Source organism: Rhizobium sp. NLR22b (genome assembly GCF_019685295.1).
Lineage (GTDB): Bacteria > Pseudomonadota > Alphaproteobacteria > Rhizobiales > Rhizobiaceae > Rhizobium.
The window spans coordinates 1-223,474 of the sequence record NZ_JABDWM010000009.1; the positions used below are offsets into that span (position 1 = coordinate 1).

Here is a 223,474-nt window from a genome sequence, read left to right on the forward strand (position 1 = left end):
TTGGGATACCGGATGGCAGCCAGGGAAATGGTTATCAGAAGTGTGGCCGCAAGCCCGGCCGGCGGACGGACTTCATGAACGATCCGGAGGTGATTGCCAAACGACAGAAGGCGCTGGCGCGGATGGAAGCTGCGGAATGAAGGGTGAGGGACATAGTCTCAAAGCTAAAGCCGAAGGGGTGCGTCCTACCCGCCCCCGCTCCTCCCTGCAATCCGGCCCAGCCGGTCGGATCGGGGGCTGACCGGCAGGGCCGGGACAGCCAGAGCGTCGCATTTCTAACTGGCCAGGGGCGCCGCATCTCTAATCAGCTTTGACAATCACCTGTAGCCGCAAAGTTAAAGTGTCCTGTATCTGCAAAGTAAGAATGTCACTCTCCCCGGGTTTGATGACCTGGGAGATAAGCGGATGGGACTGATAGCGCCGCGCGGTGTGTCCCCGGCCCTGCAAAAATCTAGCCATTCGTGCATGCCGGACTGACGACATTCGAACCGTATTGGTCGGTTTAGCGTTGCCTTAAAGAAGCTGTGCAAGGATACGCTCTTACCACCACACCGGCGAGCTGATGACGTTTCGAAAAGACCCAGAGATAGCGCGCAGCCGCGCGGGCTGCCTAACCGGCCATGTGAGCGCCTTCGCGCCAGCGGTATTTGCGGCCATTATTGCAGTCATCGTCGTCTGGGTGGCAACGAATTGGCGGCTGGAGCGCTCTTTGGCCGATGAACGCTCGGTCGTTGCCGGCGAGCTTGCCACGATATCATCTCGGCTGCAGACGAACCTGAACAGCAATGTGAAACTGTTGCAAGGGCTGGCGGCGGGTATCTCCGTCGATCCCGCAATGGGTCAGAACGGGTTCTCCAAACTTGCAGCACGGATCCTGCAGCCCGATTCACAATTGCGAAGCTTCGCCGCGGCGCCGGACATGGTCGTCAGATGGGTTTTTCCGGAAATGGAAAATGAAAGAGCCATCGGGCTCGACTACCGGAAGAATGAGAAGCAACGGGCTGCCGCGATGCTGGCGCGCAACACCCACAATATCGTCTTGACCGGCCCGGTGGAGCTTGTCCAAGGCGGAATGGCCTTCGTGGTCAGGTGCCCTGTCTATGTCACCGATGGAAATAGCCAGATCTTTTGGGGCCTTCTTTCCGGAATCATCGATATTCCAAGGCTTTACGGCGATAGCGGTCTTCGTTCGACCGACCTTGAGGTTGCCATCAGCACCGAACCGGAGCCGGAATCGCCCAAACAGGTTTTTCTCGGCAGCCTGGAGACCTTTCAAAGGCAACCGGTCGTGGCAAACGTGGATATGACCTACGGCCGATGGACCCTCGCCGCGCGTCCGAAGCATGGATGGGGTAGAAATAACGGGATCGGCGCCTTCGAGTTCTATGCAAGTTTATTGGCCTTCTGTGTCGTTGCCCCCATCGTCTGGGTCGGCTTTCTGACCAGGTCGCGCCAAAGGACCATCGAAAAACTTCGCCTGCACAAGAAGAAGCTCGTTCGCGCCCGTCAGCGCCTGGAATACCTCTCACTGCACGACGCACTGACGGGACTTCCCAATCGGCGGTTCGTCGACCAGATGATCTCGCAGCCGCCGCGGCCCGCTCCGGAAGATTGCCTGATCCTCATTCATATCGATCTTGACCGGTTTAAGGAGATCAACGACACGAAAGGCCATGCTGGCGGTGACATCGTCCTCCAGACCACGGCTTTGCGGCTCGCCGATTTGGCCGGCCCGAACGACGTCGCGGCCCGCATCGGTGGAGACGAGTTCATTTTCGCCAGCTGGAGCGCCAATCCGGAGCCTAAAGCAGCCGAATTGGCCAGGCAGATTGTCGACGCGCTTCAGCGCAACATCTTTATCGATGGAGCAGCATATGTGGTCGGAGCAAGCGTCGGTGTCGCCTGGGAGGCTGAACCTTCTCGTCGGGACCTCAGCCAATTGCTTCTGAATGCCGATCTGGCTCTCTACGAGGCGAAGAAGGCGGGTCGCGGTCGCGCGGCCATTTTCACGGAAGAGCTTCGCAGCGCCGCAATTCATTCGAAAGAACTGGCCGATGAATTCAATCAAGCGCTCGAACGCGACGAGTTTGTAGCGTTCTTCCAGCCGCAGTTCGACGCATCCACATTGGCAGTCGCAGGCGTCGAAGCCCTCGCCCGCTGGGACCATCCGCGAAGAGGTCTGCTCGGCCCGACCGAGTTTCTTGATGCTGCGGAAAGGCTCGGCCGTAGTGGCGACATGGATAAGCTGATCCTGCAAAAGGCACTCTTCGAGCTGACGAGATGGGACGGTTTGGGACTCCAAATCCCACGGGTCTCAGTGAATATCTCGGCGCGCCGACTGGCGCAGGCGAATCTCCTTGCCGAGCTTTCGGCGCTTCCCGCAGCGAGGGGGCGCCTGTGTTTCGAGCTGCTTGAAACAATCTCCTTCGACGAGCTTCAGCCCGCTCTCAATGAGGTGATTCCAGCAATCAAGGCGCTCGGCATAGAAATTGAAATTGACGATTTCGGCACGGAACATGCCAGTATCGTCAGCTTGCTTCGATTTGAACCCCGAAGGCTCAAGATCGATCGAGAGATTGTCAAGCCGATCATCGCCTCGCCTTCTCAACGCCGTCTGGTCTCCTCGATTATCGAAATCGGCCGGTCACAGAACATCGACATCGTTGCCGAAGGAGTGGAGACAATGGAGCACGCGAAGATCCTGAAAGATCTCGGCTGCCATCTGCTGCAAGGTTACGCTCTGGCAAGGCCAATGACCTCGGAGCAACTGATCGAATTTTGCCGTCGGACGGATAAGGGAACCGCAGCAGGCCGATAAGGTTGGCCGGCGGCTGTTTGTGCTTGCGGGTCTTCGTCAGCAGGTTCATTCTTATCGCCGTTGAGAAGCCCGCCGGCAGCGGCCGATATCGCTGTCGCATATCGGGTTTTTGTGAGATGCCTGCGATGGAATGCGCCGGCTGCGGTTTCGATATTCAGAGCGGTTTTGCTTTCTGTCCGCGATGCGGCTCAAAGCAACCTCTCTCTTGCGCGGCCTGCGGCTATCCATGTCAGCCGGATTTTGCCTTCTGCCCGAGATGCGGCGCATCGATCCCAAGCAAGACCCAGCCCGCCGCGAAACCGGCCATCGAGACAGCACCGGGTGAAGCCGATAGCGATGCCGACCGGCGGCCGGTGACGGTGCTCTTTGCCGATCTCTGCGGGTTCACTTCGCTAAGCGAGCAGATCGATCCTGAAGTCATGCGGGCGCTGCAGAACGAATTATTCGAAGAGATGACCCGGGCGGTGGAAGCCTATGGCGGCTTCGTCGACAAATTTGTCGGCGATGCGCTTCTGGCGCTGTTCGGTGCGCCTGCGGCCCATGAGGACGACCCGGTGCGGGCGCTTGGCGCCGCACTTGATATGATCGACCGTGCCGCTACAGTCGGCAAACGCTGGCAATCGCGCGCCGGCGTGCCGCTGCGTCTGCATATCGGCATCAACAGCGGCCCTGTCGTCACCGGCGGTTTCGGCGCCGCCAGTGCGAAATCCTATTCCGTGACCGGCGACACGGTGAACACCGCGCAACGGCTGCAATCCATGGCCGGCGAAAACGATATTCTCGTCGGTCCGCTGACCTATCGACTCACCCGCCACGCCTTTGCCTTCGACAGCCTCGGCGCGCAGGCCTTGCGCGGCAAGAGTGGAAACGTGCTCGTGCATCGGCTGACCGGGCTGCTGGAAGCGCCGCATAGGGCGCGCGGGCTCGAAAGTTTCGGCCTTCAGGCGCCGATGGTAGGACGGGACGCGGAATTGTCGCGCCTGCTGACCGGCCTCGACCTTGCCTGTGGCGGCGCCGCGCAGCTTGTCCGCCTGATCGGCGAAGCAGGAATCGGCAAATCGCGTCTGGCCAGCGAATTCGTCGGGGCCGCCGCCGATGCGGATCGTTTCCCCGGCCTTGCCATCCGCAGAGCCAGCTGTTCTCCCCTCGGCGAACAATCCTACGGCACGCTCGCCGCGGTCGTGCGGAGCGCCTACGGAATTGGCGAGCGCGACGATCCCGACAAGACACGGCAACTGCTGACAACAGGGTTCCGCGCCCTCGATCTCAGGCCTGACGACATCGAGGCGCTTTTGCCGCTCTTTCTGCATGTTCTCGGCTTCGGCGATCCCGATGGCGCGCTCCGGCACATCGAGCCGGAACAATTGCGGCGGCAGATCTTCTATGCGGTCCGCACCGTTTTCGAGCGGCGGCTGGCGCAAGGCCCTCTCCTTCTTGTCATCGAGGATCTCCACTGGGCGGATGCGGCCTCGCTGGAGGTGCTGCGCTTCATGATGGATCGGCTGGAGCGCAGCCGGCTGATGCTGCTCGCGATCTATCGGCCGACGTCGCAGACGGACCCGCTGGACTCCAATCGCGTCAGCGTCACCGTCCAGCGTCTCGGCCCCCTCCTCGCTGCCGATGGGCAGACGCTGCTTGCCGCCTTTTTTGGCGAGGGTCACGGCAAGCTGCCGGCGCCGATGCGCAAGCGCATCCTCGATCGCGCCGGCGGCAATCCGCTGTTCATCGAAGAAATCCTGCGCGGGCTGATCGACATGGGCACGCTGCACAATGACGGCCAGCGCTGGCATGTCGCGGCCGAAGACGCGGATGTCGACATACCGGTCAATCTGCAGGCCCTGTTACTTGCCCGCGTCGACCGGCTGCCGCAGGAGATCAGGCGTCTGGCGCAAGAGGCGGCGGTCGTCGGCCCGAAGTTCGATACCGCCCTGCTCCGCACCGTCGCGACCGACCCGGGCGGCATCGATGCGGCGCTGGATTATCTCTGCGATGCCAATATCATCGAGGAATTGCGCGGGCCGGACGCCGAGATAGCGCCGGGCTATCGCTTCAGCCAGACGCTGATGCACGATGTCATCTACCACAATCTGCTGCTGCAACGGCGCATGGAGCTTCACCGACGGATCGGCCGGGCGCTGGAACGCCAATATGGCGTGGCGCCGGATCGGGCGGAGCATCTGGCGCAGCTCGGCCATCATTTTAGCCTGACCACCGAAAAGGCCAAGGGCGCCAGCTATCTCATGGCGGCGGGCGATATGGCCCGCAAGATTTACGCCAATGACGATGCCATGCGTCTCTACCGTCAGGCTCTTGCTGCCTTTGCCGACGAGCCGGAGGTGACGCCGGAGCAATCGGCGCTGCTGGAGCGCCTTGGCGATCTCTGCGGTCCTGCCGGCCGGCGTGAGGCCGCCCTGAACCATTATCAGCGAGCACTTGCGACCCACCGCGTGAAAGATGATCGGATCTCCGTGGCGAGAATCTTGCGCAAGATCAGCCGCCTGCATCTCGATGCGGGACGTCGCGATCAGGCGGAGGCCCATTGCGCCGAAGCCGAAGCGATGATCGCGCCGATCGATGCGCCGGTCGAACATGCGCATCTCCTGCAGGAACGCGGCCACCTCGCCTTCCGCACCGGCGACCAGGCTGCTGCCGCCGAATGGGCGACACAGGCGCTGCAATGCCTGCAAACGCTGCCGATCGATGGAACGACGGAGGCCGGACGGGAGGCGGCGCGGGCGATGGCAGAGGCGCTGAACACCAAGGGTGCAGCGCTGGCGCGGCTCGGACGCCGCCGTGATGCCGTGCAGGAAGTGGAGCGCAGCCTTTCGGTCGCCGAAAAGGCCGATCTGCAAAGTGCCGCCTGCCGCGCCTATTCCAACCTCGGCGTTCTCTACACAATCGTCGATCCGGCCAACGCCATCAGAATCTGCCGGCGCGGGTTGGAGGTCGCCACTCGTATCGGCGATCTCGGCTTCCAGGCGCGTCTTCTCGCCAATCTCGCGGTCTCCTGCTGCACCTTCACCGATCGCTGCGGAGCGGAGGGCGTGCCGGCGGCGGAAAAGGCGGTGGAGATCGACCGGGCGCTCGATCAGCGCGACCATCTCTCCGTACCGCTGATCGTGCTCGGTCAGATACACCAATGTCATGGGCAGCCGAAGCTAGCTCGTAAGTATTACGAGGAAGCCCTTGAGGTTGCGAAGGAAATTGACGAGCCGCAACTGCTCTTTCCGTGTTATGATGGCTTGGCGACACTGAGCCTTGAACACGACGACATGGATGAAGCGGAACGGTATTTCGCGCTGGCGCAGGATGTGTGCATCCGCCACAAGCTCGACCCCGGCACATTCGTCGTCTTGCCGTTTCTCGACTGAAGGCTTCGTATCTAGCTCTGCATCAATTAGACCAGATAATTCAGAAACATACAGGGAGGAACTAACAATGCAGGAGAACCACGCCGATAAACCATTACAGCCTGGAGATCGCGCGCCCAACGTGGTGCTGGATGCGATCACCCGCCATGGCAAGATCGCCATCGATGATTTCCGCGGTCAGAAGCCGGTGCTCGTCGGCTTGTTTCGTGGCCTACACTGCCCCTTCTGCCGCCGGCAGATCGCCGCCATGGCCGAACTCACCGGTGCGTTGCAGGAGAAAGGCATCGACAGCCTGACAGTCGTCAATACGCCAATCGAGCGAGCGCGCCTCTATTTCCGCTACCACCCGCTTCCCAATTTACTGGCCGCCTCCGACCCCGAACGGGTATCGCACAGAGCCTTCGGCCTGCCGAATATCGAGTTCACCGAATCCGAGAACGAATGGCCGCACAAGGTCAGCATGAGCACGATGTCCTCAATGCGGATCGACATGCCGGGCGAGCTGCCGGAGCCCATGGATGTGATGGCGGCGATCGACTATCTCGACAAGGCCGACGGCTACGAATTCACGGAGGACGATACGCGGATGATCGCCACCGGCCATGGCCAGCTTGTCGGCGAATTCCTGCTCGACCGCGATGGCGTCGTGCGCTGGTGTTTCACGGAAGTCGAGGAAGGTGGCCGCAACTTGTTCGGCGGTCCCGCGCCTCGGGATGTGATGTCGGCGGCTTCGAATATGGCTGCTTGACACCAGTTGTGCTTATTGCGCCCTGAAGCGGGCGTGGCACGTCGTGCAGGTCTGCAGCATGAGGTGAAAGGCGTGCTCCGCCGGCATTGCCGACAGCTCCTGCTCGCTTCGGACGTGAGTGCCGAGCGGGCCGCTGCCCATGGCCTCTCCAGGCTTCATGCGCATGTCGGCAGGCATCGGTCCCGGATTATTCTGCGCAGCGGCGTCGAGCGCGATGGCGTAGTCGCGCAGGTCGTTTGCGATGCGGTCGAACCGCTCGCGCTCCTCAAGAATGTTCGGCCTGGCCTTTGATTGCGGGCTGGTCGCCTCGGATACGAAGTGTTCGGAAAGAACGACGCCGGATCTGTCGCGGATGGTGTCTGCTGCCCATCGGAACTCGGCTGCCTTGTAGCTCGCCGGATCCTTAAACATGCCGGAAATTGTCTTTGCCGCGGCGGCCATGGCCTTCATGTCCGCCTGCCGAAGCGCCACGACATCCTCGGCGGCCGGCGACGGGACTGTCGTCAAGAGAGCGGCTCCCATGGCAAGGAGCAGTCCAAAAGTCGTCACGAAAAAGGTCCGTCTCATAGAGTTATTTCCCAAGCCGACGTGATCCCGCTTCCACGCATATCCCTTCTCATCTGGGCAGCAAGAGGGCGGATACCCTCCCCGATGTTCTCGGCAATGGGCCGATGACGAAGCGTTAACCGCCGCCGAATAATCTGCGGCTCTGGCTCGGAGTGGATTAATGAGAGGCGGCTATTCGCTCGTTCAGATAGGGCTTCACTGGCTGGTCGCCTTCATGGTGCCGGTGCAGTATCTGACTGGCGGCAGCATCGAGAGAATTCATCATGCAGTCCACATGGGGATGACGCCGTCTGCGTGGGACGTCGTCCAGCATCAGCTCCACAACTACGCGGGGATCGGCATTTGCCTGCTGATGGGCGTGCGGCTCGTTCTCCGCATATTTCAGCCGCCCGAGCCTGCCGCGCCCGGCACATGGACCGGACGGATCGCCACGGCGCTTCATCACGTCTTCTACGCCGCAATCATCGGACAGGCCTGCATGGGGGGCGTCGCCAGCTATTTCTGGTTCGGAATCGCACACTACCATGTCGTGGGCTCGAAGATCATCCTGGCGATGGTGGCATTGCATCTTGCCGCAGCGGCCTGGCACACGCTGGTCGCCCGTGACGAGACAGTGGACCGGATGCTGCTGCCGCGGCCAGCAAAAAACGTCTAAGTGGCCAGCCTCAACCCCGCGGGATGCGTCATATTAAGGACTCATGTCGGCAATAGCTAGGTCCGCGATTGAAAACGGGCTGCATTACCTGTAGCTCTTCGGGAATGGCAAAGATGTACCGAATCACAGTGAGCATGTTGCTCGTTATGATGCGGCTGGTGATCGTTGTATCACTGGCCGGGTACTCGTTGGCGAACGCCAGTGCGGCGATGCATGGCTCAGCATTCCCGGAACTGCGCGTCGCCGCCGCAGAGATGATGCCGTCCCATGAAGGCCACGACTTGGCGGAAGCGGGCCACCACGACCATTCGCGCATCGATATGCCCGATGACGATGGAGGTCCATCGAAGCTCGTCAAGCAGGAATGCTGCAAGGATTTCTGCGGCGGCCTCGGCATCATTTGTGAAAGCCCCTACGTCGGTGGGCCAGTTGTAACCTCGATCCGGCAGTTCCTGGACGACCGCACGACCTTCGGCGAACAGCCGCCGCTCCACCGCCCTCCGAATATCTGAATAGAGACGCGCCCGCTCGATCGGGTCCATTCGGTCGCCGCCTGGCTTCGGGCGAGCGCCCGTAGGTTATCTCTTATTCGGAAATTTCATAATGAAACGCTCGTTTTTCGTGGTGGGGCTGCCGCTTGTCATCGGCGGCTGCGCATCCACGCTTCCTCCCGACGTGGTGGCATCTTCCGCCGCGATCGAACAGCCCTCGCCGCGCCCTATCGCATATCGGTCGCCGGTTTCGGGCTATGTTGGCAGGCAGCCCGTCGATCCCAAGCCGTGGCGTAGACAGAACGATCTGCAGTCTCCCGCGAAAGGAGACGCCTCATGATCGGCCTCAGAAAATTAACGTCCGTGCTGGCGGTCCCGCTGGTGCTGAGCGGTTGCGTCACGGGCGCCGAATATTCCAGCAAGCAAGCAGGGTTCGCTTCCGTTGCCGACAAGACCGCAATAGCGACGGCAAAGCAAACGGTTTGGATCCAGAACCAGGTTCAGGCGCGCTCTGTCGCCGCAGAGGTCAAAAATCTGCTCGCGCGACGGAGAATCCTCGACGTCGAGACGGCGGTTCAGATCGCCCTGCTCAACAATAAGGGCCTTCAGGCTGCCTACGCCGATCTCGGCGACAGTGCGGCCGATGCCTGGCAGTCGACCATGCTCATCAACCCGACAGTCTCCATCGGCACGACAGGCTTCGGCACACCTGGATTGGAGGCCTTCAAGACCATCGAGGGGATGATCACGACGAACATCCTGGCGCTTGCGACGAGGAACCGTGACGTGGCGATCGCCGACACCCGCTTCCGCCAGGCGCAACTGACCGCTGCCGTAAGAACGCTACAGGTCGCCGCCGAGACGCGGGGCGCCTGGATCGGGGCGGTGGCCGCCTGGGAGAATGTCGGGCAGCTGCAACGCGCCCAGGCGACGGCGGACGCTGCTTCCGAACTTGCGGAGAAACTTGGCGAGACTGGCGCGATGACCAAGGGCGCCCAGGCGCGCGAACATGTGTTCGTCGCCGAGCTCGCCGGCGAGACCGCGAAGGCGCGCCTCGCAGCTCGTCTCGCCAAGGAGGAACTGACACGGCTGATGGGTCTCTGGGGGGCCGACCTGGACTACCAGATTCCGAACAGCCTGCCGCCGCTGCCCAAGGCCGTCGCCCGACGCGATACGATCGAGGCCGAGGCTCTGAGGAACCGCATCGATCTTCAGGTGGCGAAGCTTGAGCTGGAGGCAACCGCAAGGTCGTACGGGCTCACCAAAGCGACGCGTTATGTCACCGATCTCGAGATCCTGACTGGCTTCGAAACGGAACGGGAAATCGAGGACGAGGAGAAGATCACCAGAACTACCGGCCAGGTCGAGCTGGAGTTCGCGATCCCGATCTTCGACACCGGCAAGGCGCGGATGCGCAAGGCCGAGCTGGCCTATATGCGGGCGGCAAACCAGCTCGCGGAGAAGGCCGTCAACGTCCGCTCGGAAGCACGCTCGGCATACGAGGCCTATCGCTCGAACTACGACATCGCGCGGCACTACAGCAACAATGTCGTGCCGCTGCGCACCAAGGTCGAGGAGGAATCCCTCCTGACCTACAACGGCATGATCTCCAACACCTTCGAGCTGCTCACCGACACGCGCGACAAGATCAACTCCATCCTGCTCTCCGTCAACGCCAAGCGCGATTTCTGGCTCGCCGAAGCCAACCTTGCGCCTGCGATTTACGGCGGCGGCGCGACCAGCGCGCCGGCAGAGACCGAAGTCGCCGCTGCTTCCGGCAGCAGCGGCGGCGGCCATTGAGAAAGGAACCCACCATGTTCAACAGACGACAACTGTTCGGTGCGAGCGCATCCCTGTTGGCGGCCGGCGCCTGGACGAAAACCTCGGCGATGGGTCTGCCCGACGCCGCGACAATGGAGTCGGCGGACATGCAGCCGCCGCTCCATCCGACTTCCGGCCCGGATTACCAGCCGGTCGTCACCCTCAACGGCTGGACCCTGCCCCACCGGACGAACAACGGCGTCAAGGAGTTCCACCTCGTCGCAGAGCCGGTCGAACGCGAGATGGCCGACGGCATGACCGCATATCTCTGGGGCTATAACGGCCAGTCTCCGGGTCCGACCATCGAGGCGGTCGAAGGCGACCGGGTGCGCATCTTCGTCACCAACAAGCTGCCGGAACACACGACGATTCACTGGCACGGCATGATTCTGCCGTCAGGCATGGATGGCGTCGGCGGGTTGACGCAGCCGCACATTCCGGTCGGCAAGACCTATGTCTACGAGTTCGATCTCGTGAAGTCGGGCACCTTCATGTACCACCCGCATTCCGACGAGATGGTGCAGATGGCCATGGGCATGATGGGCTTCTTCGTTGTCCATCCCAAGGACCCCGCGTTCATGCGCGTCGACCGCGACTTCGTCTTCCTGCTCAACGCCTATGACATCGATCCCGGCTCGTATGTGCCGAGGGTCATGGAGATGACCGACTTCAACATGTGGTGCTGGAACAGCCGCGTGTTTCCGGACATCAGCCCGCTGGTCGTTTCCAGGAACGACCGCGTGCGAGTGCGGGTCGGCAACCTTACGATGACGAACCACCCGGTTCACATGCATGGTTATGACTTCGAGGTGACATGCACGGATGGCGGATGGGTGCGGCCCGAGGCTCGATGGCCGGAGGTGAGCATCGATATCCCCGTCGGCGCCATGCGCGCCTATGAGTTCGACGCCAAATACCTCGGCGACTGGGCGATCCACTGCCACAAGTCGCATCACACGATGAACGCGATGGGCCACGACATCCCGACCTTCATCGGCGCGGATAAGTCGAAGCTCGCCGAGAAGATCAGGAAGCTGCAACCGGATTACATGCCAATGGGCACCAAGGGCATGGCCGATATGGGCGAAATGGAAATGCCCATTCCCGAGAACACTGTTCCGATGATGACCGGCTGGGGGCCGCATGGCCCGATCGAGATGGGCGGCATGTTCTCGGTCGTGAAGGTCCGCGAGGGCATCTCGGCGGACGATTACTCCGATCCGGGCTGGTACGAGAACCCGCCCGGAACGCAGGCCTGGGAGTGGACTGGCGAGCTGCCGGACCCCGCCAGGGCCAAAGACGCGAAGACGCAAATCACGCCGAAGCCGACGAACGGCTGAGATTCAGTATCCCACATCAAAAAGGATCTACGCATGAAGAATTATGTAATGGCACTGGCACTCGCCGCGCTTGCAACCCCTGCCCTCGCCTCCGGCAATCACGCCGGCGGTCACGGCGAGAAAATGGCTGTCGGAGAGCCTGGCGACAAGGCCAAGGCGACACAGACGATCCGCGTCACGATGAAGGAAACCGACGACGGCAGGATGTTGTTCACGCCCGCGGTCTTCAACGTTCGCAAGGGACAGACCATCAAGATCGCGATCAAGAACGCCGGCACCGTCGACCACGAATTCGTGCTCGATCAGGAGGAAAAGATCCTGGAGCACAAGAAGGTGATGGAAAAGTTCCCGGAAATGGAACATGCCGACGCCAACTCCATCCGCCTTCCGGCCGGTCAATCCGGCGAGATCGTCTGGAAGTTCACCACCGACGGCGAGTTCAAGTTCGCCTGCCTGATTCCCGGCCACTACGAAGCCGGCATGCACGGCGACGTCACCGTCGCCGGGAAGTAACGCGCAAAAGGAGCCATGAAATGAAAACTGCAATGATTAAAATCAGCCTAGCCGCCCTGCTCTCTTTCAGTGCAGCCTTCGGTGCGTTTGCTGCGGAGTTCACCAAGGGCGTGGTCAACAAGGTCGACGCCAAGGCGAAGAAGGTCACCATCAAGCACGAGGACCTGAAGAACCTCGACATGCCGGCGATGACGATGGTCTTCCGCGTCGAGGACCCGGCTCTGCTCGAAAAGCTGAAGGAAGGATCGAGCATCGAGTTCGTTGCCGAACGCGTGAATGGCAAGCTGACCGTCACCGAAGTAAAATAACGCACTCCCTGTCGCTCGGATACATCCGGGCGACAGGGCATCGAGGAGTGGAGACGATGCACAGGAGAAGCTTCATCGCAATGGCGGCGTCCGCCCTTGCGCTTCGTGGCGGAGGGGCCTTCGCCGCCACAACGGCGAGAATGACGGTCTACAAGGATCCGAACTGCGGTTGCTGTCACGAATGGTTGAAGGCTATGGCTGCGGCGGGATATTCCGTCGATGCCCACAACACCGACGACCTCGCCGCGGTAAAGGCTCGGCTGGGCGTTCCCGCCGACTTGGTGGGATGCCACACCGCCGTCGTCGAGGAATACTACCTCGAGGGACACGTGCCACTCGAGGCCGTCCAGCGACTGCTGCGGGAGCGGCCGCCGCTCCGGGGACTGGCCGTGCCGGGCATGCCGTCCGGTTCGTTGGGAATGGGCGACGAGCCGCAGGCGTCCTACGACGTTTATGCGATCCCGTCGGGGATCGGTGCCTCATACGTGTTCATGGAAATCCGCCCGCCGAAGGGTTAACGCGTCGATTGAACAAAGCATGCCGCAATGCCGATCAGGAGAGCGGGGCGTTGCAGAGCGCTGACCAGAGATCGTGTTTCCAGTCGGTTCCCGGCCGCGCCGAAACGTCAACCGCATAGTCGGCGGAATTGATCCGGACCATGGCGGGCGAAACGCATCGCACCCTCGCCTTGTGTCTTCCTCCGTCTTGATAGAGCACAGCCCCGCCACCGTCGAATTCCGACAGCGTGATGACGACGTCGAAGTCGAAGGCGTGATCGCGGGACGCAGTTCCCTCCGCTAGACTGAGGCTGACCGACCGGCTGCCGCCGAACGAAGCGGTGTGGAATACGGCAAGCTCGGCCGCCGCCGGCATCGATGCGGACTGCGCGCAAAGGAGCAAAGTCAGAAGGACACGGCGCATTTACCCCTCCCGTGGTGAATGCATTTCGATCCTATCATATCCTTGGAGGCTTCGCGACAGGGCCTTCGGGGTCGCCTCCGCTATGGCCTCCAGAACGTCTGCATCTCTTCGGGTGTGACCTTGCCGTCCTTGTTGGCGTCTACGCTACCGAAGATCCGCTTGTGGATCGCCGTCACCTCCTCGAAGGACAGCGCGCCATCCCCGTCGGTGTCGGCGATCGCGAACATGATCTTCATCATGGGTCCGCGCATAGCCATCGTTGGCATCGCCCCCATCATGCCGGGCTGCATCGGCATGCCCCCGGCCGCGCCAGGCTGCATCATCATGCACTGCATTGGCATCGTATTGCCTTTGCCTTGTCCCATCATGCCGGACTGCATCATGCCTGATCCGCCCGGCATCGCGCCCTGGCCTTGCACGGTCGTGTCCTCCATTCCCGACGGCTGAGTCGCCTGCGCCGGGTCCGCAGGATGATGGGGATCCGCCCCGCTCGTCTGCGCAAGGGCGAGCTCTGCACTGCCGACGGCAATCGCCGCGGCCAGCAGGATAACATTTGGCATTGTCATTCCCATGTCGTTTCTCCTTTGGCTGGTTCTATCCGCGCCCGCTTGCCGGGAACAGGATGGATGCGAATGCCGTGTCCAGCGGGCGAGCCGCAGGTCACCTAGTCGATGGCCGAACGGCGCAGCCTGAGCGAGTTGCCGATGACGCTGACCGATGACAGCGCCATGGCCGCGGCCGCGATGATCGGCGAGAGCAGCAGCCCGAAGGCGGGATAGAGTACGCCTGCAGCGATGGGCACGCCCGCCGCGTTGTAGATGAAGGCGAAGAACAGGTTCTGGCGAATGTTGCTCATGGTCGCATGGCTGAGCTTGCGGGCCTTTGCGATCCCCTGCAAGTCGCCCTTCAGCAGCGTGACGCCCGCGCTCTCGATCGCCACGTCGGTCCCCGTTCCCATGGCGATGCCCACGTCGGCGGCGGCAAGTGCAGGGGCGTCATTGACCCCGTCTCCTGCCATGGCGACGACGCGTCCTTCGCTTCGGAGCCGCGCGACCACCTTGCCCTTGTCCTCCGGCAGGATCTCGGCCTCGACCTCGTCGATGCCGAGCTTTCTCGCCACGGCCTGCGCCGTCGTCCTGTTGTCTCCGGTCAGCATGACGACGCGGATGTTCTCCTCCTTCAGCGAACGCAGCGCGGCGGGCGTGGTCGTCTTGACTGGATCGGCAATGGCGATGAGACCGCCCACCTTGCCGTCAATGGCTACGTAGATCACCGTCGCACCCTCGCCGCGCAGCGTCTCGGCCTCGGCCGCGAGCGACGACAAGTCGACGCCGGCCTCGGCCATGATCCGATGGCTGCCGATGACGAGATTCCGCCCGTCGACCGTACCGGTGACGCCCTTGCCGACGGGACTGTCGAACTCGCGGGCCTCGCCCAGGGCAAGGCTCCTCTCCTGCGCCGCGGCGACGATGGCCGCGGCGAGTGGGTGTTCGCTGGCACGTTCGAGCGTTGCGGCCAGCCGCAGGAGTTCGGATTCGTCGAATCCTTGGACGGCCTTCAATGCAGTCGCCTTCGGCCTGCCTTCCGTCAGCGTGCCGGTCTTGTCGACGACGAGCGTATCGATCTTCTCGAAGCGTTCCAGCGCCTCGGCGTTCTTGATCAGCACACCCATCCTCGCGCCACGTCCGACCCCGACCATGATCGACATCGGCGTCGCCAGCCCCAGCGCGCACGGACAGGCGATGATCAGCACGGCGACGGCGGCGACGAGGCCGTGGGCGAAGCGCGGCTCCGGCCCCCAGACGCCCCAGGCCACGAAGGCAGCGACTGCGACCAAAATCACCGCTGGGACGAACCAGCCCGACACCTGGTCGGCGAGCCGCTGGATCGGCGCGCGGGAGCGCTGGGCCTCGGCTACCATGCGGACGATCTGCGAGAGCATCGTGTCGCGTCCAACTTTGCCCGCCTTCATGACAAAACCACCGCTCTGGTTCATCGTGCCGCCGATCAGCCTGGCGCCTACCTCCTTCGTGACCGGCATGGATTCGCCGGTGATCATGGATTCGTCTACGGAGCTACGCCCCTCTAGCAGCTCCCCGTCGACCGGGACCTTCTCGCCCGGACGGACGCGCAGGCGGTCGCCAACTGCGACAACATCGAGCACGACGTCCTCGTCCGTACCATCGTCCCGAATGCGGCGGGCGGTCTTCGGGGCAAGATCAAGCAGCGCCCGGATCGCGCCGCCGGTCTGCTCCCGCGCCCTGAGCTCAAGCACCTGGCCCAGCAACACCAGCACGGTGATGACTGCGGCCGCCTCGAAATAGATCGCAACCGAACCGTCGGCGGCGCGGAACGTGGCAGGAAAGATGTCCGGTGCCGCCGTTGCGACGACGCTGTAGACCCACGCGACGCCCGTTCCCATCGCGATCAGCGTGAACATGTTGAGGCTGCGGTTGACGAGCGAGGCCCAGGCCCGCTTGAAGAACGGCGATCCCGCCCAGAGCACGACCGGCGTTGCCAGCACGAGCTGGATCCAGTTGGAAAGCTGCGCGCCGAGCAGCATGTGCAGGTTGGTGAGATGACCTCCCATCTCCAGGGCTAGGACCGGTAAGGTCAGCACGAGACCGATCCAGAACCGCCAGGTCATGTCGACGAGCTCGGCGCTCGGTCCTGCCGCTTCGGTCGCGACCTCGGGCTCCAGCGTCATGCCGCAGATCGGGCAGGTGCCGGGTCCGACCTGCCGGATCTGCGGATGCATCGGGCAGGTATAGATAACGCCTTCCAGAGGCCTCGGAGCAGTGCCCACCTGCACGACAGGCTTCTTGTCTTCCTGATGACGATAATGATCGTTATGGGCGTGCGCGTGGGCTTCATGCGAGTGATGATCAGTCATGGACCGCTCCTCCTCGACTGCTTCCGGCTGCATCCGCGCCATGACCAAGCCTCGGAATAAATGGCGGAACGGTTCTGGCATACGCGTCCCACGCAGCTCCAAACTCCGCTCTGGAGGCCTCCTCCTCCCGCCTCGCAAGTCGCACGTACACCCACACCAGCACCGGGAACATCGCGAGCGTCACGAGCGTCGGCCACTGCAGCAGGAATCCAATCATGATCACAACGAAAGCGTCGTATTGCGGATGCCGGACGCGAGCGTACGGACCTGTGGTCGCCAGGCGATTCTCGCGCTGAGCGGCATAGAGCACGTGCCAGCTCGAGGCGAGCAGCCAGAAGCCGGCGATGATCAGCACATTGCTGGCGAGGTGAAACGGCCCGAAATGCGGATTGACCCGCCAGCCGAACATCATCTCGAGAAGGTGGCCGGCGTCGTGCGACCAGAAGTCGACGCCCGGGAACTGGCGCCCGAGCCAGCCGGACAGCAGGTAGATCGTCAGGGGGAAGCCGTACATCTCCGTGAAGAGCGCGACGACGAAGGCGGAGAAAGGACCGAGCGACCGCCAGTCCCGATTCGTCCCGAGCTTCGTGAAGCTCGCGGCAAAGACGATGAACACCACGGAATTGATGATCACCAGGCTCCAGAGCCCGTAGGCAGGGGTGTCAGACATCGTCGGCCTCCTTCCGGTCCTGCTTGCTCATGCCAGCCCGATAGTTGGCATGGTCCTGGCCGGAATGGCCGCCATGACCGCCGTGGCCGTGATGCATGAAGAGATGCATCAGCGGGCAGGCCAGGATGAGGAGCCATGGCAGGATGCCGAGGACATGCACACGGTGTTCGTATGCGATGAGGGCCAGCGCGATCGCGGCGAAGGCGATGAAGACGGTTCGGCTGTAGCTGCTCCAGGCCGACGGAGGATGATTGTCGTTCATGAGGATGCCTCGTTCTAATGAATTCGCAGGAGGCTTCGCGGTTCTCGGAGCCGCGTCAACCGATGCCGTCGTAGGTGACGAAGGCCATCATGCCCGACGCCATGTGGTAGAGGTGATGGCAGTGCAGCGGCCAGCGGCCGGGATTGTCGGCGTCGAACGCCAGGACGACGCTCGCCATCGGCGGCAGCAGAACCGTGTCCCTGACCGCGCCGGCGACGGGGGTTCCGTTGATGCCGACCACCTGGAAATGATGCCCGTGCAGGTGCATCGGATGCGCCATCATCGAGGAATTGGTGATGGCGATCTCGATCCGCTCGCCGCGTTTGACCACCAGACCGTCCGCGCCGTCGATGCCCCAGGCGTAGGAGGCCATGTCGCCGCCCAGCGACAGCTTGAAGAGGCGGTCTGTGGCGCGAGCAGCCAGCGGTCTGAGGGAAAGTAGTCGCTGTTCCAGACCGAGCCCGAGGACTGGCCCCTTGGCGTCACCCGCGTCCGCGACCCTACGAACGTCCGCGCCAGCCGTGGCAAGGATCACGCCTGTGCGTTCCAATGCTCCTTCGCGCAGAGCAAGGACGGGAAACGCGCCGCCATCCTTCGGAATGCTGAGGCGAATGTCGAGGCGCTGTCCCATCGACACCGGGAAGGACGTCCCGGCGACCGGCTGCACGCCCTGCCCGTCGACGGCAAACAGTTCCCCGGAGAGGCTCCCCGTGTCGATGGTGAATGCGGTGGCGGTGGCGCCGTTGATGATGCGCAGGCGGATTCGGCCGCCTTTCTCGACCTTTACGATCTCGGGATCGTCGAGCGTTTGGTCGTTGGCGAGATAGGCGTCATAGTCGATGTCGTTGACATCCATGGCCATTGCCGGCGTCGCCATGCCCGCCATGTTGTCGCCGGACATCATATGCTGCATGCCGGCCATACCTTGCATCGAGCCGAGGTGAGCCGGCATGCCGCCGGAGGCGCCGTTCCCTTTCAGCTTTGCCAGCAATTCCTCCGCCGACAGAAACGAGAAATCGTGGAGCAGCACGATCACCTCCTGTTCGTCGCGCAGCTTGTCATCTGCCGCCTGCACGATCAGCGGAGCCGCGAGCAGGTTCTGCTCCTGTAGCGTATGGGCGTGCATCCAGTGCGTACCGCCCGCGCCAACCGGGAAGGTGTAGTGGCGACTTTCCGATGGCTTCAGCAGTGCGGCCGGATTGTCTGGGACGCCATCTGCAGCCCAGGGCGGGGTCAGACCGTGCCAGTGGATCAGCGTCGGCTGGTCGATGGCGCTCGACAGCACGACGTCGAATTCCGTTCCGGCGTCCAACGCGAGTCCCGGCGTTCCGTCCGGTCGGACGAGGCCGAAGACGCGGGCGGACTTGCCCTTCACCTCAATGGTTCGATAGCCGATCGAGAGTGCATGAGGTGTCATCTGTGGTGCGGATGAGGGTCCGGCCTGCTGCGCGAAGGCGCAGAGGGGTCGAAGGCCGGTCGATGTGCCGAGCGCTGCAGCGCCGGCCATCAGACCATTCAAGAAATTACGGCGATTCATTGCAGTTGGTCCTTTATCCGGATCGGCGGTGCCGACCATTGGTCTGGGTGTCCGCAAGGAGGCCCGCGGAACGACCGGATAGCGCCGAGGCGCAATCCGGCATCCTCAGACTGGGAAACGAGGAGGGCCTAGCGTGGGAGGAGACGCCAGGCCGCTGCCGGTCTGATTGCGCCACGCAAAAGGAAGAAAAGAACTTTGGGCTGCCGGAGCTTCGAGACGGTCGATCAAGACCGCGGCAATGCAAAAACCGCATGGCGCGGAGCAGCAGGCTTTATGGTCGGGTGCTTGAGAGCCGGTATGACGCCAGGTATGGGCATCGCTGTGGAGGGGGGAGCGTTCGAACTGCTCTTGGACCGAAGGGTCATGAACCGAACCGTCATGGCATTGCATCGCTTGCAAGCCGGACGCCGGAACGAAAAGAAGCGCCAGCGCGATCAGGACGGCCTGCAATGCGCTCATCCAATCGAAACAGCAGCGGTCGGCGGCCATCTGTCCGGCTCCGTTCCCCCTCAGCCGAAACGTCGGCTGATGAAATTGAAGATAGTGGCAATCAGCGCACCCGCATAGCCGCCGAAGATAAGGCTTTGAACGATGCCGAGCGCCAAGCTTCGAACATCGAAACCGGTCAGCCCCAGGTAGAACTGCAGCCATGGCCTATGCAGACCCCATTCCGGGGAGATGAAACCGAGCAGCATGCACAGCAGGAATGAGATGGTGGCGAAGGCGGCGAGCGTCGCGCCGAGCACCGGCACGGAGACATACCCCGGCATCGCCGGGGAACTTGCAGGTTGAGCATGAAGAACAGTGTTTGCCATCGAACGATCCTCCGACCGGCCGCGGTTGCAGCCGTGACGACAGCGCAATCATCTGCCCGCTCGTCGCAAACTTCCTTGATTCAAATCAAATACGGAAGCCGCCCGACGCTAAGGCTCGCCCGGCGCCTTCGAATGCCGCTTGTACGCGAGATGCGGTCAGGGGAGCCCAGCTTTGCGGTAACCATCGACGAAATGCTCAAGCGTAGCCGCCTCGCGGAAAGGCTCCATCGTCGCCCAGTGACTGGTTGAAAAATGGGGGTTGGCGACGAGGAACAGTTCGGCTTCGGCACGCGCCTCGTCGAGCCGGCCGAGCTGGGCCAGGCTGGCCGCCAGGAACCGGCGTGAGCTTGTGCGATAGGTCTCATCCCGCCGCAGCGTCTCGATAGCGGCCTCGTATTTCCCCGCCGCATACTGCGCTTGGCCGAGCGCCAGATAATACCAGCTTGCCGGAAAGGGGTTCAGCCGGAATGCCTTGCCGATATGCTCCAGCCCCTCTTCGATCCGTCCGGCGAGGACCGAGATATCGGATAATGCGGCAAAGGTGTCCGCCTCATTCGGATCGAGTTCGATTGCCTTGGCGAATTGAGCATCCGCCTCGACGAAATCGCGTGCATAAGCAAGCAGATAGGCGAGAACCCAACGGCAGCCGGCATCGTTCGGATCGATCGCAATAGCCTTACGCGCCAGTTCCAGAGCAGCGTCGCGGTTCGATTCCGTCGGCCCGCCGCTATGGACCCATCCCATCCAGTGGTTCATGGCAAGCCAGCGATAGGCCTCGGCATAGTCCGGGTCGAGGCTGACAGCGCGCGTCAGCATCAGATGCGCTTCCTCGGCTGCCTGCGGGGAATCGTCCATCAGCTTGCGCGCCCGCACGCAAAGGTCGTAGGCATCGAGGTTCTTCGGCCGATTTCGCGGCGGCGGCGCGCGCAGCCGACCGAGCAGCGCTTCGACGATCCTGGCCGTCACCTCGTCCTGAACCGCGAAGATATCGTCCAGGCTGCGATCGATGCGATCCGCCCAGAGATGATCGCCGCTCGCCGCGTCGATCAGCTTGGCGTTGATGCGCACGCGCCCGGCGGCACGCCTTGCGCTGCCCTCGAGCAGGTAGCGCACACCGAGCTCCTCGGCGATTTCTCGCACGTGCGTGGCTCGGCCCTTGTAGGCGAAGACCGAGTTGCGGGCGATGACGAACAGCCCGGGCATCCTGGAGAGGTCGGTGATAAGGTCTTCCGTCAGCCCGTCCGCGAAGGATTCCTGTTCGGGATCGTTGCCGATATTCAGGAAGGGCAGCACGGCGATCGACGGTTTATCAGGCAGCGGCAAGGTTTTTCGCCTCATGCCGCTCAGCCGATGCACGGCTCCCGTGAAGCGGTAACCGACGCGCGGAACCGTTGCAATCCATTCACCGCCGCCGGCGGACGAGCCGAGCAGCTTGCGCAGCCGCGCGATCTGGACGGTGAGGTTGCCTTCCTCGACCGCCATGCCTTGCCAGGCCGCGTCCATCAGATCGGTCTTCGCGAGGATTTCTCCCGTTCGCCCGACGAGCGCCGCAAGCAGCTTCAGCCCGCGGTGGCTGATGGCAACGGGATCATCGTTCCGAAGCAGCGTTCCCGCATCCGGATCAAGCACGAACGGACCAAAGGCAAAGCGCGATCCCTGCATAAAGCGGATCTATAGTCCGTTTGGAAGTTTTTGAGAACGTTTTGGCGAGGCTTAATTACGCCGCTCCCCCTATCCTGCAGAATTCCATCCTCTTTCAACTCATGGGCTCGACCCACCATTGATCAAGGAGGAGATCTGCATGACCACCGCAAGCACGACATCACAGAGGGAGGATCGGATTCCATGGACTGCGATGGCCGGCATTATCGCGACGGTGACGGTGTTTGCCGCGGCGCAGGGACTGACCTACCCGCTGCTGAGTTTCATCCTGGAGCGACAGGGAATAACATCAGGCCTGATCGGCCTCTCGGCAGCGATGACGCCACTGGGTTTCATCATATCGGCGCCCCTCATTCCGGCGCTTTCGCGAGGCGTAGGCGGGGCGCGGCTGGCCATCCTCTGTTCGATCCTGGCTGCCCTTACCCTGGTCGCGATTGCCGGGACCCAGCAGGTCTGGGCCTGGATGCCGCTGCGTTTCCTGCTCGGCTTCTTTGCCAATCCGCTCTACGTGATCAGCGAAACCTGGCTGATCACGATCACGCCGGCACCGCGCCGCGGCCGAATCCTCGGCCTCTATTCATCGATCGTTTCGGCTGGTTTCGGCATCGGCCCACTATCCCTGGGCCTCGCCGGCACGGAAGGCTGGCCCCCCTTCACGATCGGCATCACGGCCTTCCTTGCCTGCGGCCTGATCGTGCTTGCCGTTGCCCCACACCTGCCTGACATGCCCGACGAAGGCAAGGCAACGTCGGTCGGCGGCTTCTTCGCGCTGGCGCCGCTGCTGCTGTTTGCGGTTTTCACCGCCGCCGCCTTCGAGCAGATCCTGCTTTCCCTGTTCACCGTTTATGGAACGGTACTCGGCAGCGCCGAGGAGCGTATCGCTTCGCTCATCACTTGTTTCGTCGCCGGCAATGCCATACTGCAGATCCTGCTCGGGCGGGCGGCCGAGCGGTTCGGCGCGCCGCGGACCATGTTGTTCTGTGTGCTGGCTTGCCTCACCGGCTGCCTGCTGCTGGCGTTCATCTTCAACACCTGGCTCGTCTGGCCGCTGGTTTTTGTCTGGGGCGGTGTCTCCTTCGGGCTCTACACCACATCGCTGATCGAGCTCGGCGAGCGTTTCAACGGCCGGACCCTGCTCGCCGGCAATGCAGCCTTCGCCTTCGCATGGGGCATCGGCGGCATGGCGGGCTCGCCGGCGGCCGGACTGGCGATGCAGCTGATCGGGCCTCAGGGTCTGCCACTATCTCTCGGTCTGCTCAGCGGTGTCCTGGCATTGCTTCTTTGGGGTGAGAAACGGCGCGGCGCCGCCTCTGACCGGCGCCCTCCCCGATCGCCGCAGTGAAGTGTCAGATCGATGTCATCGAAACCCTTTAAAGCGCCCCGCAATGAATTGGATTGATGCGAGGTGCTTTTGATGGCGACATTGCAGCAGGTCGCGTTCCGGGCAGGATGTTCGCTGGCGACCGCAAGCAGAGTTCTCAGCCGCAACGGACCAGCCAGCGATCTGATGGTGCGCAGGGTGCGCCGCGCCGCCGCAGAACTCGGCTATCATGCGGCCGGACGGCTCGGCCGCAGGCCGGTGGTCGGCGTCTTAATTCCAAGCATCACCAATCCGGTCTTTGCCTCGTCGCTGTCAAGCATCCAGAACCGCATGCTGGTCGCCGGCCATGGCGTGTTGATCGCCCAGTCGAATTACGATCCGGCACGCGAGGCCGATGCCGTCGCGGCGCTGCTGAACGACCGACCGACAGGGCTGATCCTGACTGTTTGCGATCCGTCGACCAGCGAGGCGCTGCTTGCCAGGCTGCCGCCGACCGTGCTGCTCCACAACCGGCCGACGGCACAGTTTCCGGCGGCGGTCACCGCCGACAATCGCGGCGCCGGCCGGGAGATCGCCACCTTCCTGATCGGCAGGGGCCATCGCCGCATTCTCTTCCTCTCCGGCAATTTCGCCGCCTCCGACCGGGCGCGGCTTCGCTACCAGGGTTATCTCGACGCGCTGGCCGAGGCCGGGCTGGCACCACTCGATGCCGTGCAGATCCCCTTCGTCGGCAGTTACGACCAGCTCGATCTCAGCACCATCATGACCGCGCTTGCGCCGACGGCGATCATCGCCTCCAACGATCTTCTGGCGCTCGGCGTCATTGGCGCGCTGAAGCGTGAGGGGCTTTCGGTGCCTGGGGATATTTCGGTCGCCGGCTTCGACGGCATCGCCATCGGCCGGCTGATCGATCCGCCGCTGACGACCATTGAAATGCCGGATGCCAGCATGGGGGCGACGGCGGCCTCGCTGCTTCTCGACATGGCGGAGAATGCCGCCCCTGCCCGCCATCTCGATGTCGCCTTTACGCTGCGCCGCGGCGGCACGGTGCGGCCCATCTGAGACGCTTGAAAACAAGAAGGGCCGCCCTGCGCTCGGCGTAGCGGCCCAACTCTTTCCTTATCGGAAAAGCGATCAGCTGCGCGGCAGCATGCCCTCGACATCAGCGGCCGCGTCGTCGAGCGCTTCCTTCGGCTCGGCCGACTGGTCGACGATGCGCGAGAGGTTGTCGACGATCGTCTGGGTGACCTTGACGCCGTTCGAGCCGGGGAAGGCATACCAGGGGATCATCACCGGCATCTGGCTGAGGCCAGCCTGGAACAGCGGGTTCTGCTTGTAGAAATCGCCGAGATATTCGGGCGACTTGGCGGCGAGCTCGTTGTTCGGGACATAACCGGTGCCGGGCACGACGACCGAGGCGCCGTAAGGGCCGGCAGCGAATTTGGCGAACTTCCAGGCGGCGTCCTGCTTGGCGGCGTCATGCGTTACGATGACGACGGCGTTACCGCCCGTCGGCAAGCGGCCGCTTAGCGGATTGATCAGCGGCATCTTGGCGGTGCGCAGATCGAACTTGTTACCAACGTTCTTGATCGTATTGCGCAAGGCGCCCGTCGTCTGGAATTCGAAACCGACCTTGCCGGCCGCGAAAGCCTGTTCGCCGGCGGGCTTGTGAAAACCGGCATGCCGCCTTCGGTGACGAGGCGATGCAGGACTTCGACGGCCTTCTTGCCCTCCGGACCGTTGAAGGCGACCTTGCTTTCGTCGTCGCTCAGCATCTTGCCGCCGGCGCCGAAGAGGAGCGCGGAAAACATCCAGTCATCGCCCTGCCAGCGGAAATCGATGCCGTCGACGCCGTTGCCGAGCGCTTTGATCTTACCACCGAGCGCGATGACCTCGTCCCAGGTCTTCGGCGGATTATCGGGATTGCCGCCGGCCGCCTTCACGAGATCGGCGTTGTAATACATGATCGGGTTGGAAGTGGCGAAAGCGAGACCGACCTGCTTGCCCTTGACCTGGGCGAGCTTGAGGATCGTGTCAGAGAAGCCCTGCTCGGCCATGTTGCCGTCCTTCTGGACGAGCGGGCCGAGATCGATGGCGACGTCGCGCTCGTCGAGCATGCGCAGGCGGTTCAGGCCGATAAAGGTGATGTCGGGCATTTCGCTGGTGCCGGCCTGACGAAGGATCGTCTGGATGCCTTCCTCATAGGTCGCGGACGGGCTGGCGAACTGAATCTTGATGTCGGGGTTCTCAGCGATGAATTTCTTCGAGATCGTGTCCATCACGTCCTTGAAGAAGCCCGGCATCGGGTAATGAACCGTCAGCGTCGTCTCGGCATGCGCCGGAAGCGCGATTGCCAGGGATACGGCCGCTGCGGCGAGAAGCTGGGTGATATGTTTCATCGCTCGTTCTCCTGAGTTGAACCGATCAGCCTTTGAGACCGGTCATGGTGATGCCCTCGACGAAACGCTTCTGCGCAAGCAGGAAGGCGATGACGAGGGGAAGGGTAATCATGAGGGTGGCGGCCATTAGCGCGCCGTAGTCGTCGCCGGCTTCGGCGGCGCGAAAATACATCAGCCCGAGCGGCGGCGTGGCGTAGTCCTGCCTGCTGATGACGACCAGCGGCCAGTAGAGGTCATTCCAGTGCGCGACGACCGAGAAGATGGCGAAGGCAGTGACTGCAGGCCAGGCATTCGGCACGATGACGCGAGCGACGATGCCGAGCTCGGACATGCCGTCGAGACGCGCAGCATGGATGAGATCATCCGGCATGGCGCGAAAGAACTGCAGAAACATGAAGATCGCGAAGACCGAAATGGTGAAGGGCGCAACGAGGGCGGCGTAGCCGTTGAGCAGCGAGGCGTGGTCGAAGGCGACATAGAGCGGCAAGGCGGTCGCATGGATCGGCACCAGCAGGCCGAGCATGACCAGCACTATCATGGCACGTGCGGCCCCAAAGCGCAGTTTCGCCATCGCATAGGCGCAAGGGATCGCCACCAGCACCTGGAAGAAGAAGATCAGCCCACAGACGACGACGCCGTTCCACAGGAGCCGCGCCATCGGCACCCGGCTCAGGGCCCTGGCAAAATTCTCCGCATAGGTGAGGTGCGCCGGGATCAACGACAGCGACGAGGTAAAAATATCGCTCTGCGCCTTGCCTGCCGCCGAAATCATGAAGACGTAGGGCGAAAGGAAGATGATCGCGCCCAGGGAAAGCAGCGTCAGGCGGATGATCCGGCCGAGGGAAAAAGCGCGCGTCATGTGTAATGCACCCGCCGATCGAGGATGCGGAACTGCAGGAACATCAGCACCACGAGGATCAGGAGAAAGACAACGGTCATCGCCGAGGCGTAGCCGACGCGCAGGTAGACGAAACCTTCCTGGTAGATGGTAAAGAGCAGCACCTCCGACGCCTTGTTCGGCCCGCCTTCCGTCAGCGTCTTGACCGTCTCGAAGACCTTCACCGCGTTGGTGATGCTGATCGTGATGACGAAGAGCGTCGTCGGCCCGAGCATTGGCCAGGTGACGAGCAGGAAGCGATCGAGGGCGGATTTGGCGCCGTCCACTTCGGCTGCCGCGTAAAGTTCGCGCGGGATCGCCGTCAGCCCGGCCAGGAACAACACCATGTTGAAGCCGGCCGACTGCCAGACGCCGATGATCGAGAGGCTGTAGAGCACCGTGCCGGAACTGCCCAGCCAGTTCGGCCCTGGCAATCCCGCCAATGCCAGAAGCGCGTTGATGGGTCCGATGGTCGGATGAAACATATATTGCCAGACGGTCGCCATAGCGACGATCAGTGAGGCGACCGGCAGGAAATAAGCGGTGCGGAAGAAGCTGCGCGCCGCCGTCTCGCTCTCGATCAGCATGGCGATACCGAGGCCGAGAAGGATCGAGACGGGCGCGACGATCGCCGTATAGACCGTCGTATTCCAGAGCGACTTGCGGAACGTGCGGTCGGTGATCAGATGCGCGTAATTCTCGAAGCCGACGAAGCGGAACTTGCCGTAGCCGAGTTCGAAATCGGTAAAGCCGAGGAAGATGACAGCCGCGACCGGCAAAAGCACGAAGAGGAACAGCAGCACGATCGCCGGCAGCACCAGCATCCAGGCGATGCGGGCCTCGCTGCTCCGATGTGCAACGGCGGGATTGCCAACTACGCCCATGGAAACGACGTTAGCCATGCGCCCTCTCCCGCGCGATATCGCCTGCGGCGAGCTCATTGCCGGCCTCCGCGCGAGCGGCCAGCCGGCTGCCATCCTTGGCGAAAGCCATCGTCCGACCTGTGGCAAGCCGCAGCCCGACCGGATCGCCGGCGGCGAGGCCTGCAGCCTCCGGCGGCTGAACCTTGGCGATCACGGTCTCGCCGATCGCATCGAGACGGCAATGGAGGATGACCTCCGATCCCAGGAACTCGACGCGCTCGATCCGGGCGGCAAGCCCGTCCTGGCGGTTCCGGTCGAGAGAGACGAACTCGGGGCGAATGGCGAGCGTGACCGGCATCTTGCCGGCGGGCGAGTTTTCCAGCGTCAGGCGCAGGTCGCCAAAGGCAACCACACCGTCTTCGGCTTCCGCCGGCAGTTGATTGATGCGCGGCTGGCCGATGAAACGGGCGACCTCGACATGGGCGGGATCGTCATAGATGACCTCGGGGCTTGCGATCTGCAGCAACCGGCCGCCCATCATCACGGCGACGCGATCCGCCATCGACAGCGCTTCCGCCTGATCATGGGTGACGTAGAGCGTCGGCACGCCGGCGCGGCGATGCAGGTCGACGATCTCGCCCCGGGCGTGGACGCGCAGGTTGGCGTCGAGGTTGGACAGCGGCTCGTCCATCAGGAAGATGCTCGGCCGGCGCACCATGGCGCGGGCGAGCGCCACGCGCTGGCGCTGACCGCCGGACATCTGGCCGGGCTTGCGGTCGAGCAGGTGTTCGATCTTGAGTGATGTCGCCATTTCCCTGACGTCGCGGGCGATCGCCGCGCGGATGGCGCGCTGGCTCGGCATCAACGAACCGATGAAGGGCAGCCGTTGCATGTTCGACAGCCGGCGCATCGCCAACGGCACGGCGATATTCTGCGACGCCGTCAGATGCGGATAGAGGGCGTAGGACTGAAAGACCATGGCGATGTTGCGGTCGGCGGCTGCCACGCCCGACATATCTTTCCCGCCGATCAGGATCTCGCCCCCGTTGGCGTGGTCGAGGCCGGCAAGCACGCGCAGGAGCGTGCTCTTGCCGCAGCCGGAGGGACCCACCAGCGCGATGAATTCGCCGCCGCCGACATCGAGGCTGACGCCATTCAGGATCTGGTTACCGGCGAAGGACTTGGTGATGCCGCGAAGCGAGAGCGCGCTCATTCCACCGGTTCCCGCTGCTTGACCGCCTGGGGATAGACCTCGTGAACGACGTCATCGAGCACATGCGCGGTCATGCCGGGCACGGCGACGATCGCGCTTGCGACCGACGTATCGAACTCGTGGACGACGGCGCCGATCAGGCGCTCGCCCGGCATTTCCCGCTCCATCTTATCGATGATGAAGGCCGCCGACGGCCCCCATGTCAGCTGGGTGTTGCCGAAGCCGCCCTGCCAGGCCCAATGGAGGTGGCCGCTGGCGAAAAGAGCCACGTCATGGGCGGCGATCAGCTCGTAGAGCTGCTGGCGCTGAGCCGGCCGGACGCTCCAATAGCCGGTATCGCCTTCGTCGGGTGCATCCACGAACAGCGGCTTATGCGCGAACAGGGCCACGCGCCGCCCGGCCCTGTCGGCAAGCGCCCGCTCGAGCCATTCGAACTGCGCCTGCTCCTCATCGTCCTCATGACCGAGAAGCAGCGCGTTCAAGCCGATGAAGCGCCAGCCGGCTCCATCTTCCAGCCAGCGATCGGGGCCGGCGACGCTGCGCCAGCGGGCCAGCCGCTCGGCATTGACGGGCTGGTCCGAACCCTTGAGGTGGCCGACATCGTGATTGCCGGGAACGATTAGCATCGGGATCGATACCTGGCGCATGAGATCCATCGAGAAGACGATGTCCTCGTCCTTGTCGGCGCCGTCGACGGTGAGATCACCGGTATGGACGATCAGATCGGCGCCGGTCTCTTCGATCCAGCTTAAAAGTGGTGCCCAGTTGCCGTTGAAATGCGGCTTGCCGGGGCTGAAATGCGTGTCGGTGATCTGAATGATTTTCATGGGGCGCGCGCGTCTCCGAGAACCTCGGAAGCGTCTCCTGGACGCTCCCTTCTCGGCCCCTCTCTAGAGGGCTCCCATGTCAATCAGACAGCTGCGGTTTTCAGCTGTTTTTCAGTTTTGACGTCAATCCGTCACACAGGCGCAGGCCGCTCCCGCATCGGGAGCCGGCTAACCTGCGGGATCGGATGGAGATCAATGCCGCGGCGCGTTGGCGGGAATGGACGATACCGTCGCCGAAACGGGGTCGCTTGCCGGAAAGGTGTCCTCGAGACCTTCGTTAAGCTCCTCTTCCAGCGTTTCGCTATCGTGGGTGGAACGCGCGCTCGGCTGGCCGACGAGGCCCTTGCTGCCTTCGTCAAAATTGCCGTTGCTCAGGGCGTCGTACCGGTTGATGCTGCCGTCCGCGTTGCGGCCCGGAAAGGCGGTCAGCTGAACCATCATCACCTTGGCGTGGTCGAGCGCCGTCGAACTGTCGAGCTCGCCATGGGAATTGTTGATTTTGACGGCAATCGACTCTCCTCCCTCGCCCAGGAATTCCACAATGAAGAAGTTGCCGGACTGTGTCACGCGCGTATCGATCAACTGCATGGGAGCCTCCTGTGTTCATGCCAAACCAACGGCGATCAGCAGCAGGAGTTCCACAACGACGCCATTTCCATGCTGTGCATGCTGCGCCGAGGGTCAGATCCGCTGAAACTCGGCTGGCTTTTATGGTTAATTTATTAATAATTCGGAGTTTATATTGGAACCAGGCGGCCTTTCCGCATGTTGTTGCTGCGCCGTGGAGGAACCTCGATGATCCTGAAAATCCTTGCTCCCAAGATCGACGCCGATTGCCATGATACCGGCACCTATTCCGACGGGATCTTCGCCGAAAACCGCATCGACCTTTCGTCGCGCGGTGACGGCCGCCGTCGTTCCCCACATGAACGCGATTACGGCGCCGACAGAAAACTGGAAAAACTGCCGCTCGGCTTCGTCTAAGCAGCCTGCGGAAGGCCATAACCTCCTCTTGCCGGCCGGATGATCCCGGCCACATTCTCCTGTGACGCCACTCGCGCAGGTCAGGAGAACCCTTTGCCCTGGATCGCCTACATCGCCCATTTCATCGCCGCGGCCTTTCTGGTCAACGGCATCCCGCATTTCGTCAACGGCGCCAGCGGCCGGCGCTTCCGCACCCCGTTCGCCAATCCAAGTTCGCCGACGGTGAATGTCATATGGGGCTGGGCGAACTTCCTCATCGCCTTCCTGCTCTTTGCCAATATCGGGCCGCTCTATATCGGCACTCCGGGCGATACGATCTTCGCCGCGGCTGGCATGCTCGTCACCGGCATCCTGCTCGCCCGCTTCTTCGGAGGTGACGGCATCTAGAGCTTTCCTACGCATATGTTACTTGCATGATGATAGTCACTCCTGTACTGACATCTGCCATGCAGCGGACAAGTTTCAGCCAATTCAAATGCCCGGCGGCGCGCGCGCTGGACAGCGTCGGCGACTGGTGGAGCATCCTGATCCTGCGCGACGCCTTCCAGGGGCTGTCGCGCTTCGACGACTTCCAAAAAAGCCTCGGCGTGGCCCCGAACATCCTGACGCGACGGCTGAAACACCTGACGGATGAAGGGCTGTTCGAACGACGGCTCTACCAGCAGCGCCCTGCCCGCTACGAATATCTGCTGACAGAAAAGGGGCGCGATTTCTTTCCGGTGCTGATGGCGCTGTTTTCCTGGGGAAGTCGGCACATTCCGGAAGAGGATCTCGCCTTTCTACTCAGCGACGCCGCCTCCGGCAAAGCGCGCGAGACGGTCCTTGTGGACGCACGAACCGGCGAAGAAGTAACGCCCCAAAACACCAGCCTGCTCGCTGGACCAGCCGCCGACGACGAGGTGCGTGCGCGGATCGCCCGCATGCGCGCCTGGTATCTCGGCATCGACGCATAGAGAGGAAAATACCATGGATCGCATCGTTGTCACCGGCATGGGACTTGTCTCGCCCCTCGGCACCGGCGTCGAGCCTGCCTGGAAACGTCTCGTCGACGGCGCCTCCGGTCTGAGGGTGCTGCCGGCCGATGTCGTCGGCGAGCTTTCGGCCAAGGTTGGCGGTGTCGTCCCCGGCCTCATCGAGGATGTCGAGGCTGGTTTCGACCCCGACCGCTCCATCACGCCGAAGGACCAGAAAAAAATGGATCGCTTCATCCAGTTCGCCATGGCGGCGACGGAGGAGGCGGTGAAGCAGGCAGGCTGGATGCCGACCGATGAAGGCAGCCGTGAACGCACCGCAACGATCATCGCTTCGGGCGTCGGCGGCTTTCCTGCGATCGCCGAAGCAGTGCGGATCGGCGAGACGCGAGGCGTGCGGCGGCTATCGCCCTTCACCGTGCCCTCCTTCCTCGTCAACCTCGCCGCCGGCCAGGTCAGCATCCGCTATGGGTTCAAGGGTCCGCTCGGCGCGCCGGTGACAGCCTGTGCCGCCAGCGTCCAGGCTATTGGTGATGCGGCGCGGTTGATCCGCTCCGGCGAAGCCGATGTGGCGATCTGCGGCGGTGCCGAGGCCTGCATCGACAAGGTAAGCCTCGGCGGCTTTGCCGCCGCGCGTGCGCTTTCCACCGGCTTCAACGAGACGCCGGAACTGGCCTCGCGGCCCTTCGACACAGCGCGCGACGGTTTCGTCATGGGCGAAGGCGCCGGCATCCTGGTGATCGAAACGCTGAACCATGCGCTGGCCCGCGGGGCCACACCGCTTGCAGAACTCGTCGGCTACGGCACGGCGGCGGATGCCTACCACATGACCGCAGGCCCAGAAGATGGCAATGGCGCGCGCCGGGCGATGGAGGCAGCACTCAGGCAGGCGAAGATTCCGGCCTCGGAGGTCCGGCACCTCAATGCGCACGCGACGTCGACACCGGTCGGAGACAAAGGCGAAATCGCTGCGATCGGCACGGTCTTCGGCCGCAACGGCGCCATTGCCGTCAGCGCGACGAAGTCGGCGACCGGCCATCTGCTCGGCGCGGCCGGCGGGTTGGAAGCAATCTTCACCATTCTTGCGCTGCGCGATCAACTCGCGCCGCCGACCCGCAACCTCAATGAAGTCGATCCGGCCGCCGACGGCATCGATATCGTCGGCAAGACGGCGCGGCCGCTGGCGATGGGCTATGCCATCACCAACGGCTTCGGTTTCGGCGGCGTCAATGCCAGCGCCCTGTTCCGGCGCTGGTCGTAACACGGCTGCGCAGTTTTGCTGGAATTGCGCCGGAAATCGCCTACACTTCCGCACTGTCGGGGATCTTTCTCCGACAGAGCCGGAGATCATCCATGCGCGCCTTCTTCGCAGTTCTCATCCTGTGTGCCGCGTCCCTCGTCTCCACCGTCTCAACCCGCGCCGAAGACCCGATCGACACGACACGGACGATGATCGAGGAGCAGATCAAAGCCTTCCTCAACGAGGATGCCGAGACCGCCTATTCCTTCGCCGCTCCCGCCATTAAGGCGATGTATCCCGACAAGAACCTGTTCTTCGCCATGGTGAAGAAGAGCTACGAGCCGGTCTATCATCCCGGCAATTACGCCTTTGGCCGCAGCCGCTCGATCGATAACGGCGCTCTGATCTACCACGAGGTGCTGATATCGGGCCGCGACGGCAGGGATTGGACGGCGATCTATCAGATGACCCGACAGCCGGACGGCAGCTACCGGATCAACGGCGTGCAGATGATGCCGGATGCCGACAGCAAAGGCATTTGAAGCGCTGTTCTTGGCTGGATGAAACACTGCCCGGCACTTGGATTCGTTGCACTAACCATTTTGAAATCGTGCTGGAGTAAAAATCCGTCAGCGGGGGATTGGCGGGTTGAATACAGGCAAGCAGTTTTTCACGGCACTTGAAGCGTTGCGAGGAATCGCGGCCATCGTGGTCATGTTCCTACACACTGGCGGCACGCTTGGTCCGATACCTGTCAACATCAGCTACCTTGCCGTTGACCTTTTCTTTCTTTTGAGCGGCGTCGTGCTTGCGAATTCGTACGAATGGCAACTGGCAACGGGACAGATTTCGCCTGCAGGATTTCTGCTGCAGCGTATCATTCGGCTTTATCCTGTATATCTGCTTTCTCTGCCTGTTGGCCTTGTCAGCTATGGAATTCAATTCGGCTTCGATTGCCTCACCTTGGCCGGACTTCTTCTGAAGGCGGTTCTGTTCATTCCAAACGCAGGCACGGGCGGCGCCTTTCCTCTGAACGGGCCCAGTTGGTCGCTCTTCTTCGAACTCTGGGCCGGAGTGCTGTTTTCCGTTCTTCTGGTGCGACTATCGTCCAGAATCTTGCTCGCCATCGCCCTCGCAACAGCGGCTATCACCTTGTACGGTGCCCTTGGGGGCAATTTCGACATTGGCCATCAGGCGGGCTATTTCGGATTTGGCTTCTCGAGAATTTTGTTCTCGTTCTCGCTCGGGATCTGCCTTCGCAGGTTGCACGAACTTCGGAGGCCGAATGCGGTCAATAGAGGCAATACCATCGGCATTTTCCTCTGTGGTTTGCTGATTGTGATCACGAATATACCCGCGAGCACATTCTACGGTTTTCCCTATTTTGATCTTTTCGTATGCTTCGTGATTTTCCCGGCCATTGTCTGGGTCGCAATGCGCACGAGGCAGACCGGCCTAATCGGGCTGGCATTCCGTTGGCTGGGGATCGTTTCCTATCCGATTTATATACTGCACGCCCCCATCTTCGAGTTGCTGCATTTACTGCGGCAAAAGGGCTTTGACCTCCCGGCCTCTCCGGCAGCTGGGATGGTCGTCGTGATAGCGATTATCATCATGGCGGGCATCGTCGCCATTCACTTCGACGAGCCAGTGCGCAAAAAGCTCAAGACAATGACTGCGCCAAGACCAGCATCTGAGCTTCCCGCGGGGGCGAGCTAGCCTCAAACCGGGTCGAGATCGCCCCTTGCCCATTCCTCCATGGTCTCCGCCATGAAGTCGGCGAAGCGGCCTTCGGCGATCGCCTTGCGGATGCCCTGCATCAGTTCCTGGTAATAGGCGAGATTGTGCCAGGAGAGCAGCATGCCGCCGAGCGCCTCATTGGCGCGGACGAGATGGTGCAGATAGGCGCGGGAATAATCGCGCGAGGCCGGGCAGTTCGACTGTTCGTCGAGCGGACGCATGTCCTCGGCATGACGGGCGTTGCGGATATTGACCTTGCCGCGGCGGGTGAAGGCCAGGCCATGGCGGCCGGAGCGGGTCGGCATGACGCAGTCGAACATGTCGATGCCACGGGCGACAGATTTGAGGATATCGTCAGGCGTGCCGACGCCCATGAGGTAACGGGGCTTCTCACCCGGAAGCACGGGCAACGTCGTTTCCAGCATCCGCAGCATGACATCCTGCGGCTCGCCGACGGCAAGACCGCCGACAGCGTATCCCTTGAGGTCGAGCTTGGTCAGCTCCTCGGCCGAACGGACGCGCAGCGCCGGGACGTCGCCGCCCTGGACGATGCCGAACATGGCCTTGCCGGGCTGCTCGCCGAAGGCCACCTTGCAGCGCTCGGCCCAGCGCAGCGACATTTCCATGGCGCGCTCGATCTCCTTCGGCTTGGCCGGCAGCGCCACGCATTCGTCGAGCTGCATCTGGATGTCGGAGCCGAGCAGGCCCTGGATTTCGATCGAGCGCTCCGGCGACATGTGGTGCAGGCTGCCGTCGACATGCGACTTGAAGGTGACACCCTGCTCGTCGAGCTTGCGCAGGCCGGACAGCGACATGACCTGGAAGCCGCCCGAATCCGTCAGGATAGGATGTTCCCAGCGGATCAGCTTGTGCAGGCCGCCGAGGCGGGCGACGCGCTCCGCTGTCGGGCGCAGCATCAGGTGATAGGTATTGCCGAGAATGATGTCAGCGCCGGTCTCGCGCACCTGGTCGAGATACATGGCCTTGACGGTTCCGACCGTCCCGACCGGCATGAAGGCCGGTGTGCGGATTTCGCCGCGCGGCATGGAAATCTCACCGAGACGGGCGCCGGCATCGGTCTTCTCGAGCGTGAATTGGAAGTTCTCTGTCATCTAGTCTTTCCGGAAAAGAAGGCTCGCGTCGCCGTAGGAGTAGAAGCGGTAGCCCATGGAAATAGCGTGTTCATAGGCCGCATGCATGGTTTCGAAGCCGGCGAAGGCCGAGACCAGCATGAACAGGGTCGAGCGCGGCAGGTGGAAATTGGTCATCAGCATGTCGACCGCCTTGAAACGGTAGCCGGGCGTGATGAAGATCCCGGTGGCGCCGGCCCAGGGCTTGATCTCTCCACTTTCCTCGGCGGCGCTCTCGATCAGCCGCAGCGAGGTGGTGCCGACACAGACGATACGCCCGCCTCTTTGCTTTACCGCGTTCAGCCGGGCAGCAGTTTCTGCGCTGACGTAACCGCTTTCGAGATGCATCTTGTGATCGGCGGTATCGTCAGCCTTCACAGGCAGGAAAGTTCCGGCGCCGACATGCAGAGTGACGAAATGGCGTTCGATACCGGCCTTGTCGAGGGTCTCAAACAGGCCAGGCGTGAAGTGCAGGCCGGCGGTGGGGGCTGCAACGGCGCCCTCCTCGCGGGCATAGATCGTCTGGTAGTCGATGCGGTCGCGCTCGTCCTCGGGGCGTTTGGCGGCGATGTAGGGCGGCAGCGGAATATGGCCGACGGCGCCAATCGCCTCGTCGAGCGCCGGACCGGAAAGATCGAAGGCGAGGGTCACTTCGCCGGCTTCGCCCTTTTCCTCCACCGTCGCATCGAGCGAGCCGATCATGCAGCTTTCGCCACTGTGGCCAAAGGCGATGCGATCGCCCTCCCTGATGCGCTTGCCCGGCTTGGCGAAGGCCTTCCAGCGGCTGGGACCGACGCGCATGTGCAGCGTCGCTGAGACCTGCTGCCCGCCAGCGCCGTCGCGATGACGGATGCCCTCGAGCTGGGCGGGAATGACCTTCGTGTCGTTGAAGACAAGCGCGTCCCCGGCGCGCAGAAATGACGGCAGATCGGAAACACGATGATCCGATAGTGCGCTTGCCGCATTTGCATTCACGACGAGCAGCCGTGCGCTGTCACGCGGCTCGGCGGGCCGCAGGGCGATGCGCTCCTCGGGCAGATCGAAATCGAAAAGGTCAACGCGCATAAGTGTACTTTCAGGCAAAGCGAAACCCGCCCCGCGCTCTCGCGCAAGGGCGGGTTTCAGCAAACATCACAATCAGACGTCGGCGGCAACCCGCATCGAGACGATCGAGTCCGGATCGGAGACCGGTTCGCCGCGCTTGATCTTGTCGACATTGTCCATGCCTTCGATCACTTGGCCCCAGACGGAATACTGCTTGTTCAGCCACGGCGCGTCGGTGAAGCAGATGAAGAACTGCGAGTTGGCCGAGTTCGGGTTCTGCGAACGGGCCATCGAGCAGGTGCCGCGAACATGCGAGGTCGCGGAGAATTCAGCCTTCAGGTCCGGCTTGGAGGAGCCGCCCATGCCGGCCCGGCCGGGATTGAAGGTTTCAGAACCCTTCTTGCCATATTCGACGTCGCCAGTCTGGGCCATGAAATCCTGAATGACGCGGTGGAAAACGACGCCGTCATAGGCCTTCTCGCGGGCGAGTTCCTTGATGCGGGCAACGTGCTCCGGAGCGACCTGCGGCAGCAGCTGAATGACAACCTTGCCCTTGGTGGTTTCCAGAATGATGGTGTTTTCGGGATCCTTGATCTCGGCCATTGTCTTCTCCTCTTGTTTCTCTTGTAACTCACTTCTTGCCCAGGGTGACCTTGATCATCCGGTCGGGATTTTTGACTTCGCCGTTCTGGCCTTCGCCACGCTTGATCTTGTCGACATTTTCCATGCCGGAAACGACCTTGCCGACGACGGTATACTGGCCGTTCAGGAAAGAACCGTCGGCAAACATGATGAAGAACTGCGAATTGGCGGAATTCGGATCCTGCGAACGAGCCATGCCGACAGTGCCGCGCACGAACGGGGTCTTAGAGAATTCAGCCGGGATGTCGGGCATGTCGGAGGAGCCGGTGCCGGCAAGGCTGGCATCGAAGCCCTTTTCCATGTTGCCGTATTTGACGTCGCCGGTCTGGGCCATGAAGCCGTCGATGACGCGGTGGAAGGCGACGTTGTCATATTCGCCCTTCTTGGCGAGCGCCTCGATCTGGTCGACATGCTTCGGCGCCACATCCGGCATCAGCTGGATCACCACCGGGCCGTTCTTCAGCTGAATGGTGAGATAATGATCGGCCGACTGGGCCAAGGCATCCCCCGCGAAGGAGGCAAGATATAGCACGCCGGCAAATGCGAGATAAAAGAGTTTCATGTGAGCTCCGTTGCGGCGTTATCCGCCTAGGCTTTGCGCTTGCTAGTTTGGGCGCTTGGATGTGAGGGCTTGCAAGACCGCGGCCGGGACGAAAGCGCTGACATCGCCGCCCATGGCGGCGATCTGGCGGACCAATGTGGCGGTAATGGGCCGCGACGCCGTGCCGGCCGGCAAAAAGATGGTCTGGATATCTGGCGCCATCGTTCTATTCATGCCGGCCATCTGCATTTCGTAGTCGAGATCCGTGCCATCGCGAAGGCCGCGGATCAGAAGTGTGGCGCCATGGGCGCGGGCGGCATGGACGACCAGATTGTCGAAGGCGACGACGGTGATGTCGCCGGTCTTGCCGGGCAAGGCTTCGGCCAGCGACAGGCGGATCAGCTCGGCTCGCTCTTCGAAAGAAAAGAGCGGCGCCTTGCCGGGATGGATGCCGATCGCGACGATGACTTTTTCGGCGACGTTCAGCGCCTGGACCAGAACATCCACATGTCCGTTGGTGATCGGGTCGAAGGACCCAGGATAAAAAGCTGTCGTCATCTGGCCCGGCCATTGGTTTGACGCCTTTTGTCACGGATGCGGACTTGTCGCAAGTGATTTACCCGGCCGCGCCGCTCGGCTGAACAACGGATGAACATGCCATTCAAGGCCGTTTCAGGCGGGATCTGTTTAACTCGGATCATCAACAAAGCCGATGCCATTCCGGCAGCCGGCGCTCCCAAAAGATCGAAATCCATGCTGATCGTGCTCGTTGCGCTTGCCATTGTTTTCTCCCTCGCCGCCGAGATGGCGTATGGCTACTTCGCCGATCGCTACGAGGTGAACTGGGTGCGGCCGGAGCTTGCCGAACATGCGGCGATTGTACGCGCCCAAGGCCGCCTGCGCGGAAATGAGGGTCGGCTGCGAGAAAAAATCGGATTTCGAATCTGAACGCCAGATGAACGAGACATTCAAGGATGCTTCAGATCGCCATTGGTAAACACCCGCTCAACATCCGGCGGAACCATTTTTAAACGGATGCGTTCACTCAACCGACACAGAAATGCGTCAAAGCGCGGCAGGAAGGACTAATAATGCCCGGCAAGATTACGATGATTAACGTGCTCTGGATGGTCATGGTCACGGGCATGCTCACCGCAACTGTCGCTCTTTATGACCAGAAGGTCGATGCCTCCAAAGTTTATGGCCCTTATGCTTCGGCTCGCACGGCCGTACTGGGCCAGTACTGAGGAGCGAGTACGCAACTCCCCAGGAAAGGAATGCCTATGTTCACGATCTTGACAGTGCTCACCGCCCTCATCAGCGTCATGTTCATCGTGTCTGTGGCCTCGACGATATCAGCGCTGCGGCGTGAAGGCGAAGAGGTGAAGGCGCTGAACGAAAAGCATAGCGCGTTCTGACATTCCTCTCTTTCCCTCCCATGAGCGGCACCGTTCCGCTCCTGGGGCTTTCAAAGCCGGATGCACCCAGCGTCCGGCTTTTTTTCTTGGCCAGTGAGTGAGCCAACTGAATGCTTCAGCCTGAAAGCCGGGCTCTAACAGAAAAGGGCGGCTCGAAGCCGCCCCGTTCATTCGATTATTCTTCGGCAGCACCGCCCGGATCACCATCGGCGACCGGCGTCTCATCGGCGCCTTCGACGGCCCCTTCCGTCTCATCCTCCTCCGGCTCACTGATGCGCTCGACCGAGACGACCTTCTCGTCCTTGGCCGTCGAGAAGATGGTGACGCCCTTGGTGGCGCGGCTGGCGATGCGGATGCCGCCGACCGGCACACGGATGAGCTGACCGCCATCAGAGACGAGCATGATCTGATCGCCGTCATCGACCGGGAAGGCTGCAACCAGTTCGCCGATCTCGCCGGTTTTCGACGTATCGGTAGCGCGGATGCCCTTACCGCCGCGGCCGGAGATACGGAAATCGTAAGAGGACGAACGCTTGCCGAAGCCCTTTTCGGAGACGGTGAGCACGAACTGTTCGCGTGCCTTCAGCTCCTCGTAGCGTTCGTCGGAGAGCTGTCCCTCCTCGGTGACCTCCTCTCCGACGAGAGCGATATCCTCTTCATCAACGCCTATCGCCCGGCGTTCGGCGGCAGAGCGCTTGAGGTAGGCGGCCCGTTCCCATGGCTCGGCATCGACATGGCCGACGATCGTCATCGAGATGATGCGGTCGCCCTCGCCGAGATTGATGCCGCGCACCCCGATCGAGTTGCGGCCGGCAAAGACGCGGACATCGTCGACCGAGAAGCGGATGCACTGGCCGAGCGCCGTGGTCAAAAGAACGTCGTCCCGCTCGGTGCAAGTCTCGACGGAGAGGATTTCATCGCCCTCCTCTTCCAGCTTCATGGCGATCTTGCCGTTGCGGTTGACCTGAACGAAGTCCGACAGCTTGTTGCGGCGAACCGTACCGCGCGTCGTCGAGAACATGACGTCGAGATTATCCCAGCTCGCCTCGTCCTCGGGCAAGGGCAGGATGGTGGTGATGCGCTCGCCGGGTTCGAGCGGCAGCATGTTGATCAGCGCCTTGCCGCGCGAGGTCGGCGTGCCGATCGGCAGTCGCCAGACCTTCTCCTTATAGACGATGCCGCGGGAGGAGAAGAACAGGACTGGCGTATGGGTGTTGACCACGAATAGCCGGCTAACGAAATCTTCGTCGCGGGTGGTCATGCCGGAGCGGCCCTTGCCGCCGCGGCGCTGGGCACGGTAGGTGGTCAGCGGCACGCGCTTGATGTAACCAAGATGCGAGACGGTGACGACCATATCCTCGCGGGCGATCAGATCCTCGTCGTCCATTTCGAGGCCGCCATCGACGATCTCGGTGCGGCGTGGCGTGCCGAACTCGTCGCGGACGGCGGACAGTTCGTCCTTGACGATGGTCTGGATGCGCACACGCGAGGAAAGAATATCGAGGTAATCCCGGATTTCCTCGCCTATCTTATTGAGTTCATCACCGATTTCGTCACGGCCGAGTGCAGTCAGGCGGGCAAGGCGCAGCTCGAGAATGGCGCGCGCCTGCTCCTCGGAGAGGTTGTAGGTGAGGTCGTCGTTGATGCGGTGGCGCGGATCGTCGATCAGACGGATCAGGCTTTCGACATCTTCGGCCGGCCAGCGGCGCGTCATCAGCTCTTCGCGGGCCGACTGCGGATCGGGCGCCTGGCGAATGACGCGGATGACTTCGTCGATATTGGCGACGGCGATCGCGAGGCCAACCAAGACGTGCGCGCGCTCGCGCGCCTTGCGCAGCAGGAACTTCGTTCTCCGGCTAACGACTTCCTCGCGGAAAGAGACGAAGGCGCGCAGCATGTCGAGCAGGGTCAGCTGCTCCGGCTTGCCGCCGTTCAGCGCCACCATGTTGCAGCCGAAGGAGGTCTGCAGCGGCGTGTAGCGATAAAGCTGATTGAGGATGACCTCGGCATTGGCGTCGCGCTTCAATTCGATGACGACGCGATAGCCTTGGCGGTCGGATTCGTCGCGCAAGTCGGAGATGCCCTCGATGCGCTTTTCACGCACCAACTCGGCCATCTTCTCGATCATCGTCGCCTTGTTCACCTGGTAGGGAATTTCGGTGATGATGATCTGCTCGCGGTCGCCGCGCATCGGCTCGATGGTGGCGACGCCACGCATGATGACGGAGCCACGGCCGGTCTCGTAGGCCGAGCGGATACCGGCACGGCCGAGGATCTTGGCGCCCGTGGGGAAGTCAGGGCCGGGAATGATCTGCATCAGTTCCGGCAGCTCGATCGCCGGATCGTTGATCAGCGCGATGCAGCCGTCGATCACTTCGGAGAGGTTGTGCGGCGGAATATTGGTGGCCATGCCGACGGCGATGCCGCCGGCGCCGTTGACGAGCAGGTTCGGGAACTTGGCGGGAACCACGACCGGCTCAGAGAGCGTGCCGTCATAGTTGTCGCGGAAATCGACGGTTTCCTTGTCGAGATCGTCGAGCAGCGAATGAGCAGCCTTTTCCAGGCGGCACTCGGTGTATCGTTCGGCCGCCGGCGGATCGCCGTCGACGGAGCCGAAATTGCCCTGACCGTCGATCAGCGGCAGCCTGAGCGACCAGGGCTGCGCCATGCGGGCGAGCGCATCATAGATCGCAGCGTTGCCGTGCGGATGGTATTTACCCATCACGTCGCCGGTAACGCGGGCGCATTTGACGTATTTCTTGTTCCAGTCGATGCCGAGCTCGGACATGCCGTAGAGGATGCGCCGGTGGACGGGCTTCAGGCCGTCGCGCACGTCGGGCAACGCGCGGCTGACGATGACGCTCATGGCGTAATCGAGATACGACCGCTGCATTTCCTCCATGATGGAGATGGGCTCGATGCCTGGCGGGAGCTTCCCGCCGCCGGGGGGTGTTTGCTCAGTCAAAACAGATCACGATCTCTTCTAGAATCACTTGAAGATTTATAGCGGAAAGCCTGTTCCCGCGCCAATTTCTGAGCGCGTTTTGAACAGGCTTTTGCGGCCGAAAAAGGGTAAAGCACCGGAGTTGTGCGGCCGGACCGGACAAATCCGCCGCAGGCCGCCGCGGCACATTTGCCAAATCCAAATCCCAGCTTCACAATCGCAGTAAATCACACACCCATATGGGCTTTGGGAGAGACGATGGCAAGCGCCGACCAATTGATCAACGCCTTCACGACGCTTCTCGTCACCATCGATCCCCCAGGGCTGGCGCCGCTGTTCCTGGGGTTGACAACCGGCATGAGCAGAGCCCAGCGCACGCAGGTGGCGCTGCGCGGTTCGACGATCGCCTTCATCATCCTCGCGGTCTTTGCGCTGTTCGGCGCCGGCGTGCTCGGCGTGCTCGGCATCTCGATCGGCGCCTTCCGCATCGCCGGCGGGCTGCTGCTCTTCTGGATTGCCTTCGAAATGGTCTTCGAGAAGCGGCAGGACCGCAAGGAGAAGGCGACCGAGGTGGCGATCACCAAGGATCATATCGAAAATGTCGCCGTCTTTCCCCTCGCCTTGCCGCTGATCGCCGGCCCTGGGGCGATCTCGGCGACGATCCTGCTTGCCGGGACGCTCGCGACCTCGATCGGAAAGTTGCAACTGATCGGCGTCCTTGCCGCCAATCTGCTGCTGACCTTCGTCATGCTGCTCGTCGCCGAACGGCTCGACCGTTTCCTTGGCGTCACCGGCCGGGCAATCCTGACACGGCTGCTCGGCGTCATCCTCGCCGCGCTTGCGGCGCAATTCGTCGTCGACGGGGCAAAATCGGCGCTCAATCTGATCAGCGCGACGCCGCACTGACAAGGCGCCGACTGAAGCAATTGCAGTCGGAAAGCAGAGAGAGCATGGTGCCGCTCAGGACACCATGCTCTCAGCTGCTTATAAAGTCAGGAACCGCGATCGATCAGAACGGGATGTCGTCGTCGAGATCGCGCGAGAAGTTGCCTCCGCCACCGCCGCGGTTCGACGATGAGGACGACGCCGGGGCTCCGTAATCGTCGCCGTAATCATTGTTGCTGCTGCCGCCGCGGCCGCCGCCGAAGCCGGAGCTCGCACCGCCGCCCTCGCCGCGTCCATCCAGCATGGTCAGCGTCGAATTGAAGCCCTGCAGCACCACTTCCGTCGAATAACGGTCCTGGCCCTGCTGGTCCTGCCATTTGCGGGTCTGCAGCTGGCCTTCGATATAGAGCTTGGCGCCCTTCTTCACATATTGCTCGACGACCTTGCAGAGGCCTTCGTTGAAGACGACGACAGTGTGCCATTCGGTCTTTTCGCGGCGTTCGCCGGAATTGCGGTCGCGCCAGGTCTCCGAGGTCGCGATACGGAGATTGGCGATCGGCCGGCCATCCTGAGTGCGGCGGATTTCGGGATCTGCACCCACGTTTCCAACCAGAATTACCTTGTTCACGCTACCAGCCATGCTTCTCACCCTGCCTGCCGCCCTGCCCGGCGGCGTTAATCGATCAGCGCACCTTAAACCATCGCGGACCGCCAATGCGCGTAAACGGTCGTTCATCCACATGTTTATCCATCAGAAAGCCGCATGCATTCATCAGGAATTTTGTTCTTTATTTGTTCTAGTTTATCCGTATGATCCTGTCAACAGAATCGAAAACCTTGAAGCTTCCCGGATATTCAGCCTCGACTCGCCCGCCGGCATCACTAAATAAGGGCTGTTACCCAGAAAACCAAAGCAGAGACGATGAGCGAACTGAAGACGATCTCCATCCGCGGCGCGCGCGAGCATAATCTGAAGAGCATCGATCTCGATCTGCCGCGCAACAAGCTGATCGTCATGACCGGTCTGTCGGGCTCGGGCAAATCCTCGCTCGCCTTCGACACTATCTATGCCGAGGGCCAGCGGCGCTATGTCGAAAGCCTGTCGGCCTATGCCCGGCAGTTCCTCGAAATGATGCAGAAGCCCGATGTCGACCAGATCGACGGGCTGTCGCCTGCCATCTCGATCGAGCAGAAGACCACGTCGCGTAACCCGCGCTCGACGGTCGGCACCGTCACCGAGATCTATGACTATATGCGCCTGCTCTTTGCCCGCGTCGGCGTTCCCTATTCGCCGGCGACCGGCCTGCCGATCGAGAGCCAGACCGTCAGCCAGATGGTCGACCGCATCCTCGCTTTTGGCGAAGGCACCCGTCTTTATATTCTCGCGCCGCTCGTGCGCGGCCGCAAGGGCGAATACAAGAAGGAACTGGCGGAGCTGATGAAGAAGGGCTTCCAGCGCGTCAAGATCGACGGCCAGTTCTACGAAATCGCCGAGGCGCCTGTTCTCGACAAGAAATACAAGCACGACATCGACGTGGTCGTCGACCGCATCGTCGTGCGCCCCGATGTGTCGGCGCGCCTGGCCGACAGCCTGGAGACCTGCCTGAAACTCGCCGACGGGCTGGCAGTCGCCGAATTCGCCGACAAGCCGCTGCCGCCGGAGGAAACGTCGGCCGGCGGCTCGGCCAACAAGTCGCTGAACGAAACGCATGAGCGCGTGTTGTTTTCGGAGAAGTTCGCCTGCCCGGTCTCGGGCTTTACCATTCCGGAAATCGAGCCCCGCCTCTTCTCGTTCAACAACCCCTTCGGCGCCTGCCCGACCTGCGATGGTCTCGGCGCCCAGCAGAAGATCGACCCGGATCTGATCGTGCCCGAACCGGAGCGCACCTTGCGCGACGGGGCGATCGCCCCCTGGGCCAAGTCGACCTCGCCCTATTATAATCAGACGCTGGAGGCGCTCGGCAAACATTACGGCTTCAAGCTCGGCACCCGCTGGAACGATCTTTCCGACGAGGCCAAGGATGTGATCCTCAACGGCACCGACGACAAGATCGAATTCCATTACGCCGACGGCGCCCGTTCCTATACGACGCACAAGAACTTCGAGGGCATCATCACCAATCTCGAGCGCCGCTGGAAGGAGACGGATTCCGCCTGGGCGCGCGAGGATATCGAGCGCTTCATGTCGGCCGCCCCCTGCCCGGCCTGCAACGGCTATCGCCTGAAGCCGGAAGCGCTGGCGGTGAAGATCAACAGGCTGCATATCGGCGAAGTGACCGAGATGTCGATCCGCGTCGCCCGCGACTGGTTCGAAACGCTGCCGGCGACCTTCAACGCCAAGCAGAACGAGATTGCCGTGCGGATCCTCAAGGAGATCCGCGACCGGCTGCGATTCCTCAACGATGTCGGCCTGGAATATCTCAGCCTGTCGCGCAATTCAGGCACGCTGTCGGGCGGCGAAAGCCAGCGCATCCGCCTCGCCTCGCAGATCGGCTCGGGCTTGACGGGCGTACTTTACGTGCTCGACGAGCCGTCGATTGGCCTGCATCAGCGCGACAATGCCCGATTGCTCGACACGCTGAAGCACCTGCGCGATATCGGCAATACCGTGATCGTCGTCGAGCATGACGAGGATGCCATCCTGACGGCCGATGACGTCGTCGACATCGGTCCCGCGGCTGGTATCCATGGGGGGCAGGTCATCGCCCATGGCACGCCGCGGGATATCATGGACAATCCGAAGTCGCTGACCGGCAAATATCTCTCGGGCGAACTCGGCGTTCCGGTTCCGGACGAGCGCCGCAAGCCGAAGAAGGGTCGCGAGATCAAGGTCGTCGGCGCGCGCGGCAACAATCTGAAGAACGTCACCGCCTCGATCCCGCTCGGCGTCTTTACGGCGGTGACCGGCGTTTCCGGCGGCGGCAAGTCCACCTTCCTGATCGAGACGCTGTATAAATCAGCGGCGCGCCGCGTCATGGGCGCGCGCGAAATTCCGGCCGACCACGACCGCATCGACGGTTTCGAGCATATCGACAAGGTGATCGATATCGACCAGTCGCCGATCGGCCGCACACCGCGCTCGAATCCGGCGACCTATACCGGCGCCTTCACGCCGATCCGCGACTGGTTCGCCGGCCTGCCGGAAGCCAAGGCGCGCGGCTACCAGCCGGGCCGCTTCTCCTTCAACGTCAAGGGCGGCCGCTGCGAGGCCTGTCAGGGCGACGGCGTCATCAAGATCGAGATGCACTTCCTGCCCGATGTCTATGTCACCTGCGACGTCTGCCACGGCAAGCGCTATAACAGAGAGACGCTCGACGTCACCTTCAAGCAGAAGTCGATCGCCGACGTGCTCGACATGACGGTAGAGGAAGGCGTCGATTTCTTTGCGGCGGTACCTGCCGTGCGCGACAAGCTGCAATCGCTGAAGGATGTCGGCCTCGGTTACATCAAGGTCGGCCAACAGGCCAATACGCTCTCTGGCGGCGAAGCGCAGCGCGTCAAGCTCGCCAAGGAGCTGTCGAAACGCTCGACCGGACGCACGCTCTATATTCTCGACGAGCCAACGACCGGCCTGCATTTCCATGACGTCGCCAAGCTCCTGGAAATGCTGCACGAGCTCGTCAACCAGGGCAACTCCGTCGTGGTGATCGAGCACAATCTCGAAGTCATCAAGACGGCAGACTGGGTGCTCGATTTCGGCCCCGAGGGCGGCGATGGCGGCGGCGAGATCGTCGCGACCGGCACACCGGAAGCGATCGTCAGGGAAAAGCGCTCCTATACCGGCCAGTTCCTGAAGGAATTGCTGGAGCGGCGGCCGGCGAAGAAGGCGGTCGCGGCGGAATGACGATGAGGTTGGCGTCGCCCGACGATCTCCAAACGGACTATCGCGCTTTATAGTGTCTTCGGGTTCCGGAAAACGGGTCGCCGACCGAACCCTTATCGGCCAGGATGGACGCTGATCGACATGACGAAAGAGATTCATGCGGCCTGACCGCTGCGAACTGGGAGGACGACATGACGAAATCCGGCACTATCCGCACCGGCATCGGCGGCTGGACCTTCGAGCCCTGGCGCGGGCATTTCTTTCCCGCCGACCTGAAACAGAAGGACGAGCTGCATTATGCCAGCCGTCAGTTGAAGGTCATCGAGGTCAACGGCACCTATTACAGCACACAGAAACCGGCGGTCTTTGCCAAATGGGCGGCTGACGTGCCAGAGGGTTTCATCTTTTCGCTGAAGGCCACTCGCTTCGTCACCAATCGGCGGGTGCTCGCGGAAGCCGGTGAATCGATGGAGCGGTTCCTCACATCCGGAATCAGCGAGCTCGGCGATCACCTCGGGCCGCTGCTCTGGCAATTCGCGCCGACGAAGAAATTCGATCCGGACGATTTCGAGGCTTTCCTGAAGCTGCTTCCGGCGAAACAGGATGGGCTAGCGCTCCGTCACGTGGTCGAAGTGCGGCATGATTCCTTCAAGGTGCCGGAATTCGTTGCTCTTCTTGCCAAATACGGCGTGGCGCCGGTTTGTGCCGAACATTTCGAATATCCGATGATCGCCGATGTGACGGCCGATTTCGTCTATGCCAGGCTGCAGAAGGGATCGGACGATATCCCGACCTGCTATCCCGATAAGGATCTGAAGGCCTGGGCAAAGCGGCTCGAGACCTGGGCCGAGGGCAAGGTCCCGGACGATCTGCCGCTGATCGACGGGAAGCGCCAGGTGAAGGCGGAGCCGCGCGACGTCTTCGCCTTCATGATCCACGAGGGCAAGGTCAATGCGCCGCACGGGGCGATCGCCCTGCAGCAGTTGCTGGCGAAATAGGCGATTAGGACTTAGCCCGAGCTAAAGCGGCAAGACCTCGACCGCGAGCTCTTCCGCCGTCAGCCCCTTGCCGGCGCGCTGGCCAGCCTCTCCGTGCAGCCACACGCCGGCTGCCGCAGCCTCGAAAGTCGGCAGGCCCTGGGCAAGCAGTCCGCCGATGATGCCGGCAAGCACATCGCCGGAACCTGCGGTGGCAAGCCAGACAGGCGCATTGGTGTTGATGAGCGCGCGCCCGTCCGGCGAGGCGATGACGGTATCGGCGCCCTTATAGACGATCGCGGCATTGGCGCGGCGGGCAGCCGCCACCGCCTTGTCCACCTTCCCCAGTGTTTCGTCGCCGCAGATATCCGGAAAAAGCCGCGAAAATTCGCCCTCGTGCGGCGTCAGCACCAGACGCGGCTCGCCGCGGAACAGGTCGAAAAGCTGTTGCGGATCGTCCTTGAAGGAAGAGATGCCGTCGGCATCGAGCACCAGCCGGCGATCGGCAAGCGCGGTGACGAAGCCGCGGGCTTTCGCGCCGACACCGAAGCCGGGGCCGAGGACGAAGGTCTGCAGCCGCTTGTCGGACAGCCACTCTGCCAGATCTGCCTCGTCGTCGACTGCATGCAGCATGACGGCTGTGAGATGCGCGGCATTGGCGGCTATCGCTGCACCGGGTGCGGCGATCGTTACCAGGCCGGCGCCGGCCTTCAGGCCGGAGACCGCCGACATGCGCGCAGCCCCGGTCTTGTCGGCCTCGCCCGAAAAAACGACCATATGACCGCGCTTGTATTTGTGGGTTTCCAGCTGCTCGGCCGGCAGCACGCCCTTCCAGGCGTCAGGTGTGTTCTCGGCGATAGCGCCGCCCGCCTCAGCCCGGATGATCCGGGCGGGAATGCCGATGTCGAAGACCTCCAACTCGCCGCAAAGCTCCCTGCCCGGCATCAGAAGATGGCCGGGCTTGCGGGTCATGAAGGTGATGGTGTTGCGAGCCTGGAAGGCAGCACCCAGCACCTTGCCGGTGCGGCCATCCACGCCGGAGGGCAGATCGATGGCGAGCACCGCGATACCGGCCTCGGCGACGCGCTTGATCAAGTCAACCACATCGGCCGGCACCGCGCGCCCGAGCCCTACTCCGAACAGACCGTCGATGACGACATCGCCGGCTTCCGGCCGGTATAGGCCGAGCTCCTGCCCCTTCAACGCGCAGCCGGCCCGAGCGCGGGCAGCGTCAGCCTTCAGCTTTGTGGGATCGCCGAGATGGAAAAGCGCCACGGTCGCTCCGCTCTCTCGCAGATGCCTTGCCGCGACATAGGCATCACCCCCATTGTTGCCGGGACCGCAGAGCACGACGAAACGCAACGCCCCGGGATGAAGCCTGAGCGCGGCGGCCGCGGCGGCAGCCCCTGCTCTTTCCATCAGGCCGAAGGAATCGATTCCCGAAGCAGCCGCGGCCACATCGATGGCGCTCATTTCGGCAGGCGTTACCAGAAGGTGGGGGAGATGGTTGCTCATCCGCCTATTCAATTCAAAAAACGCACAAAAAACAACCGTCTGCATTGGCGCGAAGAAGATCGAAATTTATGCATTCGCCTATCATTTAATCGCCTCGCAACCTGCTTTCGCAACTGAAGGAAAAGCCGGGTTTTTCGATATTGCGACGAATTTTCTTCGATGGCTGATGTTTTTCCACCTTTCCGTTCACCAAATCGACATCAAATTCCCCGCAGACGCGCCGGTTTCGGCAAAATCGACGTCTTTTTTCGATAAGACGGATTTCAAACTGGCACGATATCTGCATCATATCCGCGAGCGGGAACATCCCTGCCATAACAGGAGAAGCGGAGAGACATTTTCTCATGAAAAAGATCGAAGCGATCATTAAGCCCTTCAAGCTGGACGAAGTGAAGGAAGCCCTTCAGGAAGTCGGCCTGCAGGGTATCACAGTCACGGAAGCCAAGGGCTTCGGTCGTCAGAAGGGCCACACGGAACTCTACCGCGGCGCCGAATACGTCGTCGACTTCCTGCCGAAGGTGAAAGTTGAGGTGGTGCTGGCCGACGAGAACGCCGAGGCGGTCATCGACGCGATCCGCAAGGCGGCTCAAACCGGTCGCATCGGCGACGGCAAAATCTTCGTATCCAATGTCGAAGAGGTTATCCGCATCCGTACCGGCGAGACCGGCATCGATGCCATCTGACCACTTTGCCAAGCGCGCAAAGTCCGATAGCGTCATCGCGCCCACCTATTGTTATCACAAATTGGAGGAAGGTATTTAATGGCGACCGCAAGCGAAATTCTGAAGCAGATCCAGGAAAACGACGTCAAGTTCGTCGATCTGCGCTTCACCGACCCGAAGGGCAAGCTGCAGCATGTCACAATGGACGTTGCCAGCGTCGACGAGGACATGTTCGCTGACGGCGTGATGTTCGACGGCTCTTCGATCGGTGGCTGGAAGGCCATCAACGAGTCCGACATGGTGCTGATGCCCGACACCGAAACGGTGCATATGGACCCGTTCTTCGCTCAGTCGACCATGGTCATCGTCTGCGACATTCTCGATCCTGTCTCCGGCGAAGCCTATAACCGCGATCCGCGCGGCACTGCCAAGAAGGCCGAAGCCTATCTCAAGGCATCAGGCATCGGCGACACGATCTTTGTCGGCCCGGAAGCCGAGTTCTTCGTCTTCGACGACGTCAAGTACAAGGCCGATCCCTATAATACCGGCTTCAAGCTCGATTCGACCGAACTGCCGTCGAACGACGACACCGATTACGAAACCGGCAACCTCGGTCACCGCCCGCGCGTCAAGGGCGGCTATTTCCCGGTTCCGCCTGTTGACAGCGCCCAGGACATGCGTTCGGAAATGCTGACGGTGCTCTCCGAGATGGGCGTTGTCGTCGAAAAGCACCACCATGAAGTCGCCGCCGCCCAGCACGAACTCGGCATCAAGTTCGATACGCTGGTGCGCAACGCAGACAAGATGCAGATCTACAAATATGTCGTGCATCAGGTGGCCAACGCTTACGGCAAGACCGCGACCTTCATGCCGAAGCCGATCTTCGGCGACAACGGCTCGGGCATGCACGTGCACCAGTCGATCTGGAAGGGCGGCAAGCCGACTTTCGCCGGCGACGAATATGCCGGCCTCTCCGAGACCTGCCTGTTCTACATCGGCGGCATCATCAAGCACGCCAAGGCGATCAATGCCTTCACCAATCCGTCGACGAACTCCTACAAGCGTCTCGTCCCGGGTTATGAAGCGCCTGTCCTGCTCGCCTATTCTGCGCGCAACCGTTCGGCCTCCTGCCGCATTCCGTTCGGCTCCAACCCGAAGGCCAAGCGCGTCGAAGTCCGCTTCCCGGATCCGACCGCCAACCCCTATCTCGCCTTCGCCGCCATGCTGATGGCCGGCCTCGACGGCATCAAGAACAAGATCCATCCCGGCAAGGCCATGGACAAGGATCTCTACGACCTGCCGCCGAAGGAACTGAAGAAAATCCCGACCGTCTGCGGCAGCCTGCGCGAAGCGCTCGAAAGCCTCGACAAGGACCGCAAGTTCCTGACAGCAGGCGGCGTCTTCGACGATGACCAGATCGATGCCTTCATCGAGCTGAAAATGGCAGAAGTAATGCGTTTCGAAATGACGCCGCATCCGGTCGAATACGACATGTATTATTCGGCCTGATCGGCCGTAACACGGAAAGTCCCGGTCCGCCGGGACTTTCACCTCCCCGGTCATGAACGGCAGAAGGAGGATATGACGTTCATGTGACGCGCTGGTGCAAAAATCTTGATTTGCACCGCACCAATCACCAAATTTGGTGATGAAAGGAAGTCGTACCATGAAAGAAAGAATAGCAAAGTTCAGTATCGGCGAAGTGGTCCGGCACAAGGTTTTTCCGTTTCGCGGCGTCATCTTCGACGTTGATCCGGAATTCGCGAATACGGAGGAATGGTGGAATTCCATTCCGGCCGAGGTGCGGCCGAGCAAGGACCAGCCCTTCTACCACCTGCTCGCCGAAAACGAGGAAAGCGAATATGTCGCTTATGTCTCCGAGCAGAACCTGGTGAACGACGAAAGCGGCACGCCGCTTCGCAACCCGCAGATTTACCAGATCTTCGATCAGGCGCCGTCGGGGCAGTTCAAGCCCAAGATGAGCTTCGCTCACTAGATCAGACGTGCGGATCGGTCAATCAAGGCCTCGCCTCTCCCAGCGAGGCCTTTTCTTTTGACGCGAAATCCAGTTGCCAGGTTAAACTGCTGACAATTCCCGCCAATTTCTCTTTTGCTTTGGCTGGCAAGGCCCCCCATCCGGCTGCCGCCACCTTCTCCCGATCGCGGGTAGACGGGACATGCCGCAAGCTCTCGGTCCCCCTCAACGCCTCGCAGGGCACGTCCCCTCTCGCCGTCAGAACGGGGAGGTTAGGGTGAGGGGCAAATCGCCGGTGCGAACCAGACAGCCATGGCTCAAGGCCGAGGAGATAGAGGCTTACCAATAAAAAAACCCGGCCTGAAGCCGGGTTTCTATTCAAAATGGCGGCAGGATCACTGCGCCTTGGCTGCCTTCTGGGCGTCTTCCAGTTTCTTGCGAGTTTCCTCGGCCTTCTTCTGCATGCTTTCCTGCAGGCTACGCTGGGTGTCGGCGAGCTTGGATTCGGAAACCGGTTCGCCGTCATAAGCGCCGGTGAAGCCTTCGAGCGAGATCTTGATCGGGTTCGGAGCGCGGCGGAAGTTGATCGAGGTGAAGACCACGTCGCTGCCCTTCTTGAGGCTGGCGATCATCGCGTCGGTCAACGGAACTTCAGCCGTGCACTTGTCCGGCAGGCAGATGACATAATCGAGCTTCTGCCCCTTGCCGCCGTCGATCTGCATGCTGATGCCAGGCGGGATGAGACGCGCGCTCTGGACCGAAACCTGCAGGAGCTTGCGGTTGATCTTGCCGGTAACCGAGATAAGGCCGACGGCCGTGACGAGCTGGCCGCCATTGGCGAGGATCAGGTTCTGGACGACGCAAACGTCGTTATCTTCCTGCTTGCTGCAGGTCTTGTACCAGCCGAGCTTGGGCGAGCCGACGCCCTGGGCTGGGCCCTGTGCCGCCGCATCCTGGGCGAAGGAGGAGACCGGAGCCGAAGCGGCGCCGAACATCACTGCCAGAACGGACAGTGCTGCCCGCATTTTCTTTTCAGACTTGAACATCATAACGAATTCCGTCTCCTGATATCCGTTCGGAGCAGCGACGTGCCACCCCAACCATCGGGTCGTTCGGCACTCCACCTCATGGAAAAATAAGGCAAATGCATGACCCCGAAACTTCGGGTTCACCTGTTACATCGCAGCGTTCAAGATATCCAGCTTTTCTTTGGCAATTTCATCGACAGGCCAAAGAAATCGCGCCTGCGTGTTGGAATCGGTCGACCCCATGCTAATCTCGCGATGAATCATGCACTTATTTTTCGCGGATCAAGGATTGCCGAATGCTCCGGATCATCGTCACCGTCGTCCTCTCCTTGCTATGCAGCGCCGTCGCCGCAGAGCCGCTGCACGGCATCGCGATGCATGGCGAGCCGGCCTTGCCGCCTGACTATAAGCACCTTCCCTACGTCAATCCCGACGTGAAAAAAGGCGGCAAGATCACCTATGGCGTCGTCGGTACCTTCGACAACCTCAATCCGTTCATCCTGAAGAGCATGCGCACGACGGCGCGCGGCATGTGGGATCCGGAATATGGAAACCTCGTCTACGAATCGCTGATGCAGCGCTCCCGTGACGAGCCATTCACACTTTACGGCCTGCTTGCCGAAACGGTCGAATGGGACGACGACAGGAGCTTCATCCAGTTCAACCTCAATCCGAAGGCGAAATGGTCCGACGGTCAGCCGGTGACGCCGGAGGACGTCATATTCACCTTCGAGCTGATGCGTGACAAGGGACGCGTGCCCTATTCCGAACGCTTAAAAGTCGTCGCTAAGATGGAGAAGGTTGGCGAACGCAGCGTGCGCTTCACTTTCAATGAGAAGGCTGACCGCGAGACGCCGCTGATTTTTGGTCTTTTTCCGGTGCTGCCGAAACATTTGGTCGATCCGGAAACCTTCGACCGCACCTCGCTGACGCCGCCGGTCGGTTCCGGTCCCTACAAGGTGAAGACGGTGAAACCCGGCGAGAGCATCACCTATGAGCGAGATCCAAATTACTGGGGTAAGGACATTCCCGCGAAGGTCGGCACTGACAATTACGATCAGATCACGGTTCAGTATTTCCTGCAGGACACAACGCTGTTCGAAGCCTTCAAGAAGGGCGATATCGACCTCTATCCTGACGGTAATCCCGGCCATTGGGCCAATGCCTACAATTTCCCCGCCGCCACCTCCGGGACCGTCATCAAGGATGTGTTCACGCCGAAACTGCCAAGCGGCATGCTCGGCTTCGTCTTCAATACTCGCCGGCCGATCTTTACCGATCCGAGGGTGCGCGAAGGCTTGTCGCTGGTGTTCGATTTCGAATGGGCGAACAGGAATCTCTATTCCGGCGCCTATAAGCGCACGCAGAGCTTCTGGCAGAACTCGGAACTCTCGAGCTTCGGCGTCCCCGCCAATGCGGCCGAGCTTGCGCTGCTCGGGCCGATCAAGGACAAAATCGCACCCGAAATTCTCGACGGCACCTATAAGCTGCCGGTTACCGACGGCTCCGGCCGTGACCGCAACGTGCTGAAGCAGGCGGTCGGATTATTGAAACAGGGCGGCTATACGATCCAGGGCGGCAAGATGGTCGACGCCTCCGGCCGCCAGCTCGCCTTCGAGATAATGACGCAGAATGCCGACCAGGAGAAGCTTGCCGTCGCCTATCAGCGTTCGCTGCAGACGATCGGCATTGCTGCTTCGATTCGCACAGTCGATGATTCGCAGTATCAGAGCCGGACGAACAGCTTCGATTATGACATGATCATCAAGTCCTATACTTCGTCGCTGTCGCCCGGAACCGAACAACTCGGCCGCTGGTCTTCGGCAGCGCGCACTCAGGAGGGCAAGGATAGCTTTGCCGGCGCCAATGATCCCGATCTCGACACGCTGATCGATCACGTATTGCGAGCACGCTCGAACGAGGATTTCACTGCCGCGGTGCGCTCTTACGACCGGTTGCTACTATCCAGTCATTACGTGCTGCCGCTCTATCATATGGACCAGCAATGGGTTGCCCGCAGCAAGCGCATCGGCCATCCCGACACGGTACCGCTTTACGGTTACCAGCTGCCGGTCTGGTGGGATACAAGCGCCCAATAGAAGCGGCCGCAACACTTTGGCCCTATGTCTCGTCCGGAGACACACAGAAGGAACATCATCATGGAGCGCATCACCATCGACGTCGTCTCGGATGTCGTCTGCCCCTGGTGCTATCTCGGCAAGGCGCGGCTGGAGCTCGCCATCGCCGAAGTGCAGGACGAGATCGGCGTCGACATCAACTGGCGGCCGTACCGGCTCAATCCCGACTATCCCAAGGAAGGCGTCGACCAGAAGAAGGCGCTCGCTCAGAAGCTCGGCGGCGAGGAGCGCGTGGCGCAGGCGCACAAGATGCTCACCGACTACGGCCGCGAGGTCGGCATCGCCTTCGATTTCGAGGCGATCAACATCGGCCCGAACACGCTCGACGCCCACCGGCTGATCCACTGGGCGATGATCGAGGGCCGCGAGAAGCAGGACAAGGTGGTTACGGCGCTGTTCAAGGCGAATTTCGAGGAAGGCCGCAATGTCGGCGACCACGCGGTGCTGCTCGATATCGCCGAGAAAGCCGGCCTCGACCGCTCGGTCATCGCCTCGCTGCTCGCCTCCGATGCCGACAGCAACCTTATCGTCGCCGAAATCACCGCGGCACAGGAAATGGGCGTCAACGGCGTGCCCTTCTTCATCTTCGACCAGCAATATGCCGTCAGCGGCGCCCAGACACCCGATGTGCTGGCAAATGCGCTGCGCGATATTGCCAAGGCGAAGGCGGAGGCGCGATCGGGCCTCAACTGAGGCCGGCTGTGCGGATCGAGATCGAAGAGCCGCGCCAGGGTAAAACTCCGGGGCTTCCGGTTTGGCGCCGTTCAGCCCAGAACCGGAATGCAACGCACCTCAGTCTTCACCGAATTGGCGATGAAACATTCGTCATGGGCGCGATGATGCAGGGCTTCCAACTCGCTGAGCGAAGGCTGCTTTTCGCCGCTGAAGACGACACGTGGCCTCAGCGTCACGACAGTCATGGCGAGACGGCCTTCGGCATTCTTCTCCATCACACCCTCGGCGGTATCGGTGTAGCTGTCGACGCAAAAGCCCTGTTTGGCGGCAATCGACAAGAACCAGAGCATGTGACAGCTCGAAAGCGAGGCGACGAAAGCCTCCTCCGGATCGACCGCATCCTCGGCGGAATAGGGCAACGGAACCACATGCGAGGATGAGGAGGCCCTCACCTCGATGCCGCCGTCGAAGGTCCAGCGATGGACGCGGCTGTAGCGGTTGTCGGTGAAGATCTCGTCGTTGCGCTGCCAGGCGATTCTCGCGCCGTATGTCGCCATAGCCGTCTCCCTCTATTACTTGGCCATCTCGGCCAGTTGCGTCATGATGACTGCCGCGCCCTGCAAGCGCTTCTCAGGCGTCGGCAGGTCGCGGGTCAAGAACAGGCTGTGATCGGGACGAATCTTCGCCATCGTACCCTGCTTGCCGATATAGCCGACGAGATTTGCCGGGTTCGGGAATTCCTTGTTGCGGAACTGCACGACCACGCCCTTCGGGCCGGCATCGAGCTTTTCGACATTGGCGGTGCGGCAGAGCGACTTGATGTAGACGATCTTCAGGAGATGCTGGACTTCGATCGGCATCGGCCCGAAGCGGTCGATCATCTCGGCGCCGAAGCCATCGATCTCCTTGAGGTCGGTGATTTCGCCGAGTCGGCGGTAGAGCGCCATGCGCAGATGCAGGTCCGGCACGTAGTTCTCGGGGATCATCACCGTGGTGCCGACCGAAATTTGCGGCGACCAGCCGGTATCGTGGATTTCGTCGACACCCTTGACCTCGGCGACCGCCTCTTCCAGCATCTGCTGATAGAGTTCGAAGCCGACCTCCTTGATGTGGCCTGACTGCTCCTCGCCGAGCAGGTTGCCTGCGCCGCGAATATCGAGGTCGTGGCTTGCGAGTTGAAAGCCGGCACCGAGCGTATCGAGCGACTGCAGCACCTTCAGCCGGCGCTCGGCCGTCGCCGTCAGCACCTTGTTGACCGGCAGGGTGAAGAGCGCGAAAGCGCGCACCTTCGAACGGCCGACACGGCCGCGCAGCTGATAGAGTTGCGCGAGGCCGAACATATCGGCGCGGTGGACGATCAGCGTATTGGCCGTGGGGACGTCGAGGCCGGATTCGACGATGGTGGTCGACAACAGCACGTCATAGCGGCCTTCATAGAAGGCGTTCATGATGTCTTCGAGTTCGCCGGCCGGCATCTGGCCATGGGCGACGGCGACCTTCAGCTCCGGCACGTCGGACTGCAGGAAGGCGTGCACATCCGCGAGATCGGCAAGCCTCGGGCAGACATAGAAGCTCTGGCCGCCGCGATAGTGCTCGCGCATCAATGTCTCGCGAATGACCAGGCTGTCGAACGGCGAGATGAAGGTGCGCACCGCCATGCGGTCGACAGGCGGCGTGGTGATGAGCGACAGTTCGCGCACCCCGGTCATGGCAAGTTGCAGTGTGCGCGGGATCGGCGTTGCCGACAACGTCAGCACATGCACGTCGCTCTTCAGCTCCTTCAGCCGCTCCTTGTGCTTGACGCCGAAATGCTGTTCCTCGTCGATGACGAGCAGGCCGAGATTAGCGAATTTGATGCCGGCGCCAAGCAGCGCATGGGTGCCGACGACGATATCGGTCTTGCCTTCCGCGACTTCCTTCTTGGTCAGCGCCAGTTCTTTCGAGCCAACGAGGCGCGATGCCTGCTGAACGCGTACCGGCAGGCCGCGAAAACGCTCGGAAAAGGTTTTGAAATGCTGGCGGGCGAGCAACGTCGTCGGTACGACGACGGCGACCTGGACGCCGTTCATCGCCGCGACGAAGGCAGCGCGCAGGGCCACTTCGGTCTTGCCGAAACCGACATCGCCGCAGACGAGGCGGTCCATCGGCCGGCCGGCGCCGAGATCAGAGCGCACGGCGTCGATGGCGTTGTCCTGGTCTTCGGTCTCGTCATAGGGGAAGCGGGCGGCAAACTCGTCATACAGGCCATCCGGCGCCGTCAGAACAGGCGCATGACGCGTCAGGCGCTCGGCGGCGATGCGGATCAGCGCATCGGCCATGTCGAGCAGGCGCCGTTTGAGCTTGGCCTTGCGCATCTGCCAGGCGCCGCCGCCGAGCTTGTCGAGCTGGGCATCAGTGCCCTCGCCGCCGTAGCGCGAGAGAAGATCGATGTTTTCAACCGGCAGGAAGAGCTTGGCCTCGTCGGCATATTGCAGTTCGAGGCAGGCATGCGGGGCGCCCGCCGCTTCGATCGTCCGGAGGCCGATGAATCGGCCGATGCCATGTTCGGCGTGGACGACGATCGAACCTTCGTCGAGGCCGGCAACCTCGGCGATGAAATCGGCGGCGCGCTTGCGGCGCTTGGAGCGGCGAACCATGCGGTCGCCGAGAATATCCTGCTCGCCGATGACGACGAGCTCGCCCGCCTCGAAGCCGGATTCGAGATTGAGCACCGCAGCAGCGGCCTCGCCTTTCGCCAGCGAGCCGAGATCCTTCAGCGCCTCGACCGGCTTGACCTTTTCCAGCCCGTGTTCGTTCAGCACCTGCAGCAGGCGTTCCAGCGAGCCCTCGGTCCAGGCGGTGACGAGCACCTTCGCGCCGGCGGCGCGGCGGTCGGCTATATGCTTGACGACGACGTCGAAGATGTTGATGCGTTCGGCATCACCGCCGCCTTCGGCATTGGCGCGAGCCCAGCGCTGACCTTGGCGGGCTTCGACATTGATTACCCGCCTCGCCTCGCCCTCATGCTCGTTGAACGGGGTGATGCGGATCGCGCCGAGCGCGTCGAGCGTTTTGGCAAAAAGCTTGCTGTCGAGATAGAGCTGGCCCGGCGTCACCGGCTTGTAAGGCGTGCCCTGGGCCATCTGGCCCTTGGCCGGTTGGCCGGAATTCAGGCGGGCGTCGAAATAATCGAGGACGAGCTTGGAACGTTCCTCCGCCGCCTCGCGCACCGTATGGTCGGTAACGATGCGGAAGCCGCTGAGGTAATCGAAGACGGTATCGAGCTTCTCGTAGAAGAGCGGCAGCCAATGCTCCATGCCGGGATAGCGGCGGCCTTCGGAGACGGCGAGATAAAGCGCATCGTCACGCGTTGTCGCGCCGAAAGCGGAGAGATAGTTCTTGCGGAAGCGGCTGATCGTATCCGGGGTCAGCGTCACCTCGCTCATCGGGTTCAGATCGAGGGAACGCACCTGGCCCGTCGTGCGCTGGCTCGCCGGATCGAAGCTGCGGATACTCTCCAGCGTATCGCCGAAGAAATCGAGGCGCACCGGCTCTTCCGAACCCGGCACGAAGACGTCGAGAATGCCGCCGCGTACTGCGTATTCGCCCACTTCACGAACCGTTGCGACGCGATCGAAGCCATTGCGCTCCAGGCGCCCGGCAAGATCGTCCATGCGCAGCTGATTGCCGGGACGGGCCGAAAAACTCAGACTTTCGATGACATCCTGCGGCGCCACCTTCTGCAGCATGGCGTTGGCGGTGACGAGCACGATCGCGGCATGCGGCTTCTTGCGATGCGCGATGAGGCCGCCCAACGCGGCGAGCCGGCGGGCCGAGGTATCGGCGCTCGGCGAAACGCGGTCATAGGGCAGACAGTCCCAGGCCGGTAGGGTGAGAACCGGGATGTCGGGGGCGACGAAGCCGAGCATCTGTTCCAGATCGGCCATACGATGGCCGTCCGACATGACATAGGCGACGGGTTCTCCCGCTCGGGCAAGCTCGGCGAGCAGCAGCGGTTCGAGACCAGTAGGCACATTGCCGATCGTCAGCGGCTCGGCAATGGCCGCGAGCTTCTTCGCATCGAAACCAGGGATCATTCCGGCGTCCTGAGGGGCTTGTCGAAATCGGGCGTATAGGCGGCGAGGCGGGCAAACATCGGTGTCTGGAAACGCTCAGGCACCGGCCATGTTCCCATGATCCAGCGGACGAGATCATTGTCCTCTTCGGCCATGATCGTCTCGAGCTCGTCGAGTTCGGCTTCCGAAAGCGTCGCGATCTCGGCTTCGGCGAACTGGCCGAAGACCAGATCCATTTCGCGGATGCCGCGGTGCCAGCAGCGGAAGAGGATTCGGCGGCGGCGCGGGTCGAGACCGGCACTCGTGAGCGTGACACCTGTCATGGCATTACCTTCCTGTTGATGCGCCTCTATAGACCCTCGAAAGCGGCTTGTCAGCCTTGCCAAGGCCGCATTGTTCATCGCATTTTGGCCGCATGCGCCCCGCCATTCTCGATCCTCTGTTTTCTCCCGTTTCGGGCCTTCCGGGCGTCGGCCCGAAGATCGCCGAACTGCTGGTTAAGCTGCTCGGGCGCGAGACGGTGGAGGATTGCCGGGTCATCGATCTTCTGTTCCATGCGCCGTTCTCGCTGATCGACCGGCGCAACCAGCCGGGGATCGCCCGCGCGCCACAGGGTGCGATCGTCACGATCACCGCGCGCGTCGACCGACACCAGGTGCCACCGCGGGGCAAAAGCAATGTTCCCTACCGCGTTTTCCTGCATGACGAGACCGGCGAGTTGACGCTGGTCTTCTTCCGCGGCCAGGCGGCATGGCTGGAAAAGCAGCTACCCATCGATGCGGAGGTGACGGTCAGCGGCAAGATTGACTGGTTCAACGGCCGCGCCTCGATGGTGCATCCCGACTATATCGTCAAAGCGGAGGAGACGGAGAGCCTGCCGCTCGTCGAGCCGATCTATCCGCTGACGGCCGGGCTTTCGCCGAAAACGCTGCGAAAGATCATCGACACCGCCCTGCCGCGCTTTCCGGAGATGCCGGAATGGATCGACCTGACGCTGACGCAGAAGCAGGGCCTGCCGACGATCCGTGACAGTTTCCATATGCTGCACGAACCGCGCGATCCATTGGATGTCGATCCGCAGGCCCCTGCCCGAAGGCGGCTCGCCTATGATGAATTTCTGGCCGGCCAGCTGTCGCTCAGCCTGGTGCGCCAGAGGCTGCGCAAAGTGGCGGGCCAGCCGGTGCATGCGACCGGTGCGGTCAGCAGCAAGATCGTGAAGGCGTTGCCCTTCTCGCTCACGTCAAGCCAGAACGATGCGATCGCCGAGATTCTGAACGACATGGCCGGTCACGAGCGCATGCTGCGGCTGTTGCAGGGCGATGTCGGCTCCGGCAAGACGCTGGTGGGGCTGATGGCGATGGCGGCGGTGATCGAGAGCGGCGGCCAGGCGGTGCTGATGGCGCCGACGGAAATCCTGGCGCGGCAGCACCACGCGACCATCTCGAAATTCGCCGCCTCTGCCGGACTCGACATCGAGGTGCTGACCGGGCGCACCAAGGGACGCGAACGGGAGGAAATCCTGGAGCGCATCGCCTCCGGCGCGGCGCAGATCATCATCGGCACACATGCGCTGTTTCAGGAGAGCGTCAGTTACGCAAACCTGATGCTCGCCGTCGTCGACGAGCAGCACCGTTTCGGCGTTCACCAGCGCCTGCGGCTGACGGCAAAGGGCATCTCGCCGCATATGCTTGTGATGACGGCGACGCCGATCCCGCGCACTCTGGTTCTCGCCGCCTTCGGCGACATGGATGTTTCCAAACTCACCGAGAAGCCCGCCGGCCGCAAGCCGATCCAGACGATCACCGTGCCGATGGAGCGGACCGGCGAAATCGTCGGACGGCTGCGGAGCGCGATCGCTGAAGGTAAGAAGGCCTATTGGATTTGCCCGCTGGTCGAAGAATCCGAAGAGCTCGACCTGATGTCGGCAGAGGAGCGGCATGCGACGCTCGTCTCCTCGCTCGGCCCCGATATCGGCCTCATCCATGGCCGTATGAGCGGCGCGGAGAAGGATGCGGCGATGATGGCCTTCAAGAATGGCGAGACCCGTCTTCTCGTCGCCACCACCGTCGTCGAGGTCGGCGTCGACGTGCCGGATGCGACGATCATGGTGATCGAACATGCAGAGCGTTTCGGCCTGGCGCAGCTGCATCAGCTGCGCGGCCGTGTCGGGCGCGGCGACGAGGCCTCGACCTGCATCCTGCTCTATAAGGGACCGCTCGGCGAAACCGGCCATGCCAGGCTGTCGATCATGCGCGAGACGGAGGATGGTTTCCGTATTGCCGAGGAAGACTTGAAACTGCGCGGCGAAGGCGAATTGCTCGGCACCCGCCAATCCGGCACGCCGGGCTTCCGCATTGCCAGCCTCGAGGCGCATGCCGACCTGCTCGAGATCGCCCGCAAGGATGCGGCCTATCTGATCGAGCGCGATCCGGAACTAACCAGCGAAAGAGGACAGGCGATCCGCACCCTGCTCTATCTGTTCCGGCGCGACGAGGCGATCCGATTCCTGAGGGCCGGTTAATCGGCTTTCGAAACCGCCACCGGCTTCGGCCGCGGCAAATGCTTCTGCTTCGGCTCGGACGGTCTATGCTCGGGAGCCACGAGGCCGCCTGATATCAGGTACTTGGCGGCGTCTTCCGGGCTCATATCGAGCATGACGATCTTTTCGCGCGGCACGAAAATGAGGAAACCGGCCGTCGGCACCGGCGTCGGCGGCAGGAAGACGGCCACCATATCCTGACCCATGGCGTTAAACTTCGAGGCAATCTCGCCCTTGGCGTCGGTGGCGACGAAGACCAGCGCCCAAAGGCCGGGACCCGGATACTCGATGAGGCCGACCTTCTTGAAGGAGTTCGACTGTTCTTTCAGCACCGTTTCGAAAATCTGCTTCACGCTTCTGTAGATCGTGCGCACCAACGGCATGCGATGGACGATCGATTCGCCGAACCGGACGATGCTCTGGCCAATCAGGTTCTTGCCGAGAAAGCCGACGACGGTGATCAGCACGACGGCAATCAGCAAGCCGAAGCCGGGAATGGCGAAGTTGAGATAGCTTTCCGGGTTCCAGCGCGCCGGAATATAGGGCCTGACCCAGCTGTCCGACCAATGGATGAAGGTCCAGGTCAACCAGATGGTGATGGCGATCGGCGCGCAGATGATCAGCCCTGCTAGAAAATTGTTCCGCAACCGGGTCGCGACAGGCATTCTGGGGGCATTGTCGGTCATCTCTACTGATGAACTCCATCTCAGTCCTGGACGGGCCGGAACTCCGGCCCTTCCCCCTCGTCCATATGGTAAAATTGCCAGAATTCCAGGCGCCGCACAATATGTTTCGGCGCCAAGATCCGACCTTGCCGGCTTATTCCACAGTCACGGATTTTGCCAGATTGCGGGGCTGATCGACGTCGGTGCCCATGAACACGGCGGTGTGATAGGCGAGCAGCTGGATCGGCAGCGAGAAGATCATCGGCGCGATGATTTCGTCGACGACAGGCAGGATGATCGTCGCCATGGTCGGCAGTTTTGAGGCCGCCGCACCCGCCTCGTCGGTGATAAAGATGATGCGGCCGCCGCGGGCTGCGACCTCCTGCATGTTCGAGACCGTCTTTTCGAAGAAGCGGTCGTAGGGGGCGATGACGATGACAGGCATGTTCTCATCGATCAGCGCGATCGGCCCGTGCTTCAGTTCGCCGGCAGCATAGCCTTCGGCGTGGATATAGGAAATTTCCTTGAGCTTCAGCGCGCCCTCCATGGCGAGCGGGAAGCTGGTGCCGCGGCCGAGGTAGAGCACATCCCTGCATTTCGACAGTTCGCGCGACAGGCTTTCCATCTGCGGCTGGATCAGGTTCAGCACCCGGCTCATGATGCGCGGCATCTCGGCGAGATGGCGCACCAGCGCCCTCTCCTCCTCGGCGCTCACCGTGCCGCGCGCCTTGCCGGCGCCGATCGCCAGCGACGCCAGCACGGCAAGCTGGCAGGTGAAGGCCTTGGTCGAGGCGACGCCGATCTCGGGCCCGGCCATGATCGGGAAGACGGCGTCAGATTCGCGGGCGATCGTCGATTCGCGGACATTGACGACGGCGCCGATCTTCAACCCGTTGTCGCGGCAATAACGCAGCGATGCCAGCGTATCGGCGGTTTCGCCGGACTGGGAGATGAAGAGTGCGGCCTGCGATGGCGAGAGCGGCATTTCGCGGTAGCGGAATTCGGAGGCGACGTCGATCTCAACGGGCAGTCGGGCATAACGCTCGAACCAGTATTTGCCGACAAGGCCGGCGAGATAGGCGGTGCCGCAGGCCGAGATCGCCAAGCCGCTCGCCGCCTTGAAATCGATTACGGCGGCATTGGCGCCGATCGTGTTCTCGGCAAAATCCACGTAATGGCTGAGCGCGTGTGAGATCACCTCCGGCTGCTCGTAGATTTCCTTTTCCATGAAATGGCGGTGATTGCCCTTGTCGACGACATAGGCGGTCGCCTGCGAGATCTGGCGGGCGCGTTTGACCGGCTTTCCGGCAAAATCGAGCACGGCGACGCCTTCCCGCGTGATAACGGCGCAATCGCCATCGGCCAGATAGGTGATCTCGTTGGTGAAGGGCGAAAGCGCGATCGCGTCCGAGCCGAGGAACATCTCGCCGCGGCCATAGCCGACGGCAAGCGGCGGGCCGGAACGGGCGGCCATGATCGTGCCGGGATCGGCTTTGAGCATCACGGCCAGCGCATAGGCACCGGTTACCCGGTTCAGCATCTTCAGCATGGCAGCGCGCGGCTCCAGGCCTTCGCGCAGATATTTCGCCATCAGTTGCGCGACGACCTCGGTATCGGTCTGGGTTACAAAGACCGCGCCCGCTTCGCTCAATTCGTCGCGAAGCTCGGAGAAATTCTCGATGATGCCGTTATGAACGACGGCGACGCCTTCGACGAAATGCGGATGGGCATTTGTCTCGTTCGGCACGCCGTGGGTTGCCCAGCGCGTATGGGCAATACCGACCGTGCCGGGCAGCGGTTCGACGTCGAGGCGCTTTTCCAGGTTGAAGAGCTTGCCCTCGGCGCGGCGGCGATCCATCACCCCCTCGTGGATGGTGGCGACACCGGCAGAATCATAACCGCGATATTCCAAACGCTTCAGCGCATCGACCAGGCGCCCGGCAACAGGCTGAGTTCCGACGATCCCCACAATACCGCACATGCAATATCCCCATAAGCCTCTGATAATGAGGCCACTCCTAACGGTTTCCGCTTATTTCTCAATGGCCTCGACGGTCACTTTCAATTTCCGCCGGTTACGCAAAGCTGCTCAAGCCTTCGCCTTCTTGGCCGCCTTGATGGCGAGCGCGCGCTCGCGCAACAGCGTCGCGCGGCCGGGCTTGATTTCCTGACGAGCGCGTCCGAGCGCCAGCGCATCGGCTGGGACGTTGACGGTGATGACGCTACCGGAGGCGATATAGGCGCCGTCGCCGATCGTCACCGGCGCGACCAGCGAGGAATTGGAGCCGATGAAGGCGTTTTCGCCGATCACCGTCTCGCTCTTGTTGACCCCGTCATAATTGCAGGTGATCGTACCGGCGCCGATGTTGCTGCCGGCGCCGACAACCGCATCGCCGATATAAGTGAGATGGTTGACCTTGGCGCCCTCGCCGATCCGGCCGTTCTTGACCTCGCAGAAATTGCCGACCTTCGATCCCATGGCGAGATCGGCACCCGGCCGCAGCCGCGCAAAGGGGCCGACGGTCGCGCCTTCACTGACATGCGCGCCTTCGATATGCGAGAAGGCATGAATGATGGCGCCGCTGTTGATCACCGCGCCGGGGCCGAAGACGACGTTCGGCTCGATCAGCGCATCCTGGCCGATGACAGTGTCGTAGGAGAGGAACACCGTTTCCGGCGCAATCATCGTAACGCCTGACAGCATCATTTCGCGCCGGCGACGTTCCTGCCAGAAGCGTTCGATGACGGCGAGTTCGGCACGGTTGTTGCAGCCGGTCATCTCGATTTCAGGCGCGTCGACGGCGGTGACGCGGCCGCCGAGCGAACGGGCGATCTCGACGAGATCGGTCAGATAGAATTCGCCCTTGGCATTGGCATTGCCGATGCGCGAGAGCAGGTCGAGTGCCTTGCGGCCGTTGATCGCCATTAGTCCGCTGTTGCACCATGTCACAGTGCGTTCGGCGTCGGTGGCGTCCTTCTCCTCCCGGATCGCGATGAGTTCGCCGTCCTTGACGAGCAGGCGGCCATAGCCGGTCGGTCTGTCGGTATGGAAACCGATGACGACCACGTCGCTGCCTTCCGCGAGTCCCTGACGGGCGGCCTTGAGCGGCCCCTCGGTCTGCAGCGGCACGTCACCATAGGTAACGAGGATATCGTCATAGCCCTTGGCGATGGCCTCGCGCGCTGCCAGCACCGCATGGCCGGTGCCGAGGCGCTGCTGCTGCAGATAGGCTTCGATCCCGACGCCGTCGATGCTTGCGGCCTTTGCCACCTCCTCGGCGTTGCGGCCGACGACGAGGGCGACGGAGGAGATGCCGGCGGAGGAGACCGCCTCGACGACATGGGCGATCATCGGACGGCCGGCGACCGGATGCAGCACTTTCGATTTTGAGGATTTCATCCGCGTGCTGTCACCGGCGGCAAGGATGACGGCAAGACAAGTACGTTCCATGATCTGCTCCGCGAATCCGCGCGATGAGGCGGCTTTTCTGCCTCATACTGCATAATTCCTGAAATCGGAAATCGATTTCAGGACTAGATTGCGGGCGAAATCGGTCCCAGGACGACAGGAGAGCCGTGGGCCGCGAAAGCTTCGTGCACGTGATCACGGCCGTCGACGATGACGACTTCCATCGCACGCCGCGCCGCGGCGCTGTCGCCGGAAACGATGGCATCGACGATGCGCATATGGGTATCGGCGATATTGGCGAACCCGTTTTCGGAGGGCGGCGTGCTGATGCGGAACATGCCGACCAGAGCCGCTTCGATGAGGCTGCCGAGGGTGCGCATGAAGGGATTGTGCGAGGCTTCGGCGATCGCCAGGTGAAAGCGCAGGTCGGCGAGCGCCAGGCTGTCGGCCGTATGCCCGCTCGCCGCCATTTCCTGCGCCAGTTCGCGAAGCGTCACGATCTCTTCGGCGCTGGCGCGCTCGGCGACCAGACCGGCGGCGAAGGGTTCGACGGCAAGGCGGATATCGTAAAGCTGCAGCAGGAATTCTTCCGTCACACCATTGTCGAAGTGCCAGGCGATGATTTCGCTGTCGAACATGTTCCAGAGGTTCTTCTCGGTCACCCGCGTGCCGACCCGCGCCTTGGCGACGACCATGCCCTTGGCGGCGAGCGTCTTCATCGTTTCACGCAAGACTGTGCGCGATACCTTGAAGCGCTGCGCCAGTTCCGTATCGCCCGGCAGGATCGAACCGACCGGATAGGTGCCGGCGACGATCGCCTTGCCGAGCTCGTCGACCACCTGTGCATGGCTCGTCCGGGTTCGGCGCCCCGTCTTGCGTGTCTCGATGAATTTGTTGCGCAAGCGAGCCGCCCCCCTCAGGCATACCTCTTGTTCAGGCTGGAAAGGAACAGGATCGCCTTCTGCATCAAAATGAATGCAAACAGCAGCAGGCCGATCAGAATCTTCGTCCACCAGCTCGACAGCGTGCCGTCGAAGGTGATGTAGGTCTGAATGAGCCCCTGGATCAGAATCCCGATCAAGGTTCCCGCCACGAAGCCCGCTCCTCCGGTCAGCAGCGTCCCCCCAATGACCACTGCAGCGATGGCGTCAAGTTCGACGCCGACTGCAGCAAGAGAATATCCGGCAGATGTGTACAGCGAAAAAACGATTCCGGATAGACCGGCGAGAAAACCCGACAGCGCATAGATCTGAATCGTGGTGCGGCCGACCGGCACGCCCATCAGACGCGCCGTCTGCGGCCCGCCGCCGAGCGCGTAGACGTTGGTGCCGAAGCGGGTACGGTGGGCGATGAAGATGCCGGCGGCAAAGACCAGAAGCATGACGGCGCCGATCAGCGTCAGCCGTCCGCCTCCGGGCAGCCGCCAATAGAGGCTCGTCAGCGTCGAATAATAGTCGTGGTTGATCGGAATGCTGTCGATCGACAGCACGAAGGCGATACCGCGCGCCAGGAACATGCCGGCGAGCGTGACGATGAAAGCCGGCATTTCGAGGTAATGGATGATCGCGCCCATGATGGCGCCGAAGGCGGTGGTGATGACAAGCACCAGCGCGAACGCAAGCAGCGGATGGATCGAGGTGTTCTGCAGGATCACCGCGAGGAAGACGCCGGTGAAGGCGATGATCGAACCGATCGACAGATCGATGCCACCGGAGATGATAACGAAGGTCATGCCGACGGCGGCAATGCCGAGAAAGGCATTATCCGTCAGAAGATTGCCGATGACGCGCGTCGACAGCATGTTCGGATATTGCAGCGTGCAGCCGGCATAGGCGAGCACGAAGATGACGATGGTCGCGAGCAGCGGCAGATATTTGGAGTTCATTTCGGCTACTCCCTTCCGCCCTGCCGGCGGCTGGCGAAGATGGCGAACGATTGCACCGCCGGCGACTGAATGACGAGGATCACGATGATGATGACCGCCTTGATGATCAGGTTGAACTCGGGCGGGAATCCGGAAGACAGGATGCCGGTATTCACAGCCTGGATGATCATCGCGCCGATCAGCGACCCGACAATACTGAATCTTCCGCCGAGCAGCGAATTGCCGCCGACGACGACGGCGAGGATAGCATCAAGCTCCAGCCAGAGACCGGCGTTGTTGGCATCGGCGCCCTTGATGTCGGCCGCGACGATAATGCCCGCGATCGAGGCGCAGAGCCCGCTCAGCATATAGACCGCCATCAGCAGCACCGGCGTTTGAATGCCGGAGAGCGTGCTGGCGCGGCGGTTGATGCCGACGGCCTCGAGCAGCATGCCGAGCGCGGTGCGGCGAACGAGCAGGATGACGAGCAGGCCGACGAGCAGCCAGATGACAACCGGCATCGGCAGGAGCGCCATCGAGCCGCTGCCGAAGAAGATCAGGCCGTCATCGTTGAAGGTCAGGATCGCGCCTTCGGTGATGAGCTGGGCGATGCCGCGGCCGGCGACCATCAGCACCAGTGTGGCGATGATCGGCTGGATGTTGAGGATCGCCACCAGGAAACCATTCCAGACGCCGCAGGCAAGCCCGATCGTCAGTGTCAGGAGAATTGTGTAAGCGACTGAATTTCCGGACACGATCGACGATGCAGCGACGGCGCCGCAAATGGCGATGACCGCGCCGACGGAAAGGTCGATGCCCTTGGTGGCAATCACCAGTGTCATGCCGATCGCCAACAAAGCCACCGGCGCGCCGCGATTGAGCACATCGATCAGGCTGCCATACAGGCGACCGTTTTGAACAACGACATTAAAAAACTGCGGCGACGTTATGAAATTCAACAGAAGAATGACAACGAGCGCGATCAGTTGCGGCGCCAGGCGATAGGCCAGCGCATTGCGAGAGGACTTCATGCATCCTCCTTCTTGTGCTCGGCGGCGGCGATGGCATCGACAATGCCGGCTGCGGTGATGCGCTCGCCCGTCAATTCGGCGATATGCTGCCTGTCGCGAAGCACGATGACACGTGAACTATAGGCGACAAGCTCTTCAAGTTCCGAGGAAATTACGATCAATGACATGCCTTCGGCGCAGAGCTGTTCGATGAGCCGGATGATCTCGGCATGGGCGCCGACATCGATGCCGCGGGTCGGCTCGTCGAGGATGAGAAATTTGGGATTGGTCGCCAGCCAGCGGGCAAGGATCGCCTTCTGCTGATTGCCGCCGGAAAGCAGACGGATCGGCTTTTCGCGGTCGGTGGTGCGGATGTCGAGCGCCTTGATGTAGCGGTCGGCGAGCGCATTCTGCTCGGCGCGCGACAGAGGCCGGGTCCAGCCGCGGCGGGCCTGCAGCGCCAGCGCGATATTTTCCCGGATCGACAGGTCGCCGACGATGCCATCGGTCTTGCGATCCTCGGGGCAGAAGCCGAAACCCTTCTCGATTGCAGCGCGCGGGCTGGAAAGGGTGACGGGCTGGCCGTCGATCGTCGCGCTGCCGCTGTCGGCATGTTCGACGCCGAACAACAATTCGGCGGTTTCGGTGCGCCCGGAGCCGAGCAGCCCGGCTACGCCGACCACCTCGCCGGCGCGGACATCGAGATCAAAGGGCTTGACCTTGCCGCGTTTGCCGTAGCCGGAAAAGCGATACCGGACCTCGCCGGCTGCAATGCTGCGCTCCCCGACCGCCTCTTCAGCCTGGGCGAGTTCGCGGCCGAGCATCATGGCGATCAGGCCCTGGCGCGGCAGTTCGGCGGCGTCGCGGGTGCCGACGAGCTTGCCGTTGCGCAGCACGGTGATGCGATCGCTGATCGCATAGACCTGCTCGAGGAAATGGGTGATGAAGACGATGCCGAGCCCGCGTTTCTTCAGGTCCCCGATGATGCGGAAGAGCAGCGCCACTTCCTGGTTGTCGAGGCTCGCCGTCGGCTCGTCCAATATCAGCACCTTGCCGGAGAGATCGACGGCGCGGGCGATGGCGACGACCTGCTGGACGGCGACGGAGAAACGTCCGAGTTCGGCGGTGACGTCAATATCGATGCCGTAGCCGGCAAGCAGTTCGCGCGCCTTGCGGTTCATCGCGCGCACGTCGGTCATGCCGAAACGCCTCGGCTGGCGTCCGAGAAAGAGGTTTTCGGCGACACTCAGATTGGCGAGGAGGTTGACCTCCTGATAGACGGTGCCGATACCCAGCTTCTGGGCGGCGAGCGTATTGGCCGGATTGATTTCCTCGCCATCGAGCATCAGGCTGCCGCCATCGCGATGATAGGCGCCCGTGATGCACTTGATCAGCGTCGATTTGCCGGCGCCGTTTTCGCCGAGAAGCGCATGGACCTCACCGCGGCGTAGCGTGAAATCAACCTTGTCCAAGGCGACAGCGCCGGGAAAAAACTTGGATATGGCCGAGGCTGCGAGAATATTCTCGTTATTGTGAACCATGAGGGCTGCTGTGTCCTGATATTTGCGCCGTGCGCCCGCACCAAGACCGGGCTGACGCCCGATCCGGCACCGGCAGTTCCGCACCGGCCCATTATGAGCCAGTGCGGTTCCAGGTTCAAATCAGTAGCCCTGGCCCTTCTTCTCTTCGTAGACCTTCATCGGCTCGTCGGCAGGCGTGTAGAGCTTGGACTCGGTCTGGATCCACTTCGGCGGGGCCTTCTTGTCCTTCAGATAGGCTTCGAGGGCATCGAAGGCGGGGCCGGCCATGTTCGGCGTCAGCTCGACGGTGGCATTGGACTCGCCTTCGGACATCGCCTTGAAGATATCCGGAACGGCGTCGATGGAGACGACGAGGATATCCTTGCCGGGCTTCAGGCCGGCTTCCTTGATCGCCTGGATGGCGCCGACAGCCATGTCGTCGTTATGAGCATAGAGAGCGCAGATATCCTTGCCGCCATTCTCAGCCTTCAGGAAGCTTTCCATGACTTCCTTGCCCTTGGTGCGAGTGAAGTCACCGGTCTGGCTGCGAACGATCTTGAGGTTGTCATGGCCGGCGAGAGCCTCTTCGAAGCCCTTCTTGCGGGCGATCGCCGGCGACGAACCGGTTGTGCCCTGCAGTTCGACGACGTTGCACTTCTTGTCGCCGACGGTCTTCACCAGGAAGTCGCCTGCGACCTTGCCTTCGTGAACGAGATCCGACGTAACGGCCGTCAGGTACAGATCGTCCGGAGCCTTGATGGTGCGGTCGAGAAGGATGACCGGGATCTTGGCTTCCTTGGCTTCCTTCAGAACGTCGTCCCAGCCGGTTTCAACAACCGGAGCGATCAGAATGGCATCAACGCCCTGAGCAATGAAGGAGCGCAAAGCCTTGATCTGATTTTCCTGCTTCTGCTGCGCATCGGCAAACTTCAGATCGATGCCGCGCTTCTTGGCCTGTTCCTTGGTGACGGTGGTTTCAGCCGCACGCCAGCCCGATTCCGAGCCGATCTGCGAGAAGCCAACGGTCAAGCCGCCGGCCGAAGCCGAACCGAACATGCAGGCAGCCAAAATCGTGGCACTCAAAAGTGCAGTCTTCAATTTCATGATATCCTCCCAATGCCGCTCCTTCGCGGCGCAGGGTCAAAAAATCATATAGTATTACTTTTGTAAATCGCTTTTTTTAACGTTACAGAAGAAAAAAAGGGCGCCCGCCAGGACGCCCTTGAAAGTTGCAGAAAGCCTGCGGAATTATTGCGCCGGCAGCTTGTCGTCGACGCCTTCGACATAGAAGTTCATGCCGAGCAGCGTGGCGTCATCTGCCTTCTCGCCGGCCTTCAGCCAGGGCGTGCCGTCCTGCTTGTTGATCGGGCCGGTGAAGGGATGCAGCTCGCCCGACTTGATCTTGGCTTCGGTTTCCTCGGCCATCTTCTTCACGTCGTCAGGCATGTTGGTGTAGGGTGCCATCTTCAGGATGCCGTCTTTCAGGCCGTCCCAGCTCTGTTCGGACTTCCAGGTGCCGTCCAGGAGCGCGTGAACACGTTTGGAGTAGTAGGCGCCCCAGGTGTCGACGATCGCCGTCAGCTGCGCCTTCGGGCCGGCTGCGATCATGTCGGACGCCTGACCGAAGGCATGGATACCGCGTTCTTCGGCAACCTGCATCGGCGCTGTCGTATCGGTGTGCTGCGTCAAGACGTCGACCCCCTGGTCGACCATCGCCTTGGCCGCATCGGCTTCCTTGCCGGGGTCGAACCAGGTATTGACCCAGATGACCTTCAGCTTGAAGCTGGGGTCGACCGACTTGGCGCCCTGCTCGAAGGAGTTGATGCCCATGACCACTTCGGGGATCGGGAAGGAGGCGATGTAGGCGGCGCCGTGATTCTTCGAGGTCTTGGCGGCGATCTGGCCGAGGATATAGCGGCCTTCATAGAATCGCGAGTTGTAAGTCGCGAGATTCGGGCCGGTCTTGTAGCCGGTGCCATGCTCGAACTTGACCTTCGGGAACTTGGCGGCGACCTTCACCGTCGCATCCATGAAGCCGAAGGACGTCGTGAAGATCAGCTTGCAGCCGGACCGGGCCAGACGCTCGATGGCGCGCTCGGCGTCCGGGCCTTCCGGCACGTTCTCGAGATAAGGCGTTTCGATCTTGTCGCCGAATTCGGCCTGGACCTGCTGGCGGCCGAGATCGTGGGCCTGCGAATAGCCGCCATCGGTGTGCGAACCGACATAGACGAAGCAGACCTTCGTCTTGTCCGCGGCCTGAGCGGCGGAGGAAATGCCGATCACGGCAGCAGCCGAGGCGGCGAGTGCGAATGCGAACTTCTTCATGGTTACCCCTGTTGGTTTGAAGTTATTCCGGAAACCCGTCTTTGATCTTGTTGCTTTATCGCTCCGGCACGAAGGCTTTTCCGAGCGACGCGGGCGTGTTGATCAACGTCGTGCGCCGATTATGGGAAATGATGATGAGAACCACAATAGTCGCGGCATAGGGCAGCATCGAAAGGAACTGCGCGGGTATCCCGAGACCGAAGGCCTGTGCGTGCAGCTGCAATATGGTCACCGCGCCGAAGAGATAACCGCCGGCAAAAACCCGCCATGGACGCCAGGAGGCGAAAACGACAAGCGCCAGGGTGATCCAGCCGCGGCCGGCCGACATGTTCTCCGCCCATTGCGGCGTGTAGACGAGCGAGAGCTGCGCGCCGGCAAGACCGGCGCAGGCGCCACCGAACATCACCGCAAAATAGCGCGTGCGGATGACACCGATGCCGAGCGCATGGGCCGACATATGACTGTCGCCGATCGCTCTCAGTTTCAGCCCGGCCCGGCTGCGGAACAGGAACCAGCTGACGCCGATCACAAGCGCAATCGACAGGTAGAAGATCAGATCCTGCCTGAACAGAACATGGCCGATAACAGGAATATCGGACAGGACGGGAATGACGATCTCTTCGAGGCGAATGCCGGGAACGCTGACATAGGGCTCACCGAGCATGCCGGATGCGCCGAGGCCGAGAAGGGTAAGCGCCAGTCCCGTCGCCACCTGGTTGGCCACCAGCGTCAGCGTCAGGAAGGCGAACAGCAGCGAGAACAGCGCACCCGCCACTATGCCGCAGATGATCCCGACATAGGGCGAGCCCGACGTTTGCGCGCCGGCAAAAGCGGCGACCGCGCCCATGATCATCATGCCTTCAACGCCGAGATTGAGAACGCCGGAGCGTTCCGCTACCAGTTCGCCGAGCGCGGCGATGACGAGCGGCGTCGAGGCAGTGATGACGGTCAGCAGAATGGCTTCAAAAATGCTCATGCCGCACCGCTCCTCAGCCGCGACCAGACGATACGGACTTTGTAGTAGATCAGTGTATCGCAGGAGAGCACGAAAAAGAGCAGCAGCCCCTGGAAGACGCGGGTGACCTTGTCGGAGACGCCGAGCGACAGCTGCGCCGCCTCGCCGCCGAGATAGGTCAGCGCCAGCACCAGGCCGGACGCGATGATGCCGAGCGGATTGAGCCGGCCGAGGAAGGCGACAATGATGGCGGTGAAGCCGTAGCCCGGAGAGATCGCCGGCTGCAGATGGCCGATTGAGCCGGAGACCTCTGATATCCCGGCAAGGCCGGCAAGCGCGCCCGAGAACAGAAAGCTGAACCAGATCATCTTCTTCGATGAGAAGCCGGCAAAGCGCCCTGCCCGCTCCGACTGGCCGAGCACCACGATCTCGAAACCTTTCAGCGTATAACGCAGCATGAACCAGACGCCGATCGCCGCGATGATGGCGAAGATGAAGGCCCAATGGGCCCGGCCCGATTCCTCCCAGATCGCCGGCAGCACCGCTTCCGGCGCGAAATCCCGCGACACCGGGAAGTTGAAGCCCTGCGGATCGCGCCAGGCGCCGCGCACCAGCCAATCGAGGAAGAGCTGGGCGATATAGACCAGCATCAGCGATGTCAGGATCTCATTGGTGTTGAAATGGGCCTTCAACAGCGCCGGAATGGCGGCAAAAAGCGCGCCACCAAGCGCTCCGAGCAGCAGCATCAGCGGCAGGACGAGCGGCGAATGCCAGTCGTAAAAGACAATCGGCAGGTAGGAGCCGGTGATGGCGCCAATGGTGAACTGCCCCTCGGCGCCGATATTCCAGTTGTTCGAGCGGTAGCTGACGGCAAGGCCAACGGCGATCAGGATCAGCGGTGCTGCCTTGATCGCCAGCTCGTGCAGCGACCAGACCTCGAGTAGCGGCTCGACGAAGAATGCATCGAGCGCCTCGACGGGGTTTTTGCCGAGCATAGCGAACATGACGGCGCCGAGGGCGAGCGTCAGGGCAAGGGCCAGGAGCGGCGAGACGAAGGCGAAGAGCTTCGAGACGTCGGGACGTTTTTCCAGTTCAATGCGCATGGGCAGTCTCCGCGGCCGAGCTGCCTTCATGCAGGCCGCCCATCAGCAGGCCGATCTTTTCGCGGGTGAGTTCGCCGGCCGGATAGGGCCGGGAAAGGCGCCCCTCGGAGATGACAGCGATATCGGTTGCCACTTCGAAGATTTCGTCGAGGTCCTGGCTGATGACGACGACGGCGGAGCCGGCCTTTGCAAGATCGACCAGCGCCTGGCGAATGCGGCTTGCGGCCCCCGCATCGACGCCCCAGGTCGGCTGGTTGACGACGAGGACGGCCGGCTGGCGGTCGAGCTCGCGGCCGACGATGAATTTCTGCAGATTGCCGCCGGAGAGCGAACCGGCGGCGGGATCGTCACCGCTCTTGCGGACATCCATTGCTTCGGAAATGCGCCGCGCCGCAGATTTTACCGCGCCCTGCCTGATGATGCCGAGCACGCCCAGAAAGGCCTTGCGATCCGACTGGCTGCGGGCCAGCACCAGATTGTCGGACAGCTTCATGGCGGAAACGGCGGCGTGCCCGTGCCGCTCCTCCGGCACGAAACCGGCGCCGAGCAGGCGACGGGCGGTAATGCCCTGAGTGCCCACCGGCTTCTTGCGGATGATGATCGCTTCGGCTGAGGCAACCGGATATTCACCGGACAGCGCGTCGAACAGCTCGCTCTGGCCGTTGCCAGCGACGCCGGCAATCGCGAGGATTTCGCCCGATCGCACCGTCATGGAGACATCGCGCAGCGGCATGGCAAAAGGCGTGCGCGCGGAAACCGACAGGTTGGTAACGGCAAGCTGCACCTCGCCCCTGTCGCTGCGCTCGGGATGGGTGACGGTCGCCACCTCGCTGCCGACCATCATGCGGGCGAGCGAGGCCGGCGTTTCCTGCCTGGGATCACAGGCGCCGGTCACCCGGCCATGGCGCAGCACGGTGGCGCGATCGCAGATGCGCTGCACCTCCTCCAGACGATGGCTGATATAAAGAACCGAACGGCCCTCGGCGCGCAACTTGAACAGCGTCTCGAACAGCCTGTCGGCCTCTTGCGGCGTCAGCACCGAGGTCGGCTCGTCGAGAATGATGAGCTTCGGGTTCTGCAGTAGCGCGCGGACGATCTCGATGCGCTGGCGCTCGCCGACGGAGAGATCGGCGACATGGGCATGCGGATCGAGCGGCAGGCCGTAGGCGATCGACAGCGCCCTCGCCTCCTCGGCGATCCGATCGATCGGAATGGCGTCATCGAGCGACAGCGCGATGTTTTCGGCCACTGTCAGGGCCTCGAACAGCGAGAAATGCTGAAAAACCATGCCGATGCCCTGCTTGCGGGCTTCGCCCGGAGAGGCGATGACGACAGGGCTTCCTTCCCACAGGATCTGCCCGTGCGTCGGCTCCAGCACGCCGAACAGCATCTTGACCAATGTGGATTTGCCTGCGCCATTTTCGCCGAGAAGCGCATGAATCTCGCCCGGCGCAATGTCGAGATCGATGTCATTGCAGGCGGCAAAGCCACCGAAAAACTTCGTCAGCTTCTGGACGGACAACAACGCACCGGGATCCGGCACATTCAATGCAGACACGTTCCCCTCATTTCTTTTGCCGACCGGTCCGTTCGGATCTCATGGAATCAGCAGCGTCGTTCCTGTTGTTTTTCTTGCTTCCAGATCCGCGTGAGCTCGCCCAACCTCACGCAGCGGATAGGTTTGGTTGACATTGATACGCACTTTGTTGCTTTGCACAACATCAAATAGCGCCTTTGCACTGTCGTCCAATTCCCCCCGCGTGGCGATATAGGTGAAGAGCGTCGGGCGAGTCGCAAAGAGCGATCCCCTCTGAGCCAGCATGGCGAGGGTGAAATTCTCGATCGGCCCGGAAGACTGTCCGAAGGAGGCAAAAAGGCCGCGCGGCTTCAGGCAATCGAGCGACTGTGGAAAAGTATCGCGGCCGATCGAATCATAGACGACATCGACGCCCTTGCCGCCCGTTATATCGCGGACGCGCCCGACGAAATCCTCGCTCTTGTAGTTGATCACATGGTCGTAGCCGTGGGCCAGCGCCAGCTTGATCTTGTCCTCCGAGCCCGCCGTGCCGATAACCGTGGCACCGAGCGCCTTCGCCCACTGGCCGGCGATCAGGCCGACGCCGCCGGCGGCGGCATGGAACAGCAGAACCGTCTGATGGCCCACCTTGAACGTGCGGTTCAGGAGATATTCGGCGGTCATGCCCTTCAGCATCATCGCCGCCGCCATTTCCAGCTCGATGCCGTCCGGCACATGCACCAGATGGCGCGCCTCGATATTGCGCTCGACGCTATAGGCGCCGTCAGCGCTGGCATAGGCGACACGATCGCCAAGCTTGAAATCGGCAACATCAGGTCCGACCGCCGTCACGATTCCGGCGCCCTCCTTGCCGGTGACAAATGGAAGGTGCGGCACCTTATAGGAACCGTTGCGAAAGTAGACATCGATGAAGTTGAGGCCGATCGCCGCCTGCCGGATCTGCACCTCGCCTGTCACGGGTGGCGGAAGATCGATTTCGACGTAGTCGAAAACATCAGGTCCGCCCGTCTGCGAGAATGAAATCGCATGCGTCTTCGTCATATTGCCTGTCCTAAGCTTCGCGTCCAAGGGAGGGGAAGAATTGCAGCACCGCGCCGATGACGTAAAGATAGAGCCCGGTCACGATAAAGAGAATGAGCGCCCATTCCGGCATCTCGAAATGCATCAGCAGCGAATAGACGCCGAGCGCCGACCACAGGAAAAAGACGCCGAGATTGAGCGGGCGCAACCTTTTGACGCGGACGGGATGGAGGAAATTGATCGGCAGGAAGGTCAGCACCACCGAAATCGTCACGACGACTAGCGCCGTCGTGGCGCTCGCATCGATGACGAACAGCGTGAAGACGATCATGTTCCAGACGACGGGAAAGCCGGAGAAGAAATACTCCTCGGTCTTCATGCCCATATCGGCATAATAGATGGCGCTAGAGACGACGATCATGCCGGCTGCGACGAAGGACCAGGGCTCGCCGATCATGCCGCTCTGATAGAGGGCGAAGGCCGGCAGCAGCACATAGGTGACGTAATCGATGATATTGTCGAGCGTATCGCCGGACCAGTTCGGCAGCACTTCTTTGACCCGCACCTTGCGGGCAATCGGCCCGTCAATGCCGTCGACCAGAAGCGCCAGACCCAGCCACCAGAACATGTCGATGAAGCGATGCTCGGCCGCGGCGACGACGCCGAGAAAGGCAAGGAACGAGCCGGACGCCGTCAGGATATGGACGGAAAAGGCGCGCATCTCGGCGTAAGGAACACGCTTGTAGTTGAAGATCTTCATAGTCCCCCGACCGCTTGTCGCGCTCGCCCCGGCAAGCGTGTATTTTTTCGCCATCATCACCGGACCCTGCTCCTGAATCGGGCTGGGTTCGACGCCGTAGGTCTTTGTTGTCGCACCGCTTTTGCCGAAAATCAGCATTCGGCTGCGGTCCGCCGCTCTAATATGCATCCTTTGCCCGGCTTCGCCAGCGGGAAATATGACATTCGCCGCTCGCCATTGAATCCTGACCATGACATGCATATTTCCCTTCTGAAGCGTCGCGTGGAATGGAATGCCTTTAATTCCGGCCGGATTTGTAATATCTCGCTCCCAATCCGACAGTTCATCCGACGAATACGGGATCCGCTACCGAAATGAACGCGCCTGCAAAGACCGAAGACTTCGCCTCGTCCATCCCCGCCGGCGTCTATGCCGAGACGGTGCTGAGCGTGACGCATTACACCGACCGGCTCTTCCGCTTCACGATGACCCGGCCGCAGGGCTTCCGTTTCCGTTCCGGCGAATTCGCGATGATCGGGCTGATGGTCGAGGGCAAGCCGGTCTTCCGTGCCTATTCGATCGCCAGCCCAGCATGGGCCGAGGAGCTTGAATTCTTCTCGATCAAGGTGCCGGACGGTCCCCTCACCTCTCATCTGCAGGCGATCAAGCCCGGCGATCAGGTGCTGATGCGCAAGAAGCCGACGGGCACGCTGGTGCTCGACGCGCTGACCCCTGGCCGCCGTCTCTACATGTTCTCGACCGGAACCGGTGTTGCGCCGTTCGCCAGCCTGATCCGCGACCCCGAGACCTATGAAAAGTTCGAGGAAGTCATCCTCACTCACACGACGCGCGACGTCGCCGAGCTGAAATATGGCTTCGATCTCGTGCACGAGATCCAGAATGACGAACTGCTGAAGGAAGTGGTCGGCGACAAGCTGCGCCATTACGCGACCGTCACGCGCGAGGATTTCGAATATCGTGGCCGCATCACCGACCTGATCTCGTCGGGCAAGCTGTTTACCGATCTCGGCGTTCCGCCGCTCGATCCGGCAATCGACCGCGGCATGATCTGCGGCTCCTCGGCCATGCTGAAGGATACCAAGGAACTGCTCGAAAAGGCTGGCCTCAATGAAGGCGCCAACAGCAAGCCCGCCGAATTCGTCATCGAACGCGCTTTCGTCGGCTGACACTCTTTCAACGATCAAATGCAAGCGGCTCCGGAAACGGGGCCGTTTTTATTTGCGGGCGAGATAGTCGATCAGCACCGCCATCGCCCCACGCGCCTCATCCGGCCTGCCCTGCCGAATGGCGCGGATGACGGCGACATGCAGCGCGATGGCGCGGTCCATGCGCTCGGGGCTTGCTGTGGAATACCAGAGGCGGCGCGCATGCGCCTGCACCGGACCGAGTGCGGCCATGATGAAGCCGTTCGGGCACGCGTTCTCGAGAATTTCGTCAAAGGCCTTGTCGGCGGCGAAGAAGCCGGTGAGATCGCCGGTCACGACGCATTTCTCCATCGCGTCGGCGCAATCGCTGAGGCGCTCACGATGTTCGTCCGTGGCATGCTCGGCAACCAGGCTTGCCGCAATCGGCTCCAGCTCGCGGCGGACCTGCATGACATTGCCATGATCCTCCGGTGCGATCTCGGCAACCTGCAGCCCAACCCGCGGCTTCACCAGGATCAGCCCCTGCCAGGCGAGCTTCTGAATCGCCTCGCGCACCGGCGTGCGCCCGCGGCCCGCCATATCGATCAGCTGCTTTTCGGTGACAAGTGCGCCAGGCTTCAGCGCCAGCGTAACGATCAGGTGCTCGAGTGCTAGATAGGCAAGGTGGCTTTGTGACGTCTGCACTGCCGATAATCCCGTAGCCGGCCTGATATATCACATTCTGCCACGGTAAAAAGTCGAAGACAAGGCGACGCAGACATCCAAGGAGTGAAACCCAAATTCGCAGGTCCGCACGACCGAACCGCGCGTCCGCCCTTCACTCGTGTCGCAACGCCTCGATCGGATTGAGCTGCGCTGCCCGTCTCGCCGGAAAATAGCCGAAGATCATACCGATTGCCGCGGAGAAGAGGAAGGCGACGGCGACCATCATCGGACTGAAGACGAAGGGGACTTTCAGGAGGGTGACCGCCACCAGGCCGAGGCTCAGGCCGAGCACGATGCCGGTGATGCCGCCGAAGAGCGACAGCGCCACCGCCTCGACCAGGAACTGGGTGAGCACCTGGTTTTCGAGCGCGCCGATCGCCAGGCGGATACCGATTTCGCGGGTTCGCTCGGTGACGGAGACGAGCATGATGTTCATGATGCCGATGCCACCGACGAGCAGGCTGATCGCGGCGACGGCGCCGAGCAGGCCGGTCAAGAGTGTCGTCGTGCCGGTCATCGCCTCGGCGATCTGCGTCATGTCGTTGACGTTGAAATCGTCCTGGCGGCCGGGAATGATCTTGCGGCGCTCACGCAGCAGATTTTCGACATCGGCCTGCACCTTGGCTGTCGAGACACCATCGCGCGCCGAAATGATGATCTGCGGCACGTTGCTGTTGCCGCTGATGCGCCGCTGGAACACCTTGACCGGCATGATGACCACGTCGTCCTGGTCGGTGCCCATGCCGGACTGGCCGCGCCTGGCCAGCACCCCGATGACCGGGCAGGAAACCTTGCCGACGCGGATCTGCTGGCCGAGCGGATCGGCGGCTCCGAAGAGTTGCGAGCGCACTGTCTCACCGATGATGCAGCGGGACTGACCGCGCTCCTCGGCGGGGGTGAAATTGCGGCCAAGCGCCAGGTTCCAGTCCTGCGCGACGAAATAATCGTTGGTGGTGCCGGAGACGCTGGTCGAATGGTTCTGGCCGCCAAAAACCACCGTTGCCGTTGACTGGTTGAGCGGCGCCACCGCCCTCAAGCCGCCGATCTGGTCGCGGATGGCGGCGACATCCTTGAGGCTGAAGCGTTTGGCCTCGGAACTCACCCGGCCGGGGCCGAACTGCCCGGGACGAACGAACAGCATGTTGGTGCCGAGCCGCGACAGTTCGGTCGAGACCTGCGCGGTCGTACCGTTGCCGATCGTCACCAGCGCGATGACGGCGGCAACGCCGATGACGACGCCGAGCACGGTGAGGAAGGAGCGCAGCATGTTGCGGTTGATGGCACGCAACGCCAGCTTCAACGTCTCAAAGAACATGATCCGTCCTCCTGGCCTGCTCGACCTCGCTCTCCAGCTGGCCGTCGACGAAGCGCAGCAGCCGCCCGGCATAGGCGGCGATATCGGACTCGTGCGTGACCATGACGATGGTGATGCCGTGCTCGCGGTTCAGCCGCGTCATCAGTTCCATGATCTCGAAGCTGGTCTTCGTGTCGAGATTGCCGGTCGGCTCGTCGGCGAGGAGCAGCGCCGGCTCGGTAACGATGGCGCGGGCGATGGCGACGCGCTGCTGTTGACCGCCTGAGAGCTCCTGCGTCTTGTGATGCTCGCGGCCCGACAGGCCGACCAGCGCCAGCGCCTCGCGCGCCTTTTCGCGCCGTTCACGCACTGCCATGCCGCGATAGATCAGCGGCAGCTCAACATTCTCTGCGGCTGAGGTGCGCGACAAGAGGTTGAAGCCCTGGAAAACGAAGCCGAGCATGTGGCGGCGCAATAGCGTCAGCTGGCTGCGGTCGAAGCCGCTGGTCGGGATGCCCTGGAAGATGTAGTCGCCCGATGTCGGCACATCGAGGCAGCCGAGAATGTTCATCGCCGTCGACTTTCCGGAGCCTGACGGCCCCATGATCGCGACGAATTCATGGGCATCGATCGCAAGATCGACATGGTCGAGAGCGCGGATCGCCGCCTCGCCCTCGCCGTAGATCTTCGAGACCTTCCTGAATTCGATGAGCGGCGGGCTTGCCATCCGTCTCTCCGCCTAATTCGTCCGCACCGTGGCGTCAGTCACCAATGCGTCATTTTCCTTGAGTTCGCCGGAGACCACCTGAGTGAACTGGCCGTCGGACGAACCGACCTGGATGACGACGGGCGTGGCGCGGCCGTTGCGCAGCACCCAGACGCGGCGCTGCGCTCCCGTCAGCACCTCACCGGAATTACCGCCGCGCCGGCGTGGCGGCCCGAAGATCCCGAGAATGCCGCGGCCGCGCCGTTCCGCCTGCGGGGGGGCATAACGCAGCGCCGCGTTCGGCGCCATCAGCGTATCCTTGACGGCCTCGACGGTGATATCGGCGGTCGCCGTCATACCGGGGCGCAGCAGCAGGTCGGCGTTGTCGACCGAGAGCACCGCCTTGTAGGTCACCACGTTGTTGACCACTTCGGAGGCGAAGCGGATCTGCTCGATCTCGGCCGGGAAGGACCGGTCGGGATAGGCATCGACGGTAAATATCGCCTTTTGGCCGACGGCGATCTTGCCGACATCGGCCTCGTCGACATCGACCTGCAGCTCCATCTTCTTCAGATCGCCGGCGATGGTGAAGAGAATGGGCGCCGAAAGCGAGGCGGCAACCGTGGCGCCCGGATTGACGGACCGGGTGAGGATCACGCCGTCGATCGGCGAGACGATCTTTGCCTTGGCGAGATTGACCTCGGCAAGCTGCAGGTCGGCCTCCGAGGCCAGCACCTCGGCTTCGTTGATCTGTTTGGCGGCCACGGCGGAATCATATTTGTAAGTGGCATCGTCGAGGCTCTGCTGGGTGGAGACGTTGCTCCTGACCAGGCTCTTCAACCGCTCGAGCGAGGTGCTCGCCGATTCGAGATCGGCATTGGCCTTGGCGACGTTTGCCTTGGCCGAATTGACCTTGGCGCGCGAGCTCTTCACATCCGCCTCGAGCTTGTTGGTGTCGAGCAGCGCCAGCACGTCGCCCGCCTTGATCATGCTGTTATAATCCACGTTGACGTCGCGTACGGTGCCCGAAAGCTCGCTCGATATGTCCACCTGCTCGGTCGGCTGCACCGAACCGGTGGCGGTGACAAGCACCGTCAGGTCGCCGCGTTTTGCCGGCTGCGTGGTGTAGCTCACCTCACTTTGCCCTCGGCCGATGTAGAAGTAAGCGGCCGCCGCGGCGGCAGCGAGGAGGATCAGCACAACGAGCAGGCGGGCGCGCCAGCGGCTCCGCCTGTTCTGCCGTCCCGAAGCGGCAAGCACCGCGGCGAGATCGGGCGTCGCGCCGGCCTTTGCTCCGGTTTCGTCGCCGCTTACGATCTTGTTCATGTCATCCTCGATCAGTCAGTGGCCGCATCGGCCTGCAATGAAATAATCACACCGCAGATGAACCGGGAATTAGCGTTGCCGCCGAACTGGCACGGAATTGCGGACAGGTGAAATGAAATATTGGTAAGAAAACTCAAGTTTCCGCCCAGCGGCGCCTCTCGCGCAAAAATCTGCAGCGCTTTCGCGCTCCCGACAGGCAGCAATTGCCGACCGTCAATCGGCATCCTCGGCATATTGCCCGGCACCCGGCAGCGGATGCAGCCACGCTTCGCGCCGCTTGATCCAGACTTCATGGTCCGGCTCAAGATCCGTCGGCGGGCTATCGAGCGAGCCGAGGCGGATTTCCACCGCCGCCTCCTGAAGGCAGAAAAGCCTGCTGCCGCAGGTGGGACAGAAGCTGCGGCCAGCGAAAGTGGCAATCTCGCCGCTTTGGGAGAAAGCCGAGCGAGACCAGAGCGCGAAGAAGACGAAGGCGGAACCACTCGATTTGCGGCAATCAGCACAGTGGCAGAGGCCGACGCGAAGCGGCTCGCCTTCCACCCGGTAGGCGACCGCTCCGCAAAGGCAGCTTCCCGTCCTGATCCTCATGGACGGCCGTCAGGAGTCGAGCTTGGTGGGGAGCCGCGGCGGACGGCGCTTGGCAGCCATCAACAGGTCGAGCTCGGTGGCGGAGGGGCCAAATTTGTCATAGAGGCGCTTGGCCTCCTTGTCGTCCAACCGGTATTTTCTGGCAAATTCGCTCATGCTGTAGGGGCGGCCACGCAACACTCTTCGCGCCGGGGTCGCCGTTTTCGGTGCGTCGGTCATGGTTTTCTCCTTTCCTCAGCTCCCCTGTAAGTTAGAGCGGACCATCTATTTGAAAAGAGTCGAGCGGCCTCAACAGAGCCGTGAACCGGAACGGATGCGGCTGATTTCCTGGAACCTTTTTGTCGAGGGACGGTTGTCGAAGCGAGGCTGCGGGCCGCGCCAAGCGGACGCGGCGGCGCTGGAGAACACCGGGATTTTTCCGCTTTCTCCCGATGGCCAACGAAATGGCAGGCGAGCTCCCGACCCGCCCGGTCCGCTTCCTCATCCTCATTTTCCGGCGAGATCACGAAATATTAAAATGCGGAACGCATGCGCCGGAGCGAGGTTGTGAACTCGAGGTCGACGTGGCCTCAGTTCAAAACCAAGGAGAAACCAAATGGCAAACCAAGGTGGAACGCATGAACAGCACGTCAAGGCTGGGCAGCAGAGTCACAAGAACGACTCCAATTCCCGCAGCGCCTCTTCAGGCGGCCGTGACGCGCAGTCCAGCGGATCCCGCGGCGGCAGCCATGAGCAGCATGTAAAGGCTGGTCAACAAAGCCACAAGAACAGCCACTAAGGCTGTGATGACATTAAACTTGGCCCGCGCCCTCCATTCCGGCGCGGGCTTTTTTGTGACCTTGAAGCTGGTCGGCATTTAGATAGCATCATAGACTATAACGCGACTCGAACACGAATATGAAGAAACTCAATCTCGGAATGCCTCAGAGAGGCCTGCTCTTTCAATCGTATTTTGTGGGCATGACTTTGGCCCATGTCCCTATGTTTTTTGGAAACATCGGACTGATAACATTATTTTTAAAATTTGTTTTTTCCATACCAGTCATGGCCGGGATATATTTCTTATATATTTTAAAATATAAACAAGTACATTCACGTCCATTTTTCTGGTCAGCGCTAACATTTGTTTTTTCTTTGGTTTTATCTTTATTATATTGGCCAGATTGATCTTCGTCTTTTGTCTGTTTTTTTCATTTTTGCCGTGCCGTCATCGCTAATTGCCTGCGCTTACTTCGCTCTGAGACTTTGGCTCTCTTGCGGACGGCAGAGCGAAGCTGCGATTTGACGAATGGCGCCCTTGTGGACGGACGCTGAAGCATCAAGACAGACGCCGGCCGTCCTCGCCGAAAAGGTGCAGAACCTCGGGGTCGAGATGGAGCGGCAGGCTGTCGCCCGATTTCATCTTCTGCTGGCCGGCAAAGACGGCGATCAGCTTCTTGCCGGCGGCTTCGGTATGGACGACGGTTTCAGAACCCAGCTCCTCGACAAGGGTGATCCGCGAGTCCAGCCTGCCTGCGGCGGCTGCATCCGCAAGTGTGATGTGCTGTGGCCGGATGCCGATGCTGACCCTCTCGCCCGCCGGGCGCGCCTCCCTGGCGACGACGGAAAGGCGATGGCCGCCCACGGTTTCGACTTGCGCGAAACCGCCGTCATGGCCGACGATCGAGGCTTCCAGAAAATTCATGTGCGGCGCGCCGATGAAGCCGGCGACGAAGCGGTTTGCCGGCTTGTTGTAGAGTTCAAGCGGCGTCCCCACTTGTTCGATCCTGCCGCCTCTCAGCACGACGATCCGGTTTGCGAGCGTCATCGCCTCGACCTGATCATGGGTAACGTAGATCATCGTCGCCTTGAGGCGGGCGTGCAGAGCGGCGAGTTCGGCGCGCATGCTCACCCGAAGTTCGGCATCGAGATTGGAGAGCGGTTCATCGAGCAGGAAGGCATCCGGCCGGCGCACGATGGCGCGGCCGATCGCGACGCGCTGACGCTGGCCGCCGGAGAGCTGGCCGGGGCGGCGCTGCAGAAACGGCTCGATCTCCAGCATGCGCGCGGCGTCAGCGATGCGTGCTTCGATCTCGGCCTTGGCCACCTTGGTGTTCTCCAAGCCGAAGGCAAGGTTTTCCCGCACGCTCATATGCGGATAAAGGGCATAGGACTGGAAGACCATGGCAAGGCCGCGGTCGGCCGCACCGATCGCGGTGACGTCCTTGCCGTCGATGGCGATGCTACCGCCCGTCGGCTTGTCGAGACCGGCGATCAGGCGCAGCAACGTCGATTTTCCACACCCGGACGGGCCGACGAAAGCGACGAACTCGCCGTCGTTGACCTCAAGCGAGACATCGCGGATCACCTCGACGACGCCGAAATTCTTGACGATGTTCCTGAGCTCGAGTCCGCTCATGCGCTCTCCTGTTTCCTATTATTTCAGCCCCGAGCCGGCGATACCCGTCGTGATGAAGCGCTGCAGGAAAACGAAGATCAGCACGACGGGGATCATCGAGACGACGGTCATGGCGAGGATATAGTGCCACTGCACATTGAGCTCGCCGGCATAGACGTTGAGGCCGACCTGCAGCGTGTAGAGTTCCTTGCGCGACAGCACGATCAGCGGCCAGAGGAAATCGTTCCAGCGCCAGACCACCGAGAAGATCGCCAGTACCGCCAGCGCCGGTGCCGACAGCGGCAGGATGATGCGCCAGTAGATCTGCCATTCGCTGGCCTTGTCCATGCGCGCGGCGTCGATCAGCTCGTCGGGGATCGTCAGCATGTACTGGCGCAACAGGAAGACGCCCGTCGGCGTGGCGACGGTCGGCAGGATGACGCCCCAGAGGCTGTCGAAGAGGTTCAAGCTGCCGATGACCGAATAGAGCGGCACGACGATCACCGAGAGCGGCACCATCAGCGTTGCCAGGATCATCAGCATGACGGCGGTGCGGCCGGGGAACTGGTATTTCGACAGCGCGAAGGCGGCCATCGAATTGACCAACAGGGTGATGGCCGTCGCCACCACCGTCACGAAGACCGAGTTGCGCAGGAACAGGAAGAAGTCGAAGCGCTGGAAAGGCTCGGTGTAGTTGTTGGTCGCGAATTCGACCTCACGCACCGGCGTGCGGTCCTTGATGTTGACCTTGACGATTTCATCAGGCTGTTTCGGATCGACCATCTGGCCCATGATGCCAATGCGGCGCACTTCGGCGAGCACACGGGTGCTGCCATCCGGCATCGTCACGTTATAGAGCGGCAACGGCTTGTCGTATCCCGGCACCACGGCCTGCTCGGTGACATAAGGCAGGACGGACGGCGGGAACTCGGCGAGCGCCGCCGGCGTCTTGAAGGAGGAGAAGACCAGCCAGATGGCCGGGCCGAACATCAGGATGACGCCTGAGATCAGCCAGATCCAGGTGACGACATCCGTCCAGTGCCAGCCGCGGCCACGGCGACGTAGCAGGAAGGCGCCGACAGCGCTCATTGGCGTTTCCCCTTCTTCTCGTTGCGGCTGCTTGCGGCAAGCTGGATCAGCGTCAGGATGACGAGCACGATGCCCATCAGGATCGAGGCGGCCGATGCGAGCCCCGGATTGCGCAGCGAACTGGCAAAGCCGGTCTCGTAAATAAACTGGGTGATGTACATGGTGCTGGTGCCGGGCCCGCCGCCGGTGAGCACGAAAACCTCGTCGAAGATCTGCACGGCGCGGATCAGCGCCAGGACCAGGACGACGATGAGGTTCGGCATCAAGAGCGGCAGGGTGATGCGCCGGAAAATTCGGGTGGGGCTCGCCTTGTCCATCGCCGCCGCCTCATAGAGATCCCTCGGAATCGCCTGCAGGCCGGCGAGCAGGATCAGCGCATAAAAGCCCATGTGCGCCCACACCGAGACGAAAACGGCGAAGAAGAACGCCCAGAAACGATCGCTGAGCCAGGAGAAGGGCTCGAAGCCGAAGGGGCTCAGCGCATAGTTCAGCAGGCCCTGGCGCTGCAGGATCCACTTCCAGATCAGGCCGACGACGACGGGCGACAGCAGCACCGGGAAGAAGAAGACGGCGCGCCAGAAGCCACGATTGGAAAGCTCGCGGTTGAGAATCAACGCCGTTGCGAGTGCCGCGACCAGCATGGCCGAAACCTGAAAGACGACGAAGACCGCGGTGTTGCGCACCGCGGCCCAGAAGGTGTCGGCCGCACAGGTCGAGGGGTCGAGATAGGAGCGGCAATCGAAGAGGATGCGGTACTGCTCGGCGCCGACATAGGTCCTGTTTGGCAGGAAGATGGCGCCGCCGCTCGTCGTCGAATAAATGAAGTTGATGACCAGCGGCAGGAGGACGAAGATGGAAAAGATCAGCATGTTGGGCGCCAGGAAGACACCGGCCATGCCGTTCACCCCCGTCAGCTTCTGCCAGGCGCGCATCGGGATATCGACGATCCCCATGGCGAGCCTGACAGGCGCAAGGAGCGCCTGCTGCAGACCGGCTTTCGCCGCAGGTTCGGAAGAAACCGTCTTCTCCGCCATTCGTTCGTCCGTCAGTTGCCGCCGACCTTGGCCTTGATGTCCTCGTCGATGCGGGCGTAGGCGTCGTCGAGCTTCATCTCGCCGGCGATCACCTGGCTGATGCGCGCAACGATGGCGCTGTAATAGGCGTCAGACCACTTCCAGCCCGGCAATTTCATCGCAGCAGGGGCCGTCTGGCCGGCCGATTCAACGAAAGCTTTCAGCGCCGCCTTCACATGCGGATTATCGGTCTTGAAGTCCACCTGGCCGGCGGCCACGCCCTTGTGCGCCGGAATGAACAGGCTGCGCTCGGCAAATTCCTTCTGCACGTCGGCGCTTGCCAGGTAGTCCATCACCTTGGCGACGTCCTTCGGGTTCTTGGTGTATTTTACGGCGACGAGACCGGCGCCGCCCTGCATGCCGCTGCAGGCCACCGTGCCGCAGGGGCTTCCGGCCATGATCCAGTCGAAACTGTCGCCGATCTTCTGCGCGAAGCCCGAAACCTGCCAGCTGCCGGAATAATAATAGGCGAGACCGCCATTGATGAAGTCCTCGGCCGCAGCGCGATAGGTGCTTCCGGCAGCACTGACCCAGACGTCCTTGTTGACGGTGCCGTCCTCGTTCCATTTGACGAAGCGGCTGAGGAATTCCTTGGCGCCCTGATCGATGGGCGCCGGCTTGCCGTCGGCGGCGATATAGTTGGCGCCATAGGAGATATTCGGGCCTGAGACGCGGTGGCCGGAACGGTCGATCGCCATGGCGAAGACCTTCTGGCTGTCGGCGACCTTTTTGGCCGCCGCCGCCCAGTCGTCCCAGGTGGCTTTCGGGCCGGGAATTTCGACGCCGGCCTGCTCGAACAGCGTCTTGTTGACGAAGCCGCCCGTGAGCGTCAGCTGGGTCATGAAGCCGGTGATGGCGTTCGAGCCGTCAGGACGCATCCAATCGGCCTGAGCGCCGAAATTCTCGTCCCAATATTTCGCATCGGCGAGGAGCGGGCGAAGGTCGAGCCAGTGCTGCGCCTGCGCCTTCAGATTGGTGACGCGGGCGATGTCAGGTCCCTTCCCGGCTTCCAGCTGCACCGGCAGCTGTTCCTTGACGACGTCGTAGGAGACTTCGTCGAGGATGACGTTGACATCAGGATTGGCCTTGGAGAAACGCGCCAGCAGATCCTTGATCACCTCGCCTTCGCCGCCATCCGAATACCACATGATGCGCACGTCGCCGGCTTGGGCGGCGACGGAACTCAAGAGAACCGCAGCAAAGGCCGCGCCGATCGATTTCATTCTGGTCATAGTCTCCTCCTCTTGACCGATGAACTTCTGCATCCAGGCAGGTCCTCCACCTGTCCGGACATGTCATTAAGAGGCAGCGCTCCGCTGCTGCCTGCCCGCTATTTCAAGATGTACCGCGTCTCCCCGCACCGACCAGTCCGACGGCTTGAGAATACGGCCTTCGGCGCGCACGGTACCGTCCTCTTCGAAGACGACCTGACCATAATCCGGGTCCTCGATGATCAAGGCGCCCTCATTGCCGCGGCGGGCGGCAAGCGTGGCGAAACGTGCCCGCATGCCGTCGAGGCCGTCTTCGCGCCCGAGATCGGAGAGGCGGACGATCCAGCGGCCGTTGGGGCCGGCCAGGCGCAGCTCGATATCCGTCGTCGGACCATGCTTCACCGGTTCGAGCACACCATTGCCGATCAGCATCGCCAGACCATTGCCGGCGCGCGCGAGCGCCAGCTTGCCGTCGACAAAAGTCTCGTCGAAGGCTTCGAGCGGGAACCAGGCATGGGTGAAATCCGGCTGGCCTTCGTGAATGTCGAAATCGAGAATGGCGAGGTCACGATATTGATGCACGCGCGGCAGCGTTCCGCAGCCGCCCCAGAAGCTCGGCCGGCCGTAGCCGAACTGGATGGTTTCGCCGGGATGGTTGATCCAGATCTGCGCTTCCGGCCGCTCGCCCAAACGCAAATGCAGAACCGTCTCCTGATAACCCCAGGCGCCGGGGCGGTAGTGGGCGATGGTGCCGATCGCGGTGTCGCGTGTCTTATAATGGTAGAGGGCGGCAAAACGGTTCTCGCCCTGAGAAAAGGTCCATTCCTGCGCGTCGTCGGAGTGGTGCGCGGCGATTTCAGCAAGCGCTTCCGGGAAACGGAGGCCATGATCGCGGATGCAGACGGCAAGCTGCGGCAGCGCGTGGACGCGACGGCCGTACCAGCCGCGCCCCCAGAGCAGCCGAGCAATGGCCGACAGCTCGACCGAGCGCCCCGGCCGCAGTGTATGTTCATAAGAGCGGCCCTGGCTGCCGGTCAGCATGCCATGATGGGCCGAGCGGGCGACGATCTCCATCAGCCGGACGATGCTGGCATTGGCGCGAGCACGGATCGTCTCATCCGGCGCGCAGGCGGCAAGCGCCGTCAGCCCCTTGAGGTCGATCGGGAAATAGGGAACGGAATTCCACTCAGCCATCTCCCAGCGCTCGAAATGATCGAGCCAGGCGCGAACCCGCTCGTCGCCGACCTTCATCTGCTCGGCGCCGGTACGGCCGGAACGGACGAAGACGGCATCAGGGAACAGCCTGCCGCCGAGATAGGCGGCGGTGTGGAAGAGCAGCGCGTGGTTTTCCGAAAAATACCACTGAACGTCGTTGCCCGGCTCGTCCATCCAATAGCGGTAATTGAGAACGGCGTGCTCGATCCGCTGCTGCAGCCCTTCCGACAAGAGGTCGCTCCAGCGGGTATAGGCAAACAGCAGCGGCACCAGCACGAAGTCCGCGCAATCGTGACAATCCTCGATCACCGGCAACATCGCCGATATCATCGCCTCGGTCTCTTCGCCGCCCTGCCCCAAGGCCAGCCGCGCGAAGGCGCAGACCGTATCGGGCTCGGAATGGGCGGCGACCTCGGCAAGCGCCTCGGCGACGCGATCGTCTAGCGCGGCGGGCGCCTGCCCCTGGCGCTGGACGTGACAGATTTCGACGCCGAGCGTGCGGCCGAGCGATAGGCCGCCCGTTTTAAACGTGATCCGGAAATGGCGGAAATCAGCGGGCATATCAGCCGAGGGGCCGAGTTCCAGCTGGGTCGCGCCTTTTTCCAGCGCGAAATCATAGTCGAAGCGCTCGACCGACATGAAGTCGCCTTCGATCTCGACATGACAGCTCAACGCCACCGGCAGCGGCGCGGGAAACAGGATCGTCACGTCCTCGCCGAGATAGGCGGCGCGGTCGAAGCGCATGCCTTCGAGGATTGCCTCCAGCCCGTCCGCGTCACCGGCGGCGATGGGAACAGGCACCGATGTTTCGACCTCCGGTCCATCGAGATAATCCAGCTGGAAATAGAAGCGGGCGTCGCGCTCGGCGAGATCGTCGAAATAGATGCGGATCTCGTTGAGCCCCGCCGTCAACTCCACTTCGAAGGTCTGCTGGGCTTCCAGATTGCGCACGTAAGGCGCCATGAAGCCCCGCTCGGCCCCATTGACGAAGAGGACGGCGCCGCCGCAGGTCGACAGGCGCAGCGTGGCTGGTCCCGCCGACTGCGCATCGAGGAAGGTGCGCGCCCAGCAGCCGATGCGCGTCGGGCGAAACCAGAAGCCGGAGAGATCGACGCGCGGCGATGAAAAGGGAAGCCACCAGCGGACGGCCTCGAATTCGGTCGCCGGCTGCGGTCTTCGGCCGGAAAAGGATGCCTTGAATTCGGTGCGGCAGGGATATTCATGCGGAATGAAATTCTTCGTCTTGGTGACGAAGAAAAACGGATCCATGCTCCCTTCCATCGGCCGGTCGGCGACATCGTAGCGTGCCTGCGCGAGGGGGCCGAGTTGCCAGTAGACGATCGGGCTCTGTTTCCCGGTCTTGCGGCGGAGATAGGATTCTTCGGCGGCCATGCTTCAGCCCGCTTGAGCTTTAACACGCCGAGCAAAACGCCGACGCGTGGACTTGCCGTCAAACCGCATCTTCAAAGCCTCCCTGCTCTGCGCCTGTCGCTGACACGTCAATTGTGCATAGCCATTCCGTTTGCGCAATCTGAAAGATTTTTGCATACTTCGTTCGAGCGAGGAGATGAGATGGCTGCGGAGCAGAAAAAGGGCAGGCGCACACGCCTGGACGACATCGCCGCCCGGTGCGGCGTGTCGATCAGCACGGTGTCGCGCGCCCTCGCCGGCGAAAAGGGCGTCAGGCCCGAGATCCGCAAGCTGGTGCTGGAAACGGCGAGCGCTGTCAGCTACGCGCTGCCGGCGAGTGTCGCCGGCAAGAAGGTCATGCTCGTCGCATCCGGCGCGGCAATGATCGACTATGTCCGCAACCAGTTCACGCTCCACGTGCTCGAAGGATTGAACGCGCGCGCGTCCGCCCTCGGCATCGAAATGGCAATGCGCCCGGTCACCGACAAGGCTGATGAAACCCGCGTCATCGCCGAGATGCGCAATGATGCAAGTTTCGGCGGCATGCTGATCCTGACAGTCGACGAGGAGGACATGCTGACGGCGGCCACCAATCTCGGAAAGCCCGTCGTGCTCGTCAACAGCGACGACCCTTACATGCGGCTTTCGAGCGTGACGCCCTGCAACCGATCGGCCGCGTTCATTGCCGCCGAGCGGTTGATCGAGGCCGGCCATCAACGCATCCTGTTCATGCTGCGGCCGGGACGGCGGACCATCGAGCGGCGCCTGGAGGGCTGGCGCGACGCGCTGCAGCATCATGGACTGACGGCCGATGCCGACCTGGTGCTCGAGGTCGAGGACTGGTTGCCGGAACTCGGCGCCGAGGCGATCACCCGTCTCGTCGGCGACAAGGGCCTTTGCTTCACCGCCGTTCTGACGGCGGGCGACAGTCTCGCCAACGGCGCCGTGCGCGGGCTGCAGGCGATGGGTTATGCCGTGCCGCAGGATGTCTCCGTCATGGGCATAGACGACCTGCCGCAATCGGCCTTTCTCAATCCGCCATTGTCGACGGTGCACATCCCGATGCGCGAACTCGGCGCCACCGCGCTCGACCTCTTGCGCGACATGATGCTTGGCCTCGCCTTGCCGTGCCGCCGTGTCGAGCTTGCCTGCCATGTCGTCGAAAGAAGCAGCATCGCAGCCGTCCACCATCCGGCTGCCGCGGATCACATCAAGCCAATCGCGTGAGGTTATGCCGGTCATGAAATTCCTGGCAATATCCGGAAGCGCCCGCAGAGCCTCGACCAATACCGCCGTGCTATATGCCCTCCAGTCGGCTGCCGGGCCGGCGCATACGCTCTCGGTCTATGATCGTGTTGGCGAGCTCCCGGTCTTCTCGCCCGATCTCGAACTTCCCGAGCCTCCTTCCGAAGTGGCGGCTCTTGCAAAGGCGATCACGGATGCGGATGGACTGATCCTGGCGAGCCCCGAATATATCAGGTCAATCCCCGGCGGGCTGAAGAACGCCATCGACTGGCTCGTCTCCCGTAACGAAGTGATCGGCAAACCGATCGTGCTTGCGCACGCGTCGCATCGCGGCGACGACATGCTGCAGCAGCTTCGCATCGTTCTCGCCACGCTGAGCGAGCGCTTCAACGAGCATCTCTTCCTTCGCTTCCATCTGATGAAGCTTTCCCCGGAAGAAATTGCCGAGCATCTTTCCGCGCCTCGGCATCAGCAGGAGATGCGCCGTTTCCTCGAGGCTTTCGCCCGCTATTGCAGCCCAGCGTGAGTCTCGGCTGCGCAACGACCCGTCAAGCCTCCAAGAAGCTCGCCTCGAACAGCTCCTGCGCATAGGCATCATGCGTCGTGCCGGCCTGCAGGTCCGCCTTTGTGAGTTCGTCGACGAAGCCGCCGTTTTTCATGATCAGCACCCGGTCGCACATATGGGCGATGACCGCGAGGTCGTGACTGACGAGCAGATAGGTCAGTCCCTTCTCCTCGCGCTGGTCGGCAAGCAGGTTGAGGATTTCGGCTTGGATCGAGACGTCGAGCGCCGATGTCGGCTCATCGAGCAGCAGGATCGGCGGCGACAGGACCAGCGCCCGGGCGATCGCCACGCGCTGCCGCTGGCCGCCGGAAAGTTCGTGCGGGAAACGGTTGGCGAAGCTTGCCGGCAGGCCCACCTGGATCAAAGCCCTTTCGACCTTCGACCAGATGTCGGAATGGCGCATGGCGCGCAGCGGTTCGGCAAGCGCAGTGCCGATGCGATGGCGCGGATGCAGGGAGCCGTAAGGATCCTGAAACACCATCTGGGCTGAGGTCAGTTCCTCGCGGGAGCGCTTCTTGCCGATCGGCTTGCCGCGAAGCTCGATCTGACCGGTCCAACCGGCCTCCATGCCGGCGAGGCAGCGCAGCACCGTCGATTTGCCGCAGCCGGATTCGCCGACGATGCCGAGCGTCTCGCCCTGATTGACTTGAAAACTGATGCCCCTGACGACATGGTTGCTTGATTTGCCCGAGGTGAAGACAACATCGAGGTCACGGACTTTGATCATTGCGCCGCCTCCGGATCGAATTTCGCCCGGTCGAGAACGGCAAGCCGGCGAACCGGATTTTTCGGATCGGGCAGCGCTGCTATCAGCCCGCGCGTATAGGGATGACGGGCCTCTGCAAGGCTGGTCAGCGTTTCGACGATCCGTCCGGCATACATGACGATGATACGCTCGCAGAAGGCCGCGACCATGCGAATGTCGTGGCTGATCAACAGCAGGCCCGAATTGTTCTCGCGCACCAGCTCGTCGAGCAGCAGCAGCACGTCCTTGCGAACGCTGACATCGAGCGCCGAGGTCGGCTCGTCGGCGATCACAAGCTTCGGCCGCGCCAGCAGCATCATGGCGATCATCACCCGCTGGCCCATGCCGCCCGAGATCTGGTGGGGATAAAGCGCCATGACCCGCTCGGGATCGGTGATGCGCACCCGCTCGAGCATGGCGCGAGCCGCATCCTGCGCTGGCTTGCCGCGCAGGCCGAGATGAAGGCGGGCGGCCTCGGCGATCTGCTTGCCGATCGACAGCACCGGATTCAAGGAATAGCGCGGATCCTGCATGATCAGCGCGATGTCCTTGCCGCGCAGCGCGCCCATCTGGCGCTCGGTCTTTGCAAGCAGCGAGCTGCCGGCAAGATCCATGCGCCCGGCGGAGACGATGGCGGCCGGCGGCAGAAGACGCATGACGGCACGACCGGTGGTCGACTTGCCGGAACCGGATTCGCCCACGATTCCCACACGTTCGCGCCCGACGTCGAAACTGACATTGGAGACGGCGGGCACGGCGCCGCGCCCGAAACGGACGCTCATCTCCTTGACCGAAAGAACGGGCTGCTGATCACGATCTTGCATGTCACGACCTTGCATGGCGGGGGTCCAGAATGTCGCGCAGAGCATCTCCGGCGATGTTGAAGGCAAGGCTCGTCAGCAGGATGGCGATACCGGGCATGACGGCGACCCACCAATAATCGAGCATGAATTTGCGGCCGTTGGAAATCATCGCGCCCCATTCCGGTGCCGGCGGCTGGGCGCCGAGGCCGAGGAAGCCGAGCGAGGCCGCCGTCAGGATGATGCCCGCCATGTTGAGCGTCAGGCGCACGATGACCGACGGAATACACATCGGCGCGATATAGAGAAGCAGGATGCGGAGGGGCGAAGCGCCGTAAAGGCGGGCGGCGACCACGTAGTCGGCATTTCTGACGACAAGCGCCTCGGCGCGGGCAAGCCTTGCAATCGGCGGCCATGCGGTGAGCGAGATGGCGATGATGGCCGTGCCCAGGCCGGCGCCCAGGGCGGCAGCAAAGGCAAGCGCCAGAATCAGCGATGGAAAGGACAACACGATATCGGTGGCGCGCATCAGGAAAGCATCGGTATTGCCGCCGAAGAAGCCGGCGACGACGCCGATCAGCAGCCCGATCGGGCCGACGATCAGGGAGACCGACAACACGGTCTGGATGGTGATGCGCGTGCCGAAGATCAGGCGACTCAAAATGTCCCGGCCAAATTCGTCCGTGCCGGCGAGATGGGCAACGCTCGGAGGCTGCAAAGCATCGCCAAGCGACTGAATAGTGGGATCGTAGGGGGCCAGAAGCGGCGCGAAAATCGCAACTACGCAAAGGAGCCCAACAATGACGAAGCCGGCAAGGCCGAGCGGCTCGTCGGCCAGCTTGCGGCCGGCGCGCCCGAACGAGGCGGCAACGCGGCTTGGGATGCTCGGCGGACGGATGCGGATCGCGCTGTGGACGGCGTCACTCATCGGGCTGCCTCCCGCATGCGCGGATCGAGCAAGGCGTAGGCAACATCGGCCAGGAAGTTCAGGAACATGAAGATGAATCCCACGATGATGGTGGCTGCGACGATTGCGTTCATGTCGCCGATCATCAGCGCGTTCGTCATATATTGGCCGATCCCCGGCCAGGAGAAAACGATCTCGGTGACGACTGCGCCTTCGAGCAGCCCGCCATAGGAAATGGCAAGGATGGTGATGAGCTGCACCGCGATATTCGGCAGGACATGGCGCAGGATCGTGCCGATCGGGCTGACACCCTTGGCGCGGGCGGCGATGACATAATCCTGGCTCAACTGTTCCAAGGTGAAGCTGCGGGTCATACGGGTGATGTAGGCCATCGCGGCATAGGCGAGGATGATGGCCGGAAGGATGATATGGCCGAGCGCATTCCAGAAGATTTCCGTCTCGCCCTGCAGGAGGCTGTCGACCAACAGCAGCCCGGTCTGCGGGGTGACGAGGCCTTCGTAAAACACATCGACCCTGCCCGGCCCGCCGACCCAGTTCAGGCCGGCGTAGAAAATCACGAGCCCGACGATGCCGAACCAGAACACCGGGATCGAATGACCGACGAGGGAGACGACGCGGGCGACCTTGTCGATCGGGCTGTCGCGAAACAGTGCCGCGACCAGGCCGAGCGGAACACCGACAAAGGTCGAAATGATCACCGCCAGCGTCGCAAGTTCGAATGTCGCAGGAAAGGCCTGAGCGAGGTCCGAAGAGACGGGATTGCCGGTGAGCACGGCCGTGCCGAAATCACCATGCGCCAACCCGTTCAGATAGAGGAAGAACTGCTGATAGATCGGCAGATCGAGCCCCAGACGCGTCCGCATCGCCGCATAGGCGGCGGGATCGGCGAGTTCGCCGACGATCGCGCCGACGGGATCCGTGGGCAGGACGCGGCCGATCACGAAGGTCACACATAGGAGGATGAACAGGCTGACGAGCAGATGCGCCAGGCGTCGGCCAAATTCGGCTACAGAGAGTTCCTTCATGATCGGCTGCCTCGGGAGTATTACTGGGTTTCAGACTTCGTGACGCCCTCAAGCCGCGTCAGCTGGGTCGGATGGCCTACATATCCCTGCACCTTGCTCGACAGGACGATCGGCTCGAAGCGTTCGAACATCGGCAGCACCGCCGGCTTCTGTTCGACGAACATCTTCTGCATCTCGACATAGAGCTCGCCGCGCTTCTTGGCGTCCGGCTCCATCGACGCCTTGGCCGTCAGAGCCGTCAGCTCCGGGATGTCCCAGGCCGAGCGCCAGACGAAGTTGCCGGCGTTGTTGGCTTCCTTCGAATTGTCGGGATTGGAGGAGAACTGCTCCATCGAGCCGAGCACGTTCGGCATGTAGGCGCTGGTCTGCGGGATCAGCAGATCGAAATCCCTGGCGCGGTGGGCGGCAATGATTTCCGAGCCGTTGCCCTGCTGGATGTCGATCTTGATGCCGACCTGGGCAAGCGACGCCTGGATAGCCGTGGCAAGATCGATGCGCGGCGTCTGCGCGATCGTCTTCAGCGTCAGCGAGAAGCCGTCCTTGAACCCTGCTTCGGCCAACAGCTGCTTGGACTTTTCGACATCGAGATGCCAGTCGGGGTTCGGGATCGCAGACTCAAAATTCTCCGGAACCGGAACGTTTCTCGCCCGCCCGTAGGGCCCCATGATGGTCTTTTCAATGCCCTTATAATCGATGCCGTAGGCAATGGCCTCGCGAACCTTCGGGTTGGACAGGTACTGGTTGCCGGCATTCATCGACAGCACGTAGAAGCCGCCCGTGGGAATGCGCTGGATGGTAAAGCCCTGCTTGTCCTTGAAGGTGGCGAGATCGGCTGCGGTCATGGCGCTGGCGATATCGATGTCGCCGCGTTCGAGCATCAGCCGCTCGACCTGGCTTTCAGGCACATGGCGGACGATGACGCGCTTCATCTTCGGAGCGCCGGTGACATAATCCTTGTTGGCGTCGAGAATCACGAGTTCGTTCGGCGACCACCGGTTCAGGGTGAACGGGCCGGAGCCGGCCGAATGCGTGCGCATCCAGGCATTGCCGTAATCATTGTCAGCGACATGTTTCTCGACTTCGACGCTGTCAACGACGCTGGTGGTCGAGGTCGTCAGCCGGTAGAGCAGCATTTCGGCGGTCACCTGGCCGGAAAAATCAATGCGCACCGTCTTATCGTCGACTGCCGTGACGAGCTTGTCGACATTGGTCTTGTCGTAGCCGACGCGCTTGAGGTTGGCGGCGGCAGCCTGGTCGAGCTTCAGGAGCCGTGCCAGCGAATAGACGACGTCCTTCGCCGTCACCGGATTGCCGGAGGCGAAGTTGGCCTGGCGCAGCGTGAAGGTGATGCCCTTGTCATCGACCTTCCAGCTTTCGGCCAGCTGCGGCACGATCTTGCCATCCGGCGTGCTGTTGACCAGCCGGTCGTAGAGATTCGACATGATCTCGACCGCCTTGCCCTCGGTCGCCTGATGCGGATCGAGCGACAGGACCTGCGCCAGCGATGTCCCGAGCACAAGCTGGTCCTTTGGGGTGGCGGCGTACGAGAGCGGCGCAGCGATCGTCAGCGCGCCGATGACGGCGCCGACGAACAGGCCTTTCGAAAAATGCTTCATTGTAACTCCTCCCTGGATTACTATAAGAGACATATTATGTCGTCCGTATGTCGTATTATGATTTATCGAAGTCCGATTTGATTTGCAAGACCCGTGCGGAAGACGTGAGGCACAGAAACTGGGGAAACGAGAATGACGACACTTGGCCGTGGTCGGCAAAGACTGGCGCAGCAGGTCATCGATCAACTGCGAGCACAAATCGAGACGGGGAAATTGCGCGCTGGCGACCAGCTGCCGACCGAGCCGCAGCTCGAATCGACCTTCGGCGTCAGCCGCACCGTGGTGCGCGAGGCGATTGCGGATTTGAGGGCTGCAGGTTTCGTTAGGCCGATCCAAGGCAAAGGCGTGTTCGTTGCGGATCCGAAGGTTCATTCGGTCATGTCGCTGACGCCGGTGGAAATCAAAAGCATCCCGGAAACCTTGGAATTGCTGGAGTTTCGCATGGCCACCGAGGGTGAAGCGGCAGCGATTGCCGCCTATCGCCGCACGGCCGAGCAGGAAGCGGCGATCCGGGAGGCCAACCGCCGAATGGCGCAACTGATCGAAAGCGGACAGCAGACCGTCGAGGCGGATTATGCCTTTCACATGGCGATCGCCGCCGCCACCAACAACCGGTTCTATGTCGATGTTCTCCGTCATTTCGGCCCGCGCGCCATCCCCCGTGGGCAGTTTCCGACGCTGCCGGACGCCAATGACCGCGAGTATCTGCAGAAGGTCTATGCCGAGCATGTGGACATCCTGTCGGCGATCGCCGATCAGGATCCCGACCGTGCCCGCCAGGCGATGCGCGCGCATCTGATGGCGAGCCAACGCCGTTATCGGATGCTCGCCGAACAGCAATAGGGCTCGACACCCTCAGGAATTCATATTATGTCATATGACATTGTTGAATCTGGAGAGGTCTCTGATGTATCTTGGAACACAGGTGGCGGCGCGCGACGATGACGATTATCGGATCTTCGCGCAATTGGGAGTGAAGCATATCAGCGCCGATCCGCCGGGAGCGCCGAGCAGCTGGACGCTTGCCGATATCGAGCGTCATCGCGACAAGGTCGAAAGCTTCGGCCTGATCCTCGACATGATCCAGCTGCCCCTGCCCTCGCAGCCGATCGAGAAGGCTTCCTATCCCGACATCCTGCTTGCCGGGCCTGAGCGTGACCGGCAGATCGATGCGGTTTGCCAGATGATCGAGGATGTCGCGGCGGCCGGCATTCCGGCCGTCAAATATAATCTCAACCTGATCGGCATTCCCCGCACGCCCGACGAACCGGGACGCGGCGGCTCGATGAATGCGAGCTTCCGCTGGGAGAAGACCGATCAGCAGGCAGCCCCCGGTCTTGCCGGCGTGCTCTCCGAGGATGAAAACTGGGAACGGATCGATTACTTCCTCGAGCGCGTCGTGCCAGTCGCCGAAAGCAATCGCGTCAGGCTCGCCTGCCATCCGCACGACCCTTATACGCCGCCCGGCTATCGCGGCGTCACGCGCGTGCTCGGCACGGTGGAAGGGCTGAAGAAATTCGTGCAGATGCGCGAGAACCCCTATCACGGCCTCAATTTCTGCCAGGGCTCGGTCGGCGAGATGCTCGAAAATCCGCGCGAAGAGATCGACGACATCATTCGCTGGTTCGGCGAGCGCAACAAGATCTTCAACGTCCACTTCCGCAATATTCGCGGCGGCAAGCTCTCCTTCATGGAGACCTTCCCGGACGAGGGCGACATGGACATGGTCCGCTCGGCCAGGATCTACAAGGAGGTCGGATACAAGTACATGCTGATGCCCGACCATGTGCCGACCGTCAGCGGCAAGGACCCGTCCGCCACCGCATTTGCCTTTTGTTACGGCTACATCGCGGCACTTCTGCAAGTGCTCGAGAGCGCCTGACACGATTCTCAACACCTAAGGAACAGGACTTGAAGATGAACCCGATTGAATTGAAGAAGGCCGTCGGCAGTGGCCTGCTCTCGTTTCCGGTCACGCATTTCGACGATCAGCTTAAATTCGACGAGGCGAAATACCGCCGCCATGTCGAATGGCTTGCCGGTTACGACGCCGCGGCTCTGTTTGCCGCCGGCGGCACCGGTGAATTCTTCTCTCTCAATCCGAGCGAGATCCCTGAGGTCGTCAAAGCCGCCAAGGCATCGGCTGGCAAGACGCCGATCATCTCGGGAACCGGCTACGGCACGTCGCTCGCCATCGAGATCGCACAGGCGGCCGAGAGGGCCGGCGCGGACGGATTGCTTCTTCTGCCGCCTTATCTGATGTTTGCCGAACAGGCCGGACTGATCGCCCATGTCAAGGCGGTCTGCCAATCGGTCGGCATCGGCGTCATCGTCTATAATCGCGACAATGCCGTGCTGACCGCCGACAGCATCGCCCGCCTGGCCGCCGAATGCCCGAACCTGATCGGTTTCAAGGATGGCGTCGGCGACGTCGACAAGGTGATCGAGATCACCACCCTGCTCGGCGACCGCCTCGTTTATGTCGGCGGCATGCCGACCCATGAAGTCTACGCCCAGGCCTATTTCGCCGCCGGCGTGACGACCTATTCATCGGCCGTCTTCAACTTCGTCCCGGCGCTCGCCCAGCGCTTTTACGGCGCCTTGCGCACCGGCGACCAGGCGACCGTCGACGAAATCCTGAAGGGCTTCTTCTTCCCCTTCGTCGCCCTGCGCAATCGCAAAAAGGGCTATGCCGTCTCGATCATCAAGGCCGGGCTTCGGGTACTCGGCCAGAATCCGGGGCCGGTGCGTCCGCCTTTGACGGATCTCACGCAGGAAGAGCTGGCGCTGCTGGAGAAGATCATCCAGGCCAACGGCGTGGAACGGATCGCGGCGGAATAATAGGTTAATGATTGAGGACGTGCCTGGACCGCATGGCACGTCCCCTCGCGCCGTTCACGGGGAGAGATCTAGGATAAAGGGCTGTTCTCGGCGATCTCCTGGGCCGAGGATTCGCTACAGCGCCACACCAGTCCCGCGGTCGAAAATGTGCACCTGGTCGCTGGCGATGCTGGCCTCGAAGACGGCGCCGTAGCGGGCGGGATATTCGCCGTCGACGATCGCGGTCACCTGTTGTCCGGCAAGGTCGAAGACCACGTGGGTCTGGGCGCCTGTCGGTTCCACCAGCATGGTTCGGCCGGCAAGCGGCGTGCCGCCCGACAGGCCGGGAACCAGATGTTCGGGGCGCAGGCCGATAGTCACGGCCTGGCCGGCCTTGACCTTGCGGTCGGGCGCGATGCGGATCGCCGTGCCGTCTTCGAGGCGGGCAGCGGGCTCGCCATTTTCGCCGTCTACCGTGCCCTCCAGCATGTTCATCGCCGGCGATCCGATGAAGGCGGCGACGAAGAGATTGGCCGGCTTCCGGTAGAGTTCGAGCGGTGTTCCCTGCTGCTCCACCTTGCCGTGATTGAGCACGACGATGCGGTCGGCGAGTGTCATCGCCTCGATCTGGTCGTGGGTGACGTAGATCGACGTCGTCTTGACCTTCTGGTGCAGCGTCTTGATCTCCGAACGCATCTGCACGCGCAGTTTCGCATCGAGGTTTGACAAGGGCTCGTCGAACAGGAAGACGGCCGGGTTGCGGACGATGGCGCGGCCCATGGCGACGCGCTGGCGCTGTCCGCCGGAAAGCTGGGCGGGCTTGCGGTCGAGCAGCTTGGCGAGATCGAGCATGCGGGCGGCTTCAGCGACACGAGCCTCGATCTCGGGTTTGGCAACGCCGGCGAGCTTCAGATTGAAACCCATGTTTTCGGCCACCGTCATGTGCGGATAAAGCGCATAGGACTGGAAGACCATGGCGATGTTGCGCTCGCGCGGTGTCATCGCATTGACGACATTGCCGCCGATGGCGATCTCGCCGTCGGTGATCTCCTCGAGGCCGGCGATCATCCGCAGCAGTGTCGATTTTCCGCAGCCGGACGGGCCGACCAGGGCGACGAATTCACCATCCTCGATATGAAGCGAGATGCCGTGGATGACGTCGACGGCGCCATAGGCCTTGCGAATATTGTTCAGCTCAACGGATGCCATGATGCAGCTCCAATGGTTCGGCTCAGGACTTCACGGCACCGGCGGTCAATCCGGCGATGATGTGTCTCTGGGCGACGAAGAAGACGATGATTGTGGGAAGGATGGTGAGGGTGATGAAGGCGAGCACCAGCTGCCATTCCGTCCCGAATTCGCCGCGATAGACCATGATGCCGAGCGGCCAGGGATATTTGGATTCCGAGTTCAGCATGATCAGCGGCAGGATGTAGCTGTTCCAGCTGCCGACGAAGGAGATGATGCTGACGGTGGCGACGATCGGGCGGGAGAGCGGCAGCGAGATATGCCAGAAGAATCTCATATAACCGCAGCCGTCGACGAAAGCCGCCTGGAACAACTCTTCCGGAAGATTGCGGAAATAGTTTCTGAACAGAAGGATGCTCATGCCGAGGCCGAAGGCGACCTGCGGCAGAACCACGCCCCAATAGGTGTTCAACAGGCCGAGATCGCGGATGCGGATGAACAGCGGCAGGATCGCGGTGGCGGCCGGAAACATCAGCCCGAGCAGGAAATAATTGAGCAGGAAGGACGAGCCGAAGAAGCGGACATGGGCAAAGGCGAAGGCCGCCATCGACGAGACGATCAGCGTCAAGAGCACGGTCAGCGCCGCGATGACAAGCGAATTGCCGATCTGCAGCCAATAGCGCTCGCCGAAGAGGATGTCGGTATAGTTCGCCCATTGCCACTCCGTCGGCAGGCCGAAGGGATTGGTGCGGAGATCCCCCAGGGTCTTGAAGCCGCCGAGCGCCGTCGTCAGCAGCGGCACCAGCACGATCGCCGCGATCAGGCTCAGCGACACATAGAGATAGATGCGGGTGGACGTCCTCATGCGGATGGAAGAACTCGTATCAGTCATGGCGCATGAAGATCCTTTTGTAACCGAGAGCGAGTGTCACGCAGATGATGAAGAGCACCACGCCGACGGCGCTTCCCAAGCCGACCTGCATGCGCATGACGCCGTAGGTATAGAGGAAGGTGACCATCGTCTGCGTCGAGTTCGACGGGCCGCCGCCGGTCAGCGGCATGATCATGTCGAAGAGCTGCAGGGAGCCGACGACCGCGAAGAAGATGGACAGGCGCAGGGTCGATCCGAGCAGCGGCAGCGTGACGTAACGGAATTTCTGCCAGCCGGTGGCGCCGTCGATCTCGGCCGCCTCCAGCACGCTCTTGTCGACCGATTGCAGGCCGGCGATGAACAGCATCATGTGGAAGCCGAAATACTTCCAGACGATAACGCCGAGGATGGCATAGATCGCCACGTCCTTGTCGGCGAGCACGTAAGGATTGGCGAAACCGAAGAAGTTGGAAACGGCGGCAAACAGACCGTAGTCGCCATCATAGACGAAGCGCCAGATGAGGCCTGCGGCAACATCCGCCAGCACATAGGGCAGGAAGAAGATCAGGCGGTAAGCGACGACACCGGGAATGCGGTGCGCCAGCATGGTGGCCAGCCAGATGGCGAGCGGCACCTGGATGCAGATCGAAATGACGATGATCAGGCCGTTATTGACCAGCGCCTGGGTAAACGCCGCGTTGCGGAACAGGACCTGGAAATTGCGGAGCGCGATGAACTCCGTCGGCGCGCCGTAACCGTTCCACTTATAGAGGCTGTACCAGGCCGCCTCGCCCATCGGCATGATGACGAAGAGCGTGAAGAGCAGCAACGCCGGTGGCAGAAAGAGCAGCAGCACGGTCAGGCGGTCATGGGCGACCGAGCTCTTCCGGTTTGCGGCTCGTCTTGCCGGCCTTGCGGCGCTCGGTGTCGATAGGACTGAGATATTGGCCATGGTTCCTGCTTTCGCATCTCGTCGGCAGCGATGCCGGCGCTCCCGATTGGCAGGAGCGCCGGAAGGTTCTGCGGGCGCTGGCTATTGTTCCAGTTCGAAAGCGTCCTGGATCATCTGGGCGCCGTCCTTCGAATTCATCTGTCCGGAGACGATTTCCACCGAGACGTCGTTGACGACACGGCCGACGGCCGCACCGAGATCCTGATCGAAGAAGTTCTGATGCCAGGTCGAACCGGCAAGCTGTCTGGCCGATTCGGCCAGCAGCGGATTGACGACCCCGTCATCGGCGCCGACGGCGACGGGCAGCAGCATGCCTGATTTGGCCATGGCGCGCTCGTTGTCGGCGTTCGTCAGGAAAGCAAGGAAATCGATCGCTTCCTTCGAGGCCTTCTTGGTAAGCGCCCAGCCGTTCAGGCCGCCGAGCGTATCCGTCGGCTTGCCGGCGCCGCCTTCAACCGTCGGGAAGACGAAACGGCCGATATTGTCGGATGAAAGCCCCTTGCCGTCGCCGGCATTCTTGCGCTGGTTGGCCTCGGTCGCTTCAAAGCCGAGAATCATTGCCGCCTTGCCGTCGCCGAAAACGCCGAGCGTCTGCGGCCAGGTCGCGCCGAGATAGCCGGGCTGGAACGGTTCGAGCTTGCCGAGCTCGGCGAGATCTTCGCCGGCCTTGATGACGGCCGGATCGAGGAAGCCTTCGCCCTCGCCCTTCTTGGCCGCTTCAAAGACCTTCTGGCCGCCCTCGCGCATGACAAGATAGCTCCAGTAGAAGTGGATCGGCCATTTCTCGCCGCCGCCGCCGGCGATCGGCACGATACCGGCCGCCTTGATCTTCTTCACCGCCTCAAGAAAATCGGTCCAGGTCTTGATGTCTTCGGCCTTGACGCCTGCCTTGGCAAACAGCGCCTTGTTATAGAAGAAGCTCACCAGGCCGACTTTGTACGGGATTGCCCAGGTCTTGCCGTCGAAGGTCAGGCCGTCGACCGAGGCCGGCGTATAGGCCTTGCGCAGCTTGCCGCCATCGGCGTCGAGGGCTGTCGTCACATCCTGGAGCGCGCCGGTCTCGGACTGCTGCTTCAGGACGCCACCGCCCCAGCTGAAAAAGAAATCCGGCACATCGTCGGACTGCAGCAGCGTGGGAAGCTTGGCCTTGAAGGCCTCGTTTTCGAGAAACTGCATCTGGATGTCGACGTCGGGATGCTGGGCCTCGTATTTCTTGACGATGTCTTCCCAGGCCGCGACGTTCTTCGGATCTGTTTCGAGATGCAGCCACTTGACCACCGTCGTCGCCGAGGCGGCCCCGGCTCCGGCCAGCAACATGCCGGCTGCCACGGCCATGGATACGATGCGCCTGCCGCCGAAAGCGGCGTTCTTCAGCATGAAATTCATGATTTTCCTCCCAGGGGACCTATCCTCACAATTTTTCCCCTATGCGGATTAATTCAGCGGACCTTGCGCCGGATGTCAACCCGATGCGTTAATTTTTGCCGAAATCGCTTGACAGCTCCTCGTAATTGCCTGCTATTTATTTCGTAACCCGTTATAAATATTGGCTTCCGCCCAACCAAACGACTGCCGGCACGTTTTCATGAAGACTGCAGATCCAGAATTGATGCGCGCGATCAATCGCTTGAACGTGCTCGACACCATCAGGCGCCATGGTCCGATCTCGCGCATCGAAATCAGCGAGCGGACGGAGCTGTCGACGACAACCGTCTCGGCCATCACCGCCTCGCTGCTCGATGACGGGCTGATCCTGCCGCGGCATGAAGGCGATATCCGCAACGAGGCGGTGCGTGGCAGACCGCGCGTGGCGCTGGAGCTCAATCCCGATGCCGCCCGCGTCGTCGGCGGCAAGATCGCCGCCAGCCGCATGGTCTTCGTCGTCACCAATTTTCGCGGCGACGTGCTGTCGAAGCTGGCTTTGCCGATCCGCATCGACCGGCAGCCGATCGGCGTCATCGCCGATCTCGTCGAGGACGGCGTCCGGCGTTGCGTCGTCGATGCCGGCCTGTCGCTCGAAGATGTCGACAGCATCTGCCTCGGCTTTCCGGGCGTTATCGAGCACCGCACCGGCTACATCAGAAGCAGCCCGATCTTTCGCGACACCAATGTCGATTTCGCCGCCGAGATGTCGACGCGGCTATCGACGCCGACCATCGTCGAAAGCGACGCCCACGCCATCACGCTCGGCCATCACTGGTTCGGGAAAGCCCGCGATCTCGAGGACATGGTGCTGATTTCGCTGGAACAGACGCTCGGTCTCGGCGTCTTGCACGGTAACCGCCTGTTTCGCGGCGCCGGCGGCCTCAGCCACAATCTTGGCGACCTTGTGCTCGGCATGGGACCGAACGGCGTGGTGCGGCTCTTCAGCCAGGCCGGCGAAAGCGCCATCCTCGGTGAACATCAGACCGACGGCCGTTTTGCCGAAGCCATCCGCCTCGGGCGCGGCATGACCCACGCCCAGGCGCTGATCAAGGCCGACGACGACCGGCTGATCGCCTCTGCCATCCGCGCCGGCGAAGCTGTCGGATTGACCATCGCCAACATCGTTACGCTGTTTGCGCCGCCGCGCGTCATCCTCGTCGGCTCGAGCCTGGCGCTCGGCGAACCCTTCTTGAACAGCCTGCGCGACGCCTATGCGCTCGCCATTCCGCCGTCGCTGAAGGGGGTAAGCGAACTCGTCTTCGATGATTCGAGCGATGATTTCTGGGCTCAGGGCGCTGCCGCAGTAGCGCTCTACGAGCTCTACGAATCGCCCTGGAGCACGACCGGGCCGGCCCTTTGACGGCCGAGACAAGCAAGATCAAATGGAGGAATTCATGGACAAAGTCGGTATCGGCATCATTGGATGCGGCAATATTTCGGGCGCCTATCTTACAGCGATGGCCTCCTTTCCCATCCTCGATATCCGCGGCGTCGCTGATCTCAACCGGGAGCTCGCAGAGGCCAAGGCGCGCGAATTCAACGTTCCCGTCAAATCAGTCGAAGAGCTCTTCGCCGATCCCAAGATCGAAATCATCGTCAATCTGACGATCCCGAAAGCCCATGTCGCCGTCGCGCTCCAGGCGCTCGATGCGGGCAAACACACGTACTCCGAAAAACCGCTCGGGATTAATTTCGCGGAAGGGAAAAAACTGGCCGAGGCGGCGCGCGGGCGAAATCTGCGCATCGGCGCGGCGCCCGACACCTTCCTCGGCGGAGGCCACCAGACGGCCCGCGCCCTGATCGACCAAGGCGTCATCGGCCAGCCGGTCGGCGGCTCGGCCACCTTCATGTGCCCGGGCCATGAGCGCTGGCATCCGAATCCGGCCTTCTATTACGAAGTCGGCGGCGGGCCGATGCTCGATATGGGCCCCTATTACATCACCGATCTCGTCAATCTGCTCGGGCCGGTTTCCCAGGTCGCCGGCTTTGCGACGACGCCGCGGGCCGAACGGCTCATCACCAGCGAGCCGCGCAATGGCGAGCGCATTCCCGTGCATGTGCCGACCCATGTCGCCGGCATGATGGCTTTTGCCAACGGCGCGGTCGTGCAGATCGCCATGAGCTTCGACGTCGCCGGCCACAAGCATGTGCCGCTCGAAGTCTACGGAACCGAGGGCACGCTTATCGTCCCCGACCCCAATAGGTTTGCGGGCCCTGTCGAATATCTGAAGAAGGGCGGCGCCTTCGAGGACCAGCCGGTCACCGCCCCCTATGCCGAGGGCAATTTCCGCTCGCTCGGCGTCGCCGATATGGCGCATGCGATCCGCTCGAACCGGCCGCACCGTGCCAATGGTGATCTGGCACTGCATGTGCTCGAAGTCATGGAAGCCTTCCATACAGCGTCCGAGACCGGCCGGACGGTGACGATTACCACGGCGGTGGAGCGCCCTGCCCCCCTGTCCGATTCCATCGTCGACGGACGGCTGGCAAAATAATTTCAGGAGGAAAGAGAATGCGTGAAGCACTGATCGTCTGGGGTGGCTGGAGCGGGCACGAGCCGCAGGAATGCGCCGAAATCATCAAGACCATGCTCGAGGAAGACGGTTTCAAGGTCTATCTCGAACACGGGACCGAGGCGCTTGCCGACCCTTCGGTCCACGATCTCAGCCTCGTCGTGCCGATCATGACGATGTCGAAGATCGAAAAGGAGGAGGTCAAGAACCTCGCCGCCGCGATCGAAAGCGGCGTCGGCATCGCCGGTTATCACGGCGGCGCGGGCGATGCCTTCCGCGACTCCGTCGACTACCAGTTCATCATCGGCGGCCAGTGGGTCGCCCATCCCGGCAACATCATCGACTATACCGTCAACATCACCCGGCCCGACGATCCGCTGATGGAGGGGATTGCCGACTTCCCCTATACGTCGGAGCAATATTACATGCATGTCGATCCCTCGAACGAGGTGCTGGCGACGACCAGGTTTACCGGCGAACACGCCTACTGGATCGACGGCGTCGTCATGCCCGTCGTCTGGAAGCGCAAATACGGCAAGGGCCGCGTCTTCTATTCCTCACTCGGCCATCAGGCCAAGGAGTTCGACGTGCCTCAGATGAAGACCATCTTCCGCCGCGGCGCCAATTGGGCGGCGCGGTAGCTTAGCGATTTTCGGTTCACGGGTTCGGCTTGCCCCTCATCCGGCTGCCGCCACCTTCTTCTTCCCGTCAAAACGGGGAGAGGGTTAGGGCAAGGGGCAAGCGTCAATCTCACCGCAAAATCAACGCCGTACCATAAAGTCCTAATGCAAACACCGTATGCGCTAGCAGATTGAAACACCGGACTTTGTTCGGCTTCGGATGTTTCGAAGCAGCCCAGCCGAGGCCGAGGCCCGGCTGCAGCAGGAACCACCCTGCCCCGACGGTGACGATGCCGAAAATCCAGGCGGGAAGAAATGTCGGGGCTGCCAACCAGGCCGACCCCATGATGAACACGAAGATCAAACCATAGAGAATGCCGACAACGTAATGGCTGATCCAGCCGAGAGCGAGTTCATTTGCATACGGCTCGGCATCGGCGATGTTCTCGTGAAAGACCTTGCCGCGGCCGAGATGCCAGAACCAGCGGCCGACCGGCGCCCAGTTCGGCGGCGTCTGGCCGAAGACCTTCGTGAGCACAATTGCCCAGAGGTCCATGAGGATGGTTGCGCCGGCGCCGATCGCCAGGCCGCGCCACAGAATATCGAACATTGGGAATCACCGGAGAGCGTTGTCATAGAAGAAGCGCCAGAAAACCATTGCAGACGCGCTAGCGCAATGGTTTCGGCGAGACATTCGCGGAAACATTGCGGCCAAGAGGCGCCCTCGACGGCGCCGTTGTTCCATCATCCGCAAAAAGGCATCGGTGCGGGCGCAAATTGATGCTTTTCGCAGGTAGCGTTATTCCCTACTCACTGTCTCGAACGGCAATGGGAGGCGAACGGTATGACGGTGCCATTTTACTGGAACGAATTGGTCAGCGACGACTTCGCCGGACTGTCTCCCGACACCACGATCGCTGTCCTGCCGATCGCCTCGACCGAGCAGCACGGGCCGCATCTACCCGTTGCTACCGACGTCGCTATCGCCAACGGCATGCTCGCCGAATTACGCAAGCAGAAACCGGTCGATCTCAATTGTCTGGTGCTGCCGACGCAAGAAATCGGCAAGGCCAATGAACACGTTTACGGCCCGGGAACCTTGTCGCTCGGCGCCGAACTGCTCATTCCAGTCTGGACCGCAATCGGCGGAAAGGTTGCCGAAGCCGGCATCCGCAAGATGGTGATCGTCAATTCGCATGGCGGCAATGTCGATATCATGAGCATCGTGGCTCGCGAGCTGCGCGTGCGCTATGCGATGGCCGTCGTCTCCACCCAATGGAGCCGCTTCGGCCATCCCGAGGGCATGATCGGCGATAATGAGCTGAAATACGGCATCCATGGCGGCGAGGTGGAAACGTCGCTGATGCTGTATTTCCGACCTGATCTGGTGCGGATGGAGAAGGCGCAGAATTTCGCCTCGAAGGCGGAATGGATGCGCGGGCAATCGAAATACATTCAGCCGCTGCCGCCGCATTCGCTCGCCTGGATCGCCCACGACCTCAATCCCCACGGCGTCGTCGGCAACGCCTCACTCGGGACAGCCGAAAAGGGCGAAGCAATCTGCCGCCATCAGGTCAGGGGCTTCATAGAGCTGCTCTATGACCTGAAGCGCTACCCGCTTTCCAATCTCTACTCGAAGTAAGGCGGTGGCTCACATCGCGGCGGAAGCATAGGCCGCAATGTGGCCCTTCGCCTGCAGCTCCTGCACCAGGCCGGCCAGTTCAGCCAGGAGGTACTCGACGAACAGGCTGGTGGCGGAATCAAGCGGCGCGCGGGCGCGGGCAAAAAGCTTCATCGGCTGATGGCGCGCATGCGGCTCCGCGATCGGGCGGAAAACCAGTTCGCCCTGCCTGCATTCGGTGATGACATCGAGCGGGTTCAGGATCGTCAGCCCCGCCCCCGATTTGACCAGCTTCTTCAGCATCTCCGAGGCATTGGTTTCGAGCACCGGTTCGACATGGACGTCGAGGCGCGCCAGGGCCAGATTGATCACGTCGCGCAGGCTGGTCCCCTGCTGCGCCAGCACCAGGCGCTCCTGGACGATATCCGCGAGATTGATTGGGCCGGGGCCGATCAGATGATGGCCGGGCGGCAGAACCACGCCGATCGGTATGTCGAAATTGCCGAGGGTGCGGATGCCGGGCGTTGCCGGAATATTGAATCCGAGGCCGATATCCACCTCACCTGAAAGCACCGGGTTGACCGTCATCGTGCCGGCGTCGTTGCGTAATTGCATGAAGACGCGCGGATGTTCCGATTGGAACCGGGCGATAATTTCCGGCAGCGGCCCTGCCGCAAGGCCGACCGTCGTCACCAGCCGAACCTTGCCCGCCTGCTGCATCTTCAGGCTGCGGATACGCCCCTCCAGCCGCTCGTAATTCTTCAGCACGTCGCGAATATGTTCGATACAGAGCTCGCCGGCGGCGGTGAGCCGCAATCCGCGCGGCAGGCGTTCGAAGAGCGGCGCGCCCATTTCCTCCTCCAGCGCAAGGATCTGCCGGTTAATCGCAGAAGAGGCCACGTTCAGCCGTGCCGCCGCCTTGCGGATCGAGCCCGAACGCGCGATCTCGTTGATATAGAGAAGCTTTCTGGAATGCAGCATCAGAACCTCGTTGCACAAATATCAGGCACGCAGCGTAAAATGGGCACAGGCTTTCGGTGAGATGCCGAAAAGGCATCATTGCGCACGAAATTTGATGCTTTTCAAAGAGCAAAGCAACGGCTCCTATGAAGAAAATCGGACGTCGCCGCGACGGCTGCGAACTCAGAAGGGGAACGTCGATCATGCCCATGACAAAGAAGAACAGGGTCTTTTCCGCATTGGCCGGGCTTGGCGGCATGATTGCCTCCATCGCGTCCGCTCAGGCGGCCGACAAGGTCACCTATGGCACCAACTGGCTTGCGCAGGCCGAGCATGGCGGCTTCTACCAGGCGGTCGCCGACGGCACCTATGCCAAACACGGCCTCGACGTCACCATCGTACAGGGCGGCCCGAACGCCGCCAACAGCGCGCTGCTGATCTCCGGCAAGATCGATTTCTACATGGGCGGGCCGCAGGGCGAGATTTCGGCGGTCGAGCAGGGCATTCCGCTCGTCGATGTCGCTGCGATCTTCCAGAAGGATCCGCAGGTGCTGATCGCGCACCCCGATGCCGGCATCGAAAAATTCGAAGATCTCGCCAAGCTGAAGACGCTGTTCCTCGGCAAGGACGGTTATCTCACCTATTTCGAATGGATGAAGGCGAACTTCAAAGGCTTCCGCGACGAACAGTACAAGCCCTACAATTTCAGCCCGGCGCCCTTCCTTGCCGACAAGGATTCTGCGCAGCAAGGTTATCTCACCTCGGAACCCTACGAGATTCGGAAGCAGGCCGGCTTCGAGCCGAAAGTCTTCCTGCTCGCCGACAACGGCTACTCTCCCTACTCGACGATGATCACCACCACGCAGGCGATGATCGACAGCAAGCCCGATCTCGTCCAGCGCTTCGTCGATGCCTCGATCGAAGGCTGGTACCACTATCTCTACGGCGACAACACCAAGGCCAACGAACTGATCAAGAAGGACAATCCCGAAATGACGGATGGTCAGATCGCTTATTCCATCGCCAAGATGAAGGAGTACGGCATCATCGAGTCCGGCGACAGCCTCGACAAGGGCATCGGCTGCCTGACCGAGGCGCATTACAAGGGCTTCTTCGACGAAATGGTAGCGATCAAGGTGTTCAAGGCGGAGACGGATTACACCAAGGCCTTCACGACGAAATTCGTCTGCAAGGGCACGGGAATGGCGATGAAGAAGTAAGCCGAAGATTCCGTCGGCGATCCGCCGCATACGGCGGATTCCATTCCCTGATGAACGAGACAGCCAATGCCCCCAGCAGAAGCTCAGGCCCTATCCCCGAAAGAGATGCGCAAGCGGCCGTTGGTCGTCATGCAATCGGTCTCGAAAGCCTTCTCCACCGGAACCGTCGCCCTTTCGGAGATGTCGCTCACAGTGGAGAGCGGCGAGTTCATCAGCCTGCTCGGTCCTTCCGGCTGCGGCAAGTCGACGGCGCTGCGCATCATCGCCGGCCTCGGCGATGTCACGTCAGGCGCGATCGACTGGCCGAGTTCTCGGATCAATTCCAAGGGCCTTCCGGAGGGGGATATCGGTTTCGTCTTTCAGGAGCCGACGTTGATGCCCTGGAAGACCGTGTTCGACAATGTGCATCTGCCGCTGAAGCTGAGGCATATTTCGAAGATGGCGGCGCACGACCAGATCTTGGACGTGCTGACAACCGTCGGCCTGCAGGATTTCGCCAAGGCCTATCCGCGCGAACTATCAGGCGGCATGAAGATGCGCGTTTCGATCGCCCGGGCGCTGGTGACCAAGCCGAAGCTGCTGCTGATGGACGAGCCCTTTGCGGCTCTCGACGAGATCACCCGCCAGAAGCTGAACGACGACGTGCTCCGGCTCTGGAAGATGACCGGCATCACAGTCATCTTCGTCACTCATTCGGTCTTCGAATCCGCCTATCTCTCGAACCGCATCGTCGTGATGAAGGCAAGGCCTGGGCGCGTTCATGCCGACCTACCGCTCACGACCAGCCTTGAACGCGATGCCCATTACCGCACCTCGGAAGAATACCGCAGAGCTTGCGAGACGGTGTCGCATTCGCTGATCGGGGCGATCAACGCGGTGGAGGACCATCGATGAGTGATGAAACGGCCGCGGCGCCGCTGCTTGTCAAAACCACTGCAAGCGCCCGAGGCCGCGATCTGGCGCTGCGCATAATGATCCCGCTGCTGGTCATCGCGGCGCTGATCCTGATCTGGTATGCCTATGTCCGACTGTCCGGCGTGCCGCCCTATATTCTGCCGGGTCCGGCGGCGGTCGCCAACGCTTTCATCACGGATTGGGGCACGCTTGCCCCTGCCCTGTGGGTCACCACCAAAATCACGCTGATGTCGCTGATGCTGGCGCTCGTCGGCGGCGTCGGCTTCGCAGTCTTCCTCGTGCAGTCGCGCTGGATCGAACTCGCTTTCTATCCGCTCGCCGTCATACTTCAGGTCACGCCGATCGTGGCGATTTCGCCGCTGATCCTGATCTATGCGCCGTCAACGCAGGTGGCGCTTCTGATCTGCGCCTTCCTCGTCGCCTTTTTCCCGATCCTTTCGAATATGGTTCAGGGGCTTAAAAGCGTCGATCACAATCTCATCAACCTCTTCGAGCTCTACGGCGCCTCGCGCTGGCAGACGCTGCTCTTTCTCAAGCTGCCGGCCGCCCAGCCCTATTTCATGACCGGCCTCAGGATAGGCGGCGGCCTTGCGCTGATTGCCGCCGTCGTCGCGGAATTTGCCGCAGGTTCGGCGGGGGCAGGCTCAGGACTCGCCTTCCGGCTGCTCGAAGCGCAGTACCGGCTCAACATTCCACGGCTCTTCGCGGCGCTGCTGATGCTCTCGCTGCTTGGCGTGGCGATTTTCGCCGTCACCTCGTTCATTTCGTGGCTTGCCCTGCACCGCTGGCACGAAAGCAGCCTGAAACGGGAAAACTGATGACCTATTCGCTCATCTCCCCGCCCAACGCCGGCCGCTTCGTGCTGAGCAATGCGACCCTGCCCTCCGCCGCCGTCGCCGGTTACGAGGCGCCTGTTATCGAGGGGCTCGTCCGAGCCGATATCGTCATCGCCGACGGCATCATTGCTGGTGTACTGCCGCCCGGGGAAGCGCCCGTGGAACTGGCGAAGTCCGACCTGAAGGAGGGCATGGTCTGGCCCTGCTTCGCAGACATGCACACCCATCTCGACAAGGGCCACATCTGGCCGCGCAACGCCAATCCGGACGGCACATTCCCGGGAGCACTGGAGGCCGTGCGCGCAGACCGCGAGGCGCACTGGTCGGCTGCCGACGTCAGGAAGCGCATGGAGTTTTCCCTTCGATCCGCCTACGCACACGGCACCAGCCTCATTCGAACCCATCTCGATTCCCTTGCGCCGCAGCACCGCATTTCATTCGAAGTCTTTGCCGAAATGCGCGATGTCTGGAAGGACAGGATCGCCTTACAGGCGGTGGCGCTGTTTCCGATGGAAAACATGGCGGACGCGGCCTATTTCGCCGATCTGGTCGCCGTGGTGCGCGAAAAGGGTGGGCTGATCGGCGGCGTCACCCGGATGAGCGGCGATCTCGACAGCCAGCTCGACACGCTGTTCAGCGCTGCGGCCGAGAATGGCCTCGATGTCGACCTTCATGTCGACGAGACCGACGATCCGGCTGCGGAAACCCTGAAGGCGATTGCGCAAGCGGTGCTGCGCAACCGATTCGGCGGCAAGGTAACGGCAGGCCATTGCTGCTCGCTCGCCCGCCAGGACGAGGAGACGGCAAAACGCACGGTCGATCTCGTCGCGGAGGCCGGTGTCGCCATCGTCTCGCTGCCGATGTGCAACACGTATCTGCAGGACCGCTATCCCGGCCGCACACCACGCTGGCGCGGCGTCACCCTGTTCAAGGAACTGGCCGCGGCCGGCGTTGCCACCGCAGTCGCCTCCGACAATACTCGCGATCCCTTCTATGCCTACGGCGATCTGGATCCGGTGGAGGTGTTCCGCGAGGCGGTCCGTATCCTGCACCTCGACCATCCGCTGGATACGGCGGCACGCGTCGTCACCACCTCGCCCGCCGATATTCTCGGCCGGCCGGATATGGGGCGTATCGCCGTCGGGGCCGCGGCCGATCTCGTACTCTTCAGCGCCAGGCGCTGGAGCGAATTTCTTTCCCGTCCGCAGTCCGACCGCGTCGTCCTTCGCCGCGGCAAGGTGATCGACCGCAGCCTGCCGGACTATCGTGAACTCGACAGCGTCGTTGGAGCCTGACATGCCGGATTATCAGACGATCAAAAAGGAACTCGAAGGCATCGCCATCGAGGATAATCCGGCACTGGTGCGCCAGAAGAGTCGTGATTTCTACTGGTATTCGCCGATCCTGAAGGCGCAGCTCGACAATGTGACGGCCGATCTCGTCGTTACCCCGAAAAACGAAGAAGAGGTCATCCGGACGCTGAAGGTCGCCTTCGCGCATGGCGTGCCGGTCACGCCGCGCGGCGGCGGCACTGGCAATTACGGCCAGGCGATGCCGCTTTCCGGTGGGATCGTGCTGAACCTTGCCGCCATGGACAAGATCAAGGAAATTCATCCCGGCCGGGTGATCTGCGAGCCGGGCATCATCATTGCCCAGCTCGACAAGCAGACCAAGGCGCATTCCGGCCAGGAACTGCGGTTCCACCCCTCGACGGCGCAGATGGCGACCGTCGGCGGCTTCATTGCCGGCGGCTCCGGCGGCGTCGGCTCGATCACCTGGGGCGGCCTGCGCGATCTCGGCAATATTCTGCGCCTGCGCGTCGTCACCATGGAGGCTGAGCCGCGCGTGCTCGATCTCACCGGCTGGGACCTGCAGAAGGTCAGTCACGCTTACGGCACCAACGGCGTCATCACCGAGATCGAAATGCCGCTGGCGCCTGCCTATGATTGGGTGGACGTTCTCGTCGGCTATGACGACTTCATGGCTGCCGTGCGCTTCTCCGATGCGCTCGCCAAATGCAACGGCATTCTCGTCAAGGAAATCGCGCCGATCGCCGCTCCGATCCCGCACGACTATTTCACCCGCCACAAGCCCTACATCCGCAAGGGGCAGTCGGTGGTGGTGCTGATGATCGCGCCGCATGCGATGGACGCTTTCCTGGCCTTCACCTCGGCCCATAAGGGCGAAGTGATCTTCCGCTCAGACAAGGTCGAGAGCATGAAGGGCATCCCGCATGCCTATGAACTTGCCTGGAACCACACGACGCTGCGGGCGCTGAAGGTCGATCCGGGCTTCACCTATCTGCAGGTCCAGTATCCGGGGCCGGATCACGTGACCAAGGTCGCCAAGATGGTGGAAATCTTCGGCGACGAAGTTCCGGGGCATCTAGAGTTCATCAAATTCGACGGGCAGATCCAGTGCTCCGGCCTGCCGCTGGTGCGCTACACCACCGAAGAGCGCCTCGAAGAGATCATCCGGATCCATCAGGATCACGGCTGCCCGATCTTCAACCCGCACCGCTACACGCTCGAGGAAGGCGGCATGAAGCGCACCGACAAGGTGCAGCTTGCCTTCAAGCAGGAAACCGATCCGAAGGGGCTTCTGAACCCCGGCAAGATGATCGCCTGGGAGAACCCGGACTTCGATTTCAATGCCGGCAAGAACTATCTCTTCCCCGGCCTTGCGGGCCTCATGGAGGCCTCATGAGGGTTCTCGTGCTGCATTCGCATCCGGTGGAGGAAAGCTACGGCAAGGCGCTCTACAAGCAGACGCTGGAAAGCCTGCGCAAAGCCGGCCATGACGTGGACGGATGCGATCTCTATGCCGAGAATTTCGATCCCGTTCTTTCCCGGCATGACCGGCTCAGCTATCACGACTATCCCTCCAATACCGAGCTGGTGAAATCCTATGTCGAGCGGCTGAAGCGGGCCGAAGGGCTGGTGCTGGTCACGCCGGTCTGGAATTTCGGCTTCCCGGCGATATTGAAGGGATATTTCGATCGCGTCTGGCTTCCCGGTGTCTCCTTTGAACTGGTCGACGGCAAGGTGGAATCGCGGCTGCGCCATATCAGGAAGCTTGCCGCCGTGCTGACTTATGGCGCGACGCCGTTCCGCGCCTTCGTGGCTGGCAACCCGCCGAGGAAGATCGTCAAGCGCGTGCTGCGAGCGCAGATCAACCCGCTGCGGCCGGTCACCTTTCTTGCCCATTACGACATGAATAATTGTACCGAGGAAACGCGGACACGGTTTCTGCAGAAGGTGAAGAGCGCGATGGAGCGCTTCTGAGCATGCGGAAGGACTGTCCGCCGAAACACCTGGTTCAGGCAGGGATTTCCGATGAAGAAGGTTTTTAACCCGATCTCCGTCCGCCGCCCATTCGGGCATTACAATCACGGGCTGCTGGTGCCGCCGGGCGCCTCCCTGCTCGTGACCTCGGGCCAGCTCGGCATCGGCCCCGACGAGGCGGTACCGGAGGATATCGGCGCACAGGCGGAACTCTGCTTTGAAGCCATCAAGGCAATTCTCGCCGAGGCCGAGATGAGTTTTGCCGACGTTATCCGCATCTCCGCCTTCGTGACGAAGCGAGAGGATTTCCCAGCCTACATGGCCGTGCGGGATCGTTACACGCTCGATCCGAAGCCGGCCTCAACACTGATCATCGTCGGCGGCTTCACCCGCCCGGAATTCCTCGTGGAAGTCGAAGTCACGGCCGCCAAGGTGTTTTGCTGAAGCGAGCCGAACGCCTGCGTCCCCGTCAGTCGCTGCTTCAGTTGCCTGCGCCCGATTGCTAAAGCGCGTCGCGCTCGTAACGCGGCGTCCAGCCGCGCGCCATGCCGCGGCTCATCACCCGTTCGGCCAGCGCCAGTTGCCGGCGCAGATGCTTGCAGTCATCGAGCAGCGAGCGGATCGCCGCCTTGGCATCATCGTCATGCCAGGCGAGCACAGCTTCCACTTCCCAAGCATCATCGGATTCCAACTGATCAAGCCTGGCCTGACGGGATTTCAAGCTCGGCTGCATCAGTTTAGCGCCAGCGGCAATTGGACCGGACGCGGCAAGGGCGGCAGCGGTCGGCTGAGTTCCACCTTTTTCTGCCAAGCGGCGCGGCGCTGCTGGTCCCGCTCGCGGGCCGCCCGGGAGGCTTCGACGAGGGCAAGGGCGTTGGCGATCACCTGTTCGGTATGTGTCATGACCATCTCCAATGTTCATGTTCTGTTCTAATTTAGACCTTCGCTCGAAGAAGTCAAGCGCGACGACGAGCTTGTCATGAAAACGGAAGGAGAAACGGGAGCTAGGATGCTGCCGCTGGTCAGTCGGCGGCTTCTATGACGGCGATGCCCGCCTCCTGCGCCGCCCTGATGAAGACGGCGCGCACATGATCCGGCGGGAGATCGCCGGTAATCGCATCCAGGCAGGCTTTGACCGCTTCGAAATATTCTTCGCCGTCATCCACCGGCCAGTCACGGAGCAGCGTGCGCGCGGCATCCCACACAGAGTTGATAACGGCATAATGCCCAAGCCCCATTGAGGCCAAGCCGACCGGTCGAAAATTTGCCGTCTGTCTCACTTTGCTACAGCTTTTCCTAATTTCGGCGAGCTAACCGATAATATGCAATTAGCATGCCGTTGGCAGCGGCCTTCGATCCTTGGCACCATGACCGTGACAGACATATCTCTCACGGCGGGATCCGGCAGGCGACGCTTGAAACAGGAAATGTCTGAAGCTTCTCGAGGGGGTTCCGGAAATCTGGCTATCAGCATTAAACGACCGATTATGGTAAATATCAGACAGAACCCACCACGCCTACTCATTAAAACCGCCGACATCCATGCATATTCTACTGAATGTGCAGCAACACGTTGCCTTTCCGGAAGCAACGCCTTGCAACGATCTGCCATTGCTTGTCCCGAAGGTGGACGGGAATGCTTCCTGATCGTACAATGCCACTACCTGCACGCGGCGGATCTGGGAGAACACGCGATGCCTATCTTCATGGACCGGCACTACCTCAAAGGAACCTCGGCCGCCGAGGTTGCCCAGGCGCATCGCATGGATATCGACATTCAGGATCAATACGGCGTCAAGTTTCTGACGTATTGGTTCGACGAGCGGCGCGGGACGGCCTTCTGTCTGGTGGATGCGCCCGATGTCGAAACCGTCCACTGCGTACATCGCGAGGCGCACGGTTTCGTCGCCAATGAGGTCGTCGAGGTGGCTCTGTCGGCCGTCGAGGCCTTTCTCGGTCGCATTAATGACCCCGATCCGGCGCCCGGCCAATCCGCGCCGCAGATGGATCCTGGCCACCGGGCGATCCTCTTTACCGATATTGTCGGCTCGACCGAGATGACGGCGCGCCTCGGCGACCGCATGGGGACAGAGTTGGTCAGGGCTCATGACGCGATCGTGCGCCGGTGCCTCGGCAAAAATTCCGGCCGCGAGGTGAAGCACACCGGCGACGGCATCATGGCGGCCTTCGCGGCGACGACCGCGGCCGTCGACTGCGCCATGGCGATCCAGCAGGAATTCCAGCATTACAACGGCAGCAAGGCCGAGCCGATCCATGTTCGCATCGGGCTCGATTGCGGTGAGCCGGTCGAGGACAGCAACGATCTCTTCGGCTCCACGGTGCAGCTCGCAGCCCGCCTCTGCGCGGCCGCAGCCAGCGACCAGATCCTCGTGTCCGAGAATGTATTCCGGGAATATGGCGCTGGCGACCTCTTTGCCCACGCGACGCGCCGGCGCATCAAGGGATTTTCGAAGCCCATGCTGGTCTTCCGCTGCGATTGGGCGGCTGCCGGCCCTGGCTGACCGGAGATTCGCGACCGGACGCGCCGCTTATGACGTAGCGGCACGCCGGCTCAGATCGTTACGAACAGACTTGGCTCTTCAAGCATTGCCGACGTTTCGATCGCCCATCCCCTCGAATTTGGGACCGCTGTCGAGCATGCCCGACATCTTCAGAAAACGGCGAAAATTCTCGCGCGCAGCGCTGAGCGGAAAATGCCCCTTGGCGGTATCCCTGCACGCCTTCAGCAGCGTGTCATATGCCAGACCTCGCTTGTCCTGCGGCCACTCATCCAGAAGTTCGAAGATTTCGTCGAGACACGTGATCTCGGCGACGAAATGCTGACGATGAAGAAAAACCGGCTCGAACCGAGCTTCCGACATAGTAACCTCCCATTTATATTACTTTTTTATGCGATAATACTACTGAAAATCGTCGATTTGTTCAAGACAAAATCGGGAATCATTCGCTTGCCAACACTGCGGACTTACTTCCATAATCGCAGAATAGTCCGAGAAAATTACCCCTGAATTTCCCATGGAGCGAAGAGCGGTCCCTTCATCATCGAAGCCATTTCCTATCAGATGAGCGTGATTGCCCTCTCCGGTTCTCGCATCTGTTTGTGCCGGCATGATAGATTGCCGAGACCAACCTCAGGAGAAGCTCAGATGACCCGATTCCTCACCTTGTTCGCGACCAGCGCGATGATCGGCGCGTCCACGCTCGCGGCTTCCTGTACCTCGCCCGCGAGGCTGGATCGGGAGGATTATCAATATCAGCTGGATACTTCGAGGAATCCGGCCTGTGCGGGCGGTTTCAGACCCGGCAATGCTCGCTCGTGCAGCTACTGAAAAGTCCGCTTATGGCAATGGGAGGTTTGGCGCATCAGGAGCCGCGATAACCGTTGCAGAGCGGTCGATCGGCTGCATAGCCAAGAGAAACATTGGAAACACCGTGGATCCTACGCTGAACAGAGATTTCCTTGAACTCCACTCACTGCCGCTGGACACTGTCGCTGCGATTATCGACCGAGCCGGCCAGCTTGCGAAGCATTGGGCGGGCCGCACCATGCCGCAATCCCTGCATGGCAAACGGGTGAGCCTTATCGTCGATGACACGGGATGGCGCAATACGGCCGCCTTTGACCTCGGTGTGAAGGCCATGGGCGGCGTCTGCGTGCAACCGCAAATCAGCTTCAACGCCCGCGAGACCACCGCCGACCTTGCGGACTATCTCGACAATTGGTTTGACCTTCTCGTCGTCAGGACGAAGGAACTTGCTACCCTGCAAGAGCTCGCGGCGGTCATGGATGCGCCTGTCATCAATGCCCGGACAAGACTAAATCATCCGTGTGAGACGCTCGGCGATCTCGCCTACATCAAGAGCGTCAGGGGATCGCTGCAAGGCCTGAAGGTTGTCGGGATCGCGCCAGATGCCAACATTCTTCGTTCCTGGGTCGAGGCAGCGAAATCCATGCCCATCCGCGTCGTCCAAGTCTATCCGGAGCGCTGGCACGTAGCCGATCCCCATCTCCTGAATCCGAATTTCGAAATCAGCCGAGATATCAGTCATGCCCTCGATGCGGACGTCGTCATCACGGACTCGTGGCCGAAAGACGCGGCGGAAAGCGAGCTGACGGAATATCAGGTGACGGCAACGCTCCTCGACAAAGGACGGCGTGACACGATCTTCTTGCCCTGCCCGCCCGTCGCAAGGGGACAGGAAGTAACGGCCGACGCGATGTTGCACCCTGCCTGCCAAAGCCGTCCCGCAAAAGCATTCCTGCTTCACGCCCAGAATGCGCTGATGGAGTGGGTTTTGTCTTGACCGTTGGTCCCAGCCACTGGCAGGCCGTGGCTACGAAACAAAGACTAACAATCATCCGACAGCCCAAACAGACCTGCGCAAAGGCCTCGGCGGCGCCACGAGTTTTCGCAGCCCATAAATTGTGTCGTTTTCGCATCACTTTCCGTACGGTTGTAGATTCCCTCTTGGCAACGGCGAATTGCTTCGCTACAAAACGCTACCGCTTCAGATCGAACAAAAGGGAGGCGTTGAATGACATCAGCAATCATCGAAGCCTTCCCGTGTGGTATGTCCCGACGATAGGTCATATCCATTCGCGCCCCGCCTCAAGCGCGCGCGACATGCGGTTTTCTCTTCCCTCAGCCCGATTGATCTGACGGCATTACTTCGTCTTCCGCGCGGGCTGTGCCTTTCAACTCTCGATTTTGAGGACCGGTTTCCGATACGGGCCGGGCTTGTAAAAATGACTCGCAAGAAGCTCGATTTCCGCGCCGATGCCTATCGTCACGTGCTCGGCTTTGTTCTTCATCATTGGAGCCACCGTGCTGTTTTGGTGGGCGTTATCATCGTGTTGGTTGCCGCCAGCACGCTGGCCGAGGTCATGGTGCCGGTATTTTCCGGCCGCATCGTCGACGCCATTGCCGGCGGCAACGCGGCCGACGGCGCACTCAGCGCCTTTGCCGTCGTCGTCGTTCTCGGCTTTATCAGCGTGGCACTGCGCTGGTTCATCTTCAATGGCATCATCCGGCTGACGTTGCGCATCATGGCGGATGTGGTCAATAACGGTTTCCACAAGGTGCAGCGGTTCTCGACCGACTGGCACGCCAACAGCTTCGCCGGTTCGACGGTGCGCAAGATCACCCGCGGCATGTGGGCGCTCGACTCGCTCAATGATCTGCTGCTTGTGGCGCTGCTGCCGTCCATCGTCATGCTGGTGGGCGCCAGTATCGTGCTCGGCAGCTACTGGCCGGTCATGGGTCTGATCGTGGCTCTCGGATCGCTGGTCTATATCGGCGTCACCGTGGCGCTTTCCATGGGCTTCGTATCGCCGGCGGCAAGGCTCGCCAACGCCTGGGACACCAGGCTCGGCGGCGCGCTGGCGGATGCGATCAGCTGCAATTCGGTGGTCAAGGCCTTCGGTGCCGAATCCCGCGAAGAAGCCCGCCTGCGCCATGTGCTGGCGAAATGGGACAGCCGCACGCGGCGGACATGGAAGCGCGGCACCTTGAGCGGCACCATCCAGGGCTTCATGATGGTATCCATGCAGGCCGGCATTCTGGGGACGGGCCTGATCATGTGGCGGCAGGGGCTGGCGAGCCCCGGCGACGTCACCTTCGTGCTGGCGATGTTCTTCGTTCTGCAGGGCTATCTGCGCAATGTCGGCCAGGACATCCGGAACCTCCAGCGCGCTGTCAACGACATGGAGGAACTGGTGCTGCTCGACAGGATGCCGCTCGGCATCGAGGACAAGCCGCACGCCAAGCCGATTGCGATCGGCGCGGGCGAGATCGTATTCGATTACGTCACCTTCCAGTATGGCGCGCATCCCGACCCGCTCTACGAGGACTTCTCGGTCACCATTCGGCCGGGCGAGCGTGTGGGGCTGGTGGGGCATTCGGGCTCGGGCAAAACCACCTTCGTCAAGCTCATCCAGCGCCTCTATGACGTGAACTCGGGCGCCATCCGGATCGACGGGCAGGATATCGCCGAGGTCACACAATCGAGCCTGCGCGGCCAGATCGCGATCGTGCAGCAGGAGCCGATCCTGTTCCACCGCACGCTGGCGGAAAATATCGCCTATTCCAGGCCGAACGCCTCGCGCCGCGAAATTGAGCAGGCGGCGAAACAGGCCAATGCCCACGGCTTCATCGTGGACCTGCCGAAGGGCTATGAGACGATGGTGGGCGAACGCGGGGTCAAGCTGTCGGGCGGCGAGCGGCAGCGTGTCGCCATCGCCCGCGCCTTCCTGGCCGATGCCCCGATCCTGATCCTCGACGAGGCGACGTCGAGCCTCGACAGCGAAAGCGAAGTGCAGATCCAGCAAGCCATGGAACGCCTGATGGACGGCCGCACGACGCTTGTGATCGCGCATCGGCTCTCCACGGTGCGGGCGCTGGACCGGCTGCTGGTGTTCGACAAGGGCAGAATCGTCGAGGAAGGTGATCACCAGGCGCTGATCCGGCTTAATGGTGGCATCTATCGCCGGCTGTTCGAGCGGCAGGCGCTGGAACTGACCAAGGGGCTGGTGGCGTAAACTGCCTTCTCCTTCGTCATGTGCCTCAGTTGTCGGCTTGGCGCCGATGGCTGCCCCTCTCCCCGTTCCAACGGGGAGAGGGAACGTGCCAAACGCGGCGTCGAGGTCGTGAGATGCCGATGCAGAAGGCTCGATGCTCCGCAGTGAAGCCTGGTCGGTGGATGAGGCTCACGACAGGGCGAAGATCCTGACCTCCCTGCCGATGCCCTGAAGCTCCGCCATTCGTGAGGCCGATGTGACGCCGCTGTCGCGCAGGATCTCCGAGACATTGGCATCTTCGACGATCGCCTCGGTCGTCATGATCACATTCGGGTCGGCAAGGCCCTGGACGCGGGAGGCGATATTAACCGTCTGACCGAAATAGTCCTGCCTGTCGTTGAGGTTGACGGCGAGGCATGGCCCCTCATGGATGCCGATCTTCAGCAGGAGGTCTTCGCTGCCGTGTTCGGCATTCAGCCGCCGCATCGCCTCGCGCATCCTCAGCGCCGCCGCCACCGCCCGGTCCGGGCTCGGAAAGGTCGCCATCACGGCATCACCGATCGTCTTGACAACCGCTCCGGCCTCGGTGGCGACGATCTCGTGAAGAACCCTGAAGTGCGCCCGCACCAGATCGAAAGCGGCAAGATCGCCGACGCGCTCATAGAGAGCGGTCGAGCCCCTGAGATCGGTGAACAGGAACGTCAGGCTGGTGATCTTCAGGCGCTGGTCGACATCGAGCGTATCGGTCCGGTAGATGTCACGAAAACTCTGGTTCGTCAGCAGGCGCTTGGCCGTCAGAAACTCCCGCCTGCGGCCCAGGAGGTCGTGCAGGTCATCGCCGGCAATACAGACATTCGGGACCACCCGGCGATCGGTGTGATTTTCGAGCGTGAGCCGCAGCGAGCCGGGACGCAGCGTCACGGTTTCGTTCAGCGCATGCCCGCGACTGATGACCATCGAGAGGTTCTGGCGCTCGTCGGTCGGCTCCCCCTGCACATCGACGAACTGCGCCGAATGGGTCACCGCATCGAAGATGATCACGAATTGCGCCGGCAGCTGAAGCGACACGAAGGCCTTCTCGCCCGGGGCCAGCTCGATCAGTTCCAGCAGGATGCGGTCGAACCTGGCTTCCAGATCCTCCGGCAGGTCGACGCCGGAGCTGAAGAAAATCTGGCGGTAATATTCGAGCGGCGGCAGCCGGTCGGGTTCGTGCGCGGCAATCCGGCGCACCCGCGGACTGACCGTGAAGGTGACCTCGACCATCTCGTCAAGGGTCGGCTCGTATCCGGCGGCGCAAAGGGCGCAATGATAGCTGTCCTGGTTGACCCCTTTGAGGGTTGCGCCGCTGTCGAGGACGCCGCCGCAGCCCGGGCATAGCACATTCCAGGTCATCTCGAATGCGCCGATGCGGGCCGCATGCAGAAAGGCGGCGATGGTCTTCTCTTCGTCAAGATGGTGCTTGGCGGCGAAAGCGAGCGCATTGACGCGGTTGAGATCCCGATCGGCGCCGTGCTTGACGACATTTTCGATGCACTCGACCGTCTGCGGGTCAGCCGCCTGTCGCAGGCTGGCAAAAAGCACGTCCACTTCGCTCATCGGACAAGTCTCTGTACTGACAATACGGCTGATGACGTCAGGCCGGGCATGATAACACGGGACGTTCCCAATAGAAATCAACGGGGCCCGGGATCCCGCGCAGGACCAACCGCGGGCGCCCGGGAACCCCCGATCACATCCTATTTCTGCAGCGTCGAGATCTGCGTCGTGTCGTACCGCTCCCTCAGTTCAGCGATGGCGCCCGCATCCGGAGGGCTGCTTTGTTCGACAAGTTTTGCGAGCTCCTCGAAATAGTGTTCGTGTCCGGGCGGCGAGACCGTCATGATCATCCTTGCCGCCTTGCCGCTGGCATTGCCGATATTGTGGGGAACGCCTGGCGGGATGAAGACATAGGTGCCGGGTTTCGCCGTGATCCTCCGGCCGCCGACCTCCCATTCGCATTCGCCTTCAAGAACAAAGAAGGTTTCCTCCTGGACGCGGTGAACATGAAGCCCGGTGAAGAAACCCGGCGGCAACGTCCAGTCGAACATAGAAGTATGCCTGGTGTCTTCCCCCGCCACAAGGAACCTCAACGGCTTGCCGGCTAGGCTCAGTTCCTTGCCCTCACCCGGCATTCGAACAACGGCTTTCGCACTCATTTCACTCTCCTCCACTTTCCGAAAACATGCGGCCTTTTCAGCCGCTTCAACGATGCCGCCTTCCCGCCTCGAAGTCGCAAAGGTCTTGCGAAATTGTTGCAAAATTTCTGCGAATGATATTTCCTCGACACATGGCTGCGATGCACAAGTTCGGCTCGTTTTGCCTCGACGCGGATGCCGAAATCCTGTTTTGCCGAGCAGAGCCGCTGGGGTTGGGGCGACGCGCCGTGGCGCTCTTGCGGGTGCTTCTGGAACGGGCGGGAACGCCCGTCGGCAAGGAGGCGCTGATCGAAGCCGCATGGCCCGGTCTCGCCATCGAGGACAGCAATCTTACCGTTCAGATGGCGGCCATACGCCGGGCTCTTTCTACGGGCGGAGGGCCGGACTGGATCGAAACCCTGCCGCGGCGGGGCTACCGCTATATCGGGCCGGCGGTCACCAGCGAAAGTTTGCCCGCCATCGCGGCCCAGCCGACACTGCCCGTGTCTGCCCTTCCATCCAGACCGTCCGTTGCCGTGCTTCGCTTCTCGAATTCGAATGGCGACGAGGAAGACGAATATTTCGCGGACGGTGTCATTGAGGACATAGCGGCGGGGCTCTCCCGGGTGAACTGGCTGTTCGTGGTCGCGCCGAAATCGAGCTTCACCTACGACCCCCAAGCTCTCGGCGTGAAACAGATCGGCCAGGAGCTCGGCGCGCGTTATCTTCTGCAAGGCAGCGTGCGCAGGTCCGGCGGTCGTGTGCGGCTATCGGCGCAGATGATCGAGGCCGAAACGGGAAACCTGCTGTGGACGGAACGCTTCGACCGCCCGCTCGCCGACATTTTCGATCTGCAGGACGAAATCGCCCTCAACGTCGTCAGCGCCATCGAGCCGCGCCTGCGCCGGGCGGAACTGGAGCGCGTCAAGCGCAAGCGGCCCGAAAACCTCGACGCCTACGACCTCGTTTTGCAGGCCCAGCCCGACGTCTATTGCGGCATGCCGACCGAGGCAGCAGGGGCATTGGCGCTGTTGGAGCGGGCGCTTGCACTCGAACCCCGCTATGCGCTGGCCCATGCCTTCGCGGCCATGTGCCATCACTGCCTCTTCCTGCGCGCCGGCTTGCTTGAAGACCATCGTCTGGCATCGGTCCGGCATGCGCGGGCGGCCATTCTCTACGGCCAGGACGATGCGCTTGCCCTGACATTTGCAGGTTTTTCCATCGGCATGGACGAACATGATCGTGACGCCGCCTTCGCCGCGGCCGAGGCGGCGCTCGCCGTCAGCCCATCTTCGGCGATCACCTATATCGTCGGCGGCGTGATGTTCGGCTGGGCTGGAAAGGCTGATCGCGCCATCGAATGGGGCGAGCGGGCTCTGCGTCTCAGCCCTTTCGATCCCTGGGCGTGGTCGGCTTTCCATGCGCTGGTGCTCGGTCACTTCCAACTGGGACAATATGAAGAGGCCGTCACAGCTGCCTACAGGGCGGTTCAACACAATCCGCGCCACAGCATTTCGCACATGCTCCTGACGGCCTCGCTTGCAAAACTCGGACGTCTCAGCGACGCCAGAAGTGCGGCGGCTCGCGTTCTGGAACTGCAGCCTGCTTTTCGCTACGGCATGCAATTTTCCGGCGTCGACTGCGACCCGGCCTTGGCGGCGTCTCTCGGCGCTGCGCTTGATATCGCGGGGCTGCCGGGATAGCGGGAGCTTCGCTTAAAATAACTGAGAGAATAACGCAGAAAAAGCGAGCTTCACCGCCCCCACTTCCGCTACGATCACGCGTTTCGGCCTCTCGGGCCTGGTCGCAAAGGAGAAACGATGGATCGTCTCGTCGGCGCGGATGAAGGGGCTCGCTCGGCAGATCCGGCTGACGAGGCCGGGCGTGCGGAGGGTCTTGCGCGGGACGTTACCGCGATCAAAATCGGCGACTGCCTGCTCGGTTACAAGGCCGTGCAGCGCCGCATGCGAGGCGGCCGCTGGAACCATTTCCGCGGAAGGATGCGCGAGATCGAAAAATTGATCCGCCATCGTCATGGCGACATCGTACCCGAGGCGGATGACGCCTTCATTTATGTCGAGGTGATCGCCGGTCTCGCCTTTGTCGAGTTCGGGGAAGACTTTGTCGAGGTGGTTCTCGGCTGGGCGGCGCGATGGCTGCCCTGGGCTGAGAAAGCCGCGATCGAGGTGATCATCTATGAGCGCACGAAACTGCGCTTTTCTCCCCTGACCGCCGACGCGCTCGGTCACGCCCTGCATCAGAGCTTTGCCGAACGCAGCGCGCTCGACATTCGCACCATCGGCGCCTTCGACGTGCCGAAGGCGAAAAGAGCGAGGCTGCAAAAGGAAAAGCGGCGCCAGCGCGACCGAAACCGAAAGGAAGAGCGGCGGCGGGCCGCCGGCGCCGTGTCGAGGGCCGATTATCTCGACAATTCGCTCAGCGCAGCTCGCCCCTGGGAGGCCTTCGGCATCAGCCGCCGCACCTGGGAGCGCCGCGGCAAACCGATGCCGGAGCCAATGCCGGACGTCGCGCCGATTTCGCTGGCTGCCTAGCTCAGCGGCTTTTTAGTCTGTCAGCGGGGCGGCCCGAACCAGGTGTTCATCGCGGCGTCGAGGCCATCCTGAGACCCCTCGCCCACCCAGGCCACATAACCGTCCGGCCGGATCAGCACCGCGGTCGGGGCTGCGACCGCCCCCACCGCCGGCAACTCCCATGGCCCGTCATAGCGCGCATCGACCAAAGGCACGCGGCCTGACCATGGCCCGCTGTCGAGGCTGCCGCGCGGTCCGAGGTTCAACAACACCGGCCTCGCGTTTTTCAACAGGGTAAAGAGACGCAATGGGCCGTCCGGCGTGACCAGGTCGAGGTCGGGCATGCGGCGGCCGAGCAGCGGATGCCCCTCGCCGAGGTCGTAGCGGATGCCGAGCCCGGACATTTCGGCGGCGATCTTCTTGCGCGCCTCCTCCAGGCCAAGCAGTTCCAGCACGACCTCTCTGAGAGCCTCGGTGCGATCATCGGTCCGCTGCAATGCGACCTGCGCCATCGTCGTGCGCAGCACGCGGGCGGCAACCGGATGACGCTCGGCGTGATAGGTGTCGAGCAAGGCCTCAGGCGATACGCCCTTCACCACCGGGGCGAGCTTCCAGCCGAGGTTCACGGCATCCTGCACACCGGTATTGAGCCCCTGCCCGCCGACCGGCGAATGCACATGGGCGGCATCACCTGCCAGCAGCACCCTGCCCCTGCGGTAGACCTCCGCCTGGCGCGACATGTCGGTGAACCTGGAAATCCACCTCAGGCCGTGGATGCCATAATCGGTTCCGCAGGCGGCGATGAGCGCTTGCCTGAGATCGTCAAGCGTCGGCTCGCCTGCGCCGCCGGCCGTCTGTTCCGTCACCATGATGTTGATCGGACCTTCGCCGGCAAACACCACCTTGCCATCGCGGATTTGATATTCCTCGCGGCCGAAGGCATGCATGCCGAGCGCCGTGCGGTGGACACCGAGCGGCGGCTCCTCCTCCATCTCAGCCTCGGCGAGAATATTGCTGGTCGTCGCATCCCATCCCGGAAAGGCAATGCCGGCCAGCTTGCGAACCAGGCTGCGGCCGCCATCGCAGCCGACGAGATAGCCCGCTCGCAGCGACGACCCATCGGAGAGGTCGAGGGTGACGCCGGCCTCATCCTCCCGGAAAGTGGCCAGTTCGCGGCCGCGATAGATCGTCACCGGCAACTCGCCGACCCAGTCGGCCAGAATGCGCTCGATATGCTTCTGCCGCAGCGCCAGCCCGTAATTGTGCCGCGTCGGGAAATCACTGATATCGAGCCGGCTAACCGCAAATCCTGTGACCTGGGCGATCTGCCCTTCCTTGAGGAACCGGTCGACGATGCCACGCTGGTCGAGGACCTCGAGCGTGCGCGAACTCAGACCGCCGGCCCGCGAACCGACGATCTCCTGATTCTCGCGCCGTTCGACGACGGCGACGTCGACGCCCGCGAGGGCCAGTTCACCCGCCAGCATCAGCCCCGTCGGCCCTCCTCCCGATATCACGACCGCATGTTCTTTCATCCGCGAACTCCTCTGTTCACATTGTCCGAGCGCAAAATCCGCCATAGCGGGCCGACCCGCCGCGTTGACCCTCCCCGATTTCGGGATGCCTGTTCGGGTGCCGATTTCCCCCTGTCGCAGGTTGTTCCCCCTATAAATATAAGCTCTCTAATGGTGGGAAGGACTTGCGGCAGAATTTCTGCCTTGCCTTCCGAAGCCCTGTTGGTTGCCGCTTGCGCGGCGTTTCGCGGTGGAGCGCAGGCGTTGCAACACGACCGGACCGGGTGGGGCGCCGGATCCGGCAGAGCGCCCCTCTTTCACCATTCGTTCCGGAGGGCGATCAATCAAAAAGCTGTTGTGGGGCCTCTCACTGCGGAGCTGTCGCCTTCTGCGGAATGGTCTCAGTCGCTGGTTGCTCGGACGGATCGGCGGGATGGCCGTAGAGCGTATAAACGGCGCCCGCCAGGATGCCGAGGACAAGAAGCGCGAGCACATAGGACATCATTCCGCGGATGGCCGTTTTCGGTGTTCTGTCCATCAGGGGACCTCCAAGATAACTCAGGGGTGAAAGTCGATGCGGGCGCTTTTGGTTCCGAGAATGAAAGCCGGGGGACCGCCCGTCAGCGTCTGCGCGGAAGGCAATGCAGATCACCAATCTCGATTTGATTTGCAGCCCTTGGAAATTCTTCCAATCCGAGGGAAGATCATTCCGCTCTAGCTGTGGGGGGTGTCATGGAAAATCACGAGCCGTTTCTGCGCGAGGCAATTGCGCTCTCGAAATCCGCGATGGCAAACGGCGACGAACCGTTTGGCTCGGTCCTGGTCAAGGATGGCGAAATCATCTTGCGCGCCGAAAACAGCGTCTTCACCGGCCACGATATGACAAACCACGCCGAGATGAACCTGGTCAAACTGGCGGCGCAGCACTACGACCCCGCTTTTCTCGCCGACTGCACGGTCTACACCAGCACTGAGCCCTGCGCGATGTGCTCCGGGGCGATTTACTGGTCGGGCATCGGACGCATGGTGTTTGCGTGCTCCGAAACGCGGCTTGGCGAGATTGCCGGGATCGGGTTGAACGTGCCCAGCCGGGCGGTGTTGCAGACCGGCGCGCGTGCCGTCACGGTGGTCGGCCCGACGAACCTCGAAGGGGAAGCCGCCGAAGTCCACCAGGAATTCTGGCCGAAGCATCTGGGCAAGGTTTAGGCTCAGGACGCATTGATCAGAGCCATAGGATGACGGCGACTGCGATGCAGATGGCCGAAGAGAAGGTGTGGGCGCATCTAACGCAGCGGTGAGCGATGCGCAGCCAGTCCTTGAGCCTCACGAATGCTCTCAGCAAAGATATCACCCGTCGCAGCCTCCTTTTGAGGGTGTTCGTGGGCGAGATGCGTGAACTCGGCGGAGAACGAGCGACCGGCAAATCGAGACCCGCGCCGCCATAGTGCCGCCATAGAATTCAACCCAATCATGATCGGACACCAAGCGGATACGAAGAATGAGATTGCTGGTTCTCCTTGCTGCAGCCCTGTTTCTGATAGCGGTGCAGGCCCAAGCCCAAGTTTACGCGCCGTATGATGGATACGATGAATACGACGGCTACGGTTATGATGACCCTTACAGCCCCTATCCCCCTCCCTATTACGAGCCGGATCCTGGTTATCAGGAACCCTTTCCAGAACGTCGGCAGCCATCGACGCGCGTTGGAAGAGGAACCATCGTCATTGCCACGCGTGAGCACACCCTTATCTACACGACGTCAGCGGGTGAGCAGTTTGCCTACCCCATCGCCGTCGGCCGCGAAGGCAAACAATGGTACGGGACAACGCGGGTCGTGTCGAAACGACTGCATCCCGAATGGCGGCCAACCGCCAGCATGCGCCAGAAGAACCCAAGACTCCCGGCAGTCGTAGAACCCGGACCCGCAAATCCGCTTGGAACCCGGGCGATCTACCTTGCCGACGGACTGCTCCGCATCCACGGTACCAACGACCCCTCCTCCATCGGCACCAACGCATCAAGCGGATGCTTCCGGATGTATCGCGAGGATGTCGAGGAGCTTTACGATATGGTCCAGCCGGGAACCCGCGTGATCGTTCAGCGGTGATCGCGTCGCGGCCCTGGGCGCTCCTCGCCAGACGAGAGCGAACATTTCACAGCTAGGCGTTCGGACTGTGGCGGCCGCCAAAGTTTGATGAAGACTATCAGCCTAGATGAGCTAGATGGGCGTGCAATCTCATCTGAAGCTCATGCTGACGACACTTGGGAGGGACATAGCGACTGCCACCATCTCGGTCATTTATCGTGCTGCAACGGCGATGTGACTTGGATTTGCGACGCCCGCTGCATCTTTGCCTCATGGCGATTCCAGAGCGCCAGAAACAAGGTCGTCACGATGAAGAAGGCGAGCGCTGCCAGATGGATTTTGCCGATGCGGCGCGCGAAATAGGATCTGGCCTTGGCTTCGACAGCCTGGGTCACGGCCCTATTCCGCCTGTCGCCTTCGAGGAGATGCCGGACTATGCGTCCATCTGACCGAGCCTGCGCGCGGGACCGATCATCGTCCTTTGGTTCTGCATTCAACCCGTGACGCACGCCGCTAAAGATCAGGATCGCCGGCAACACCCAGAGCATCAGGAAGGACAGGCCAAAAAGGCGTTCGCTGAGGGTGGTCGCATCCATCGCAATCTCCGCTACTGAGCAACGATCGCCCTGCCATCAAAGAGGAACTGACGCATGATTTCAATCTCGGGGCGCAACCGTCACTTCGGGGATGATGTTCAGCCGCTCACCTCGCTGATGGCAGTTGCTACTCACTTGGGCATATTTCCCGTCCATGCATGAAGCGCCCGAAAATCACCCCGGTCGCCCTCCGCACCACCCTACGGACAGGCAGCGCCGTCTTGTCCAAGTGCTTGCCGCCGAGGGCATTCCGCAACGCGAAATCTGCCGCGCGCTAGAGATCGATCCGACAACGCTGAGGAAGCGCTATCGCCGCGAGCTGGACATCGGCGCCGCGAAGCTCGAATGCACCCTCACTTTCCACCTCCTCCGTATCGCCGGAGGTAGAGGCGCCGTAGCGTTGAAGCCGGTCCGGTTCGCGTTGCAGGTTTCGGTTGGTTGGAATTCGCGCCACGGCCGCCTTGCTGAAGCTGAAGCCAAACCAAGTCCTTGCGCCAGCCGTTGTATTCGACCGGTGGCCTACCGGCCTCGCTGTCTCTGGAAGCACTTAAGAGGCACGCAGCTTCTTTTGTGCGTTCAGCGCCGATACAAAGTGGAAAACAGACACCGGCACGGCAGCGAATGCAAACTGCCGCAACGTCGAAAGAAAGCTGGACTGCAGCTCGGCTTGCATAAAGTCGCCGAACATCGATATAAATGCTGCAAAAACCAAGCCTTGGAGGATAGCGTATTCAGCTATTCGGGCAACGGATCGGTCCCGCAGGTTCTCGGGCGGAAAGAAACCAGCCAGTCCCTTCATCGCAAGCAAAAAGAGCGGAAACAGCAAGCCAAGCTTGAACAGTGTGGTCGGCGAAGTGGTCTCATCAGTGAGGTACAAGCCTAGGGGGATGACAAACGCGGGCACGAGAAAGATAAGGTAGTCCTTGAGCACCTGATTTTTCACGGTGAGCCTCCATACCTCGTCAATCAAAGATTGTAGTTTTCAGGAGGTTGATGTCAACGAGCTCTGTGCTCGATTCGCAGATTGTGCAGCGCCGGCCCCATGCCCGTGCGCAACACCATCTCGATCGCTCGCGACGAATATACCGAAGAGGCCCTACGGAATGTCTTTCGCGAGTTGGTGCTGACGCGCGCGGACGCTATCAGGTATATCGTCCGGGAGTGGATGGAAAAGAACACCTATCTGCCGGTGCGCGTGTTGGACGAAGATGGCGACGTTGATGGGAGTGCTTAAGCCGCGCGATTTCCTACGAAGTGCAGCGCTCGACGGAATTGAGGATTCGCTGAACAAGATGCGAATGAGCGCAAGAGTTTACATTCTGAATGCGGTCCTTTTTTCATTCTGAATGTCTGTTTCCAGAACGTTCTTTCACGTCGTCTGATTCTCGTTGTTGATGGAGCCGAATCTCATAGACTGCCTGCCCAAAAACATTGGCGAAGCTTCCAGCAGTAGAGTGGTTGAATGACCGAATATGAATTTATCCCTTGGATCGGATCCCGGCTTACCAAGGATGGAGGACAGATAACGATCCGCGGCATGGCCACGTTCAATGAGGGACTGACGGATGAGGAACTTGTTTCCCTAGGCGCGACATTGAAGGAGTACCTCTTATCAATTGAGGAGGAAAACGATGGGCTGCCGGAAGTTTCAGAAGAAGAGCACGATCGGCGGTACGAGGGTTGGATCAGTCGCTCGAAGATCATGGACGTGCCGCAGTCATACACTGCTGGCGCGGTCTACAAGTTCATGTCCGACGGCGCGCTCTCGCACTGGTTGGCGGGGCGAGCGCAGATATCGCCGGTGTCTGATTATCGAAAGACAGAGAATGCGTTTGCACGAGATGAACAAGAGGGCTTTGGAGCCTTTTATCTCCACGACGGACGGACAGCGGCATACTTCGAGGGCGCAGCAGCTTCGAACTGCGGCGTGATGTGCTTCACAGCGTCGACCGAGAATCGAACCGAAATGAAGGGGAAATTTGGAGAGCGGCTTGTTCGTTTTCCGGATGCTAACGCACTTTTACAAGTCATCGCTGCCCACCTGGATGTGGTCGATTACGAACTTAAGGATGTTCAGTACTCGGATGTCAAAGTCTACTCTCATGAGACCGCCCTCGCGTCCGAAATCTGTGAGCTTATCGGCGACAGTGGCAAAATAGATCCACAAAACTTGGTTACTCTTTTTGAGAGGCACTCCGACGAGTTGTTGAGATTAGCGGAGCTTCCTTCTGTTTTTTGTAAGCCCAAAACTTTCGAGAGTGAGTCAGAGCGACGGGCTGTCTTCCGTTTTCGCCATGCCATTGGCAGTCCTATCGTCGTAACCGATAAGCGAATAGCCGACCTAGTTGAGGTGGTCGAATGAATTCTCTTCGCTCCTATAGATCATAAACCACAGCGTCGTCTTCTTTTTCGCGCAGCCCCTTATACGACGCATGCCGCAGCTTCCCATCATGCGTCCAGGCCCGGTATTCGATCTCAGCGACGAGTTTGGGCTTGATCCAGACCAGATTCTTGCGATGGCCGGTATACCTCACCGCTGGCGCTGACACCTTCATCTTGTCCATGGTTGCACGCAGCTTCATAGCCTGGTCTGCCTTAAAGCCTGTTCCGACCGATCCGACATAGACCAGCTGGCCTTCCTTTCGCGCCGCTAGGAGCAACGCTCCGATATTCCCGAACGCCGAGCTGGACCTCTGATATCCCACGATCGCGAAGCCGTCACTCTGGATGCATTTGATCTTCTGCCATTCGCCACCGCGCCCGCCGCGATAGGTGCTGTTTCGATCTTTGGCGATGATGCCCTCGAGCCCATGCTCGCAGGCAATGCGAAAGAGTTTGTCACCATCCGATTCGATCTCCTCGGAGAGACGAATAGCCTCCTCAGTTTCCCCCGAGAGAAACATCGCGGGATTGATATCTTTGAATGTCTCGATGCAGCGGTATGCCGCCGTTTTTTAAAGGTGCAGAATTCGAAAGATTAGCGAATTCGGTAAAGAAGTTTCCTTACGGGAAAAAGCTCCTGGGCACCGGCAACGCGCGATGTTCGGTATGGAGCATATTCCCCCGGCCCAGCCGACGAAGCGCGCTGGCGGCCCCGTGAGAGGCAAGGCGGAGCATCAACGCCGGGTGGACGGGTTCCCAGAATTCACAGAGCAGATCGAGCAATTCGCGGACGTCATGGGGGGCTTTGACGATCGCTTTTGGCCTGATCCCACCTAAACCCGCTCCATGTATATTCTGCCATCAGGAGAAAAAACAAAAACCTGTAGAATGCATACTTCTCGCTCTCAGCCTCTTTGCCGCGAAACAAGCCGTACCTGACGGACAAGCCGAGGACGCAAAGGATGCCCCAGCCAAAAAAAATGAGCACACTCTGTGAGATGCAAGAGCCTATAACGATAAATGCGACCAAAATCGCCGGTATATCGTCAGATCTTCATTGAAATTATTTCACCTAAAACTTCCTTGAAAGCTAGCCGCTATAGAGAGCAGGTCAGCTTCTTACAGTACAGACTTAATTTGCGGATGGATAAGCAAGCCGAAGCCGCAGGGAACGATGCGGATCGGAGGACGGCGTTCTTTTCGACGGCGCGGGCATGGGGGAAGGATGCCACAACTTCGGGGAAAATCGGAAGCCAATTTTCCCCCAATCCGATTCACCGGAGCGATCGTTCCGCATTCGAAACTTTAGGCATTTGTTTTTCTTGGAGTTTTTTGGTGAGAGCGTCGGGGTTCGAACCCGAGACCTACTGATTAAAAGTCAGTTGCTCTACCGGCTGAGCTACGCTCTCCCTCTCCGCGGGTGTGAAGCACCCCGGCTGGAAGTGGGCGGAACATAGGCAGGTGACCCATTGCGGTCAACCGAAAAATTCGGCTTTTTGCGAAGGTAAGGCACATTTCTCTGGCGCGCAAAGGCAGATTTGTCGCCCACGCAAAAAGGTGATTGGCAATCCCGGGCCTGCGACGCTAGGAACAGGGCGCAGATTGCAGTCGGAGAGAATGCGTGTCGATTGCCGATATTTCCCTGTGGAGCGCGTTATTGGCAGGGGCGCTATCCTTTCTTTCGCCCTGCGTGCTTCCCCTCGTCCCACCCTATCTCTGCTATATGGCCGGCATTTCGGTCGAGCAGTTCCGCGGCGGCGGGGCGGTGGCGGTTTCGCCGACGATCAGGCGCGGCGTGCTGTTTTCGGCGCTGCTCTTCACGCTCGGCTTTGCCACCGTCTTCGTGGCGCTCGGCGCCGGTGCGTCGAGCATCGGCATGGCGCTTCGCCAGCACCTCGATCTGCTCTCCAAGATCGGCGGGCTGGTCATCATCGTCATGGGGCTGAATTTCCTCGGCCTCTTCCGAATCGGGCTGCTTGCCCGCGAAGCGCGCTTCCAGGGCGGCGGCAAGCCGGCGACGCTGACCGGGGCCTATGTCATGGGCCTTGCCTTCGCCTTCGGCTGGACGCCCTGCATCGGCCCGGTGCTCGGCGCCATCCTCGGTGTCGCCGCGTCCCGCGAGACGGTCGGCTCCGGCGCCGGGCTGCTTGCCATCTATTCGCTCGGTCTTGCCATCCCCTTCTGGATCGCCGCCGGCTTTTCCGGCGCCTTCATGCGCTTCCTGTCGCGCTTCCGCCGCCATCTCGGCACGGTGGAAAAAGTGATGGGCGTCTTCCTTGTCCTCACCGGCCTCGCCTTCCTGTTCGGCTGGGTCAGCGATGTGGCGATCTGGTTCCAGCAGACCTTTCCGATCCTGATGCAAATCGGCTAGAAGAGATTCTTCCCCGCCGACCTTCCCGCGAAAACCGGACTTTCCCTTGGCCGACATCATCAGCCTGCTGCTGCCGTTCTTCGGCCTGATCCTGATCGGTTATGCCGCCGCCAAGGCGACGAAGCAGCCGGCCGTAGCGCTCGGCTGGCTGAACACCTTCATCATCTACGCCGCCCTGCCCGCTTTGTTCTTCAAGCTCGTCTCGCGCACGCCGATCGAAGAGCTGACGCGGCTCGATTTCATCGTCACAGATATCGCCGCGACCTATGCGGTCTTCATCCTGCTCTTTGTCATCGGCCGTTTGGTGCGCGGCAATCCGCTTGATGAATGCACCATCCAGTCCTTTGCCGGCGCCTATGGCAATATCGGCTATATGGGGCCTGGGCTGGCGCTGCTGGCGCTCGGCGAAGGGGCTGCCGTGCCGGTGGCGCTGATCATCTGCTTCGAGAACGCGCTGCATTTCATCGTGGCGCCGGCGCTGATGGCGGCAGCCGGCGACGACAAGCGCTCGGCCGGCCGGCTTGCCGCCGATATTGCCCGCAAGGTGGCGCTGCATCCCTTCATCCTGTCGACGGCGGCGGGCTTTGCCGTCGCCGCCTTCCACATCGATCAGCCGCTGGCGTTCCAGCGCCTCGTCGACTACCTCGCCCAGGCGGCCGCGCCCTGCGCCCTCTTCGCGATGGGGGTGACGCTGGCGCTGAGGCCGCTGAAGCGGATTCCGGCTGAGATCGGCTACATCGTGCCGGCGAAGCTGATCCTGCATCCGATCGCGGTTTTCATCGCGCTGACCGCTGTGGGCGGTTTCGAGCCGGTCTGGATCCAGGCGGCCGTGCTGCTGGCCTCGCTGCCGACGGCGACCAATGTCTTTGTCATCGGCCAGCAATATGGCGTCTGGCAGGAACGGGCCTCGGCGACGATCCTGATCACGACGGTGCTTTCGGTGGCCAGCGTTTCGCTCTGGCTGATCGCGATCCGCTCAGGCCTTCTTCCGCTTCAGCTTTTCCCTTAGCGAGTCCGGAATATCGCGGAAGCCCCGGCCCGGCTCGATGCCCTCGCGCATCACGAGGTTGCGCAGCGGCGGAATGGCCGAGAGAAGATGCAAGCCGGCAGCGCGCAGCATCTGAACGGGGAGGAAATCGGAAAGCAGCGAGCGGTTGAGCAGATCGACGCTCGCGGTGCGCGTCATGATGTCGGCGCGGCGACGGCGGTCGAAGCTTTCGCCGGCATCGGCCGGCAGCGGCAGTTCCGCCCTGTCGCAGAGAATGTCGGTGAGCGCCATGATATCGCGCAGGCTGAGGTTCAGCCCCTGCGCCCCGATCGGCGGGAAGACATGGGCGGCCTCGCCGATCAGCGCGATGCGCCCCTTGCCGAAACGATGAGCCATCATGCCAGACAGCGGCCAGACCTGCACACCTTCCTCAATGCTCACCTTGCCGAGCATGGACTGCATCTGCGCCTCGACGAGAGAGCCCAGTTCGGCCAGCGGCAGTTCCATGCGGGCGGTCGCCTCGGCGGGATCCTGCACCCAGACGAGGCTGGAGCGGCTTCCTGGCAGCGGCACCTGGGTGAAGGGACCATGCTTGGTGTGGAATTCGCTCGATATATTCTGGTGCGGCAGCGAATGGGCGAAATTCAGCACCATGGCCGATTGCGGATAGGACCAGTTGCGCATGCCGATACCTGCCGCCTCGCGCAGCTTCGAGCCGCGGCCGTCGGCGCCAACGGCAAAATCGGCCGTCATCGTCTCGCCGCCGGCAAGCGTGATCGACACCCTCTCGGCGGAGATGTCGATCGATTCGGCCATTTCGGTGAAGCGGGTGATATTGCCCTCGCCTACCGTGGCCGCTTCGAGGATCTCGGTCAGCGCTGTGTTGGGGAAATTGTAGCCGAAGGCATCAAGGCCGACCTCGGCGGCGCGGAAAGTCGTGGTCGGCGCCCGCAGCAGCCGGTCGGTGCTGTCGATGATTCGCATGCTGGTGAGAGGTGCTGCCGCCGAGCGCAGCTTTTCCCAGAGCGTCAGGCGGTCGAGGAAGCGGATCGACTGATCCATCAGCGCCGTGGTGCGCCGGTCCTCCTTTGCAGCAACGGGAGCCACCAGCGCCACACTGCGGCCGCCGCGGCCAAGCGCAATGGCGGCGATCATGCCGGCGAGGCCGCCACCGATCACCGCGATTTCGAATGTCTTCATGCTATATTTCCGCCATCGTAAAGAGGCGGACCGGCCGCTTATGCGGCCGGCTTCGCCTGACGGCGCCAACTATAGCCCTTGCCGGCTTCGGCGTCACGCACCGCCGGCTGATAATGATGGGGAATGCCGGGAAGACGGTTTTCGGCGAGCCGCTTCAGCGCCGTCGCGTTGGTCACGGCAAAGCTGTCGATGCCGACACGCAGCATCAGCGGCACCTGATCGATCAGCACGTCGCCGACGGCGCGCAGCTCGCTGGTGTAACCGAGCCGCTGGCGCAGCAGCGAGGCATGGCTGAAGGCGCGGCCGTCGTTGAAGGCGGGAAAGGCGACCGCCACGATTGCAAGGCGATCGAGATATGGCTCGAGGCGGCGCACGTCATCGGCCGGCTTGATCAGCACGCCGAGGCCGACATCATTGCTTTCACCGGCCCTGGCGATCAGTTCGTCGAGGCCGAGCAGCGGCTTCTGCGCGCCTGTTGCCTTCACCTCGTCGGTTTCAACAACCCAGGGATCGTTGTCGACAAAACCGGTTTCTCTCCAGATCTTCGTCATCATCCCCTCCTTAAGCCGCTTCGGCGGCCGAGCCGTAGAGCGCATCCTTGAACGGCTGCGGCCCGACGCGGCGATAGGCGGCGAGGAAGGTTTCGGACGGATCAAGCCGCAGGCCGAGATAGGTGTCGACGATCGTCTCGATCGCATCCGTCACCCGGTCCGGCTCGAAGCCGCGGCCGATGATTTCGCCGATCGAGGTATGTTCGTCGCCCGAACCGCCAAGCGTGATCTGGTAGAGTTCGGCGCCCTTCTTCTCCACGCCGAGCAGACCGATATGGCCGACATGGTGATGGCCGCAGGCATTGATGCAGCCGGAGATCTTGATCTTCAGCTCGCCGATCTCGGCCTGGCGCTCGGGACTACCGAAGCGGCGGGAGATTTCCTGTGCGACCGGAATGGAGCGCGCATTGGCAAGCGCACAATAGTCGAGCCCCGGACAGGCGATGATATCGGTGATCAGGCCGGCATTGGCTTCGGCCAGATTGATGGCGACGAGGCCACGATAGACAGCTTCGAGATCGGCCAACGCCACATGCGGCAGAATGAGGTTCTGCTCATGGCTGACTCGGATTTCGTCGAAGGCATATTCTTCGGCGAGATCGGCGATGGCCTCCATCTGCGCATCGGTGGCGTCGCCCGGAATGCCGCCGATCGGCTTCAGCGAGATCGTCACCATGCCGTAATCGGGATTCTTGTGCGGCTGCACATTCTGCTGGACCCAGCGGGCGAAGGCCGGATCGGCCTTCTTCCAGCGGGCGAGGTTTTCCCAGCCCTCGGCGCGCTCGGGCAGAGCAGGCAGCGCGAAATAGGCAGCGATCGCCTCGACATCCCGTTCCGGCAGCTTGAGTTCGCTATCCCTGAGCGCGGCGAATTCGGCCTCCACCTGCCGCGTCAGTTCTCCGGCGCCGGTTTCGTGCACCAGGATCTTGATGCGGGCCTTGTACTTGTTGTCGCGGCGGCCGTGCAGATTGTACACGCGCACGATCGCCGTGGTGTAGGAGAGCAGATCCTCCTCGGGCAGGAAGTCGCGGATCAGCTTGGCGATCATCGGCGTGCGGCCCTGGCCGCCGCCGACATAGACGGCAAAGCCGATCTCGCCCTTGTCGTTCCTCTTCAGGTGCAGGCCGATATCGTGGACCTGGATCGCGGCGCGGTCGCGCTCGGCGCCGGTCACGGCGATCTTGAACTTGCGCGGCAGGAAGGAGAATTCCGGATGGACCGACGACCACTGGCGCAGGATTTCCGCATAGGGCCTGGGATCGGCGATCTCATCGGCGGCCGCACCGGCGAAGTGATCGGCGGTGACGTTCCGGATGCAGTTGCCCGAGGTCTGCAGCGCGTGCATCTCGACGCTCGCCAGATCGGCAAGCGCATCGGGAATGTCAGACAGCTTCGGCCAGTTGAACTGCAGGTTCTGGCGCGTGGTGAAGTGGCCATATCCGCGGTCATAGGTGCGGGCGATATGGGCGAGCATGCGCAGCTGGCGCGCGCTCAGCGTGCCGTAGGGAATGGCGATGCGCAGCATATAGGCATGAAGCTGCAGGTAGACGCCGTTCATCAGGCGCAGCGGCTTGAACGCATCCTCGGCAAGCTCGCCCGAAAGGCGGCGCTGAACCTGGTCGCGGAACTGCTCGACGCGCTCGCTGACAAAGGCATGATCAAATTCGTCGTAACGGTACATCGTCTTCCTCAGACTGCAATGAATTCGGGATCGGCAGGAGCGTAGCCCGGCGCATATTCCATGGTCGGCCCTTGCGCGCGGATGCGCTCGCGAAGGCGCAACGGCCAGAGAATGCCGTTGGTTTCCTGAACATCGACGACGGCGACGTCAACGACCTCGTTGTCGGCATAAGACTTTTTGCCAATGGCTTCCAATGCTTCGACGGCTTCGTTGTGACGGGCGACAAGCGCCTCCTGCAGCGAGGTCGACCATTTGCCGTTCGCATCCAGCCAGACGGCAATGCCGTCCGTCAGCCGGTTGGCTGTCAGAACCTTGTCACCCATATTCAGCTCCTTGCAAGTTCCTCGAGCCGGGCGTTCTCGCGCGTCAGCGGCTCGGACAGTTCGAAATTGGCGCCGGCGACAGCATCGCCGATAATGACCATGACCGGCCCGGTCAACTCGTCGCGATGCTGCAGATCGGGCAGATCGGCGAGCGTGCCATGCAGCAGACGGCGCTCGGTGCGGCTGGCATTCTCGATGACGCCGACCGTGGTCTCGGAGGGAATGCCGGCCCGCATCAGCCGCTCGGCGACCGAGGCGGCGACCGTGCGGCCCATGTAAACGGCGATCGTCGCGCCGGAGACGGCAAGGCTTGCCCAATCGGGCAGCACGTCGCCGGTGAGATCGTGGCCGGTCGTGAAGACGAGCGAGGAGGCAACGCCGCGCAGCGTCAGCGGCAGCTCGAAATCGGCAGCGGCAGCGAAGGCCGAGGTGATGCCGGGCACAACCTCATAGGTGACGCCGGCGGCGCGCAACGCGGCCATCTCTTCCCCTGCCCGGCCATAGACCAGCGGATCGCCGGATTTCAGGCGGACAACGCGCTTGCCCTGGCGGCCGAGCTCGACGAGCAGTTCGTTGATCTCTTCCTGGGACTTCGAATGGCAGCCCTTGCGTTTGCCGACGGAAAGCCGCTCGGCATCGCGGCGGCCCATATCGACGATCGCCTGCGGCACGAGCGCATCGTAGACGATGACATCGGCTTCCATCATCACGCGCTGAGCGCGCAGCGTCAGCAGATCTTCAGCCCCCGGACCGGCGCCGACAAGCCAGACATGGCCGGCGACCCGATCCATGGAATGCAGCAACCGGTCGGCGGCGTGGCGAGCCTGCGGCAGATTGCCATTGGCGATTGCGTCGGCAACGGGGCCGGAGAAGAACCGGCGCCAGAACACCCGGCGGGAAACGCCGCGGGGGACCAGCTGTTCAACTGATCTGCGGTAGTTCGTCGCCAGTGCGGCCAGGCGCCCGAGCGAGGGGGAAAGAAGCTGGTCGATCTGGGCGCGGATCATCTGCGCCAGAACCGGTCCCGCGCCTTCGGTGCCGATCGCAACGGCGACGGGGGCGCGGTTGACGAGCGCCGGCGTGAAGAAATCGCAGTAATCGGGCTGATCGACGGCATTGGCGGGGATATTCGCGGCGCGGGCGGTGTCGGCGATGCGGCGGTCTTCGGCCTCATTCCCGGTGGCGGCAAAGACAAGGGCCGCACCCTCGACCTGGCCGGCGGAAAAGCCGGCGCGCACCGTCTCGATGCGGTTGGCGATCAGAAAGGCATGATAATCGGCTTCCGGCTGGTCGGCATAGGCGATAATCCGCGCCCGCGTGTTCAACAGCAGCCGCACCTTGGCGAAAGCCTCGTCACCATTGCCGAAGACAGCCGTCTTCTGGCCTTCCACGCGAAAGAAGGCTGGAAATACCGAAAGCTGCTCAGTCCTGGAAGACATTATCAATCCACTTCGAAGTTGCCAGAATATGCCCGTGATCGACAAGGGATTGAAGGAACAGAAATCCGAAAGCCCAGGCAAGCGCGTATTCTTTTGCTCGCCTCATCGGCGATTTGAGAAAAGTCAACCGTGCTGACGACAACCACCTGTTCCCACTCTCTTTGTTGCGGTGCAGTGTAAAGCCTGTGGCAAACGACGTCCACCGGCGTTTGCCGCATTTCGCTCGTGCCGCCAAGGCGATAGACTGTGGCAAAACCGGAGACCATCAATGCCCGACAAGACCATTGCCGCCCGCCTTCTTTCGGTTATCGAGGATGATATCCTGCCGCTGACGGAACGCGGCGTCTCCTTGGGCAACAAGGTGTTCGGCGCAGCGATCCTGCGCAAATCCGATCTGTCGCTGGTCGTCGCCGAGACCAATAACGAGCTCGACAATCCGCTTTGGCATGGCGAGGTGCATACGCTGAAGCGCTTCTACGAGCTTGGCGACAAGCCGGCGACCAAGGACCTGATCTTCCTGTCGACGCACGAACCCTGCACCATGTGCATGTCGGCGATCACCTGGGCCGGCTTCGACAATTTCTACTATTTCTTCAGCCACGAGGATTCCCGCGACGCCTTCGCCATTCCGCATGATCTGAAGATCCTGAAGGAGGTCTTCGGGCTTGAACCCGGCGGCTATCGCAGGCAGAACGCCTTCTGGAACAGTTTTGCCATCGCCGATCTGGTCGAGACCGAGGAAGTTTCTCGGAAAACGGCGCTGAAGGCGCAGACCGCCCGCATCAAGGCGCGCTACGACGCGCTGTCTTCCACCTACCAGTCGTCGAAGAGCGCCAACGACATTCCGCTTAATTGAGGCACCATGGAACCTTCCAAAGACATTTCACGGCTGATCGAGATCATGGCGGCGCTGCGTCATCCCGAAACCGGCTGCCCCTGGGACATCGAGCAGAATTTCCAGACGATCAAGCCCTACACGATCGAAGAAGCCTATGAAGTCTCCGACGCGATCGAGCGCGGCGATATGGACGATCTCTGTGATGAACTCGGTGACCTGCTTCTACAGGTCGTCTTTCACGCCCGCATGGCCGAGGAGGCCGGCGAATTCTCCTTCGGCGACGTGGTCAACGCCATCACCACCAAGATGATCCGTCGCCACCCGCATGTCTTCGCCCGCTCGGAAGCGGACACACCCGACGCGGTGAAGATCCAATGGGACGAGATCAAGCAGGCTGAAAAGCGCGAGCGCGCCGAGCGCCGGGCCAGGCGCGGGATCACCGAGGATTTCAAAGGCGGCTTCCTGGGCTCTGTGCAGCGCAGTTTTCCAGCGCTGACCGAGGCGCTGAAGCTGCAGGAACGCGCCGCCAAGGTCGGCTTCGACTGGTCAGCGCCCGAGCCGATCCTCGACAAGATCGAGGAGGAGATCGGCGAACTCAGAGTGGCACTTCGCGAAGGCGACCGCGCCAAGGTCAGCGACGAACTCGGCGATCTGATCTTCGCGGTCGTCAATATCGGCCGACATGTGAAGGCTGATCCGGAACAGGCACTACGGGGAACGAACACGAAATTCAGACGCCGATTCAGCTATATAGAGCATGTTCTTGAAGCGGAAGGCGAGACACTTGAAGGCGCGACGCTGGAGCGAATGGAGGAAATCTGGCAGGCGGCGAAGGCGATCGAGAGGGCTGTGACGGCAGCCCCACCCTCCGTCATGCTCGGCCTTGAGCCGAGCATCCACACCTCATCCACCAGCGCCAGTGGCATGGATCCTCGGCTCAAGGCCGAGGATGACGGAGACTGAGGTTGGCTTCTCGCCAAACTAGCCGGCCTGAGGAGCTAACGCATTGCCACGAGACTCTTCTCCCCAGCGGGGAGAAGATGCCGGCAGGCAGATGAGGGAGCGAGCGACAATAGGAGCGAGGCACTGAGCGCAAGCGAAGGGCAACATGGATGTTCTGCCGTGTGTCCCCCTCATCCGACCCTTCGGGCCACTGACCGGGATCGAGCCGCGGGTCTCGACCCGTCCTTCGGCCCCCTGGCGAGAAGGAAAAAGCCGCCTTACCGCTCCCAATCTTCCTTCGAAGCCTTCGGCCCATTGCCGATGCGGCGCTCGAGTTCGGCCGCCTCGGTTTCCGACAAGCGCAGATCGAGCGTGATCGAGCCGTCCTCATTGTCCTCGCGGCCGTCGACGATCGCGTGGTCGTAGAGCCAGGGCAGCAGCGCCAGCTTGTCGACGGAAAGGCGGATCGTCGTTTCGGTCATCACGCCGGAAAGCCTGCGGCTGATCTCCTCCATCAGCGTATCGACGCCCTCGCCGCTGACGGCCGAGACGGCGACAACGTTGCTGGCGCCCGCCGCCCTCTGCACCATGGCATCGTGGACCTCAGGCTCCAGCCGGTCGATCTTGTTCCAGACCTCGATCAGCCGCTTCTCCGCTTCGGCCTCATCAATGCCGAGGTCGCCGAGGATGCGCATCACATCGGAGCTCTGCGCCTGGTTGTCTGGATCGGACATGTCGCGGACATGCAGGATGAGATCGGCTTCCAACACCTCTTCCAAGGTGGCACGGAAGGCGGCGACGAGGTGGGTCGGCAGGTCGGAGATGAAGCCGACGGTGTCGGACAGGATGACGGTGCGGCCATGCGGCAGCTTCATGCGACGAAGCGTGGGGTCGAGCGTGGCAAAGAGCATGTCTTCGGCCAGCACGCCGGCACCGGTGATGCGGTTGAACAGGGTCGATTTGCCGGCATTGGTGTAGCCGACGAGCGCGACGATCGGATGCGGCACCTTGCGGCGCTTGGCGCGATGGAGCTGGCGGGTGCGCACGACCTGTTCCAGCTCGCGTTCGAGCTTGATGATGCGGTCCTGCAAGAGCCGCCGGTCGGCTTCGATCTGGGTTTCGCCGGGGCCGCCCATGAAGCCGCCGCCGCCGCGCTGGCGTTCAAGGTGGGTCCAGCTGCGCACCAGTCGACCCTTCTGATAGTTCAGATGGGCGAGATCGACCTGCAGCGTGCCTTCCTTGGTGGAGGCACGGCGGCCGAAAATTTCAAGAATTAGGCCGGTCCGGTCGATGACCTTGGCGTTCCATTCTTTTTCGAGATTGCGCTGCTGCACCGGGGTCAGCGGATGATCGACGATGACGAGACCGGAATCGCGCTCGTTGAGCAGCGCCTTGATCTCCTCGATCTTGCCGGTGCCGAGCAGGGTCGCCGGTCTCGGATCATTGACCGGCACGATCGAACCGTTGACGACATCGAGGTCGATCGCCTGGGCAAGGCCCGTCGCTTCTTCGAGCCGGCTTTCCGGCGTTCGGGTCGAGGCCGATTCCGTCTGGCCGCCGCGGCTGCGCGATTTCAGAACCGGCACGACGACAGTCGCGCGCATGTCGTCCCTGTGCTTGGCGGCCTCAGGGATGATCGAATCGTTCTTGGTATCGCGTGTCGAAATGACGGCTGATCCTGTTAGGACGCGGCTTCTTCACTCTCGAACATCTGCATCGGCTGACCCGGCATGATCGTCGAGATCGCATGCTTATACACCAGCTGCGAGTGGCCGTCACGGCGAAGAAGAACACAGAAATTGTCGAAAGAGGTAACAACACCCGTGAGTTTCACGCCGTTGATCAAAAAGATTGTCAGGGAAATCTTTTGCTTGCGAACAGTATTGAGAAATAAGTCCTGCAGATTCTGAGAACGTTCCGCCATCGCGCCGCTTCTTTCTTTATTGCCGACCCGAGTTGGCCGGTAGAATATCAATCAACCTCTCCATGCGAGACCGGCAGCACCCTCATTCCACCGGTCCAGCAAATCTTGGTATCAAATCGCAATCTTTTCCGCAACGTCGAAAAAGGCTTCGCGGACTTTCTGCGAGATGCTGCCGGGATGGCCGTTGGCGATCGGCAGGCCATCGACGGAAACGACCGGAAAACAGATACTTGTCGCTGCCGTCAGGAAGACCTCGCGGGCTGCGAGCATTTCGGAAACGGAGAAATTCCGCTCGGCGATTTTCAAGCCCAGCCTGGCGGCCACGTCGATCAATGTGGTGCGGGTGATGCCGCGCAGGATGCCGTGTTCGGCCGGCCGCGTCACCAGCGTTCCACCCGAATCGACCATCCAGACATTGGTCGCCGCCCCTTCCTTCACCATGCCGTCGCCATCGACATAGATCGCCTCCTGGGCACCGGCTTCCTTGGCCTGCTGGCGGGCCATGGCATTGGGCAGCAGGCCGACGGATTTGATGTCGACGCGGTCCCAACGGTTGTCGGTGACGGTGATCGCCTTGATGCCGTTGGCGTTCTTGGCCGCGATGATCTTCGGGTCGGTGCTCTTGGCGGTGATCACAAGCGAGGGCGGCGTACCCTCGGCTGGGAAGACATGGTCGCGGCGAGCGACGCCGCGCGTCACCTGCAGGTAGAAAAGCCCGTTGCGCACATGATTGCGGCGCAGCGTCTCGCGAATAACCTGCGTCAGCGCGGCCCGACTCATCGGCCAGGCGATGCTGAGCTCCCCGAGCGAACGGTCGAGACGGTTCAGATGGCGGGTGAGATCGACGATATAGCCGTGACGCACCTCGCACACTTCGTAGACCCCGTCGGCGAACTGATAGCCGCGGTCCTCGATATGCACGCTGGCATCGGAATGCTTGACGTAGCGGCCGTTCACATAGGCGATTCTCGGCATGGGAAACCTGGTCTTCGAGATGTGAGAGAGACCGGGCGCGGCGTTGCCGCGCCGGTATGATCAGACGCCGAGCGACTTCAGCTTGCGGTGCAGCGCCGAGCGCTCCATGCCGACGAACTCGGCGGTGCGCGAGATATTGCCGCCGAAGCGATTGATCTGGGCGATCAGATAATCCTTCTCGAACATCTCGCGGGCTTCGCGCAGCGGCAGCGTCATGATGTGATAATCGTTCTTGGCCGAAACCTTGGGCAGCATGTCGCCGAGATCGGTCGGCAACATGTCCGCGGTGATCGGCGTATCCGGGCCGTCGGTGCGGGCAAGGATCATCAGCCGCTCGATGTTGTTGCGCAGCTGGCGGATATTGCCCGGCCAGTCATGCGCCTGCAGCACCGCCATGGCGTCATCACCGATGCGGCGCGGACGGATGCCGGCCTGTTCCGATATCTGGCGCATCAGCTGGTCGACGAGGAAGGGAATATCCTCGCGGCGCTCGGCAAGCTGCGGCACGCGCACCGGCACGACGGCCAGGCGATGATAGAGATCCTCGCGGAACCAGCCTTCGGCAATGCGGCTTTCGAGATTATAGGCCGTCGAGGAAATGATGCGGACATCGACCTTGACGCGCTTGGATCCGCCGACCCGCTCGAACTGCTGATCGACCAGCACACGCAGGATCTTGTTCTGCGTCTCGCGCGGCATCTCGCCGACCTCGTCGAGATAGAGGATGCCGCGATGGGCCTCCTCGAGTGCGCCGATCTTGCGCGCCTGGCCCGGCGTTCCCTCGGTGCCGAAGAGCGCCACTTCCATGCGATCGGGCGTGATATTGGCGGCGTTGAGCGCCACGAAGGGGCCGTTGGCACGGGCCGACTTCTTGTGGATCATCCGCGCTACCAGCTCCTTGCCGGAGCCGGACGCGCCGAGAATCATGATGCGGCTGTTGGTCGGCGCCACCTTCTCGATCGTCTGGCGCAGCTGCGAGACGGCGACCGAAGTGCCGATCAGTTCCAAGGCGTCGCCGGTGCGCCGTTTCAGCTCGGAAACCTCGCGCTTGAGCTTGGAATTTTCCAGCGCGCGCTCGGCGATCAAAATCAGCCGGTCGGCCTTGAAGGGCTTTTCGATGAAATCGAACGCGCCGCGCTTGATCGCCGAGACCGCGGTTTCGATGTTGCCGTGGCCGGAGATCATCACGACGGGGAGATCGGGGTGACGGGTCTTGATCTCATCCAGCAGCGACAGGCCGTCGAGCTTGCTGCCCTGCATCCAGATATCGAGGAAGATCAGCCGCGGCACGCGATCGGAAATCGCCGCCAGTGCGCTGTCGCTGTCATGGGCCGTGCGTGTCTCATGACCTTCGTCGGAGAGAATGCCGGAAACGATCTCGCGAATATCGTGCTCGTCATCGACGACGAGAATATCAGAGGCCATAAGCGCTTTCCTTGTCATTGGCTGCGGGAGCGGCGGGCGCTGGCTCCAGGCGCGGCAGATGCACGCGGATCATGGCCCCTCTTCCCCGGTCAAAATCGGCGGGCGCATCGTGCAGCTCGAGCTGCCCGCCATGTTCCTCGATGATCTTCTTGACGATGGCGAGGCCGAGGCCGGTGCCCTTCTCGCGCATCGTCATATAGGGTTCCAGAATGCTGTGGCGGTTTTCCACCGGCAGACCGCGACCATTGTCGATCACGTCGACGGTGAAACGGTCGCGGGCCACATCGAGCGCGGCGCGCACGAGAACCTTGCGCTCGTCCCGTTCGTCACTCGGAACGGCTTCCAGCGATTCCACGGCATTCTTGATAAGATTGCCGAACGCCTGGCCGAGCATGCGACTGTCGAACAGGCCCTCTAGCGGCTTATCGCCGAACTCCGAGAGGAAGGTGACGTGATGATTGCCCATCTCGCGGAGGAAGATCGCGTCGCGCAGGATATCGCGCAGGTCGCTCGGCTCCTTGGTCGGCTTGGGCATGCGGGCGAAAGCGGAAAATTCGTCGACCATGCGGCCGATATCACCGACCTGGCGAATGATCGTATCCGTGCACTGATCGAAGACGGTGCGGTCGTCCTGGTTGATCTGCTTGCCGTAGCGGCGCTGGATGCGCTCGGCGGACAGCTGGATCGGCGTCAGCGGATTCTTGATCTCATGGGCAATGCGCCTTGCCACGTCACCCCAGGCAGTCGAGCGCTGGGCGATGACGAGATCGGTGATATCGTCGAGCGTGATCACGTAGGATTCGCTCATGTCGCGCACTTCCTCGCGGGTGACCTGCACGCTCAGTGTTCTCACCGTGCCGCCGCGCACGAGCGCGATCTGCTTGCGGAAATCGCCGCGATGACGCACCGCCGCCTCGGTCAGCACCTGATCGACCTCGGGCGCAATGTCGGCGAGCTGCTTGCCGAGCATCTCGTCGGCCGACAGCGACATCAGCGTCTCGGCCGAACTGTTGACGATGGCGATGCGGCGATCCTGTTCGACGCCGATGACGGCGGCGGTCACGCCCGACAGCACCGCTTCGATGAAGCGACGACGATCGTCGACCTCGTCCTTGGCTTCGAGGATCTCGTCGCGCTGGCTGCGGATTTCCGAGATCATCTTGTTGAAGGTGCGCGACAGATTGGCGACGTCGCCATCGACGGCATGCACCGGCACGACAATATCCATATTGCCCGATGCAACGCTGTCAGCCGCGGTGATCAGCAGCCGGATCGGCCGCACGATGCGGTCGGCGACCGCAATTGCCGTCCAGATCGCCGCAAGCAGCACGATCAGCGCGAAGCCGATGTAGAGCACGGCGAAGGCGATCTGCAGTGAGAAGCGGTTGGCCTCCATCGAGCGGTATTCGGTGGCGTTTTCCTCCATCATGCGCATGGCGCCCATGACCTTGGGATCGACGGCCCGCACCGTATAGAGAAACGTGCCCTGGATGGCATCGAGCTTGATGATGGCGCCGACGAGGTTGGTGACTCCGGGCGGGATCAGCGTCGGCTGGCCGGCCGCTGCCTTTTCCAGCGCATCCTGCGGAATGGCCGGCAACGGTTTTTCCGTGGCGATATCGGCCTGTACGACCACCGAACCGTCGCTTTCGACAAGGAAGGCGCCGAGCAGGCCGCGGCCCCTTGCCTGGCGCGTCATCAGTTCGGCAAAGCCTGTCCTGTCGAGGCTGTAAAGGGCGCGGTTGCGCTCCAGGTCGTTGGCCATGGACACCGTCTGCCCCTGCAGGTAGCTGGCGTTCTCCATCATATAGGCCTGGCCGATATTGCGCGACGAGCTGACGATCGACTGGGTGCGCAGCGCAAACCAGCGATCGAGGCCGGCATTCAGCGTAATGCTGGCGAAGATGGCGACGAGGATCGCCGGCGTGATCGCGACGATCGAGAAGAGCACGACGATACGAATGTGCAGGCGCGCAGCCGCCCTGCCCCGGGTGCGCGCCTTGAGCAGCCTTGCCACCTCCCGGGCGATCAGCGCCAGCAGTGTCAGGACGAAGAAGGAATTGACGATCACCGAGGTGATGACGACATGCGAGGTCGGCGCGATCGGCGTCAGGCCAAGCAGTATGAAGAGTGTGATCGTGGCGCAGAGCAGCGCGCCGCCTGCGAGCACGAGGCCGGGCACGGCGAAAAGCGCGCGGCGATCGGTCACCGTCGTCACCGCCTCGGCCGCCGCCGCCGGCGCTACCCCATCCTGCGTCATTCGGCCTCTCTTCAGACGGCATCCGCCGTCCCGCCATCTGATCGAAACCAAACAACGCCGGCTCAGTAGAGCCAGCGTCGGAACGACTCGATCGGGAGCGAAATGTCCAAAACCCTTGCGTGACCTTTAAGCAACGCATTGTGGCGAAAATGCAACGCGCCTCGTCATGTTGTCAAGGCGAAGCACCCGCAGCGTCACAGTTTTGGCGACTGTTTAGAAGCGACGCGGTTCTTCCGGTTTGTTTCCGGCAATCGCATCAATGCGCTCCAACACATCAGCGGTCAGCTTGTGCCTGTGCGAAAGGGCCGCGAGATTATCCTGCAGCTGGCTGGCGCGCGAGGCGCCGAGAATGACGGTCGAGACGTTGCGATTGGCGAGGCACCACAAAAGCGCGAGATGGGTAATCGATAAACCGATCTCGTCCGCGAGTTTTGCGAGTTCGCCGACTTGTCGGAGCTGAGCGCGGCCGGCATCGCTCGACCATTTTTCCTTCAGCCATTCGTAGCCGGGCAGATTCATGCGGCTGTCGGCGGGCACGCCGTTATTGTATTTGCCGGTCAGGACGCCGGAGGCGAGCGGCGACCAGATCGTAGTGCCAAGGCCGAGCAGTTCGTAGAGCGGGAGATAATCGGCCTCGACCTTCTGGCGTTCGAAGATGTTGTATTGCGGCTGCTCCATCGTGGGCGGCGTGATGCGCAGGTCACGGGCAACGGCGTAGGCTTCGGTCAGTTGCTGGGCAGACCATTCGGACGTCCCCCAGTAGAGCACCTTGCCCTGGGCGACGAGATCGTGCATGGCCCGGACCGTTTCCTCGACCGGCGTGTCGATATCAGGGCGGTGGCAGAAATAGAGATCGAGGTAATCGACCTGAAGCCGCTTCAGCGCCGCATGGCAGGCATCGGTCACATGCTTGCGCGACAGGCCGCGCTGCGTCGGTTTCTCACCTCCCCAGAAGACCTTGCTCGAGACGATGAAGCTGTCTCGGCTCCAGCCCAGTGACTTGAGCGCTTCGCCCATGACGATCTCCGACTTGCCGCTTTCATAGCCTTCGGCATTGTCGAAGAAGTTCACCCCGTTATCATAGGCAAGCCGCATGAGGTCGACAGCGTCGCCGCCATTCACCTGCTTGCCGAAAGTGACCCATGAGCCGAAGGAGAACTCGCTCACCTTCAGGCCCGATTTTCCCAAACGACGATATTCCATCACGCAGCTCCCGCAGGTTAGAACATGGGCCGACAATTTACCGGCCTCGACATCACATTCGATCAGCGATCGATCGGTCTAATCTATGGCGCCCGCACGGATATACGAGGCGCAGCCCGCTAAATTGGCCGCCTGAAACACGATGCCGCGGCTCTGGTCAGCCCGACCGTAAAGAAAAGGGCGCTCCACGGCATCAGCCGGAGCGCCCATGGCATGCGGGCGACGACAATTGCGGCGGAAGTCGACAGCAGCAGCGGCAGATGACGAGATTCGGAACAGATAGGCAACATGCGAGCGGTTTTGGGAATGCTCTCGCCCGTTGATCGAGCCATGCCATCCACCAGTTATCCACAGCTTATCCACAGGCCCGGCGCCGATGACCGCAGCAACTTCAATGACATTTGGTACACGGCAAATAATAGCTCACAAATACTATGTGACCATTGAATGACACTGCGATTTTGTTTGCCGGCGCAGATACAAACCGCGACCGAGCTTGGATAGATTAGGTTTTGTTCCCGACCGTGGCGGCGGATACTGGGGAGGAGTGGCGGTGGGCAAACGAGGAGCCCACCGCCTTTTTTTCAGGCGGTGCGGGAGCTTCTGTAAACAGAGACGCCGAGTTCCCTGATCTTCTTGCGCAAGGTGTTGCGGTTGAGGCCGAGCAGGTCGGCCGCCTTGATCTGATTGCCGCGCGTTGCCGTGAGCGCAGCGAGTATCAGCGGATATTCCAATTCGGTCAGCACGCGATCATAGAGGCCTGGCGGCGGCAGGTTGTCGCCGAAGCTCGCAAAATAGGTGCGCATGTTCTCCTCGACCGCCTGGGCGATCGTCATCGAGCCACTGCGGATCGGCCCCTTGTCGATCGGGCTGTCGGGCACGTCGGAGCGCAGCTCGGCATCGATGATCTCGCGGGTGATGACATCCTGCGGATAAAGCGCCATCAGCCGGCGGATGAGATTTTCCAGCTCACGCACATTGCCCGGCCAGGCATAGGCCTTCATCAGCTCCAGCGCTTCCTGATCGAAGCGTTTGGAGCCGAGCCCTTCCTTCTCGGCCTGCTGAATGAAATGGCGCACGAGATCGGGAATGTCCTCGGCGCGGTCGCGCAACGGCGGCAGGCGCAGCGGCACGACGTTGAGGCGATAGTAGAGATCCTCGCGGAACAGGCCCTGATTGATCGCCTGCTTCAGATCCTTGTTGGTGGCGGCGACGATGCGCACATCGGTGCGGATCGGCGTACGGCCGCCGACGGTGGTGTATTCGCCCTGCTGCAGCACGCGCAGAAGCCTGGTCTGGGCGTCCATCGGCATGTCGCCGATTTCGTCGAGAAACAGCGTGCCGCCTTCGGCCTGTTCGAAGCGGCCGGTCGAGCGGGTCTGCGCGCCGGTGAAGGCGCCCTTCTCGTGGCCGAAGAGTTCCGATTCGATCAGGTCGCGCGGGATCGCCGCCATGTTGATCGCCACGAAGGGGCCGTTGCGGCGCTTGCCGTAATCGTGCAATGCGCGGGCGACGAGCTCCTTGCCGGTGCCGGATTCGCCGGTGATCATCAGCGTCAGGTCGGTCTGCATCAGCCGGGCGAGCACACGGTAGATTTCCTGCATCGCCGCCGAGCGGCCGACCAGCGGCATGCCGTCCTGCATATCCTCTTCGAGCTTGGCGGGCTTGCGCTTCGGCTCGGCGAGCGCCCGGCCGATGATGCCGATGAGTTCTGTCAGGTCGAAGGGCTTCGGCAGATAGTCGTAAGCGCCTTTCTCGGAGGCCTTGATGGCGGTCATGAAGGTGTTCTGGGCGCTCATGACGAGGACAGGCAGATCCGGACGGGCCTTCTTGATGCGCGGCAACAGGTCGAAGGCGTTCTCGTCCGGCATCACCACGTCTGTGACGACAAGATCGCCCTCACCCGCCGAGATCCAGCGCCACAACGTTGCGGCGTTGGAGGTGATGCGAACGTCATAACCGGCGCGGCTCAACGCCTGGTTGAGCACGGTGCGGATGGCGGCATCATCATCTGCAACGAGGATCGTGGCTGTCATCGAGAAGGTCCTGTCGAGCTTGCGGAAGAAGCATCCTCGAGCGAGGCGTCCTTCGACGCCGGCATGAGAACGCGGAAAGTCGTGCGGCTGTTCTGGCTGTCGCATTCGATGATGCCGCCGTGATCGCCGATGATCTTGGCGACCAGCGCCAGGCCGAGGCCGCTGCCATTCGTCTTGGTGGTGATGAAGGGATCGAAGAGATGCGGCAGCAGGTCGGCAGGAACGCCGGGGCCATTGTCGTGGACGCAGAATTCCAGCGGCAGCGAGATCTTTTCGCGGGTGCCGGCGACCGAAAGACGGATGCCGGGACGATAGGCCGTCGTCAGCATGATCTCGCCATCCGGCCGATCGCCGACCGCTTCGGCGGCGTTCTTCACCAGGTTGAGGAAGACCTGAACGAGCTGGTCGCGATTGGCATAGACCGCCGGCAGCGACGGGTCGTAACTCTCGGTGATGCGGATATTGCGGGCAAACCCCGCCTTGGCGACCGCCTTCACGTGATCGAGCACGGAATGGATGTTGACCGGCATGCGGTCGACCGGGCGTTCGTCGGAAAAGACCTCCATGCGGTCGACCAGCGAGACGATGCGATCGGTCTCGTCGCAGATCAGCCGGGTCAGTGCCCGGTCGTCGTCGATGACGGATTGTTCGAGCAGCTGGGCGGCGCCGCGGATGCCGGAGAGCGGGTTCTTGATCTCATGGGCCAGCATAGAGGCAAGCCCGGTCACCGAGCGGGCGGCGGCGCGGTGCGTCAGCTGCCGGTCGATCTTGTCGGCCATCGAGCGTTCCTGAAAGACGATGACGACGGCGCCGGGCTCGCTCAGCACCGGGGCGACATAGAGATCGACGAGCTTGTCCTGGCCGAGGCGCGGCGAACTCAGATCGACGCGGTATTCGTTCACCGGCGCCTTGCGCTCACGCACCTGGTCGATCAGGGCGAGCAGCGGACTGCCGAAGGGAATGAAGGTCGAGATCCGGTATCGCGCCAGATGCGAGGCGCTGGCACCGAAAAAGGCCTCCGCCTCCCAATTGGCGAAGGCGACGAAACCGGATTCGTCGACCATGACGACCGGGTTCTGGATGGCGTTCAGCACGGCCATGGCAACGGTTCCGCCGGCGTAGTCGGGCGGAGAGGTCATATCCTTGTTCATGCCGCCTCCCGGCTATCGAGCGCACCTGCAGCCAGCGCGTCATAAAGGCGCCCGGCTACCTCACGCGGGTCACGCGAGGTCATGATGTCTGCCTTCTCGCCACCGGCAAGCGCGGGAGCAAAACGCTCGAGATACCAGCCGAGATGCTTGCGGGCATGGCGGATCGCCACCGCCTCGCCGTAGAAGTCGAGCATCATCCGGTAATGTTCGACGGCGATATCGGCAATCTCTTGGCGTCGCGGCTCCGCCACTCCGGCGAGCACGCCGGCATGCCACGGCCTGCCCTGGCAGCCCCGGCCGATCATGACGGCATCGGCGCCGGACCGGCGCAGGATTTCCTGCGCGTCGTCGGCGGTCTCGACGTCGCCATTGGCGATCAGCGGAATGGAGATGACCTGGCGGACAGCGCCGATCGCTTCCCAATCGGCGCGGCCTTCGTAAAACTGCATGCGGGTGCGGCCATGAATGGTCACGAGCTGGATGCCGGCCGCCTCGGCGCGGCGCGCAATGTCGGGCGCGTTGATGGAATTCTCGTCCCAGCCGAGGCGCATCTTCAGCGTCACCGGAATGTCGACGGCCTTGACCGTCGCCTCGATCAGGCTGAGCGCGTGATCGGGATCGCGCATCAGCGCCGAGCCGGAATAGCCGCCGATCACCTTCTTTGCCGGACAACCCATATTGACGTCGATGATATCGGCGCCATGATCGGCAGCGATTTTCGCCGCTTCCGCCATCCAATGCGCGTCGCGCCCGGCGAGCTGCACCATATGCGGCCGGAAGCCAGCAGCCTTCAGCCGCGACCAGGATTCGGCGGTGTCGTTGACCAGCTCGCGGCTCGCCACCATCTCGGTGACGACGAGGCCGGCACCGAAGCGCCAGGCAAGCTCACGGAAGGGCATATCCGTGACGCCGGACATCGGCGCCAGCACAACGCGGTTCCGCACGGAAACGGGTCCGATTCGGAAAGGCGCTGCGAGATTCTTGCAAATCAAATGATTATCTTTCAGGCACACCATGGAACTGCATTATTTTTAGCCACAGATCGATGCCTTTGCCAAGGGGGCTCGGATCGGAATCGATATTTTTCGGGCAGATGCTGGAAAAGGCCAAAGCAAGGGGTTAGAGCACTCCGGTCAATTCCGCATAATTTAGGGGATTTATGCTGCAAATGCCGTCCAAGCAACCAATATCGGCTGGGATTGTCATCGTCGCCGCCGGCCGCGGCGAGCGCGCCGGATCCTCCACGGAAGGCCCCAAGCAATATCGCATGATCGGCGGCAAGCCGGTTATCGCGCATACGCTTGAAAACTTCATGACATGGGAGCCGGCAGCTGAGATCGTCGTCGTCATTCATCCCGATGACGAGGCGCTGTTTGCGACGGCGCTGTGCCACGTCGTCTCGGCGACACCGATCGAAACGGTGCATGGCGGCGCGACCAGACAGCAATCCGTGCTTGCCGGCCTTCGATATCTCAAGGACAAGAATGTCAGCCATGTGCTGATCCACGATGCGGTGCGGCCCTTCTTCGACCATGGGCTTCTCGGCCGCATTGCCGAGCGCCTCGGCGACGGCGCGCAGGCGGTGCTGCCGGCCATGCCGGTCACCGATACGCTGAAACGCGCCGACAGCGCCGGCACCGTGCTGACGACGGTCTCGCGCGAGCATCTCTACGCGGCGCAGACACCGCAATCCTTCGCCTTCGAAACCATCCTCGGCGCGCATGAGAAGGCGGCGGCCAGCGGGCGAAGCGATTTCACCGACGACGCCTCGATCGCCGAATGGGCGGGCATTCCGGTGACGATCGTCGCGGGCACGCCCGACAACGTCAAGCTGACGGTCAAGCGCGATATCGCTATGGCCGACGACAAACTCTCGGCCTCGCTGCTTCCGGACGTGCGCACCGGCAACGGCTATGACGTGCACCAGCTCGAGCCGGGCGATGGTGTGACGCTCTGCGGCGTGTTCATTCCGCATGATCAGAAGCTCAAAGGCCATTCCGACGCCGACGTCGCGCTGCATGCGCTGACCGACGCCCTGCTCGCCACCTGCGGCGCCGGCGATATCGGCGATCACTTCCCGCCGTCCGACCCGCAATGGAAGGGCGCGGCCTCGAAGATCTTCATCGAGCATGCCGCCCGGATCGTACGCGAGCGCGGCGGCACGATCATGAATGCCGACGTGTCGCTGATCGCCGAGGCGCCGAAGGTCGGCCCGTATCGCGAGGCCATGCGGGCAAGACTGTCGGAATATCTCGGCATCGATCTCGAACGCTGCTCGGTCAAGGCGACGACCAACGAGAAGATCGGCTTCGTCGGCCGGCGCGAAGGCATCGCGGCAATCGCCACGGCGACCGTCGTCTATCGCGGGAGGAAATGATGAGCCTTTTCCCCCCGGATATAATTTCGGCGGCTGAGGCGATCATCCGCGATTTCACCGCGTCGGGGCAGATGGTCTCGACCGCCGAATCCTGCACCGGCGGGCTGATCGCCGGGGCACTGACGGAGATATCCGGTTCATCCGCCGTCGTCGACCGGGGATTCGTCACCTATACGAATGCAGCCAAAGTCGAGCTGCTCGGGGTGCAGGAACAAACATTGCTTCGTTTCGGTGCGGTCTCCGAAGAGACCGCCCGGCAGATGGCGCATGGCGCCCTCTTCCGCTCGCGCGCCACGATTGCCGTCGCCGTCACGGGCATTGCCGGCCCCGGCGGCGGGTCGTCGGAAAAACCGGTCGGGCTCGTGCATCTCGCCGCCAGATCGCGCACCGGCGCACTGATTCATCGAAAAATGCTTTACGGCGATATCGGCCGCAGCGCGGTGCGGCTGGCCACGGTCAAGACGGCGCTGGAGATGGTGCATTCGCTGCTCGTCGACTGACGCGGCTGCGATCGTCCGTCACACCGTGGCGTAGATCCTGTCCGCTCTTGTCTCGAAGGCTTCGGTGAACATGCGGAAGGCGCGGTCGAACATCGAACCCATCAGCGCGCCCAGAATGCGGCTCTTGAACTCGTAGTCGATGAAAAAATTGATCGTGCAGCCGCCGGCCGGGGTCTCGGCGAAATGCCACCGGTTGTCCAGATATTTGAATGGACCATCGATATATTTGACTTCGATGACGTGTTCGGCTCGGTTCAACAACACCTGGGTCGTGAAGGTCTCGCGGATCGCCTTATAACCAACCGTCATGTCGGCCAGGAGCAGGATCTTGCCGTCGCGCTCCTTGCGGCTCCTGACGGAAAGCGCTTCGCAGAGCGGCAGGAATTCGGGATAACGCTCGACATCGGCAACGAGATCGAACATCTGGTCGGGCGTATGCGGTACGGATCGGTGCGTTTCGAACTGCGGCATAGGCGGCACTTAAGCGGGCGCGCCCAGAAGATCAAGGAGTTCGCGCATCTGGCGGCGGGATTTTAGCTGAAGAACCTGGTTGCCAAGGCCGCGTTCGGCGCTCCGGCGACATAATCCCGAAGTGCGGCTTCGATCAGTGGCACGGCGTCCCGCTCGAAATTCCAGATATAGGCAAGCGCATCCAGCGAGATGCGCTCAGGACAGCCGGCCGGCAGTTCGGGACGGTTACGCCGAAAATAACGAAACGTTCTTGAGACGGCGCCAAACAGACACGCATATCTTGACGGACGAAGCCAAATCACGGCCTCGGCGCGCGGCAGCCGGAGATGGAAGGAATTGAGGCCGGTTCCATCCATGATCGAGCGCTCTTCCGTCACGGCATCGGCGATAAGACGGTCAATCTCGTCGCGCGGCCTCTTTCTCCAGCCCGGCAGCCAGTAGAAGTCGCGGTCCATGGAAATGTAGCGAAGATCGAGCTTTCGCGAGAGCCCCCTTGCAAGCGTGCTCTTTCCGCTGCCAGGGCAACCGATCACCAGGATGCGATCGGCATCGGCCAGCGTCGATTTCAATCCGGATATGATATTCATTGGCTGCCCAAAGAAAACCTTGGCAAAATCCACCGCAGTCAGTTTGTTGCCTAACCTCCCCACCCTACTCGACGTCATCATCGGCCTTGTGCCGAGGATCTGCTGCCCTATCGATCGGTTGCAGATGCTCGGGACAAGCCCGAGCATGACGAGAGAGAGCTTGGCAGCACCCAAACCTTACTCAGCCGCCAGCAACAACTTCTTCTCACGCGCCGCTCTCAGCCGGGCAAAATCATCGCCGGCATGGTGGGAAGAACGGGTCAGCGGGCTGGAGGCGACCATCAGGAAGCCCTTGCTGTAGGCGACGGTTTCGTAGGATTTGAACTCGTCCGGGGTGACGAAGCTCTCGACCTTGTGGTGTTTGCGGGTCGGCTGCAGGTACTGGCCGATCGTCAGGAAGTCGACATCGGCGGTGCGCAGGTCGTCCATCAGCTGCAGCACTTCGTTACGCTCCTCGCCGAGGCCGACCATGATGCCCGACTTGGTGAACATGGCGGGATCGAGTTCCTTCACCCGCTGCAAGAGCCGGATGGAATGGAAATAACGGGCGCCGGGGCGAACCGTCAGATAGTTGCCGGCAACCGTTTCCATGTTGTGGTTGAAGACGTCGGGCTTGGCGGCGACGACGCGCTCCAAGGCACCCGGCTTCTTCAGGAAGTCGGGCGTCAGGATTTCGATCGTCGTTGCCGGCGAGGCCGCGCGGATCGCCCAGATCACCTTCTCGAAATGTTCGGCACCGCCGTCTTCGAGATCGTCGCGGTCGACGGAGGTGATGACGACGTGGCTGAGGCCCATCTCCCTGACGGCCTTGGCGACGTTCTCGGGCTCGGCCATGTCGAGCGCGTTCGGCTTGCCGGTCGCGACGTTGCAGAAGGCGCAGGCGCGGGTACAGATCTCGCCCATGATCATGAAGGTCGCGTGCTTCTTGTCCCAGCACTCGCCGATATTCGGGCAGCCGGCCTCCTCGCAAACGGTGACGAGCTTGTGCTCCTTCACGATCGCCCGCGTCTCCGCATATCCCTTGGAGGTCGGCGCCTTGACGCGGATCCAGTCCGGCTTGCGCATGACTTCCGTATCCGGCCGATGCGCCTTCTCCGGATGGCGTACGCGCTTGGCGTCAGGATTGATCGTGTCGAGAATGGTCACCATTACAGTATCAGCTTTCCGCCGCCCTATGCGGCACAGTCTCTATAGCGCGTCGCGATCTAGCGCCGCACCAGTCGCGCAAGGAATATCAGCAGGCAGGCGCCGAGGAAACCCGTCACGAAATAGCCGAGCCGTCCGCCGGCCAGCTGAACGTGAAACTGGGCGAGGATGGCGGTGGCGACGACCGAGCCGACGATGCCGAGCACAATGTTCAGGAAAATCCCGTATCGGGCATCCATCAGCTTGCCGGCGAGCCAGCCTGCAAGTCCGCCGATGATGATTGCCGAAATCCAGCCCACGCCTTCCATGCCTGTCCTGACCTCAAACTGCGCTACGCGACCGCCCTTGCGACCAGCACCACGATGATGGCGCCGACCGTGGCGTGGATGATCTGCACGACCAGCGCGTTTTCAATGCCCAGCGAAATGCCGAGCGCGCTGAACAGATAACCGCCGACGAAGGCGCCGATGATGCCGCTCAGCAGGCATCTGACCAGGCCGCCGCCACCGACGACCAGACTTGCCAGGAAGCCCGCAACCAGACCGATCAGCAAAAACACCAGCAACGCCTGCGTCTCCATAGACATGATGATTTCCTTTCGCTTTTTCCACCCGACCGGAGCGACTTCCCGCTCCGGCAAAAAAGGGCGGCCCCGAAATTCTCAAGCGTTCAGCACACGGCCATAGGCATCGAGCACCGCTTCCTTCATGGTTTCCGAAACCGTGGGATGCGGGAAGATCGTATGCATCAGCTCTTCCTCGGTCGTTTCGAGGTTCATGGCGACGACGAAGCCCTGGATGAGCTCCGTAACTTCGGCGCCGACCATGTGGGCGCCGAGCAGCTCGCCGGTCTTCTTGTCGAAGATCACCTTCACCATGCCCTGGTCTTCGCCGAGCGCGATCGCCTTGCCGTTCGCCGCGAAGGAGAAGCGGCCGACGCGAATGTCGCGGCCCAGTTCCTTGGCCTTGGCTTCGGTGAAACCGACGGAAGCGACCTGCGGGTTGCAATAGGTGCAGCCGGGAACCTTGCCCTTGTCTGTGGGATGAACATTCGGCAGCCCGGCGATCTTTTCGACGCAGACGACGCCTTCATGCTCGGCCTTGTGCGCCAGCATCGGCGGGCCGGCGACGTCGCCGATCGCATAGATGCCGGCGACATTGGTCTTGCCGTAACCGTCGGCGACGACGCAGCCGCGGTCGGTCTTGATGCCGAGTGCCTCGAGGCCGAGGTTCTCGATGTTGCCCTGAACGCCGACAGCCGAAATCATCCGGTCCGCGGTGATCTGCTGCACCTTGCCGTCCGACGTCTCGACATGCGCCGTGATGCTTCCCGCACCCTTCTCGACCTTGGTCACCTTGGCACTGGTGAAGATCTTGAGGCCGCGCTTTTCCAGCTGCTTGCGGGCGATGGCGGTGATTTCGGCATCCTCGACCGGCATGATGGTCGGCATGACTTCGACGACCGTGACGTCGACGCCCATCGAGCGGTAGAAGCTGGCGAATTCAATGCCGATCGCACCCGAGCCCATGACGATCAGCGACTTCGGCAGCGCGTCCGGCTTCAGCGCTTCGAAATAGGTCCAGATCAGCTTGCCATCCGGCTCGATGCCGGGCAGCGCGCGCGGGCGGGCGCCGGTCGCGATGATGATGTGCTTGGCGGTATAGGTGCCCTCGCCCTTGACGTTCTTCGGCAGCGGGTGCTGCGGCTCGACAACAGGCTTCGACGACTTGCCGACGACGATCTCGCCGGGCTTCGTCAACTTCGCTTCGCCCCAGATGATGTCGATCTTGTTCTTCTTCATCAGGAAGCCGACGCCGGCATTCAGACGGGCGGAAACGGCGCGCGAGCGGCCGACGACGGCCTTGGCGTCCGGCTTGACCGTGCCTTCGAGAACGAGGCCGAAATCCTTGAAGTGATTGGCATGATCGAGCACCTCGGCCGAACGCAGCAACGCCTTTGTCGGAATGCAGCCCCAGTTCAGGCAGATGCCGCCCATATGCTCGCGCTCGACGATCGCGGTCTTGAGGCCGAGCTGGCTGGCGCGGATGGCGGCGACATAGCCGCCCGGACCGGAGCCAATGATGATGACGTCGTAGGATTCAGCCATGTGTTTCCTGCCCTTTTGTTACGCTGCGCTGCGGGTCATGAGCACCCACGCGTGTCTCTTGCTGTTTTCGAAGAGCGGCACGGCATCGGCACGCGCAGCCTCCAGAAATCCGTTTCTTCCATAAAGCGACAGAGCCGCCTCGTTATCACTTGCGGTGATGAGACTGACCGGGCGGTAATCCGCCCTTTCGATCTGATCGTCCAGCAGCCTGCGCCCGATGCCGATGCCGCGCAGATGGCGATAGACGCCGAGACTGCCGATGAACCAGCTTCCCACCACCGTCTTCTGCAAGGCGAGCATCGGCTCTGTCGCCGGGATCGTCGCCTCGATATCGCCTATGCCTTCATCGAGCGCATGGCCGATCGCCACACCGGCGACCTCGCCATAAGCCTCGGCGATCACAGCATCCCGCCAGCCGCCGACAGCCTGCTCCTCACTCATTTTCAGCCGCCCCCGCTCTAACGGCGTGTCGCTGACGCCATTCGCCACATCGGCAAACCAGAGCCAGGAGGCAAACCCATGCGATGCGATATCCGCCAGGATCGCCAGCTCCGAGGCATCGCGCCGTGAGGCCTGCCGCAGGGCGATGAAGGCGGTCATATCCTCAGATCCCCAGCATCATCCGCACGATCGATTCCAGGCCGCGCCCGAGCGCACGCGTGTTCTCCGCATCGAGATGAATGCCGTCGATCGGCGTGGTCTTGGCGACGGAGTTGCCGTCGAAAAAGCCGCAGCCGAGTTCGTCGGCAAGGTCACGGTAGAGTGTCGCGAGCTTGGCAGATTCCTCGATGCCGCCGGGAAAGGAGGCGGCGAAAGGCACATTGCCCGTCGCGCAGATCGCCGGCGGCGCCACGATCAGGATCTCCGGCCCGTCGAATTCGAAGGGCCAGGCATGATTGCGGATCAGCCGCACGAGGCGGCTGATGCCTTGGCATGCGGCGAAGGCCGAACCGGCAACAACCGGCTTCATGTCGTTGGTGCCGAGCAGCAGGATGACGAGATCGAGCGGCGCATGTGTCTGCAGGATCGTCGGCAGAACCCGCGCACCGTTGCGGTCGCAATCGGCGAGGTGATCGTCGAAAGCGGTCGTGCGACCGTTCAGGCCTTCGGCGATGACGCGCGCCTCGCTGCCGAGCGCTGCCTGAAGCACGCTCGGCCAGCGATTCTTGTACTCATGACGGCCGATCGTCTCGGCGTCATAACCCCAGGTCAGCGAGTCGCCATAGCAAAGAACGGTCTTGGTCATTTCCGCCTCCGCTTCGCTATCAGACAAGCATGCCCATCGGGTTTTCGATGTAGCCCTTGAAGGCCTGGAGCAGCTCGGCGCCGAGCGCACCGTCGACGCAGCGATGGTCGGTCGACAGCGTAACGCTCATGACCGTGGCGATCGCCATTTCGCCGTTCTTGACGACGACCCGCTGCTCGCCGGCGCCGACCGCGAGGATCGTCGCGTGCGGCGGGTTGACGACGGCTGCGAAGTTCTTGACGCCCATCATGCCCATATTCGAGACCGAGCTGGTGCCGCCCTGGTATTCCTCGGGCTTCAGCTTGCGGTCCTTGGCCCGCTTGCCGAGATCGCGCATCTCGTTAGAGATGACGGACAGCGTCTTCTGCTCGGCCTTGCGGATGATCGGCGTGATCAGGCCGCCGGGGATCGAGACGGCGACGCCGACATCGGCGTGCTTGTGCTTGACCATGTTGCTGTCGGTCCAGGAGACGTTTGCATCCGGAACATCGCGCAGCGCCAGCGCCATGGCCTTGATGACCATGTCGTTGACCGAGAGCTTGTAGGCCGGGGCATTGTCCTTGCGCGGGGCCGCATCGTTCAGCTGAGCGCGCAGCGCCATCAGAGCATCGAGCTCGCAATCGACGCTGACGTAGAAATGCGGGATCGTCTGCTTGGATTCGACCAGGCGCCGGGCGATCGTCTTGCGCATGCCGTCATGCGGCACGAGCTCATAAGAACCCGGTTCGAAGAGCTTGAGCACGGCTTCCTCGGAAGCGCCCTTCGGCGCTGCAGCGGCCGGGGCCGGAGCGGCCTGCGGAGCGGAAGCAGCAGCGGCCGGAGCCGGCGCAGCCTTGGCGCCACCGCCGGCAACGGCGGCTTCGACATCGCTCTTGATGACGCGCCCATGCGGGCCGGAGCCTGCGACAGCGGAAAGATCGATACCGGCTTCCTTGGCGAGACGGCGGGCGAGCGGCGAAGAGAAGGTGCGGTTACCGCCTGCCGAAACCGATGCCGGTGCAGCGGCGGCAGCCGGAGCGGACTCAGCCTTCGCCGGTGCAGCCTCTGCCTTCGGAGCGGGTGCGGCTTCAGCCTTGGCCGGCGCGGCGGAGCCGGCACCGCTTGCGGCGGCGGCGACATCCTCACCGTCAGCGGCGAGAACCGCAATCAGCGCGTTGACCTTGACGCCTTCGGTGCCGGCCGGAACGACCAGCTTGGCAACCGTGCCTTCATCGACGGCTTCGACTTCCATCGTCGCCTTGTCGGTCTCGATCTCGGCGATGACATCGCCAGACCTGACCGTGTCGCCTTCCTTGACCAGCCACTTGGAAAGATTGCCTTCTTCCATGGTCGGAGAGAGGGCGGGCATCGTGATATTGATCGGCATCGAAATACCCTCCCCTTATTTGTAGCAAACGGCCTTCACCGCATCGACGACTTCGCCGACATTCGGAAGGGCCAGCTTTTCGAGATTGGCGGCGTAAGGCATCGGCACGTCCTTACCGGCGATCGTCAGGATTGGCGCATCGAGATAGTCGAAGGCCTGCTGCATGACGCGGGTGGCTATTTCGGTGCCGACGGATGATTGCGGATAACCTTCCTCGACGGTGACGAGGCGGCCGGTTTTCTTTACCGATTCGATAACGGTCGGCAGATCCATCGGGCGGATGGTGCGAAGATCGATCAGTTCGACATCGATGCCGAGCTGTTCGAGCTCGGCGGCCGCCTTCGTCGCATAAGTCATGCCGATGCCGAAGGACACGACCGTGACGTCCTTGCCCGGGCGATGGATGCGCGCTTTGCCGATCGGCAGCACGAAATTATCGAGCTTCGGCACGTCGAAGTGCTGGCCGTAGAGAATTTCGTTTTCGAGGAAGATGATCGGGTTCGGGTCGCGGATTGCCGCCTTCAGCAGGCCCTTGGCGTCGGATGCCGTGTAGGGCATGACGACTTTCAGGCCGGGGATGGCGCTGTACCAGGCGGCATAGTCCTGGCTGTGCTGGGCGCCGACGCGTGCGGCGGCACCGTTCGGGCCGCGGAAGACGATCGGAGCGCCCATCTGGCCGCCAGACATATACAGCGTCTTGGCGGCCGAGTTGATGATATGGTCGATCGCCTGCATGGCGAAGTTGAAGGTCATGAATTCGACGATCGGGCGAAGGCCGGCCATGGCGGCACCGACGCCGACTCCGGCAAAGCCGTGCTCGGTGATCGGCGTATCGATGACGCGGCGGGGGCCGAATTCCTGCAGCAGGCCCTGCGTGACCTTGTAGGCGCCCTGATATTCGGCGACTTCCTCGCCCATGACGAAGACGTCGTCGCTGGCGCGCATTTCTTCGGCCATGGCGTCGCGCAGCGCTTCACGCACGGTCATTGACACCATTTCGGTGCCAGCTGGAATTTCCGGGTCATTCGGAACGACAGCCTTCGGCTCGGCCGGAAGCGGCGCTGAGGCCGAACCGGTGTTGGTCGGCTTTTCTTCCTGGGCCACCTGCGGAGCGGCGGCGGCCGGCTTGGCGGAAATATCCGAAGCGGATTCGCCGTCCTGCAGCAGCACGGCAATTTTGGTGTTGACCTTGACGCCTTCGGTGCCGGCGTCGACCAGCAGCTTGCCGATGATGCCTTCGTCAACGGCTTCGACTTCCATCGTCGCCTTGTCGGTCTCGATTTCGGCAATGACGTCGCCTGAAGTGACCTTGTCACCTTCCTGCTTCAGCCATTTGGACAGCGTGCCTTCTTCCATGGTCGGAGAGAGGGCGGGCATGAGGATATCGATAGGCATGGGTTCCCTCCCCGATTAAAGCAGAATGTCGGTATAGAGCTCGGATGCATCCGGCTCCGGATCGGCCTGGGCGAAGTCGGCGCTGTCGGCGACGATGTCGCGGACATCCTTGTCGATCGCCTTCAGATCGTCTTCGGAAGCCCAGCCCTTTTCAATGAGGCGCGCCTTCACCTGCTCGATTGGGTCCTGCTCGGAGCGCATCTTCTGCACTTCTTCCTTCGTGCGATATTTCGCCGGATCGGACATGGAGTGGCCGCGATAACGATAGGTCAGCATTTCGAGAATGATCGGCCCCTTGCCGGAGCGGCAATGTTCTAGCGCCTCGTCGGCCGCCGCCTTGACGGCGCGAACGTCCATGCCGTCGACCTGAATGCCGGGAATGCCGAAACCGGAGCCGCGCAGCGAATAGTTCGACTGGGCGGTGGCACGGGCGGTCGAGGTGCCCATGGCGTAACGGTTGTTTTCGACGATATAGACGATCGGCAGCTTCCAGAGCGCCGCCATGTTGAAGCTCTCGTAGACCTGGCCCTGGTTGGCAGCGCCGTCGCCAAAATAGGCGATGGCGACATTGCCGTTGCCGCGGTAGTGGTTTGCAAAAGCAAGCCCCGTTCCGAGCGAAACCTGGGCGCCGACGATGCCGTGACCGCCGTAGAAATGCTTCTCTTTCGAGAACATGTGCATCGAGCCGCCCTTCCCGTGGGAATAGCCGCTGCGGCGCCCGGTCAGCTCCGCCATGACGCCGCGCGCCTCCATGCCGGTTGCCAGCATATGGCCGTGGTCGCGATAGGCGGTGATGACCTGATCGCCTTCCTTCTGTGCCATCTGCATGCCGACAACGACGGCTTCCTGACCGATATAGAGATGACAAAAGCCGCCGATGAAGCCCATGCCGTAAAGCTGACCGGCCTTCTCCTCGAAGCGGCGGATCAGTAGCATCTCGCGATAGGCCTTGAGTTCCTCATCCCGATCGAAGTCGGCTACCGGGCCTCCATTCGATGCTTTGGCTGCTGGTTTTGCTGCAGTTTTGCGGCTGGAAACGGTCGCGGTCTTTCGCGGCGCCATTCAACCCTCCCTATGGGTTTGTCGTTTCTCGGTGGCGCGTACCATAGGGAAGAAATATGACCACAGCAATGCCATAATTGCATGGCTCGTATTCGGCGCTAAATCATTGAAAACAAATCGGGAATTCCAATTAACCCGATTTCGGTTAATTGGAATAATGGTTGAAAATGACGATCTCGTCCGCGCGCGACATATTCAGCTGATATCGCGCCTTTTCGTCCAACATATCCTTGTCGAGCGAGCCATCACTCAGCAGCGCGACCTGGCTTTCCAGATGTTCGCGCTTCGCCTTAAGGACGGCAAGCTCCCTTTCGCGCGCGACGCGCTGACGCTCGAACGTCTCCGTCGCCCGCAGGCCATAATCGCCATGGATGCAATGATAACCGAAATAGGAAAGGAAGGCGACCGTCATGGCCGGAATGACGAAGCGGCCGAGCTTTCTCTTCTTATGATGCTTTGTCCACATACACGCATGCTCTTGAACGCATTACCAATTCGCTCAGCATAACGCGCAGAGATTAACCGTTCATTGACCGTAGAAAGCGCGCACGAAAAAACCCGCGCCGGGAGGCGCGGGTCGAGCCGTTGAAAATCGGAACGATCAGCCTTTGATGATCGAGCGGCCGGCATACTGGGCCTGGGGGCCGAGGCCTTCCTCGATGCGGATCAGCTGATTGTACTTGGCGAGACGGTCGGAACGCGACAGCGAACCGGTCTTGATCTGGCCGCAGTTGGTGGCAACGGCAAGATCGGCGATGGTCGAATCTTCGGTTTCGCCGGAGCGGTGCGACATGACCGCGGTATAGGCCGCCTTATGCGCCGTGTTGACGGCGTCGAGGGTTTCCGTCAGCGAGCCGATCTGGTTGACCTTGACGAGGATCGAGTTGGCGACGCCCATGCGGATGCCGTCGCGAAGGCGGGCGGAGTTGGTGACGAAGAGATCGTCGCCGACGAGCTGGGTCTTCTTGCCGATCAGATCGGTCAGCGCCTTCCAGCCGTCCCAGTCGTCTTCGGCCATGCCGTCCTCGATCGAGATGATCGGGTATTTGCCGGCGAGCTCGGCGAGATATTCGGCCATGGCGCCCGATTCGAGCGTACGGCCTTCCCCTTCGAGAACATACTTGCCGTCCTTGAAGAATTCCGTCGAGGCGCAGTCGAGGCCGAGGCACATGTCGTCGCCCGGCTTGTAGCCGGCTTTCTCGATCGACTTCATGATGAAATCCAGGGCTTCGGGCGCGCTCTTCAGGCCGGGGGCGAAGCCGCCTTCGTCACCGACATTGGTGTTGTGGCCCTGCGCGGCAAGCTCCTTTCGAAGCGTATGGAAGACTTCCGACCCCATACGCACGGCGTCGGCGATCGAATCGGCGCCGACCGGCAGGATCATGAATTCCTGGAAGTCGATCGGATTGTCGGCATGGGCGCCGCCGTTGATGATGTTCATCATCGGCACCGGCAGGAGGCTGGCGGAAGCGCCGCCGACGTAGCGGTAAAGCGGCAGGCCGGATGCCTGGGCGGCAGCCTTGGCGACGGCGAGCGAGACGCCGAGGATGGCGTTGGCGCCGAGGCGCGACTTGTTCGGCGTGCCGTCGAGCTCGATCATGATGTTGTCGATCTGAATCTGGTTTTCGGCGTCGATGCCGCCGATCGCGTCGAAGATCTCGGTGTTGGCGGCCTCGACCGCCTTTTCGACGCCCTTGCCGAGATAGCGCTTGCCGCCGTCGCGCAGCTCGACCGCCTCATGCGCGCCCGTCGAGGCGCCCGAGGGAACGGCCGCGCGGCCCATGCTGCCGTCTTCGAGATAGACGTCGACTTCGACGGTGGGGTTGCCACGGCTATCGAGGATCTCGCGGGCGATGATATCGGTGATTGCAGTCATGGGTTCTTCCTGCTCGGTGGGTGATAAGTCGTTCGAAGCCTGTCATAATCGAAGGCGTGCAAATTACAATGCCGCAATTTCCGGCCTCCGAACCAGCATTCCGTCGTGGCCTAAACCACGAACATGTCAGCTTGTTGAACGTCAGGACTTGGCGATCGCATCGAAGGCAAGCAGCTTCTCGAGCAGTCGCGGCATGTCCTTGAGATAAACCATATTCGGGCCATCGGACGGCGCGTTGTCGGGGTCCTGATGGGTTTCGAGGAAGACGCCGGCAATTCCCGTCGCCACTGCCGCGCGCGCCAGCGTTTCCACGAACTCGCGCTGGCCGCCGGAGGAATCGCCCTGCCCGCCCGGCTGAGCGACGGAATGCGTCGCGTCGAAGATGACGGGAGCGCCCATCGCCGCCATAATCGGCAGCGAGCGCATGTCGGAGACCAGCGTATTGTAGCCGAAGGAAGCGCCACGCTCGCACAAGAGCACATTCGGATTGCCGCTGGCGTTGAGCTTCTTCAGGACGTTCTTCATGTCCCAGGGGGCGAGGAACTGGCCCTTCTTGACATTGACGGCACGGCCGGTCCTTGCGGCGGCGATCAGTAGGTCGGTCTGACGGCAGAGGAAGGCCGGGATCTGCAGGACATCGACCACCTTGGCCACCTCGGCGCATTGCTCGGCCGTATGGACGTCGGTTATGACCGGAAAGCCGAATTCCTTCTTGAGGTCGGCAAAGACCTCCATGCCCTTTTCCAGGCCGATGCCGCGCTCGGCCGAGAGCGAGGTGCGGTTGGCCTTGTCGAAGGAGCTTTTGTAGACAAGACCCATGCCAAGCTTTGCGCAAAGCTCCTTCAGCGTGCCGGCGACCATGAAGGCGTGGTCCCGGTTCTCCATCTGACAGGGGCCGGCAATCAGCGACAGGCGGGCGGTATTGGAAAAGGTGACCTGACCTTCGCCTTCGCCGATCCTGACTTCGGAATTCGTGTCGGTGCTCATCGTGTTTCCTCGAAGGCGAAGAGCGCACCCTGCCCGGGCGTAGACTTCACCAGAATGCGATTGTTCTTGCGCGTGAATGTGATCCCGTTAGCACCCAAATGCGCTTCTGTCACGGCAAGATCGGCGACGGTGAAGAGGATTACCCGGCCGCGCAGACCACGATCGGCGGATGAGACGGCAAGCTCGAAATAGGCCTCCAGCCCTTCGGGCGTCATCAGGCTGATCTTCGCATTTGATGCCGCGATATTCACGCCGAAACCGGTTTTCTCCGCCGCCGCCTGCCCTATCGCAAGCCCGACGAAGGCGGCGAATGCCGCCGGGTCCGGCGCACAAAGCGCGATCTCGGCAATGCCGATCACGCCATTGGCATGCGTCTCCAGCGCGGCGCGATCTGTCGGGAAGGAATTGATGCGCTGGCAGGTAAAGAGAAAGAAATCGGGTGCGCGCAGATCAGCTGCAAAGGCCAGCTTGAAGCTGCCGACGGTCTCCGAACCATCCGGCATCCGCATCGGCCGGCTGAATTGCAACATCTCGCCGGCGCTCGCGCCGTTGCTGACGAAGCGCTTATGATCGAGGCCGGCATCCTCGCTGAGGAAGGCCAGCGCAGACAATCCCTCCTCGCCGCAGCGGAAGCGGAAGGCGCGATTGCGGGCGATGAAGACATTGCCGTGGCGGGCCGCTGCCTCGCTCTCCTCGACGCTCGCCACGCCAAGCGGCTCCAGATAGGTCTTGTCGGCGAAAAAGACGCAGGCATTCTCCGTTCCGAAGGGATGGCGCCCATCGGCGGCGACGGTGAAACCGAGCTTGCCGAGCCTCTCACGCGCCAGATCGATATTGACCACCGGCAGCACGACGTGATCCAGCGGATGCGACTTGGCGGAATGCGCGTTCATGATATCCTCCTGAAAGGGGCAAAGATGTGCGACAGCCCCTCCCCGAATGCAAGCGATGTGCGCCAATCCCGTCGAATGAAATTAAAAATCTCGACGAGTTGGCCCGAAGTTTTACGGAAATTTAGCTACTTGCGGAACACATATGGAACATATAGTGTCTGTTCTGGATTTGTTTCAATCAGGGGTCTGACGTCGATGCTCACGCGCAAACAACAGGAGCTTCTCCTTTTCATTCATGAGCGCATGAAGGAATCCGGCGTCCCTCCCTCCTTCGACGAAATGAAGGATGCCCTGGATCTCGCCTCGAAATCCGGCATTCACCGCCTGATCACGGCGCTCGAGGAGCGCGGCTTCATTCGCCGCCTACCGAATCGCGCCCGGGCGCTTGAAGTGATCAAGCTTCCGGAGGCCTATAACCCCAGCCTGCAACAGCGCCGCGGTTTTTCGCCGAGCGTCATCGAGGGCAGCCTCGGCAAACCCCAGCCGGTCGCCGCCCCCGCTGCCGCAAAGCCGGTCGCCGACAACGGCAACTCTGTCTCCGTGCCGGTCATGGGAAGAATCGCCGCCGGCGTTCCGATCTCGGCGATCCAGAACAACACGCATGACATCGTCATTCCCGCGGACATGCTTGGCTCCGGTGAGCACTACGCGCTGGAGGTCAAGGGCGATTCGATGATCGACGCCGGCATCTTCGACGGCGACACCGTGATCATCCGCAACGGCAGCACCGCAAGTCCCGGCGACATCGTCGTTGCCCTCGTCGACGACGAGGAAGCAACGCTGAAACGCTTCCGCCGGAAGGGCGCCTCGATCGCGTTGGAAGCCGCCAACCCGGCTTACGAGACCCGGATTTTCGGGCCGGACCGCGTCAAGGTGCAGGGCAAGCTCGTCGGCCTCATTCGCCGTTATCACTGACAGCAGCCGGACCGGATTCGGTAAAACTGTCTTTGCGCCAATCATAGGCGCGATGGCGCATCCATGGCCGCGATAGCGCCTCGAATGCGGTTGCGACCTGCAGGCCGGCATCGGCGAAGCGCAATTCGACGGAACCGGTCCTGCGGAGCGTCTCGCCGGTGAAGAGCGTCCCGCCTGAACGGCAGCTGTTGAAACGCAGGCGGACCGAGGTCACGACGATATCGGCCGTATCGCAGGCCGGGCCGAGATAGGCGGCATTGTCGATGACGGTGACGATATGGCCATTGCCGAGTCGTGATGTGCACCACGCCTTCTTGACGCAGGAAAACCGGTTTGCTTCACCGCCTGCTGCGGCTGCCCGCATCGCTGCGCTCGCTTCGTTCTGCTGATCGCGGGAAAGCCTGACTCGGCGGTCTTCTCCTTCCGGCGGGATAGCCGGACCATCCAGCATCTTCGGTGGAACATGTGTCGGCAGGACCAGCGCTCGCTGCCACTGGTCGAAGATGAAATCCGGCGGGTTTTCACGGTTGGACGCGATTGCCTCAGCCGCAACGACCGCAACCAGACCACCATCCTCCGAAATCACCAGATCCGGCGGGCGGGGAGCCGGCAGCAGCAGTACGGTGAGTGTCGAGACGGCGATGATGGATGTGCCGACATGGCGCAGCCGGGTGCGCAGCAGCGTCAGCAGCAGAAAGCCTGCCACCGCCACTGCGAAATACCAGGCGGGCAAGCGGCCGATGCCGATATCGCCGCCCCAGCCGGACACCGTCTTGGCAACCGCAATCACCAGATCGAGGCCGAATCCGACCACCGTCCAGAGCGGAGCATCCAGCCCGAAGGGCATGAGCAGCATCGCCAGCAGCCCGGCCGGCATGACGATGAAGGAGATGATCGGCATCGTCGCAAGGTTTGCCGGCAGGCCGTAAGCCGTCAGGCGATGAAAATGCTCGATCGAAAACAGGGCGGTGGAAAAACCGCCGATCAGCGAGGTCAGGAAGACGCCGCCGAAGAAACCGGCGACGACAACCACCGGCCTGATGATCGGCAATTTCAGGAAAGCGTTTTCACGGACACGCCTGTCCTTCCACAGCTGATAGCCCGATACCAAAGCCAATGTCGCGGCAAAGGACATCTGAAAGCTCGGTCCCAATACTTCCGAAGGTGAAATGGCGATGATGATGAGCGCAGAGAGAACGACATTGCGCAGGCTGATCGACGGCCGATCGAAGAAGACGGCAATCAGCATGATGGTCATCATGATAAAAGCGCGCTCGGCCGAAACCCCGAAACCGGAGATCAGGTAATAGGCGGTGACGGCCATGAGCGCACCGGCGGCGGCGATCTTCTTTGTCGGATAGGCTTGGGCGACGCCGGGAAAGAGGCAGAGCAGCATGCGGAAGCCGACGAAGAAGATGCCGGCCGACAGCGCCATGTTGAGGCCCGAGATCGCGACGATATGGGCAAGGCCGGACTGGCGCAGCGCCTCCGTCGTCGTCTTCGAGATGGCGCGCCGTTCATCCGTCACCAGAGCAGCGGCAAAAGCGCCGGTATCGCCGGGCAGGATCGATCTTATGCGGTCGCCGATGCTGCTGCGCAGCCGGTAGAGCCATTCGAGCAGAGCGTCCGACGTCGAGCTGGCCGCCTGCGGGCCTGCCTCCAAGTCGAGTTTCTCCGGCGCACCATAGAAGAAACCGTTGGCACCGATGCCGTCGAAATAGGCACCGAAGGAGAAATCGTTGAGCGCGGGAAGTGCGGGGCCCGCCGGCGGTGTCAGCCGTGCCTTGCCGGTGATGATGTCGCCGATTTCGAAAGGCGCATCGGCGCCCCGGACGATCGCGGTGATGCGTCTCGGCGGCCGTTTCAGCTCCGGAGCCTCGGTGCCTGTGACGGCAAGAATGTAGCGCCAGCGCCCGCGGCCGTCCCCTTCCCGCCGTTCGACACGGCCGGTCACCGTCGTCGTCACGGATGAATCGAGGATCACCGTCGAAGCCCGCCAGCTCTCAAACTGAGCCGAGAGCATGCCGCCGGCGAAAAGTGCCAGCGCCATCAAACTTGCGCGCAAGGCCGGCCGGCTGGGACCGGTGAGGAAAACCGCGGCCGCCGACACCAGCAAGCAGAGCAGCGATGGAACGAGGGGCAAATCCGATGCCGCAAGAAACCAGAAGGCCGAGCCGGCTCCGAGGAAGACCGGCGAGAACAGCAGCATTCGGCCATAATCGGCCTCTTCGCCCAGCATGTAGGCTCCGGCAGGCAGCGATTGCCGGGCGGCGGCCAGCAGCCGATGACGCAACGGGGTCTGCGACTGCGTCCTTACCGATTGAGTCACCACCGCAGGCGCAGGAAAATTCGGCGGATCGGCAAGGCCGGCGCCCACTTGCGGCCGCAATTCGGCTGTCGTCTGTTCCTGCATGCGCCGCCCAAAATGCCCCGCGAAGTCGCCAGAATGCAACCTTCACGCAAATCCGGCAAGAATAATCGGTTGAAATACGAAGGAAAACCCAAAGGAGCAAAAGGCAAGTCGAATCATCGGCTTCCGTTATGCGTGCGGCTCATCGCTGCGGTGCCTAAAAGGTGATGCCGCAATGCACAAAATGCCATCACGGTAACTTGGCATTAGCGTCACGATCATATAGCTATCGGAAAGGACGCTTAACCCCTATGGCGCTTTTGTGGCGCCACCGACATTTCGGAGGATCAGCATGACGGATCAAAGCGCTACAATAAAAATCGGTGACAAATCAGTCGACCTCGCCGTTAAAAGCGGCACGATCGGCCCGAGCGTCATCGACATCGGTGCCCTCTACAAAAACACCGCTTCCTTCACTTACGATCCGGGCTTCACCTCGACCGCATCCTGTGAATCCAAAATCACCTATATCGACGGTGACGAAGGTGTGCTGCTGCACCGCGGCTATCCAATCGAGCAGCTTGCCGAGCACGGCGACTTCCTCGAGGTCTGCTACCTCCTGCTCTACGGCGAACTGCCGACGGCCGCGCAGAAGAAGGACTTCGACTATCGCGTCACGCACCACACGATGGTGCATGAGCAGATGAGCCGCTTCTTCACCGGCTTCCGCCGTGATGCGCATCCGATGGCTGTGATGTGCGGCTGTGTCGGCGCCCTGTCGGCCTTCTATCACGACTCCACAGACATCACCGATCCGCACCAGCGCATGGTCGCCAGCCTGCGCATGATCGCCAAGATGCCGACGCTTGCCGCTATGGCCTACAAGTATCATATCGGCCAGCCCTTCGTTTACCCGAAGAACGACCTCGACTATGCGTCGAACTTCCTGCGCATGTGCTTTGCCGTCCCCTGCGAGGAATATGTGGTCAATCCGGTGCTTGCCCGCGCCATGGACCGCATCTTCATCCTGCATGCCGATCACGAGCAGAACGCTTCGACCTCGACCGTCCGTCTCGCCGGTTCGTCGGGCGCCAATCCGTTCGCCTGCATCGCTGCCGGCATCGCTTGCCTCTGGGGCCCCGCCCATGGCGGCGCCAACGAAGCGGCTCTCAACATGCTGACAGAAATCGGCACCGTTGACCGCATTCCGGAATATGTCGCCCGCGCCAAGGACAAGAACGATCCGTTCCGGCTGATGGGCTTCGGCCACCGCGTCTATAAGAACTATGATCCGCGCGCCAAGATCATGCAGAAGACGACGCATGAAGTGCTTGGCGAACTTGGCATCAAGGACGATCCGTTGCTGGAAGTTGCGATGGAGCTGGAGCGCATTGCGCTCACCGACGAATATTTCATCGAGAAGAAGCTCTATCCCAATATCGACTTCTATTCCGGCATCACGCTGAAGGCGCTGGGCTTCCCCACCACCATGTTCACCGTGCTCTTCGCGCTTGCCCGCACCGTCGGCTGGATCGCCCAGTGGAACGAGATGATCGAGGATCCGGAACAGCGCATCGGCCGTCCGCGCCAGCTCTATGTCGGCGAACCGAAGCGCGACTACATCCCGGTTTCGAAGCGCTGATCGCTTCAGAGCTCAAAAGAAACCCGGTCAGGAATGGCCGGGTTTTTTCTTGTTCAAAACGTCGAGAAGGATTTCGGCGGCCTGTTCGCCGGGCGGCTTTTCCGTCTGCATGCGCTGCCAGATGAGCTCGTAGCCTTCCTTCATCGCCTTAAGCTGATAGGTGTCGGCCGACAGCCTTTCCATCCAGCGCGCAAGGCTTGCACCGCGAACGACATCGTTCAGATATTCCGGCACGACCGGGTAATCGGCGATCAGGTTCGGCAGCGCACCGGTCCAGGTCTTGATGCCCGATGTCAGCATGCGCATGATCCAGTCGACCTTGTAGGCGGAGACGACGGGAACGTCGGCAAGGGCGAGTTCGAGAATAACGGTTCCGGACGCCGCCATGGCCGCATCGGCCTCGGCAAAGGCCTTCCATTTTGCTTGCGCGCCGACGACGATTTCCGGCTTTACCGCCCACGCCGCCGTGATTTCGTGGACAAGCGCTTGCCTGTGCGTCACCGTCGGCAGAATGAAGCGTGTCGGCCCATTGCGGGCGACGAGTTCATTCGCGGCGATCTCGAAGTAAGGCAGAAGCTTCTGGATCTCGGAGGAGCGCGAGCCAGGAAGAAGCAGGATCGGACCGTTACCTGGCTGCCTTCCCAGGCGCAGGCGACGTGTCTCCAGCAGCGCTGGGTCGGCGACCAGACGATGCCCGACGTAGGTCGTCGCCGGCCCATTGAGGCGCTGCATGGCTGCCGGTTCAAAGGGCAGGACGGCAAGCACGTGATCGACATAGGCGAGCATGCGCGTGGCGCGATATTCCTTCCAGGCCCAGACGCTCGGACAGACGTAATTGACGACCGGCAGATCGGGCAACGCGGTGCGCACGCGCTTGGCGACGCGATGGGTGAAATCGGGACTGTCGATGATGACAAGGATATCCGGCTTTGCGGCGACGATCTCAGCCGTGGTTTGACGGATCAGGCCAAACAGCCTTGGCAGCCGGCTCAGCACCTGGGTGATGCCCATGATCGACAGCTCGGAAAAATCGAACAGGGATTTCAACCCCTCCGCCTGCAGCCCCTCGCCGCCAACGCCGACAAGTTCCACCGGCCCGCTGTAAATCCGCTTCAGCGCCGCGATGAGATCGGCGCCAAGCAGATCGCCCGACACTTCCCCGGCAATGACGGCGATCTTCAGCGGCGCTCCGTTCATTCGAGCCCCCATGCCGGCAGACCACGATCGATGCCGCAGACGAACAACCCAGCCTCGTCGGCGGCGCTGATGACCGCGGTCCGATCAAGCACCAGCGAGCGACCGGCCTCGATTGCGATGCCGGCAAGGCCGGCTTTCGCAGCGTTCAGGATTGTGGCAACGCCGATCGCCGGCAGGTCAGCGCGAATGTCCTGTTGCGGCTTGCAGAGCTTGACGAGCACGCCGCGGCGGCGCGGCGAAATCCGTCCGGCGGTCCTGAGGCCGGCAACACGGTCCAGCATCTCATCTGTGCCCTCAAGTCCTTCCAGCGCGACAACGCGCCCGCCGATGCTGACTGCACCCTGCCCGACATCCAGCCGGCCAAGCGTCTCGGCGGCATCGGCGGCTCGGCTGATATCTCGCCGGTCTTCCTCGCCGGGGGCGGCGGCACCAAGCGGGCCAACGGAAGCGAGCAGGTCGGGGGCGATCTCGTGGGCGCCGACGACCCGCCGCCCGTTCCCCTCGATCAACCGGATCACCATCTGCAGAACCGTATCGTCGCCGCCTGAGAGCAATGTGCGAATGGCGGCCGGGACCTTCATCAGAATGCGCAACGTCGGGCGCACCTCGCGCCATTCCGGCCGGCGGCGCACACTTCCCGACATCACCACACGTCCGACGCCATATCGGTTGAAGAGGCCCTCAAGGGCGGCGAAATCGCCGATGCCGATAACGGCGTGATCATAGCCTTCCCAACGTGGATCACTTTCGTCCTTCAGCGCGACGATAACGGGATTTTCGCCAGCCGCGCGCGCGGCTTCGGCGACATAGCAAGGCAGAAGGCCACCGCCGGCGATGATCGCCAACCGGCCCGCAGCGGTGTCGCCTGTTAAAGCCACGGACTAGCCCTTCTGCCCCCGGGTCGGCGAGGACAGTGCGCGGTCGCTGTCGGCTGCAATGAAGTCGAGGATCTGCACCACCTGCTCGCAATCGGCATATTCCTCACGGATCGCGGCGGCGTTTTCGCGCACGGAGCCCGTTCCTTCGAAGATCGCCTTGTAGGCGCGGCGCACCCGGTGGATGACAGCGCGGTCGATGCCGGCCCGCGTCATGCCGACGACGTTGAGGCCGCCCAGCAGACCTGGATTACCGTTCAGCATGCCATAGGGAATGACATCGTAACTCACCGCCGACAGGCCGCCGACGAAGGCGTGGCGGCCGACGCGGGTGAACTGGTGAACAGCCGAGCCGCCGCCCAGGATAACGCGATCCTCGATGACGACATGGCCGGCGAGCATGACGTTGTTCGACATGATCACATGGTTGCCGACCCGGCAGTCGTGCGCGACGTGGGAATTGGCAAGGAAAAGGTTGTTGTCGCCAACGATCGTCTGGCCGCCGAAATCGGCCGTGCCGGTGTTCATCGTCACACCTTCGCGGATCGTGCAATTGGCGCCGACCGTCAGCGTCGTTTCCTCGCCGCCGTGGTGCACGCTCTGCGGATCACCGCCGACCACGGCCATCGGAAAGATGCGCGTGCCTTTGCCGATCACGGTGCGGCCGTTGACGACCGCATGCGCCAGGAGCTCGACATTCGCATGCAGGACAACATGCGGCCCGACATGGCAGAAAGGACCGATTTTGACGCCCTCGCCGATGGTAGCTCCGTCTTCGACGACAGCCATCGGATGAATACGGGCGCTTTCGGCGATATTGCTCATGCCTGATCCTTACGAACGATCATCGCGCCGATATCGGCTTCGGCGACAAGTGCGCCGTCGACCTTGGCGTCGCAATGGAATTTCCAGATATTGCCACGCTGCTTGTGCTTCTTCACGTGGAATTCGACGCGGTCGCCGGGCACGACCGGCTTGCGGAAGCGCGCATTCTCGATGGTCATGAAGTAGACGAGGTTGCCGGTCTGCCCTTCCTTCTTGGCGCAGATGGCGCCCGCCGTCTGCGCCATGCCCTCGATCAGCAAAACCCCGGGCATGATCGGCGCTTCGGGAAAATGGCCGGTGAAATGCGGCTCGTTCACCGTGACGTTCTTGATGCCGATCGCCGCGTTGTCGCCGTCGATCTCGATGATCTTGTCGACCATGAGAAACGGATAGCGATGCGGCAGCAGCTTCATGATTTCGGAAATATCAGCCGAAGAAAGCGTCGTCGTGGCTTCCTCAGTCATCTTGCTTGCCTCCAGGGTTCCTCCCGCGCAACTTGGACTTCGACACCTGTTGCGCGGCCTCTCTCAGATAGTCTTTTAGCGGACGTGCAGGGACACCGCCATATTGTCCGCCGGCGGCAAGGTCGGTCATGATACCGCTTTTGGCAGCGATCTGCACGCCGTCACCGATCGTCACATGCCCCTTGATTCCCACCTGGCCGCCGATCTGCACGCCATTGCCGATCTTCGTGCTGCCGGCGATGCCGACCTGCGAAACGATGGCGCAATGGCGGCCGATCTGGACGTTGTGGCCAATCTGGACCTGATTGTCGATTTTTGTCCCCTCGCCGATCACAGTGTCGTCCATGGCGCCGCGGTCGACGGTGGTGTTGGCGCCGATCTCGACATTGTCCTGGATAATCACCCGGCCGATCTGAACGATCTTGATCATGCCGCGCGGCCCCGGTGCATAACCAAAACCATCCTGGCCGATCCGAACGCCATTGTGGAGGATGACGCCATTGCCGATCAGCGCGCAAAGAATGCTCGCTCCAGCCGCAATCGAACAATCCCGGCCGATCTTGACATTCGGGCCAATGACGCTGTTCGCGCCGATGCGCGTTCCCGTCCCGATCTTGGCATGCGCACCAATCACGGCCAACGGTTCGACGATCACGCCCTTTTCAAGTTTGGCGCTCTGATCGATGATCGCGCTCGGAGCAATCTCGCTTTCACCCGAAAGAGCGACCGGACGCAATGCTGCGGGGTAGAACAAGCCTCCCGCCATTGCGAAGGCAGCATGCGGATTGGACGAAAAGATAACCGGAAGATGCGGAGGAACGAGATCGGCAAGCGCTTTGTCGCAGATCACCGCCGAGGCCTCGCATGTCGCAAACTCCTCCCGGTTACGGCGCGACAGGATATAACAGACATCGCCAGCCCGCGCCCGGCTGATGGGGGCGACAGACTTGACGATAACATCGGCATGATCGGAATTGGCGAGTTCTGCCCCAAGAAACTCTGCCAGCTCAGCGAGCCTCAGACCTTCATGGGGCAGAAAAAAACCGTTTTGCTCCATCGGCAATGCTCCAGAACGGAATTGAGTCTTACAGTTCCGGACTGCCGATATCAGAATTGGTTGTTGATGCCAAACTTGAAGTTCTGCGTCTTGTCGAAGTCTTCCTTGAGAACCGGGATTGCGTAATCCAGACGCAATGCACCGAAAGGAGACTGCCAGACGACGCCGACACCGACGGAGGCGCGCAGCGAGGCGTCTTCGCCCTCAATGCCGTCGCCCCTCAGGTCAACGTCGTTGCCGAACAACGTGCCGGCATCGGCGAAGACCGCGCCGCGCAGGTTGAAGTCGCGCGGGAAGCCCGGCATCGGGAACGTCGCTTCGGCCGATGCGGTGAAGTACGTTGTGCCGCCCAGCGGATCGTCGTTGTCACCCCTGACGCGTGGGCCGATACCCTTGTTCTCGAAACCGCGAATGTCGCCATTGGTCAGCGTGAACTGGTCGAAGACATTCAGGTGCTCACCGAAGCCGACGACATAACCCGCCGAGGCCGAAACCGAGCCGATGATATCGGCATCATCAGCAAGCAGGTGGTAGTAGCGGGCCTTGCCGTAGATCTTATAGAACTGCGAGTCGCCACCGAGGCCGGCAATTTCCTGCGTCGCCGTCGCGTAGATGCCTTCGCGCGGCAGAACAGTGTCATCGAGCGTGTTGTAGGTCAGCGTCTGCGAGACGGAGGAACGTGTCCACGGGCTGTCCTCAACGAGGTGCTGATACGGAGCGGACAGATCGGAAAGATCGCTGTTGTCAGCGTCGTACTTCATCTGCTTGTAGTTATAGCGGAAAGTCGTCGCCAGATCTTCGGTGATCGGCGCCGTGACGCGCAGAACGACGCTGGTTTCCTGGTAGTCGTAATTGTCGTTGCTCGACGTTTCACTGTGGTTGACGTCGAAGCCCGCCGCCAGGCGGTAGCCGAGGAAATAGGGTTCGGTGAAGCTGACGCCGTAGGCGCGCGAGCCTTCCTGACCGCCGCCGGCCGAGATGCGGATGTACTGACCGCGGCCAAGGAAGTTCTTTTCTTCGATCGATGCTTCGAGCAGCAGACCGTCGCCGCCGGCGGCATAACCCGCGCCGACACCGAACGAACCGGTCGACTGATCCTGCACGTCGACCACCACCACGACACGATCGGGGGAGCTGCCCGGCTGCGTGGAGATATTGACGGAAGAGAAGTAACCGAGCGCCTCCAGACGACGCTTGGCCTTGGTGATCATCTGCTGATTGAAGGCGTCACCTTCGCTCATGTCAAATTCGCGGCGGATGACGTAGTCGCGCGTACGGCTGTTGCCGCGGATCTCGATGCGCTCCACATAGGCGCGCTCGCCCTGGTCGACGAGATATTCGACGCCGATCGTGTTGTTGTTGAGGTCGCGGTTACCGCGCGGTGTGACGCGCGCAAAGGGATAACCGGCCGACGCAACCTGATCAGAGATCGCTTCGATCGACTTCTGCACTTCCTTGGCGCTATAGACGTGACCTTCCTTCGTGCGCACCAGCGGCAGCAGCTGATCGGAGCCAACACCTTCGACGGTCGACTGGACGGTCACCGGTCCGAAGTCGTAGCGCTGACCTTCCTCGATGTTGAAGGTGAGCGTGTATTTGTTGGTCGCCTCGTCGAAGCTGGCATCGGAAGAGACGATGCGCATGTCGGCATAGCCGCGATTGTAATAGAACTGGCGCAGCGCTTCCTCGTCGGCGTGAAGCTTGTCTTCGTTGTAGACGTCCTTGCGGGTCAGGAACGAAAGGAAGTTCGAACGCTTGGTATTGATGACGGCAGCCAGACGACCGGCGCTGTAGGCATTGTTGCCGACGAAATTGATCGAATCGATCTTGGTGCGATCGCCCTCGTTGATGACAAAGGCGAGATTGACGCGGCCCTCGCCGAGCGGCACCACCTGCGTCGTCACTTCGACTTCGCTGCGGCCGGTGGCGGCATAGGCATCCTTGATCGCCTGGATGTCGGACTGGATCTGCGTGTCGCTGTAAGGACCGGCAGCATGCGTCTGGACGATCGTCGCGAGCTTGTCGTCCTTGATCTTGCGGTTGCCGTTGAAGACGACCTGATTGACGAGCTGGGCCTCCTGGACGTTGACGACGAGCGTGCCGCCGGAAACCGAAATCTTCACATCGGAGAAGTAGCCCGTGCCGTAAAGCTGTTTGACCGAGTTATCGATATCAGTGTTCGAGAAACTCTTGCCCGGCGTGATGGTGAGGTTCGACCGGACAGCTTCCGCGCCGACGCGGCTTGCGCCACGCACATCGATGCGCTGGATGACCGCGGCCTCAGCGGCCGTAGCGGAAACGAACGTCAAAGCACCTGCGCCCGAAGCAACAACACTAGCAGACAGCGCAACCGCCGATACTGCGTTCAAAAACTTTGAACCAGCCTTCATTTCACCTATTACCTTTTTTCCCTCGTCCCCGTCCCCGGGAGAACCCGATTCCGGTCACGTGTGTCGTTTTACCCGCTTTTGACATACAAGCAAGGGAGGGCGTTAATTTCTGTTTACTTCATTTCCAAGCGTGACCCATTCGCCACTACAGCCTTGAAACATCGTAAATAAATAGTAATTCCCTTGCCTTACGCGTTTACCCTCAGCTCAGGGTGATGTCGTTCCAGGTCGTGAAAACCATCAATGTCAATATCATTGCCAGGCCTATACGAAATGCAATTTCCTGGGCCTTGGCACCCAGCGGTTTTCCTCTGACCGCTTCCACCGCATAGAACATCAGGTGGCCACCATCAAGTACCGGAACCGGCATCAGGTTAAGCAATCCGATCGAAACCGACAGCACCGCAGCAAGCTGCAACACTGCCCCCAGGCCAAGCTTCGCCATCTGGCCGGTAGCCTGCGCCACACGGATCGGCCCGCCCAGTTGATCAGCCCGCATTGATCCGCTGAAGATGTTGCCGATATATTTGAAGGTGTCCGTGACGATTTGCCCGCTGGCGATCACGCCCTCACGCAGCGCCTGGAGCGGCGTGTAGGTCTGCAGCCGGAAATTGCCGGAGTTCTTGTCGGTAGCGATGCCGATCTGACCGACTTCCATCTTGTTGCCGAACTGATCGGTCTGGTCGACGCGCTGCGGCACCATCGGCACATCGAGCTTCTGGCCGCCGCGCTCGACTGTGACGACAATCCTCTGGCCGGGGCGCATGCCGACATAGCGGCGCACATCTTCAAACGTCTCGACCTTGCCGCCATCGAGGGCAACCAGGAGGTCGCCGGGAAGGATGCCGGCCGCGGCCGCCGAGCTCTCCGGCTTGACCTCGGCAACGACCGGGTCGGCGATCATGCGGCCATAGACGGTGAAGAGAACAGTGAAGATGGCGATCGCCAGCAGAAAATTGGCGATCGGACCGGCTGCGACAGTCGCGGCACGTTTCCACAGCTTGGCGCCGGCAAAGGAGCGCGCCCTCTCCTCCTCGGACATGGCGGCAAGCTTGTCGCTGTCCGGTTTGCTCGACGCATCCTCGTCGCCGAAGAAGCGGACGTAACCGCCAAGCGGGATCACGGAGATCTTCCAGCGTGTTCCATGACGGTCGGTGAAGCCGAACAGCTCGGGACCGAACCCGACCGAAAAGGCAAGGATACGAATGCCGCTCCAGCGCCCGACAAGGTAATGGCCCATCTCATGCACGAAGACGAGCAGCGAGAGCACCAGGATGAAGGTGACGATGTTCCCCATCACAAATGCGTATATGCCGGTCATCGCGTCCATGGGTTCCTTCCGTCAGGCTGCCGCGTCATCAGAGGCCGAACAATGCCGCTCCGAGCGACGTCATGCCAGCCCCCTTTATCAGGGAAAACAGTGTAGCAAGCAAGAACGCCGCAAAACAGGCGAAAATCAGCCCGTCGACGCGGTCCATGACGCCGCCATGGCCCGGAATAAGACGGCTCGAATCCTTGACGCCGAATTTTCGCTTGATGAAGGATTCGAAAAGATCGCCCGACTGGCTGCAGATCGACAGGATGAGCGCCACGCCGGCGGCGGCGACTTCGGCGCCCGGAAAGAGGAAATAGGCGAGAAGGATGCCCGCTGCGACCGCAGAAACGGCGCCCCCGATTGCACCAGACCATGTCTTTCCCGGGGAGATCGATGGGGCAAGCTTCGGTCCGCGGAGCCTCCTGCCGACGAAATAGGCAAGGATATCGGTCGCCCAGACGACAGCAAAGACGAAAAGCATGGCGTAAAGACCGGGCTGGTCGTCGCTTCTGATCGCGGCGAGTGCCAGGCCCGTGGCGCCGGCATAGAAGAGGCCGACAGGCAGCCAGCGACTCGTGCCGTGCAGAATGATCAGGGCTATGCCGACGGCGGTGACCCCGGCCAGCATGCCGGCGGCGAATTCGAAATTGCCGACAAGCACGAGGAAGGCGACCGCCGCTTCGCCGATCCAGCCGACCACATTGGCGACCCAATCCCGCGCAATGCCGGTTATCTTAGACCATTCATAATAGATCAGCAGGCCAATCACCGTCGCCAGGGTGCGAAAGGCAGGGCCGCCATACCAGGTGGCGACGAGAACGATGACCGCGAGAATCAATCCTGAAACGATGCGGAGCTTCAATTCCCTCTGCATCAGGTGCCGACCGCAGCTGCCTGCGATGACAGGCCGCCGAAGCGCCGGTCGCGGGAGGCGAATTTTTCCAGCGCCGAGCGGAAAATCTCCGGGCTGAAATCGGGCCAGTATTCCGGGACGAAGATGAATTCCGAATAGGCGGCCTGCCAAAGCAGGAAGTTGGAAAGCCGTTCCTCGCCGCTGGTGCGGATGATGAGATCCGGATCGGGGATGCCCGCCGTGTCGAGACGGGCGTTGATCAGCGCGGGGGTGATGTCCTGTGCCCGCAGGCGGCCGGACTCGACGTCCTTCGCCAGACTCACCACGGCGCGCGAGATTTCATCGCGCGAGCCGTAATTGAAGGCGATGACCAGCGTCAGCGCCGTGTTGTCCCTGGTGGTCTCCTCCGCCTCCAGCAGCAGGCCGAGAATGTCGCTGCGCAGGCTGTGGCGGTCGCCGATCACCTTGATGCGCACATTCTGACGATGAAGCTCGGCCAGGTCGCGACGAATGAAAGCCTTGAGCAGACCGAGCAGATCGGAAACCTCGGCTTCGGGCCGGCGCCAATTCTCCGAGGAGAAGGCGAAGAGGGTGAGATATTTTATGCCGGCCGCACCGGCGGCGCGGACTGTCTCGCGTACGGCCTCGACACCCTTGCGATGGCCCATCGTGCGCGGCAAGCCGCGCTGCTTGGCCCAACGGCCATTGCCGTCCATGATGATGGCAACATGCTCTGGCACAGTCACAAATACAGATTCCGACATTTCCCGTCCGGTCTTTCCAGGCAAAGGCACAGGTCCACTAGACCTGCATGATTTCCTTTTCCTTCTCGCCAAGCAAGCGGTCGATTTCGGAAATCGTCTCGTCCGTCATCTTCTGTACGCGTTCGGACTGCGCACGGCTCTCGTCCTGGCCGATTGCACCGTCCTTTTCGGCTTTCTTGAGTCCGTCCATGCCGTCGCGGCGGACATGGCGAATCGCGACCTTGCTCTTTTCGGCATAGTCGTGCGCCACCTTGACGAGCGACTTGCGGCGCTCCTCGTTCAGCTCCGGCAACGGAATGCGCAGGCTCTGGCCGTCGACGATCGGGTTGAGGCCCAGATTGGATTCGCGGATGCCACGTTCGACGGCGCTGACCATCGACTTGTCCCAGACGGAAACCGTCAGCATGCGCGGCTCGGGCACGGTGATGTTGGCGACCTGGTTCAAGGGCACGCGCGAACCATAGGCCTCGATCGTCACCGGATCGAGGATGTTGGCCGAAGCACGGCCGGTGCGCAACGATGCGATGTCGCTCTTGAATGCAGAGACCGCGCCGTCCATCCGGCGCTTCAGTTCCTTGATATCGATACCTTCACTCATGTCGATGCTCCCGTTTAGAGCGATGCCGAAAAGTCAGCGGTTTTCGGGACGTCTCATGCTCTAATTCTTTAATGTAGAACATGTTTCAGATTTCAGGCCAACCGGACCTAAAGCTCAACCATGTTCTAGCGAGGGCTGCGCCGAAACCGCGGCGCAGCTTGTATCAGTTGTCGGAGACGATGGTCTTGAGGCCACCGCCCGTCAAGATTTCAGCAAAACCACCCTTCTCGTGGATCGAGAAGACGATGATCGGAATGGAATTTTCCCTGGCAAGCGCCACGGCGGCAACGTCCATCACCGCAAGCCCCCTGTCCAGCACCTCCTGGTGGGTCAGGCGGTCGAAGCGGGTCGCATCGGGATATTTCTTCGGGTCGGCGGTGTAGATGCCGTCCACCTGCGTGCCCTTGAAGATCGCTTGCGCGCCCATTTCGGCGGCGCGCAGTGCTGCGGCGGAATCGGTGGTGAAGAAGGGATTGCCGGTGCCGCCGGCAAAGATCACCACGCGTCCCATCGACAGATGATAAAGGGTCGCTCGCTGCGAGAAGCTCTCGCAGATCTCCGGCATGGAGATGGCCGAAAGCACCACCGTATCGATGTTCAGCTTGCGCAGCGAGGTTGCCAGCGCGAGCGCGTTGATGATGGTGCCGAGCATGCCCATATGGTCGCCGGTCACCCGGTCGCCGCCTTTGGATGCGACTGCGACACCGCGGAAGATATTGCCGCCACCGACGACGACGCCGACTTCCACGCCCATATGCCTTGCCTCGGCGATATCGGATGCAATGCGGTCCGCCACCGCGACATCGATCCCGAAGCCCTGGCCACCCATGAGCGCTTCGCCGGAAGCCTTGAGCAGAACGCGTTTATAGACAGGCTCTAAAGACATCTTGGCTCCTCGTAAATTGCCGTGAATGCCCGATACACGAAGGGCACCGCGTTGTCACGCGATGCCCTGGCGTTTTCCCAATTATGGCTGAAAGATCAACCCTTGACGGCAGCCGCGACTTCAGCCGCGAAATCGGTCTCTTCCTTCTCGACGCCTTCGCCGAGCAGGAGACGTGCCATGCCGGCAACTTCGATCGGGGCGCCGACGGCCTTTTCAGCTTCCTTGATGGCGGCTGCGACGGTGAGATCGGGATTGATGACGAAAGACTGCGAGAGAAGAGCGACTTCCTCGAAGAACTTGCGCATGCGGCCTTCGACCATCTTTTCGATGATGTTGTCGGGTTTGCCCGAAGCGCGCGACTGCTCGATGAAGACGTTGCGCTCGCGTTCGGCGACGGCGGCATCGACCTCCTCCGGGCGGATCGCCAGCGGCGCGGTCGCAGCAATGTGCATGGCGACCTGGCGGCCGATTGCGTTCAGGGCTTCCTTGTCACCGGTCGACTTCAGCGCCACGAGAACGCCGAGCTTACCAAGGCCGTCGGAAACCGCATTGTGGATATAGGTGGCGACGACGCCGTCCTCGACGGAGAGAGCGATCGAACGGCGCAGGTTCATGTTCTCGCCGATCGTTGCGATCGCATCCTTGATGGTGTCGGAAACGGACTTGCCGGATGCCGGGTAGGTCGCAGCGCCGACGGCCTCGACAGTGCCGTTCGTCGAGACGGCGACCTTGGCGATGCCGCGGACGAGATCCTGGAAGGCATCATTACGGGCGACGAAGTCGGTTTCGGAGTTGACTTCGACGACGACGGCCTTCGTGCCTTCGCTCGAAACGCCGACGAGGCCTTCGGCGGCGGTACGGCCGGACTTCTTGTCAGCCTTGGCGATGCCCTTGGCGCGCAGCCAGTCGATCGCCGCTTCCATGTCGCCGCCGGTTTCAGCAAGAGCCTTCTTGCAGTCCATCATGCCTGCGCCGGTCTTTTCGCGCAGTTCCTTCACCATTGCAGCCGTAATCTCGCTCATTATCTTCCTCTTGTCGGTTCAAACGGTGGACCGCAAAGCGGCGCGGCACCGGATTGAGGCACGAAATGTACCTGTATGTATGACAGCGTGATGAAGACGCGCCATAACGAAACTTTACTGACGGAGCGCCTGACGCCTCCGCCTTGAAACAGGTAAGGCCGCCGAACTTCGATGAGTCGCGAGCGGCCTTCCCAGTCTGCAAGCTTTGACGGAGTTTTGTCTCCGCCCGCCTTCATCAGCCTTCGGCTGCTTCCTCGAGAGCCGGCTCGACCGGAACTTCGGAGGATGCGCCGAGATCACGGCCGGAAGAGCTCTGCTGGCGCGCAATGCCGTCGATGGCAGCGCGGGAGATCAGCTCGCAATACAGGGCGATGGCGCGCGATGCGTCGTCGTTGCCCGGGATCGGATAGTCGATCAGGTCCGGATCGCAGTTCGAATCGATGATGGCGACGACCGGGATGCCGAGGCGCTTGGCTTCGTCGATCGCGATCTTTTCCTTGTTGGTGTCGATGATGAACATCAGGTCGGGCGTGCCGCCCATATCGCGGATACCGCCGAGAGCCTTGTCGAGCTTTTCACGCTCGCGCTCGAGGTTCAGGCGTTCCTTCTTGGTGAAGCCCTGCGCTTCGCCATTGAGGATCTCGTCGAGCTTGCGCAGGCGCTGGATCGAGTTGGAGATCGTCTTCCAGTTCGTCATCATGCCGCCGAGCCAGCGCGAGTTGACGTAGTACTGGGCCGAGCGCTTGGCGCTGTCGGCTATGATCTCGGACGCCTGGCGCTTGGTGCCGACGAAGAGAACGCGGCCGCCGCGGGCGACGGTGTCGCTGACGACCTGGAGGGCGCGCGACAGCATCGGAACGGTCTGGGCCAGGTCGATGATGTGGATGTTGTTGCGATCGCCGAAGATATACGGCTTCATCTTCGGGTTCCAGCGATGGGTCTGGTGGCCGAAGTGGACGCCTGCTTCAAGAAGCTGACGCATAGAAAAATCAGGCAATGCCATGCCTTGTTACTCCTTTTCCGGTTGAACCTCCGCAAGACGAACAGCACCCTCTTCGAGAATGCCACCGGCGGAACAGCCCGGATTTCTCCCGGGCGATCCCATGCCTTACGTGTGGAATGCCGGTGCCCATACATTCGAATTGGCACGAAAGCAAGGCCCATGCTGGAAAAACCGATCCAACGCCCTATGCAGGACAACAATTGACGTCATCGCAGCGGAAGATCAGCTTGCTGACGGCACTTTGACCGTTGCTGATCGGCGAGCCCGGCGTTTTCCGATCGCTGGAGCTGCGGCCTACTTGCAGACCTCAGCCTTGTGATCGAGCAGCTCGAGCTTGGCAAGCTTCCCGGTCAGGACGAAATCGCCATAATCCATCGTCAGGTCGCGGGTGATGCCGTTCTCGTAGAGCTTGAACGACATGCGATAGACCGGCACCGAATCCGATTTTGCATTCTCGTTGAAATAGGCAATGGTCACCGGCCAGAAGGCTGTCTTCGAGAAGGCGCCGGCATTGCCGGCGTCGGCTTCCTCGGCAGCGGGCGTTTCCTGCTTGCCGACGATCGTCGTCGTCACCAGCGACTTGTCGCCGTCATCGGAACCGTCGAAAACGCGGGCTTCGAAGAAACGTTTTCCCTCCTTGGCGTTCTGGATCACATCGAGCATATGCTCTGTCGGAAAGCGGCTTTCGCCAAGCTGCAGCTCGCGGCTCGCCGGCTGCTTGAGATCGACCTTGACGCCATCGGCCTGATTTTCGGCCGCGCCGTTGACCTCCTTGTCGAGTTGGTCGTCGGTGAAGGATTTGGTGTCGAAGGTAAACTTGCGGTCCTTCAGGTTCTCGAAGGTCTTTGTCTGCTGATCGCTGACGCGCACGCTGTCGCCGGTATCGATCTGCGTCACGAAGCGGAAATTTGTAGTGAAGCCCTGGCAATAGCTGCCGTCGAATTCATAGACCATGCGGCCGTACATGGAGGCGATGCCGGAGCGGTCCGACGCGTCCTTCAATTCCAGATCGTAGACCGCGCGATGGGCGACGAGGCCGGTCGCGATCGCAGCACTTGCCGCAGGCGCAGCCGCCCATGCATGGGCGGAAAGGCCGGCGAGAAGCAGAGCGGCTAGACTCGATCGGAACATTCATTCACTCCTGTTGGACTCGGCCGCGATGTTATAAGAAAGCTTTCGGCCAAATCGAGGCTCGAAGCTGTCATATTAAAGATTCTAGTCTTGATGCATAATTTTTGAAACATTGACAACAAAAGCGGAGACGAAAATGTCCAATGAAATTGCTGCGCGCCTGAGCGAGATGGGGATAACCCTGCCTGAAGCTGCGGCACCTGCCGCAAACTACGTTCCGTATGTGATCAGCGGCAATCTTCTCTACATCTCCGGACAGCTGCCGCTCGAAGGGGGCAAGGTCGCGGTATCCGGCCATCTCGGCAAAACGGTCGACGTTGCGAGCGGCCAGCGTGGGGCCGAGCTCTGCGCCATCAACATCCTCGCCCAGGCCAAAGCTGCGCTCGGCGGCGACCTCGGCCGCATCCGGCGCGTCATCAAGCTGAACGGATTCGTCGCCTCGGCGCCCGACTTCATCGAGCAGCATCTCGTCATCAACGGCGCCTCGAACCTGATTGCCGGTGTGCTCGGCGAGGCCGGCAAACATGCGCGCGCCGCCGTCGGCATGGCCGCTCTGCCGCTCAACGCCGCCGTCGAGATCGACGCTATCATGGAAATCGCAGAATGACCAATGCGGACTGGATCAAGGACGTGCCGGTCGCCCATCGCGGCTATCATGACCTGAATAAGCTTGTCTGGGAAAATACGCTTTCGGCCTTCTCGCGCGCGGTCGAAGCCGGCTTTGCGATCGAATGCGACCTGCATTACGCCTCCGACGGCGTACCGATCATCTTTCATGACGAGGATCTTCAGCGTCTGTGCAATCTGAACGGCGACGTCCGCGAGCGCACCTCCAGGGAACTCGGGCTGATCGCCGTCGGCGGCACGGGCGACAAGGTGCCGACGCTCCGCCAGCTCCTAGACCTCGTCAAGGGCAAGGTGCCGCTGGTGCTGGAGCTGAAGGGCCGTGAGGCCGACGACGAGGGTTTTGCCGAATCCGTGCTCGAAGTACTCGAAGGCTATGAAGGCAAGGTGGCGCTGATGAGCTTCGACCATTGGCTGCTGCGCGATCTGAAGGCGCTTGATGCACCCTACCCGCTCGGATTGACGGCCGACGGCAATACGCCGGAGCAGTTCAGAACACATGCGCAGGCGATGGAGATCGGTTTGGATTTCATCTCCTATTATTATGGCGATCTGCCGAATGCCTTCATCACAGGCGAACGCGAAAAGGGCTTGCCTGTAATCACCTGGACGGTGCGTGACGAAGAGGCATGCCGGCGTACATTTCAAAACGCCGACCAGATGACCTTCGAAGGCTTCGATCCGCGCGAGGCCGTTTGATGCTCGCTTTTTGGCCAAGATCATGCGCAGACTGAGGTAGAGCCGAACCGTCCCCTCCCCACAGGCTTCGCATTTGCCCCATGACCGATGAACTATCCATTCGCGTAGAACGCTCCTTCACCGCGATTTCCCCGGAGAGCTGGTCCAGGCTTTCCGGGGCGTCGAAGACTTGCAGCACGCTTGCCTACAATCCCTTCGTCTCGCACGCTTTTTTATCGTCGCTGGAGGAATCCGGCTCGGCCGCCGCCGAAACCGGCTGGCTCGGCCATCACCTGCTGCTCGAAACCGATCGCGGCGAGCTGATCGGCGCCCTGCCCGGCTATCTCAAAAGCCACAGCCAAGGGGAATATGTCTTCGACCATGGCTGGGCCGACGCCTTCGAGCGGGCCGGCGGGCGCTATTATCCCAAGCTGCAGTGCTCGATCCCGTTCACGCCGGCGACGGGGCCGCGTCTTCTCGTCGCCGAAGGGCTGCAGCGATTGCCGATCCAGAGCGCGATCGCCGAAAGCCTGAAAGAGGTCGTGCGCCGGCTCGGTGTTTCCTCGGCCCATATTACCTTCGTCCCTGATGAAGAGATCGGCGTCTTCGAGATGGATGGCTATCTGCACCGCACCGACCAGCAGTTCCATTTCATCAATGACGGCTACGCCAATCACGACGAGTTTCTCGAAACGCTCGCTTCGCGCAAACGCAAAGCATTGCGCAAGGAGCGCCGCGCCGCGCTCGAGAACGGGATCAGCGTCGATTGGCTGACCGGCCGCGATCTGACGGAGCGGATCTGGGACCAGTTCTTCAAATTCTACATGGATACCGGCGGCCGCAAATGGGGCCGGCCCTATCTCACCCGCAAATTCTACTCGCTGATCGGCGAGCGCATGGCCGACGATATCTTGCTCGTCATGGCCAAGCGCGACGGGCGCTATATTGCCGGCGCGATCAATTTCATCGGCGGCGATACGCTCTACGGCCGTCACTGGGGCTGCATTGAGGACCACCCCTTCCTGCATTTCGAGGTCTGCTATCACCAGGCGATCGACTTCGCCCTGGCGAAAGGGTTGAAACGGGTCGAGGCCGGGGCGCAGGGCGAACATAAGCTCGCCCGCGGCTACCTGCCGGTGACGACGCACTCCGCTCATTATGTCGCTCATGCCGGACTGCGCCGCGCGATCGGCGATTATCTCGCGCGCGAGCGTGCCGATGTCGAACATATGAGCGAGGTGCTGGCCGAACACAGCCCCTTCCGCAAGGGTGAGCGTCAGCAGGAGGATTGACGCCGCCCCGCCGAGCGCGCTACCCGATCAATGGAACGTGAGGAGATTTCGCGATGACCAGCGCTTATGACGACAACAATATCTTCGCCAAGATCTTGCGCGGCGAAATTCCCTCGCACCGAATCTACGAGGACCAGCATACGCTCGCCTTCATGGATGTGATGCCGCAGGCGCCGGGCCACGTGCTCGTCGTTCCGAAGGCGCCTTCGCGCAATATCCTCGATGCCGATCCCGCCACCCTCGTCCATGCCATTACCGTCGTTCAAAAGGTCGCCCAGGCGGTTCAGGAAGTTTTCGACGCCGATGGCGTGTTCATCGCCCAGTTCAACGAACCGGCGGCTGGACAAACGGTGTTCCATCTGCATTTCCACATCATCCCCCGCCATGAGGGCGTGGCGCTCAAGCCGCATTCCGGCAAGATGGAAGACGGCGCGGTACTCGCCGCCAATGCCGAAAAAATCCGGGCGGCCCTGGCGTAACGCGGATCTCTGCCAACGAGGGAAACAAAAAAGGCCGCGGGTGACGCGGCCTTTTCCAATTCGGTGACGAGCCCTCACTTCTTGCGCGGAACCTTGGGAACCGTGCTTCCCTTCTTCGGTGCGTCGCGGACTTCGGGCTCGGCCTGCGGGACCGTCTTGGCGCGGGTCTTGCGGGCCGTCTTCGTCTTCAGCTCGCCATCATCCTCGTCGTCAGCTTCGGGATGCACGACCTCGGCCTCGGGTTTCGGCTTGATCGGCGCCGTATCCGGAATGGCTTCCAGCAGAATGCCGGGCTTGCCATCTTCCTTCGGGCCGACGGTGACGTTGACGACGCCGCCCTTCTTCAGCTTGCCGAAGAGGATTTCGTTGGCGAGCGGCTTCTTGATCGTGTCCTGGATCACCCGGGCCAGCGGGCGGGCGCCCATCTTCTCGTCGTAACCCTTTTCTGCAAGCCAGGCGATCGCATCCTCATGCAGGTCGAAGGTGACGTTCCTTTCGGAAAGCTGGGCCTCCAGCTGCATGATGAACTTCTGAACGACCTTGTGAATGACAGCCGTCGGCAGCGCCGCGAAGGGAATGATCGCGTCGAGACGGTTGCGGAATTCCGGCGTGAAGAGACGGGTCAGCGCCTCCTCGTCCTCGCCAGTGCGCTTGGACGAACCGAAGCCGATCGCCGCCTTGGCCATTTCGGAGGCGCCCGCATTCGTCGTCATGATCAGGATGACGTTGCGGAAGTCGATCTTCTTGCCATTATGGTCGGTCAGCGTGCCATGGTCCATGACCTGCAGCAGGATGTTGTAGATATCCGGATGCGCCTTCTCGATTTCGTCGAGCAGGACCACGCAATGCGGATGCTGGTCGACGCCATCGGTCAAGAGGCCACCCTGGTCGAAGCCGACATAGCCGGGAGGTGCGCCGAGCAGACGCGAGACCGTGTGCCGCTCCATATATTCCGACATGTCGAAGCGCAGGAGCTCGACGCCGAGCGACGCTGCCAGCTGCTTTGCCACCTCGGTCTTGCCGACGCCGGTCGGACCGGAGAAGACATAGGCGCCAATCGGCTTGTTCGGCTCGCGAAGGCCGGCACGCGCCAGCTTGATCGAGGTCGAAAGAGCTTCGATCGCGATGTCCTGTCCGTAGACCACCGAACGCAGTTCCTGCTCGAGATTGGCAAGCACCGCCTCGTCGTCCTTGGAGACAGTCTTCGGCGGAATGCGCGCCATCGTGGCGACGGTCGCTTCGATCTCCTTCTCGGTGATCAGCTTGCGGCGCTTTGACGGCGGCAGCAGCATTTGGGCCGCACCCGTTTCGTCGATCACGTCGATCGCCTTATCGGGCAACTTGCGGTCGGAGATGTAGCGGGCCGACAGTTCGACGGCCGACTTGATGGCGTCGTTCGAATAACGCAGATGATGATACTCTTCGAAATAGGGCTTCAGGCCCTTCATGATCTCGATCGCGTCATCGATCGACGGTTCGCTGACGTCGATCTTCTGGAAACGACGGACCAGCGCCCGGTCCTTCTCGAAGAACTGGCGATATTCCTTGTAGGTGGTCGAACCGATGCAGCGGATGGCGCCGGATGACAGCGCGGGCTTCAGCAAGTTCGATGCATCCATCGCCCCGCCTGAGGTGGCGCCGGCGCCGATCACCGTATGGATTTCGTCGATGAAGAGGACGGCGCCCGGATATTCTTCCAGCTCCTTGACGACCTGCTTCAGACGTTCCTCGAAGTCGCCACGGTAGCGTGTGCCGGCAAGCAGCGTGCCCATATCGAGCGAGAAGATCGTCGCATCGGCGAGCGCCTCGGGAACCTTCCCTTCGACGATGCGCTTGGCAAGACCTTCGGCTATCGCCGTCTTGCCGACGCCGGGATCACCGACATAGAGCGGGTTGTTCTTCGAACGACGGCACAGGATCTGGATGGTGCGGTTGACCTCGGCATGACGGCCGATCAGCGGATCGATCTTGCCGCCCTTGGCCTTCTCGTTGAGATTGACGCAGTAGGCCTTGAGCGCATCCTGCTGCTTTTTGGGACCGCCCTCTTCCTCGCCGCCGCGCGCCGTCGGCTTGCTCTCGGCCTCCTCCTCGGCGCCGCGCGGAGTGCGGGTCTCCGACGCGCCTGGCCGCTTGCCGATGCCGTGGGAGATGTAGTTGACGGCATCGTAGCGGGTCATCTCCTGTTCCTGCAGGAAATAGGCGGCATGGCTTTCGCGCTCGGCGAAGATCGCAACGAGCACGTTGGCGCCGGTCACTTCCTCGCGACCGGACGATTGCACATGGATGACGGCCCGCTGGATGACACGTTGGAAGCCGGAGGTCGGCTTCGAATCCTCGTCGTAACCCGTGATCAGATTGGACAGTTCGTTATCGACATATTCGACGAGCGTCTTGCGCAGCGCGTCGAGATCGACATTGCACGCGCCCATGACCGCGGCCGCATCGGCATCATCGATCAGTGCGAGCAGCAGATGCTCGAGCGTCGCATATTCATGATGCCGCTCGTTGGCAAAGGTCAGTGCCTGATGGAGCGCCTTCTCTAAGCTAGGCGAAAATGTTGGCACGTTGAGATCCTCACTTCTTTTCCATGACGCATTGCAGCGGATGCTGGTGCTGCCGGGCGAAGTCCATCACCTGGCTGACCTTCGTTTCCGCCACCTCGTATGTGAATATTCCGCACTCGCCGACGCCGTGATTGTGGACATGGAGCATGATGCGGGTGGCACTTTCACGGTCCTTCTGAAAAAAACGCTCCAGAATATGAATGACGAATTCCATTGGCGTATAATCGTCATTCAAAAGCAGCACGCGATAGAGGTTGGGCTTCTTGGTCTTCGGCTTGGTGCGCGTGATGACCGAGGTTCCGCGATTTCCGTTATCCCCGTTCCTTTCGCTGTCGTTCTGCATCCGGATCGGCTTTGCGATCATTGTCATTCATTCCTCGATCAATCCGGCGGAGCATGGGAGGGCGCTTTTCCCGCCGAATATCTGAAACACTAACTTAGTTCATAATAGGCCGATTTTAAGCCCCCTGTCAGACACTGCAATCAAGAAATGCCGGCATGCACGGGAAAGACCAAAAAAGTCCCCGGCCTGTCGAATGTGAAGGTTGCAGCGAAAGAGGAAACAAAAAGACCGGCCACAAATGTGTAGCCGGTCCTCGATTTTCAATATGCAGCGCAGGTTGCGCCGTTAAGATCAGTTCACGCAGCGGCAGGCGCAGCCGGCTGCGCCGACTTGGTGGTCTTGACGACGGCAGCGGCAATCGGAGCCTCGTAGGGCTTGTAGGCCGACTTGGCGAGGTCGGCGTACATTTCGCCGAGCTTGGTCGTTTCGGAGACGAAGCTCTCATAGGCAGATTTGACATAGCTGGTCTGCAGCTCGAAGACGGCCTCGAAGCTCTTGGCGCCGGCGAGGGTTTCGAAGTGCGTCACCGCATCCTGAAAGGATTTCTTCGAATATTCAGCGGCTTCGGCAGCGATCGCCTGAAAGCCCTTGGCCGTGTCGGAATAAGTTCTCAGCGCCGTGTCGACGGCTTCCTTGCTCTTCCTGTTTGCATCGTCAAAGTTGAACATGAGCCATCCTCCGTTTGGGCTGTTAGTGCCGTCAGGGTAGCTGCAACGCACAAATAGTCAAGTAGTCTTGTGCGACGCAAAACATCTATAGGTTGCGCTACGGAGACAAAACAAAGCAAGCGCGCCGGTGAACGTACGTCTTTAACGGTTTTTGCTAATATATAGCACAATGCTACAACCATGCGTTTTAAAGAAATTTTGATTCGACAGCAAAAAAACAAAAAAAATGACCGGGCGGATGGCGCCGCCCGGTCCACTTCAAGCTCTCACGCGCGATTAAAGATCGACGTCGAGGATCGCCATCGAAAAGTTGTAAGAGCGGTCGCCGTCTTCGTCATCGACATAGACGACGCCCAGAAATTCTTCGCCCAGATAGACTTCCGCAGAATCATTCTTGCGCGGACGCGCCTTGACGACGATCTGCGGGTTGAGCGTACGTTTGAAGTAGGCGTCGAGCTTCTTGATTTCTTCTGGCTTCACTCTGTCATCTCCGTAAGCGGTCTTGCTTGGCCGCTTCTTGCACACGAAAAGCAGCGGTGTAAAGGCAAGGTTGCCACTTGGCGACGACTGTCCCCGCCCGGTGCCCGCCGACCTTCCCTCATCCCTTTATCTAGCGCTCAGATATCGGCGCCAATCACCTGATCCATATTGCGCGACGGCTCGGAACAACCGGCCTCGCCGACGACCTTGGCCGGAACGCCTGCGACCGTCTTCTTCGGCGGCACTGCTTTCAGCACCACGGAACCTGCGGCAACGCGCGAGCAGTAACCGATCTCGATATTGCCGAGGATCTTCGCGCCGGCGCCGATCATGACGCCGCTGCCGATCTTTGGGTGGCGATCGGCGCCCTCCTTGCCGGTGCCGCCGAGCGTCACACCATGCAGGATCGAAACATTGTCGCCGATGACGGCCGTCTCGCCGACGACGAGGCCGGTGGCGTGGTCAAGGAAGATGCCTTTGCCGATACGCGCGGCCGGATTGATGTCGGTCTGGAAGACGCTGGAGGAACGGCTCTGCAGATAGAGCGCAAAATCACGCCGACCGCGGTTCAGCAGCCAGTGGGCCAGACGATGGGTCTGCAGCGCATGGAAACCTTTGAAATAAAGCACCGCCTCCATGAAGCGCAGGCAGGCGGGATCGCGGTCGTAGATGGCCTGGATGTCGACGCGAAGAATGGAGCTCCACTCCGGCCAGTCGAGCAGCATTTCCTCGAAGGTCTGACGCAGCAGGTTCGCCTGCATATCTGGATGGTCGAGACGTTCGCAGATGCGGTGGATGACGCATTCCTCAAGCGAATGGTAATTGATGACCGTCGAGTAGAGAAAGGCGGCAAGAACCGGGTCTTTTTCGGCCGCGATCCGAGCTTCCTCGCGCAGGCTGTCCCAGATGGGATCCATCACCTTCAGCGGATGGCCTGTCTCAAAAGCACGAATATCTGTCTTGGCGACCATCGCCGCTCTCCTCGTTGCCAGCCGGAATGCCGTTTTCGGAATGCCCATATATAGTGGAAAACGCCCATAACATAAATGGGTGCCGTCACCATGGCTTTTTAGCATGGTTTTTCGGCATCACGATGATGTCACCCCTCAGCGACCCTTGCGTAGAAGGCCAGCACCGCCTGCTTGAAAACCTTGTCGCCGACGGCGAGCATGTGATCACGGCCGGGAATATCGAGCGCTTCGGCCTCGGGCATCAGGGCAGCCAACTCCTGCGGAGAGCCGGCAATATCGTCCTTGGTGCCGACACCGATCAGGGTTGGCATGTCGAGCTTGCCCATATCGGAGCGAGCGACAAGGTCGCGCGAGCCGCGTATGCAGGCGGCGAGCGCAGTACGGTCGCTCTTCGTCTGCTCGGCGAAGGCGCGGAACATGCGGCCGCGGTCATGCGTCACGACCTCCAGCGACGGAGCCAGCAACGCATCGGCGATCGGGTCCCAGTCGCCGACCCCATCGGTCATGCCGATGCCGAGACCGCCGAGCACCAGCGAGCGGATGCGATGGGGATTGGCGAGTGCCGCAAAGACGGAGATGCGCGCGCCCATCGAATAGCCCATGAGATTGGCCTCGGGAATACCGAGATGGTCAAGCAAGGCGATCGCATCGCCGGCCATGACCCAGGGGCGATAGGCTTCGGCGTCGTGCGGCTTGTCGCTTGCGCCATGGCCGCGATTGTCGATGGCGACGACCCGGTAGCCGGCATCGCCTAACGTCTTCAGCCAGCCCGGATGCACCCAGTTGACGTTGGCCGTCGAGGCAAAGCCATGGATCAGCAAGACAGGCGAGCCGGAAGGATCGCCCTCGTCGAAAAAAGCGATGTTCAATCCGTCATGGGTGAAGCTTGAAAATGCAGGTATATTCAGGTTCATCGGGCCTTCCTTCTGGCGCGACCATAGTCGAGCCGCCTCTCGGCGGGAAGCCAGAATGTGGGTAAAAACTGTGCCCGGCGCAGCGCTTTGGCTCTACACATTTGCGGCGAAGGCTTATAAGGTTCGCGCACTTTCAAAGCATTCGGAGAGCGACATGGCCGGCCACAACATTCCCCACTTCCAGAACGACGGCGGTCACCGCGTCATCGAAGTCGGCGTCAAGGAATTCATGTGCACCGGCGCTTCGGTGCCTTTCGACCATCCGCATATCTTCATCGACATGGGCGACGACAATGAAAAGGTCTGTTCCTATTGCTCGACGCTTTACCGTTATAATTCTTCTCTCAAACCGAGCCAGACCAATCCGGCCGGCTGCGTTTTCCACGTGAAGGCGGCGTAACCGTCCAGAATTCGGATCGGACTGATAATGCCGGTCGAACATGCCGCCATCATCGGCGCCGGCATTGCCGGGCTGACCGCTGCGCTTGCGCTTTCGCGGCGGGGCATCAGCTCGGAGATTTTCGAGCAGGCGGATGAGCTTGTCGAAGTCGGCGCCGGCTTGCAGGTTTCGCCGAACGCCTCCCGCATCCTGGCAGAACTCGGTGTCCTCGAGGGACTTTCAAAAGTCTGGCTCGAACCGGAGACGATCCGGCTGATGTCAGGCGCTTCGCTGCGCCAACTTGCGGCTGTACCGGCCGGCAAATTCGCGCGGCAGCGCTGGGGGGCACCCTATGGCGTGCTGCACCGCGCCACATTGCAGAATGCGCTCCTCACCGCGGTCGAGGCCGATCCGCTCTGCCGGCTTCATCTTGGTGTGCGAATGGATTCGAATTCGCCGCCCGTCGAGCGGGCCGCCGATGTCGTCATCGGCGCGGACGGCGTCTGGTCGAAGCTCCGGCAATCCGTACCCGGCAGCCCCTTGCCGCGTTTTTCCGGCAACATCGCCTACCGCTTCACTCTTGCCGAAGGCGAGGCGCCGGGCTTTCTCGACCGGACAAGCGTTTCGGCTTTCCTTGGCGGATCGGCGCATCTCGTCTGCTATCCGCTGAAGGAGACGGGCAGCATCAACATGGTGGCGATCACCGCGGGCAATACCGCGCCGCAGGCCTGGCGAAACGAGCCGACGGCAGAGCAGTGCGCGCGGCTCCGGGCGCAGCTTTCCGGCTGGAACACCGCGATCGTGTCGCTGCTCGATAAACAGCCGAAGCTGACGTTCTGGCCGCTCTTCGAAACCACATCGGGCGCGTGGCAGGACGGCCGAAGGACGGTTCTGATCGGCGACGCCGCGCATGCGATGATGCCCTTTGCCGCTCAGGGAGCGGCCATGGCGATCGAAGACGCCTACGAACTTGCCACTTTTCTTTCGAACCGCCCGGCGGCGGAGGCACTGGGCCTCTTTGAGAGGCATCGTATGCCGCGCATTGCAAAGCTTCGCCAGCGCGGCGCCTTCAACAAATTTGCCTATCATGCGAAGGGGCCGATCCGGATCGGCCGCGACCTGGTGCTCGGCCTGAAGTCGCCGCAAAGCCTGGCGGCCGATCTCGATTGGATCTATGGCTACCGGGCTCATAGCACGCTGTCTGGCGCCGCAAGCGGCCGCAGCGCCTAAAGCGCGCGTCGCGATCTTTCAGATCCGCTCCTTGCGCTTTAGGTGTCTGTTTTACGCCGCAATGGCTCAGACGGCGCTTGCCGCCGCAAAACCCCGTTCGATATCGGCCTTCAGGTCGGCCACGTCTTCAAGGCCGATCTGCAGCCGGATGACGGGCCCCTCCTTCGGGGCCTTCGCGATCTTGCGGTCGTTCAGATTGGCGTGCAGCGCGAGGCTTTCAAAGCCGCCCCAGGAATAGCCGAGACCGAAAATCCTCAGCGCGTCGAGGAAGGCATGGGCCTTCGCCTTGAATTTCTCGGGGCTCTCAGCGGCAAGCACGAAGGAAAAGATACCGCTGGCGCCCTTGAAATCGCGCTTCCAGATAGTATGAGAGGGAAAGCTCGGCAGCGCCGGATGCAGCACGCGGGCGACATCCTCCCTGCCCTCCAGCCATTCGGCGATATCAAGGGCGCTTTCATAATGGCGCTCGAGGCGCAGGCCCATGCTGCGCAATCCGCGCAGGATCTGATAGGCATCGTCGGGCGCGCCGCAGATGCCGAGGGCGCCGTTCGTCTCCTTGAGACGCTCCCAGTGCTTGCCATTGGCCGATACCGTTCCGAGCAGGATATCGGAATGGCCGGACGGATATTTCGTCGCCGCGTGGATGGAGATATCGACGCCGTGATCGAGCGGCCTGAAATAGAGCGGCGTTGCCCAGGTATTGTCCATCATGACGACGGCGCCGAGACGATGCGCGACGGCCGCGATTGCCGGGATATCCTGCATTTCGAAGGTATTGGAGCCGGGAGCCTCGGTATGGACGATCTTGGTGTTCGGCCGGAACAGCGCCTCGATGCCGGCGCCGATCGCGGGATCATAATATTCCACCTCGACGCCGAGCCGCTTCAGCATCGTATCGCAGAAATGGCGGGTCGGGCCATAAACCGAATCGACGACCAGCGCGTGATCGCCGGCGGCGCTGAACCCGAGGAACGGAATGGTGACCGCTGCCAGCCCCGAGGGAACGAGGATCGTGCCGGCCGAACCTTCGAGCGCGTCGATCGCTTTGCAGAGCGTGTCCGTCGTCGGCGTACCGCGCGTTCCATAGGTATATTTCTGCGAGCGCGTGTCCATCGTCGCCGCATTCGGAAACAGGACCGTCGAGGCATGCACGACCGGCGGATTGACGAAGCCGTGATAGTCGAAGGGGTCGTTGCCGATATGGGTCAGGCGGGTATTGATGCCGGCGGTCTGCAGCAAGCTGTCTTTGTCTTTCATGTCGGAAAAAGCCTTTGGCGGGGGGCGCAAAATCAGACTTTTGGACCCCTCGACCGGCCTGGTCAACCCCTCGAAGAGGGGGACAGCAGTCGCTGGGTTTTTCTAAATTCGCGTTATTTTTCCGCAATAGGGCGCTCATTTCCTAGCCAACCGCCTTCGAATGTGGCGCAATCCGGCAAAATGCTGAATTTTGCCGCAATTATTGATCGCGACACTTGACCATGGTGACATTTGCGACTGTGATAGGGTACTCGCGCCGGGAGGGTGTCGAGACGATGGGGGTGGCAGAGTTTTCCGCCGGAACGCCCCACAAGAAAATATAATACAACGGAAAAGGTTGGGAAAAAAATGAAGAACAAGCTTCTGTCCGCCGCGATCGGCGCAGCAGTTTTCGCTCTTGGCGCCTCGGCTGCTTCGGCCACGACTCTCGGTGATGTAAAGGCAAAGGGTTTCATTCAGTGCGGCGTCAACACCGGCCTCGCCGGCTTCGCCGCGCCTGACGCTTCCGGCAACTGGGCGGGCTTCGACGTCGACTTCTGCAAGGCTGTCGCTTCGGCCGTGTTCGGCGACCCTACCAAGGTGAAGTTCACCCCGCTCAGCGCCGCCAATCGCTTCCCTGCCCTACAGTCGGGCGAAATCGACGTGCTCGCCCGCAATACGACCTGGTCGATCAACCGCGATACGGCACTCGGCCTGAACTTCCGTTTCGTCAACTATTATGACGGCCAGGGCTTCATGGTCCGCAAGAGCCTCAACGTGAAGTCGGCATTGGAACTCTCCGGCGCATCCGTGTGCGTCCAGTCGGGCACGACCACCGAGCTCAACCTCGCCGACTATTTCAAGGCGAACAACCTTCAGTACAATCCGGTCGTCTTCGAAAAGCTGGACGAGGTCAACGCCGCCTATGATGCCGGCCGTTGCGACGTCTACACCACCGACCAGTCCGGTCTCTATTCGCTGCGCCTGACGCTGAAGAATCCGGACGAACACGCGATCCTGCCGGAAATCATCTCCAAGGAACCGCTCGCCCCGGCCGTTCGTCAAGGTGACGACCAGTGGTTCGATATCGTCAGCTGGGTCGGCTATGCCATGATCAATGCTGAAGAATTCGGCATCACCCAGGCCAATGTCGACGACATGAAGAACTCGCCGAACCCTGACATCAAGCGCTTCCTCGGCGTCGAGGCGGATACCAAGATCGGCACCGATCTCGGCCTGACCAACGACTGGGCTTACAACATCGTAAAGAACGTCGGCAATTACGGCGAAGTCTTCGAGCGCAACATCGGCCAGGGCAGCCCGCTCAAGATCGCGCGCGGTCTCAACGCCCTGTGGAACAAGGGCGGCATTCAGTACGCTCCGCCGGTTCGCTGAGCGCGTCACGTATGACGACGGAAAGGCGGGCGACCGCCTTTCCTCCTCCAATAAAAAAGCTCCGAAAAGGAGCATAATGGGGAATTGGCCAAGCATGACGCACCAGGCTTTGGATTCAACACGTTTATCCAGAGGCGGCTGGAGCTTTCAGTCCGCGCTCTACGACCCGACAATTCGGGGCATTTTCTTCCAGGTTCTCACCATCGTCCTGCTGGTCGTCTTCGTCTGGTGGGTTGCGCACAACACTGCCGTCAATCTGGCGCGCGCCAACATCGCGTCGGGCTTCGGCTTTCTGAACGGCCGTGCCGGCTTCGAGGTCGGTCAGTCGCTGATCGCCTATTCGAGTGATTCGACCTACGGCCGCGCGCTGGTCGTCGGCCTTCTGAATACAATCCTGATCGCCGTTACCGGCATCATCACCGCCACCATCATCGGCTTCATCATCGGCATCGGCCGCCTGTCGAGGAACTGGCTGATTGCCAAGCTGTGCACGGTTTATGTCGAAGTCTTCCGCAACATCCCGCCGCTGCTTGTCATCTTCTTCTGGTATTCGGGCGTTCTGGCGGTTCTGCCGAATGCGCGCGAGTCGCTGCATCTGCCGCTCGGAGCGTATTTGAACAACCGTGGCCTTTCCTTTCCCAAACCGATTTTCGGCGAGACTTTCTGGCTCGTCGGCGTCGCCTTCGTCGTCGCGATCATCGCCGTTATCGTCACGGCCCGATGGGCGCATCGCCGGCAGGCGGCGACAGGTCAGCCGTTCCATACGATCTGGGCTTCGCTCGGGCTGCTGGTCGGCCTGCCGCTTATCGTCTTCCTGGTCGCAGGCGCGCCGCTTTCCTTCGACTATCCGATCGCGGGCAAGTTCAACCTCACCGGCGGCTCCGTCGTCGGGCCGGAATTCATGTCGCTCTTCCTTGCACTTTCCTTCTACACCGCTGCCTTCATCGCTGAAATCGTGCGCGCAGGCATTCGCGGCGTGCCGAAGGGACAGACGGAAGCTGCAGGCGCACTCGGGCTTCACCCCTCGTCGATCACCCGGCTGGTCGTCATTCCGCAGGCCTTCCGCATCATCATTCCGCCGCTGAGCAGCCAGTATCTCAATCTGACCAAGAACTCGTCGCTGGCGATCGCCATCGGTTTTGCCGATCTGGTCGCGGTCGGCAGCACGACGCTGAACCAGACAGGTCAGGCTGTCGAGGTGATCCTCATCTGGATGGTCATTTACCTCAGCCTCAGTGTCGTCACTTCGCTGTTAATGAACTGGTTCAATGCCAAGATGGCGCTGGTGGAGAGGTAAGATGAGCAACGCTTTCGTCAGAACCGCCATACTGGCGCCGGAGCCGCCGCCCTCAGCAGAGAAAGGCCCGGTCGCTTGGATTCGCCGCAACCTTCTTGCGACGCCCAAGGACATCGTCCTTACCATCCTGGCGCTGGTCTTTGTCGTTTGGGCCCTCCTGCACGCGCTCGACTGGCTCTTCGTGCAGGCGGTTTGGAGCGGTCCGGACCGCACCTTCTGCGCCACTGCCGTACAGGGTGGCATCCAGCCGGATGGCTGGAGTGGTGCATGCTGGGCCTTCGTCAATGCCAAATTCGACCAGTTCATCTTTGGACGTTATCCGCTCGACGAGCGCTGGCGCCCGACGCTGGTCGGTATTCTTTTCGTACTCCTGTTGGTGCCGATGCTCATCCCCTCGGCGCCGCGCAAGGGCGTCAACGCCCTCCTGCTCTTCGGCGTTCTTCCGATCGTTTCCTTCTTTCTGCTTTACGGCGGATTTGGTCTGGAAATCGTCGAGACCCCACTCTGGGGCGGGCTGCTGGTGACGCTGGTGCTCTCTTTTGTCGGCATCGCCGTCTCCTTCCCGCTCGGCATCATCCTGGCGCTGGGAAGGCGCTCGCAGATGCCGGTCATCCGGACGTTCTGCGTCGTTTTCATCGAAGTCGTCCGCGGCGTGCCGCTGATAACGGTCCTGTTCATGGCGAGCGTCATGCTGCCGCTTTTCCTGCCGGCCGGCTGGACCGTGGACAAGCTGTTGCGCGCGATCATCGGGGTATCGATCTTCGCCTCCGCCTATATGGCGGAAGTCATCCGCGGCGGCCTGCAGGCTATTCCCAAGGGCCAGTTCGAGGGGGCGGATTCGCTCGGGTTGGGCTACTGGCAGAAGATGCGGTTGGTCATCATGCCGCAGGCAATCAAGCTGGTGATCCCTGGCATCGTCAACACCTTCATCGGCATGTTCAAGGACACATCGCTGGTGTCGATCATCAGCATGTTCGACCTTCTCGGCATCGTTCGCCTCAACTTCGTCGATCCGAATTGGGCAACCGCAGTAACGCCGCTCACGGGGTTGATATTCGCCGGATTCGCCTTCTGGCTTTTCTGCTTCGGCATGTCGCGCTATTCAGCATTCATCGAACGTCACCTCGACACCGGCCACAAACGATAAAAATGAGGGAAAATAATCATGGCTGAAGCTCCAGCGAAAAAGCTCACCGTTTCCGCAACGGAAGTGGCGATCGAAATCATCAACATGAACAAGTGGTACGGCGATTTCCACGTGCTGCGCGACATCAACCTGAAGGTCATGCGCGGCGAACGCATCGTCATCGCCGGGCCGTCCGGCTCGGGCAAGTCGACGATGATCCGCTGCATCAACCGTCTCGAAGAGCACCAGAAAGGCCAGATCATCGTCGATGGCACCGAGCTCACCAACGATTTGAAGAAGATCGACGAAGTGCGGCGCGAGGTCGGCATGGTGTTCCAGCACTTCAACCTCTTCCCGCACCTGACGATCCTCGAAAATTGCACACTGGCTCCGATCTGGGTGCGCAAGATGCCGAAGAAGCAGGCGGAAGAAATCGCCATGCATTTCCTGAAGCGGGTCAAGATCCCGGAGCAGGCCAATAAATATCCGGGCCAGCTTTCCGGCGGGCAGCAGCAGCGCGTGGCGATCGCCCGGTCGCTGTGCATGAACCCCAAGATCATGCTGTTCGACGAGCCGACTTCGGCGCTCGATCCCGAAATGATCAAGGAAGTGCTGGACACCATGGTCGGCCTCGCGGAAGAAGGGATGACCATGCTCTGCGTCACCCACGAAATGGGTTTTGCCCGCCAGGTCGCCAACCGCGTCATCTTCATGGATCAGGGCCAGATCGTCGAGCAGAACTCGCCGGCCGAATTCTTCGACAATCCGCAGCACGAGCGCACCAAGCTGTTCCTCAGCCAGATCCTGCACTGACCCCCGAACGCTGAACATGAAAGACCCGCCGCACCCCCTTCGGGTTCGGCGGGTCTTTCATGTTCAGCGGGCGGCGGTCGCCTGCAACAGACTGCAGATGCGGGTAGGACGGAATCGCCGCCGCTCAGCGGAAGGTGCCGCCCGATTTCCTGGATTGAGTCATTAAGAGAATGGATGCCCGCCGCCACGCTCGGTGGTCCCGGCCATGCCTAGAGCGGTTCAGCTTTTTCATGGAAGCGCAGAACTGCTTAAGTTCTTGTTTTTACGCAATTCCTGACGGAAAGCCGTTTGCCGCTTTTTCTAGAATTGCTCTGACAGCCCATCCCTCTTGCCCGCAGGCGTTGAAACAAATAACCTCCCGCTCGATTACTTCGATGATCAACCATAGGAGAACTAAACCCAATGAGATTGATGGCAGTCGTTGGCGTTGCACTTAGCCTGGGCTGTATTTCGGCCGCAGAATCTCCTTCAAACTATCAATCCTACAGCGGCATTCGGGTCGACACAGACCCTGCCCTCCTCTCTCGATACGACAAAGCTCTTAGGTGGTGCGTGCCGGAGGCGGGCTCATGGCGACGCGGGTCGCCGGATCCGCAGAGCCTGCATTATAACGCGGCGCTCAGAAATTGCCTCTACAGGCGCGGCATTGTCGATAGAGGCGTCTACGCTTACCCCATCCCCAAGATTTACTTCGATCATTTTTTGGATCGCTGAGAAGAACCGAACGGATGTAGTCTGCCATAGAACTTCAATAGCCAGGAACATAAGCACGGCTGTTGGCATGGCTTGTCGACGGCGGCGGCCGCATATCAGCTTTTGGCGGCTGTCGGATGGCCGGCCGTTGCCGTCCGGCAATTACGACAGGGATGACGGAAGCTGCAGCGCTGCTTTCAGGGCAGCGCGGACCTCAACCGACGGTCGACACAGCCTGTACTTATGTCATCTCGAATTCGTAGAACTTCTCGCCGTCGATATAGATAAAATGGCAGCTTGGCTTTTCGCCTTTGCCGGCTGAACAGGCCTTATCGCCTTTGAAGGTGAGTTTCGTTTTCACGTCGATCATTTTGCCGGCGACATCGGCCCTGCCGGTCGTAGTCCCCTTCTTCCAACTCCAAACGAGTTCGGCGGTTACAGGTTTTTTAAGATCGAGAATTTCCACTTCCACCTGCTTGCCGTCAGCAAAAGCTTTGAACTCGTCCATTGTGGCCTTTTTTGCCCCCGCAGGAAGATCAACGGCGTAGGCATTCATTGCATATAGAAATGCAGCAGCGCTTATGCTCGGGAAGATCGCTCTCATACTCTCCCACTAAGAATTGCCAGGGAGGGTACACGCCGTCTACAGCAGCCAAATCCTACCTATTGTAGCTATGAAACAGTATAGCGCAGGTTGAACATATGTAATCCTACGACATTTCAACTTTTCGGCGACATCCTCAGAATTTCTGTCTTTGTATTGGCTGCGTCGCACCATACGAAATAAACCTCTTGCGACGATTACTGGACAGTCTTGGACAATATTATTCGCGTCCGCGATGTATCAAAGATGATCTCCATGGAACTGCTTGCCGCCTGCATGACGACATGACAGCCAACCGAAATCGTCATGGCTCCGGTATCGGAAAGACCAGCCACGAAGAAGATCAATATTTCTCTCTCCTATGGAAGAACTGCGAGGCCGAGAGCGTCTGAACATTCGCCGTGGCGCTCGATGTGACGCCGACGGACCCGCGGCGCAATTGGGATCAGCCGCCTCCATGCCAGATGATGGGTCCGAGCAAATTTCCCTTATAATCTGGCGATTGGAACCCGAGCCGCGGATGAATTGCCCTGCCCACGCCCTCTAAATTGGCGGGGTTCGAGTTCAGGATTGATCAGGATACGCCACCACCTGAAGGGTGTTCTGTCGGCGCGATCACACGCATTTGATGCCGTTGCGCTGAGTATGGGCTTCCGCCAGAGCCTGCGCTTCGAAGGCGAATTTCACCTGCTAGCATGTGTCGGCGGAAGAGCGGTGTGCCCATTATCTAATCAGTCTTGAAGCGACTCATGATCGAATCGAGCACCCTGGTGAGGGGGCCGGCCTCGCCACGGCCATCTCAATTGGCCCCAATCGTGAAGGCGAAACTGCCAAAAATTGAAAAATTCAGAAAAAATGTTGGATCCCGCGTCGGCGGCAGGATTCCGGTCACATCCATCAGATTTTCCTAATCTTTTCAATAAGCGGATGTCGCTGTGGTTGCAGAAAGAATAATTCGCGGAAAGCGAGACATATATTTTGTCCCAATTTGGGCGAATCGAATTTCCGCAAATATTTCAAAATGTAACTTGGGAGTGATCCGGATATTGTGGCAGCAATATGGCTATGATTCTCAAGTACTTACTGTTTCGGTGCTGTTGCACCATTCAAAACCTCGCCCTATAAACCCCGCCGCAACACATGATTAACTACGAAATATTAGACAACGCTGAAGTTGAGGAACAAAACCATGACAACATACTACGTAGCTTCGAGCAGCAGCGGCGGCGGTAACGGCAGTGCCTCCTCTCCTTTTCGCACGATCAGTGAGGCGATGGCTTCGAACCTTAAGCCTGGCGACGAGGTCGTGGTGAAGGCGGGGACTTACAATGAGGCCATCAACATCGACAAGGACGGCTCGGCGGCAGGCGACATCACGCTGCGCTCGGAAGTGCCGGGCGGGGCGCTTATCCGGCCGCCCGCGGGCTCGTGGAACGCGATCAGCGTCAACGCCAACCACGTGGTCATCGACGGTTTTGACATCGCCGGCGCCAACGGCGACGGGATCGAAGCAAACAATGTCCACCACGTCCAGATTCTCAATAATAAGGTCCACGGCAGCGGGGAGTCGGGCATCCAGTTCAACCAGTCGGACTTCATCCGCATTGAAGGCAACGAGACTTACAATAACGCTTCCACAGGCTGGTTCTCGGGCATCTCGATCTACCAGAACCGGAACATCACCGGCGACACCTCGACTGACGGCTACCGGACGATCGTGCGGAACAACATCTCGCACGACAACATCACGAAGTCGGGTGAGCACACCGATGGCAACGGCATCATCATTGACGATTTCCAGAGCACGCAGGCGAGCGGTAATCCGAACTACACATTCAAGACGCTGGTCGACAACAACCTCGTCTACGGGAACGGCGGCAAAGGTATCCAGGTTACCTGGAGCGACTCCGTCACCGTGAAGAACAACACCGCGTACCACAACAATCAAGACCCGGCGAACACCGGCACCTGGCGGGGCGAACTCAGCAACTCGGCGTCGAGCAACAACACCTGGGTCAACAACATCGCCGTAGCCGACCCATCGCTGAACAAGAACAATACTGCGATCGATAATACGTCCACCGACGCCTACACCAACAAGAACGTCGTCTGGGCCAACAACATCACCTACAACGGCACGGCCGGACAGGCCTCGGTCAAAACCGATGGCGGCAACGCAATGCCCAGCTCGGCGGACGGCAACAAGCTCGGCGTCGACCCGAAGTTCCTTGGGGCCTCGAGCGACGACTTCCACCTCGGCTCCGGCTCGGCGGCGGTTGACAGCGGAACCAGCAAGTACGGGGTCAGCTCAGTCGATCTCGACGGCGACGCGCGCGTCGTCGGAACTGTCGATATGGGTGCCTACGAATCCGGCTCTGCCCCGGTATCGGGAACGCCAACCGCGCCGACCGCACCGACGCAACCAACAACGCCTACCACCGGTACGCCGACTACCGGGACGCCAACGACGGAAACGCCCACCACGGGAACGCCGACCACCGGGACGCCGACGACGGGAACGCCGACCACGCCGACTACGGAGACCCCAACCACGGGAACGCCGACCACGACGACGAAGCTATACACCGGTACCAACGGCAACGACATCATGCCACACACCGGTCAGTCCAACGGCGGCAACGAAACCTTCAAGGGGCTCGCCGGCAATGACCTGTTGAAGGGCGGCGCCGGCGCGGACGTGCTCGACGGCGGTAGCGGCAATGACACGGCCAGTTACGCGGGCTCCGACGCCGGGGTCCACGTCAGCTTGGCGACTTGGACCGCATCGGGCGGGCACGCCACCGGTGACAAGCTCGTCAGCATCGAAAACCTGATCGGCTCAAGCCATGACGACGTGCTGACCGGCGGCAATAACGGCGGCAACGTTCTCAATGGCGGGGCCGGCGCGGACAAGCTGAACGGCGGCGCCGGCGGGGACGTCATCATCGGCGGTGCCGGGAAGGACATGATGACCGGTGGCACCAGCTCGGATACGTTTGTCTTCAAAACAGCGACGGAAACCGGGTCGGGCTGGGACCGCGACGTCATCACCGACTTCCAGCACGGCGTCGATAAGATCGACCTCTCAGCGATAGATGCGAATGGCTCTGCGCTTGGCGATGCAGCCTTCCATTTCCAGGCGCAGGAGAATGCCTTGTTTGACAAGAAGGCTGGCGCGCTCGCCTGGCACTACGAGGACGACCATACCGTTATTCAGGCCGACTTGAACGGCGACGGCGTTCATGACTTCGAGATTCAGCTGCAGGGCCACGTACAGGTGGGGGCAAGCGATTTTCTCCTGTAACTAATACCCGTTGTGGCGGTCGTTCGATCGCCGCAACAATCGGGCTGACAATCGGAAGTATGTCGACGGCGGAGTAAAAACCCGCCACGCGGCGCGCAAGCTTCGGCTACTTCAGCGCGTGGATGAGCAAGCCGGGAGGGCGGAGCCCGAGCGGCGATCCCATCCACGCGCTACATTTTTTTACAGGTGTCAACCCGCCTTTCCGGTGCAGCTTTGCACGTGGCGAAAGCGGTCGCCGTTCATCTCGAGGACGTTGACTTGGCGGGTGATGCGGATCAGCAGAGCGCCCATTCGGCGCTCTGGGCTCTGTCCATTCGTCGAACGGAAGATTGCTGGTGATCAGGTGGCGCCTCTTCGAAGTTTTGCGAAATCAGAGTTCCGCGCCGGTCTAGCGTGTTGTCCTCCGCTTCCAGAGACAGTTGGCCGGGGGGCGGCCGTACGCCGGATTGGCCGGACGACCGTCCAAATGCAAGGGTCCAATGACCAAGCTCCTTCAGGCTGGTGATGGGACAGATTCAAGTCATTGAATTTGTGGCGACCTGCAGGAATGCGAATTGTCGAAAATTAATGATTTCAATGAAATCTGCTTATTTTGATGGGCGAATGAGCGCCTTTGATTCCATTATGCAATTTTGCCAAGCCCCTCGCGACAAACCGCTAAGCTTTCGTTCCGCTGTACACGATGATACCAATGAGAAACGATGTTGCTATTGGAGTTCTAAGGGTTAGGTGGCGGGACTGTTTAAATCATTGAAGAGAGTGCTGACTGGAAAGATAATCCGACAATCAGACGTTCAAATTATGAACGGCAGTTGCATTATGTCCTTGCGTATTAAACGCGATAGCGGAAGCGGCGGCGTCTATGTGGTGTTAGCCTCTAAAGCATCGGGCAACTATCAATATTACCCTTTCGATGCAGAAGAGTTCGACAGTTTCGTTGATGCTGCTATCGAGATCAAGAAAGCGTTACGGGCCGATGAATCGGCTGGTATCGGTCAGACCCAAGCCACCATCAAACCGTGACCCGAGAACACCGCTTACGGTGGTGCTATTAAGCCTCACACAATCCTTCTGAAATAGCATCGGCTAAACCATAGGGATACCGATTCCGCAGATGCTTGCAAACTCATCTCTGCGACTGTGCATACAGATAATTCTGACCCTAATGCTTTCCTTTCCAGGCGTGGCCGCCGCTACACCTCCATGTCGTGACGATACCTTTGCGAAGGCCAAGCTCGTGGTTGAGGCACGCGTGACATCGTTCTGGATCGGAGCGTCCGGCCTGCTGCTCGGTCCGGATTTTCCGGACCGAATGATACGGATCGATCTGGAGATTAAGAGGGTCATCAAAGGCACGTTCACCGGCAAGAAGGCGACATTGTATGGCTTTCCGTACCCCCTCCGGATCGATTGCGGGAGCTTGGCACGATGGCTTTGATAGCTGGTCTGGGCGGCCAAGATACCTTTGAATGGGAACTTTCGGCCAACAAATTAGACGACGACGTGTCCTTCTATTCGTTGAACAATTGTAACTACTCCAAATTCCCCATCGACGTTTCACGGTAGCCGTAGCCTTTCCATCAGCGCGCCGACGAGAGCGCGGTCGAAGTCCTGGTGTTCTTCGGTTTGGTGAAAGTGGAGCCATGGGGCGTCTTTTGGGCGCCGGTGCACGAGCTGGAAAAGATGGCGATGTAGATGGGACGGCTTAGTGCAGATTGCAACCGCTACGGGGGCAGAATTATTGCCTCTCTACCTGACCGTCTCTTCGCCATTCGCGCAAGGACGGTCAGCCGTATTCCCAAAGTCCGAGAAGGCTTTGCGCCGGCAGACCAACAAGAAACTGCCGCCAAAGGCCCTTTTCAAGCCGGCAGAGGAGACGAGATGATGGGGCGCCGAGCCGTAGCGTTTACCAAGGACTCCGTCTCTCGCGCAATCCGCGCCGTGAAGAAGGCCGGCGTGGAAGTCAAGACTATCCGCGTCGAGCCCAACGGCGCGGTTGTAATTAGGGGGAAATCGGGGAATTTACCGAGAAGCAGCTTGAAGAAAGCGCTGGCGGTTATCTCTGATGGAAGACATGCCCCGCAAAAAGTACCCATACACGCTGCGTGAAGTCGATGGAAACGGCAATGTCCGTTGGTATTTCCGTGTCGGCAAGGGAAGAGAACGCGCCTGAGGGGTGACTGGGGCTCGAAAGAATTCGTCGCCGACTACAAGCGGTGCATGGCCCAGGAAGACACCGAGCCGGAGCCTAGCCGGCACACCCTGCAGTGGCTCGTCGACAAATATCAGGAAAGCGCAGCATTGAAGGGATTAAAGCCGTCAACGCAGCGCGCCCGCGCCAACGTGCTGAAGGCAGTTTGCAAGACAGGCGGCAAGATGATCCTGTCAAAGATCGACAGAGCCACAATCGCAGCCGGCCGCGACCGCCGGGCCGATACCCCTTTTGCGGCGATCTCATACCTCAAGATCATGGGCTATCTTTTTGCTCTGCCGTTGATGCTGGCATTTTGAAGCATAACCCAGCCCGCGACGTGAAGATGCCGAAGGCGAAAACCGATGGCTTCAAGCCTTGGGAAGCAGCCGACGTCGAAAAGTTCTATGCGACCCACCCCGAAGGCTCGCAGGCGCGGCTCGCCAGGGACATGCTGCTTTTCACCGGCCCTCGTCGGTCGGACATCTTCCGAATCGGCCCGCAACACATCAAGGGCGACGTGATCGAGTATCGCGTCGGCAAGAACGACGAGTGGGTTTATATCCCGATGCACCCGGATCTGGAGGCGGTGCTCGAGGTGACGAAAACTGATCACCTCGCTTACCTGGTCACGCCAGTTCACGGCCGGCCGTTCAGGAGCGCGGCCGCATTTGGGAACTGGTTCGGGGACATGTGCGCCGAGGCAGAAGTGGAAGGCCGGGCGCACGGCCTAGGAAAACGCTTGCCCAGCTGCTGGCAGAAAGCGGCAATAGCAACAGCGAACTGAGGCGCGATTTGGCTGGCGAAGCGATGCCATGGCCAACCACTACACGCGCAAGGCCGATAAAAAGAGGTTAGCTATTTCGGGCGCTGCGAAACTGAATGAGAACAGCCTAACCCCTCAATCTAGACCCGATGAGGGGTTCACGCCGGAAAGCGAAACAAAAACAATCCCGTAGAAAATTGATGGCGACCCCTGCAGGAATCGAACCTGCGACAACCTGCTTAGAAGGCAGGTGCTCTATCCAGCTGAGCTAAGGGGCCCACTGCCGGCCGCGCCCAAGAGGCGCGGCCGAATGCAGCATATGTGGACGAGAATTCTCAATGCGTCCAGGGTTGCGTGCGGGTATAGCGGAAATTATCCGGATAGGCCACCACCTGACGGGCCGGGTCCTTCGGCGCGATGACTCGGTATTCGATGCCGTTGCGCTGGGCGTAGGCTTCGGCGAGCGCCTGCGTTTCGAAGGTGAGTTTTACCTGCTGGCGCATATCGCCCGAGGACGTGTAGCCCATGATCGGATCGATCTTGCGCGGCGACTCCTGATCGAATTCAAGCACCCAGAGGTGGGTCTTGGCCTTGCCGGACTGCATGGCGGTCTTAGCAGGACGATAGATCTTGGCAGACATGACTGCGGCATCTCCGAATATGCGGGGGATAGCGCGCCCCGCCTTTCATGGTCTCAATCCCGTTGCCGGGCCTTTGCTTCGTCGTCAGCGACAACGCGAAGAGATGAATTTTGCTTATCCGCGAATCCCCGTTTTTTCAAGAAAAAAGCGGATCGCGACGCCGTAGCCACAGCCACACCGACGATGCGCCAATGTGTTGGGGAAGGCGGCTCAGCACATTCTTCCCTCATGTCGCTTTGCCATCCCAGTCAAAACTACAGGAATTCCAGGCAGTTGCGCAATATTACCAATTGTCTCATGTTGTGATCACAACCTGATTGCCGCAGCCAGCCACCGGCACTAGGTTGCGGCTCAATCGGTTTCAGTGGATTGCACGCATCATGAGACGTTCGGCAGAGTTCAATGCCATTATGATAGGAGCTGTCATCACCGCTTTCTTCTATGTCGTGATCAGCTATGCCCAATATATCGGCCTGATCGCCCGCGGTTGAGGCCGGTCGCTCTGAGTCCAATTCGCTCAACAGATAAATTGACGCCCGAACGAGATTTTCTCTTGCGTCCACAGGCCTGGTGAGAAATCTCAGGCCACGACTGGATTTATGGGTTGCGACGGTGAAGTGAACCGTGTATTCCCGCTGCCAATCACGGCACGGAGTGTAGCGCAGTCTGGTAGCGCATCTGGTTTGGGACCAGAGGGTCGGGAGTTCGAATCTCTCCACTCCGACCATTCAATATCCCAGCGAATTCCTTGATAGGCGCATCGTAGCTGGTGCGCTCGCGACTACGCGCCCGTCACTTCGCCTTCGTCGTCGTGGCGCTCACGATTCTGTCGCCTGGCTTGATTCCGAATTTGCCGACGATGCCGGCATTGAGTTCGACGACGTATTTCACCGGGCCCATCGAATCGATGATGTCGCGTGAATAGGGTTTTGCGTTTTCCTTGATGTGACGGATCGTGCCGGTGTCGTCGGCAAAGAGCATGTCGAGCGGCAGGATGGTGTTCTCCATCCACATGGCGACGCGCCGGGTTTGACCGAAGTCGAAAATCATGCCGGCGTCATCGGCCATTGACTTGCGAAACATCAGCCCGCGGGCGCGCTGATCGCCAGTGGCGGCGACCTCGACGGTGAAATGCAGCATCTTGCCCGCGGCTGTCTGGATGAGCAGCGGCTCCTTGTCGAACCGCATCTCCTCGTCGGCCAAAGCCGGCAGGGCGACCAAGAAAAAAAGCGCCATGACGGCGCTTCTGATCGCATGAAACAGGACGATGCCGCGCATTTCAGTGCGACCGGCTTGCCGGGCTCGGAACGTCGGGATGGATCTCTGCGGCCATCAGGCCCTTTTCGCCGTCGCCGAAGCGGACGAGGACGACCTGGCCAGGGCGCAACTCCGTCAGTCCAAAGCGGCGCAGCGTTTCCATGTGCACAAAAATGTCTTCGGTGCCCTCACCGCGCGTGAGGAAGCCGAAGCCCTTGGTGCGATTGAACCACTTGACGAGCGCGCGCTCGAGCCCGCTCGTCGCGGTGACCTGTACGTGGGTGCGCACCGGCGGCAGCTGCGAGGGATGAATGGCGGTCGACTGATCCATCGAAAGGATCTTGAAGGCCTGGTAGCCGCGCTCGCGACGCTGGATAAGGGCGACGATGCGCGTTCCCTCGAGGATCGTCTGGTAGCCGTCGCGGCGCAGGCAGGTCACGTGCAGGAGAACATCCTGCATGCCGTTATCAGGCACGATGAAGCCGAAGCCCTTGGCGACGTCGAACCACTTGACGACACCGGTGATTTCGACAAGATCGACCGCTTCTGACGACAGCTCGTCGACATCGGTGTATGCGTTCGATGAAATCCTATCAGCCATTATCGCCAGCCCCTCGAATACGCGTCACACTGTTACGGTTAACTGATTCTTGAAATCAAGATTAACATCTTGGTAACGGATAAGCGCAAGTCCTAGTTTTCGGTTATTCCCAGCTGCACATTTTATAAAGATGACTTGCCCGAAGCTGACCTCGGCTCGCCAAAAAGGCCAGCCCCTATAAAGGAGTAGATAGAATGCGTTATCTTCATACGATGGTTCGCGTCAAAGATCTGGACGCTTCGCTCGCCTTCTATACCAAGCTGTTCGGACTGGAGGAGATTCGCCGTCACGAAAACGAGAAGGGCCGCTTTACCCTGGTTTTCCTGGCCGCTCGCGACGATCTCGACCGTGCGCGCAGCGAAAAAGCCCCCTGCCTCGAGCTTACCTACAACTGGGATACGGAGGATTATAGCGGAGGACGCAATTTCGGCCACCTCGCCTATGAGGTGGATGATATTTACGCGATCTGCCAAAAGCTGATGGATAACGGCATTACCATCAACCGGCCGCCGCGCGACGGCAACATGGCCTTCGTGCGCTCGCCCGACGGCATTTCGATCGAAATTCTGCAGAAGGGAAGCCCGCTTCCGGCCGCCGAACCCTGGGCTTCGATGGGCAATACCGGCGCCTGGTAAGGGTTTTGGCCCCAAGGCTTTTGCGAAGCTTGCGGCTTTTGCGATTTCGGGTCCGACCGGCGCCTTGGCGCTTGCCGCGACCCGGCCCCTTAGGCAATCTCCCGATGACTCGAAGCGGAGGATGGCGATATTTCGCCGTTTTCCGCATCAACCGGAGACTGATTGCTTGCGTAATATTGAGACGCGGATGCCCATTACCGGCGCATTGCTGATCGCCACCTCGATGCTGGCGCTCTCGGGCTGCGTATCGAGCAAGAAGGCGCTCGATTCCGCCGCGGCCGTTCCGGCGGTTCCGGCGACGGCGGCCGCAGCGCCACAGCTTGGCGCAACGGCGCCCGTGAAATCTGCCCCGCGCTCAGTCAATTCCGACCCCCGGCTCGTCAATGTCTCCGGCGCCCAGGCCGCGCCACAGGTCGTGGCAGGGGATGCGAGTGCCGCCGTCCCGCCGGCCGATCCGGCAATGGCGGCGCCTGCCAATATAGGCGGGCTCGTCATGCAGTCGACACGGATCAACGCGCAGGCGATGAGCATCTTTTCGGATCACCAGCCGCCGCCGCAAAACAACAGCACGTCCACCGTCATTCAGCCGCAAGCCTATGCGCCGACGGACGGAGTGGCGCCCGCAAAAAGCAGCGTCTACAGCCAGCCGATCATCCCCTCACAGCCGGCAGCACCGGTGCTGCCGCAGCAATCGTCGGAAAATTCCGACACGAAGCCTGCACCCGTACAAACATCCTCGCTGGCGACAGGCGCTATCCCGGCCTCGACGACAAACGCGCTTTACAGCGCACCGAAGCAGAACCTGCTCGGCAGTCTTTCCGGCCTCCTGCACAAAGCCGCCCTGCCCGGCATGACGCGCGTTGCGCCGAACGGGCTGCACGTCCAGAACGATCATGTCGCGGTCGGCTGCTTCAAGCCGAACCTGCTGAAAGTGATCAAGACGGTCGAGAACCATTTCGGCCGGCCTGTCATCGTCACATCCGGCTATCGCGACGAAGAACATAACCGCCTCGTTGGCGGCGCCGACGAATCGATGCACAAGAGCTGTGAGGCGGCGGACATTCAGATCGACGGCGTATCCAAATGGGATATCGCCACTTATATCCGCTCCTTGCCCGATCGCGGCGGCGTTGGCACCTATTGCCACACCGACTCGGTCCACCTCGACACCGGCAAGACCCGCGACTGGAACTGGGGCTGCGGTGGCAAACGGGCACCGGTGACCACAGCAAGGGCGATCTGATATCGCAAGTCTGCCCCCTGACCTTACGTCAACTGAGTTTCATGCGCTTCTGGCAAGCTGCGCAAGCCGTTGATTCGACACAGGTAATCTCAAATGACTCCGCCGCGAAAATATCTGTCATTTTTTTGAAGAAAATCGAATTTGCCGCTTGCGGCATACGAAGGTGCTGATTATAAGGGCGCCACCACGAAGGAAGCGCCCTTCGTCTATCGGTTAGGACACCAGATTTTCATTCTGGGAAGAGGGGTTCGACTCCCCTAGGGCGTGCCACTTTCTCTCCATATAGAAGCCATCGCATCCGCTTGCAGAAGCCGGCGCACACGCCTATTTTAACGAGGCTGGCCTGCGCCCTTCGTCTATCGGTTAGGACGACAGATTCTCATTCTGTAAAGAGGGGTTCGACTCCCCTAGGGCGTACCATTGAGCTTGTGATTGTCGCCACCACCCGTCGGATCGATATTTCCAGCTATCAGGCCTCGCAGCGCCACGGTTTTCCACAGCCCAAAAGAATCGGCGAAAACTGTGATTTTTTCGCGCCTTGGCGCTTGCGGCTTTCGAAGCTGCTGACTATAAGGGCGCCACCACGAAGGAAGCGCCCTTCGTCTATCGGTTAGGACACCAGATTTTCATTCTGGGAAGAGGGGTTCGACTCCCCTAGGGCGTGCCACTCTACTTCCTTATATTCGCTCATCCGACAGCGTTTTTTCTCAACCATTCTATCTTGCCGGCGCCGCGTCGCAGATGCGCAGCTGAATGCGGCGTGCGCCTTGGTAATGTTCGGCGCCGAGCGAGCCTGCGACATGGAGGTTCGCGCCGCGTGAATTGATGAGAAGATCGCCGAGGCCGGTGTCGGCGGCGCGAAAGGCGATTCCATCGAGCCGCGAACCGTCCATCGCCTCCAGCGTCACCTTCACATGTTTCTCGCCGACAAGGCGCGCGTCTCGCACCCGATGCGCCGGTACGGCAAAGAGCGGCTGGGCGTGGCCGGAGCCATAGGGGCCAGCGGCTTCCAGACGGTCGATGAGTTCAAGCGTGGCGCCGCTCGCGCCGATCGCACCGTCTATCTTCAGCGTCTCGTTGGCGACGAGACTCGCCACCGTCCTTGCGGCCTTCTCGGTGAAGAAGGTCCTCAACCTGCCGAGATCGGCGCGCTCGACCGTCAGGCCAGCCGCCATGGCATGGCCGCCGCCCTTGACGAGGATGCCCTCCTCGACCGCAGCCCGCACCATCCTGCCCATGTCGAAACCATTGATGGAGCGGCCCGAGCCGGTGCCGCGGCCGGAAGGATCGAAAGCGATCGCGAAGGCGGGCCGCTTGAATTTCTCCTTCAGCCGCGCGGCGATAAGCCCGACGATGCCCGGATGCCACTTCTCATGGGCGGTGACGATGACGGAGGCGCCCTCGCCGTCGCCATATTCGGCAAGCGCCTCGGCTTCCGCCTCCTGCAGCATCATCGCCTCCATCGCCTGGCGTTCGCGATTGAGCTCATCGAGGCGCTGCGCGATCATTTCCGCCTCACCGGCATCATCGAGCGTCAGCAGGCGGCTTCCGAGTGCGGCGTCACCAATCCGTCCGCCGGCGTTGATACGCGGGCCGATCAGAAAGCCGAAATGATAAGGCGTCACGGGGCCCGCGAGCCCCGCCTTGCGGAAGAGCGCGGCAAGCCCGGCATTGCTCTGGTGCCGGGCAGCGACCAGCCCCTTCACCACATAGGCGCGGTTGAGGCCCTTCAGCGGCACGACATCGCAGACCGTCGCCAACGCCACGATATCAAGCCATTGCAGCAGGTCGAGCGCCAGGATGCGTTTGTTGCCGGCCGCGCGCAGCAGCCGCAATGTCGCGACCAGCACCATGAAGACGACGCCGGCTGCGCAAAGATGCCCCTGCCCCGACAGATCGTCTTCACGGTTCGGATTGACGAGTGCATGGCAGGGCGGCAGTTCATGTGTCACCTGGTGGTGATCGATGACGACGACATCGATGTTGCGCGCGGCGGCGGCCGCAAGCGCCTCGTGACTGGTGGAGCCGCAATCGACGGTGACGATCAGTCGGGCGCCGTTGTCGATCAGCTGGTTGATCGCCGCCGGATTGGGGCCGTAACCTTCAAAGATGCGGTCGGGAATGTAAATGTTTGCCTTGACGCCGAAATGATTGAGAAAGCGGAACATCAGCGCCGAGGACGCGGCGCCGTCGACGTCGTAGTCGCCGAAAATCGCCACGCTCTCGCCGCGCTCGATCGCACGCACGAGGCGGGTTGCCGCCTTCTCGCAATCGGTCAGCGTGTGAGGATCAGGCATCAGGCTGCGGATCGTCGGATCGAGGAATTCGATCGCTTCGTCCACCGGAAC

The 223,474-nt window shown here is 61.4% G+C and carries 213 protein-coding genes, 6 tRNA genes and 5 pseudogenes (1 of these 224 cut by a window edge); 90 read left to right on the top strand and 134 right to left on the bottom strand.

The window, feature by feature from the left end; genetic code table 11:
* The first annotated feature begins 562 nt into the window (after positions 1-562).
* From HJC00_RS15870 to HJC00_RS15880, 3 genes are all read left to right on the top strand, one after another.
* The gene (locus HJC00_RS15870; RefSeq protein ID WP_221164344.1) at positions 563-2,818 is read left to right on the top strand and encodes a bifunctional diguanylate cyclase/phosphodiesterase; all 2,256 of its coding nucleotides are present in this window, start codon (positions 563-565) and stop codon (positions 2,816-2,818) included.
* A 125-nt stretch (positions 2,819-2,943) separates the two neighbouring features.
* The gene (locus HJC00_RS15875) at positions 2,944-6,189 is read left to right on the top strand and encodes an adenylate/guanylate cyclase domain-containing protein (RefSeq protein WP_221164391.1); all 3,246 of its coding nucleotides are present in this window, start codon (positions 2,944-2,946) and stop codon (positions 6,187-6,189) included.
* A 67-nt stretch (positions 6,190-6,256) separates the two neighbouring features.
* On the top strand, positions 6,257-6,937 hold the full coding sequence (locus HJC00_RS15880; protein WP_210631331.1) for a peroxiredoxin-like family protein: 681 nt from the start codon (positions 6,257-6,259) through the stop codon (positions 6,935-6,937).
* 12 nt (positions 6,938-6,949) lie between these two features.
* Here HJC00_RS15880 and HJC00_RS15885 read toward each other — a convergent pair whose 3' ends face one another.
* The gene (locus tag HJC00_RS15885) at positions 6,950-7,504 is read right to left on the bottom strand and encodes a cytochrome c (protein WP_210631332.1); all 555 of its coding nucleotides are present in this window, start codon (positions 7,502-7,504) and stop codon (positions 6,950-6,952) included.
* A gap of 160 nt (positions 7,505-7,664) precedes the next feature.
* Here HJC00_RS15885 and HJC00_RS15890 point away from each other — a divergent pair, with 160 nt between their 5' ends.
* From HJC00_RS15890 to HJC00_RS15925, 8 genes are all read left to right on the top strand, one after another.
* The gene (locus tag HJC00_RS15890) at positions 7,665-8,159 is read left to right on the top strand and encodes a cytochrome b (protein WP_221164345.1); all 495 of its coding nucleotides are present in this window, start codon (positions 7,665-7,667) and stop codon (positions 8,157-8,159) included.
* Between the two features lie 113 nt (positions 8,160-8,272).
* Positions 8,273-8,671: a hypothetical protein gene (locus HJC00_RS32610; RefSeq protein ID WP_247241736.1), complete on the top strand. Its 399-nt coding sequence runs from the start codon at positions 8,273-8,275 to the stop codon at positions 8,669-8,671.
* 91 nt (positions 8,672-8,762) lie between these two features.
* Complete coding sequence (locus HJC00_RS15900) at positions 8,763-8,990, top strand: hypothetical protein (protein WP_210631335.1); 228 nt, start codon at positions 8,763-8,765, stop codon at positions 8,988-8,990.
* The gene (locus tag HJC00_RS15905; RefSeq protein ID WP_221146622.1) at positions 8,987-10,450 is read left to right on the top strand and encodes a TolC family protein; all 1,464 of its coding nucleotides are present in this window, start codon (positions 8,987-8,989) and stop codon (positions 10,448-10,450) included. Before HJC00_RS15900 ends, HJC00_RS15905 begins: the two co-directional genes overlap by 4 nt.
* Positions 10,451-10,464: 14 nt before the next feature.
* Complete coding sequence (locus HJC00_RS15910) at positions 10,465-11,811, top strand: multicopper oxidase family protein (protein WP_221164346.1); 1,347 nt, start codon at positions 10,465-10,467, stop codon at positions 11,809-11,811.
* A 33-nt stretch (positions 11,812-11,844) separates the two neighbouring features.
* Positions 11,845-12,324: a plastocyanin/azurin family copper-binding protein gene (locus tag HJC00_RS15915; RefSeq protein ID WP_221155098.1), complete on the top strand. Its 480-nt coding sequence runs from the start codon at positions 11,845-11,847 to the stop codon at positions 12,322-12,324.
* A 20-nt stretch (positions 12,325-12,344) separates the two neighbouring features.
* A complete protein-coding gene (locus HJC00_RS15920) occupies positions 12,345-12,632 on the top strand; it encodes a copper-binding protein (protein ID WP_210631339.1) in 288 nt (95 codons plus the stop codon).
* A 56-nt stretch (positions 12,633-12,688) separates the two neighbouring features.
* A complete protein-coding gene (locus HJC00_RS15925) occupies positions 12,689-13,150 on the top strand; it encodes a DUF411 domain-containing protein (protein ID WP_221155091.1) in 462 nt (153 codons plus the stop codon).
* Positions 13,151-13,184: 34 nt separating this feature from the next.
* On the opposite strand, the gene HJC00_RS15930 is transcribed toward HJC00_RS15925, so the two are convergent.
* The 9 genes from HJC00_RS15930 to HJC00_RS15970 form a co-directional block, all read right to left on the bottom strand.
* Positions 13,185-13,553: a hypothetical protein gene (locus HJC00_RS15930; protein WP_221155089.1), complete on the bottom strand. Its 369-nt coding sequence runs from the start codon at positions 13,551-13,553 to the stop codon at positions 13,185-13,187.
* 80 nt (positions 13,554-13,633) lie between these two features.
* A complete protein-coding gene (locus HJC00_RS15935) occupies positions 13,634-14,125 on the bottom strand; it encodes an EF-hand domain-containing protein (RefSeq protein ID WP_405047655.1) in 492 nt (163 codons plus the stop codon).
* Positions 14,126-14,217: 92 nt separating this feature from the next.
* On the bottom strand, positions 14,218-16,446 hold the full coding sequence (locus tag HJC00_RS15940) for a copper-translocating P-type ATPase (RefSeq protein ID WP_210631342.1): 2,229 nt from the start codon (positions 16,444-16,446) through the stop codon (positions 14,218-14,220).
* The gene (locus HJC00_RS15945) at positions 16,439-17,116 is read right to left on the bottom strand and encodes an isoprenylcysteine carboxylmethyltransferase family protein (RefSeq protein ID WP_210631343.1); all 678 of its coding nucleotides are present in this window, start codon (positions 17,114-17,116) and stop codon (positions 16,439-16,441) included. The genes HJC00_RS15940 and HJC00_RS15945 overlap by 8 nt, the downstream gene beginning before the upstream one ends.
* The gene (locus HJC00_RS15950; protein ID WP_210631344.1) at positions 17,109-17,378 is read right to left on the bottom strand and encodes a DUF2933 domain-containing protein; all 270 of its coding nucleotides are present in this window, start codon (positions 17,376-17,378) and stop codon (positions 17,109-17,111) included. Before HJC00_RS15950 ends, HJC00_RS15945 begins: the two co-directional genes overlap by 8 nt.
* A 55-nt stretch (positions 17,379-17,433) precedes the next feature.
* Positions 17,434-18,915: a multicopper oxidase family protein gene (locus HJC00_RS15955; protein ID WP_210631345.1), complete on the bottom strand. Its 1,482-nt coding sequence runs from the start codon at positions 18,913-18,915 to the stop codon at positions 17,434-17,436.
* A 105-nt stretch (positions 18,916-19,020) separates the two neighbouring features.
* Positions 19,021-19,404, bottom strand: coding sequence for a hypothetical protein (locus HJC00_RS15960; RefSeq protein ID WP_210631346.1), 384 nt, complete (start codon positions 19,402-19,404; stop codon positions 19,021-19,023).
* Between the two features lie 20 nt (positions 19,405-19,424).
* Positions 19,425-19,730, bottom strand: a complete 306-nt coding sequence (locus HJC00_RS15965) for a hypothetical protein (RefSeq protein ID WP_221164347.1) — start codon at positions 19,728-19,730, stop codon at positions 19,425-19,427.
* A gap of 156 nt (positions 19,731-19,886) precedes the next feature.
* Complete coding sequence (locus HJC00_RS15970; RefSeq protein ID WP_221164348.1) at positions 19,887-21,392, bottom strand: winged helix-turn-helix domain-containing tetratricopeptide repeat protein; 1,506 nt, start codon at positions 21,390-21,392, stop codon at positions 19,887-19,889.
* 139 nt (positions 21,393-21,531) lie between these two features.
* On the opposite strand from HJC00_RS15970, the gene HJC00_RS15975 reads away from it, so the two are divergent.
* Complete coding sequence (locus HJC00_RS15975; protein ID WP_221146617.1) at positions 21,532-22,734, top strand: MFS transporter; 1,203 nt, start codon at positions 21,532-21,534, stop codon at positions 22,732-22,734.
* A gap of 72 nt (positions 22,735-22,806) precedes the next feature.
* Positions 22,807-23,775: a substrate-binding domain-containing protein gene (locus tag HJC00_RS15980; RefSeq protein ID WP_221146616.1), complete on the top strand. Its 969-nt coding sequence runs from the start codon at positions 22,807-22,809 to the stop codon at positions 23,773-23,775.
* A 72-nt stretch (positions 23,776-23,847) separates the two neighbouring features.
* On the opposite strand, the pseudogene HJC00_RS15985 reads toward HJC00_RS15980, so the two are convergent.
* From HJC00_RS15985 to HJC00_RS16010, 6 genes and pseudogenes are all read right to left on the bottom strand, one after another.
* Positions 23,848-25,112, bottom strand: a pseudogene (locus tag HJC00_RS15985) (ABC transporter substrate-binding protein).
* Between the two features lie 25 nt (positions 25,113-25,137).
* A complete protein-coding gene (locus HJC00_RS15990; protein WP_221146614.1) occupies positions 25,138-25,971 on the bottom strand; it encodes a carbohydrate ABC transporter permease in 834 nt (277 codons plus the stop codon).
* Entirely contained in the window at positions 25,968-26,891 is a 924-nt protein-coding gene (locus tag HJC00_RS15995) for a carbohydrate ABC transporter permease (RefSeq protein WP_210631352.1), read from the bottom strand. Before HJC00_RS15995 ends, HJC00_RS15990 begins: the two co-directional genes overlap by 4 nt.
* A complete protein-coding gene (locus tag HJC00_RS16000; protein ID WP_210631353.1) occupies positions 26,884-28,065 on the bottom strand; it encodes an ABC transporter ATP-binding protein in 1,182 nt (393 codons plus the stop codon). The genes HJC00_RS15995 and HJC00_RS16000 overlap by 8 nt, the downstream gene beginning before the upstream one ends.
* Positions 28,062-28,892 carry a metallophosphoesterase gene (locus tag HJC00_RS16005; RefSeq protein ID WP_221146613.1) on the bottom strand — a complete coding sequence of 277 codons (831 nt, stop codon included), beginning with the start codon at positions 28,890-28,892 and terminating at the stop codon, positions 28,062-28,064. The genes HJC00_RS16000 and HJC00_RS16005 overlap by 4 nt, the downstream gene beginning before the upstream one ends.
* A gap of 192 nt (positions 28,893-29,084) precedes the next feature.
* Positions 29,085-29,480, bottom strand: a complete 396-nt coding sequence (locus HJC00_RS16010; protein ID WP_210631355.1) for a hypothetical protein — start codon at positions 29,478-29,480, stop codon at positions 29,085-29,087.
* A 207-nt stretch (positions 29,481-29,687) separates the two neighbouring features.
* Between HJC00_RS16010 and HJC00_RS16015 the strand changes: the two genes are divergently transcribed.
* The 6 genes from HJC00_RS16015 to HJC00_RS16040 all read left to right on the top strand — a co-directional run bounded on the left by HJC00_RS16015 (position 29,688) and on the right by HJC00_RS16040 (position 33,806).
* A complete protein-coding gene (locus tag HJC00_RS16015; protein WP_221146612.1) occupies positions 29,688-29,876 on the top strand; it encodes a hypothetical protein in 189 nt (62 codons plus the stop codon).
* A 93-nt stretch (positions 29,877-29,969) separates the two neighbouring features.
* Positions 29,970-30,263, top strand: coding sequence for a hypothetical protein (locus tag HJC00_RS16020; protein WP_210631357.1), 294 nt, complete (start codon positions 29,970-29,972; stop codon positions 30,261-30,263).
* 59 nt (positions 30,264-30,322) lie between these two features.
* Positions 30,323-30,829, top strand: coding sequence for a helix-turn-helix domain-containing protein (locus HJC00_RS16025; RefSeq protein WP_210631358.1), 507 nt, complete (start codon positions 30,323-30,325; stop codon positions 30,827-30,829).
* Positions 30,830-30,842: 13 nt separating this feature from the next.
* The gene (gene fabF, locus HJC00_RS16030) at positions 30,843-32,108 is read left to right on the top strand and encodes a beta-ketoacyl-ACP synthase II (RefSeq protein WP_221146611.1); all 1,266 of its coding nucleotides are present in this window, start codon (positions 30,843-30,845) and stop codon (positions 32,106-32,108) included.
* 92 nt (positions 32,109-32,200) lie between these two features.
* A complete protein-coding gene (locus HJC00_RS16035; RefSeq protein ID WP_210631360.1) occupies positions 32,201-32,629 on the top strand; it encodes a DUF4864 domain-containing protein in 429 nt (142 codons plus the stop codon).
* 106 nt (positions 32,630-32,735) lie between these two features.
* Positions 32,736-33,806 carry an acyltransferase gene (locus HJC00_RS16040; RefSeq protein ID WP_221155074.1) on the top strand — a complete coding sequence of 357 codons (1,071 nt, stop codon included), beginning with the start codon at positions 32,736-32,738 and terminating at the stop codon, positions 33,804-33,806.
* Between the two features lie 2 nt (positions 33,807-33,808).
* Here HJC00_RS16040 and tgt read toward each other — a convergent pair whose 3' ends face one another.
* The 5 genes from tgt to coaD form a co-directional block, all read right to left on the bottom strand.
* Positions 33,809-34,939 (bottom strand): tRNA guanosine(34) transglycosylase Tgt, encoded by a 1,131-nt coding sequence (gene tgt / locus HJC00_RS16045; RefSeq protein ID WP_221164349.1) that lies wholly within the window; start codon positions 34,937-34,939, stop codon positions 33,809-33,811.
* Positions 34,940-36,022 (bottom strand): tRNA preQ1(34) S-adenosylmethionine ribosyltransferase-isomerase QueA, encoded by a 1,083-nt coding sequence (gene queA / locus HJC00_RS16050; protein WP_210631363.1) that lies wholly within the window; start codon positions 36,020-36,022, stop codon positions 34,940-34,942.
* A 72-nt stretch (positions 36,023-36,094) separates the two neighbouring features.
* Positions 36,095-36,604 carry a peptidylprolyl isomerase gene (locus HJC00_RS16055; RefSeq protein WP_010029525.1) on the bottom strand — a complete coding sequence of 170 codons (510 nt, stop codon included), beginning with the start codon at positions 36,602-36,604 and terminating at the stop codon, positions 36,095-36,097.
* Positions 36,605-36,632: 28 nt separating this feature from the next.
* On the bottom strand, positions 36,633-37,205 hold the full coding sequence (locus tag HJC00_RS16060) for a peptidylprolyl isomerase (protein WP_210631364.1): 573 nt from the start codon (positions 37,203-37,205) through the stop codon (positions 36,633-36,635).
* A gap of 42 nt (positions 37,206-37,247) precedes the next feature.
* Complete coding sequence (gene coaD, locus HJC00_RS16065; protein WP_210631365.1) at positions 37,248-37,742, bottom strand: pantetheine-phosphate adenylyltransferase; 495 nt, start codon at positions 37,740-37,742, stop codon at positions 37,248-37,250.
* Positions 37,743-37,832: 90 nt separating this feature from the next.
* Between coaD and HJC00_RS16070 the strand changes: the two genes are divergently transcribed.
* The 3 genes from HJC00_RS16070 to HJC00_RS32615 all read left to right on the top strand — a co-directional run bounded on the left by HJC00_RS16070 (position 37,833) and on the right by HJC00_RS32615 (position 38,602).
* Positions 37,833-38,132: a hypothetical protein gene (locus HJC00_RS16070; protein WP_210631366.1), complete on the top strand. Its 300-nt coding sequence runs from the start codon at positions 37,833-37,835 to the stop codon at positions 38,130-38,132.
* Positions 38,133-38,275: 143 nt separating this feature from the next.
* The gene (locus tag HJC00_RS16075; RefSeq protein ID WP_210631367.1) at positions 38,276-38,431 is read left to right on the top strand and encodes a hypothetical protein; all 156 of its coding nucleotides are present in this window, start codon (positions 38,276-38,278) and stop codon (positions 38,429-38,431) included.
* A gap of 36 nt (positions 38,432-38,467) precedes the next feature.
* Positions 38,468-38,602 (top strand): hypothetical protein, encoded by a 135-nt coding sequence (locus tag HJC00_RS32615; RefSeq protein ID WP_010056528.1) that lies wholly within the window; start codon positions 38,468-38,470, stop codon positions 38,600-38,602.
* Positions 38,603-38,777: 175 nt separating this feature from the next.
* On the opposite strand, the gene gyrA is transcribed toward HJC00_RS32615, so the two are convergent.
* Positions 38,778-41,567 carry a DNA gyrase subunit A gene (gene gyrA, locus HJC00_RS16080; protein WP_221146608.1) on the bottom strand — a complete coding sequence of 930 codons (2,790 nt, stop codon included), beginning with the start codon at positions 41,565-41,567 and terminating at the stop codon, positions 38,778-38,780.
* Positions 41,568-41,804: 237 nt separating this feature from the next.
* Here gyrA and HJC00_RS16085 point away from each other — a divergent pair, with 237 nt between their 5' ends.
* A complete protein-coding gene (locus HJC00_RS16085) occupies positions 41,805-42,452 on the top strand; it encodes a MarC family protein (protein ID WP_210631369.1) in 648 nt (215 codons plus the stop codon).
* A 103-nt stretch (positions 42,453-42,555) separates the two neighbouring features.
* On the opposite strand, the gene HJC00_RS16090 is transcribed toward HJC00_RS16085, so the two are convergent.
* Positions 42,556-43,071: a single-stranded DNA-binding protein gene (locus HJC00_RS16090; protein WP_210631370.1), complete on the bottom strand. Its 516-nt coding sequence runs from the start codon at positions 43,069-43,071 to the stop codon at positions 42,556-42,558.
* Between the two features lie 282 nt (positions 43,072-43,353).
* Between HJC00_RS16090 and uvrA the strand changes: the two genes are divergently transcribed.
* The 3 genes and pseudogenes from uvrA (at position 43,354) to HJC00_RS16100 (ending at position 47,252) form a co-directional block, all read left to right on the top strand.
* Complete coding sequence (uvrA, locus tag HJC00_RS16095; RefSeq protein WP_210631371.1) at positions 43,354-46,275, top strand: excinuclease ABC subunit UvrA; 2,922 nt, start codon at positions 43,354-43,356, stop codon at positions 46,273-46,275.
* 30 nt (positions 46,276-46,305) lie between these two features.
* Positions 46,306-46,422 (top strand): annotated as a pseudogene (locus HJC00_RS32620) (GNAT family N-acetyltransferase); the annotation flags it as partial.
* Positions 46,423-46,445: 23 nt separating this feature from the next.
* A complete protein-coding gene (locus tag HJC00_RS16100) occupies positions 46,446-47,252 on the top strand; it encodes a DUF72 domain-containing protein (RefSeq protein ID WP_221155068.1) in 807 nt (268 codons plus the stop codon).
* Between the two features lie 21 nt (positions 47,253-47,273).
* On the opposite strand, the gene HJC00_RS16105 is transcribed toward HJC00_RS16100, so the two are convergent.
* Positions 47,274-48,746 carry an NAD(P)H-hydrate dehydratase gene (locus tag HJC00_RS16105; protein ID WP_221164350.1) on the bottom strand — a complete coding sequence of 491 codons (1,473 nt, stop codon included), beginning with the start codon at positions 48,744-48,746 and terminating at the stop codon, positions 47,274-47,276.
* On the opposite strand from HJC00_RS16105, the gene HJC00_RS16110 reads away from it, so the two are divergent.
* The 4 genes from HJC00_RS16110 to hspQ all read left to right on the top strand — a co-directional run bounded on the left by HJC00_RS16110 (position 48,739) and on the right by hspQ (position 51,404).
* Complete coding sequence (locus HJC00_RS16110) at positions 48,739-49,116, top strand: hypothetical protein (protein ID WP_210631723.1); 378 nt, start codon at positions 48,739-48,741, stop codon at positions 49,114-49,116. The genes HJC00_RS16105 and HJC00_RS16110 overlap by 8 nt on opposite strands.
* Positions 49,091-49,429, top strand: coding sequence for a P-II family nitrogen regulator (locus HJC00_RS16115; RefSeq protein WP_003539626.1), 339 nt, complete (start codon positions 49,091-49,093; stop codon positions 49,427-49,429). Before HJC00_RS16110 ends, HJC00_RS16115 begins: the two co-directional genes overlap by 26 nt.
* Before the next feature lie 78 nt (positions 49,430-49,507).
* A complete protein-coding gene (gene glnA, locus HJC00_RS16120; RefSeq protein WP_210631374.1) occupies positions 49,508-50,917 on the top strand; it encodes a type I glutamate--ammonia ligase in 1,410 nt (469 codons plus the stop codon).
* A 157-nt stretch (positions 50,918-51,074) separates the two neighbouring features.
* Positions 51,075-51,404, top strand: coding sequence for a heat shock protein HspQ (gene hspQ, locus HJC00_RS16125; protein WP_210631375.1), 330 nt, complete (start codon positions 51,075-51,077; stop codon positions 51,402-51,404).
* Positions 51,405-51,778: 374 nt separating this feature from the next.
* Here the strand turns inward: hspQ and HJC00_RS16130 are convergent, their stop codons facing one another.
* Complete coding sequence (locus HJC00_RS16130; RefSeq protein ID WP_210631376.1) at positions 51,779-52,432, bottom strand: invasion associated locus B family protein; 654 nt, start codon at positions 52,430-52,432, stop codon at positions 51,779-51,781.
* 275 nt (positions 52,433-52,707) lie between these two features.
* Between HJC00_RS16130 and HJC00_RS16135 the strand changes: the two genes are divergently transcribed.
* Both HJC00_RS16135 and HJC00_RS16140 read left to right on the top strand, forming a co-directional pair.
* Positions 52,708-54,510: an extracellular solute-binding protein gene (locus tag HJC00_RS16135; protein ID WP_221164351.1), complete on the top strand. Its 1,803-nt coding sequence runs from the start codon at positions 52,708-52,710 to the stop codon at positions 54,508-54,510.
* A gap of 60 nt (positions 54,511-54,570) precedes the next feature.
* A complete protein-coding gene (locus HJC00_RS16140) occupies positions 54,571-55,242 on the top strand; it encodes a DsbA family oxidoreductase (protein WP_210631378.1) in 672 nt (223 codons plus the stop codon).
* A 71-nt stretch (positions 55,243-55,313) separates the two neighbouring features.
* On the opposite strand, the gene HJC00_RS16145 is transcribed toward HJC00_RS16140, so the two are convergent.
* From HJC00_RS16145 to HJC00_RS16155, 3 genes are read right to left on the bottom strand one after another with little or no spacing between them, the layout of a single operon-like run.
* Positions 55,314-55,781 carry an OsmC family protein gene (locus HJC00_RS16145; RefSeq protein ID WP_221164352.1) on the bottom strand — a complete coding sequence of 156 codons (468 nt, stop codon included), beginning with the start codon at positions 55,779-55,781 and terminating at the stop codon, positions 55,314-55,316.
* Between the two features lie 15 nt (positions 55,782-55,796).
* Complete coding sequence (mfd, locus tag HJC00_RS16150; RefSeq protein ID WP_210631380.1) at positions 55,797-59,300, bottom strand: transcription-repair coupling factor; 3,504 nt, start codon at positions 59,298-59,300, stop codon at positions 55,797-55,799.
* Complete coding sequence (locus tag HJC00_RS16155) at positions 59,297-59,602, bottom strand: succinate dehydrogenase assembly factor 2 (RefSeq protein ID WP_210631381.1); 306 nt, start codon at positions 59,600-59,602, stop codon at positions 59,297-59,299. Before HJC00_RS16155 ends, mfd begins: the two co-directional genes overlap by 4 nt.
* A 92-nt stretch (positions 59,603-59,694) precedes the next feature.
* Between HJC00_RS16155 and recG the strand changes: the two genes are divergently transcribed.
* Positions 59,695-61,800 carry an ATP-dependent DNA helicase RecG gene (recG, locus tag HJC00_RS16160; RefSeq protein WP_210631382.1) on the top strand — a complete coding sequence of 702 codons (2,106 nt, stop codon included), beginning with the start codon at positions 59,695-59,697 and terminating at the stop codon, positions 61,798-61,800.
* Here recG and HJC00_RS16165 read toward each other — a convergent pair.
* The 14 genes from HJC00_RS16165 to pcsA all read right to left on the bottom strand — a co-directional run bounded on the left by HJC00_RS16165 (position 61,797) and on the right by pcsA (position 77,986).
* Positions 61,797-62,504, bottom strand: a complete 708-nt coding sequence (locus HJC00_RS16165) for a DUF502 domain-containing protein (RefSeq protein WP_210631383.1) — start codon at positions 62,502-62,504, stop codon at positions 61,797-61,799. The two genes, recG and HJC00_RS16165, sit on opposite strands and share 4 nt — an antisense overlap.
* A gap of 133 nt (positions 62,505-62,637) precedes the next feature.
* On the bottom strand, positions 62,638-64,464 hold the full coding sequence (glmS, locus tag HJC00_RS16170) for a glutamine--fructose-6-phosphate transaminase (isomerizing) (RefSeq protein ID WP_221146600.1): 1,827 nt from the start codon (positions 64,462-64,464) through the stop codon (positions 62,638-62,640).
* Positions 64,465-64,572: 108 nt separating this feature from the next.
* A complete protein-coding gene (glmU, locus tag HJC00_RS16175; protein ID WP_221146599.1) occupies positions 64,573-65,934 on the bottom strand; it encodes a bifunctional UDP-N-acetylglucosamine diphosphorylase/glucosamine-1-phosphate N-acetyltransferase GlmU in 1,362 nt (453 codons plus the stop codon).
* Between the two features lie 83 nt (positions 65,935-66,017).
* Positions 66,018-66,794, bottom strand: coding sequence for a FadR/GntR family transcriptional regulator (locus HJC00_RS16180; protein WP_221164353.1), 777 nt, complete (start codon positions 66,792-66,794; stop codon positions 66,018-66,020).
* 14 nt (positions 66,795-66,808) lie between these two features.
* Positions 66,809-67,777 (bottom strand): galactofuranose ABC transporter, permease protein YjfF, encoded by a 969-nt coding sequence (gene yjfF, locus HJC00_RS16185; RefSeq protein ID WP_011425356.1) that lies wholly within the window; start codon positions 67,775-67,777, stop codon positions 66,809-66,811.
* A 5-nt stretch (positions 67,778-67,782) separates the two neighbouring features.
* Entirely contained in the window at positions 67,783-68,787 is a 1,005-nt protein-coding gene (locus tag HJC00_RS16190) for an ABC transporter permease (RefSeq protein WP_210631386.1), read from the bottom strand.
* Positions 68,784-70,307: a galactofuranose ABC transporter, ATP-binding protein YtfR gene (gene ytfR / locus HJC00_RS16195; protein WP_221146597.1), complete on the bottom strand. Its 1,524-nt coding sequence runs from the start codon at positions 70,305-70,307 to the stop codon at positions 68,784-68,786. The genes HJC00_RS16190 and ytfR overlap by 4 nt, the downstream gene beginning before the upstream one ends.
* 120 nt (positions 70,308-70,427) lie before the next feature.
* Positions 70,428-71,390, bottom strand: coding sequence for a galactofuranose ABC transporter, galactofuranose-binding protein YtfQ (gene ytfQ / locus HJC00_RS16200; protein WP_168296910.1), 963 nt, complete (start codon positions 71,388-71,390; stop codon positions 70,428-70,430).
* Positions 71,391-71,534: 144 nt separating this feature from the next.
* On the bottom strand, positions 71,535-72,611 hold the full coding sequence (locus HJC00_RS16205) for a BMP family ABC transporter substrate-binding protein (protein ID WP_221102539.1): 1,077 nt from the start codon (positions 72,609-72,611) through the stop codon (positions 71,535-71,537).
* Positions 72,612-72,666: 55 nt separating this feature from the next.
* The gene (locus HJC00_RS16210) at positions 72,667-73,587 is read right to left on the bottom strand and encodes an ABC transporter permease (RefSeq protein WP_221124392.1); all 921 of its coding nucleotides are present in this window, start codon (positions 73,585-73,587) and stop codon (positions 72,667-72,669) included.
* On the bottom strand, positions 73,584-74,669 hold the full coding sequence (locus HJC00_RS16215; RefSeq protein WP_210631390.1) for an ABC transporter permease: 1,086 nt from the start codon (positions 74,667-74,669) through the stop codon (positions 73,584-73,586). Before HJC00_RS16215 ends, HJC00_RS16210 begins: the two co-directional genes overlap by 4 nt.
* Entirely contained in the window at positions 74,659-76,227 is a 1,569-nt protein-coding gene (locus tag HJC00_RS16220) for an ABC transporter ATP-binding protein (protein WP_210631391.1), read from the bottom strand. Before HJC00_RS16220 ends, HJC00_RS16215 begins: the two co-directional genes overlap by 11 nt.
* A 39-nt stretch (positions 76,228-76,266) precedes the next feature.
* Positions 76,267-77,247 (bottom strand): quinone oxidoreductase, encoded by a 981-nt coding sequence (locus HJC00_RS16225; protein ID WP_221124390.1) that lies wholly within the window; start codon positions 77,245-77,247, stop codon positions 76,267-76,269.
* A gap of 10 nt (positions 77,248-77,257) precedes the next feature.
* The gene (gene pcsA / locus HJC00_RS16230; protein ID WP_210631631.1) at positions 77,258-77,986 is read right to left on the bottom strand and encodes a phosphatidylcholine synthase; all 729 of its coding nucleotides are present in this window, start codon (positions 77,984-77,986) and stop codon (positions 77,258-77,260) included.
* 353 nt (positions 77,987-78,339) lie between these two features.
* Here pcsA and HJC00_RS16235 point away from each other — a divergent pair, with 353 nt between their 5' ends.
* Positions 78,340-79,152, top strand: coding sequence for a ferredoxin--NADP reductase (locus HJC00_RS16235; RefSeq protein ID WP_064806129.1), 813 nt, complete (start codon positions 78,340-78,342; stop codon positions 79,150-79,152).
* 48 nt (positions 79,153-79,200) lie between these two features.
* Here HJC00_RS16235 and HJC00_RS16240 read toward each other — a convergent pair whose 3' ends face one another.
* The 7 genes from HJC00_RS16240 to HJC00_RS16270 all read right to left on the bottom strand — a co-directional run bounded on the left by HJC00_RS16240 (position 79,201) and on the right by HJC00_RS16270 (position 83,969).
* A complete protein-coding gene (locus tag HJC00_RS16240) occupies positions 79,201-79,815 on the bottom strand; it encodes a GntR family transcriptional regulator (protein WP_221155049.1) in 615 nt (204 codons plus the stop codon).
* A 133-nt stretch (positions 79,816-79,948) separates the two neighbouring features.
* Entirely contained in the window at positions 79,949-81,151 is a 1,203-nt protein-coding gene (locus HJC00_RS16245; RefSeq protein WP_221164354.1) for an ABC transporter permease, read from the bottom strand.
* Complete coding sequence (locus HJC00_RS16250) at positions 81,141-81,857, bottom strand: ABC transporter ATP-binding protein (RefSeq protein WP_210631395.1); 717 nt, start codon at positions 81,855-81,857, stop codon at positions 81,141-81,143. The genes HJC00_RS16245 and HJC00_RS16250 overlap by 11 nt, the downstream gene beginning before the upstream one ends.
* Before the next feature lie 12 nt (positions 81,858-81,869).
* On the bottom strand, positions 81,870-83,162 hold the full coding sequence (locus HJC00_RS16255; RefSeq protein WP_210631396.1) for an efflux RND transporter periplasmic adaptor subunit: 1,293 nt from the start codon (positions 83,160-83,162) through the stop codon (positions 81,870-81,872).
* 11 nt (positions 83,163-83,173) lie between these two features.
* The gene (locus HJC00_RS16260; protein WP_210631397.1) at positions 83,174-83,386 is read right to left on the bottom strand and encodes a hypothetical protein; all 213 of its coding nucleotides are present in this window, start codon (positions 83,384-83,386) and stop codon (positions 83,174-83,176) included.
* On the bottom strand, positions 83,376-83,750 hold the full coding sequence (locus HJC00_RS16265) for a GFA family protein (RefSeq protein ID WP_210631398.1): 375 nt from the start codon (positions 83,748-83,750) through the stop codon (positions 83,376-83,378). Before HJC00_RS16265 ends, HJC00_RS16260 begins: the two co-directional genes overlap by 11 nt.
* A 9-nt stretch (positions 83,751-83,759) precedes the next feature.
* Complete coding sequence (locus HJC00_RS16270) at positions 83,760-83,969, bottom strand: hypothetical protein (protein WP_064708964.1); 210 nt, start codon at positions 83,967-83,969, stop codon at positions 83,760-83,762.
* A 376-nt stretch (positions 83,970-84,345) separates the two neighbouring features.
* Between HJC00_RS16270 and HJC00_RS33025 the strand changes: the two genes are divergently transcribed.
* A complete protein-coding gene (locus HJC00_RS33025; protein ID WP_221146595.1) occupies positions 84,346-84,528 on the top strand; it encodes a hypothetical protein in 183 nt (60 codons plus the stop codon).
* Between the two features lie 540 nt (positions 84,529-85,068).
* Here the strand turns inward: HJC00_RS33025 and HJC00_RS16280 are convergent.
* The 5 genes from HJC00_RS16280 to HJC00_RS16300 all read right to left on the bottom strand — a co-directional run bounded on the left by HJC00_RS16280 (position 85,069) and on the right by HJC00_RS16300 (position 92,107).
* A complete protein-coding gene (locus tag HJC00_RS16280; protein ID WP_221146594.1) occupies positions 85,069-86,148 on the bottom strand; it encodes an ABC transporter ATP-binding protein in 1,080 nt (359 codons plus the stop codon).
* A gap of 18 nt (positions 86,149-86,166) precedes the next feature.
* Complete coding sequence (locus HJC00_RS16285) at positions 86,167-87,216, bottom strand: carbohydrate ABC transporter permease (protein WP_221146593.1); 1,050 nt, start codon at positions 87,214-87,216, stop codon at positions 86,167-86,169.
* Positions 87,213-88,250: a carbohydrate ABC transporter permease gene (locus HJC00_RS16290; RefSeq protein ID WP_210631403.1), complete on the bottom strand. Its 1,038-nt coding sequence runs from the start codon at positions 88,248-88,250 to the stop codon at positions 87,213-87,215. Before HJC00_RS16290 ends, HJC00_RS16285 begins: the two co-directional genes overlap by 4 nt.
* Positions 88,251-88,261: 11 nt before the next feature.
* Positions 88,262-89,521, bottom strand: a complete 1,260-nt coding sequence (locus HJC00_RS16295; RefSeq protein ID WP_221164355.1) for an ABC transporter substrate-binding protein — start codon at positions 89,519-89,521, stop codon at positions 88,262-88,264.
* A 66-nt stretch (positions 89,522-89,587) separates the two neighbouring features.
* Positions 89,588-92,107 (bottom strand): hypothetical protein, encoded by a 2,520-nt coding sequence (locus HJC00_RS16300; RefSeq protein ID WP_221164356.1) that lies wholly within the window; start codon positions 92,105-92,107, stop codon positions 89,588-89,590.
* Between the two features lie 180 nt (positions 92,108-92,287).
* Here HJC00_RS16300 and HJC00_RS16305 point away from each other — a divergent pair, with 180 nt between their 5' ends.
* Together HJC00_RS16305 and HJC00_RS16310 are read left to right on the top strand one after the other, a co-directional pair.
* A complete protein-coding gene (locus HJC00_RS16305) occupies positions 92,288-93,352 on the top strand; it encodes a LacI family DNA-binding transcriptional regulator (protein WP_221164357.1) in 1,065 nt (354 codons plus the stop codon).
* Positions 93,353-93,365: 13 nt separating this feature from the next.
* Entirely contained in the window at positions 93,366-93,896 is a 531-nt protein-coding gene (locus tag HJC00_RS16310) for an NADPH-dependent FMN reductase (RefSeq protein WP_221164358.1), read from the top strand.
* Positions 93,897-93,918: 22 nt separating this feature from the next.
* On the opposite strand, the gene HJC00_RS16315 is transcribed toward HJC00_RS16310, so the two are convergent.
* The 5 genes from HJC00_RS16315 to HJC00_RS16335 are packed head-to-tail and all read right to left on the bottom strand — an operon-like array spanning position 93,919 to position 99,049.
* The gene (locus HJC00_RS16315) at positions 93,919-94,662 is read right to left on the bottom strand and encodes an ABC transporter ATP-binding protein (RefSeq protein WP_221164359.1); all 744 of its coding nucleotides are present in this window, start codon (positions 94,660-94,662) and stop codon (positions 93,919-93,921) included.
* Positions 94,659-95,504: an ABC transporter ATP-binding protein gene (locus HJC00_RS16320; protein WP_221146588.1), complete on the bottom strand. Its 846-nt coding sequence runs from the start codon at positions 95,502-95,504 to the stop codon at positions 94,659-94,661. Before HJC00_RS16320 ends, HJC00_RS16315 begins: the two co-directional genes overlap by 4 nt.
* Before the next feature lies 1 nt (position 95,505).
* Positions 95,506-96,408 (bottom strand): ABC transporter permease, encoded by a 903-nt coding sequence (locus tag HJC00_RS16325; RefSeq protein ID WP_221164360.1) that lies wholly within the window; start codon positions 96,406-96,408, stop codon positions 95,506-95,508.
* Positions 96,405-97,433, bottom strand: a complete 1,029-nt coding sequence (locus tag HJC00_RS16330; protein WP_221164361.1) for an ABC transporter permease — start codon at positions 97,431-97,433, stop codon at positions 96,405-96,407. Before HJC00_RS16330 ends, HJC00_RS16325 begins: the two co-directional genes overlap by 4 nt.
* A 20-nt stretch (positions 97,434-97,453) precedes the next feature.
* Complete coding sequence (locus HJC00_RS16335) at positions 97,454-99,049, bottom strand: ABC transporter substrate-binding protein (RefSeq protein ID WP_210631412.1); 1,596 nt, start codon at positions 99,047-99,049, stop codon at positions 97,454-97,456.
* 132 nt (positions 99,050-99,181) lie between these two features.
* Between HJC00_RS16335 and HJC00_RS16340 the strand changes: the two genes are divergently transcribed.
* The 3 genes from HJC00_RS16340 to kdgD all read left to right on the top strand — a co-directional run bounded on the left by HJC00_RS16340 (position 99,182) and on the right by kdgD (position 101,890).
* Positions 99,182-99,892 (top strand): FadR/GntR family transcriptional regulator, encoded by a 711-nt coding sequence (locus HJC00_RS16340; protein WP_221164362.1) that lies wholly within the window; start codon positions 99,182-99,184, stop codon positions 99,890-99,892.
* Positions 99,893-99,956: 64 nt separating this feature from the next.
* Positions 99,957-100,931 carry a mannonate dehydratase gene (locus tag HJC00_RS16345; protein WP_210631414.1) on the top strand — a complete coding sequence of 325 codons (975 nt, stop codon included), beginning with the start codon at positions 99,957-99,959 and terminating at the stop codon, positions 100,929-100,931.
* Positions 100,932-100,966: 35 nt separating this feature from the next.
* Positions 100,967-101,890 (top strand): 5-dehydro-4-deoxyglucarate dehydratase, encoded by a 924-nt coding sequence (gene kdgD, locus HJC00_RS16350; RefSeq protein ID WP_221164363.1) that lies wholly within the window; start codon positions 100,967-100,969, stop codon positions 101,888-101,890.
* 114 nt (positions 101,891-102,004) lie between these two features.
* Here kdgD and HJC00_RS16355 read toward each other — a convergent pair whose 3' ends face one another.
* The 4 genes from HJC00_RS16355 to HJC00_RS16370 form a co-directional block, all read right to left on the bottom strand.
* On the bottom strand, positions 102,005-103,078 hold the full coding sequence (locus tag HJC00_RS16355) for an ABC transporter ATP-binding protein (protein ID WP_210631416.1): 1,074 nt from the start codon (positions 103,076-103,078) through the stop codon (positions 102,005-102,007).
* A gap of 22 nt (positions 103,079-103,100) precedes the next feature.
* Positions 103,101-103,949, bottom strand: coding sequence for a carbohydrate ABC transporter permease (locus HJC00_RS16360; RefSeq protein ID WP_210631417.1), 849 nt, complete (start codon positions 103,947-103,949; stop codon positions 103,101-103,103).
* Positions 103,942-104,880 (bottom strand): carbohydrate ABC transporter permease, encoded by a 939-nt coding sequence (locus tag HJC00_RS16365; protein WP_221164364.1) that lies wholly within the window; start codon positions 104,878-104,880, stop codon positions 103,942-103,944. The genes HJC00_RS16360 and HJC00_RS16365 overlap by 8 nt, the downstream gene beginning before the upstream one ends.
* Before the next feature lie 81 nt (positions 104,881-104,961).
* Positions 104,962-106,266 (bottom strand): ABC transporter substrate-binding protein, encoded by a 1,305-nt coding sequence (locus HJC00_RS16370; RefSeq protein ID WP_221155031.1) that lies wholly within the window; start codon positions 106,264-106,266, stop codon positions 104,962-104,964.
* 199 nt (positions 106,267-106,465) lie between these two features.
* Between HJC00_RS16370 and HJC00_RS16375 the strand changes: the two genes are divergently transcribed.
* From HJC00_RS16375 to HJC00_RS16385, 3 genes are read left to right on the top strand one after another with little or no spacing between them, the layout of a single operon-like run.
* A complete protein-coding gene (locus tag HJC00_RS16375; RefSeq protein WP_210631420.1) occupies positions 106,466-107,665 on the top strand; it encodes an ROK family transcriptional regulator in 1,200 nt (399 codons plus the stop codon).
* Positions 107,666-107,699: 34 nt separating this feature from the next.
* Complete coding sequence (locus tag HJC00_RS16380; RefSeq protein ID WP_221122871.1) at positions 107,700-108,800, top strand: Gfo/Idh/MocA family protein; 1,101 nt, start codon at positions 107,700-107,702, stop codon at positions 108,798-108,800.
* Positions 108,801-108,817: 17 nt separating this feature from the next.
* Entirely contained in the window at positions 108,818-109,459 is a 642-nt protein-coding gene (locus tag HJC00_RS16385; RefSeq protein ID WP_221122870.1) for a ThuA domain-containing protein, read from the top strand.
* A gap of 109 nt (positions 109,460-109,568) precedes the next feature.
* Here HJC00_RS16385 and HJC00_RS16390 read toward each other — a convergent pair whose 3' ends face one another.
* Positions 109,569-110,048, bottom strand: a complete 480-nt coding sequence (locus tag HJC00_RS16390; RefSeq protein WP_221164365.1) for a DUF2938 domain-containing protein — start codon at positions 110,046-110,048, stop codon at positions 109,569-109,571.
* A gap of 234 nt (positions 110,049-110,282) precedes the next feature.
* Here HJC00_RS16390 and HJC00_RS16395 point away from each other — a divergent pair, with 234 nt between their 5' ends.
* Positions 110,283-111,080 (top strand): creatininase family protein, encoded by a 798-nt coding sequence (locus tag HJC00_RS16395; protein ID WP_210631423.1) that lies wholly within the window; start codon positions 110,283-110,285, stop codon positions 111,078-111,080.
* Between the two features lie 9 nt (positions 111,081-111,089).
* On the opposite strand, the gene HJC00_RS16400 is transcribed toward HJC00_RS16395, so the two are convergent.
* Complete coding sequence (locus tag HJC00_RS16400) at positions 111,090-112,040, bottom strand: LysR family transcriptional regulator (protein WP_210631424.1); 951 nt, start codon at positions 112,038-112,040, stop codon at positions 111,090-111,092.
* A 182-nt stretch (positions 112,041-112,222) separates the two neighbouring features.
* Between HJC00_RS16400 and HJC00_RS16405 the strand changes: the two genes are divergently transcribed.
* The 7 genes from HJC00_RS16405 to HJC00_RS16435 all read left to right on the top strand — a co-directional run bounded on the left by HJC00_RS16405 (position 112,223) and on the right by HJC00_RS16435 (position 118,718).
* The gene (locus HJC00_RS16405; RefSeq protein WP_210631425.1) at positions 112,223-113,239 is read left to right on the top strand and encodes an ABC transporter substrate-binding protein; all 1,017 of its coding nucleotides are present in this window, start codon (positions 112,223-112,225) and stop codon (positions 113,237-113,239) included.
* 66 nt (positions 113,240-113,305) lie between these two features.
* Entirely contained in the window at positions 113,306-114,133 is an 828-nt protein-coding gene (locus HJC00_RS16410) for an ABC transporter ATP-binding protein (protein ID WP_221122866.1), read from the top strand.
* Positions 114,130-114,972 (top strand): ABC transporter permease, encoded by an 843-nt coding sequence (locus HJC00_RS16415; RefSeq protein ID WP_221122865.1) that lies wholly within the window; start codon positions 114,130-114,132, stop codon positions 114,970-114,972. The genes HJC00_RS16410 and HJC00_RS16415 overlap by 4 nt, the downstream gene beginning before the upstream one ends.
* Entirely contained in the window at positions 114,972-116,285 is a 1,314-nt protein-coding gene (locus HJC00_RS16420; RefSeq protein WP_221155025.1) for a cytosine deaminase, read from the top strand. Before HJC00_RS16415 ends, HJC00_RS16420 begins: the two co-directional genes overlap by 1 nt.
* Before the next feature lies 1 nt (position 116,286).
* A complete protein-coding gene (locus HJC00_RS16425; RefSeq protein WP_221102540.1) occupies positions 116,287-117,696 on the top strand; it encodes an FAD-binding oxidoreductase in 1,410 nt (469 codons plus the stop codon).
* The gene (locus HJC00_RS16430) at positions 117,693-118,274 is read left to right on the top strand and encodes an NAD(P)H-dependent oxidoreductase (protein ID WP_210631430.1); all 582 of its coding nucleotides are present in this window, start codon (positions 117,693-117,695) and stop codon (positions 118,272-118,274) included. Before HJC00_RS16425 ends, HJC00_RS16430 begins: the two co-directional genes overlap by 4 nt.
* Positions 118,275-118,325: 51 nt before the next feature.
* Positions 118,326-118,718, top strand: coding sequence for a RidA family protein (locus HJC00_RS16435; protein WP_210631431.1), 393 nt, complete (start codon positions 118,326-118,328; stop codon positions 118,716-118,718).
* A gap of 58 nt (positions 118,719-118,776) precedes the next feature.
* On the opposite strand, the gene HJC00_RS16440 is transcribed toward HJC00_RS16435, so the two are convergent.
* The 3 genes from HJC00_RS16440 to HJC00_RS16450 all read right to left on the bottom strand — a co-directional run bounded on the left by HJC00_RS16440 (position 118,777) and on the right by HJC00_RS16450 (position 119,554).
* Positions 118,777-119,007 carry a hypothetical protein gene (locus HJC00_RS16440; protein ID WP_221146575.1) on the bottom strand — a complete coding sequence of 77 codons (231 nt, stop codon included), beginning with the start codon at positions 119,005-119,007 and terminating at the stop codon, positions 118,777-118,779.
* Complete coding sequence (locus HJC00_RS16445; protein WP_164517744.1) at positions 119,007-119,177, bottom strand: hypothetical protein; 171 nt, start codon at positions 119,175-119,177, stop codon at positions 119,007-119,009. The genes HJC00_RS16440 and HJC00_RS16445 overlap by 1 nt, the downstream gene beginning before the upstream one ends.
* A 119-nt stretch (positions 119,178-119,296) precedes the next feature.
* A complete protein-coding gene (locus HJC00_RS16450) occupies positions 119,297-119,554 on the bottom strand; it encodes a DUF982 domain-containing protein (protein ID WP_011425300.1) in 258 nt (85 codons plus the stop codon).
* A 414-nt stretch (positions 119,555-119,968) separates the two neighbouring features.
* On the opposite strand from HJC00_RS16450, the gene HJC00_RS16455 reads away from it, so the two are divergent.
* On the top strand, positions 119,969-120,796 hold the full coding sequence (locus HJC00_RS16455; RefSeq protein ID WP_210631433.1) for a nickel-binding protein: 828 nt from the start codon (positions 119,969-119,971) through the stop codon (positions 120,794-120,796).
* Between the two features lie 78 nt (positions 120,797-120,874).
* Here the strand turns inward: HJC00_RS16455 and HJC00_RS16460 are convergent, their stop codons facing one another.
* Positions 120,875-121,156 carry a DUF982 domain-containing protein gene (locus HJC00_RS16460; RefSeq protein WP_210631434.1) on the bottom strand — a complete coding sequence of 94 codons (282 nt, stop codon included), beginning with the start codon at positions 121,154-121,156 and terminating at the stop codon, positions 120,875-120,877.
* A gap of 285 nt (positions 121,157-121,441) precedes the next feature.
* Here HJC00_RS16460 and HJC00_RS16465 point away from each other — a divergent pair, with 285 nt between their 5' ends.
* The 3 genes from HJC00_RS16465 to HJC00_RS16475 all read left to right on the top strand — a co-directional run bounded on the left by HJC00_RS16465 (position 121,442) and on the right by HJC00_RS16475 (position 124,833).
* A complete protein-coding gene (locus HJC00_RS16465; RefSeq protein WP_221160218.1) occupies positions 121,442-121,624 on the top strand; it encodes a hypothetical protein in 183 nt (60 codons plus the stop codon).
* A gap of 103 nt (positions 121,625-121,727) precedes the next feature.
* Positions 121,728-122,600: an ornithine carbamoyltransferase gene (locus HJC00_RS16470; RefSeq protein ID WP_311044183.1), complete on the top strand. Its 873-nt coding sequence runs from the start codon at positions 121,728-121,730 to the stop codon at positions 122,598-122,600.
* Positions 122,601-123,042: 442 nt separating this feature from the next.
* Positions 123,043-124,833, top strand: coding sequence for an ABC transporter ATP-binding protein (locus HJC00_RS16475; protein WP_221122863.1), 1,791 nt, complete (start codon positions 123,043-123,045; stop codon positions 124,831-124,833).
* Positions 124,834-125,001: 168 nt separating this feature from the next.
* Here the strand turns inward: HJC00_RS16475 and HJC00_RS16480 are convergent, their stop codons facing one another.
* A complete protein-coding gene (locus HJC00_RS16480) occupies positions 125,002-126,408 on the bottom strand; it encodes an adenylate/guanylate cyclase domain-containing protein (protein WP_221122862.1) in 1,407 nt (468 codons plus the stop codon).
* A gap of 140 nt (positions 126,409-126,548) precedes the next feature.
* Entirely contained in the window at positions 126,549-127,007 is a 459-nt protein-coding gene (locus HJC00_RS16485; protein WP_221122861.1) for a cupin domain-containing protein, read from the bottom strand.
* Between the two features lie 131 nt (positions 127,008-127,138).
* Here HJC00_RS16485 and HJC00_RS16490 point away from each other — a divergent pair, with 131 nt between their 5' ends.
* Positions 127,139-128,689 carry a winged helix-turn-helix domain-containing protein gene (locus HJC00_RS16490; protein ID WP_221122860.1) on the top strand — a complete coding sequence of 517 codons (1,551 nt, stop codon included), beginning with the start codon at positions 127,139-127,141 and terminating at the stop codon, positions 128,687-128,689.
* A gap of 117 nt (positions 128,690-128,806) precedes the next feature.
* Positions 128,807-129,538 (top strand): hypothetical protein, encoded by a 732-nt coding sequence (locus HJC00_RS16495; RefSeq protein ID WP_210631439.1) that lies wholly within the window; start codon positions 128,807-128,809, stop codon positions 129,536-129,538.
* Between the two features lie 20 nt (positions 129,539-129,558).
* Here the strand turns inward: HJC00_RS16495 and HJC00_RS16500 are convergent, their stop codons facing one another.
* On the bottom strand, positions 129,559-131,052 hold the full coding sequence (locus HJC00_RS16500) for an FAD-dependent monooxygenase (protein WP_221164366.1): 1,494 nt from the start codon (positions 131,050-131,052) through the stop codon (positions 129,559-129,561).
* A gap of 346 nt (positions 131,053-131,398) precedes the next feature.
* Entirely contained in the window at positions 131,399-131,569 is a 171-nt protein-coding gene (locus HJC00_RS16505) for a hypothetical protein (protein WP_221122857.1), read from the bottom strand.
* A gap of 194 nt (positions 131,570-131,763) precedes the next feature.
* Here HJC00_RS16505 and HJC00_RS16510 point away from each other — a divergent pair, with 194 nt between their 5' ends.
* Positions 131,764-132,237, top strand: coding sequence for a nucleoside deaminase (locus HJC00_RS16510; RefSeq protein ID WP_221146573.1), 474 nt, complete (start codon positions 131,764-131,766; stop codon positions 132,235-132,237).
* A gap of 292 nt (positions 132,238-132,529) precedes the next feature.
* Positions 132,530-133,138, top strand: a complete 609-nt coding sequence (locus HJC00_RS16515) for a L,D-transpeptidase (protein ID WP_221155018.1) — start codon at positions 132,530-132,532, stop codon at positions 133,136-133,138.
* A 188-nt stretch (positions 133,139-133,326) separates the two neighbouring features.
* On the opposite strand, the gene HJC00_RS16520 is transcribed toward HJC00_RS16515, so the two are convergent.
* Together HJC00_RS16520 and HJC00_RS16525 are read right to left on the bottom strand one after the other, a co-directional pair.
* Positions 133,327-133,713, bottom strand: coding sequence for a hypothetical protein (locus tag HJC00_RS16520; RefSeq protein WP_221164367.1), 387 nt, complete (start codon positions 133,711-133,713; stop codon positions 133,327-133,329).
* A 547-nt stretch (positions 133,714-134,260) separates the two neighbouring features.
* A complete protein-coding gene (locus HJC00_RS16525) occupies positions 134,261-134,656 on the bottom strand; it encodes a hypothetical protein (RefSeq protein ID WP_221122854.1) in 396 nt (131 codons plus the stop codon).
* A 141-nt stretch (positions 134,657-134,797) separates the two neighbouring features.
* On the opposite strand from HJC00_RS16525, the pseudogene HJC00_RS16530 reads away from it, so the two are divergent.
* Positions 134,798-134,947: pseudogene (locus HJC00_RS16530) on the top strand (CopG family transcriptional regulator); the annotation flags it as partial.
* 228 nt (positions 134,948-135,175) lie between these two features.
* Complete coding sequence (locus HJC00_RS16535) at positions 135,176-136,075, top strand: hypothetical protein (RefSeq protein WP_210631449.1); 900 nt, start codon at positions 135,176-135,178, stop codon at positions 136,073-136,075.
* 13 nt (positions 136,076-136,088) lie between these two features.
* On the opposite strand, the pseudogene HJC00_RS16540 reads toward HJC00_RS16535, so the two are convergent.
* A pseudogene (locus tag HJC00_RS16540) lies at positions 136,089-136,595 on the bottom strand (ATP-dependent DNA ligase); the annotation flags it as partial.
* Positions 136,596-137,428: 833 nt separating this feature from the next.
* Positions 137,429-137,504: transfer RNA gene (locus HJC00_RS16545), tRNA-Lys, on the bottom strand.
* Between the two features lie 212 nt (positions 137,505-137,716).
* On the opposite strand from HJC00_RS16545, the gene HJC00_RS16550 reads away from it, so the two are divergent.
* The gene (locus tag HJC00_RS16550) at positions 137,717-138,466 is read left to right on the top strand and encodes a cytochrome c biogenesis CcdA family protein (RefSeq protein WP_221155012.1); all 750 of its coding nucleotides are present in this window, start codon (positions 137,717-137,719) and stop codon (positions 138,464-138,466) included.
* Positions 138,467-138,512: 46 nt separating this feature from the next.
* Positions 138,513-139,475 (top strand): AEC family transporter, encoded by a 963-nt coding sequence (locus HJC00_RS16555; RefSeq protein ID WP_210631478.1) that lies wholly within the window; start codon positions 138,513-138,515, stop codon positions 139,473-139,475.
* On the opposite strand, the gene HJC00_RS16560 is transcribed toward HJC00_RS16555, so the two are convergent.
* Genes HJC00_RS16560 through cysG form a run of 5 tightly spaced genes read right to left on the bottom strand, consistent with a single transcriptional unit; the run spans position 139,443 to position 144,648 of the window.
* Positions 139,443-140,654, bottom strand: a complete 1,212-nt coding sequence (locus tag HJC00_RS16560) for a UbiH/UbiF family hydroxylase (protein WP_221122852.1) — start codon at positions 140,652-140,654, stop codon at positions 139,443-139,445. The two genes, HJC00_RS16555 and HJC00_RS16560, sit on opposite strands and share 33 nt — an antisense overlap.
* A 38-nt stretch (positions 140,655-140,692) precedes the next feature.
* Positions 140,693-141,205 (bottom strand): DUF934 domain-containing protein, encoded by a 513-nt coding sequence (locus HJC00_RS16565; RefSeq protein ID WP_210631480.1) that lies wholly within the window; start codon positions 141,203-141,205, stop codon positions 140,693-140,695.
* A gap of 10 nt (positions 141,206-141,215) precedes the next feature.
* Positions 141,216-142,886, bottom strand: coding sequence for a nitrite/sulfite reductase (locus HJC00_RS16570; protein WP_221164369.1), 1,671 nt, complete (start codon positions 142,884-142,886; stop codon positions 141,216-141,218).
* A gap of 8 nt (positions 142,887-142,894) precedes the next feature.
* A complete protein-coding gene (locus HJC00_RS16575) occupies positions 142,895-143,209 on the bottom strand; it encodes a DUF2849 domain-containing protein (RefSeq protein WP_010014500.1) in 315 nt (104 codons plus the stop codon).
* A gap of 2 nt (positions 143,210-143,211) precedes the next feature.
* A complete protein-coding gene (gene cysG / locus HJC00_RS16580; RefSeq protein WP_221164370.1) occupies positions 143,212-144,648 on the bottom strand; it encodes a siroheme synthase CysG in 1,437 nt (478 codons plus the stop codon).
* Positions 144,649-144,916: 268 nt separating this feature from the next.
* Between cysG and HJC00_RS16585 the strand changes: the two genes are divergently transcribed.
* Positions 144,917-145,504: a deaminase gene (locus HJC00_RS16585; protein WP_210631483.1), complete on the top strand. Its 588-nt coding sequence runs from the start codon at positions 144,917-144,919 to the stop codon at positions 145,502-145,504.
* Positions 145,505-145,510: 6 nt separating this feature from the next.
* Positions 145,511-146,344: pseudogene (gene mazG, locus HJC00_RS16590) on the top strand (nucleoside triphosphate pyrophosphohydrolase); the annotation flags it as partial.
* 362 nt (positions 146,345-146,706) lie between these two features.
* Here mazG and hflX read toward each other — a convergent pair.
* The 9 genes from hflX to dusB form a co-directional block, all read right to left on the bottom strand.
* Positions 146,707-148,032: a GTPase HflX gene (gene hflX, locus HJC00_RS16595; protein ID WP_221164371.1), complete on the bottom strand. Its 1,326-nt coding sequence runs from the start codon at positions 148,030-148,032 to the stop codon at positions 146,707-146,709.
* 77 nt (positions 148,033-148,109) lie between these two features.
* Positions 148,110-148,352 carry an RNA chaperone Hfq gene (gene hfq / locus HJC00_RS16600; protein WP_003539403.1) on the bottom strand — a complete coding sequence of 81 codons (243 nt, stop codon included), beginning with the start codon at positions 148,350-148,352 and terminating at the stop codon, positions 148,110-148,112.
* A 111-nt stretch (positions 148,353-148,463) separates the two neighbouring features.
* The gene (locus HJC00_RS16605; RefSeq protein WP_221155003.1) at positions 148,464-149,327 is read right to left on the bottom strand and encodes a D-amino-acid transaminase; all 864 of its coding nucleotides are present in this window, start codon (positions 149,325-149,327) and stop codon (positions 148,464-148,466) included.
* A gap of 60 nt (positions 149,328-149,387) precedes the next feature.
* Positions 149,388-150,752, bottom strand: coding sequence for a sigma-54 dependent transcriptional regulator (locus HJC00_RS16610; protein WP_210631486.1), 1,365 nt, complete (start codon positions 150,750-150,752; stop codon positions 149,388-149,390).
* Positions 150,742-153,012, bottom strand: a complete 2,271-nt coding sequence (locus HJC00_RS16615) for a PAS domain-containing sensor histidine kinase (protein ID WP_221164372.1) — start codon at positions 153,010-153,012, stop codon at positions 150,742-150,744. Before HJC00_RS16615 ends, HJC00_RS16610 begins: the two co-directional genes overlap by 11 nt.
* A 213-nt stretch (positions 153,013-153,225) precedes the next feature.
* On the bottom strand, positions 153,226-154,215 hold the full coding sequence (locus HJC00_RS16620) for an aldo/keto reductase (RefSeq protein WP_210631488.1): 990 nt from the start codon (positions 154,213-154,215) through the stop codon (positions 153,226-153,228).
* Positions 154,216-154,799: 584 nt separating this feature from the next.
* Entirely contained in the window at positions 154,800-156,251 is a 1,452-nt protein-coding gene (ntrC, locus tag HJC00_RS16625) for a nitrogen regulation protein NR(I) (RefSeq protein WP_210631489.1), read from the bottom strand.
* Positions 156,248-157,402 (bottom strand): nitrogen regulation protein NR(II), encoded by a 1,155-nt coding sequence (locus HJC00_RS16630; protein WP_210631490.1) that lies wholly within the window; start codon positions 157,400-157,402, stop codon positions 156,248-156,250. The genes ntrC and HJC00_RS16630 overlap by 4 nt, the downstream gene beginning before the upstream one ends.
* Complete coding sequence (gene dusB / locus HJC00_RS16635; protein WP_221146569.1) at positions 157,399-158,418, bottom strand: tRNA dihydrouridine synthase DusB; 1,020 nt, start codon at positions 158,416-158,418, stop codon at positions 157,399-157,401. Before dusB ends, HJC00_RS16630 begins: the two co-directional genes overlap by 4 nt.
* A gap of 143 nt (positions 158,419-158,561) precedes the next feature.
* On the opposite strand from dusB, the gene HJC00_RS16640 reads away from it, so the two are divergent.
* Positions 158,562-159,779: a bifunctional 2-C-methyl-D-erythritol 4-phosphate cytidylyltransferase/2-C-methyl-D-erythritol 2,4-cyclodiphosphate synthase gene (locus HJC00_RS16640; RefSeq protein ID WP_221164373.1), complete on the top strand. Its 1,218-nt coding sequence runs from the start codon at positions 158,562-158,564 to the stop codon at positions 159,777-159,779.
* Positions 159,776-160,279, top strand: coding sequence for a CinA family protein (locus tag HJC00_RS16645; RefSeq protein WP_210631493.1), 504 nt, complete (start codon positions 159,776-159,778; stop codon positions 160,277-160,279). Before HJC00_RS16640 ends, HJC00_RS16645 begins: the two co-directional genes overlap by 4 nt.
* Before the next feature lie 18 nt (positions 160,280-160,297).
* On the opposite strand, the gene HJC00_RS16650 is transcribed toward HJC00_RS16645, so the two are convergent.
* From HJC00_RS16650 to HJC00_RS16720, 15 genes are all read right to left on the bottom strand, one after another.
* Positions 160,298-160,750, bottom strand: a complete 453-nt coding sequence (locus HJC00_RS16650) for a type II toxin-antitoxin system RatA family toxin (protein WP_221164374.1) — start codon at positions 160,748-160,750, stop codon at positions 160,298-160,300.
* A gap of 62 nt (positions 160,751-160,812) precedes the next feature.
* Positions 160,813-161,337: an AAA family ATPase gene (locus HJC00_RS16655; protein WP_221164375.1), complete on the bottom strand. Its 525-nt coding sequence runs from the start codon at positions 161,335-161,337 to the stop codon at positions 160,813-160,815.
* A 177-nt stretch (positions 161,338-161,514) separates the two neighbouring features.
* The gene (gene lipA / locus HJC00_RS16660) at positions 161,515-162,486 is read right to left on the bottom strand and encodes a lipoyl synthase (RefSeq protein WP_221164376.1); all 972 of its coding nucleotides are present in this window, start codon (positions 162,484-162,486) and stop codon (positions 161,515-161,517) included.
* A gap of 56 nt (positions 162,487-162,542) precedes the next feature.
* The gene (locus HJC00_RS16665) at positions 162,543-162,791 is read right to left on the bottom strand and encodes a GlsB/YeaQ/YmgE family stress response membrane protein (protein ID WP_088683956.1); all 249 of its coding nucleotides are present in this window, start codon (positions 162,789-162,791) and stop codon (positions 162,543-162,545) included.
* A gap of 23 nt (positions 162,792-162,814) precedes the next feature.
* Positions 162,815-163,069, bottom strand: a complete 255-nt coding sequence (locus HJC00_RS16670; RefSeq protein WP_221164377.1) for a GlsB/YeaQ/YmgE family stress response membrane protein — start codon at positions 163,067-163,069, stop codon at positions 162,815-162,817.
* Positions 163,070-163,144: 75 nt separating this feature from the next.
* Positions 163,145-164,590 carry a dihydrolipoyl dehydrogenase gene (lpdA, locus tag HJC00_RS16675; RefSeq protein WP_210631497.1) on the bottom strand — a complete coding sequence of 482 codons (1,446 nt, stop codon included), beginning with the start codon at positions 164,588-164,590 and terminating at the stop codon, positions 163,145-163,147.
* Positions 164,591-164,608: 18 nt separating this feature from the next.
* Positions 164,609-165,190 (bottom strand): GNAT family N-acetyltransferase, encoded by a 582-nt coding sequence (locus HJC00_RS16680; protein WP_210631498.1) that lies wholly within the window; start codon positions 165,188-165,190, stop codon positions 164,609-164,611.
* 4 nt (positions 165,191-165,194) lie between these two features.
* Complete coding sequence (locus HJC00_RS16685) at positions 165,195-165,836, bottom strand: SGNH/GDSL hydrolase family protein (RefSeq protein ID WP_012483686.1); 642 nt, start codon at positions 165,834-165,836, stop codon at positions 165,195-165,197.
* A 19-nt stretch (positions 165,837-165,855) separates the two neighbouring features.
* A complete protein-coding gene (locus HJC00_RS16690; protein WP_210631499.1) occupies positions 165,856-167,202 on the bottom strand; it encodes a pyruvate dehydrogenase complex dihydrolipoamide acetyltransferase in 1,347 nt (448 codons plus the stop codon).
* Between the two features lie 15 nt (positions 167,203-167,217).
* On the bottom strand, positions 167,218-168,597 hold the full coding sequence (locus HJC00_RS16695; protein WP_210631500.1) for a pyruvate dehydrogenase complex E1 component subunit beta: 1,380 nt from the start codon (positions 168,595-168,597) through the stop codon (positions 167,218-167,220).
* Positions 168,598-168,612: 15 nt separating this feature from the next.
* Positions 168,613-169,659 carry a pyruvate dehydrogenase (acetyl-transferring) E1 component subunit alpha gene (gene pdhA / locus HJC00_RS16700; RefSeq protein ID WP_011425209.1) on the bottom strand — a complete coding sequence of 349 codons (1,047 nt, stop codon included), beginning with the start codon at positions 169,657-169,659 and terminating at the stop codon, positions 168,613-168,615.
* Positions 169,660-169,804: 145 nt separating this feature from the next.
* Entirely contained in the window at positions 169,805-170,125 is a 321-nt protein-coding gene (locus HJC00_RS16705; RefSeq protein WP_064802306.1) for a septum formation initiator family protein, read from the bottom strand.
* 135 nt (positions 170,126-170,260) lie between these two features.
* Positions 170,261-171,535, bottom strand: coding sequence for a phosphopyruvate hydratase (eno, locus tag HJC00_RS16710; RefSeq protein ID WP_210631501.1), 1,275 nt, complete (start codon positions 171,533-171,535; stop codon positions 170,261-170,263).
* A gap of 141 nt (positions 171,536-171,676) precedes the next feature.
* Positions 171,677-172,522, bottom strand: coding sequence for a 3-deoxy-8-phosphooctulonate synthase (gene kdsA, locus HJC00_RS16715; RefSeq protein ID WP_210631502.1), 846 nt, complete (start codon positions 172,520-172,522; stop codon positions 171,677-171,679).
* Entirely contained in the window at positions 172,519-173,415 is an 897-nt protein-coding gene (locus HJC00_RS16720) for a VOC family protein (RefSeq protein WP_210631503.1), read from the bottom strand. Before HJC00_RS16720 ends, kdsA begins: the two co-directional genes overlap by 4 nt.
* Before the next feature lie 195 nt (positions 173,416-173,610).
* Here HJC00_RS16720 and lexA point away from each other — a divergent pair, with 195 nt between their 5' ends.
* A complete protein-coding gene (gene lexA / locus HJC00_RS16725; RefSeq protein WP_210631504.1) occupies positions 173,611-174,330 on the top strand; it encodes a transcriptional repressor LexA in 720 nt (239 codons plus the stop codon).
* Here lexA and HJC00_RS16730 read toward each other — a convergent pair.
* A complete protein-coding gene (locus HJC00_RS16730) occupies positions 174,311-176,743 on the bottom strand; it encodes a ComEC/Rec2 family competence protein (RefSeq protein ID WP_221146564.1) in 2,433 nt (810 codons plus the stop codon). The two genes, lexA and HJC00_RS16730, sit on opposite strands and share 20 nt — an antisense overlap.
* Positions 176,744-177,032: 289 nt before the next feature.
* On the opposite strand from HJC00_RS16730, the gene gltA reads away from it, so the two are divergent.
* Entirely contained in the window at positions 177,033-178,322 is a 1,290-nt protein-coding gene (gene gltA, locus HJC00_RS16735) for a citrate synthase (RefSeq protein WP_126921050.1), read from the top strand.
* Between the two features lie 27 nt (positions 178,323-178,349).
* Here the strand turns inward: gltA and lpxB are convergent, their stop codons facing one another.
* From lpxB to HJC00_RS16805, 14 genes are all read right to left on the bottom strand, one after another.
* A complete protein-coding gene (gene lpxB / locus HJC00_RS16740) occupies positions 178,350-179,519 on the bottom strand; it encodes a lipid-A-disaccharide synthase (protein ID WP_221146563.1) in 1,170 nt (389 codons plus the stop codon).
* On the bottom strand, positions 179,516-180,397 hold the full coding sequence (locus tag HJC00_RS16745) for an LpxI family protein (RefSeq protein ID WP_210631507.1): 882 nt from the start codon (positions 180,395-180,397) through the stop codon (positions 179,516-179,518). Before HJC00_RS16745 ends, lpxB begins: the two co-directional genes overlap by 4 nt.
* Positions 180,398-180,400: 3 nt before the next feature.
* Positions 180,401-181,219, bottom strand: coding sequence for an acyl-ACP--UDP-N-acetylglucosamine O-acyltransferase (gene lpxA / locus HJC00_RS16750; protein WP_210631508.1), 819 nt, complete (start codon positions 181,217-181,219; stop codon positions 180,401-180,403).
* The gene (fabZ, locus tag HJC00_RS16755) at positions 181,216-181,683 is read right to left on the bottom strand and encodes a 3-hydroxyacyl-ACP dehydratase FabZ (RefSeq protein WP_210631509.1); all 468 of its coding nucleotides are present in this window, start codon (positions 181,681-181,683) and stop codon (positions 181,216-181,218) included. The genes lpxA and fabZ overlap by 4 nt, the downstream gene beginning before the upstream one ends.
* Entirely contained in the window at positions 181,676-182,740 is a 1,065-nt protein-coding gene (gene lpxD / locus HJC00_RS16760; protein WP_221164378.1) for a UDP-3-O-(3-hydroxymyristoyl)glucosamine N-acyltransferase, read from the bottom strand. The genes fabZ and lpxD overlap by 8 nt, the downstream gene beginning before the upstream one ends.
* Before the next feature lie 50 nt (positions 182,741-182,790).
* The gene (gene bamA, locus HJC00_RS16765; RefSeq protein ID WP_210631511.1) at positions 182,791-185,130 is read right to left on the bottom strand and encodes an outer membrane protein assembly factor BamA; all 2,340 of its coding nucleotides are present in this window, start codon (positions 185,128-185,130) and stop codon (positions 182,791-182,793) included.
* Positions 185,131-185,332: 202 nt separating this feature from the next.
* Positions 185,333-186,460, bottom strand: coding sequence for an RIP metalloprotease RseP (gene rseP / locus HJC00_RS16770; RefSeq protein WP_221124080.1), 1,128 nt, complete (start codon positions 186,458-186,460; stop codon positions 185,333-185,335).
* Positions 186,461-186,488: 28 nt separating this feature from the next.
* The gene (locus HJC00_RS16775; RefSeq protein ID WP_210631513.1) at positions 186,489-187,319 is read right to left on the bottom strand and encodes a phosphatidate cytidylyltransferase; all 831 of its coding nucleotides are present in this window, start codon (positions 187,317-187,319) and stop codon (positions 186,489-186,491) included.
* Positions 187,319-188,062 carry an isoprenyl transferase gene (locus tag HJC00_RS16780; RefSeq protein ID WP_210631514.1) on the bottom strand — a complete coding sequence of 248 codons (744 nt, stop codon included), beginning with the start codon at positions 188,060-188,062 and terminating at the stop codon, positions 187,319-187,321. The genes HJC00_RS16775 and HJC00_RS16780 overlap by 1 nt, the downstream gene beginning before the upstream one ends.
* A 37-nt stretch (positions 188,063-188,099) precedes the next feature.
* Entirely contained in the window at positions 188,100-188,660 is a 561-nt protein-coding gene (frr, locus tag HJC00_RS16785; RefSeq protein WP_039619546.1) for a ribosome recycling factor, read from the bottom strand.
* Between the two features lie 163 nt (positions 188,661-188,823).
* A complete protein-coding gene (gene pyrH / locus HJC00_RS16790; protein WP_064691480.1) occupies positions 188,824-189,546 on the bottom strand; it encodes a UMP kinase in 723 nt (240 codons plus the stop codon).
* A gap of 95 nt (positions 189,547-189,641) precedes the next feature.
* Complete coding sequence (tsf, locus tag HJC00_RS16795) at positions 189,642-190,568, bottom strand: translation elongation factor Ts (RefSeq protein ID WP_210631515.1); 927 nt, start codon at positions 190,566-190,568, stop codon at positions 189,642-189,644.
* Positions 190,569-190,803: 235 nt separating this feature from the next.
* Entirely contained in the window at positions 190,804-191,571 is a 768-nt protein-coding gene (rpsB, locus tag HJC00_RS16800) for a 30S ribosomal protein S2 (RefSeq protein ID WP_003573382.1), read from the bottom strand.
* Between the two features lie 294 nt (positions 191,572-191,865).
* Positions 191,866-192,702: a cell envelope integrity EipB family protein gene (locus tag HJC00_RS16805; RefSeq protein WP_210631516.1), complete on the bottom strand. Its 837-nt coding sequence runs from the start codon at positions 192,700-192,702 to the stop codon at positions 191,866-191,868.
* 136 nt (positions 192,703-192,838) lie between these two features.
* Here HJC00_RS16805 and HJC00_RS16810 point away from each other — a divergent pair, with 136 nt between their 5' ends.
* The 4 genes from HJC00_RS16810 (at position 192,839) to HJC00_RS16825 (ending at position 195,775) form a co-directional block, all read left to right on the top strand.
* Positions 192,839-193,309 (top strand): RidA family protein, encoded by a 471-nt coding sequence (locus HJC00_RS16810; protein WP_210631517.1) that lies wholly within the window; start codon positions 192,839-192,841, stop codon positions 193,307-193,309.
* The gene (locus HJC00_RS16815) at positions 193,306-194,025 is read left to right on the top strand and encodes a glycerophosphodiester phosphodiesterase (RefSeq protein WP_210631518.1); all 720 of its coding nucleotides are present in this window, start codon (positions 193,306-193,308) and stop codon (positions 194,023-194,025) included. Before HJC00_RS16810 ends, HJC00_RS16815 begins: the two co-directional genes overlap by 4 nt.
* An 80-nt stretch (positions 194,026-194,105) precedes the next feature.
* Entirely contained in the window at positions 194,106-195,296 is a 1,191-nt protein-coding gene (locus tag HJC00_RS16820) for a GNAT family N-acetyltransferase (RefSeq protein WP_210631519.1), read from the top strand.
* Between the two features lie 53 nt (positions 195,297-195,349).
* The gene (locus HJC00_RS16825) at positions 195,350-195,775 is read left to right on the top strand and encodes an HIT family protein (protein ID WP_210631520.1); all 426 of its coding nucleotides are present in this window, start codon (positions 195,350-195,352) and stop codon (positions 195,773-195,775) included.
* Between the two features lie 74 nt (positions 195,776-195,849).
* On the opposite strand, the gene clpA is transcribed toward HJC00_RS16825, so the two are convergent.
* The 6 genes from clpA to HJC00_RS16855 form a co-directional block, all read right to left on the bottom strand.
* On the bottom strand, positions 195,850-198,339 hold the full coding sequence (clpA, locus tag HJC00_RS16830) for an ATP-dependent Clp protease ATP-binding subunit ClpA (RefSeq protein ID WP_210631521.1): 2,490 nt from the start codon (positions 198,337-198,339) through the stop codon (positions 195,850-195,852).
* 10 nt (positions 198,340-198,349) lie between these two features.
* Entirely contained in the window at positions 198,350-198,703 is a 354-nt protein-coding gene (clpS, locus tag HJC00_RS16835) for an ATP-dependent Clp protease adapter ClpS (RefSeq protein WP_008526939.1), read from the bottom strand.
* 275 nt (positions 198,704-198,978) lie between these two features.
* A complete protein-coding gene (locus HJC00_RS16840; protein WP_210631522.1) occupies positions 198,979-199,350 on the bottom strand; it encodes a phasin family protein in 372 nt (123 codons plus the stop codon).
* Between the two features lie 276 nt (positions 199,351-199,626).
* A complete protein-coding gene (locus HJC00_RS16845; RefSeq protein WP_008526943.1) occupies positions 199,627-199,830 on the bottom strand; it encodes a DUF3126 family protein in 204 nt (67 codons plus the stop codon).
* Positions 199,831-199,967: 137 nt separating this feature from the next.
* Complete coding sequence (gene cysE / locus HJC00_RS16850) at positions 199,968-200,801, bottom strand: serine O-acetyltransferase (RefSeq protein ID WP_064709189.1); 834 nt, start codon at positions 200,799-200,801, stop codon at positions 199,968-199,970.
* A 128-nt stretch (positions 200,802-200,929) separates the two neighbouring features.
* A complete protein-coding gene (locus tag HJC00_RS16855) occupies positions 200,930-201,715 on the bottom strand; it encodes an alpha/beta fold hydrolase (RefSeq protein WP_221146562.1) in 786 nt (261 codons plus the stop codon).
* Positions 201,716-201,869: 154 nt separating this feature from the next.
* On the opposite strand from HJC00_RS16855, the gene HJC00_RS16860 reads away from it, so the two are divergent.
* Entirely contained in the window at positions 201,870-202,115 is a 246-nt protein-coding gene (locus HJC00_RS16860; RefSeq protein ID WP_092748325.1) for a zinc-finger domain-containing protein, read from the top strand.
* Between the two features lie 27 nt (positions 202,116-202,142).
* Entirely contained in the window at positions 202,143-203,324 is a 1,182-nt protein-coding gene (locus HJC00_RS16865; RefSeq protein WP_221164379.1) for an FAD-dependent monooxygenase, read from the top strand.
* A gap of 66 nt (positions 203,325-203,390) precedes the next feature.
* Here the strand turns inward: HJC00_RS16865 and HJC00_RS16870 are convergent, their stop codons facing one another.
* Positions 203,391-204,581 (bottom strand): cystathionine beta-lyase, encoded by a 1,191-nt coding sequence (locus tag HJC00_RS16870; protein WP_221164380.1) that lies wholly within the window; start codon positions 204,579-204,581, stop codon positions 203,391-203,393.
* A gap of 348 nt (positions 204,582-204,929) precedes the next feature.
* On the opposite strand from HJC00_RS16870, the gene HJC00_RS16875 reads away from it, so the two are divergent.
* From HJC00_RS16875 to HJC00_RS16895, 5 genes are all read left to right on the top strand, one after another.
* Positions 204,930-205,955: an amino acid ABC transporter substrate-binding protein gene (locus HJC00_RS16875; protein WP_064802245.1), complete on the top strand. Its 1,026-nt coding sequence runs from the start codon at positions 204,930-204,932 to the stop codon at positions 205,953-205,955.
* Between the two features lie 94 nt (positions 205,956-206,049).
* Positions 206,050-207,252: an amino acid ABC transporter permease gene (locus HJC00_RS16880; protein WP_210631526.1), complete on the top strand. Its 1,203-nt coding sequence runs from the start codon at positions 206,050-206,052 to the stop codon at positions 207,250-207,252.
* Between the two features lies 1 nt (position 207,253).
* Positions 207,254-208,399 (top strand): amino acid ABC transporter permease, encoded by a 1,146-nt coding sequence (locus HJC00_RS16885; protein ID WP_210631527.1) that lies wholly within the window; start codon positions 207,254-207,256, stop codon positions 208,397-208,399.
* An 18-nt stretch (positions 208,400-208,417) separates the two neighbouring features.
* Entirely contained in the window at positions 208,418-209,191 is a 774-nt protein-coding gene (locus HJC00_RS16890) for an amino acid ABC transporter ATP-binding protein (RefSeq protein WP_038688615.1), read from the top strand.
* Positions 209,192-209,593: 402 nt separating this feature from the next.
* Entirely contained in the window at positions 209,594-209,905 is a 312-nt protein-coding gene (locus tag HJC00_RS16895; protein WP_210631528.1) for a hypothetical protein, read from the top strand.
* 220 nt (positions 209,906-210,125) lie between these two features.
* Here the strand turns inward: HJC00_RS16895 and HJC00_RS16900 are convergent, their stop codons facing one another.
* Positions 210,126-210,488, bottom strand: coding sequence for a hypothetical protein (locus HJC00_RS16900; RefSeq protein WP_221164381.1), 363 nt, complete (start codon positions 210,486-210,488; stop codon positions 210,126-210,128).
* A 1,189-nt stretch (positions 210,489-211,677) separates the two neighbouring features.
* On the opposite strand from HJC00_RS16900, the gene HJC00_RS16905 reads away from it, so the two are divergent.
* The 4 genes from HJC00_RS16905 to HJC00_RS16925 all read left to right on the top strand — a co-directional run bounded on the left by HJC00_RS16905 (position 211,678) and on the right by HJC00_RS16925 (position 216,770).
* Positions 211,678-213,792, top strand: coding sequence for a choice-of-anchor Q domain-containing protein (locus HJC00_RS16905; RefSeq protein ID WP_210631529.1), 2,115 nt, complete (start codon positions 211,678-211,680; stop codon positions 213,790-213,792).
* 819 nt (positions 213,793-214,611) lie between these two features.
* Positions 214,612-214,815 carry a hypothetical protein gene (locus HJC00_RS16915; protein ID WP_221154977.1) on the top strand — a complete coding sequence of 68 codons (204 nt, stop codon included), beginning with the start codon at positions 214,612-214,614 and terminating at the stop codon, positions 214,813-214,815.
* Between the two features lie 1,197 nt (positions 214,816-216,012).
* Positions 216,013-216,303, top strand: coding sequence for a hypothetical protein (locus HJC00_RS16920; RefSeq protein ID WP_221146557.1), 291 nt, complete (start codon positions 216,013-216,015; stop codon positions 216,301-216,303).
* A gap of 26 nt (positions 216,304-216,329) precedes the next feature.
* Positions 216,330-216,770, top strand: coding sequence for a hypothetical protein (locus tag HJC00_RS16925; protein ID WP_221164382.1), 441 nt, complete (start codon positions 216,330-216,332; stop codon positions 216,768-216,770).
* A gap of 180 nt (positions 216,771-216,950) precedes the next feature.
* Here HJC00_RS16925 and HJC00_RS16930 read toward each other — a convergent pair.
* Together HJC00_RS16930 and HJC00_RS16935 are read right to left on the bottom strand one after the other, a co-directional pair.
* Positions 216,951-217,027 (bottom strand) — tRNA-Arg (locus tag HJC00_RS16930).
* 57 nt (positions 217,028-217,084) lie between these two features.
* Positions 217,085-217,390, bottom strand: coding sequence for an ETC complex I subunit (locus HJC00_RS16935; RefSeq protein WP_008526983.1), 306 nt, complete (start codon positions 217,388-217,390; stop codon positions 217,085-217,087).
* Between the two features lie 650 nt (positions 217,391-218,040).
* Between HJC00_RS16935 and HJC00_RS16940 the strand changes: the two genes are divergently transcribed.
* A tRNA-Pro gene (locus HJC00_RS16940) sits at positions 218,041-218,117 on the top strand.
* 65 nt (positions 218,118-218,182) lie between these two features.
* Here the strand turns inward: HJC00_RS16940 and HJC00_RS16945 are convergent.
* Together HJC00_RS16945 and HJC00_RS16950 are read right to left on the bottom strand one after the other, a co-directional pair.
* Entirely contained in the window at positions 218,183-218,668 is a 486-nt protein-coding gene (locus HJC00_RS16945; protein WP_210631533.1) for a DUF192 domain-containing protein, read from the bottom strand.
* Between the two features lies 1 nt (position 218,669).
* Positions 218,670-219,248: a cold-shock protein gene (locus tag HJC00_RS16950; protein WP_210631534.1), complete on the bottom strand. Its 579-nt coding sequence runs from the start codon at positions 219,246-219,248 to the stop codon at positions 218,670-218,672.
* Between the two features lie 194 nt (positions 219,249-219,442).
* On the opposite strand from HJC00_RS16950, the gene gloA reads away from it, so the two are divergent.
* The 5 genes from gloA (at position 219,443) to HJC00_RS16975 (ending at position 221,793) form a co-directional block, all read left to right on the top strand.
* Positions 219,443-219,883 carry a lactoylglutathione lyase gene (gene gloA / locus HJC00_RS16955; protein ID WP_221154970.1) on the top strand — a complete coding sequence of 147 codons (441 nt, stop codon included), beginning with the start codon at positions 219,443-219,445 and terminating at the stop codon, positions 219,881-219,883.
* Between the two features lie 187 nt (positions 219,884-220,070).
* Positions 220,071-221,126, top strand: a complete 1,056-nt coding sequence (locus tag HJC00_RS16960) for a YcbK family protein (protein WP_405047656.1) — start codon at positions 220,071-220,073, stop codon at positions 221,124-221,126.
* 195 nt (positions 221,127-221,321) lie between these two features.
* Positions 221,322-221,396, top strand: a tRNA-Glu gene (locus tag HJC00_RS16965).
* 75 nt (positions 221,397-221,471) lie between these two features.
* Positions 221,472-221,546: transfer RNA gene (locus HJC00_RS16970), tRNA-Glu, on the top strand.
* 172 nt (positions 221,547-221,718) lie between these two features.
* A tRNA-Glu gene (locus HJC00_RS16975) sits at positions 221,719-221,793 on the top strand.
* Between the two features lie 49 nt (positions 221,794-221,842).
* On the opposite strand, the gene recJ is transcribed toward HJC00_RS16975, so the two are convergent.
* A protein-coding gene (gene recJ, locus HJC00_RS16980) for a single-stranded-DNA-specific exonuclease RecJ (RefSeq protein ID WP_221146555.1) crosses the window boundary here: on the bottom strand, positions 221,843-223,474 show its 3' portion. Its footprint extends 171 nt past the window's final position; only the last 1,632 of its 1,803 coding nucleotides appear in the window; the start codon falls outside the window, past its right edge; it ends in the stop codon at positions 221,843-221,845.

What these genes read in the sequence shown, in the direction of transcription:
- HJC00_RS15870 (WP_221164344.1), top strand. Translation starts at nt 563, where the DNA reads ATGACGTTTCGAAAAGACCCAGAGATAGCGCGCAGCCGCGCGGGCTGC.
- HJC00_RS15875 (WP_221164391.1), top strand. Translation starts at nt 2,944, where the DNA reads ATGGAATGCGCCGGCTGCGGTTTCGATATTCAGAGCGGTTTTGCTTTC.
- HJC00_RS15880 (WP_210631331.1), top strand. Translation starts at nt 6,257, where the DNA reads ATGCAGGAGAACCACGCCGATAAACCATTACAGCCTGGAGATCGCGCG.
- HJC00_RS15885 (WP_210631332.1), bottom strand. Translation starts at nt 7,504, where the DNA reads ATGAGACGGACCTTTTTCGTGACGACTTTTGGACTGCTCCTTGCCATG.
- HJC00_RS15890 (WP_221164345.1), top strand. Translation starts at nt 7,665, where the DNA reads ATGAGAGGCGGCTATTCGCTCGTTCAGATAGGGCTTCACTGGCTGGTC.
- HJC00_RS32610 (WP_247241736.1), top strand. Translation starts at nt 8,273, where the DNA reads ATGTACCGAATCACAGTGAGCATGTTGCTCGTTATGATGCGGCTGGTG.
- HJC00_RS15900 (WP_210631335.1), top strand. Translation starts at nt 8,763, where the DNA reads ATGAAACGCTCGTTTTTCGTGGTGGGGCTGCCGCTTGTCATCGGCGGC.
- HJC00_RS15905 (WP_221146622.1), top strand. Translation starts at nt 8,987, where the DNA reads ATGATCGGCCTCAGAAAATTAACGTCCGTGCTGGCGGTCCCGCTGGTG.
- HJC00_RS15910 (WP_221164346.1), top strand. Translation starts at nt 10,465, where the DNA reads ATGTTCAACAGACGACAACTGTTCGGTGCGAGCGCATCCCTGTTGGCG.
- HJC00_RS15915 (WP_221155098.1), top strand. Translation starts at nt 11,845, where the DNA reads ATGAAGAATTATGTAATGGCACTGGCACTCGCCGCGCTTGCAACCCCT.
- HJC00_RS15920 (WP_210631339.1), top strand. Translation starts at nt 12,345, where the DNA reads ATGAAAACTGCAATGATTAAAATCAGCCTAGCCGCCCTGCTCTCTTTC.
- HJC00_RS15925 (WP_221155091.1), top strand. Translation starts at nt 12,689, where the DNA reads ATGCACAGGAGAAGCTTCATCGCAATGGCGGCGTCCGCCCTTGCGCTT.
- HJC00_RS15930 (WP_221155089.1), bottom strand. Translation starts at nt 13,553, where the DNA reads ATGCGCCGTGTCCTTCTGACTTTGCTCCTTTGCGCGCAGTCCGCATCG.
- HJC00_RS15935 (WP_405047655.1), bottom strand. Translation starts at nt 14,125, where the DNA reads ATGGGAATGACAATGCCAAATGTTATCCTGCTGGCCGCGGCGATTGCC.
- HJC00_RS15940 (WP_210631342.1), bottom strand. Translation starts at nt 16,446, where the DNA reads ATGACTGATCATCACTCGCATGAAGCCCACGCGCACGCCCATAACGAT.
- HJC00_RS15945 (WP_210631343.1), bottom strand. Translation starts at nt 17,116, where the DNA reads ATGTCTGACACCCCTGCCTACGGGCTCTGGAGCCTGGTGATCATCAAT.
- HJC00_RS15950 (WP_210631344.1), bottom strand. Translation starts at nt 17,378, where the DNA reads ATGAACGACAATCATCCTCCGTCGGCCTGGAGCAGCTACAGCCGAACC.
- HJC00_RS15955 (WP_210631345.1), bottom strand. Translation starts at nt 18,915, where the DNA reads ATGAATCGCCGTAATTTCTTGAATGGTCTGATGGCCGGCGCTGCAGCG.
- HJC00_RS15960 (WP_210631346.1), bottom strand. Translation starts at nt 19,404, where the DNA reads ATGGCCGCCGACCGCTGCTGTTTCGATTGGATGAGCGCATTGCAGGCC.
- HJC00_RS15965 (WP_221164347.1), bottom strand. Translation starts at nt 19,730, where the DNA reads ATGGCAAACACTGTTCTTCATGCTCAACCTGCAAGTTCCCCGGCGATG.
- HJC00_RS15970 (WP_221164348.1), bottom strand. Translation starts at nt 21,392, where the DNA reads ATGCAGGGATCGCGCTTTGCCTTTGGTCCGTTCGTGCTTGATCCGGAT.
- HJC00_RS15975 (WP_221146617.1), top strand. Translation starts at nt 21,532, where the DNA reads ATGACCACCGCAAGCACGACATCACAGAGGGAGGATCGGATTCCATGG.
- HJC00_RS15980 (WP_221146616.1), top strand. Translation starts at nt 22,807, where the DNA reads ATGGCGACATTGCAGCAGGTCGCGTTCCGGGCAGGATGTTCGCTGGCG.
- HJC00_RS15990 (WP_221146614.1), bottom strand. Translation starts at nt 25,971, where the DNA reads ATGACGCGCGCTTTTTCCCTCGGCCGGATCATCCGCCTGACGCTGCTT.
- HJC00_RS15995 (WP_210631352.1), bottom strand. Translation starts at nt 26,891, where the DNA reads ATGGCTAACGTCGTTTCCATGGGCGTAGTTGGCAATCCCGCCGTTGCA.
- HJC00_RS16000 (WP_210631353.1), bottom strand. Translation starts at nt 28,065, where the DNA reads ATGAGCGCGCTCTCGCTTCGCGGCATCACCAAGTCCTTCGCCGGTAAC.
- HJC00_RS16005 (WP_221146613.1), bottom strand. Translation starts at nt 28,892, where the DNA reads ATGAAAATCATTCAGATCACCGACACGCATTTCAGCCCCGGCAAGCCG.
- HJC00_RS16010 (WP_210631355.1), bottom strand. Translation starts at nt 29,480, where the DNA reads ATGCAGTTGATCGATACGCGCGTGACACAGTCCGGCAACTTCTTCATT.
- HJC00_RS16015 (WP_221146612.1), top strand. Translation starts at nt 29,688, where the DNA reads ATGATCCTGAAAATCCTTGCTCCCAAGATCGACGCCGATTGCCATGAT.
- HJC00_RS16025 (WP_210631358.1), top strand. Translation starts at nt 30,323, where the DNA reads ATGCAGCGGACAAGTTTCAGCCAATTCAAATGCCCGGCGGCGCGCGCG.
- fabF (WP_221146611.1), top strand. Translation starts at nt 30,843, where the DNA reads ATGGATCGCATCGTTGTCACCGGCATGGGACTTGTCTCGCCCCTCGGC.
- HJC00_RS16035 (WP_210631360.1), top strand. Translation starts at nt 32,201, where the DNA reads ATGCGCGCCTTCTTCGCAGTTCTCATCCTGTGTGCCGCGTCCCTCGTC.
- tgt (WP_221164349.1), bottom strand. Translation starts at nt 34,939, where the DNA reads ATGACAGAGAACTTCCAATTCACGCTCGAGAAGACCGATGCCGGCGCC.
- queA (WP_210631363.1), bottom strand. Translation starts at nt 36,022, where the DNA reads ATGCGCGTTGACCTTTTCGATTTCGATCTGCCCGAGGAGCGCATCGCC.
- HJC00_RS16055 (WP_010029525.1), bottom strand. Translation starts at nt 36,604, where the DNA reads ATGGCCGAGATCAAGGATCCCGAAAACACCATCATTCTGGAAACCACC.
- HJC00_RS16060 (WP_210631364.1), bottom strand. Translation starts at nt 37,205, where the DNA reads ATGAAACTCTTTTATCTCGCATTTGCCGGCGTGCTATATCTTGCCTCC.
- coaD (WP_210631365.1), bottom strand. Translation starts at nt 37,742, where the DNA reads ATGACGACAGCTTTTTATCCTGGGTCCTTCGACCCGATCACCAACGGA.
- HJC00_RS16070 (WP_210631366.1), top strand. Translation starts at nt 37,833, where the DNA reads ATGAACATGCCATTCAAGGCCGTTTCAGGCGGGATCTGTTTAACTCGG.
- HJC00_RS16075 (WP_210631367.1), top strand. Translation starts at nt 38,276, where the DNA reads ATGCCCGGCAAGATTACGATGATTAACGTGCTCTGGATGGTCATGGTC.
- HJC00_RS32615 (WP_010056528.1), top strand. Translation starts at nt 38,468, where the DNA reads ATGTTCACGATCTTGACAGTGCTCACCGCCCTCATCAGCGTCATGTTC.
- HJC00_RS16085 (WP_210631369.1), top strand. Translation starts at nt 41,805, where the DNA reads ATGGCAAGCGCCGACCAATTGATCAACGCCTTCACGACGCTTCTCGTC.
- HJC00_RS16090 (WP_210631370.1), bottom strand. Translation starts at nt 43,071, where the DNA reads ATGGCTGGTAGCGTGAACAAGGTAATTCTGGTTGGAAACGTGGGTGCA.
- uvrA (WP_210631371.1), top strand. Translation starts at nt 43,354, where the DNA reads ATGAGCGAACTGAAGACGATCTCCATCCGCGGCGCGCGCGAGCATAAT.
- HJC00_RS16100 (WP_221155068.1), top strand. Translation starts at nt 46,446, where the DNA reads ATGACGAAATCCGGCACTATCCGCACCGGCATCGGCGGCTGGACCTTC.
- HJC00_RS16105 (WP_221164350.1), bottom strand. Translation starts at nt 48,746, where the DNA reads ATGAGCAACCATCTCCCCCACCTTCTGGTAACGCCTGCCGAAATGAGC.
- HJC00_RS16115 (WP_003539626.1), top strand. Translation starts at nt 49,091, where the DNA reads ATGAAAAAGATCGAAGCGATCATTAAGCCCTTCAAGCTGGACGAAGTG.
- glnA (WP_210631374.1), top strand. Translation starts at nt 49,508, where the DNA reads ATGGCGACCGCAAGCGAAATTCTGAAGCAGATCCAGGAAAACGACGTC.
- hspQ (WP_210631375.1), top strand. Translation starts at nt 51,075, where the DNA reads ATGAAAGAAAGAATAGCAAAGTTCAGTATCGGCGAAGTGGTCCGGCAC.
- HJC00_RS16130 (WP_210631376.1), bottom strand. Translation starts at nt 52,432, where the DNA reads ATGATGTTCAAGTCTGAAAAGAAAATGCGGGCAGCACTGTCCGTTCTG.
- HJC00_RS16135 (WP_221164351.1), top strand. Translation starts at nt 52,708, where the DNA reads ATGCTCCGGATCATCGTCACCGTCGTCCTCTCCTTGCTATGCAGCGCC.
- HJC00_RS16140 (WP_210631378.1), top strand. Translation starts at nt 54,571, where the DNA reads ATGGAGCGCATCACCATCGACGTCGTCTCGGATGTCGTCTGCCCCTGG.
- HJC00_RS16145 (WP_221164352.1), bottom strand. Translation starts at nt 55,781, where the DNA reads ATGGCGACATACGGCGCGAGAATCGCCTGGCAGCGCAACGACGAGATC.
- mfd (WP_210631380.1), bottom strand. Translation starts at nt 59,300, where the DNA reads ATGATCCCTGGTTTCGATGCGAAGAAGCTCGCGGCCATTGCCGAGCCG.
- HJC00_RS16155 (WP_210631381.1), bottom strand. Translation starts at nt 59,602, where the DNA reads ATGACAGGTGTCACGCTCACGAGTGCCGGTCTCGACCCGCGCCGCCGC.
- recG (WP_210631382.1), top strand. Translation starts at nt 59,695, where the DNA reads ATGCGCCCCGCCATTCTCGATCCTCTGTTTTCTCCCGTTTCGGGCCTT.
- HJC00_RS16165 (WP_210631383.1), bottom strand. Translation starts at nt 62,504, where the DNA reads ATGACCGACAATGCCCCCAGAATGCCTGTCGCGACCCGGTTGCGGAAC.
- glmS (WP_221146600.1), bottom strand. Translation starts at nt 64,464, where the DNA reads ATGTGCGGTATTGTGGGGATCGTCGGAACTCAGCCTGTTGCCGGGCGC.
- glmU (WP_221146599.1), bottom strand. Translation starts at nt 65,934, where the DNA reads ATGGAACGTACTTGTCTTGCCGTCATCCTTGCCGCCGGTGACAGCACG.
- yjfF (WP_011425356.1), bottom strand. Translation starts at nt 67,777, where the DNA reads ATGAACTCCAAATATCTGCCGCTGCTCGCGACCATCGTCATCTTCGTG.
- HJC00_RS16190 (WP_210631386.1), bottom strand. Translation starts at nt 68,787, where the DNA reads ATGAAGTCCTCTCGCAATGCGCTGGCCTATCGCCTGGCGCCGCAACTG.
- ytfR (WP_221146597.1), bottom strand. Translation starts at nt 70,307, where the DNA reads ATGGTTCACAATAACGAGAATATTCTCGCAGCCTCGGCCATATCCAAG.
- ytfQ (WP_168296910.1), bottom strand. Translation starts at nt 71,390, where the DNA reads ATGAAATTGAAGACTGCACTTTTGAGTGCCACGATTTTGGCTGCCTGC.
- HJC00_RS16205 (WP_221102539.1), bottom strand. Translation starts at nt 72,611, where the DNA reads ATGAAGAAGTTCGCATTCGCACTCGCCGCCTCGGCTGCTGCCGTGATC.
- HJC00_RS16210 (WP_221124392.1), bottom strand. Translation starts at nt 73,587, where the DNA reads ATGAGCATTTTTGAAGCCATTCTGCTGACCGTCATCACTGCCTCGACG.
- HJC00_RS16215 (WP_210631390.1), bottom strand. Translation starts at nt 74,669, where the DNA reads ATGCGCATTGAACTGGAAAAACGTCCCGACGTCTCGAAGCTCTTCGCC.
- HJC00_RS16225 (WP_221124390.1), bottom strand. Translation starts at nt 77,247, where the DNA reads ATGACGAAGACGCATGCGATTTCATTCTCGCAGACGGGCGGACCTGAT.
- pcsA (WP_210631631.1), bottom strand. Translation starts at nt 77,986, where the DNA reads ATGAAGATCTTCAACTACAAGCGTGTTCCTTACGCCGAGATGCGCGCC.
- HJC00_RS16235 (WP_064806129.1), top strand. Translation starts at nt 78,340, where the DNA reads ATGAACGCGCCTGCAAAGACCGAAGACTTCGCCTCGTCCATCCCCGCC.
- HJC00_RS16245 (WP_221164354.1), bottom strand. Translation starts at nt 81,151, where the DNA reads ATGTTCTTTGAGACGTTGAAGCTGGCGTTGCGTGCCATCAACCGCAAC.
- HJC00_RS16250 (WP_210631395.1), bottom strand. Translation starts at nt 81,857, where the DNA reads ATGGCAAGCCCGCCGCTCATCGAATTCAGGAAGGTCTCGAAGATCTAC.
- HJC00_RS16255 (WP_210631396.1), bottom strand. Translation starts at nt 83,162, where the DNA reads ATGAACAAGATCGTAAGCGGCGACGAAACCGGAGCAAAGGCCGGCGCG.
- HJC00_RS16260 (WP_210631397.1), bottom strand. Translation starts at nt 83,386, where the DNA reads ATGCCGATTGACGGTCGGCAATTGCTGCCTGTCGGGAGCGCGAAAGCG.
- HJC00_RS16265 (WP_210631398.1), bottom strand. Translation starts at nt 83,750, where the DNA reads ATGAGGATCAGGACGGGAAGCTGCCTTTGCGGAGCGGTCGCCTACCGG.
- HJC00_RS16270 (WP_064708964.1), bottom strand. Translation starts at nt 83,969, where the DNA reads ATGACCGACGCACCGAAAACGGCGACCCCGGCGCGAAGAGTGTTGCGT.
- HJC00_RS33025 (WP_221146595.1), top strand. Translation starts at nt 84,346, where the DNA reads ATGGCAAACCAAGGTGGAACGCATGAACAGCACGTCAAGGCTGGGCAG.
- HJC00_RS16280 (WP_221146594.1), bottom strand. Translation starts at nt 86,148, where the DNA reads ATGAGCGGACTCGAGCTCAGGAACATCGTCAAGAATTTCGGCGTCGTC.
- HJC00_RS16285 (WP_221146593.1), bottom strand. Translation starts at nt 87,216, where the DNA reads ATGAGCGCTGTCGGCGCCTTCCTGCTACGTCGCCGTGGCCGCGGCTGG.
- HJC00_RS16290 (WP_210631403.1), bottom strand. Translation starts at nt 88,250, where the DNA reads ATGGCGGAGAAGACGGTTTCTTCCGAACCTGCGGCGAAAGCCGGTCTG.
- HJC00_RS16295 (WP_221164355.1), bottom strand. Translation starts at nt 89,521, where the DNA reads ATGACCAGAATGAAATCGATCGGCGCGGCCTTTGCTGCGGTTCTCTTG.
- HJC00_RS16300 (WP_221164356.1), bottom strand. Translation starts at nt 92,107, where the DNA reads ATGGCCGCCGAAGAATCCTATCTCCGCCGCAAGACCGGGAAACAGAGC.
- HJC00_RS16305 (WP_221164357.1), top strand. Translation starts at nt 92,288, where the DNA reads ATGGCTGCGGAGCAGAAAAAGGGCAGGCGCACACGCCTGGACGACATC.
- HJC00_RS16310 (WP_221164358.1), top strand. Translation starts at nt 93,366, where the DNA reads ATGAAATTCCTGGCAATATCCGGAAGCGCCCGCAGAGCCTCGACCAAT.
- HJC00_RS16315 (WP_221164359.1), bottom strand. Translation starts at nt 94,662, where the DNA reads ATGATCAAAGTCCGTGACCTCGATGTTGTCTTCACCTCGGGCAAATCA.
- HJC00_RS16320 (WP_221146588.1), bottom strand. Translation starts at nt 95,504, where the DNA reads ATGCAAGATCGTGATCAGCAGCCCGTTCTTTCGGTCAAGGAGATGAGC.
- HJC00_RS16325 (WP_221164360.1), bottom strand. Translation starts at nt 96,408, where the DNA reads ATGAGTGACGCCGTCCACAGCGCGATCCGCATCCGTCCGCCGAGCATC.
- HJC00_RS16330 (WP_221164361.1), bottom strand. Translation starts at nt 97,433, where the DNA reads ATGAAGGAACTCTCTGTAGCCGAATTTGGCCGACGCCTGGCGCATCTG.
- HJC00_RS16335 (WP_210631412.1), bottom strand. Translation starts at nt 99,049, where the DNA reads ATGAAGCATTTTTCGAAAGGCCTGTTCGTCGGCGCCGTCATCGGCGCG.
- HJC00_RS16340 (WP_221164362.1), top strand. Translation starts at nt 99,182, where the DNA reads ATGACGACACTTGGCCGTGGTCGGCAAAGACTGGCGCAGCAGGTCATC.
- HJC00_RS16345 (WP_210631414.1), top strand. Translation starts at nt 99,957, where the DNA reads ATGTATCTTGGAACACAGGTGGCGGCGCGCGACGATGACGATTATCGG.
- kdgD (WP_221164363.1), top strand. Translation starts at nt 100,967, where the DNA reads ATGAACCCGATTGAATTGAAGAAGGCCGTCGGCAGTGGCCTGCTCTCG.
- HJC00_RS16355 (WP_210631416.1), bottom strand. Translation starts at nt 103,078, where the DNA reads ATGGCATCCGTTGAGCTGAACAATATTCGCAAGGCCTATGGCGCCGTC.
- HJC00_RS16360 (WP_210631417.1), bottom strand. Translation starts at nt 103,949, where the DNA reads ATGACTGATACGAGTTCTTCCATCCGCATGAGGACGTCCACCCGCATC.
- HJC00_RS16365 (WP_221164364.1), bottom strand. Translation starts at nt 104,880, where the DNA reads ATGGCCAATATCTCAGTCCTATCGACACCGAGCGCCGCAAGGCCGGCA.
- HJC00_RS16370 (WP_221155031.1), bottom strand. Translation starts at nt 106,266, where the DNA reads ATGAATTTCATGCTGAAGAACGCCGCTTTCGGCGGCAGGCGCATCGTA.
- HJC00_RS16375 (WP_210631420.1), top strand. Translation starts at nt 106,466, where the DNA reads ATGAAGACTGCAGATCCAGAATTGATGCGCGCGATCAATCGCTTGAAC.
- HJC00_RS16380 (WP_221122871.1), top strand. Translation starts at nt 107,700, where the DNA reads ATGGACAAAGTCGGTATCGGCATCATTGGATGCGGCAATATTTCGGGC.
- HJC00_RS16385 (WP_221122870.1), top strand. Translation starts at nt 108,818, where the DNA reads ATGCGTGAAGCACTGATCGTCTGGGGTGGCTGGAGCGGGCACGAGCCG.
- HJC00_RS16390 (WP_221164365.1), bottom strand. Translation starts at nt 110,048, where the DNA reads ATGTTCGATATTCTGTGGCGCGGCCTGGCGATCGGCGCCGGCGCAACC.
- HJC00_RS16395 (WP_210631423.1), top strand. Translation starts at nt 110,283, where the DNA reads ATGACGGTGCCATTTTACTGGAACGAATTGGTCAGCGACGACTTCGCC.
- HJC00_RS16400 (WP_210631424.1), bottom strand. Translation starts at nt 112,040, where the DNA reads ATGCTGCATTCCAGAAAGCTTCTCTATATCAACGAGATCGCGCGTTCG.
- HJC00_RS16405 (WP_210631425.1), top strand. Translation starts at nt 112,223, where the DNA reads ATGCCCATGACAAAGAAGAACAGGGTCTTTTCCGCATTGGCCGGGCTT.
- HJC00_RS16410 (WP_221122866.1), top strand. Translation starts at nt 113,306, where the DNA reads ATGCCCCCAGCAGAAGCTCAGGCCCTATCCCCGAAAGAGATGCGCAAG.
- HJC00_RS16415 (WP_221122865.1), top strand. Translation starts at nt 114,130, where the DNA reads ATGAGTGATGAAACGGCCGCGGCGCCGCTGCTTGTCAAAACCACTGCA.
- HJC00_RS16420 (WP_221155025.1), top strand. Translation starts at nt 114,972, where the DNA reads ATGACCTATTCGCTCATCTCCCCGCCCAACGCCGGCCGCTTCGTGCTG.
- HJC00_RS16425 (WP_221102540.1), top strand. Translation starts at nt 116,287, where the DNA reads ATGCCGGATTATCAGACGATCAAAAAGGAACTCGAAGGCATCGCCATC.
- HJC00_RS16430 (WP_210631430.1), top strand. Translation starts at nt 117,693, where the DNA reads ATGAGGGTTCTCGTGCTGCATTCGCATCCGGTGGAGGAAAGCTACGGC.
- HJC00_RS16435 (WP_210631431.1), top strand. Translation starts at nt 118,326, where the DNA reads ATGAAGAAGGTTTTTAACCCGATCTCCGTCCGCCGCCCATTCGGGCAT.
- HJC00_RS16440 (WP_221146575.1), bottom strand. Translation starts at nt 119,007, where the DNA reads ATGCAGCCGAGCTTGAAATCCCGTCAGGCCAGGCTTGATCAGTTGGAA.
- HJC00_RS16445 (WP_164517744.1), bottom strand. Translation starts at nt 119,177, where the DNA reads ATGACACATACCGAACAGGTGATCGCCAACGCCCTTGCCCTCGTCGAA.
- HJC00_RS16455 (WP_210631433.1), top strand. Translation starts at nt 119,969, where the DNA reads ATGCCTATCTTCATGGACCGGCACTACCTCAAAGGAACCTCGGCCGCC.
- HJC00_RS16460 (WP_210631434.1), bottom strand. Translation starts at nt 121,156, where the DNA reads ATGTCGGAAGCTCGGTTCGAGCCGGTTTTTCTTCATCGTCAGCATTTC.
- HJC00_RS16465 (WP_221160218.1), top strand. Translation starts at nt 121,442, where the DNA reads ATGACCCGATTCCTCACCTTGTTCGCGACCAGCGCGATGATCGGCGCG.
- HJC00_RS16475 (WP_221122863.1), top strand. Translation starts at nt 123,043, where the DNA reads ATGACTCGCAAGAAGCTCGATTTCCGCGCCGATGCCTATCGTCACGTG.
- HJC00_RS16480 (WP_221122862.1), bottom strand. Translation starts at nt 126,408, where the DNA reads ATGAGCGAAGTGGACGTGCTTTTTGCCAGCCTGCGACAGGCGGCTGAC.
- HJC00_RS16485 (WP_221122861.1), bottom strand. Translation starts at nt 127,007, where the DNA reads ATGAGTGCGAAAGCCGTTGTTCGAATGCCGGGTGAGGGCAAGGAACTG.
- HJC00_RS16490 (WP_221122860.1), top strand. Translation starts at nt 127,139, where the DNA reads ATGGCTGCGATGCACAAGTTCGGCTCGTTTTGCCTCGACGCGGATGCC.
- HJC00_RS16495 (WP_210631439.1), top strand. Translation starts at nt 128,807, where the DNA reads ATGGATCGTCTCGTCGGCGCGGATGAAGGGGCTCGCTCGGCAGATCCG.
- HJC00_RS16500 (WP_221164366.1), bottom strand. Translation starts at nt 131,052, where the DNA reads ATGAAAGAACATGCGGTCGTGATATCGGGAGGAGGGCCGACGGGGCTG.
- HJC00_RS16505 (WP_221122857.1), bottom strand. Translation starts at nt 131,569, where the DNA reads ATGGACAGAACACCGAAAACGGCCATCCGCGGAATGATGTCCTATGTG.
- HJC00_RS16510 (WP_221146573.1), top strand. Translation starts at nt 131,764, where the DNA reads ATGGAAAATCACGAGCCGTTTCTGCGCGAGGCAATTGCGCTCTCGAAA.
- HJC00_RS16515 (WP_221155018.1), top strand. Translation starts at nt 132,530, where the DNA reads ATGAGATTGCTGGTTCTCCTTGCTGCAGCCCTGTTTCTGATAGCGGTG.
- HJC00_RS16520 (WP_221164367.1), bottom strand. Translation starts at nt 133,713, where the DNA reads ATGGATGCGACCACCCTCAGCGAACGCCTTTTTGGCCTGTCCTTCCTG.
- HJC00_RS16535 (WP_210631449.1), top strand. Translation starts at nt 135,176, where the DNA reads ATGACCGAATATGAATTTATCCCTTGGATCGGATCCCGGCTTACCAAG.
- HJC00_RS16560 (WP_221122852.1), bottom strand. Translation starts at nt 140,654, where the DNA reads ATGAAGACATTCGAAATCGCGGTGATCGGTGGCGGCCTCGCCGGCATG.
- HJC00_RS16565 (WP_210631480.1), bottom strand. Translation starts at nt 141,205, where the DNA reads ATGACGAAGATCTGGAGAGAAACCGGTTTTGTCGACAACGATCCCTGG.
- HJC00_RS16570 (WP_221164369.1), bottom strand. Translation starts at nt 142,886, where the DNA reads ATGTACCGTTACGACGAATTTGATCATGCCTTTGTCAGCGAGCGCGTC.
- HJC00_RS16575 (WP_010014500.1), bottom strand. Translation starts at nt 143,209, where the DNA reads ATGGGTGACAAGGTTCTGACAGCCAACCGGCTGACGGACGGCATTGCC.
- cysG (WP_221164370.1), bottom strand. Translation starts at nt 144,648, where the DNA reads ATGTCTTCCAGGACTGAGCAGCTTTCGGTATTTCCAGCCTTCTTTCGC.
- HJC00_RS16585 (WP_210631483.1), top strand. Translation starts at nt 144,917, where the DNA reads ATGCCCGACAAGACCATTGCCGCCCGCCTTCTTTCGGTTATCGAGGAT.
- hflX (WP_221164371.1), bottom strand. Translation starts at nt 148,032, where the DNA reads ATGCGCGCGACTGTCGTCGTGCCGGTTCTGAAATCGCGCAGCCGCGGC.
- hfq (WP_003539403.1), bottom strand. Translation starts at nt 148,352, where the DNA reads ATGGCGGAACGTTCTCAGAATCTGCAGGACTTATTTCTCAATACTGTT.
- HJC00_RS16605 (WP_221155003.1), bottom strand. Translation starts at nt 149,327, where the DNA reads ATGCCGAGAATCGCCTATGTGAACGGCCGCTACGTCAAGCATTCCGAT.
- HJC00_RS16610 (WP_210631486.1), bottom strand. Translation starts at nt 150,752, where the DNA reads ATGGCCTCTGATATTCTCGTCGTCGATGACGAGCACGATATTCGCGAG.
- HJC00_RS16615 (WP_221164372.1), bottom strand. Translation starts at nt 153,012, where the DNA reads ATGACGCAGGATGGGGTAGCGCCGGCGGCGGCGGCCGAGGCGGTGACG.
- HJC00_RS16620 (WP_210631488.1), bottom strand. Translation starts at nt 154,215, where the DNA reads ATGGAATATCGTCGTTTGGGAAAATCGGGCCTGAAGGTGAGCGAGTTC.
- ntrC (WP_210631489.1), bottom strand. Translation starts at nt 156,251, where the DNA reads ATGACAGCCACGATCCTCGTTGCAGATGATGATGCCGCCATCCGCACC.
- HJC00_RS16630 (WP_210631490.1), bottom strand. Translation starts at nt 157,402, where the DNA reads ATGAACAAGGATATGACCTCTCCGCCCGACTACGCCGGCGGAACCGTT.
- dusB (WP_221146569.1), bottom strand. Translation starts at nt 158,418, where the DNA reads ATGGTGTGCCTGAAAGATAATCATTTGATTTGCAAGAATCTCGCAGCG.
- HJC00_RS16640 (WP_221164373.1), top strand. Translation starts at nt 158,562, where the DNA reads ATGCTGCAAATGCCGTCCAAGCAACCAATATCGGCTGGGATTGTCATC.
- HJC00_RS16645 (WP_210631493.1), top strand. Translation starts at nt 159,776, where the DNA reads ATGATGAGCCTTTTCCCCCCGGATATAATTTCGGCGGCTGAGGCGATC.
- HJC00_RS16650 (WP_221164374.1), bottom strand. Translation starts at nt 160,750, where the DNA reads ATGCCGCAGTTCGAAACGCACCGATCCGTACCGCATACGCCCGACCAG.
- HJC00_RS16655 (WP_221164375.1), bottom strand. Translation starts at nt 161,337, where the DNA reads ATGAATATCATATCCGGATTGAAATCGACGCTGGCCGATGCCGATCGC.
- lipA (WP_221164376.1), bottom strand. Translation starts at nt 162,486, where the DNA reads ATGGTGACCATTCTCGACACGATCAATCCTGACGCCAAGCGCGTACGC.
- HJC00_RS16665 (WP_088683956.1), bottom strand. Translation starts at nt 162,791, where the DNA reads ATGGAAGGCGTGGGCTGGATTTCGGCAATCATCATCGGCGGACTTGCA.
- HJC00_RS16670 (WP_221164377.1), bottom strand. Translation starts at nt 163,069, where the DNA reads ATGTCTATGGAGACGCAGGCGTTGCTGGTGTTTTTGCTGATCGGTCTG.
- lpdA (WP_210631497.1), bottom strand. Translation starts at nt 164,590, where the DNA reads ATGGCTGAATCCTACGACGTCATCATCATTGGCTCCGGTCCGGGCGGC.
- HJC00_RS16680 (WP_210631498.1), bottom strand. Translation starts at nt 165,190, where the DNA reads ATGACCGCCTTCATCGCCCTGCGGCAGGCCTCACGGCGCGATGCCTCG.
- HJC00_RS16685 (WP_012483686.1), bottom strand. Translation starts at nt 165,836, where the DNA reads ATGACCAAGACCGTTCTTTGCTATGGCGACTCGCTGACCTGGGGTTAT.
- HJC00_RS16690 (WP_210631499.1), bottom strand. Translation starts at nt 167,202, where the DNA reads ATGCCGATCAATATCACGATGCCCGCCCTCTCTCCGACCATGGAAGAA.
- HJC00_RS16695 (WP_210631500.1), bottom strand. Translation starts at nt 168,597, where the DNA reads ATGCCTATCGATATCCTCATGCCCGCCCTCTCTCCGACCATGGAAGAA.
- pdhA (WP_011425209.1), bottom strand. Translation starts at nt 169,659, where the DNA reads ATGGCGCCGCGAAAGACCGCGACCGTTTCCAGCCGCAAAACTGCAGCA.
- HJC00_RS16705 (WP_064802306.1), bottom strand. Translation starts at nt 170,125, where the DNA reads ATGTGGACAAAGCATCATAAGAAGAGAAAGCTCGGCCGCTTCGTCATT.
- eno (WP_210631501.1), bottom strand. Translation starts at nt 171,535, where the DNA reads ATGACTGCAATCACCGATATCATCGCCCGCGAGATCCTCGATAGCCGT.
- kdsA (WP_210631502.1), bottom strand. Translation starts at nt 172,522, where the DNA reads ATGAGCACCGACACGAATTCCGAAGTCAGGATCGGCGAAGGCGAAGGT.
- HJC00_RS16720 (WP_210631503.1), bottom strand. Translation starts at nt 173,415, where the DNA reads ATGAACGCGCATTCCGCCAAGTCGCATCCGCTGGATCACGTCGTGCTG.
- lexA (WP_210631504.1), top strand. Translation starts at nt 173,611, where the DNA reads ATGCTCACGCGCAAACAACAGGAGCTTCTCCTTTTCATTCATGAGCGC.
- HJC00_RS16730 (WP_221146564.1), bottom strand. Translation starts at nt 176,743, where the DNA reads ATGCAGGAACAGACGACAGCCGAATTGCGGCCGCAAGTGGGCGCCGGC.
- gltA (WP_126921050.1), top strand. Translation starts at nt 177,033, where the DNA reads ATGACGGATCAAAGCGCTACAATAAAAATCGGTGACAAATCAGTCGAC.
- lpxB (WP_221146563.1), bottom strand. Translation starts at nt 179,519, where the DNA reads ATGAACGGAGCGCCGCTGAAGATCGCCGTCATTGCCGGGGAAGTGTCG.
- lpxA (WP_210631508.1), bottom strand. Translation starts at nt 181,219, where the DNA reads ATGAGCAATATCGCCGAAAGCGCCCGTATTCATCCGATGGCTGTCGTC.
- fabZ (WP_210631509.1), bottom strand. Translation starts at nt 181,683, where the DNA reads ATGACTGAGGAAGCCACGACGACGCTTTCTTCGGCTGATATTTCCGAA.
- lpxD (WP_221164378.1), bottom strand. Translation starts at nt 182,740, where the DNA reads ATGGAGCAAAACGGTTTTTTTCTGCCCCATGAAGGTCTGAGGCTCGCT.
- bamA (WP_210631511.1), bottom strand. Translation starts at nt 185,130, where the DNA reads ATGAAGGCTGGTTCAAAGTTTTTGAACGCAGTATCGGCGGTTGCGCTG.
- rseP (WP_221124080.1), bottom strand. Translation starts at nt 186,460, where the DNA reads ATGGACGCGATGACCGGCATATACGCATTTGTGATGGGGAACATCGTC.
- HJC00_RS16775 (WP_210631513.1), bottom strand. Translation starts at nt 187,319, where the DNA reads ATGCAGAGGGAATTGAAGCTCCGCATCGTTTCAGGATTGATTCTCGCG.
- HJC00_RS16780 (WP_210631514.1), bottom strand. Translation starts at nt 188,062, where the DNA reads ATGTCGGAATCTGTATTTGTGACTGTGCCAGAGCATGTTGCCATCATC.
- frr (WP_039619546.1), bottom strand. Translation starts at nt 188,660, where the DNA reads ATGAGTGAAGGTATCGATATCAAGGAACTGAAGCGCCGGATGGACGGC.
- pyrH (WP_064691480.1), bottom strand. Translation starts at nt 189,546, where the DNA reads ATGTCTTTAGAGCCTGTCTATAAACGCGTTCTGCTCAAGGCTTCCGGC.
- tsf (WP_210631515.1), bottom strand. Translation starts at nt 190,568, where the DNA reads ATGAGCGAGATTACGGCTGCAATGGTGAAGGAACTGCGCGAAAAGACC.
- rpsB (WP_003573382.1), bottom strand. Translation starts at nt 191,571, where the DNA reads ATGGCATTGCCTGATTTTTCTATGCGTCAGCTTCTTGAAGCAGGCGTC.
- HJC00_RS16805 (WP_210631516.1), bottom strand. Translation starts at nt 192,702, where the DNA reads ATGTTCCGATCGAGTCTAGCCGCTCTGCTTCTCGCCGGCCTTTCCGCC.
- HJC00_RS16810 (WP_210631517.1), top strand. Translation starts at nt 192,839, where the DNA reads ATGTCCAATGAAATTGCTGCGCGCCTGAGCGAGATGGGGATAACCCTG.
- HJC00_RS16815 (WP_210631518.1), top strand. Translation starts at nt 193,306, where the DNA reads ATGACCAATGCGGACTGGATCAAGGACGTGCCGGTCGCCCATCGCGGC.
- HJC00_RS16820 (WP_210631519.1), top strand. Translation starts at nt 194,106, where the DNA reads ATGACCGATGAACTATCCATTCGCGTAGAACGCTCCTTCACCGCGATT.
- HJC00_RS16825 (WP_210631520.1), top strand. Translation starts at nt 195,350, where the DNA reads ATGACCAGCGCTTATGACGACAACAATATCTTCGCCAAGATCTTGCGC.
- clpS (WP_008526939.1), bottom strand. Translation starts at nt 198,703, where the DNA reads ATGATCGCAAAGCCGATCCGGATGCAGAACGACAGCGAAAGGAACGGG.
- HJC00_RS16840 (WP_210631522.1), bottom strand. Translation starts at nt 199,350, where the DNA reads ATGTTCAACTTTGACGATGCAAACAGGAAGAGCAAGGAAGCCGTCGAC.
- cysE (WP_064709189.1), bottom strand. Translation starts at nt 200,801, where the DNA reads ATGGTCGCCAAGACAGATATTCGTGCTTTTGAGACAGGCCATCCGCTG.
- HJC00_RS16855 (WP_221146562.1), bottom strand. Translation starts at nt 201,715, where the DNA reads ATGAACCTGAATATACCTGCATTTTCAAGCTTCACCCATGACGGATTG.
- HJC00_RS16860 (WP_092748325.1), top strand. Translation starts at nt 201,870, where the DNA reads ATGGCCGGCCACAACATTCCCCACTTCCAGAACGACGGCGGTCACCGC.
- HJC00_RS16865 (WP_221164379.1), top strand. Translation starts at nt 202,143, where the DNA reads ATGCCGGTCGAACATGCCGCCATCATCGGCGCCGGCATTGCCGGGCTG.
- HJC00_RS16870 (WP_221164380.1), bottom strand. Translation starts at nt 204,581, where the DNA reads ATGAAAGACAAAGACAGCTTGCTGCAGACCGCCGGCATCAATACCCGC.
- HJC00_RS16875 (WP_064802245.1), top strand. Translation starts at nt 204,930, where the DNA reads ATGAAGAACAAGCTTCTGTCCGCCGCGATCGGCGCAGCAGTTTTCGCT.
- HJC00_RS16880 (WP_210631526.1), top strand. Translation starts at nt 206,050, where the DNA reads ATGACGCACCAGGCTTTGGATTCAACACGTTTATCCAGAGGCGGCTGG.
- HJC00_RS16885 (WP_210631527.1), top strand. Translation starts at nt 207,254, where the DNA reads ATGAGCAACGCTTTCGTCAGAACCGCCATACTGGCGCCGGAGCCGCCG.
- HJC00_RS16890 (WP_038688615.1), top strand. Translation starts at nt 208,418, where the DNA reads ATGGCTGAAGCTCCAGCGAAAAAGCTCACCGTTTCCGCAACGGAAGTG.
- HJC00_RS16895 (WP_210631528.1), top strand. Translation starts at nt 209,594, where the DNA reads ATGAGATTGATGGCAGTCGTTGGCGTTGCACTTAGCCTGGGCTGTATT.
- HJC00_RS16900 (WP_221164381.1), bottom strand. Translation starts at nt 210,488, where the DNA reads ATGAGAGCGATCTTCCCGAGCATAAGCGCTGCTGCATTTCTATATGCA.
- HJC00_RS16905 (WP_210631529.1), top strand. Translation starts at nt 211,678, where the DNA reads ATGACAACATACTACGTAGCTTCGAGCAGCAGCGGCGGCGGTAACGGC.
- HJC00_RS16915 (WP_221154977.1), top strand. Translation starts at nt 214,612, where the DNA reads ATGTCCTTGCGTATTAAACGCGATAGCGGAAGCGGCGGCGTCTATGTG.
- HJC00_RS16920 (WP_221146557.1), top strand. Translation starts at nt 216,013, where the DNA reads ATGGCCCAGGAAGACACCGAGCCGGAGCCTAGCCGGCACACCCTGCAG.
- HJC00_RS16925 (WP_221164382.1), top strand. Translation starts at nt 216,330, where the DNA reads ATGCCGAAGGCGAAAACCGATGGCTTCAAGCCTTGGGAAGCAGCCGAC.
- HJC00_RS16935 (WP_008526983.1), bottom strand. Translation starts at nt 217,390, where the DNA reads ATGTCTGCCAAGATCTATCGTCCTGCTAAGACCGCCATGCAGTCCGGC.
- HJC00_RS16945 (WP_210631533.1), bottom strand. Translation starts at nt 218,668, where the DNA reads ATGCGCGGCATCGTCCTGTTTCATGCGATCAGAAGCGCCGTCATGGCG.
- HJC00_RS16950 (WP_210631534.1), bottom strand. Translation starts at nt 219,248, where the DNA reads ATGGCTGATAGGATTTCATCGAACGCATACACCGATGTCGACGAGCTG.
- gloA (WP_221154970.1), top strand. Translation starts at nt 219,443, where the DNA reads ATGCGTTATCTTCATACGATGGTTCGCGTCAAAGATCTGGACGCTTCG.
- HJC00_RS16960 (WP_405047656.1), top strand. Translation starts at nt 220,071, where the DNA reads ATGCCCATTACCGGCGCATTGCTGATCGCCACCTCGATGCTGGCGCTC.